Source organism: Streptomyces sp. NBC_00984 (assembly GCF_045162475.1).
Lineage (GTDB): Bacteria > Actinomycetota > Actinomycetes > Streptomycetales > Streptomycetaceae > Streptomyces.
The window spans coordinates 2,005,012-2,235,697 of the sequence record NZ_CP108734.1; the positions used below are offsets into that span (position 1 = coordinate 2,005,012).

Here is a 230,686-nt window from a genome sequence, read left to right on the forward strand (position 1 = left end):
TGATCGCCAGGTCGACGGCCAGCTGCCTGGTGGAAGGAAGACCGGCACCGGGCGCCAACGCCCCTTCCGCGATGGCTTCCACCACCCGGTCCCGGATCTGCTGATAGATCGGCACCTCGCTGTCGAGGTCGAGCACTAGGTACACGCCCCACACTCTATCTGCTATACATCTAATAGAACAGACGCTCATGGCACATGCGGCAGCGCGATGGCCCTGCGCAACTGCCCAGGGGCCGCCCAGGCCCCCGATGAAGGGTGAATCCCCATGGCACTGATGAACATCTCCGACACCGGCCTCACCATCGAGTTCACCGGTCGTGAGCGCATATGGATCCGGCGCGACCCGCTGACCGTCCCGCTCACCGCGGTCCGCCGGGTGACCGTCCTCGACCATCCCCTGCGCGCCGCCCACGGCGCCCGCAAGGGCCTGCACGCCTCCGGAGTCGCCAAGATCGGCACCTGGGGGTTGCTCACCGGCCCTCGCCAGCTCGTGGCCGCCTACCGGGACAGGCCGGGACTGCGCGTGGAGCTGGACCGCGCCGCCGCCGGTGGCGGCTTCGACGAGCTCGTCCTCTCGCTCGACGACGCGCAGCGGCTGGCGCGACTCATCGAGCAGCGGGTGGGGAGCACCCGATGAGCGGGCGGCCGCAGGGCCTGCGTATCGAAGTCGACGGGCTGACCAAGCGGTTCGGCCGTGTCCGGGCCGTCGAGGATCTGAGCTTCACCGTGCGGCCGGGCGTCGTGACGGGCTTCCTCGGCCCCAACGGCGCGGGCAAGACCACGACGATGCGGATGATCCTCGGCCTGGTGAGGCCGACCGCGGGCACCGCCACCATCGGCGGGCAGCGGTACGCGGAGCTGTCCAGGCCCTCCGCCACCGTGGGTGCCGTGCTCGACGCCTCCGCGGTCCACCCCGGCCACACGGCACGGGACCATCTGCACATCTACCGCACCATGGGCGGCCATCCGGCCGACCGGGTCGACCGGTTGCTGACCCGGCTCGGACTCGCGCAGGCGGCGGACCGCCTGACCCGCACCTTCTCCACGGGCATGCGGCAGCGGCTCGGCCTCGCCACCGCCCTGCTGGGCGACCCGCGGGTGCTGCTGCTGGACGAGCCGGGCAACGGACTCGACCCCGAGGGCATCGCCTGGCTGCGCGGCCTGCTGCGCGAGCTGGCGGCCGAGGGGCGCACGGTGCTGGTGTCCAGCCATGTGCTGAGCGAGGTGCAGCAGATCGTCGAGGACGTCGTCGTGATCCGCGAGGGCCGGCTGGCGGCGGCGGGACCGCTGACGGAGATCGAGCGGCTCTCGCCCGGCACGGTGCTGGTCCGCTCCCCGGACGCGGCGGCGCTGCGCGCCGCACTGCTGCGCGGCACCGCGGGCGCCGGCGCGGCCGACCGGGTGGACCTCATGCCGGACGGAACGCTGCGCGTGTACGGGATGGCGGACTCCGCCGTCGCCGATCTGGCCGCCGCCGAACGACTGCGCGTGTACGGGCTGACCGCCGGAACGAGCCTGGAGCAGCTCTTCCTCCGGCTGGCGGGGGACGACGCACCGGCCGGCCACGACCGGTCGCCGGTACGGGCGAACGAGGAGCGGGACCGGCGATGAACGCACTGATCAAGGCGGAGTTCCGGCGCCTGGCCGCCACCCGTCTCCGGCTGTGGGCACTCCTCGCGGCCGTCGCCCTGGGCGGCGGCATGGTGGGGGTGATGACGCTGGTCGGCCCGGAGAACTTCGATCCGCCGGCGCCCGGCCTGGACACCGAGGACGGCGTCCGTTCCGTCCTCGGGATGCTGAGCTTCACGGTGTTCCTGCCGGCCGCGCTCGGCACCCTGGCGATGACCGGGGAATACCGGCACCGCACCGCCACGTACACCTTTCTCCACGCCCCGCGGCGCCGGCAGGTGCTCACCGCCAAGCTCGTCGTGTACGGCGTCGCCGGCCTGCTGTACGGGCTGGTGCTCACCGGCACCGCCGGGGCCGCCTTCTTCGGGGGCGCCGCGGCGCGCGGGGTGACCCCCGGCATGACCACCGGTGAAGTGTGGGCGCTGCTGCTCGGGCCGGCCCTGGCGATGGCGGTGTACACCTTGCTGGGCGTGGCCGCCGGGGCGCTGATCCGCCACCAGGTCGCGGCGCTGGCCGTCGTCGTCGGCTATCTGTACGCGGGTGAGTACCTGCTGATGATGATCCCGGGCGTCAAACTCCTCTACCCGGTGCTGCCCGGTGGCGCCACGGCGTCCCTGACCGGCTTCAGCTACGTCGCGGACACGATGGCCGCGGAGCTGGCGACCGGCCCGGTGCCGCTGCTCTCCCCCGTCGGTGGCGGACTGCTGCTCGCCGGCTACGCCCTGGCCGCGGCGTTCGTGGCGGTCCTGGTGCCGATGCGCAGGGACGTGCACTGAGCCCGCACGGCGGAGCGGGTGCCCCGGAACGCGGTCCGGGCACCCGCTCCGCCGTGCTCTCGTCCCTCAGCCCTCGTCCGGGGCCAGGCGCAGCGAGATCGAGTTGATGCAGTACCGCTGGTCCGTCGGGGTCGGGTAGCCCTCGCCCTCGAAGACATGGCCGAGGTGCGATCCGCAGCGGGCACAGCGGACCTCGGTGCGGACCATGCCGTGGCTGCGGTCCTGGATCAGTTCGACCGCGTCCGTGTCCTTCGGGTCGTAGAAGGACGGCCAGCCGCAGTGCGACTCGAATTTGGTGTCCGAGCGGAACAGATCGGCGCCGCAGGCACGGCAGGAGTAGACGCCCGTGGTCTTGGTGTCGGTGTATTCACCGACGAAGGCGGGTTCGGTGCCGGCCTGGCGCAGGACCGCGTACTCGGCCGGCGTCAGCTCCGCCCGCCACTGCTCGTCCGGCTTCTCGATGTCGTACGACACGGCGCTCCCTCAGCTCGACAGATGGTCCAGGATCTGCGGGCCGAGGTCCGTGACGTCGCCCGCTCCCATGGTGAGAACGAGGTCGCCGGGCTTCGCCATTCCCGCGATGGTCCCCGGGACCGCGGCCTTGTCGTGGACGGCGGTGACGTCGGCGCCCGCGGAGCGCGCGGCGTCGATGATCAGGTCGCTGGTGATACCGGGGATCGGGTCCTCGCGGGCCGGGTAGATGTCCAGCACCACGGAGCCGTCGGCCAGCGCGAGGGCCTGGCCCATCTCGGTGCCCAGCTCCTGGGTGCGGGAGAAGAGGTGGGGCTGGAACACGACCAGGAGGCGGGCGTCGGACGCGGCGCCGCGCATCGCTTCGAGGTCCGCGGTCATCTCGGTGGGGTGGTGCGCGTACGAGTCGATGACCTGCACGCCCGCCGCCTCGCCCTTGAGCTGGAGGCGGCGCTTGACCCCGGTGTACTTGCCGAGGGCCGAGGCCAGGTTGTGGGCCGGGACGCCGAGGGCGACACCGGCGGCGAGGGCCGCGACGGCGTTGAGGGCGTAGTGGCGGCCGGGCACGGAGACCGTGAACGTGAGGTACTTCCCGTTCAGGACGACCGTGACCTCGCTGGTCAGGCCGCGCGGGGTGATCTTGTGGACCCGCACGTCGGCGGTCTCGGACTCGCCGTAGGTGACGACGTTCAGCGAGGGGAGGGCACGGACCCGCTCGGTCAGCTCGACGGCGCCGGCCTGGTCGGCGGCGATCACCAGGGTGCCGCCCGGGACGATCTTGCCGGTGAAGGCCTCGAACGACTCGTAGATCTCGTCCATCGAGGCGTAGTTCGCGTGGTGGTCCAGCTCGACGTTGAGGACGATCGCGACCTCGGGGTCGTACTTCTGGAAGCTGCGGTCGCTCTCGTCCGCCTCGGCGACGAAGATCGCGCCCTCGCCGTGCGCGGCGTTGGTGCCGGGGCCGGCCAGGTCGCCGCCGATGGCGTACGAGGGGTCGAGGTTCAGCTCGGTCAGGGCGACGGCCAGCATCGACGTGGTGGTCGTCTTGCCGTGCGTACCGGCCACCGCGATGGCGCGCAGGCCGCCCATGAGCGAGGCGAGCGCGTCGGAGCGGTGCACGACGGGGACCGACAGCTCGGCGGCGCGCAGCAGCTCCGGGTTGTCGGCGCGGATGGCGCTGGAGACGACCACGCACGAGGCGTCGTCCGCCAGATGTCCGGCGGCGTGTCCGATGTGGACGGTCGCCCCCAGCGCCCGCAGCGCCTCGGCGGTACCCGACTCCTTGGCGTCGCTGCCGGCGACCTTGGCACCGCGCTGGGCGAGGATCTTCGCGATGCCCGACATTCCGGCGCCGCCGATGCCGATGAAGTGCGGCCGTTCCATGGCGGCAGGAATACCGGGTGCCATGCGTGTGTCTCCCAGAAGTCGATACGGGTACCGGAGCCGGTACGGGGTGCCCGCCCAGCCTATTCGCTGTGCGCGAAGAGCTTGAGCACCGGTACGCCGACCTTGTGGCGGGCCCTGGACGCCCAGTCCCGGTGGAAGAACTCCTCGACGTAGTGCGGCGCGGTCAGCACGATGACCTCGTCCGCCTCCGCGTCGTCGACCACGGACTTCAGCTTGTCCAGGGGGTGGTCCTCGATCACCTGTCCGACCGCTTCGGAGCCTGCCTGCCGCAGGGCCTCCAGTGATACTTCGAGCGCGAGTTCGGCGGGCTGTCTGGCGTTCTTGCCCTCCGGCTCCTCACCCTCCCGGGCGGCTTCCTTCAGTTCGCCCATCGCCAGGTCGTCGATCGCCCGCAGCAGCACATCGGCCTGGTCACCGCGCGGCTGCATGAGCACGACGAAGGAGATCTGCTCCTCCCCGTGCAGGGTGGTGACGAACTCGACGTCCTCGGAGGTGAGGGGCTTCTCGATCATCAAAACGCTGGTGAACACCACGGGTGCCCTTCTGCTTCAGTGGCCGTCGCCGGTCACTGCTGAAACCATCCTTCCCCGTGCTCGCACGGGGTCTGCGAGAGTAATTGTGCCCACCGGAGGCTAACCGGAACGACAAATTCCGCCGATGGTCAGATCCGACGGTACCGAGTGAAGAGGAACCCGGCCTCTTCCAGCATCGACGCCAGGGCGAATCGTTCCGGCACGGCGACCGAGGGGCCGCCCGCGATCCGCTGCGCGTCTCCGGCGGTCAGCATCGGCGAGAGGGTCAGACAGAGCTCGTCCAGCACCCCGGCGGCCACGAACTGACCGAGCATCCTCGGGCCGCCCTCGGTCAGCAGTCGCTTGAGTCCGCGGTCCGCCAGCTCCCGTACGGCCCTGGCAGGGTCCACCCGGGAGCCCTCCCCCGCGATCACCACCTCGGCGCCCGCCCGGCGCGCCTCCTCGATCCGGGCCGGAGGGGCTCCGGCACCGGTCAGGACCAGGGTCGGGACGAGCGGCTCGGTGAAGAGCGGCAACGAGAAGTCGAGGTCCAGACTGCCGCTCACCACGGCGATCGCGGGCGCGGGGCCCTGTCCGGCCGCGGCCCGCCGGGCGGCGAAGGCCTCGCGGGCCCTGGCGGGGCGGTAGCCCTCCAGGCGTACCGTCTCCGCCCCGGCCAGCACCACGTCCGCCAGACCGCGCAGGGTGCCGAAGATCCGCATGTCGCTCTCGCAGGAGATCGGCTGCGAGCGGCCGTCGTGCTGGGCGGCCCCGTCGAGCGTCGAAACCATGTTGGCGCGCAGCCAGGGGCCGTCCTGCTCGGGGTAGGCGTAGGCGTCGGCCAGCGCGTCCAGGCTCCACTCCCCCTCGTGGTCAGCCGGTGTCAGGTCGGTCACAGGGAAGAGGCGTCGCATGTCCTGCAGTCTGGCACGGCGCTTAAGGTTGAGAGTTGTGTCGTCCTCCACAGCCCTGCCGGGGCAGAGCCCCATAGCCGAAACGGCCCCCCTGTCCCTCTGCGCACTCGAGCCCCGCGTTCCCGCCGACCGGCTGGTCGCCGAGATGGTGCCGCCGCCGCGCTTCGACTCCGTACGCTTCGATACGTATGTGCCGGACCCGAACCAGCCGAGCCAGATGGAGGCGGTCGGGGTCCTGAGCGACTTCGCGGCCGGGCTCGGCGGGGCGCACGCCAGCGGCTCGGGCAAAACCGGAAGAGCGCGAAGCGCATCCTTCGAGGGGTGGTGGCGGGCGACGGGCGGGCGGTTCAGCAGGAAGCCCGCGGCTCCCTCGGCGCCGCTCGGGGTCTACCTCGACGGCGGTTACGGCGTCGGCAAGACCCATCTGCTGGCCTCCCTCTGGCACGCCACCCCCGCCGCCCCCTCGCTGAAGGCGTTCGGCACCTTCGTCGAGCTGACCAACCTGGTCGGCGCGCTGGGCTTCCAGCAGACCGTGCAGACGCTGAGCGGGCACCGGCTCCTGTGCATCGACGAATTCGAGCTGGACGACCCGGGCGACACCGTGCTGGTGTCGTCGCTGCTGAGCCGGCTGGTCGAGGCGGGGGTCGCGCTCGCCGCCACCTCCAACACGCTGCCCGGCAAGCTCGGCGAGGGCCGGTTCGCCGCAGCCGACTTCCTGCGGGAGATCCAGGGGCTGTCCGCGCACTTCCGTCCGCTGCGGATCGACGGCGAGGACTACCGCCACCGCGGGCTGCCCGAGGCCCCGCCGCCGTACTCCGACGAGCAGGTCACCAGGGCCGCGTACGCCACCGAGGGCGCCAGCCTGGACGACTTCCCCTCGCTGCTCGACCATCTCGCCCGGGTCCATCCGAGCCGCTACGGCGCGCTGACGGACGGTCTGCGGGCGGTCTGCCTCACCGAGGTCCAGCCGGTTCCCGACCAGTCGACCGCACTGCGGCTCGTCGTCCTCGCGGACCGGCTGTACGACCGGGAGGTCCCGGTGCTCGCCTCCGGGCTGCCGTTCGACCGGCTGTTCAGTGAGGAGATGCTGAACGGCGGATACCGGAAGAAGTACTTCCGGGCGATCTCCCGGCTGACGGCGCTGGCGCGCGACGCGAAGGGGCTGGTGGCGCAGTAGGTTCGGGGACGTACCCCCTCGGGGCCCTTGGGCGCCGAGGGGCTCCCGTATCGACCGCGCACACCGTTTGAAGGGATTCGGCATGGCAACCACGCGTCAGGCTCACACGGTCTGGGAAGGCAACCTGCTCGAGGGCAAGGGGGTCGTCACCTTCGACTCCTCCGGCACCGGCGAGTTCGATGTCTCCTGGCCTTCCCGCGCGGAGAAGCCGAACGGAAAGACCAGCCCCGAGGAGCTCATCGCGGCGGCCCACTCCAGCTGCTTCTCGATGGCGCTGGCCCACGGTCTGGCCGCGGCCGGCACCCCGTCGACCCAGCTGACCACCACGGCCGACGTCACCCTCCAGCCCGGCACCGGCATCACCGGTATCCACCTCACCGTCCAGGGCCAGGTGCCCGGTATCGACGAGGCGGACTTCGTCAAGGCCGCCGAGGACGCCAAGGCGAACTGCCCGGTCAGTCAGGCACTGACCGGCACGACGATCACGCTCTCCGCCTCGCTGGCCTGACCACAGGGGCCACTCCCGGCCCGGGACACACCTGGGGCCCGGTGACCCGCATGGTTCCCGCGCGGCGATACGCGTGCTACACACATGCGGGTCACTTCTCCTGTCCGCCAGCAGGGAGTTGCCTCATGTCATCAGAAACGTCACGACCGACCGCGGAAACGTCACGTCTGTCCGCCACTCGTCGCCAGGTCCTGGCCGGCAGCGGCGCGGCCGTTGCCTCCATCGCCTTCACCGGAGCGTTCTCCGAACTCTTCGCGGGTACCGCGGCCGCCCGGGGACACAGCGGGTACGGCCCGCTGGTGCCCGACCCCGACGGTCTGCTCGACCTTCCGAAGGGCTTCCGCTACCGCGTCCTGTCCAGGGAGGGCGACCAGCTCCGCTCCGGCGAGGGCCCGGTACCGAGCAACCACGACGGCATGGCCGCCTTCGCCGGCCGTCACGGTCACGTCCGCCTGGTCCGCAACCACGAGAACCGCGTCACCGCAAAGCTCCAGGTCCCGGTCGTCGAGGGCCTCACCTACGACCCGATGGGCAAGGGTGGCTGTACGGCCCTGGAGCTGGACGGCCGCAACAACGTCCTCGGCGAACGCGTCGCCATCGCCGGTACGGCGGTGAACTGCGCGGGCGGCCGTACCCCTTGGAACACCTGGCTGACCTGCGAGGAGACCGAGGACAGAGCCGGTACCAACGGCTACACCAAGGACCACGGCTTCATCTTCGAGGTGGACGGCGCCGATCCGCACCGCACCGGGGCCGTGCCGCTCACCGCGATGGGCCGCTTCCAGCACGAGGCCATCGCGATCGACCCGAAGAGCGGGATCGTCTACGAGACGGAGGACGCGTTCGACAAGCCGTTCGGGCTCTTCTACCGCTTCCTGCCGAACAAACCACTCGGCGGCACGGGCTCGCTGCGGGCCGGCGGCCATCTGGAGGCCATGCGGGTGCCGGGCGTGCCCGACCTCTCCGTGGTCCAGGAGACCGGGGCGAGCTTCGAGGGCATCGAGTGGGTCCCCGTACCGGATCCGCTGGCGACCGGGACGCCGATCCGGTTCCAGGACTTCGGCCCGAAGGGCATCACGCACGCGCAGAAGCTGGAGGGCTGCTACTGGGGCGGCTCCTCGGTCTACTTCGTCTCCAGCTTCGCGCACAGCTCGCAGGGGTCCGCCGCCGACCACTACGGCCAGGTGTGGCGGTACGAGCCGAAGCGGCGACGCCTCACGCTCGTGATCGTCTTCGGCCCCGGCACGGACGTGCAACTGCCGGGCGAGTCCCCGGACAACATCTGCCTCGCCGCCGACGGCGGGCTGATGGTGTGCGAGGACGGCGACGGCGCGCAGCATGTGTTCGGTCTGACGCGGGGCGGCGAGGTCTACGCGATGGCGCGGGGCCGGCAGAACATCGGGACACCGCAGGAGCCCGAGTGGGGAGAGTTCGCCGGGGTCACGTTCGCTCCGGACGGCGGGACGATGTACGTGAACTGCTACACACCGGGGACGACGTTCGCGGTGACGGGGCCGTGGCGCTGACGCGCTGAGCCACGAGGTGCCGGGGGGCGGACAGTCGGTGTCCGCCCCCCGTGCGCTGCCCGAACGGCCCGCGTCCCGACGGACATCGGCCGCAGAAGCTGCGGCGGGGATCCACGCATGGAGATAGGCTCCCGCCTGGTTCCGCGCGCCTCCGCGGAACCCGTTCGCACCGACGGGGAACGGAACACAGCTCACCCTCGACGGTGCACCGCATGCCTTCCGCAGCCTCGAAACCAACCCCCGATGGGACGTGAACCATGAGGCAAGAAACCGCACGGCACGACATCACCGTCGTCGGCGGCGGTCTGGCCGGTGTCTGCGCGGCGATCGCCGCCGCCCGGCTGGGCCGTACCGTGGCACTGATCAACAACCGGCCGGTTCTCGGCGGGAATTCAAGCAGCGAAGTCCGGGTCTGGGTCGTCGGCGCCACCGCTCACGGCAACAACCACAACGCCCGTGAGGGCGGCATCATGGGCGAACTCTTCGTCGAGAACCAGTTCCGCAACCCGGACGGGAATCCGTACTACTGGGACATGGTCGTGCTGGACGCGGTCCGGGCCGAGCCCGGGATCACGCTCTACCTCAATACCGACGTGCGGGAAGTGGACGCGGACGGGCCCGAGGACGCCCGGCACATCAACGCCGTCACCGGGTGGATGATGGGCTCCGAGCGGCTCATCCGCTTCGAGAGCGAGCTGTTCCTGGACTGTTCGGGAGACGGCCTGGTCGGCGCCCTGGCGGGTGCCCGCCACCGCATCGGCCGGGAGTCGCGGGCGGAGTACCTCGAACCGTGGGCGCCGGAGGAGGCCGATCGCATCACGCTGGGATCGACCCTGCTCTTCTACACCAAGGACGCGGGGCACCCGGTCAAGTACGTGCCGCCGTCCTTCGCCAAGAACATCGCCGAGACCTCGATTCCGCAGCGCCGCATCATCAAGTCCGGTGACAACGGCTGTGCCTACTGGTGGATCGAGTTCGGCGGCGAGCTGGACACGGTGCATGACAACGATGCCATCCGTGACGAGTTGTGGGCGGTCATCCACGGCATCTGGGACCACATCAAGAACTCGGGCGAGTTCGACGCCGCCAACATGACGCTGGAGTGGGTGGGTTCGGTGCCCGGCAAGCGCGAGTACCGGCGCTTCCTCGGCGACTACGTGCTCCACCAGGGCGACATACTCGGCCAGACCGAATTCGCCGACCGGGTCGCGTTCGGCGGCTGGTCCATAGATCTGCATCCGCCGAAGGGCATGTACGCCGACGGGGACGGCGCCAAGCAGCGCTACGCGGACGGGATTTACCACATTCCCTACCGGAGCCTGTACTCGGTGAACACGACGAACCTGCTCTTCGCCGGGCGCAACATCTCCTCCAGCCATGTCGCCTTCGGCTCGACCCGGGTCATGGCGACCTGCGCGACGATCGGCCAGGCCGCGGGCACCGCTGCCGCACTGTGCGCCGCCCGGGGTGTCGCCCCGCGCGCACTCGATGTGCCCGTGCTGCAACGCGCCCTGCTGCGGGAGGACGCCTCCGTCATCGGTCTGGCGTCGGCCGACCCGGACGACCTGGCCCTGCACGCCACCGTCACGGCCTCGTCCAGCCTGACCGACTTCGGTGTCGGGACAATGCTGGAGCGCCTGCCGCTGACCGCCGACGCCGGCCTGGTGCTTCCCGTAGACCCCGAACTGACCGGCCTCGAACTGCTCGTCGACGCCGAGCGGGACACGGAACTCGTCGTCGAGCTCCACGACCCGGAGCTCGGACAGAACTACGTCCCCCGCCGCCTCGTCGACTCCGTCACCGTGCCGGTCGCCGCCGGGTCGAAGCAGTGGGTCGTGACGGGGCTCCGGTGGACGCCGGAGAGCGCCCGCAACGCCTTCGTCGTCGTACGGGCCAATGAGGACCTCGCCCTGTACAGCACCGACGGGCCGGCCCCGGGCGTGCTCGCCCTCACCCGCATCCCGCTGGACCCGCGTGCCGAATCGCCGCAGCCGCTGCGCGAGTGGACCGACAGGGGCCTGCTGCGCCTCGGCTTCCGCTTCCGGGCGGGTGAGACCGCCGCGTACGCCCCCGCCAAGGCCGTGGACGGCTACGCCCGCCCGTACGCCGGTCCGCACATGTGGGTCTCCGAGCCCCTCCAGGAGGGCGCGGGAGCCTGGCTGGAGCTGGTCTGGCCGCAGCCGGTCACGCTCCGCCGGATCGATGTCCTCGCCGATGACGACGTCAACGAGGACCTGATCAACCTGCATCATCACCGGACCCCGTTCGACACGCTGCCGACCCTGCTGCGGGACTACCGCGTCGAAGCGCGCGAGGCGGACGGCACCTGGCGGACCGTCTCCCGCACGACGGACAACCGGCGCCGCCGCCAGGTGCACACCCTGGACGAGCCGGTCACGTCGACGGCTCTGAGGATCGTCGTCGAGGCGACCAACGGAGCCGCCTCGGCGCATGTCGTCGCGGTTCGCGCGTACGCGTAGGAGCGGACCGGCCGGGCGACCCGCCGGGGACCTGCGGGACGGATCATCCGGGGCGGCGATTCGACGGCCCGGGTGAATCCGCGCGCGACTCCGACGGAGAGAAGCGCCACATCCATCCCCTAGTCACATAACTGGATATTTTCCGCTAGTGACTCATTCCGTGCGGAAAATGGCAGCTCTGACTGTTCTTGGTGTGGTGCTCGGCAGCCTCACCGGCTGTGGGGGCCACGGCAGCACGCCCGCCGACGGTCCCTCGGCCGCGGGCCGTACGCCTTTCGTGGTCCATGCTCCGTCGCACCGGGTCCCGGCACCGCCGCCCACCATGCCTCCGGGCCCCGGGGCACAGACACCCGTCTTCGCCCACGGGGCGAGGACCGGCGGGAAGGTGGTGGCGCTGACCTTCGACGCCGACATGACGGCCGCCGAGGGACCGCGCGCGGCGGCGGGCGAGCACTTCGACAACCCCGGACTGATCGCGCTGCTGCGCGAGTTGAAGGTGCCCGCGACGGTGTTCATGACGGGGCGGTGGGCCGATGAGTACCCGGCGCAGGCCAGGTCCATCGGCGCCGATCCCCTCTTCGAGGTCGCCAACCACTCGTACAGCCACTACGCCTTCACGTCCCCCTGCTACGGGCTGCCGACCGTGGCGAAGGGCGACATGCGCGCCGATACGGCGCGGGCCTTCGCCTCGTTCCGGAAGGCCGGCGTGCGCAATACGGTGCCGTACTTCCGCTTCCCCGGCGGCTGTTACGACGATGCGTCGCTGCGCGCGCTCACGCCCGAGAAGGTGACGGCGGTGCAGTGGGACGTCGTCAGCGGCGACGCCTTCGCGACGAACGCGGACGCGGTGGCCGAGCAGGTGCTGGACGGGGTGCAGCCGGGCTCACTGGTCGTCATGCACTGCACCCGCAGCGCGGCGCCGGTCACGGACGAGGCGGTACGCCAGGTGGTCCCCGAACTGCGCAGGCGCGGGTACCGCTTCGTGAAGGTCTCCGACCTGATCCGGGCGGCACAGCCCTGAGAGCCTGTCGGGTGACCTCTGAGCCCTGCCTAGCCGGAGCACGCCGTGCGCTGGGCCTCCTGCCATTCGCAGACCGGGCAGAGGGTGATGCCCCTGACCGACTCCGGGTACTCGGTCGGCTTCCGGCAGAGCACGCACTCGGCGTACGGAGGACCCGCGGCGGCCTCCGTCCCGGTGGCCGCGGGGTCCGCGGCAGGTGTACCGCAGTACGCCTCATCCCTGCGCCCATCCATGCGCTCGTCCATGCGTACGAGCCTACTCAGCCGCGCAGGGAAGCCAGCTTGCAGGCGAGCGCGGCCGCCGCGGCGGCGAGGGCGGCGGCGACCACGAACAGCAGGACGGGCAGGTGCACCGTGCCTGTCCGCGAGCCGGTGACCAGGTCCGTCACGGCGGAGTTCGCGGGCGAACCGCTGGTCACGAGGGCCAGCAGCGCGGCCGGCACGGTGCCGGCGACGGACCAGCCCCGCCGGAGCAGCAGCGGCCGGGTGCAGAGCGCACCGGCCACCGCCCCCAGCAGCACACAGCAGGCGACGGCGAGCAGTCCGGCGATCCCGGCGGGCAGCAGCGCCACCCGGACGGTGTTGTCGGTGCCGGCCGGCCTGCTGATCAGCAGCACGGTCAGGGTGGCGGCCACACCCAGCAGCCCGGCGCAGCCGAGTGCGGCGAGCAGCGATGCCAGATGTGCCCTCGGCGATCCCACCACCGCGGCGGTCACGGTCCGGGCGGCGGGCGGTTCCTGGTTGACGCAGAGCTGTACGAGCCAGGCGGTGACGGGCAGGAGCCCGGCGGCGGCGTAGCCGAGCGAGTCGAGGACGGGCTGCCCCCACTGCACGCCGATGCCGACGAAGGCCACGTACAGCAGGACCGGGGCGAGCCAGCGCTGGGAGCGGACCAACAGGGCGGTCTGGTAGCGGAGGAGGGCGGTCATGATGCCTCGGGGGTCGGGGTGCGGTGCGGGGGCCCGTCGGTCCCCGGGTCCGCCACGCGGCCGGGGGCGGCAGCCAGTTGCCGGATGTGCCAGGGCGGGCGCGCGGTGAGCAGGGCGCGCAGCAGCGCGTCGGAGTGCGCGGCCGCGACGGTGAGCCGCACGCCCCCGTCGGCCCCGGGCGTGTGCTCCGGCGCGCCCGGCAGTCCGGCGGGGAGCACGGCGCCGGGCGGGCCCGCCGCCTCGATCCGTACCCGCGGGCCCGTCTCGACGGACCGTGCCCCGGATACGGCGAACAGGCCGTTCCCCTCGATCCGGAACGCGGCGTCGGCCGCCCCGGCGAGCCTGCGCGGGTCGTGATCGACGAAGACGACGGTGGCGCCGGCCGCGACCCGTTCGGCCACGGCCCGGTCCAGCTCGTCGCGGGCCGCCGTGTCGAGCCCGGTCCATGCCTCGTCCAGGATCAGCAGCTCCGGCTCGGCGAGGAGCGCCTGGGCGACGGCGACCTTCTGGCCGGTGCCCTTGGAGAGGTCCGGGAGCGGTGTACGGGCGTGGCCGGCGGCCCCGAAGCGTTCGAGCCACGATTGGGCGCGGTCCGCCGCCTCGGAGGTCCGCAGGCCGTGGATGCGGCCGAGGTGGACGAGGTACCCGGCCGCGGTGAACGGCAACGCCGCCGAGAAGCGCTCGGGGACGTACGCCGTGCGCGGTCGGCGGCCGGTGATCCGGCCCTCCGTCGGGGAGTCGATCCCGGCGAGCAGCCTCAGCAGGGTCGACTTCCCGGTGCCGTTGGCGCCCTCGACCCGGATCAGAGTGTGCGCGGGCAGGTCGAGGTCGACCCCGCGCAGCACCCACGGTCCGCCGAGGCCGTACCGGCGGCCGACGCCTGTCAGGTTCAGTTGGCCGTCGCCTTCTCGGGCTTGGCCTCGCTGGGTCGTACGATCACGAAGCCCTCGCCGTCCAGCCGCAGTTGGACGGCCTCGCCGGATCCGCCGCGGATCATGGAGCCGAAGCTCTGCGAGCGGTGCAGCGAGGTGTTCAGGTTGGCGCTCCAGCCGACCACGGCGTCCGTGTCGACGCAGACCGGCTGCTGGGGCGTGACGGGTATCACGATGGGGTGGCCCTCACACATCAGGCCGAGCTTGCCGTATCCGGTGAAGACGCTGTTGAAGAGTCCGCCACCGGTCATCCCGGCGCCCTTCACGGTCTTGATCTCGTAGGAGAGCGTGGAGTCGAAGCAGAGCACGTTGCGGCCGTTGATCGTGAGGACGTCGCCGTGCTCCATGTCCACGATGAAGCAGTTGGCGGCCTCGTGCGCGAACCATGCCTCGCCCTGGCCGCGGACCGCCATCAGCGGCAGCCCCTCGCCGGTCACGGCGCGCTTGAGCATGCCGCCTATGCCCTGGCCCTTGCGCTCGAACTGCAGATCGCCGCGGAAGGCGATCATCGAACCCTGGCGGGCGTGCATCTCGCCGTTGACGGCGTACTTGATGGATTTGGCGTTCTGCAGGGTCATCCCGGGGGCCGTTGCCTGCTGCGCCATGTTCTCGCTGGAAAAGAGATCGCTCTTCATGCGGTGCATCCTCACCCGGAGCGTTTCATTCCGCCAAGAATCATTTTCCGGGCGGCTGGCAGACTGGACGGGTGAGCAGCAATGACACCCCCGTATCCCCGGCCGCATCCCCGGCCACGCCCCACTCACCTGCGGCGGACAGCCCGTTCAGGACGGAGCCGACGAGCCTCGACGAGGCGCCGCAGTACGTGCTCCCGCTCGTGGTGCACATCGAGAAGACGGCTCCCCCGGCCCGTACCGACGCGCTGCGGACCGCCGCCCGCGCGGTGCTCGTGATGCTCTCCGACGAGCGCTCGGACGGCGAGGGCGAGTGGGCGCGGGCGATGCGGGACTGGCAGGACGCCCGGATCCGCAAGGTGGTGCGACGGGCGCGCGGCGCGGAGTGGCGCAAGGCGTCCGCGCTGCCGGGCATCACGGTCACGGGCGAGAGCGCCGAGGTGCGGGTCTTCCCGCCGGTGCCTCTGGACGGCTGGCCGAAGGAGCTGGCGAAGCTCCAGGTTTCGGGGACGGATCTGGACGATCCCGAGCCGCCCGCCGCGCCCGGTCCCTCGGGCCCGGTGCTGTGGCTCAACCCGGAGCTGGACATGTCGGCGGGCAAGACCATGGCGCAGGCCGGGCACGGTGCGCAGCTCGCCTGGTGGGAACTGTCGGAGACCGAGCGCAAGGCGTGGCGCGAGGCGGGCTTTCCGCTCTCCGTCGCCACCGCGGAGCCGGGCCGCTGGCAGGAACTCACGGTGAGCGGGCTTCCGGTGGTGCATGACGCCGGGTTCACCGAGATCGCTCCCGGCTCGTGCACGGTGGTCGCCGACCATCCGGCACTGCGACGCGGCTGAGAGGCTGTCGGGTGACCTCCGATCGGAAAGCGGACGCGGTCTGGTGCGTGCGATTCCAAGGCGCCGGGATGCCCTCGGATGGGGCCTCCCCTGCTCGAACGAAGTTGAGAGTTCGAGGAAGGAGCTACTAGGGCATTTCGGCAACGCCGGAAGCGTGCGTGCCAGGGCGTGGCCGCCCGATCGGAGGTCACCCGACAGCCTCTGAGCGCGGGCGGGGCGGCTCCGTCCTCGCCCGTCCCCGAGGACCCGCCCCCGAGGACCGTCCCCGCCCCGACCTCCCCGCCCCGACCTCCCGGACCGGGAACCTCAAATCAAGCTCTGAACGTCCTCCTGTTCGGATTCGGCACCGCCCTCCGGGGCCATGAGCCCTGCACGGTGCGGAGGAGGGGGACGGCATGGAGCTGGGAATCGGTATCGGCTGGCGGCCGGAGATCGCGGACGCCGTCGAGGCGCTGCCCGGGATCGACTGGGTGGAGGCGGTGGCGGAGAACATCTGCACCGGCCATCTGCCCGATTCGCTGGTACGGCTCAGGGAGCGCGGGGTCACGGTCGTGCCGCACGGCGTCTCGCTGGGCCTCGGCGGGGCCGACCGCCCCGACGCGGGGCGGCTCGCGGATCTCGCCGCCCGCGCCGAGCTGCTCTCCGCGCCCCTGGTGACCGAGCACATCGCGTTCGTACGGGCCGGGGGGCCGCGCACCTCTTCGCCGGGGCTGGAAGCGGGCCATCTGCTGCCCGTCCCGCGGACCCTGGACGCCTTGGACGTGCTGTGCGAGAACGTACGCATCGCGCAGGACTCGCTGCCGGTGCCGCTGGCCCTGGAGAACATCGCGGCGCTGATCTCCTGGCCGGGCGAGGAGCTGACCGAGGGGCAGTTCCTGGCGGAGCTGGTCGAGCGCACCGGGGTCCGGCTGCTGATCGATGTCGCCAATCTGCACACCAACCACGTCAACCGGGGCGAGGACCCGGCCACCGCGCTCGACGAGCTGCCGGTGGAGGCCATCGCGTACGTACATGTGGCGGGCGGCGTCGAGAAGGACGGCGTCTGGCACGACACCCACGCCCATCCGGTCACCGCGCCCGTCCTCGACGTCCTCGCCGAACTCCGTTCCCGGGTCGACCCGCCCGGTGTCCTCCTGGAACGCGACGACGACTTCCCGCCGGCCGGGGAACTGGCGGGCGAACTGGACACGATCCGCGCCACCTTGGACCGGTCGGCGGCGCACATGACGCGGTCCGCGCCGGGTTTTCGTCCGACCGCGCGGACCGTGGCGTCCGCGCCCCCGGACGCCACGCGCGACCGGCTCGCGGCCGCCCAGAACGCGCTGCTCGCCGCCCTCGTCGCGGGTGGCCCCGCCCCGCAGGGCTTCGACCGGCGCCGCCTCGGGATCCAGAGCCGCGCCCTGGCCGCCAAGCGGGCCGGGGTCGTCGCCAAGCTGGCACCGGAGCTGCCGGAGATCCTGGGCGCCGGCTACCGGGACGCCTTCCTGGCGTACGCCACGGCCCGCCCCATGTCCGCCGGATACCGGCGCGACGCGCTGGACTTCGCCGAGGAGCTGCTGATCGCGGGCCGACCCGCCGACGACGCCGCCCGGCGCCGGCTGACCCACTGGTGGCAGGACCGGGCCGGCGCGCGCCCGCCGCGCCGCACCACCCGGTTCGTACGAGCGGCCCGCGCGGCCCTGACAGGAAGGTGACCGGCATGAACACCGTGGCACTGCTGGTGGATCTCGGCATCGTGGTCTCCTCCGTCCTTCTGATCGTGGGGCTCGCGCGTGCGCGTCGCGGCGTCGGCGGCTCCGTCCACGACCTCTACGAAGTCGCCTTCCTCAACGGTGGTCCGGGCAGGGTCGTGGACACCGCGCTCACCGCGATGCGGGCGGACGGACGGCTGGCCGTCGGGGGTCCCGGAATCGTCGCCGTCCAGCGGGCCGATGCCCGTGACCCGGTGGAGCGCGCGGTGCTCCAGGAACACGCCCTGGCCCCCAGCGGCGCGCTGCACACCCTGCGCGACGCGGTGATGCGGCACCCCGCGGTGCAGGAGATCGGCGACGGGCTCGCGGCCCGCGGTCTGCTGGCCGCGCCCGCCGCGAGCCGGACGTGGCGCCGCTGGGGCATGGCCCAGGGACTGGTCTGCGTACTGGCCGTCCCGCTCACCGTCGTGGCGACCGTCACGCAGTCGCTGTCCGACGAACTGTCCCCGGACTCCCCCGTGCCCTTCGTCTTCAAGGTGCTCCCGGTCCTGATCCCCGGCTTCCTCATCGGCTTCATCTGCGCCGGCATCGCCCGGGGACGCGTCACCAGGTCGGGGCGGCGGGCCGCCGAGGCGTACCGCTCCGCCCGGGCGGGCAACCCGCAGCCGGCCCATCTGGTCGCCACGCTCGGGCTGCGGGCCCTCCCCGATCCCGAGCTCCAGGCGCAGTTGATCGCGGCGGCCCGGATGCAGCCGGGCGGACGGGCGTCCGGGCGGCAGACGCGCTCGGCGGCTGCGGCGTCCACGGGTGCCTCCGCCCTGCTCCTCGCACCGGTGGTGTGGTGTGCCGGTACGAGCCCCGGTCACAGCAGTTGCGGGAGCTCCGGCGACGGGGGCAGCAGCGGGGGCGGCGGGGGCGGGTGCAGTTCCGGGTCGGGCTGTGGATCGGGGTCCGGATCCGGCTGCGGCGGGTCGAGCGGCTCCGGCTGCGGCGGCAGCAGCAGCAGCGGTTCCAGCTGCTCCAGCAGCAGCTGTGGTGGCGGGTCCAGTTGTGGCAGTTAGGACCTGCCCGGCGCCGCCGAACTGTCCGCATGATGAACAGGCCATGGCTTTCCACGCCCGCCTCGCATAGGAATCCGCCATGCTCTGGGTTCTGTTTCTGCTGGTCGCATGGGGTGCGGCAGCCATCTCGTGCGCCCGGCTCTGCCTCGTCTCGGCCCGCGCGGGACTGCTGTCCCACGCCTCCTCGGATCCCGCGGAGGGCATCGGCTCCGGCCATGAACTGACCCTGTACGAGTCGGCGTTCCTGGCCGGCGGACCTCACCGGGTGGTCGATCTGGCGCTGGTCACCATGCATCTGCGACGACGGCTGCTGCTCGCCCACACCGGCTGGGCGACGGTCGTCGACCCGGAGGGCCGGGACGAGATGGAGCGCACGGTGATACGTGCGATAGGCCCGCAGGGCCAGGCCCCGATATCTCCGGTACGGACGGCCGCGGCCACCGCCGACGCCGTACGCGCCCTGGCCGACCGGCTCGTCGCCGCCGGCCTGGCGCTGCCGCGCGGCGCCGGGACCGATGTCGGCGCCGCGGTGCGCGCGGTGCGGGGCGCGGCTCTGCTGGTGGTCGCGATGGGCGCGGTCACGTTGCTGATGCCCGGTCAGGAGCACGGTCCCGGCGGCCCGGTGGTGTCGCTGCTCGTCCGGTTCGGACTGCCGTTCGCGCTGACGGTCGGCTGTCTGGCCATCGCCCGGATGGAAATCCATCCGTACAGCTCGTGGGCCTCGCCCGCCGGTCAGCGGCTGCTGGCCGCGAACGACGTGCCGGCCGCCGGGGCGGACCGCGACGTCCTGGCGGTGATCGCCGTACGGGGTGTGCGCGCCGTGGACGATCCGGCGCTGCGGGCCGCGCTCGGCGGCGGGGCGGGCGGACGACGCTACTTCTGAAACACGCCCTGGAACCGCCGGTCCGTCACGGGGTGGTGCGTGTCGAAGGACGCCGGTGCGGCGCGCGGAACGCGCGCCGCACCCGGAGCCGGACCCGGTGTCGCTGGAACGACGGGCAGCGCGAACGCGCCGGTGCCCGCCGTCTGATCTTCCGGGTCGGGGTGGTCGGAGCCCGCTCGCTACGCGAGCCCGGCCACCAGGTCTGCAACCGACTTCCTGCGCCCCGTGTAGAACGGGACCTCTTCGCGGACGTGCATCCGCGCCTCGGAGGCCCGCAGGTGACGCATCAGGTCGACGATGCGGTAGAGCTCATCGGCCTCGAAGGCGAGAATCCACTCGTAGTCGCCGAGCGAGAAGGAGGCGACGGTGTTGGCCCGGACGTCGGGGTAGCCGCGGGCCATCTTGCCGTGGTCCGCGAGCATGCGACGACGGTCCTCGTCGGGCAGCAGGTACCAGTCGTAGGAGCGCACGAAGGGGTACACGCTGATGTAGTTGCGCGGCGTCTCGTCGGCCAGGAACGCCGGGATGTGCGACTTGTTGAACTCGGCGGGGCGGTGCAGCGCCATGTTCGACCACACCGGCTCCAGTGCCAGGCCCAGCCTGGTGCGCCGGAAGAGGTTGTACGCCTCCTGCAGCTCGTCGGCCGTCTCGGCGTGCCACCAGATCATGACGTCGGCCTCGGCACGCAGGCCGGAGACGTCGTAGGTGCCGCGGACGGTGATGTCCTTGGCCGCGAGCTGGTCGAACAGCTCCTGCACCTCGTCGGCGTATCCGGCCCGGTCCGCGGGCAGGACGTCGCGCAGCTTGAAGACGGACCACAGCGTGTAGCGAATGACCTCGTTGAGGTCCTTGGCCTTCTTACCCGCGTTGGGGCCCTTGCTTGATTTCACAGTCTCAGGCGCACTCATACGGCTATTGTCCCGCCTCGCTCCGTGTGCCCTTGACCAGGGTCGACGTGGCGATGATCTCTTCCCCGGAACCGCTGGTGAGCCCGGCCGCGATCTCGTCCGCGGCGCGGTGGGCACTCGCGATGCACGCCGGGATGCCGACGCCGTCGTAGACCGCGCCGCAGACCCGCAGCGCGGGCAGCTTGGCGACCTCGTCTCGGATCCGGGCGACCCGGGAGAGATGGCCGACGGGGTACTGGGGCAGTCCGCCGATCCACCGGGTGACCTCGGTGTCCACGGGCTTCGCGGTCAGCCCGGTCGCCTCGGCGAGGTCGCGCAGCGACACATCGACGAGCTCGCCGTCCTCGCGGTGGATGTGGTCCTCCTCGCCGTAGCGGCCGACGGAGGTACGCAGCACGAAGAGGTCCGGGGCGGATTCGGCGACCCAGTTCCACTTGTGGGAGGAGAAGGTGGACGCCTTGATGGTGCGGCCGTCGACCGGGGGGACGAGGAAGCCGGAACGGCCGTCGAGCGCGGTCGTGGCGGCGACGTCGGAGCGGCGGAACGCCATGGTGACGAGCGCCATCGACGCGTACTCGACACCGGCGAGCTCGGCGGAGGCCGCGGGGGACTCGGCGGCGAGCAGCGTGGAGGCGGACCAGGCCGGGGCGGCGAGCACGACGCCGTCGGCGGTGATCACCCGGGCGTCCGTGCGGACGTCCCAGCCCTCGGCGGTACGGGTCAGGCCGAGGACGGGGGTGGCGGTCAGGATCTCCCCGCCCGCCGCGCGCACGGCGTCGGCGACCGCGCCGGGCAGGGTGCCGATGCCGCCGTCGATGCCCTGGAAGACCGGTCCGGTCTGCTGCCGGGCCGCGGCCCGCTCCTGGATGCGCCGGACACCGTCGAGCAGCGAGCCGCCCTCCCGGGCCGCCTCGAAGAGCTGCGGTACGGCGGCGCGCATCGAGATCCGGTAGGCGTCGCCCGCGTACACACCGCCGAGCAGCGGCTCCACGAGCCGGTCGACGACCTCGCGGCCCAGGCGGTCGGCGACGTACGCGCCGACGGCGACGTCGTCACCGACGGTGGTCGGGGTGAGGTCGCGCTCCTGCGCGATGCGGGCGAGGCCCTCCGGGGAGAGCAGTTCGCCGAGCGCCGCCGGGTCGCCCGGTACGCCCATCACATGGCCCTTGGGCATGGGTCGCAGGGCGTCGCGCGTCCAGACCGACGCGGAGGCCGTGGCGGGCGGCTGGAGCCGGTCGCCGAGCCCGACGTCGCGTGCCAGGCCGACCGCCTCCGGGCGCCGGGCGAGCATCGACTCGGCGCCCAGGTCGACCCGGGTCCCGGCGATCTCACCGGTCATGAGCTTGCCGCCGAGCCGCTCGGTGGCTTCGAGCAGGGTGACGCGCAGTCCGGCCCCGAGGAGCCGGTGGGCGGCGGCGAGTCCGGCGATGCCTCCGCCGATGACGACGACATGTCCGGTGCCCGGGACCGCGCGGTTGAGTGAACGCTGCATGCCCCCACTCTCTCAAACCCTGTCCGAGTCCTGAACGTGACTGCTTCGAAACCGGCATTCGGCAACCCGCGCCCGTGCCCGGTACGTCGAACCGGCATCGTCAACGACCCGCCTTGGGGGGCAGTCATGCAGACCTACCGGCATCCTGGCCGATCATCCGTCCGTCGCCCGCGCATGATCCTGGCGGCCGGCCTGGTCGCCGGCCTCCTCGCGCTGAGCGGCTGCGGCGCCGGAGACAGTGCGAGCGACGCGAGTTCCGGCGACAGCAAGAGGGCGATCGGCGCGGCCGAGCGGGGCGCCGCGGACTCCGCCGCCGGGAAGGCGGAGCAGGGGGCGGGCGGTTCGCCGTCGCAGCAGAAGAAGTCCGATGCCGTGTCTTCCGGCGCCCGTGTCATCCGTACCGCCGCGCTCTCGGTGGAGGTGAGGAACGTGCCGAAGGCGGCCGCGGTCGCCCGTTCGGCCGCGGAGAGTTCGGGCGGTCTGGTGTCCAAGGAGGAGACCGAGCGGATCGACGACACACATGACATGTCACACCTCGTGCTGCGCGTTCCGCAGGGCGAGTACGACGCGGTGCTGAAGCAACTCGCGGGCACCGGAAAGCTGCTGTCGCGCACCTCGTCGGCGAAGGACGTCACCGACCAGGTGGTCGACGTGGAGAGCCGGATCGCCACCCAGCGGGCGAGTGTGGCGCGCGTACGGAAGCTGATGGAACGGGCCGGGAAGCTCAGCGACGTGGTCACGCTGGAAGGCGAACTGAGCAGCCGTCAGGCGTCCTTGGAGTCGCTGCTCGCCCAGCAGGCGTCGCTGGAGGACCGCACCACGCTCGCCACGATCACCCTCGACCTCTCGGAGCCGGAGACGGCGGCGAAGGACGGCGGCGACGACGACCCCGGCTTCCTGGACGCACTCGGCGGCGGCTGGCACGCGTTCGTGACGGTGCTGCTGTGGCTCGCGATGGCGGTGGGTGCCGCGGCCCCGTTCCTGGCCGCGCTCGCCGTGCTCCTGCTGCTGTGGCGGCTGCTGCGCCACCGGCTGCCCGGACGCCGAAAGCCCCGGACGCCCGAGCCCGCCGGGTCCTCGCCCGCTCCCCCGGCGTCGTAGCGTGGTCCCTTCGGACTCGGTGTCGAAGGGACCAGGCATGACGGCGGAGCGACTGGTGGTCATCGGTGGGGACGCGGCGGGCATGTCCGCCGCGTCCCAGGCCCGCAGGCTCAAGGGCCCCGACGAGCTGAGCATCGTCGCCTTCGAGCGCGGGAACTTCACCTCGTACTCCGCCTGCGGTATCCCGTACTGGGTCGGCGGCGACGTCGCGGGGCCGGACGAGCTCATCGCGCGCACCCCGAAGGAGCACCGGGCCCGCGACATCGACCTCAGGATGCGCACCGAGGTCACGGAGATCGATGTCGCCGGGCAGCGGGTGCGGGCCCTGGACCTCGGCACCGGCGAGGCGCACTGGACGGGCTTCGACAAGCTGGTGATCGCGACGGGGGCCCGCCCGGTGCGTCCGGCGCTGCCCGGCATGGACGCGCCCGGGGTGCACGGCGTGCAGACGCTGGACGACGGGCAGGCGCTGCTGGAGTCGCTGGACCGGACGCCGGGCAGCAGGCGGGCGGTCGTCGTCGGGGCCGGCTACATCGGCGTGGAGATGGCGGAGGCGATGCTGAAGCACGGCTTCGACGTGACCGTGCTCAACCGCGGCGAGCAGCCGATGGCGACGCTCGACCCCGACATGGGGCGGCTGGTGCACGACGCGATGGACGGTCTGGGCATCACCACGGTCAACCGGGCCGAGGTCACCGCGATCCGCACCGGCTCGGACGGCCGGGTCCGCGCGGTCGCCACGGGCGACGCCTCCTACCCGGCGGACGTGGTGGTGCTCGGTATCGGTGTGGAGCCGGAGACGACGCTGGCGCGCGCCGTCGGCCTGCCGCTGGGTCCGCACGGCGGGCTGCTGACCGATCTGTCGATGCGGGTCGTCGGGCACGACAACATCTGGGCGGGCGGCGACTGCGTCGAGGTCCTCGACCTGGTGGCGGGCCGTACCCGCCACATCGCGCTGGGCACCCATGCCAACAAGCACGGCCAGATCATCGGGTCCAATGTCGGCGGCGGCTACGGGACGTTCCCGGGCGTGGTCGGCACGGCGGTGAGCAAGGTGTGCGATCTGGAGATCGCCCGCACCGGTCTGCGCGAGAAGGACGCCCGCGCGGTGGGCCTGCGGTTCGTCACGGCGACGATCGAGTCGACGGGCCGGGCGGGCTACTACCCGGGGGCGCGGCCCATGACGGTGAAGATGCTCGCGGAGTACCGCACGGGCCGGCTGCTCGGTGTGCAGATCGTGGGCCGGGACGGGGCGGCCAAGCGCGTGGACATCGCGGCCGTGGCGCTCACGGCCGGGATGACGGTGGAGCAGATGACCGCCCTGGACCTGGGCTACGCCCCGCCGTTCTCGCCGGTCTGGGACCCGGTCCTGGTGGCGGCCCGCAAGGCGGTGACCGCGGTACGCCGGGCGGGCACCGCCTGAGAGCCTGTCGGGTGCCCTGCCCCGGCGGCTCAGCGCTCGGTGCTGGTGTGCACGTACTCGACGAGCCGGGTCAGCGCGTCCGGGTCCATCGTCGGCATCACGCCGTGGCCCAGGTTGAAGACATGGCCTTCGAGGCCGGCGGCGGCGTCCAGCACCTCCTGGGTCTTCTCCTCCACCGTCGCCGTCGGTGCGAACAGCACCGCGGGGTCGAGGTTGCCCTGGAGCGCCTTGCCGGGGCCGACCCGGCGTGCGGCCTCGTCCAGCGGGACGCGCCAGTCGACGCCGACGACATCCGCGCCCGCCTCGCCCATCAGGCCGAGCAGCTCGCCGGTGCCGACGCCGAAGTGGATGCGCGGGACGCCGTACGGGGCGACGGCGTCGAAGACCTTCGCGGAGGCGGGCAGCACCGAGCGCCGGTAGTCGGCGGGGGCCAGCGCGCCCACCCAGGAGTCGAAGAGCTGGACGGCCGAGGCGCCCGCCTCGATCTGCACCTTGAGAAAGGCGCCGGTGATCTCGGCCAGCCGGTCCAGCAGATCGGCCCAGAGCTGCGGGTCGCCGTACATCAGGGCCTTGGTGTGCTCGTGGTTGCGGGACGGGCCGCCCTCCACGAGGTAGCTGGCGAGCGTGAACGGCGCCCCGGCGAAGCCGATGAGGGGGGTGGAGCCGAGCTCGGCGGTGAGCAGGCCGATGGCCTCGGTGACGTAGCCGACGTCCTCGGGCGTGAGGTCGCGCAGCCGGGCCAGGTCGGCACGGGTGCGGATCGGCTCGGCGATCACCGGTCCGACGCCGGGCTTGATGTCGAGGTCGATACCGATGGCCTTGAGGGGGACGACGATGTCGCTGTAGTAGACCGCGGCGTCGACCTTGTGGCGGCGGACGGGCTGCATCGTGATCTCGGCGACGAGCTCCGGCATCGTGCAGGAGTCGAGCATCGGGATGCCTTCGCGCACTTTCAGGTACTCGGGCAATGAGCGCCCCGCCTGGCGCATGAACCAGACCGGCGTGTGCGGCACGGGCTCGCGCCGGCACGCCTTCAGGAACGCCGACTCATGGGTGGCGGAGGTCTTCGTCTGCTGGCCCATGGGGCGATCGTTGGCACTCACACCAGGAATCTTCGCACGAAGCCGTAAGCAGCCGGGCCCGCCCGGGTGTCCCTCCCTGCGCGAAGCGCCGGTTCCGCCTACTCTTCCCCGCATGGCTCCGGCTCAGGGACAGTTCTCCGATCAAACCGATGGCGCTGACAGCAAGGACAGCGAGGAGGGTGGTTCCGTCCCGCCCGCGTTCCGGTCGGCGGTGGACGCGTTGCATGCGGCGCGGCTCCGCCCCGAGCTGGAGGTGGAGTCGACGAGGCCGCCCAAGCGGCTCGCTCCGTACGCGTACGCCCTGGAGGCGGCGGTCGTCGACGGCGAGGACGATCTCGCCGACGGCCGCCTCGTGCTGCTCCATGACCCGGCCGGGCACGACGCCTGGCAGGGCACCTTCCGCCTGGTGACGCTGGTGCGGGCCGAGCTGGAGCCGGAGATGGCTTCCGACCCGCTGCTGCCGGAGGTGTGCTGGTCCTGGCTGACCGGCGCGCTGGAGGCGCGGGGTCTGTCGTACGGGGAGGCGGGCGGCACGGTGACCCGGGCGGGGTCGCACTACTTCGGCACGCTGGGCACGAGACGCCCGGCGACCCAGATCGAGATCCGGGCGTCGTGGACACCGCGCGAGGGCCGCGACGGGGTGCCGGACACGGGGGCGCATCTCATGGCGTGGGGCGACCTGCTGTGCCAGATCGCCGGCCTGCCTCCGTCGGGCCCCGCCGACGCGGCGGTGGTGACACTCCCCCAGCGGCGCGGCCCACAAGTCTCCTGAACTCCCGCTCCGGCCTCTTTCCCGAACTTCTTTTTCTGCCTCTTCCCTGAGCTTCTTCGCTGAACTTCTCCTCTGGCCGAAACCTATCCCTCGCCGGTAACTGTGCGTGATATTCGCCGCGCAGCTACCAGCGTTCTTTTCGTACAATCGATCGCATGTCCGATTTGCCCGAATTGTTACGCACCAAATCGCGATCTTCCCCTAAAGGAGCACGGGTCTGCTGCCGAAGAGGTCAATGACCCTTCAAGCACGGTTCGCCCCGGCTTCATCCCCGAGCCGGCCCGTCCCGCCACTCCCCAGGAGGCCTGGTGTCCGTTCTCCTAGAGCAGCCCGCAAGCCTGGTCGCCTACCGCCCGAACAAGCCGACGGCCATGGTCGTCGTGGCCGACCCGCGCGTCCGTTCCACCGTCACCCGCCATCTGTGGGCACTCGGAGTACGTGACGTCATCGAGGCGTCGTCCATCGCGGAGGCTCGTCCCCGCGTCGGCAATCCGCGCGACATCTGCGTAGCCGACGTCCACCTGCCCGACGGTTCCGGGCTGACCCTGTTGTCCGAGACCCGAGCAGCCGGCTGGCCGAACGGCCTCGCCCTTTCCGCCGCCGATGACATCGGCGCCGTACGCAACGCCCTCGCGGGCGGCGTGAAGGGCTATGTCGTCACCGGCACACGTACCAATATCGGCCACCCCACCCGTCCCGGCGTCGCCCCCATCGGCGCCAACGCCGCCCGTATGCACCGCCGGCCCCCCGGCACCCCGAGCCACCCGGGCGGCTACCGCGAACTCTCCGGCCGCGAGGTCGAGGTCCTCCGCCTCGTCGCCGAGGGCCAGTCCAACAAGGCCATCGGTGTCTCCATGGGCCTGTCCGCCCTGACCGTCAAGAGCCATCTCGCCCGAATCGCCCGCAAGCTCGGCACCGGAGACCGCGCAGGAATGGTCGCCGTCGCCCTGCGAACGGGAATCATCCACTGACGTCCGCACCCCGGCGGGTCCGCACAGGAACGGACCGGCCGGTTTGCATTCATCGGCGCCCGTCGACGGAACGTTCCGTCGACGGGCGCCGTACATACACAGATACCCTTGACACGTGACCGACGCCCAAGAGACCGCAGCAGACACTTCACTGCGAACCACCGGGGGCGCCCCCCCGGACGACGTCGCCCCGGCGCCGACCCCCTTGCTCGAACCTCGCGAGGGCATTCCCCCGGTGGTGGCATCCGACGACGCCCTCGCCCGGGTGATCGCGGCCTTCGCCGCCGGCTCCGGCCCGGTGGCCGTCGATGCCGAGCGGGCCTCCGGCTACCGCTACGGCCAGCGCGCCTACCTCGTGCAGCTGCGCCGTGACGGCGCGGGCAGCGCGCTGATCGACCCCGTCGGCTGCCCCGACCTGTCGGGCCTCGGCGAAGTCCTGAGCGGCAGCGAGTGGATCCTGCACGCCGCCACCCAGGACCTGCCCTGTCTGCGCGAAATAGGGATGACTCCCACCGGGCTCTTCGACACGGAGCTGGCCGGGCGGCTGGCAGGCTTCCCGCGCGTCGGCCTCGGCGCCATGGTCGAGAACGTACTCGGCTACTCGCTGGAGAAGGGCCACTCCGCCGTCGACTGGTCCACCCGCCCGCTGCCCGAACCCTGGCTGCGCTACGCGGCGCTCGATGTCGAGCTGCTGATCGACCTGCGCAACGCCCTGGAGGGCGAGCTCGACCGGCAGGGCAAGCTGGAATGGGCCCGCGAGGAGTTCGACGCGATCGCCTCGGCGCCGCCCGCTCCCCCGCGCAAGGACCCCTGGCGCCGCACGTCCGGCATGCACAAGGTCCGCCGCCGCCGCCAGATGGCGGTGGTACGGGAGCTGTGGACCGCTCGTGACCAGGTCGCGCGACGCCGCGACATCTCGCCCGGCAAGGTCCTGGGCGACGCCGCGATCGTCGAGGCGGCACTCGCGCTCCCGCCGAACGCGCAGGCGCTGACCGCGCTGCCCGGGTTCGGCCACCGCATGGGCCGGCGCCAGCTGGAGCAGTGGCAGGCGGCCATCGACCGGGCCAAGGCACTGCCGGACGCCGAGCTTCCCCAGCCCGGCCAGACCCTCGCCGGTCCGCCGCCGCCCCGTGCCTGGGCGGACAAGGACCCCGCGGCGGCGGCCCGGCTCTCGGCCGCCCGCGCCGCGGTGTCGGAGCTCGCCGAGCGGCTGCACATGCCGCAGGAGAACCTGATCACCCCGGACACGGTGCGCCGGGTCTGCTGGGAGCCGCCCAAGAACCCGACCCCGGACGCGGTCGAGACCGCGCTCTTCGGGTACGGGGCGCGCCGCTGGCAGATCGAGCAGGTGGCACCGCTGCTGCTCCGTGCGCTGACGCCGGCGGCCTGAGCGGCCGCTGTCGGAGGGCTTGCCGAGGGGCGTAATCGCGCCAGGTTGTGGCGGCCTGCGGCCACGTCGTGTTCCCGATCGCCGGACGGGCTGATTTCAGCCCGTCCGGCGATCGGCGTTCCGGGGCCGGCCCCGGTGCACCGGCGCCGTGGCCGCGGACGGAGCGGCCCCCGCACCGGCCCACCCGCATGTGACCTTCACCGCTCCCGACGTGGGGGTGGGCAGTCTGGTTACCCGCAAGTAGCATGATGGTGGCGGCGCGCTTCCGGGCGAGCCGCGCAGCAGTGCCATCCCGCACCCTGGAGGAGAGCCACCGTGCCTCGTACCATCCGGGACGTCGTCTTCGTCGACGGCGTCCGCACCCCGTTCGGCAAAGCGGGCCCGAAGGGCATCTACCACGAGACCCGCGCCGACGATCTCGTCGTGAAGGCCATCCGGGAGCTGCTGCGCCGCAACCCGGACCTGGACCCCGCGCGGATCGACGAAGTCGCCATCGCCGCGACCACCCAGATCGGCGACCAGGGCCTGACGCTGGGCCGTACCGCCGGAATTCTGGCCGGGCTGCCGCAGTCCGTCCCCGGTTACTCCATCGACCGCATGTGCGCGGGCGCCCTGACCGCCGTCACGTCGACGGCCGGCTCCATCGCCTTCGGTGCGTACGACGTCGTCGTCGCCGGTGGTGTCGAGCACATGGGCCGCCACCCGATGGGCGAGGGCGTGGACCCGAATCCGCGCTTCGTGTCGGAGAAGCTGGTCGACGAGTCCGCCCTGTTCATGGGCATGACCGCGGAGAACCTGCACGACCGGTACCCGCAGATCACCAAGCTCCGGGCCGACGAGTACGCGGTCCGCTCGCAGGAGAAGGCCGCCAAGGCGTACGCCAACGGCAAGATCCAGCAGGACCTGGTGCCGATCTCGGTGCGCCGCACCAGTGCCGAGGCCGGCGAGACCGGCTGGGGCCTGGTCACCGCCGACGAGCCGATGCGCCCGGGTACGACCCTGGAGTCGCTCGCCGGTCTGAAGACCCCGTTCCGTGCCCACGGCCGGGTCACCGCCGGCAACGCCGCCGGTCTCAACGACGGCGCCACCGCCTCGCTGCTCGCCGCCGAGGACGTCGCCCGCGAGCTGGGCCTCCCGGTCAAGATGCGCCTCGTCTCGTACGCCTTCGCGGGCGTCGAGCCGGAGGTCATGGGCTACGGTCCGATCCCGTCGACCGAGAAGGCCCTGGCCAAGGCCGGGCTGACGATCGATGACATCGGTCTGTTCGAGATCAACGAGGCGTTCGCCGTCCAGGTGCTCGCCTTCCTCGACCACTACGGCATCGCCGACGACGACGCGCGCGTCAACCAGTACGGCGGCGCCATCGCCTACGGCCACCCGCTGGCCTCCTCCGGTGTGCGTCTGATGACGCAGCTGGCCCGCCAGTTCGAGGAGCAGCCGGAGGTCCGCTACGGCCTCACCACCATGTGCGTCGGCTTCGGCATGGGCGCCACGGTCGTCTGGGAGAACCCGCACTTCGACAAGGCAGACGGAGGCAGCAAGTGAGCTCCACCACTGAGCTTCTGAAGGGTGCGGCCGAGCTGTTCCCCGGCGAGGTAGTCACCCAGGCGCACGTACGTCACCTGGACCTTCCGGCCGGTGCGGGCCGCTTCGCCCTCATCACGCTGGACAACGGCCTGGACCACACCAAGCCGACCACCTTCGGACCGCAGTCGCTGGCGAACCTGGACGCCGCCATCGACCAGGTCGAGAAGGAGGCCGCCGAGGGTGCGATCACCGGTATCGGCATCACCGGCAAGCCGTTCATCTTCGCGGTCGGCGCCGACCTCAAGGGCGTCGAGCTGCTGAGGAACCACGACGACGCGCTGGCCATCGGCAAGGGTGGCCACGACGTCTTCCGGCGCCTGACCGGCCTCGCGGTCCCGACGTTCGCGTACTACAACGGCGCGGCGATGGGCGGCGGTGTCGAGGTCGGTCTGCACTGCTCGTACCGCACCGTCTCCAGGGCGCTGCCCGCCTTCTCGCTGCCCGAGGTCTTCCTCGGCCTGGTGCCGGGCTGGGGCGGCTGCGCGCTGCTTTCCAACCTGATCGGTGCCGACCGCGCGGTCTCGGTCATCATCGAGAACTCGCTGAACCAGAACCGTCAGCTCAAGGGCAAGCAGGTCTTCGAGCTCGGGATCGCCGACGCGCTCTTCGAGGGCGCGGACTTCCTGGAGCAGTCGCTCATCTGGACCGCGAACGTGCTGAACGGCACGGTCACGGTGGAGCGTCCCGAGGTCGACCGCGGTGATGCCTGGGACCAGGCCGTCGCGCGCGGCAAGGCCATCGCCGACTCCAAGGTGCACGGCGCCGCCCCGGCCGCGTACCGCGCGCTGGAGATCATCGCCGCCGCGAAGGACGGCGACCTGGGCGCCGGCTTCGACCGCGAGGACCAGGCCCTCGCGGACCTGATCATGGGCGGCGAGCTGCGCTCCGGGATCTACTCCTTCAACCTGGTCCAGAAGCGCGCCAAGCGCCCGGCCGGTGCCCCGGACAAGAACCTGGCCCGTCCGGTCACCAAGGTCGGCGTCGTCGGTGCCGGTCTGATGGCCTCGCAGCTGGCGCTGCTGTTCCTGCGCCGCCTGGAGGTGCCGGTCGTGATGACCGACATCGACCAGGAGCGCGTGGACAAGGGTGTGGGCTATGTCCACGCCGAGATCGAGAAGCTGCTCGGCAAGGGCCGGATCAACCAGGACAAGGCCAACCGTCTGAAGGCCCTGGTCTCCGGTGTGCTGGACAAGGCGGAGGGCTTCTCCGACGCCGACTTCATCATCGAGGCCGTCTTCGAGGAGATCGGCGTCAAGCAGCAGGTGTTCGCGGAGGTCGAGGCGGTCGCCCCGGCGCACGCGATCCTCGCCACCAACACCTCGTCCCTCTCGGTCACCGAGATGGCGTCGAAGCTGAAGCACCCCGAGCGGGTCGTCGGCTTCCACTTCTTCAACCCGGTCGCGATCCTGCCGCTGCTGGAGATCGTCCGCGGCGAGCAGACCGACGACGCCTCGCTGGCCACGGCGTTCGGTGTGGCGCGGAAGCTGAAGAAGACCGCGGTGCTGGTGAAGGACGCCCCGGCGTTCGTCGTCAACCGCATCCTCACCCGCTTCATGGGCGAGATCCAGAACGTCATCGACGAGGGCACCCCGGTCGAGGTCGCCGAGAAGGCCATCGAGCCGCTCGGTCTGCCGATGTCCCCGCTGGTCCTCCTCGAGCTGGTCGGACCGGCGATCGGCCTGCACGTCTCCGAGACCCTGAACCGCGCCTTCCCGGACCGGTTCACCGTCTCCGAGAACCTCGCGGCGGTCGTCAAGGCCGGCAAGCGCGGCTTCTACGTCTACGACTCCGGCAGGCCGGAGCTGGACCCGGAGGTCGCCGCCCTTCTCAAGCAGGGCGATGTCGTCCTGTCCGAGGAGCAGGTCCGCGGCCGGGTCCTGGACGCGGTGGCGCAGGAGATCGGTCTGATGCTCGACGAGGGCGTCGTCGCCGAGGCCCAGGACATCGACCTGTGCCTGATCACCGGCGCGGGCTGGCCCTTCCACCTGGGCGGCATCACGCCGTACCTGGACCGTGAGGGCGTCTCCGAGCGGGTGAACGGCAAGAAGTTCCTCGCGCAGGGCGTGGCGAGCGTTCCGGCGTAACACCGCCTGGTCGGTGGCGACGGCGGGCCGTACGGAGAACTCTCCGTACGGCCCGTCCGGCGTACGCCCGCAAGGTGCCGTGTCACATGTGCACACGTACGCCCGTGAGGTGCCGTGTCACGTGCGCACACGCATGCCCGCAAGGTGCCGTGTCACATGTGCACTTGTGCGCCGCGCACATGTGCCATGTCACATGTGCGCGTCAGAGCGGCAGGACGACCACCGCATCGCCCACGGCGCGTTCCCGTACCGGTGCTCCCGCCGCGCTCCTGGGCCGGTTGCGGAGCCGTCCGTTCACCACCATCGTGGTGGAGCCTCCGCCGTCGAGGTTCATGGCGTCCCGTGCTCCCAGCGAGCGCATCAGTTCGGCGGACTCTGCCAGGGTCGCCCCGATGCTCACCCCGGGATCACGGCCGTCGACGGTCACCAGGAGGAGTGTGCCGTCGGCCGTGATCCCGGCCAGGGTGCGGGGGTGGCGCTGGGTCAGGGCGGTGGCCGGCACCCCGTTGGCCTCGATGTCGATGTCGACGGTTCCGTCGCGCAGCAGGCGGGGCCCGGCCTGGACGACGGTCGGCCCCTCCCCCGGGATCCGGTGCCCCGTCCCGTCGTACACCCGGGAGGTGATCCGCAGCCGGGTGCCGGTACGGGCGTGGCGGCGCAGCCATGCGGCCCCTTCGCCGATGCCGGTCAGGACGGTGCCGCTCGCGGGTATCGGGCCGCCGCCGGGTGAACGCAGCAGGGCGACGCGGCCGTCGGGCCCGAGCACGGCCTCGGTCGAGCCGGGGCCGGTACGTGCGGTGCCGGTTCCCCATTGCCGCGTGAACAGGACCAGTTCGTCGGGGTCCTCGCACAGTTTGTTGTGGGCAGGAGCGAGCCGCACGCCCCGGGTGCCTCGCAGGACGTCCCCGCCGACACCGCCGCATCCGACGATGCGGCCCGGCATCCGGTTGATCCCGTCGATCCTCCGGCGGGTGCCGTCGGAGGCCACCACACCGCTCACCGACCGGGGTTCGGTGATGCGCCCGACTCCACCACCCTCGCCGAGCACCAGCGCGGTACGGCCGTTGGCCGCTTCGCTGAGCAGCGCGCCGTTCTCCATGTACAGCCCGAGCGGGTCCCCGTCGTACCCGCTGAACACCGCGCTGGTGGCGATGTCGAAGAAGGAGCCGTTGACGGCGGCCACCGCCCGGACACGGTCCGCCATGGCGCGCACGGTCTCCGCCGTGTCGAGCCGGGCTCCGTGGGCCGCGCCCACGCGCACCCGTGCGGACGGCGAGACGGACAGCGCCTGACGGCGCACGGGGCCCGCGGCCGACAGCCAGCCGGTGTGCTGGTGATATGTCACACCCTCGGGCAGTCGGCCGACGGGTTCCGGCGAGCGGGGCGGGGCGGATGCCGGTGCCGTCGTCCGGCTGCCGCCGGTACCGTCCACCGGGTCGCATCCGGCCAGGGCCCAGGCCCCGGTCACGGCTCCCGCGGCTCCCACGGTGAGGAACCGCCGGCGTCTCATCTCGTAAGGGCTCCGGGCAGCAGCCCGGGAGTGCTGGCGACATCACCCGCGTACACGGTCACCTCGGACCAGTTGCGGTGGCCCGCCTGGTTCTCGTAGCAGACGGAGAACCGGTCGTACCCGGCCGCTCCCGGAACCCCTGTGTAGGTGATGCTTCCGTCCGGCACCGCGCTGACCGTGCCGTACTGGGCGAGCCCCACTCCCACGACCCGCAGGCCGGCCCCGGCGGCATCGGGGTCCGGGCCGAGGACCGCGTAGCCGCCGGGCGGAATGGCCAGGCTGCGGCCCGGCACCCAGGCCCGTCTCACCCGGTAGCCCGCGTCGGTGATCTGCGCGGACGACACCAGCTTCTCGCCGGCGTACGACATCACGCCGACGCACACCTTGGGCAGCAGGACCGCGCCTTCCGGTGCGTCGTCGGCGACCTTGAGCACCGCGGTCACGGAGCGTTGTTCGTCTCCGCGGGCGTAGGTCGCGTAACGACCGTTGGGCAGGTGCCCCAGGCCCTGGAGATCGGTCATCGTGGCGTGCTCGGCGGCGATGTCGTCGAATATGTAGCCGTACGCACGGTAGGGCCCGCCGGTGGGCAGCACGCTCAGATGCAGCGCGATCTCCTGGCCGGGCAGGGCCGCCAGCGCCGGGTCCGCGTCGGCGTGCAGTTCCAGGACCGCCGACACGGCGGTGCGTTCGGGGTGCACGACCTGAATGCGCGCCAACAGATACCAGTCGCTCATTCGACCACCTCCAGGGTCCGGATTCTCGTCAGTTCGTCGAACATGCGGTCATCGAGCCATTCGACTCCGTCCTCGGGGAACCGGGCGCGTTCGAGATCGGCGAAGCGGCCGGGCTCCAGCATCGAGCGCTCCCGCATCTCGGCGGCGACGAAGCGCGCGCACTCGATCGCTCCGGCCGCTCTGAGGTGGGTGTTGTCGGCGGCCCCGTCGGGATAGTTGGGATGCTCCCCGGGGTCGAGGTGGAGGAAGATCTCACGCGTTCCCCGGGGTCCCGCCCGGCGCCACCACCGCACGCTCCACTCGTTGAGGTCGATCAACGGTACGCACTTCTCGGCCGCGATCTCCTTCATCGCCAGCGGATAGACACCGAGCAGCCGGCGGAGATTGCCCTGGGCGTCGAAGACCCGGCGCTCATGACTGGTGACCAGGACCGGATGGGCGCCCCGGTCGCGAACGCCGTCCACGCAGCTTCGGAGGAAGCCCTGGTACTCCTTGAAGGGTTCCGTGTAGCGGCCCTCGTCCGGCTTCATGTCGATGAGCCCGAAGGAGAACAGCACCAGATCGCCCGGCCGGGCCGCGCGCAGAATCCAGGCGAGCCTGCCCCGGTCCACGAAACTCCGCGAACTCGCCCCGGCGCGGGCGCAGTTGATGATGTCGGCACCATGGATGAAGAGCGGCAGGGCCTGGCCCCAGCCCGCCATCGGCGCGAAGCTCCGCTGACGGCTGGTCACACTGGAGTCCCCGGCCAGGAACACCCTGCGCATCGCGCACCCCGTCACGCCCACTCCTTGCGGGAGTTCCGGTCGCGGATGTCCTGGCCCGGACCGCTCATGGTCTGCCGGACCGCGGGTGCGTCGGACGTCCGGCTGCTGCCCACGGACGCGTCCAGTGCGTCGATGGCACGGAACACGCGCTCCGAGTTGCCGGTGTCACGGCGGCCGAAGAACGCGTCGACCCGGGCCCGGTACTGCGGCTCCACCGCGAAGTTCCGCTGCACGGTGTCGATGATCTCCCGCACCGTCGAATCGATGTCGCGGCAGACCGGCCCGAACCCGTCCCGCTCGAACTCGTAGTAGCCGCGCTTGTAGTGGTTGCCGTAGAACTCCTCCTCGTCGAACGGCGTGTACACGATGGGCGTGCCCATGTACGCGACGTCGAAGAAGACGGACGAGTAGTCGGTGACCAGCAGGGAGCACTCGCGCATCGCCAGCTGCACATAGCGCCCGTCGCCGGTCACGGTGACCGAGGGGTGGTCGATGCGGAAGTGGTGCAGATACGGGCGGATCTCGTAGTGCGGCATGAACTCCAGGTCCACCCCGCACTGTTCGAGCACGGTCAGCAGTCGCTCGTCGCGCAGGAGGGTGGAGAAGAAGCGGAAGTACTCCGACGCCGCGAACGGGATCTTCGCCTTGGCCGCCTTGTCGTAGGAGGGCGCCACGATGTCCCGCCGCCAGGTGGGCATCAGCAGGATCCTGGGCCGCTCGGAGCGCACCGGCTTCAGCGCGTCGAACCGGGGGAAGCCGGCCGCGGCGACCCGCGCGTAGCCGTAGCCGCAGTGCTCGGCGAAGTAGGACCGCTCGGCCTCACCCACCGTCAGCAGCAGGTCCACGCTGGTCACCTGGTGATGCACGGAGGGTGCCACGTCGTTGTAGGTGACACCGTGCTGGAGGAAGACCCGCCGGTAGTTCAGCAGATCTCCGTAGCCGCGCAGGAAGGAGCTCTTGCTCAGCTCGGGGAAGCCGAGGTAGGCCTCCAGGTCGTACGGGTCGATGAGCCGCTTGGCGTGCAGCAGGTACATCCGGTACCTGCGCGACGTCCGGTCGAGGACGTGCCCGTACGGGGCCACCTTGGCGCGGTCCTTGGCGTCGCCGTCGATGGCGTAGTAGACCTTGCGGCGCGGGTGGTTCTCCCGGATCCAGCGGAACAGGTGGTAGGCGTTGTCCTGCGCCGTGTCGGCCCGTTCGCCGATGATCCAGATGTTCTTGCGGTGCAGTCGCGGATAGCTCAGCAGGTACGCGAGCCGGGTGCGCCATCCCGGGCGGCCGGGCAGCGCGGCCCGTGCCTGGCGCAGCAGATGCCACAGCAGGCCGCGCAGCTTCTGGCCGGCGCCGGTGAAGTACCGCAGGACCACGGAGTCGTCGCCGCGGACGGTGAGCCACAGCCGGTCCTTGCCGATGCGGCGCATGCCCTTGAAGCGGTGCAGCATCAGGCGCGCGCCGACCGGGGCGTCCACGTGGCGGTCGCCGTCGTGGAAGCGCAGGGTCACCGTGAGATCGCGGCCGGAGAGCGGGGCCAGGACCTCGGGGTCCGCCGACGCCCGCCAGCCGCCGTACCAGTCGCGTTCCTTGCGGACGCGCCAGCGGTCGCGCCGGTACACCTGCTCGGCCGGGATGGCGACGGTCCGCTTCCCGTCGGTGCAGATCAGCTCGACCCGGTTGGTGAACAGCTGCCCGATGTCGACGCCGGTCAGGGTGAGCACGCCTTCGAACTGGAGCTCCCCGTCCCGGTGGCGGACGCTTTCGAGCACGGCCCGCTGCCGCTCCACACGCAGCAGCCGGGACTCGACCGGGTCGTTCGCCAGCTGCCGGTACATGCCCTGCTCGTCCAGGCGGACCCGTGGTTCGTACTCGGGGCCGGCGAACGGGTCGCAGAAGAGCCCGAAGTCACGGGTGCGGACGGCGTGGTGCTGCACCCGGGAGACCGGGTGGGTGACGTACTGGAGCAGCAGCTCTTCGGGGATCCTGGAGTAGACGTCGCAGAGCTCGCCGAACACCTCGGCGATCTCCCGCCGGTTCATGATGCGGTGGTAGTTGCGCAGATAGGGCTGGTACGAACGCACCACGAACCGGTGGATCAGCCGGGCCGACGGCGCCTCGATCCGGTCGCCGAAGTCGAGCAGGTACCGGTTGAGCCGGAGCCGTTGCCGGACCTTGACCGGGTCGTTCCAGTCGACGTCGAAGAGCGAGTCGTTCTGCGCGGGGTCGCGGTCGAAGTACACGTAGCGGTCGACCAGGCTGAAGCTCCGGGCGGCCAGCAGCGCCATCACGCTCACCCAGGTCTCGGCGAACGGGCCGCCGTCCGCCGGGCGCAGCCGCTGGGCGTTGAGGAAGGAGACGCGGAAGAGCTTGTTGCCGAGGTCGGTCGAGAAGACCATGTGGGGTGCCTTCCTGACCATGTCGGTCAGGCCCTTCGCACCCTTGCCGAAGTACCGCTTCCACGGCTCGTCGCCATTGCGCCGCGGCCCCGGGAACGTGTCGTAGTTGCCGACGGCCACGTCGACGTCGTGCTGGACGGCGGACTCGGTGAGCTGGCGCAGGCAGTCGGCCCCGAGGATGTCCCGTCCCCGGGCGAACAGCACATAGGGCGCCACGACCCGGGCGAGACCCTGCTGATGCGCGGCTCCGATGCCCTGGGCGGGGATCCGCAGCACGCTCGTGTTGCGGTAGAAGGAGGCGAAGTTGTCCAGCAGCTGGGCCGTGCGGTCGGTGGAGCCGTCGTCGACGAACACGACCTGCGTCTCGGGGAACAGGCTCTGTGCCGCCAGGGAGTGCAGGAACTCGTAGAGGTGGTGCTCGTCGTTGCGGCAGTGCACGACGACGGCCGCACGGTAGGTGCCGGTGTCCGGCAGCGGTGCGGGATCCTCGCTCCCCGCCCACCAGTGCCAGGGAGTGCCCCGGCGGGTGTCCAGCTCGGTGCGCTCGCTCGTCTCGGGCCGCAGGGCGACATTGCCGCTGACCGTCTGGTACATCTCGTACGGCCCGAGGGGGCCGTCGTAGCGCTCGCGGCCGATGTCGACGCCGTGGACCGCCAGTGTCGTCGTCGCCCGCTCGCCCGCGTGCCGTACCTGGACGAAGAGGTTCCAGACCCCGTCGCCGGTGGCCGCGCCGATGCTGGAGGCGAGGTCGAGGACCGACTGGTAGTGGACCCGGTGGTCGTCCGTCTCGATCGCGTTCACCGGGAAGACGTGGTCGCTCTTGGTGCTGCGCAGGCGCAGCACGGCCTTGAGCTCCACCTTGCCGCCCGAGGAGAACCGTCCGAGCTGGTTGAGTATGTGTCCCGAGATGTGGAGTTCGCTGCCCCTGATCTCCACCTCGGTGGCCTGGTTGAACAGGCGGGCCTCGCCGAGCGGCTTGTCCAGGAGGTCGAGGTCGGTGACATCGAGGAAACGTTTCGCCTCGGGAAGACGCAGCAGCGACTCGGACCAGTAGACACGTCCGTCGTGCTCGACGAGGTCGGAGCTGAGCACGCTGCGACGCTGCGCGTAGTCGGAGACGGACAGCGCGAGATCCACCCGCTCGTGGATGAGGCAGAAGGCCCGCACGCGCTCCATGACGCCGCACAGCTCGTAGACGGAGAGGTCCAGCGACCGCAGATACGGCGCGACGGCGGCGGCGAAGCCCTGGCGGTACCGCTCGTCGCCGGAGCGCAGCTCGCGGGCGTACAGATGCAGGTCGTGGGAGAGGAACTTCACCGCCTTGTGGGCGAGCAGCTCGTGCTCCCCGACCTGCCGCAGGAAGGAATCGGTGTACTGGTGGACGGCGACCCGGTCCTGGATGCTGCGCAGCTCGCCGCGGCGGTTGGTGATGGAGGGCGCCGCGGATTCCCGCTCCCACATCCAGCGGTACACGGGGGCGGTGAGGAAGGTGATCGAGCGGGCCCGGTAGTTGGCGAGCGTCGAGAAGTAGGTGTCCTCGTAGTACACGCCCTCGGGGAATCGGACGCCGTTGTTGTGGAGGAAGTCCAGCCGGTACAGCTTGCCGGCCGCGATCGGGTCGTCGAAGAGCTGCGGCAGTGCGCGCAGCCCCGCCACGGTGCGCTCCGCGGTGTACAGCTGGGGCTGCCAGACGGTGGTCTCCTCGGTGTTGAGGTTGACCCGCACCGTCCGGCCCGCGGTGACGTCCGAGCCGGTGTTCACCGCCGAGGCGAGCAGTTCCTCACAGGCCTTGAGCGGCAGTTCGTCGTCCGCGTCGAGGAACATGACGTACTGCCCGGCGGCGGCCATGATGCCGTTGTTGCGCGGGGCGCCGACCCCGCCGCTGTTCTGCGGGCGCTCCATGATCCGTACGCGGCTGTCGCGGGCGGCGAACTCCCTGGCCACGCCGAGGGTCCCGTCGCCGGACGCGTCGTCGACGACAATGACCTCGATGTTCCGGTGCGTCTGGGCGAGCGCCGATCGCAGGGCCCGGCCGAGGGTCGCGCTCGCGTTGAGGGCGGGGACGACGATCGAGACCAGATAGGCCGACGGGTCGACAGGGGCACTCATCGTACGGAACCTTCGTTCTCCACCCAGTAGGGCAGCGCCCTCAGCTGCTGCGTCTCCGTGTCCTGGGCGTGCTGCGGATAGGGCTGCGGGTAGGGCCGGAAGCCCAGATCGTCGTCCTGTTCGGGGACGGGAAAGTGCTGGACCAGAACGGCATCGCGGTCCTCGTCGAGTTCGGCCGCGCGTCGGTGACGGCCGCGGTGGAGGTTCTCGGCGATGGTGCCGGCCGTGGACGGTGCGGGGGCGAGCTTCTCCATGAGCCGGGTGAAGTCCCGGGTGGAGAGCCAGAACTTGTACATGATCACAAGCTCGAAGAGGCCCAGCGCCAGGGCGGATATCGCGGTGGTCCACAGGATCTGCCCGATCAGCGGCGCCACGATGAAGATGAACATCTGGAACTCGATGCCGCTGATGAGGTGCGGCCTGATCCGGCTGCGCAGCAGGGCCTGGCGGAATCGGGTGTACCAGGGGAAGCGGTGCCGGAACTGGGCGTGCAGGTCGACGACATCGCCGCTCTGCTGCTTGAGCACCTCGGCCTCGACGCCGGGGTTCTCCCTCAGCAGGTCCTCGATGAAGACCACCTTGGGCCCCTGCTCGGGCTCGACGGCGTCCCGTGCTTCCGGCTTCGCCCGCTGCTCCTCGGCCGCCTTGCGTTCCAGGGTGACCTTTTCGATCTTCATGCGCATGGACATGCGCATCTTGTAGATCTGGAGGGCGTCGACGTACCGGAGCATGTCCAGGAAGACGACGGCCAGGGCGGCGAGCAGGTAGAGCTCGTTGTGGGTGCGCAGGTACTGGCCGCCCATGAGGGCGAGTGCGCAGAAGAGCACCCTGATGCGGTCGAAGACGTAGTCGAGCCAGCCGCCGAAGACGGTGCCGTTGCCCTTGAGCCGGGCGAGCTTGCCGTCGATGCAGTCGAGGATGAAGCTCAGGTGGTAGAGGCCTGCCCCGACGGCGAGGGACCAGGCGTCACCCTTGAGGAAGAAGTAGGCGGAGCCGAGGCCGACGAAGAGCGCGCTCCAGGTGACCCGGTTCGGGGTGATGAACTTGAACTTGGCCATCCCGATCAGCATCCGGGTGGCCACGGGATCGACCAGCAGGACCGTCCACCAGGCGTCCCGCTTCTTGCACGTCAGCTTCTGCACGGCTCGTAGTGACAGCTTCCCCATGACCCCTCGCTCTGGCATACCGATGAGCAACACGGCCCCAGCGGTTTGCACGAACACGCGTGATCAAGGGGGCTTTCACCTCATGTGCACGTACGGTTCACCTTTGAGCCGTATGTGGTTCCCATAAAGGCAAGGCCAGACCCTAACAAAGTCAAAGTTAATCCGAAACTGTCAAACCTTGCACCAATCGCAGCCATGCCACGAAATGGGGGCGTATACCCCATTTATGAGCCGATGGTGGTCCATGAGCTGAACGCCAGACCGCTCGCGCCCGGCTCCTGACGCGCGATCCGCAACCGGCCGTCGGTCGCCACCACGGCGATCACCGCCCGCCCCTGCCCGTCGATGACCACCGCGGGAGGGACCATCGAGGACTCGCCCGCGTCGAACCACCACACGCCGGTCTCGGGCCGGCCGTCCTGATGGGCGCCCACGGCACACGTCCCGTCGGGCCCCGACCTCACCAGCACCGTGCAGCCCCAGCCCTGGATGTCCACACCGGCGACCCCGGCGACCGGGCCCTCGCCATCCGGGCCGCCGAGGCTGACCGGCGCGGCGCCCGGCATCCCGACGCACACCTCGTTGCTCCCCGCGTACCGGTAGCGGATCGCGCCCGCCTCGGGGGCCGCCGAGAGTGTGCCGGGGTACGGGCTCACGGAGGTGGCGGTGTCCTGGGTCCAGGCCTCGTCCGGAGTCTCGCGGTGCCAGCGCACGGCGACCGCGGAATCCCGGCCCCTCGCCCACACCTCGGCACCGCTCCGGCCGGTCACGGCCGCCAGCTCGTCGGCCGCGCTGACCCCGCGCAGATGCTGCCAGGCGCTCCACTTCCCGTCCGGCGCCTGACGTCGGGTGCTGACCCCGTGGCCGAAGTTCCGCACGAAGATGTGCAGATGGCCCTTGGCGTCGAAGACCGCCGAGGGGAAGCCGACCTCGCGCGCCTTGCGCCGGTCGTTGGCGTTCGGATTGCCGGCCGAGTGCCACGGGCCGATGGGGCGTCCGGTCTGGTACTGGGTCGCGTGGACGACCTCGACGTGCTCCGCGCCGTCCGCGCCCTTCCTGCGGCGGAGACCGATCAGGTGCACATAGCCGAAGGCGTCCTGCACGACCGTGAGGCCGGGCAGCAGCGCGGGCCCGTCCAGCAGCTCGGGACCGCTCCAGCCACCGGCGCCGGGCGCCTGTTCCGTCCAGCGGATCACGCCCGCCGCCGAGGGGAGGTACGCCGAGAGCCGCCCGTCCCTGCCCCTGGTGATCCAGTGGGAGGGCCGGGGGTAGCGCGTGCACGCCGCCGCACCCAGTCGCGGATCGGTACCGGCCCGGTGGCAGTCCACGAAGACCGGGACCCCGCTCTCCAGCTGGTACTTGCGCGCCGCCGCGACCGTGGCACGCGCCACGCTGCCCCGCAGCGGGGGCTCGGCCAGCACGGGCCGCTTGGCCTCGGCGTCGAAGGAGACGTGCGCCGGATCCGGGTCGAGGGTGCGCACCCGCAGCGGACGCAGTTCACGCAGGGCGTCGAGCACGAGGGGTGTGATCTTTCCCACCTCGGCGTCGAGGACCCAGGGCTCGCGGTCCACCCGTACACCGCGGCTCCCGCAGTCCGTCACCGCCCGCTCGAACGCCGCCCGTTCGTCCGCCGTGCCCGGCTGGGCGCAGACCACGTCGACGGTCGAACCGCTGCGCTCCGCCGCCAGCAGAGCGGGGGCATCTCCGGGCGTCGCGACCACAATCGCGACGGTTCCGGGACGGGGCGTGTGCCGCTCCCCCGTGCTCTGAGGCGTCACCTTGCCGCGCCCCCCGCGGCGCTCCCCTCTGCGTGCCATGCGCCCGACGATCCCCTCTGAAGTGGAACCGGGACTCCAGATCCCTCCCGGCTTCCAAGAAGATATGCACTCTCCCTTCCGCTCGGGAAATCTGTCTATAGTGCTCCAGCGTCCGATCCATCAAGAAATGTGCGGCCATTGCGCCCGCCGTGACACCCGCTCAGCGTGCGCCCCACGAGCCGCGAGCGGATCTTCCGTACGACCCCCTTCTGTGACTCCTGCAGTCGCACGGCACAGGAGGGTCCGACTCGCCTCGGTGGTCCCCCACTGACCCAGGGGCCCAGACGATGACGAGCTGTGTGAATGTCTGACGACTCCGATCTGCCTTCCCGTCGCAAGCCCAAGAGCCGCAGGGGCCGCAAGGTCCGTACGCGTGGTCAGCGCATCCGGCGCGGCGTGCTCGTCACCCTGCTGGTGCTCGTACTGGCCGGTGGCGGAACCCTGTACTGGCTGTACAGCAGGCTCGACGGAAACATCACGGGCGTCGACATCGACAAGGCGCTCGGGGACAACCGTCCTCAGAAACTCCCCACCAGCGGCCAGAACCTGCTCGTCCTCGGTTCCGACTCGCGGGCCGGTGCGGAGAACAAGGAGCTGGGCGGTGGCGGCGACGTCAGCGGCGCGCGCTCCGACACCGCGATGGTGGTGCACATACCCGAGGGCCGGAGCAGGGCCGTCGCCGTCTCCATACCGCGCGACACCCTCGTGACCCGGCCCGAGTGCGTCAAGACCGACGGCTCGGCGGTGTCCTCGGCGAACCGCGTGATGTTCAACTCCGTCTACTCCCAGGTCGGCCCGGCCTGTGTGGTCAAGACCGTGGAGAAGATGTCCGGGGTCCGCATCGATCACTACCTGGAGATCAACTTCGCCGGGTTCAAGGACCTCGTCGACGCCATAGGCGGCGTCACCGTGGAGGTCGAGAAGCCCATTCACGACAAGTCGTCGGGGCTCGACCTGTCCGCGGGATCGCACAAGCTCGACGGCACCCAGTCCCTCGCCTACGTCCGGACCCGGCACGGCATCGGCGACGGCAGCGACCTCGGCCGCATCGGCCTCCAGCAGCAGTTCCTGCTGGCCCTGCTGAGCGAGGTCAAGTCCCAGGATCTGCTGAGCAGTCCGACGAAGTCCTACAAGGTGGCGAGTTCCGCGACGAAGTCGCTGACCACCGACTCGGGGCTGGCCTCGCTCAAGTCCCTGGCGGAGTTCGCCCGTTCGATGAACGGCGTCGACCCGGGCTCGATGGAGACCATCATGCTCCCGGTGGCGTACGACAAGCAGGACCCGAACCGTGTGGTGGCTGCCGAGCCCCAGGCCGGTGACCTGTGGAAGGCGATCCGCAAGGACGGCACCATTCCCGAGTCGGCCAAGAAGTCGCCGGCGACCGGGGGCTGACGCACCGTCCGCTCGCGGACCGGTGACAAGTGACAGGTGACATGGCGATGCCCCGGGAACACGTCCCGGGGCATCGTCGTGCTTCAGGTGGTGCCTGCCGCGTCAGCGCCGCGCCTCGGGGTGGTACAGGCACCAGCCCTCCCAGGCCGATGCGACCATCTCGCGCACGTCGTGCCGCGCGGTCCAGTTCAGTTCGGTGCGCATGCGGTCGGCGGAGGCCACCACCCTGGCCGGGTCCCCGGCCCTGCGGGGCAGCACGGTCGGCTCGGCGTCGGGTCCGTATCCGGTGACCTCGCCGATCAGCGCGATCATCTCGCGCACCGAAACACCTTCGCCCCGGCCGATGTTCACCGTCAGGTCGGTGCCGTCGCCGCGTGCTCCCAGTGCCCGCGCCACGGCGACGTGCGCCGAGGCGAGGTCGTCGACGTGGATGAAGTCGCGGACGCACGTGCCGTCCGGGGTGGCGTAGTCGTCGCCGAAGATCATCGGCGCGTGGCCCTGCGTGAGCTTCTCGAAAACCATGGGGATGAGATTGAAGACCCCGGTGTCGGCGAGCTGCGCGGTGGCCGCGCCCGCGACGTTGAAGTACCGCAGGGAGGCCGTCGCCATGCCGTGCGCGGCGCCCGCCGCGCGGACCATCCACTCGCCCGCCAGCTTCGTCTCGCCGTACGGATTGATCGGGGCGCACGGTGTGCTCTCGGTGACCAGGTCCACGTCCGGCAGGCCGTAGACGGCGGCCGACGAGGAGAACAGGAAGCGGCGCGCGCCCGCGGCGGTGACCGCCTCCAGCAGGGTCTGCAGCCCGTGCACGTTCTCCCGGTAGTAGTGGAGCGGGAGGGCGACGGATTCGGCGACCTGCTTCTTGGCCGCCAGGTGCACGACGCCCTCGATGCCGAATTCCGCGAGGGTCCGGTCCAGCATGTCCCGGTCGAGGGTCGAGCCCTTGACGAAGGGCGCCCCGGCGGGGACCCGGGCCGGGTCACCGGTCGACAGGTCGTCGTACACCACCGCCTGCTCGCCGGCTTCGAGCATCGCCCGTACGACGTGTGCCCCGATGAAACCCGCACCACCCGTGATCAGCCAAGTCATACGGTCATACTAGCCGCGGTCCCGGACATGCCGGATGAGCGTTCACTGGTCGGATACCTGCTGGTTGATCCTGCTGTGCCCACGCCCGTAAGCGAAGTAGATGATCACGCCGATGGCCATCCAGACGGCGAAACGCAGCCAGGTCTCCGCCGGAAGATTGAGCATCAGCCACACCGACGCGGCCACCGAGAGGATCGGGAGCAGCGGTACCCACGGGGTGCGGAAGGCCCGGTGGAGATCGGGGCGGGTGCGGCGCAGCACCATCACGCCCAGGGCGACCACGACGAACGCGAAGAGTGTGCCGATGTTCACCAGCGTCGCCAGCTCGTTGATGCTGGTGAAACCGGCGACGATCGCGATGATCACGCCGAGCAGGATGGTCGGGCGGTACGGGGTGCCGAACTTCGGGTGCGTCTTGGAGAAGAACCGCGGGAGCAGTCCGTCACGGCTCATCGCGAAGAAGACCCGGGTCTGTCCCAGCAGCAGGATCAGGCAGACGGTGGTGAGGCCGATCGCGGCTCCGAAGCTGATGAGTCCGGCGTACACGGGATGGCCGACGGCCTTGAAGGCATCGGCCAGCGGGGCCTCCACCGACAGCTCGGTGTAGTGCTCCATACCCGTGACCACCAGCGATACGGCGACATAGAGCACGGTGCAGATGAAGAGCGAGGCGAGGATGCCACGTGGCATGTCACGTTGCGGAAGCTTCGTCTCCTCGGCGGCGGTGGCCACCACGTCGAAACCGATGAAGGCGAAGAAGACGACGGAGGCGGCGGTGAAGATGCCCATGACGCCGAAGTTGGTGGGCGCGTAACCGAACATCAGCTGGACCAGCGGTGCGGTCAGTCCGGAACCCGAGGTCTGCGGCTGTGCCTCGGGGATGAACGGCGAGTAGTTGGCGGCCTTCACGAAGAACAGTCCGGCGATGATCACGATCAGGACCACCGCGACCTTGATGGCGACCACGACGGTCGTGACCCGGGCGGACAGCTTCATGCCGAGCACCAGCACCACGGTCAGGACGAGCACCAGGGCGAAGGCCAGGATGTCGAAGCCGAATCCTTTCGCCACATCCGTTCCGGAGAGCGCATCGGGCATGTGCCAGCCGAAGTTGTCCAGCAGCGAGCGGACGTAGCCGGACCAGCCGACCGCCACCACCGCCGTGCCCAGCGCGAATTCCAGCACCAGGTCCCAGCCGATGATCCAGGCGACCAGTTCGCCGAGCGAGGCGTACGAGAACGTGTAGGCGGAGCCGGCGACCGGGACGGTGGAGGCGAACTCGGCGTAGCAGAGCGCCGCCAGCGCGCAGACGACGGCCGCGACCACGAAGGCGAGGGCGGTGGCGGGACCCGCCGTCTCCTTGGCCACCTTGCCGGTGAGGACGAAGATGCCGGTGCCGATGATGACGCCCACTCCGAAAACCGTGAGGTCCAGGGCGGAGAGGGACTTCCTGAGAGCGTGCTCCGGCTCCTCGGTGTCGCGGATGGACTGCTCGACCGTCTTGGTCCTGAACAGTCCGTCACTGCTGGGTGGTGTGTCCTGCTGGGCGGTCACCGGCGTACCTCCACGCACTCGTCGTGTACGCCATGATTGGGACCGCACCGGCGGCGCAGGCCCCCGCACCGGGCGATTTCACGCGAATGGGCCGGTCGGACCACCCGTACAGGGTGACCCGACCGGCCCATCGGCCGTATCGCCGCGGCGGACCCTTGGGCCTGATCCGAACGCGAAGTCCCAGGTCAGTCCCGGGCGGGCTCGATCACGGAGCGGGTGTCGGCGCCGCTCCCGAAGCGGCCGTCCAGCTTGGCCACGAGGCCGGTGGCCTGACGGGCGATGTCCGGCGCGGTCAGCCCGATCTCGGCCATGACCTCCTTGCGGGAGGCGTGGTCGAGGAAGCGCGGCGGGATGCCGAAGTCACGCAGTGGTACGTCGACCCCGGCGTCGCGCAGTGCCTGGGAGACGGCGGAGCCGACGCCGCCGGCCCGGCTGTTGTCCTCGACGGTGACGACGACCCGGTGCTGCTCGGCGAGCGGGGCCATGGCCTCGTCGACCGGCTTGACCCAGCGCGGGTCGACGACGGTCGTCGAGATGCCCTGGGCCTCCAGCAGTTCGGCGATCTCCAGGCACATCGGGGCGAGCGCGCCGACGGAGACCAGGAGGACGTCCGGCCGGGTGGTGCCGGGCTCGCGCAGCACGTCCATGCCGCCGACCCGGCCGAGGGCCTTGACCGCCGGGCCGACCGCGCCCTTGGAGAAGCGGACCACGGTCGGTGCGTCGTCGACCTCGACGGCCTCGCGGAGCTGGGCGCGGACCTGATCGGCGTCGCGCGGGGCGGCGATCCGGAGCGTGGGCACGCACTGCAGGATCGACATGTCCCACATGCCGTTGTGCGAGGCGCCGTCGGTGCCGGTGACCCCGGCCCGGTCCAGGACGAAGGTCACACCGCACTTGTGCAGTGCGACATCCATCAGGACCTGGTCGAAGGCGCGGTTGAGGAAGGTGGCGTACACCGCGAAGACGGGGTGCAGTCCGCCGGTGGCGAGGCCGGCCGCGGAGACCGCGCCGTGCTGCTCGGCGATGCCGACATCGTAGATCCGGTCCGGGAAGGCCTTCTCGAACTTGGTCAGGCCGACCGGCTGGAGCATGGCCGCGGTGATCGCGACGATGTCCTCGCGCTCCTTGCCGAGCTTGACCATCTCCTCGCCGAAGACGGAGGTCCAGTCGAGACCCGAGGTGGCGACCGGGAGGCCGGTGTCGGGGTGGATCTTGCCGACGGCGTGGAAGCGGTCGGCCTCGTCGAGCAGGGCGGGGGTGTAGCCGCGGCCCTTCTCGGTGAGGCAGTGCACGATGACGGGTCCGCCGAAGCGCTTGGCGCGCTGGAGCGCCGACTCCAGGGCCTCCATGTCGTGGCCGTCGATCGGGCCGACGTACTTCAGGCCGAGGTCCTCGAACATGCCCTGCGGGGCGATGAAGTCCTTCAGCCCCTTCTTGGCCCCGTGCAGGGTCTCGTACAGTGGCCGGCCGACGACGGGGGTGCGCTCCAGGATGTCCTTGCCGCGGGCCAGGAATCGCTCGTAGCCGTCGGTGGTGCGCAGCGTCGCGAGGTGGTTGGCGAGGCCGCCGATGGTCGGCGCGTAGGAGCGCTCGTTGTCGTTGACGACGATGACGAGCGGGCGGTCCTTGGCGGCGGCGATGTTGTTCAGCGCCTCCCAGGCCATGCCGCCGGTGAGGGCTCCGTCACCGATGACCGCGACGACGTGGTCGTCCTTGCCCAGCACCTCGTTGGCCTTGGCGAGGCCGTCGGCCCAGCCGAGCACCGTGGAGGCGTGCGAGTTCTCGATGATGTCGTGCTCGGACTCGGCCCGGGAGGGGTAGCCGGAGAGACCGCCCTTGCTCTTGAGCTTCGAGAAGTCCTGGCGGCCGGTGAGGAGCTTGTGCACATAGCTCTGGTGACCGGTGTCGAACAGCACCTTGTCCCTCGGCGAGTCGAAGACCCGGTGCAGGGCGATGGTCAGTTCGACCACGCCCAGGTTGGGGCCGAGGTGGCCGCCGGTCTTCGATACGGCGTCGACCAGGAAGGTCCGGATCTCTTCGGCGAGCTGTTCCAGCTGCTCGGGAGTGAGCCGGTCCAGGTCACGCGGTCCACCGATGCGGGTCAGCAGGGCCACCCGTGCCTCCTTGCGTCTTGAGCTGGTCGAGCATGCCGATCCGATGAGTCTAATGTTCCGTCCGGGCTCGCGGGCATCGGGCATGGAGAGTGCTGTCACACCCCCTGTCCCGCACCCGGCCGTGCCCGGCGCCCGGTCCGGGGCGCCGGGCACTGGACCGGGCGGGCGTGGTATGTACGCGCGTGCCGCGGTCCTACGCGCGGCCCGCGGTCTTCTGGGTACGGCGGGAGACCGAGTCGATGACCACGGCGGCCAGCAGCACCGCGCCGGTGATCATGTACTGGATGGCGTTGGCCATACCGATCATGTTCAGACCCTGCTGGATCGACTGGATCACGATCATGCCGAGCAGCGCGGACCAGACCTTGCCCCGGCCTCCGAAGAGGCTGGTGCCGCCGATGACGGCGGCCGCGATGACCAGCATCAGGGTGTTGCCGCTGCCGACGCTCTTGGTGGCGCCGCCGGAGAGGCTGGCGATGAAGAGTCCGCCGAAGGCGCCCAGCATTCCGGAGAGCGCGAAGACGGTGATCCGGATCCGGTCGACGTCGATACCGGCGCGGCGTGCCGCCTCCGGGTTGCCGCCCACCGCGAAGACCTGGCGGCCGAAGGTGGTCCGGCGGGCCACGAAGTCCGCGATGACCAGCACGGCGAGGAAGAGCACCAGGGCCAGCGGCAGGCCGCGGGCGCCGGAGGGCTCGTTCAGCACGTACGCGACGGCGAAGCACAGGACGGCGACGACGCCCGTACGGAGCAGGATCTCGGTGCTCGGACGGGCCGGCAGGCCCGCGGCCCCGCGGCGCCGACTGTCCAGCAGGAGCGACCCGGCGTAGGCGAGGACGGCGACCAGGGCGACACTGTACGCGACGGCCTTGTCCTCGAAGAAGTAGTTGGTGAGGTTCTCGACGATGCTGCCGGACGGCGTGTTGATCGAGCCCTCACCGCCCATCATCCACTCCTGCAGACCGCTCCAGCCGAGGAAACCGGCCAGGGTGACGACGAAGGCCGGCACCCCGATCTTGGCGAAGAAGAAGCCGTGCAGCGCGCCGAGCACCATGCCGGAGAGCACCGCGACGACGACCGCCGTCCAGTCGTTCCAGCCGTGGTTGACGTTGAGCACGGCCCAGACGGCCGCGCCGACACCGGCGACCGAGCCGACGGACAGGTCGATCTCACCGAGCAGCAGCACGAAGACGATGCCGACCGCCATGATGCCGAGGCCGGAGCTGTAGACGGCGACGTTGGCGATGGAGCTGGCGGAGAGGAAGTTGCTGTTCTGGAGCTGGAAGACGATCGCGATGACGATCAGGCCGACGAAGACCGGCAGTGATCCGAGTTCGCCGCCGCGCACCTTGCGGGTGAATTCGGTCCAGTAGCCCGCGAAGCCCTCCTCGCGGACGAGCAGGCGCGGGTCCACCGCGGGTACGGGCGCCGCCGACGGCTCGACCGCCGCGGCAGCAGACTTCCCGGTTGCGGGCTTCTCGGTGGAAACCTTGGAGGTCTTGGGGGACTCGGGGGTCTTGGGGGACTCGGGGGTCTTGGCGAGGTCGCTCACTTCGCGTCCTCCTTCGTGGCTGTGCGGGCCTGACGGCGCGTGACGGCGTTGTCGGTGGCACCGGTGATCGCGGAGATGATCTCCTCGTGGGACGTGGTCGCCACGTCGAAGACTCCGTTGTTGCGGCCCAGCCGCAGCACCGCCACCTTGTCGGCAACGGCGCGCACGTCGGCCATGTTGTGGCTGATGAGGATGACGCCGTGGCCGCGCTCGCGCAGCCGCTCGACGAGGTCGAGGACCTGGGCGGTCTGTTCCACGCCGAGGGCGGCGGTCGGCTCGTCGAGGATGACGACCTCGGGGTCACCGATCAGGGCGCGGGCGATGGCCACGACCTGGCGCTGACCGCCGGAGAGCGAGGCGACCGGGATACGGACGCTGGGTATCCGGATGGACAGGGTGTCCAGCAGTTCCTTGGCGCGCTTCTCCATCGCGATCTCGTCGAGTACAGAGGCCTTGCGCAGTTCGCTGCCGAGGAAGAGGTTGGCGACCACATCGAGGTTGTCGCAGAGGGCCAAGTCCTGGTAGACGGTGGCGACTCCGAGGTCCTGGGCGTCGTTGGGCCGGTTGATCCGGACCGTCCTGCCCTCCCACTCGATGGCGCCTTCGTCGATCGGGTGGACACCCGAAATGGTCTTGACCAGGGTCGACTTGCCGGCGCCGTTGTCGCCGACCAGGGCGACCACTTCGCCGGAATGAATCTCCAGGTCCACATCGGTGAGCGCCTGGACGGCGCCGAACCGCTTGGAGATTCCGCGCAACGCCAGCACGGGCGTAGCGGACACGTGAATCATCTCCTTCGCCGCCTGACCGGCGGGGATGGTGCTGCTGAGCACAGGGGGGCGGTGCCGGTCACCGGGCCGCCGGGAAGGCCGGAACGTCTCCGAGGTCCGCCTCGGTACGTCGTCGCCGGGGGACGACCACGCGCCGAGACGTGTACCGGGAAAGGGCTCTGTGCCGGCCGGGGCCTCTGGGTGCGCCCCGGAGGGCGGCCGCCTGCGGTGACCGGGACCGGTGAGAAGTCCGGCGCCCGCCCCTGCTGCGGGGCATTGACGGGGCGGGTGCCGGACCGGATCGGGTGACGCCTGCCGACGGCGGATTACTTGATGCCGGCTGCGTCGCAGGCCGCCTTGTACTGGGCGGTGCAGATCTCCTCGACCTTGTAGACCTTGTCCGCGACGATCGTGGAGGCGATGTTCTCCTTGGTCACGACCGAGGCGTCGTACAGCTTCGACGGGGTGCCCTTGAACTCTCCGGAGATGCTGTCGACCTTGACCGGGGCCAGGTCGTCGATCTTCTCGCCCTTGAGCAGCCTGACGGCGATCTCGGCGGTGGTCTCGGCCTCCGGCTTGATCTGCTTGTAGATCGAGAAGGCCTGCTCGCCCGTGATGATGCGCTGCAGACCGGCGAGCTCGGAGTCCTGACCGCCGACCGGGATCTTCACACCCTGCTTCTTCAGGGCCGTGATGATGCCGCCGGCCATGCCGTCGTTGGCGGAGTAGACGCCCTGGAAGCCGTCCTTGCCCAGGGAGTCGATGGCCGCTCCCATCTTCTTGTTGGCCTCGTCCGCCGACCAGTCCGGGATGTCCTGCTCGTAGACGACCTTCTTGACCTGCTTGTCGAGGACGCTGTGCGCGCCCCTCTTGAAGAAGGGGGCGTTCGGGTCGGTCGGCGAGCCGTTGATCATGACAACGTTGCTGTCCTTGGCCTTGGCGCCCAGCGCCTTGACCAGCGCCTCACCCTGGAGCTGACCGATCTTCTCGTTGTCGTACGACACGTAGGCGGAGATCGGGCCCTCGGCGAGACGGTCGTACGCGACGACCTTGACGTCCTTCTTCGCGGCCTGCTGGACCCAGGACTTCGCGGCCTTGTAGTCGACGGTGTCGAGGATGATGACCTTCACACCCTGCGTGACGAGCGCGTCGAACTGCTTCTTCTGGGTCTCGCTGTCCTGCGCGGCGTTGTTGTACTTGACCTCGCAGTCGGAGCACAGCGCCTTGATCTTCGCCTCCATGATGGGGCGGTCGAACGTCTCGTAGCGCGTGGTCTTGTTCTCCGGCAGGAGCAGGCCGATGGTCTTGCTGTCGCCACCCGTGCCGGAGTCCTTGTCGTCGCCCGCCTTGCCACAGGCGGCGAGGGAGACGGCCATGGAGACTGCGGCCGTGCCTATGACGATGCGTCGCGTCGTTGCGTTCATGCGGGGTTGCCTCCCTGACGAGGCCGCGACGTCGCGGCCGAGGTGGCTGGAAGTCAACTCGGCCGCGACGCCAGCGTCAAGGAGTAAATCCTTAACGAGATGACAACGGTGCCATCCGTTATCTAAGTGAAGGCAGGAGTGGCTTTCGGCAAGGTGCTTTCCAAAAGGGTTGAATCCCCCATCTCGCTGAGCACGAGGGCCAGTGCGCCCAGCACTTCGGCCCGGCTGCCCAGTGCCCCGGGCAGCACCGAGAGCTGCCGGGCGGCGCTCGGAATGGCGTAGCGGGAGACCGAGTCACGGATCGGCGAGAGCACCAACTCGCCCGCCTCGGCGAGCGATCCGCCGAGGACCACCCGGCTGGGATTGAGCAGATTGCAGAGATTGGCGACCCCGCTGCCGATGTGCCGCCCGACGTCCCCGATCACCCGGCGGCAGCCCGGATCGCCGTCGCGGGCCAGCTGGACCACCCGTTCCATGGTGAGATCGGACCCGTGGCTGGGCTGGAGCAGCGGCAGCACGTACCGGGCGGCCGTGAAGGTCTCCAGGCACCCGCGGTTGCCGCAGCGGCACACCGGGCCCGATTCGTCGAGCGTGATGTGCCCGATCTCGCCGGCCGTGCCACCCGGCCCCCGGTAGATGCGCCCGTCGATCACCAGACCGGCGCCGACACCGCTGGCGACCTTGATGTAGGCGAGGTCCTTGACCCCCCGGCCGCTCCCCCAGACCAGCTCGCCGAGCGCGCCGAGGTTGGCGTCGTTGTCGACGTACACCGGCACACCGAGCCGGCCGGCGAGCTCCTTGCTGGGGTTGATGCCCGTCCAGCCCGGCAGGATCGACGTGGAGCCCAGCGTCCCGGACTCCACGTCGATCGGGCCGGGAACACCGAGGCCCACCCCGATCACCTTGTCCGGACTGATCCCGGTCGTCTCGATCAGCCGCCTGACCAGCTGCTCCGCCCGCCCGAACCCCTGCGCGGAGGAGGCGTCGACGTCCAGCGGCTCGGCCTCCTCGGCCAGCACCTGGTGGGCGAGGTTGCCGACCGCCACCCGCAGATGCGTATGGCCGAAGTCGACCCCGATCACGATGCCCGCGTCGCCGCTGAGCGAGACGCTGCGGGCCCGGCGGCCGCCCGCCGAGGTGGGGGTGACCTCGACCGTGCCGCCATCCTTCAATTCACGAACGATATTGGAGACGGTGGCCGCTGACAGGCCGGTGCTCCGTGCGATCTCCGCCTGGGTGAGCGAGCCGGCCATGCGTACCGCGCGCACGACCCGCTCAAGGTTGGCGCGATGCAGAGATGTCTGCGACCCCGGAGTCTCCATCGACTCTCTCACTCCTACCGTTTTCTCTAACATGTGAACTCTAAGCTGAGCGTTTTGCGGTACTCCCCGTCAAGACCTTGAGCGACCGAAGCCCCGGATGGGCACCCGGGACGGCCGTCCCCGTACACGCGAACCGCCCGCCGGCTCATGGCCGACGGGCGGTTCGTGGGTACGGGGACGGTGCGGGCGCTACTTCACCGCACCCGCGGTGAGGCCGGCGACGACCTGGCGCTGGAAGATGATGTAGGCCGCGAGGACCGGCAGCATCGCCATCACCAGACCGGCGAAGAGACCGGACCAGTCACCCTTGTACCCCTGGCTGGTGGCCAGTTCGACCAGGCCCTGGGAGAGCACGCGGTACTTCGGGTCGGTGTTGAGCACCGTCGGCAGCATGTACTGGTTCCACTGCCCCAGGAAGTTGAAGATACCGACGCTGATCAGGCCGGGCTTCGCCATCGGCAGCATCACCTGGAAGAACGTCCGGGTGTGCGAGGCCCCGTCGAGCATCGCCGCTTCCGCCACCGAGCTCGGCAGCGTCCGGAAGAACGAGGTGAGGAAGAAGACGGTGAACGGCAGCGAGTACGCGATGTAGACCAGGATCAGTCCGTGCCGCGTGTTCAGCAGGCCCATGTTGTTCATGACGAAGAACAGCGGGACCAGCGCCAGGATGATCGGGAAGCTCATCCCGCCGATGAACAGGTAGTAGATGAAGCGGTTGCCGGGAAAGTCGAACCGCGCCAGCACGTACGCCGCCATCGACCCCAGCAGCAGGGTGCCGACGAGCGAACAGCCGACCACCACGACGGTGTTGAAGAAGTAGTCACTCATGTGCGCCTGGCTCCAGGCGCGCGACCAGTTCTCGAAGTGCAGCTTGTCGGGCAGCGCCCACGGCGTCGACAGGATCGAGTCGTCGGTCTTGAAGGACGCCATCACCGCCCACAGCAGCGGCATGACGACCAGGATCGCCCAGATGATCAGCACACCGTGCGAGAAGACGTTGAGGACCTGACCCTCACTGCTCTTCTCCTTGGCGGCCGGTGCGGGCGCCTTGGCCACCGGGGCCGGGTCCGCGGCCGGGGCCGCGGGAGGGGTGTCAGTCGTCTTCACGTGTACTCACCTCGTACTGTCGAGCCGGACACGGAGGCCGACCTGTGGTGCCTGCTGGGGGTCCGGGGATCGTCTCCCGGGAATCGCAGCATCAGAACTCCAGCCGATCGCGCCGGCCCAGTCGCATCACGATGGCGGCGAAGGCCAGGGTGACGATGAGCAGTCCGACACCGATCGTCGTCGCGTAGCCGGCCTGCCCGTCGCGGAAGGCCGTCTGGTACACGTACAGCGGCAGGACCGTGGTCGAGTAGTCGGGACCACCGGGGCCCACGGTCATGACCTGTACGGCGGTGAACGCCTCGACGCCGAGGGCCAGGATCCCCATGTAGACCCAGCCCGACTGCACCGTGTCCCAGAGCAGCGGAAGGGTGATCCGGAAGAACGTGGTGAAGCGGTTGGCGCCGTCGAGAAGCGCCGCCTCGTAGAAGTCCTTCGGGATGGACGCCATTCCGGCCGAGAACAGCACGACGAAGAATCCGACCGTCGACCAGACCAGCACCGACATGACGCAGACCAGCGCGAGGCTCGGGTCGCCCAGCCAGTCCGGCTGAATGGAACCCAGACCGATCGTCTTCAGTGTCGAATTCAGCATCCCGCTGGTGGGGTTGAAAGCGAACTGGAAGAGCAGGGCCACGATGACGATCGAGAGCACCTGCGGGAAGAAGTAGGCGATCTTGTAGAAACCCGAGCCGCGCACGCCGGAGACCGCGGCGTTCTTGCGCCGTCGGCCCCCGACATTGAGCATGAAGGCGAAGAAGAGTGCCAGGCCCAGCGTCACCAACGGCAGCAGCAGCACAAGCAACACGCTGTGCTGCAACGACTTCCAGAAGATGTCGTCCTTCAGCATCTTCGTGTAGTTACTGAACCCGACCATCTTGAAGTCCGGGCTCAGGCCGGTCCAGTCCGTGAACGAGTAGTAGATGGACTGGATGAACGGCCAAATGACGAAGACCGCGTACAGCGCGAGTGGGACCACCAAGAATCCCACGATGAAACGGTACTTGCCGTGCTGCATCGTTTACCGACCCCGATCTTTCCGCGGGTGCCGCCGCTGGTGACGGTTGCTCACTGGTGCTTGTAGTGCTTGATGGACTGGTCCTTGGCCGCCGCGTCGGCGAAGGCCTGGATCTTCTTGATGGCTTCCGCCGGGGTGGCGCGGCCGGCCATCATCTCGCCGATACCGGCGACACCGATCTGCTCCTTCTGGAGCTTCACGTACCAGTCCTGCATACGCGGGTTCACCACGTTGTCGCCGGCCTTCTTCAGCGAGTCGACGCCGGACTGCATGGCGGTCGACAGGGTCAGACCGTCGGTGCCGCCGTTGAACGCGCTGAGCGACTTGACCTGCTTGGTGAAGTTCTTCGAGGACTCCTCGGAGAGCATGATGCGCAGCTGCTCCATGCCACCCTCGGGGTTCTTGGCGTTGGCCGGGACGATGAAGGGCTCACCGCCGGAGGCCCAGATGGTGCCGAACGGCAGCTTGTCCGACGAGTCCAGGCCGGACGGCGGCGCGACCATCATCTTGAAGTCCTTGGGCGTGGTCGGCGCGGCCTCGTTCTCCACCCACGAACCGTTCGGGATGAAGAGCGCCTTGCCCTTGGTCCACTCGGTCTGCGACTGGATGTGGGTCAGACCGGGGGTGCCCTTGAGGATGTACCCCTTCTGGTACAGCTCGTAGTACGCCTCGAACGCCGCCTTGACCGCGGGGTCCTTCCAGGCGTTCGGCTCCAGGTTGTCGATCTTGTCGAGAACCTCCCGGCCACCGATCTTGGCGATGAACGGGTAGAGCGAGAACGGCAGGTAGTACGGGTACTTACCGGCGTACGTCCAGCCCGCGATGCCCTGCTTCTTCGCCTTCGCGCAGAGGGCGAGCATGTCGTCCCAGGTCTCGGGGTACTGCGCGTCGAGCTTCTCGAGCGCGGTCTGCGAGTACCAGACGCCGTACACGGTGTACGCGTAGTACATGATCCAGACCGGGTCGCCGTCGAACTGACCCATCTCCAGGACACCGGGGCGCAGCGTGTCGCGGACCTTCTTGCTCGGGTCGTCGATGGACGGGGCGTCCATCAGCGGCGTGAGGTCGAGCAGCTGCTTCTTGCCGACCAGGACACCCATGTCCATCTGCTCGGCGCCGGAGTTGTCGATCAGGTCCGGCGGGGTGCCACCGTTGAAGCGGGGCTGCAGCTGCGACTGGATCTTCTGGGTCGCGACGTGCTTGACCTTCGGAGCCTTCGGGAACGCCGCGTTGTACTTCTTCTCCGCGTCGATCGCGTACTGCTGGCCGAAGCCGCCGTCGAAGATGACCACCTCGAGCGGGGCCGTCTCGTTGACGCCGAGAGGGTTGGCCTTGGTGGCCTTGCCCTTCTCGACCTTCTTGTCGCCGCTGCTGTCGCTGCTCGCGCACGCCGACAGGAAGCCCATCGTCGGAACGCTGATCAGGCCGAGTGCGGCCGATCGCTTGATCACATCGCGACGGCCAAGGCCCTCATTCTTGTGGGCGGAGGTGGATCCCATGCTCAAGTCCTCGCCTTCTCCAGGACTCAGGCGGTGTGTACCGGTCGCCCGTCGATATTCGCCTCAGGCGAAGGGCCCCGCCACCGCGGTCAGTTGCGCTTGGGTAGTGCTGATTTCAGGCTAGCCATGTGCAGTGGGGGGCTCAGGGGGAGCAGGCATCGGATGCACCCGTCGTGCCGTCCTCGGCCGTTCCCCCTTGTCCCCCTTGCCCGCGTCGCCGAAACGGCTGTGCAGACGCCGACAGGTATAGTCCACTCACGGCCGACTGAGCAAGATCGAATGCGAGTTTGAGCAGCACTCTTTCCCGAGTTGAGACCTTGCAGATACATGGCCCCCGCACGCTCCTGGCCCGGGTGTAACGATTTCCGCATTCCGGTCGATTCGGCTTGCCATTCACACCCAACACCCTTGACACATCGCGGCACTTGGCTCCCTACTGGACCTTGCGCATCTCTCTGACAACGTTGTCCAGGTGCACTCCTCGGGAGGAATGGCTCGACATGCAGCCCCGACATGGTTCTCGCAAGAGACAAAGCCGTACGGCCGCACTGATCGCGGCTTCACTGGTCCTGGTCGTGACCGCCCCCACCGCGGCCGCCGCGCAGTCGGCCGGTACGCGCGAAAAGGGCCGGACCCCCTCGGGGGACCGGACATTCAGCTCGTCCTTCGAAACGGATGAAAAGCAGCCGGACTGGCGCAACACCGTAGAAGAGGGCCCCGATGGTAAGAAGCGGTCATCGGGTGTCGATGGCGGCTTCTCCGCAGGAATACCGGGCAATATCACCGACAAGGTGACGGACGTCCGCGCCAGCGGCGAGAACACCGGCGGCGGGGAGGTGAAGGAGAACCTGATCGACGGGGAGCCCGGCACCAAGTGGCTGGCCTTCGAACCCACCGGCTGGGCCGAGTTCGATCTCGACGAACCGGTCAAGGTCGTGACCTACGCGCTGACTTCGGCCAATGACCACGCCGAGCGCGACCCGAAGGACTGGACCCTGCAGGGCTCCACCGACGGCAAGAAATGGAAGGACCTCGACTCCCGGACCGGTCAGACCTTCGCCGAGCGGTTCCAGACGAAGTCGTACGATTTCACATCTGACACGGCATACCAGCACTACCGCCTCCAGATCACGAAGAACAACGGCGCCTCCGACGCCACCCAGCTCGCCGACGTCCAGTTCTCCGACGGCGACACCTCGGTCCCGGCCCCCGCCGAGATGCGCAGCCAGACCGATCGCGGCCCCTCCGGCTCCCCCACCGCGAAGGCGGGCGCGGGCTTCACCGGGAAGAAGGCCCTGCGATACGCCGGTACGCACAAGGCGGACGGCCGGGCGTACTCGTACAACAAGGTCTTCGACGTGAACACGGCTGTCACCCGTGACACCTCACTGTCCTATCTGGTCTATCCCCAGATGGGCGAGACCGACCTCTCCTACCCGGCGACGCATGTCGCGGTGGACCTGGCGTTCACGGACGGCACGTATCTGAGCGATCTGCGGGCCTCCGACAGCAACGGCGGCCTGCTGACCCCGCAGGGCCAGGCCGATGCCAAGCGGCTGTACGTCAACCAGTGGAACAAGGTCGAGTCGACGATCGGCACGGTCGCGGCGGGCAAGACCGTGGACCGGATCCTGGTGGCGTACGACTCCCCCAAGGGAACGGCGAAGTTCCAGGGCTGGATCGACGACATCGAGATCGCCCCGAAGACGCCCGAGAAGCGCCGCTCCCACCTCTCCGACTACGCGTCGACGGTCCGCGGCACCAACTCCAGCGGTGGTTTCTCCCGGGGCAACAACTTTCCCGCCACCGCGGTCCCGAACGGCTTCAACTTCTGGACCCCGGTCACCAACGCCGGATCCACGAGCTGGCTGTACAACTACGCGCGGGGCAACAACGACGACAACCTGCCCACCCTCCAGGCCTTCAGCGCCAGCCATGAACCGAGCCCCTGGATGGGCGACCGGCAGACCTTCCAGCTGATGCCGTCGGCGGTCTCCGGCACCCCGGACGCCTCCCGCACGGCGCGTGCGCTGCCGTTCCACCACGAGAACGAGACGGCGAAGCCGCACTACTACGGTGTGACATTCGACAACGGCCTCAAGGCCGAGATGACGCCGTCCGACCACGCGGCCCGGATGCGGTTCACCTACCCCGGTGACGACGCGAGCATCGTCTTCGACAACGTCTCCAACGACGGCGGGCTCACCCTCGACCCGGGGACCAGCTCCTTCACCGGCTTCTCCGACGTCAAGAGCGGCGGCTCGACCGGCGCCACCCGCCTCTTCGTGTACGGCGTCTTCGACGCCCCGGTCACCGCGAGCGGCAAGCTGTCCGGCGGCGGTGGCGACGACGTCACGGGCTACCTCCGCTTCGACGCCGGCAAGGACCGCACGGTCGGCCTGCGGCTGGCCACCTCGCTGATCAGCATCGACCAGGCCAAGCGGAACCTCGCCGCCGAGATCCCTGCCTCGCGCTCCTTCGGCCGCGTCGAGGACCGGGCGCAGCGGGCCTGGGACGACATCCTGGGCAAGGTGGAGGTCGAGGGTGCCACGGCCGATCAGCTGACCACCCTCTACTCCAGCCTGTACCGGCTGTACCTGTATCCGAACTCGGGCTTCGAGAAGGTCGACGGCAAGGACAAGTACGCCAGCCCCTTCTCCCCGCAGGTCGGCTCCGACACGCCGACGCACACCGGGGCGGAGATCGTCGACGGCAAGGTGTACGTCAACAACGGCTTCTGGGACACCTACCGGACGACGTGGCCGGCGTACTCCCTCCTCACTCCGGACAGGGCCGGCGAGATGGTGGACGGCTTCGTCCAGCAGTACAAGGACGGCGGCTGGATCTCCCGCTGGTCCTCCCCCGGCTACTCCGACCTGATGACCGGCACCTCCTCGGACGTCGCGTTCGCGGACGCCTACGTCAAGGGCGTGAAGTTCGACGCGGCGGCGGCGTACGACGCGGCGCTGAAGAACGCCACGGTGGTCCCGCCGTCCTCGGGCGTCGGCCGCAAGGGCATGGCGACGTCCCCGTTCGTCGGCTACGCCGACACCTCGACGCACGAGGGCCTGTCCTGGTCGCTGGAGGGCTACCTCAACGACTACGGCATCGCGCAGATGGGGCGGGCTCTCTACAAGAAGACGAAGAAGGCCCGGTACAAGGAGGAGTCCGAGTACTTCCGGAACCGCGCCCGCAACTACGTCCAGCTCTTCGACGACAAGGCCGGCTTCTTCCAGGGCAAGGACGCCGGGGGCGACTGGCGGCTCCCGTCGGAGAAGTACGACCCCCGGGTCTGGGGCTACGACTACACGGAGACGAACGGCTGGGGGTACGCGTTCACGGCCCCGCAGGACAGCCGCGGTCTGGCGAACCTGTACGGCGGCCGGGACGGCCTCGCGAAGAAGCTCGACACGTACTTCGCCACTCCGGAGACGGCCGGCCCCGAGTTCGTCGGTTCGTACGGCGGTGTCATCCACGAGATGACGGAGGCGCGTGACGTACGGATGGGGCAGTACGGCCACAGCAACCAGGTCGCGCACCATGTCACATATATGTACGACGCGGCCTCGCAGCCCTGGAAGGCGCAGGAGAAGGTCCGCGAGGTCCTGAGCCGGCTCTACACGGGCAGTGACATCGGGCAGGGCTACCACGGCGACGAGGACAACGGCGAGCAGTCGGCCTGGTACCTCTTCTCCTCGCTCGGCTTCTACCCGCTGGTCATGGGCAGTGGCGAGTACGCGATCGGCTCCCCGCTCTTCAAGAAGACCACGGTCCATCTGGAGAACGGCCACGACCTGGTCGTCAGGGCGCCGAAGAACAGCGCGAAGAACATCTATGTGCAGGGCCTGAGGGTCAACGGCAAGAAGTGGACCTCGACTTCGCTGCCGCACGACCTGCTGGCCAAGGGCGGTGTGCTGGACTTCGACATGGGCCCGAAGCCGTCGTCGTGGGGCACCGGCAAGGACGCGGCGCCGACCTCGATCACCACGGACGACAAGGTGGCGTCGCCGCAGGCGGACGTGCTGAAGGGCGACGGCGCCCTGTTCGACAACACGTCGGCCACCTCGGCGAAGGTCACCACGGTGGACCTGCCGGTCTCCTCGGCCACGGAGGCGGTCCGGTACACACTGACATCGGACAAGGCGGCCGGGGCGCCGGCCGGCTGGGTCCTCCAGGGCTCGTCGGACGGCACCACCTGGCAGGACCTCGACAAGCGGTCGGCCGAGTCCTTCGCCTGGGACAAGCAGACGAGGGTGTTCTCCGTGGGCCGGCCGGGCTCGTACGCGCACTACCGTCTGGTGTTCGCCGGTGACGGTGAAAGCACGCTCGCGGAACTGGAGTTGCTCTCCTGATCCGTGTCGCACCCGCGTCACGGCCGACGGCCGGTACCCCTGCCCGGGGTGCCGGCCGTCGGTCCGCTTCCGGAGCCGCGAGGCTCCCGCTCAGTCCCGTTCCGGGGTCTCCGGAACGGCCCGGGGGAACAGGCTCTCGGGCAATGTCACATTCCACGCCGTGATGACCGGCTTCCCGTGCTCGGTGCCGAGCCGGGAGACAGCGCCCGTGGCGAGCTGGAACAGCGTGCCCTCGGCCGGGGTCAGGCCGAGGTAGCGGGCGGTGAGCACGCGCAGGAAGTGGGAGTGGGCGACGAGCGCGATGTCCTCGTCCGCGTCGCGGCCCGCCGCCTCCGCGGCCTCGGCCAGCACCCGGTCGGCGCGGGCCCCGACCTCGGCCGGGGTCTCGCCGGGGTGCGCCTCGGGGCCGGGGGCGACCCCGTCGGTCCAGAGGTTCCACTCGGGGCGGGTGCGGCGGATCTCGTCGGTGGTCACCCCTTCGTAGCCGCCGTAGTCCCATTCGCGCAGCTCGGGTGTGATGCGGGCTACGGCGAGTCCGGCGAGCTCGGCGGTGCGCCGGGCGCGTACGGCGGGGCTGACGAGGGTGAGCGCGATCCGCCGGTCGGCGAGCAGGGGCGCCAGCGCACGCGCCTGCCGTTCCCCGAAGGGGGTCAGGGGCAGATCGGTGTAGCTCGTGTGCTGCCCGGACCTCGACCACTCCGTCTCGCCGTGCCGGATCAGGATCAGCTCGCCCATGGGTGTCATCCGCTCTCTGTGCCGTTCGTTCCGCGTAGCTCGCAGTTCTGCGAACCCGCTGGACCACCATCGCATTCCGTGCACCCACGATGCGGCGGGCGGTGGCCCGTTTCCGGGTACGGCGACCCGGTGGTCCGCGACATTCCGTCAAATGCCCCAGCCGGACGGACCGGACCCGGCGGGGCCGCGACCGGTCACGCGGCGTGCAGCTCCCGGCGGCTGCCGCCGCGCAGCAGGGCGAGGACGACGAATGGCCCTCCGCGGGCACGCCCCTGCCCAGCGGCACGGGGACCGCGGCGGGAAGCCATGGGGCGAGCCGGGGCAGCCGGCGCTGCTCCTTCTCCACCTCCTCACCGGCCGTCCCCGCAGTACGGGGCAGCCGCACCACCAGGCCCTCGCCGAGCCGGTACATGGCGTGGGACGTGCCCACCGGGACGACCGGCTCGACGGGCAGTCCGGCCCAGTCCGGGAACCGCGAGTCGGGCGGCCTTCGTGCGGAGCATCAAGCGGCAGGGACCGGTTCGGAGGACGCGCGAAGGGCCGCACCCCGGAATTCCGGGGTGCGGCCCTTCGGCTCTGCTGCCTGTCTCGCGACTACTTGCGGATCAGGTTGCGCAGCACGTACTGCATGATGCCGCCGTTGCGGTAGTAGTCCGCCTCACCGGGGGTGTCGATGCGGACGACCGCGTCGAACTCCACACCGGTGTCGGTGGTCACCTTGACCGTGCGCGGCGTGGTGCCGTTGTTCAGCTCGGTCACGCCGGTGAAGGAGAAGGCCTCCTCGCCGGTCAGGCCGAGGGACTCGGCGGTCGCGCCCTCCGGGAACTGGAGCGGGAGGACGCCCATGCCGATGAGGTTCGAGCGGTGGATGCGCTCGTAGGACTCGGCGATGACGGCCTTGACGCCGAGAAGCGCGGTGCCCTTGGCGGCCCAGTCGCGGGACGAGCCCGAGCCGTACTCCTTGCCCGCCAGGATGACCAGCGGGGTGCCGGCGGCCTGGTAGTTCTGCGAGGCGTCGTAGATGAACGACACCGGAGCGTCCGCCTGGGTGAAGTCGCGGGTGAAGCCACCCTCGGTGCCCGGGGCGATCTGGTTGCGCAGGCGGATGTTCGCGAAGGTGCCGCGGATCATGACCTCGTGGTTGCCCCGGCGCGAGCCGTAGGAGTTGAAGTCACGGCGCTCGACGCCGTGCTCCGTGAGGTACTTGCCGGCCGGGGTGTCGGCCTTGATCGCACCGGCCGGGGAGATGTGGTCGGTGGTGACCGAGTCGGCCAGCTTGGCGAGCACCCGGGCGCCGGTGATGTCGGCGACCGGGGTCGTCTCCATCGTCATGCCCTCGAAGTACGGGGGCTTGCGCACGTAGGTGGACTGCGGGTCCCATTCGAAGGTGTTGCCGGTCGGGATCGACAGCGCCTGCCACTGGGCGTCGCCCGCGAAGACGTCCTGGTAGGACTTGTTGAACATGTCCTCGCCGATGGAGTTGGCGACGACGTCGTTCACCTCGGCCTCGGTGGGCCAGATGTCGGTGAGGTAGACCGGCTTGCCGTCCTGGTCGATGCCCAGGGCGTCCTTGGTGATGTCCACCTTCATCGAACCGGCGATGGCGTACGCGACGACCAGCGGCGGGGACGCCAGGTAGTTCATCTTGACGTCGGGGTTGATCCGGCCCTCGAAGTTACGGTTGCCGGAGAGCACCGAGGTCACGGCCAGGTCGTGCTCGTTGACCGCCTTGGAGACCTCCTCCGGCAGCGGACCGGAGTTGCCGATGCAGGTGGTGCAGCCGTAGCCGACGAGGTTGAAGCCGACCTTGTCGAGGTACGGGGTCAGGCCCGCCTTGTCGAAGTAGTCGGTGACGACCTTCGAGCCCGGGGCGAGGGTGGTCTTGACCCACGGCTTGCGGGTCAGGCCCTTCTCGACCGCCTTCTTCGCCACGAGCGCCGCGGCGACCATGACGTAGGGGTTCGAGGTGTTGGTGCAGGAGGTGATCGCGGCGACGGTGACGGCGCCGTGGTCGATCTCGTACGTCGTGCCGTCGGGGGCCGTGACCGTGGTCGGGTTCGACGGGACGCCGTTGTGGGCGGCCGGGGAGTCGGAGGCCGGGAAGGACTCCTTGCCCGACTCCTCGTCGTCCGAGACGTAGTTGCGCACGTCCTGGGCGAACTGCGCCTTGGCGTTCGCGAGGATGATGCGGTCCTGCGGGCGCTTCGGGCCGGCGATCGACGGGACGACCGTCGACAGGTCCAGCTCCAGCTTCTCGGAGAAGTCCGGCTCGGCGGCCGGGTCGAGCCAGAGGCCCTGCTCCTTGGCGTACGCCTCGACGAGCGCGACCTGCTGCTCGTCACGGCCGGTCAGACGCAGGTACTTCAGCGTCTCGTCGTCGATCGGGAAGATCGCGGCGGTGGAGCCGAACTCCGGCGACATGTTGCCGATGGTGGCGCGGTTCGCGAGGGAGGTGGCGGCGACGCCCTCACCGTAGAACTCGACGAACTTGCCGACGACACCGTGCTTGCGGAGCATCTCGGTGATGGTCAGCACCAGGTCGGTGGCGGTGGTGCCGGCCGGGAGCTCGCCGGTCAGCTTGAAGCCGACGACGCGCGGGATGAGCATGGAGACCGGCTGGCCGAGCATCGCGGCCTCGGCCTCGATGCCACCGACACCCCAGCCCAGCACACCGAGGCCGTTGACCATGGTGGTGTGCGAGTCGGTGCCGACGAGGGTGTCGGGGTACGCCTGGCCGCCCCGGACCATGACCGTACGGGCCAGGTGCTCGATGTTGACCTGGTGGACGATGCCGGTGCCCGGGGGGACGACCTTGAACTCGTCGAAGGCGGTCTGGCCCCAGCGCAGGAACTGGTAGCGCTCCTTGTTGCGGCCGTACTCCAGCTCGACGTTCTGCGCGAACGCGTCGTTGGTGCCGAACTTGTCGGCGATGACGGAGTGGTCGATGACCAGCTCGGCCGGGGCGAGGGGGTTGATCTTGGCCGGGTCGCCACCCAGCTCCTTGACGGCCTCGCGCATGGTGGCGAGGTCCACGACGCACGGCACACCGGTGAAGTCCTGCATGATCACGCGGGCCGGCGTGAACTGGATCTCCTGGCTGGGCTGTGCCTGGGAGTCCCAGCCACCGAGCGCCCGGATGTGATCGGCGGTGATGTTCGCGCCGTCCTCGGTGCGGAGCAGGTTCTCCAGCAGCACCTTCAGGCTGTAAGGGAGGCGCGCGGAGCCCTCGACCTTGTCCAGCTTGAAGATCTCGTACGACTCGTCGCCCACGCGCAGCGTGCTGCGGGCGTCGAAGCTGTTCGCCGACACGACAGTCTCCTTCATCAATGTGCGCGTACTCCGCGCCGCGCCTCATTACGGCGGGCGCCGCGTGGTGCCGCCTACGGCCCCTCGACCATCCGCTAAGGTAAGGCTTAGTTAGGTAACCCTTACCGACTGGCGGACTGCGGTGCGCCTTCGGCATATATCTCGATGTCGAGATAACTCTAGTACATCACCGTCGCACGGTCATGCGCGGGCGCCACTTGACCTGTCTCAGCGAAGTTTGGTGAGTCTCATCGAAGTTTGACCATCGGATGGAGAGGTTTGTCCTGGCCGAGTACAGACGTCATGATCGCGGGATGACTGAGGAGACGGTTGTCGAGAAGACCTGGCGGCTCATGCTGGAGGGGCATCCCACGGCGCGGCGGGGAGAGCCTGCAGTCATAGAGGCCGCCTACGCCGAACCTCGGCTGCGGGCCTTGTTCCCGTTTCCGAGCCACGGGGCGCTCACCTTTCACCGCAACACGCACTTCCCATGGAGCAACGACCTGCCGTTCATCGTCGGCGACGCTCAATCGTGCATCGTGTACGCGCCACTGGGTGCGTCGCCGCGTGTCCTGGGCGAGTCACTCACACCGAATGAGGCGGCCGCGTTGGTGGTGGCCCACCTGCCGCACGACTGCGGGCCGGCCTTCGAGGGGCCGTGGCCCCCAGCGGAGAGTTCCACCGACTGAACCAGCCGCAGAGCAGCAGCCGGCGTTCCGGTCAAACTTCACTGAGACTGGTCAAGCTTCAGTGAAACGGGTGTGCGCCACGAGGCGCTATGCAATCGAGTGGAGGTGAAAGACCACCACTGCCGGGTCGTCGCAGCGGCCTGGTGAAGCTGGGGGCAGCCTGACCCGGGGAACGCCGGGGAGGGTGGCAAGCGGCCCCGACAACGGCGGGACGTGCCGGGACTACCGGACGGTGCGGGCCCGTCTAGCGAGGTCAGAAGGTGTAGCGAAAGCGAACCAGTGGTTGAAGCTCCGTAAGCATTGAGCCGGCTCAAACCTGGTGGATACGGGCCGGTATGCAGCGCGTGACCTGCGTGTCCTCGGACGGGTGGGTTAACTCCGAAGCCGGATTTCCTGTTCCGGTGGGGAGGCCACGTTGAAAGCCTGCGGCGTAGGCGTGGCGATGCTGCCGGTGTAGAGCTGGGCACCTCCCTGACCGATCGATTGCGTGGTGAACGTGGGAACCATCCGCGGTCGCCCGAGCCGCCGGACAGCCGGTTCGGCGGTGGGCAGGTCCGTTGCCGACTGAGGGCCGTGGGTGGGGCGGAGGCCCCGTAGTAGTCGCGGGAGTAACGACCCGTCGTGGAGGCCGGGAAAGCCGGTCGCAGGGCAAAGGGGGCCAGCAAGTCAGTGGCCGAAGCACTGGAATGTCGGGAGGGTCGCCGGTGAATACCGACGAGCTGGAGCGCGCCTTGTATGAGGCGGAGCGTCAGGTACTGAAGATCCAGACCAAGCTGCACCGTTGGGCTCGTGATGATCCTCATCGCAGGTTCGACGACCTGTTCAATCTCGTTGCCGATCCCGGCTTCCTGCTGGTGGCCTGGGATCGGGTGCGGGGTAACAAGGGTGCACGCACGGCCGGGGTGGACGGACGCACGGCGTCGTCCATCGCGTTGCGGGTCGGAGTCGAGGAGTTCCTCGACGTGCTGCGGTCGCAGATCAAGGACCGTAGTTTCCAGCCCATGCCGGTGCGGGAACGGATGATCCCCAAGACGGGTGGCAAGCTCCGCCGTCTGGGGATTGCGACGACCACCGACCGGGTGGTGCAGGCATCCTTGAAGCTGGTGCTGGAGCCGATTTTCGAGGCGGACTTCCTCCCGTGCTCCTACGGGTTCCGCCCGAATCGCCGGGCTCACGACGCGGTGGCAGAGGTGCGTCTGCTCACGTCCAAGAAGTACGAGTGGATCGTGGAAGGCGACATCAAGGCCTGCTTCGACGAGATCTCGCACACCGCTCTCATGGAGCGGGTGCGGGCACGCGTCGGGGACAAACGCGTCCTGGCCCTGGTGAAGGCGTTCCTCAAGGCGGGCATCCTCAGTGAGGACGGCCTGCTGCGGGACAACGACACCGGCACCCCGCAGGGTTCGATCCTTTCGCCGTTGCTCAGCAACGTCGCGCTCTCGGTCCTGGACGAGCACATCGCCCAGGCCCCGGGAGGCGCCGGAACTGATCTCAACGAGCGCCGCAGGCGTCGACGCCGAGGTCTGCCCAACTACCGGCTGGTCCGGTACGCGGACGACTGGTGCCTGATGGTTCACGGCACCAAGGCAGACGCCGAAACGCTACGCGAAGAGATCGCCGAAGTCCTCACCACGATGGGCCTGCGCCTGTCCCAGGAGAAGACTCTGATCACCCACATCGAGCAGGGCCTGGACTTCCTCGGCTGGCACATCCAGCGCCACCGAAAGCCAGGCACCAACCGGTATTACGTCTACACCTACCCAGCCAAGAAGGCCCTGCGGGCCATCATGGCCAAGGTCAAGACACTGTGCCGGGAGGTCGGCACGAACCAGCCGCTCGACGCCCTGCTCGCCCGGATCAACCCGGCGGTGCGGGGCTGGTGCGCCTACTTCCGGCCCGGGGTTTCCTACGCGACCTTCTCCTACCTGCGCAACTACATGTGGCACACGGTCTGGAGATGGGTACAGCGCAAGCACCCCAAGACGGGCCGGAGGAAGATCTTCCGCCGCTACTGCGGCCGTAGATCATGGTGGACCGGGGAGACCCGGGAGTTGTTCAACCCGATCACGGTAGGCACCACTCGCTACCGCTACCGGGGCCTGACGATTCCCACCCCCTGGGACGCCACGGGATGAGAACAACCACCACGAAGCCCTCGGGGCTTGTGGAGAGCCGGGTGCGGTGCCAAGTCGCATGCCCGGTTCGGGAAGCGGCTCCGGGGAAACGGGCCGGTCGAAAGATCGGAACCGCGCCCCGGGCCGACTTCACCACCACTGACCGCTGTCATCCAATCGAGGCGTGTGGCAGCGGACCCAGTCGTTTCGGCTTCCTTGCCAGCGAACCTAGTCGTACGAGGCTTCCCGGCGAGACCGCCGCGTCGCTGCCTGCACCCGGGCCACCACGACCCACCGGTCGAATCCTGACCCGCCGGTCACCGAGGCGACGCCGGAGGACGATGCGGACTCCGGCCTGGCCAAGGTCATCCCGCTGGGCTTGTTCGACCCGCTCGCCAATCCCTGGAGGCGTTCGTGACCACCCCTGAACTTGTGAACCCCTAGATGAGAGTGATGGGGTCGCCTTCGGGGGGGGGTGCGCGCGTGTCGCCACGGCGATCAGCGCTGGTCACGGCTCCTCGGGCGGGCGAGGCGTTCGAGCGAGCTGATGCGCAGCTCCTCGCACGGCGCGGTCCGGCGTTCATCTCCGTCGACGACACGCGTCTTGGTCCCCGCCGACGCATCGTCATCTCGGCGGCGGAGGTCCAACACTAATGATCACCGGAGTCACCAGAGGGAGCCCGCAGCATGACCGGCACCACGGAGGCCCTTGGCGGGTCGGCTGCAGTCGACGATGCAGCACGAAGCGTCACGCGCCCGTTCTACGTATACGCCGTGCTCGCCAACACGCTGTTCCAGCGCGGCGTATTCGTCCTCTTCCTTTATCAGCGAGGCTTCTCCGCCGGGCAAGTGGCCCTACTGCAGACACTGCTCTACCTGGTCAGCGGACTTGCGGAGTTGCCGACGGGAGTCATCGCCGACCGAATCGGCAGGCGTGCCAGCATCGTGATCGGCCAGGTGCTGATAGCTGGATGTCTGCTCGGTCAGGTGGCGTTCTCCAACTACTGGGTGTTCCTGACGCTGTTCATCGGGCAGGGCGTGGGCATGGCATGTGTGTCCGGTTCGGACACCGCCCTGCTGTACGACCTGCTCGTGCGTCGTGGTGCAAGGGCCAGCTACGTCAAGATCAAGTCCCGGTTCACCATGCTCGGGACGGTCACCTCGGGAGCCGCCATCGTCTTCGGCGGCCAACTGCAGCAGATTTCCTGGGGAGTCGTCTACGTCGGTTCGGCGGCGTGCCTCGTCCTGGCCGTGGTGGTGCTGATGTCACGGGTGCCCGAGATCCGCGGCGCGGACGCGGTGGACGAGCAGGACGGAGCCGAGGAGGAGCACGGCGACGCCACAGCATGGCGGGCGATGCTTCGGGTCGCCACGCCGGCGCTCGTGACGCTTGTCGTGGTGTCCGGATTGATGCATGCGACTTTGACGCCGTACATCATTTTTACGCAGAAGACCCTCTCCGATCAGGGAGCGGGCACCGCATTGGTCAGCGTGGTCATATCGGCGGGATTCTTCGCCGGCGGGCTCACTCCGTTGCTGTCGGACCGCGCGGACCGGCGCATCGGGTATCGGGTCATCGTCCCGGTGTCTCTCCTGACGCTCGCCGTGGCGCTCGGCCTGAGCGGCCTCGGCCTTGTCTGGGTCACCATCGCCGCGTTCCTGGTCCTGGTCGGAATTCCCGAGATCACCGCCGTGATCGTGGACAACGTGTTCAACGAGGCAGTGCCGTCGCGCCACCGGGCGAGCCTGCTGTCGATGATCGCATTCGTGGAGTCGGCGCTCATCGGCATCGGCTATCTCGTCCTCGGCGCGCTCATGGACGGGTTGGGCTCCAGTGTGGGCATGGCCACCTACGCCGCGGTCCCCCTGCTGGCATGTCTCCTGTGGCTCCCGGCGCTCTTCCGAGGGGCACGGGTGACCACCGAGATCGAGAAGCCCGCCGACCAAAAGGCATCCTGAAACAGACCATCTCGAGCAACGCCCGTGCCCGATGGCGGGGGCGTCGAAAATGGCCCCTCGAATGGAGCCGGTGCGGAAACGTAGCCGGAAGGGAGTGGCGTGGAGAATTGGTTCGCGGGCAGGTGCTCGGTGTGGGTGTCGGCGGGCGGCGGGTTTCTCGGCAAGGGCCTCGACGGAAGCTGGGAAGTGCGGTGCCAAGAGCCGCTACAGCAGGACCATGCGCGAGCGGCAGTTGTCCAACGGCTGCGGTCACTGCGACGCGCTGCAGGGCAACTTCCCCGTCCACGACGAGGCAATGGGCCGCGTCACCGCGAGCGGCGTGGACGGGCTGGACACGTTGCTGGTCGCTGCCTGCCCGGTGCTGGAGTGGCAGGCCATCGTCCACGACAACAGCGGCGGCGTGATGGCGATCTGAGCTCACACGCAGCGAGAACCCCCTGGTCAGCTCCACTCTCATTTCCCATGCCCCAGAATGGCCTCGATTAGATATTCATCAAATCAACAGTGGCCAGGTCAGAGGGCATGTCAAGTCTCATCTTCAGCGGCGGCTCTCACCGATGCCAGAAGCTGACCCGCAGCACAGTGAGCACGCGCGCGTTGTTCGGCAACGAGAAGCTGCGGCCACCCTTCCCAAGGCTTCAGCCTGCCCAGGACTCCGTCGCGGACCTCGATCTGGAGAACCTGGATCCCCGGCGATGGGGCATCACCGCCATCCATCGCTGCAGTGTCTGCAACCATCCGATCGCACAGAGCGGATTCCACCAGGTATGGATCTCGCTACGCGTGGCCACCGACGTGCTTCCTCTGCTGGTCAGCGCCTGCTCGTCGGCATGTGTCGCCGAACTGCCCGACGGTGCGAAGGACAACATCCCCACACCGCACACAGGCGGCCGAGTCGATCAGCCGGCGTCCGACTGGGACTGACCTGCCCACGTGACCGTCGACACCGCGGCCCATCTCACGTGATCTTTTGCCAACCAACTTAGTCGTGGCAGGTCAGCGCGACCAAGACGACCAACTTCACGGTCAAAGGACAGCCACCGATCTCCCGCGCCGCGGTTCGGGCGGTGACGATGAGCTCGCCGAGCCGCGCGGTGGCCGGGCGGATCACTCCGGTCGGCGGGGCAGCTGGTCGTCGAGGTGGTCCGCGCTGTATCCGAGCCGTTCGGCGAGCGCCTGGTAGCGGACACGCTGGGCGTCGGTGACGGGGACGTCGTACGCGAAGAGGATCTCCAGGAGCAGGCGGAATCCCAGGTCCGGGTCCACGGTGGTGACCACGTCCTCCAGCACCCGCACCACGCCCCGCACCTCGACCGCCTCGGTGCGCGTGGCCTCACGGACCTCCCTCAGCACGGTCTCCGCCAGGTCGGTCCGGGCCGGGGACAGATAGGGCGTGCAGACGGGATCGATCTCCGCCAGGCGCTCCCGGCACGCCTGGGCGACCTGCTCCAGCCATGTCCGCCCGTCGGCGTCGAACGCCTCGTCGACGCAGGACCGCCCCGAAGCGGTCCGCCACAGCACGGTGACCGCCTCGTCGGACAGCGCGGAGTCCAGCAGTCGCCGCACAGGAACAGACGGAGTCCGAGGTCGGCGTCCGCCTCGCGCACGACCCGCAGAAGTGCCGGGACGATGTCCGGTACGGCGACGCCGCGTTCGAGTGCGGGCGCGGCCGACTCGATCTCCGCCGCCACGATCCCGCGCAGCTCCCTGCCACTCGCCACCCCGCTCCGCCGTCGAAGATCACCAAATGCAGAATGTCCGTATGCCGATAACGAATACGCCGAAAACGGCAACGGTCGACGACGCCCCGCAGATCAGCCGTTCCCTGGCCCTCGCCTTCGACGACGACCCGATGATGCGCTCGTTCTTCCCCGACGACTCCTCGCGCCAGGCGTCACTGGTCAGTTACTTCACCACGATCTTCACCCGGCAGTACGTCCACAGCAGCGTGTGCGAGCGCACCGAGTCCGCGGCGGCGTTCTGGGTGCCGCCGGAGGCGCAGGCCAAGGCCGTTCCGGACGCGGAGACCATCGAGGAGCTGCTGAACATCCTCGGCGACCGGGCCGGACTGTTCAAGGACACCGTCGAGACGGCCGCCACGCACACGCCCGAGGAACCGCACTGGTACCTGGCGTTGATCGGCGCCGACCCCGCCGCCCAGGGAAAGGGCCAGGGGGCCGCCCTGCTGCGCTCGGGGCTGGCCAAGGCCGACGCGGCGGGCCTGCCCGCCTACCTGGAGTCCTCCAAGGCCTCCAACCTCCCCTTCTACGAACACTTCGGCTTCACCGTGCGCGAGGAGGTCCGGCTGCCGCAGGACGGGCCGACGCTGTGGGCCATGTGGCGCGAGCCGCGCGGTCCTGTCAACGCCTGAGAACCGTCGGCGGATCCGGCCGGCCGTGGCCGGATCCGCCGCCCCGGATGCGGGCAAGTCCGATGCCGTATCTATGGTTTCGCCATGGCAGTCCCAGCGATCATCCCCATCGCCCACGAGCCGGACTACCGCACCGACACCATCGGGCGGTACGCGGGCGGACAGTTCCTGGCCTCGATCACCTACGCCTTCCCGGACGGGTTCACGGTCGACGACGGCTGGGAGGAACACAAGCGCCTCTACACCGTCCTCCACCGGTTCGACCACGAGGGCCGGCACATCGACTCGGACATCCGGTGCGCCGGAACATACGCCGAGCAGCAACGACACCCGCAGGGCGAGGACTCCGTCATGGCGCGGGCACAGTCACGGATGACAGCGCTCCTCGACGGTCTTCCCGGGCGCGAGTACGGGGACATCGCGATCCGGCCCTTCCGGCTGACGGTCGACGGCGTGCTCTTCGGGCTGGTCGTCGAACGCCACGACGGCGGCGAGGACGAGTGCGGCGAGGACGAGGACGACTGGGTCGAGCTCTACCCCGACCACCTCGGCTTCTACGCTCCCTGGGACGGCCTGTACGACACCTGACGTGCGGGCCCGGACGACGGAGGAACATGAACGACGTGAGCGAGTTCAAGGACATCTCCCCGACCACCCTCGCCGATCTCCTGGGGCGTGGGCAGGTCATGGACATCGGCATCCGGCCGCTGCGGCCCTCGGTACCGCGGGTCGCCGGCCCGGCGTTCACCGTGCGGTGCCCCCCGGGCGACAACCTCATGCTGCATGCGGCCCATCCATCGCGCGGAGCCCGGCACCGTCATCGTCGTGGAGTCGGGTGACGTGGACTACGCGCTCGCGGGCGGCAACGTCTGTGCCGTCGCCCAACGCCGGGGCATCGCCGCGTTCGTGACCGACGGCGTGATCCGCGACCTCGCCGAGGTGCGCGAGATGGGCTTCCCCGTCTTCGCCAGGGGCGTCATCCCGATCCCCGGAACCAAGAAGGCCGTCGGTCCGCTCAACGGCCCTGTGCGGTGCGGTGGGGTGGACGTGGACGCCGGCGACATCGTGGTGGCGGACGAAGAGGGCATCGTGGTCGTTCCCCGCGCCGGGCACGAACAGGTGCTCCTCGACGCGCGGACGAAGGCGGCCAAGGAGGCCGGCGAATCCCTCGACACGTGGGAGGCGGCACATCGCGCCCGCATCGACAGCATCCTGCGCAGCGGCGGCTTCGAGGACTGACCACCGCAAGACGACGGCCGTACGGCGACGGCCGGGACACGACGACCAAGAGACGACGTCCGTACCCGTACGGACGCACACCGCGCGCGGTCGCGGCGATCCGGGTGGACCATGGAACGCACGGCCCACACCGGACCCGCGCTTTTCATACAGGCCTGACCTGCAACTGCCGCGCCGACACGCCCGAGCGTCACCCGAACACCACACCCCGACACAGGTCCCATCTCATATCTGAGATAGCCTTTCGCCATGTCAGACGATTACCTCGTACGCATCGGCAAGCTCATCCGTGACGCCCGTCAGCATCGGGGCTGGACACAGAGTCAGCTCGCCGAGGCGCTCGCCACCAGCCAGAGCGCCGTGAACCGCATCGAGCGCGGCAATCAAAACATCAGCCTTGAGATGATCGCGCGCATCGGTGAGGCACTCGACAGCGAGATCGTTTCGCTCGGCTACGCCGGTCCCATGCACCTGCGGGTGGTCGGCGGCCGCCGGCTCTCGGGCTCCATCGACGTCAAGACGAGCAAGAACGCGTGCGTGGCACTGCTCTGCGCCTCGTTGCTCAACAAGGGCCGTACGGTGCTGCGCCGCGTGGCCCGGATCGAAGAGGTCTACCGCCTCCTGGAGGTGCTGAACTCCATCGGCGTGCGGGCCCGGTGGATCAACGAGGGAACCGATCTGGAGATCGTCCCGCCCGCCCGGCTGAACATGGACGCCATCGACGCGGACGCCGCCCGCCGGACCCGTTCCATCATCATGTTCCTCGGCCCGCTGCTGCACCGCATGGACCGCTTCAAGCTCCCGTACGCGGGTGGCTGCGACCTCGGTACGCGGACCATCGAGCCGCACATGATCGCGCTGCGCCGCTTCGGTCTGGAGATCGCCGCGACCGAGGGCATCTACCACGCCCAGGTCGACCACTCGGTCACCCCCGGCCGCCCCATAGTGCTGACCGAGCGCGGCGACACCGTCACCGAGAACGCGCTGCTGGCCGCCGCCCGGCACGACGGCACGACCGTCATCCGCAACGCGTCCTCCAACTACATGGTCCAGGACCTCTGCTTCTTCCTGGAGGCACTGGGCATACGCGTGGACGGCATCGGCACGACCACACTGACCGTGCACGGAGTTCCGCACATCGACGTGGACGTCGACTACTCCCCGTCCGAGGACCCGGTCGAGGCGATGAGCCTCCTCGCCGCAGCCGTGGTGACGGAGTCCGAACTGACGATACGCCGGGTGCCGATCGAGTTCCTGGAGATCGAGCTCGCGGTCCTCGAGGAGATGGGCGTCGACTGCGGCCGTACGACGGAGTACGCCGCCGACAACGGCCGTACCCGACTGGTCGACCTCACGGTCCGGCCCTCCAAACTGGAGGCGCCGATCGACAAGATCCACCCCATGCCGTTCCCCGGGCTCAATATCGACAATGTGCCCTTCTTCGCGGCGATCGCCGCCTCGGCCCACGGGCAGACCCTCATCCACGACTGGGTCTACGACAACCGGGCCATCTACCTCACCGACCTGAACCGCCTCGGCGGCAGGCTCCAACTCCTGGACCCGCACCGGGTGCTGGTCGAGGGCCCGACCCGGTGGCGCGCCGCCGAGATGATGTGCCCGCCCGCACTGCGGCCCGCGGTGGTGGTGCTGCTCGCCATGATGGCGGCGGAGGGCACGTCCGTACTGCGCAACGTGTATGTGATCAACCGCGGTTACGAGGAGCTCGCGGAGCGCCTCAACTCCGTGGGGGCGCAGATCGAGATCTTCCGGGACATTTGATCGACAGATGCCGCCACCCCCTTCCTGGCCAGGCAAAATGCCGGCTCGAAAGGGGGCGGCAGCACTCGTGGGACTTCCCCGGGACGTTGCGCCTGAGCCGGGACTGCTGCGGGCCATTGTCCGGACCCGGCACTGTCCGGGCCGAGTTGCGCGAGGACCGCGTCGATGGCGGCGGCGCCGTGTGTGCCCGCGCGGGTCAGGAACTGGTGGCGATCTGCTCACCGTTGCGCTTCAGCACCAGGTTGCCGTGGTCGCTCTCTCTCCGGCACCTTATGACAACAGCATTGACATGTGATGGGCGCCTCGGTTGCATGACCGTTCGGCACACCCCTCCCAGTCGCCTCGGAGCACCTCATGGCCAAGCCCGATCTGATCTTCACCCGTGGCCCCGTCCACACCGGCGATCCCGCGCGCACCCGGGCGAGCAGCCTGGCCGTCACGGGCGAGCGCATCACCGCCGTCGGCCATGACGAGGTGCGCGAACTGATCGGCCCGAACACCGAAGTCATCGACCTTCAGGGCAAGTTGCTACTCCCGGGCTTCCAGGACTCCCACATCCACGCCGTGTTCGGCGGAATGGAACTGGCCGAGTGCGATCTGACCGGCACCGTGGGTGTCGAGGACTATCTCACCCGCATACGCTCCTACGCCGACGCGCACCCGGACCGCCCGTGGATCACGGGCGGCGGCTGGTCCATGGAGAGCTTCGACGGCGGACTGCCCACCCGGCAGCTCCTCGACTCCGTAATCCCGGACCGCCCCGTTCTTCTCACCAACCGCGACCACCACGGCGCCTGGGCCAACACCCGGGCGCTCGAACTGGCCGGTCTCACGCGGGAATCCGCCGATCCTGTCGACGGCCGGATCGAGCGCGAGCCGGACGGCACTCCGACCGGAATGCTGCAGGAGGGCGCCACCGCCCTGGTCTCCCGGATCGTGCCGCCGAGCACGGCGGCGGAGCGCCTCGCCGGTCTGCTGCGGGCCCAGAAGCTGCTGCATTCCCTCGGTATCACCGCCTGGCAGGACGCCCTTCTGGGCGTGTTCGGCGGCAAGCCCGACCCGTCCGACGCCTATCTGGCGGCCGCCCGCGAAGGCACGCTCACCGCCCGGGTATCCGGGGCCCTGTGGTGGGACCGGGAGCGGGGGGCCGAGCAGATCCCTGAGCTGGTGTCCCAGCGGGAGCAGTTGAGCCACGGACGGTTCCGGGCCCGTGCGGTGAAGATCATGCAGGACGGCATCGCCGAGAACTTCACGGCGGCCATGACCACCCCCTACCTCGACGGCTGCGGCTGCGCCACCGCCAACTCGGGTCTGAGCTTCGTCGACCCCGTCGCCCTGCGCTCGTACGTCACCGAACTCGACGCCCATGACTTCCAGGTCCACTTCCACGCCCTCGGCGACCGGGGGGTGCGCGAGGCCCTGGACGCGGTCGAGGCAGCCGTCGAGGCCCATGGGCGACGCGGCAACCGCCATCATCTCGCCCACCTCCAAGTGGTCCACCCCGAGGATCTGGAGCGCTTCGCACGGCTCGGCGCCATCGCCAACATCCAGCCGCTCTGGGCCGCGCACGAACCCCAGATGGACGAGCTGACAATCCCCTTCCTCGGCCCCGAACGGGCCTCCTGGCAGTACCCGTTCGGTTCCCTGCTGCGGGCCGGCGCCACCCTGGCCGCGGGCAGCGACTGGCCCGTCAGCAGCCCCGACCCGATCGCCGGAATCCATGTCGCGGTGAACCGGATGGAGCCGGAGGCCACCGACGGGCGGGTCTTTCTGCCGGAGCAGCGCCTCGACCTCGCCACCGCGGTCGCCGCCTACACCGCCGGCTCGGCGCATGTGAACGGGCTCGACGACACCGGCAGTCTGCTCCCCGGCCACCTGGCCGACCTGGTGGTGCTGGACCGGGACATCTTCACACTGCCCCCGGAGGAGATCGCCGAGGCCCAGGTCCTGCGCACCTACGTCGGTGGCACGCTGGTGCACTCCGCCTGAGGGGGGCCTAGGGCCTGTCCGGCGGATCAGGGTCGGACAGGGCGCGGCGGCTGGTGCGGTGCATCGCAAGGCGCCGGAGCGTCCTGATAGCGGAGCTATTCGGACGTTTCGGCAACGCTGCGAGGTGCCGTGTCAGCCGCCGCGACCCCGGCCATGATCCGCCGGACAGGCCCTAGGGCGTGTTTGAGAAGTCCCGTCGGTCTCCGGGCGGACGACGCTACTTCTCAAACACGCCCCAGGACGGCCGCCGCGAGGACTCCCGGACCATCAGGCGCGTCGGTACGAGAACGCCCGAGGGCCGTTCGTCGCCGCTCTCCAGGGCGGCGACGAGGAGTTCGATCCCGGCCTCGGCGACTTCCCGGGGCTGAAGGCTCAGCGTCGAGACGGGAGGTTCGGTGTGCTCGGCCGTACCGCTCTCGCTCACGCACACCACGAGAAGGTCTCCGGGTACGTCGTAGCCGTGGCGGCGCGCCGCCTCCAGGACGAGCGGTGGGCTCAGCTCCGCCACCACGAAGAGGGCGTCGGGCCGCTCGGCAGCGGTCAGCGCGCCGTCCACCGCCCGGAGCACCGGGCCGTTGCCGGCATCGGCGGCGAAGGTCACCCGGGCCGTGCAACCGTGTGCGGCACACCAGCCCCGGTAGGCGGCCAGAACCCCCCGGTGGAAGAGGGTGGTGCTGTCGGGCAGCACGAGCGCCGTCCTTCGCGCGCCCTGCGATCCCAGGTGGTCCAGGGTTCCGCGGACCGCCTCCTCGGCGTCGACGTCCACCCAGTGCGCTCCAGGTCTGCCGTCCACCGATCCGTCGCTGAAGACGGGGATACGGGCGGCGAGCAGATCCTCCACCACCCGGTCGTCGGCCACCGGATCGGCGACTATCACCGCTTCGAGCGGCAGGTCGGCCCACTCGCTGTGCAGCGATCCCGCGGGCAGCATCACCAGGGCATATCCGCGTTTGAGCGCCGCAGCCGCCGTGGCGCTGGTCAGCTGGGCGAAGTACGGCGACTCCAGATACGTCCACGGGGCCCCCGCGAACTCCCCCACGACGTAACCGATCAGCCGGGCCCGCCCCGCACGCAGCTGCCGGGCGGTGGCGTTGGGTCGATACCCCATTCTGCGCGCAGTCTCCCTGGCTTTCTCCCGTACGGCCGGCGAGAGCCGTCCCGTGTCGTTGAGAGCCGCCGAGACGGTGGTCTTGGAGAGGCCCGCCTCGCGGGCGACATCGACGAGACGGACACGCGGCGGGGCGGTCCGCCGAGTGAGTCCGCCGTGTTGGGGAGCTGAGGTCATGCGCTGATGCTGCCACCCCCACGACCTCAGCAAAACCGTTCCCGCAAAGTCTTGCGCGGGAACGTTCCCGCATCAATACTCGCTCCATCTCCCAGCGCCCGTCACTACACCCGTAAAGGGGTGGGTCTCCTTGCGCATGTCCAGAGCCACCGCGCTGCTTGCAAGCTCCGCCGTCGTCATGTCCGCCACCGCCGGCTGTTCCGGCGCGACCGGGTCCCGGCCCGGCGGCGGCGCCCCCGCCTACACCGTCACCCCGAACTCCCCGGCGGCGAAGGGCCCCCTCGACTCCCTCACCTGGTCGCTGTACGCCGAGCCGTACACACTCGACTACGCCCTCGCCTACGACTACCCGCCGAACACCGTGCTCGCCAATGTGTGCGAGCAACTGCTGCGGGTCACCCCCGACATGAAGATCGAACCCGGGCTGGCCGTGAAGTACGCGAACCCGGACCCGAAGACCTGGGTGTACACCCTTCGACCGGGCGTGAAGTTCCACGACGGCTCGACCATGACCGCGGACGACGTGGTCGCCTCCCTCGGACGCCACATGGATCCGGCCACCGGCTCCCCGTGGGGGTCGACGTTCAAGAACGTCGCCTCCATCAAGAAGAGCGGCCCGCTGGAGGTGACGATCCGGCTCAACAAGCCCGACGTGCTCCTCAACGAACTCATGGCGGCCTCCCCCGGCACCGTCGAAAGCGCCGCCTTCCTGGCCAAGGCCGGCAAGGACTACGGCGGCCCCAAGGGCAAGGTCGACTGCACCGGCCCCTACGAGCTCGACAGCTGGGCCCAGGGCGACAGCATCACCCTGAAGAAGAACAACGCCTACTGGGACCGGTCGCTGACTCCCAGGACCGGCACCGTGATGTTCACCTTAATCGAGGACCCGTCCGCCCGCACCAACGCCTTCCTGTCCGGCACGGCCGACGGCGGCTACCTGGTGCCCTCCTCCTCCTTCAACCAGCTGCGCACCAGCTCGAAGGGCACGATGTACTTCGGCCCCAACACGGCGGCCGCCGATCTCGCCGTGCTCGATCTCAAGGGCCCGCTCGGAGACCTCAAGGTCCGCCGGGCCCTCTCCATGGCCCTCGACCGCAAGAGCATCATCAAGGCTGCCGCCGGCGGCATCGGCACTCCCTCGAAGGCGCCCGCCGCGCGCGGCGCGTGGGCGCTGGCGCCCGAGAAGGCCGACGGCTACTTCAAGGCGCTGCCCGAGCCCGTGTACGACGTGGCCCGCGCGAAGAAGCTGATCACCGAGGCCGGTGCCACGGGGCGCAAGGTCACCCTCGTCACCAGTTCGCTCGCCCCGGAGATCAGCGTCGTGGCCAACGCCGTCCAGGCGGCCGGCAAACAGATCGGCCTCGACATCGTGCTGAAGGCCGTCGCCCCGGAGGCGTACACCAGCATCTTCGTCGACCCCGGCGCCCGCAAGGGACTCGACCTGGTCATCACCAACGGGTACGACAACACGCCCGACCCGCTGGAGTTCTACCAGTACCTGCGCACGGGTGACTTCGGCAACTACGGCAACTGGTCGAACGCCGAGTTCGACGCCCTCTTCGACAAGGCGAACGCGGAGCCCGACGCGGCGCGCCGAGCGGACCTGACCGCCGAACTCCAGCGCATCGCCGTGCGCGAGCTCCCGATCATCCCGCTGTACGAAGCCCCTTACTCGGTCTTCCTCGGCAACCGGGTGACGGGTGCCCCGACCGGCATCGCCCAGCTGTACTACCCGTGGGCCGCGAAGATCGGGGCCGCGCAGTAATGACGCGCTATCTGATGAGCCGCTTCGGCGGCCTGGCGGTGGTGCTGCTCATCACCTCGCTCGTCGTCTTCGGTACCGTGCATCTCGCGCCGGGCGACCCGGTGACCTTCCTGCTCCACGGCCGCCCCGCGACCCCGGACACGGTCGCGGCGCTGCGCGCGCAGTACCACCTGGACGACCCGCTGCCGGTCCAGTACGCGAAGTGGCTCGGCGGTGTCCTGCAGGGCGACTTCGGCCGCTCCACCCAGTTCCACCAGGACGTCGGCTCCCTCATCGCCTCCCGTCTGCCGGGCACCGCGCTGCTCGTCGGGTACGCGGCGCTGCTGGTCGGCGTCCTCGGTGTGACGGGCGGCATCCTGGCCGCCCTGCGCCCCGGGGCGGTGGACCGCGCGGTGCTCCTCGGCACCGGCGTCGCCACGGCCACTCCCTCGTTCGTCAGCGCCATCGCGCTCGTCTCGCTCTTCTCCGTCCAACTGGGCTGGTTTCCCGGGCCCGGTGGCACTCCCGAGGGCATCGGCGAGCGTCTTTACCATCTGACGCTGCCCGCCTTCGCCCTGGCGGTGACGTTCGCCGGACTGCTGGCCCGGGTCACCCGGTCGGCCATGCTCGACGAACTCGGGCGCGAACACGTCGAGGTGGCGCGAGCCCGCGGTGTCGCGGGAGGCGCCGTGGTCCGTCGGCATGTGCTGCGCAATGCGCTGGGGCCCATCGTCACCGTCGGCGGCACCATGCTCGCCGGCCTGCTGATCAGCACCTCGATCGTAGAGACCGCCTTCAACGTGTCCGGTATCGGCTCCCTGCTGGTGCAGGCGGTGACGGCCAAGGACTTCGCCGTCGTTCAGGCGATCACCCTGCTCAGCGTGGCGGCGTTCGTCCTTGTCAACCTGATCGTCGACCTGCTCGTGCCGGTCATCGATCCCCGGCTGTCCCTCTACGGGGAGGCTTCCCGATGACGACCACCACCGTCTCCCCCGCGTCCCCCTCCCCCGGCGAGCTGCGCCGCCGCCGGGGCCTGCGCGGACTGCGGGTTCTCGGCCAGGGCCCACTGTTCACGGCAGGTGTCGTCGTGCTCGCGGTGCTCGTCCTGATCGCCGTCCTCGCCCCCGTACTCGCACCGTACGACCCCGACGTGCTCGACCTGTCGGCGAGCCTGACGGGCACCAGCGCCGACCATCTCCTCGGCACCGACCAGTCGGGCCGGGACATCCTTTCGAGGCTCATCCACGGCGCGCGGACGGGCCTGCTCGGACCGCTCCTCGTGGTCGGCGTCTCGACCCTCCTGGGCACGCTCGTCGGCCTGGTCGCCGCCTGGCGCGGCGGCTGGGCCGATGCCCTGCTGTCCCGGTCGATGGACCTGGCCTTCGCGATCCCCGGACTGCTGCTGGCCATCCTTCTGGTGGCCGTCCTCGGCTCTGGCATGACCGCGCCCGTGATCGCCATGGCCGTGGCCTACACCCCGTACGTCGGACGCCTGGTCCGAGGTATCGCCCGCCAGGAGAAGGCTCGCGCCTACATCGAGTCGTACCGCGTGCAGGGCTGGTCGGGCTGGACGATCTGCCTGCGTCATCTGCTGCCGAACATCGCGCCGACCGTGTTCGCGCAGTCCGCGATGAACTTCGGCTACGTACTGATGGATCTCGCCGCGCTGTCCTTCCTCGGGTTCGGGGTGCAGCCGCCCACGGCCGACTGGGGAGCCATGATCAACGAAGGCCAGTCGGCGATCCAGCAGGGAGCGATGCTGCCGGCGCTCGCGCCGTCCGCGTGCATCGTCCTCGCCGTGGTCGCCTTCGGCATCGTCGGCGAAGGGCTCGCCGACCGAATCGCGAAGCGGGAGCGGTGAGTTCCATGACCGAGTACGAAACCCCGGTGCTGGAGATCGACGGGCTGGGCGTCCGCCTGCCCGGCGAGCAGGCGGCCCGGCCCATCCTCGACGGCGTCACGTTGCGGGTCGGCGCCGGCGAGACCGTCGGCCTGGTCGGCGAGTCCGGCTCGGGCAAGTCGGTCGCGTGCCGCAGCGTGCTCGGGCTGCTGCCGCCCCGGGCGCGAACGAGTGGTGAGGTGCGGGTCGCGGGCCGCGATGTCCTGGCCATGAACCGCGCCGAACTGGCCGGGCTGCGCGCCAGAGAGGTCGCGATGATCTACCAGGACCCGCGCGCGTCCGTGAACCCGCTGCGCCGCGTGGGCGACTTCCTCACCGAGGGACTGCGCGGTGCGGGCACTCCCGCCGCCGCGGCCGAGAACCGGGCCGAGGAACTCCTCGACGCGGTGGGCATCCGCGATCCGCGGGGCGCGCTGCGCCGCTACCCGCACCAGTTCTCCGGCGGGATGCTCCAGCGTGTGGTCATCGCGGCCGCCCTCGCGGGCGAGCCCGCGCTGCTGGTCGCCGACGAGCCGACCACGGCCCTCGACGTCACCACCCAGGCGGAGATCATCGCCATCCTCACCCGCCTCCAGGCCGCACGCGGCACCGGAATGCTCTTCGTCACCCACGACCTCGAACTGGCCTCGGCGATCTGCGACCGCGTGTACGTCATGTATGCGGGCCGGATCGTCGAAACCAGCAGCACCGACGCACTGTTCGACCATCCACGCCACCCGTACACGGCGGGACTCCTCGCCTGCACGCCCCGTATCGAGGCCGGAGCCGCCGCCCCACGCCCGATCCCGGGCCGGCCCGTCTCCCTCGCCGAGGCCCCACCCGGGTGCGCCTTCGCAGCGCGCTGCGCCCACGCACAGCCGCGCTGCTCCGAGGGAACACCCGAACTTGCGCACCACGGCGACGGACTCGCCGCGTGCCACCGCGCCGACGAAGGGATCACACTGTGACCGGGGCAACCGAGGAACTCGTCGTTCAGAAGCTGTGCAAACGGTACGGAGACCACACGGCGGTGCAGGATGTGTCCTTCGCCCTGCCGCCGGGCTCCTCCCTCGGCATCGTCGGCGAATCCGGCAGTGGCAAGACCACGACGGTGCGGATGCTCGTCGGCCTGGAGCGCCCTGACGACGGTACGATCCGCATCAACGGACGTGACCGGTCGGCACCCGCCCGGAGCAGAGCCGAGCGGCTCGCCCGCGCACGCGAGATCCAGATGGTCTTCCAGGATCCGTACCTGTCCCTCGATCCACGGGTGACCGTGGGCCGGTGCATCGAGGAGGTCCTGCGCCTCCACTTCCCGATGGACACAACGGCACGGCGGGAGCGCGTCACCGAGCTCCTCGACCAGGTCGGGCTCGGGGAACGGGAGGCAGCCGCCCTGCCCGGCAAGCTGTCCGGCGGTCAGCGCCAGCGCGTGGCGATCGCCCGCGCGCTGGCCGCCGAACCACGCGTCCTCGTCCTCGACGAGGCCGTGGCGGCCTTGGACGTGTCCATCCAGGCGCAGGTGCTCGAACTCCTGGGCACCATCCGGCGCGAGGTCGGCATCGGCTTCCTCTTCGTCACCCATGACCTCGCCGTCGTGCGGCACATCACCGACGAGGTCATGGTCCTCCGGGAGGGTCGGGTGGTGGAGGCGGGCCCTACGGCCGAGATCCTCGACGCGCCTCACCACCCCTACACACGCCTGCTGCTCAGCTCCGTTCCCCGACGCGGCTGGAACCCGGCCGACGCCGCGGCCGCCCGCCGCTCCCTCGGCTGACCCGCCCGTTCCGAGCCCCGGACCCGGACCGACGGGCGGACGTACGCGGGCGTCCGGGCTGCCCGACCCTCAGCAACCACACCAACACCTCGCGCTTCTGTTGCGGCCTGGACAGCAACGAGCGCTGGAACACGAGCCAGTCCACCGCGCAGTGGGAGAACGACTGGGTCGCCCTCGCCCGCCGCTACAGGAGAAGCCCCGGCGGAGCGCCGTAACGCATCTTGTCCGGGGCCTCTGTCACACCTCATGCGCAAGCCCTTCGACTGCCCGGCGAGGGTCCTTGCCTGGATGACCGGGCATCAGCTTCCGAAACCGAGGCCGAGCCGGTCGAGGGTCTTGAGCCAGAGGTTTCGACGCCCGGAGTTCTCGTCCGCGCGGGCGAGGGACCACCTGGTGGCCTGGATCCCCGCCCATCGGACCGGTTCCGGCGGGAAGGGAAGGGGCTTGCGCCGCACCATCTCCAGTCGTGTCCGTTCGGTGCGCTCGCCGGCCAGGAGGTCGAGCATCACCTCGGCACCGAAGCGGGTCGCGCCCACGCCGAGGCCGGTGAATCCGGCCGCGAAGGCGACCCTGCCCCGGTGCGTGGTGTCGAAGAACGCGGAGAAACGGCTGCAGGTGTCGATTGCGCCGCCCCAGGCATGGGTGAAGCGCAGCCCTTCCAGCTGGGGAAAGGTCCGGAAGAAGTGCCGGGCCAGGGTGGCGAAGGTCTCCGGCCGCTGGTCGTGCTCGGCACGCACCCGGCCCCGGTAGTGGTACACGGTGTCGTAACCGCCCCACAGAATCCGGTTGTCGGTGGAGAGCCGCACGTAGTGGAACTGGTTGGCGACGTCGGAGAATCCCTGCCGGTTGCGCCAGCCGACGGCGGCGAGCTGATCGTCCGTCAGTGGTTCCGTCATCAGCGCGTAGTCGTACACGGGGACGGTGTAGAGGCGGTGCCGCCTGACCAGGGAGGGGAAGGCGTTGGTGGCGAGTGCGACCCGGTTCGCCAGGATGCGGCCGTACGGCGTCCGCACCGTGATCCCCGGGTCTGCCTCCTCGATGGCCGTTGCCCTGGTGCGCTCGTGGATGCGTACGCCGAGGTCCAGACAGGCCTGCTTGAGGCCCCATGCGAGACGTGCGGGATTGAGCATCGCCGTGCCCTCCTCGTCCCAGAGCGCCCCCAGGAAGGTCGGCGAGGCGATCTCGGCCCGGACCTGGTCGGCGTCGAGCACCGTCTGCTCGGAGCCGTAGCGGGCGGCAAGCGTGGCCAGCTCGTGCAAGTCGTCGACCTGGTACGGCTCGGTCGCCACGTTGAGGGAGCCGGTGCGCTCCCAGTCGCAGTCGATGCCGTACCTCTTGATCGCGTCCTCGATGGCCTGGAGGTTCTGGATGCCGAGCCGTTCCAGCTCGGCGAGCTCGTCGGGCCAGCGGTCGAGGCCGTTGCCCAGACCGTGGGTGAGGCTGGATTCGCAGAAACCGCCGTTGCGCCCGGATGCGGCCCAGCCGATCTCCTCGCCTTCGATCAGGACGACGTCACGGGAGGGGTCGCGCTCCTTGGCGATCAGAGCGGTCCACAGGCCGCTGTAGCCCCCACCCACCACGAGCAGATCGCAGCGGGTGTCGGCGACCAGGGCCGATGTGGCCTGCGGGCGGCCGGGGTCATCCAGCCAGAACGGGGTGGGGTCGGCATCCCGGAGCGCGTGAACGGGATCCATGGCGGACTCCTCGGGTGGTGCGTAGTGCGGCTGGTCCTAAGGGTTCCGCCATCAGACGCCGGTCCGAAATTGATGTCAACGACGTTGACATAAGCCTCGTCGCCGCGGCTCGACCGGACCCGGGACCGCGACGCGATCAGGACCCGCTGCGATCCGTCCGATCCGCGTCCCGGCGGGGCGTGCGGCGAGAGTGCCCGGTCCGGCCCCGGCCGGCCTCTCCGGCCGCCCCGGGCAACTTCGCTTCGACGGAGTCGAGCAGCAGTTCCAGCGCGAACGGATAGCCGCTGAGCATCATCTCGGCAGTCAACAGGCGCACGGTGGCGGCGATGTGGGGGTAGTCGTTCGCGTCCAGGCGGCCGTAGCGGTCCTGCCACACCTGCAGATCGGCTGCCTGAGCGGGTGCCGGAAGGGCGAGCGCCGCCGCGTCCAGGGCCGCGAAGGCGAGCGCCTGGTCCACGAAGGCGTGATAGATCCGCACCGCTTCCCGATCGGGGAAACCCGCCGACCGCAGCACGCCGAGGATCGTCTCCACGGCCCGCATCTCGTTGTTCCGCCCGGTCGTCCGGTGCGCCGCCAACATGGCGGCCTGTGGGTGCGCCTGGTAGGAGGCGTGGATGCGCAGACCCAGCTCGCACAGGTCGGTACGCCATTCGCCGGTGGGCTGCCAGCCCTGCCGGGCACGGCCGATGAGCTCGTCGGCGATTGCCAGCAGCAGGTCGTCGGTGTTGTGGAAATACCGGTAGAGCGCACTGGGGTCGGCGCCCAGGGCGGCTCCCAGCCGCCGGACCGTCAGAGCGTCCGCACCATGCTGGCCGACCAGCCGCAGGGCCGTCTCCACGATGATCTGCTCGGACAGCACCGTGCCCTGCTTCGTCGGCCTTCTGCGCCGCCGCTGCGGCTCCGGAACCACACGCTCATTCATGGCGCGGAGCTTATGACAACGCCATTGACGTGTGAAGGGGGCAACGGTTTCATGGCCTGCCATCCGGGTCCTCCGGCCATCTTCCCCCGAAGCAAGGCGACGACCGTTGGCGGTACCAGTGAAGTACGCAAGCACCGCGCCGAGTAGAAGCGCCCCGGCCCCGCAGCCCGCGATGCGGAAGTCCATCGGCGTCGTCGACGGCATCGTCCTCGCCGCGTCGAGCACAGCGGCCACGAGCAGTATCGGCATCGGACTCGGTCTGATGGCGAGCATCGTCGGCCTGCATCTGCCGGCGATCATGCTGCTGGCCTTCCTGCCCGTGCTCGGCATAGCCGGCGGATACGGGCGGCTCAACCGGGTCGAACCCCACGCCGGCAGCAGTTACAAGTGGGTCGGCCGCATCCTCAGCCCCTGGCTGGGCTTCCTGGTCGGATGGGTCAATGTCATCGGCACCATCGTGTTCATGGCCTACACCACGACGGTGACGGGGTCGGCGATCATCCAGCTCCTGGTCCAGGCCGACCTCCACAGCGTCGGCGGCCTCTCCCTCGATCCCGACTCCACCCTCCAGTCCACGCTTCTCGGCATGGCCGTCCTGGTCGCCGCCGCGCTGGTCGCCGTTCGCGGGCTCGACCTCGCAGCGCGTCTCCAGAAGTACCTGCTGATCTTCGAGTACGGCGTGCTGCTCGCGTTCTGCGGCTATGGCCTGTTCGCCGGGGACCAGCCCTTCTCGCTCCAGTGGTACAACCCCTTCGACATCCCCTCGGCCGCGGCCCTCGCCCAGGGCATGGTGCTCGCGGTCTTCTGTTACTGGGGCTTCGAGTCGGTCTTCAGCATCGGTGAAGAGGTCAGTGACCCTCGGGACGCCTCCCGCGGCGGTTTCATCGCCCTGACCGTAATGCTCCTCCTCTTCCTGCTCGCCGGCACGGCCTTCCAACGCGTCCTGCCGCTGGACGAGTTGGCCGGCAACGGCGCGCAGGGGCTCGCCTACTTCGGTACGAAGCTCGCCGAGCAGCCGTTGGCCGCACTGCCGCTCATCGCCCTCATGTTCTCCGCGGTGGCATCGCTCCAGGCCTCGGTCATCCCCACCGCCCGAGGGATGTACGCGATGGGCCGCGACGGCGTCCTCGGCCCCGTCTGGACCCGCCTGCACCCCAAGCACGGGACCCCCGCCGCCGGCACCCTGCTGATCACCGTGTTCGCCCTGGTCCTCGCTGCGACGGCGCTGGTCATCCCCACCGTCAACGACCTGATCTTCGCCGCCGTCAACGCGATCGGAATCGTCGTCGCCCTCTACTACGCCCTCACTGCGGCGGCGGCCGCGGTGAGCTTCCGCCACCTGCTGCGCACATCACCGCTGGAGGCCCTGCGCGCGGTCGTCGGACCGGTGCTGGGCGCGCTCGCGCTGCTCGCCACCGGCGGCTACCTCACGTGGACGTTCTATCGCTCCACCGATCACTTCGAAGTCTCCGCCGACAACGGCTGGTTCGCCCTGCTCGTCCCGGTCCTGATGATCGGCTCCGGCCTGCTGGCCGCGGCGTGGGCCCGCTGGCACCACCGGTCGCCCTACTTCACCGATACCCGTGACGCCGCCGGCAGCGAACCGGTGAGCGCCGCCGTCTGACCGGCCATGGTCAAGGCCGATCCGGTCCTCGCCCGAGGCCCGTGCGCACCGGGGCTCCACCCGCAGCCGGGCGAGGAGCCTCGCCGTCATCGGGGAGCGGACCTCGGCCGTCGGCCATGACGGGGTACGGGAGCCGATCGGCCCGAAGACGGAAGCGGCCGGGATCCGGCCCCGCACACGCTCCCTCGCACTCACCCGACTCCTCCGATTCCACGCAAAGGACAACCGCATGACCGACCTCACCGACCTTGCCTATCTGCCGGCGACCGAGGCCCTGCACCGATTCCGCGACCGCTCGCTCTCACCGGTCGAGCTGATGACCGCGGTCATCGCGCGTGCCGAAGCCGTCGAGCCGAAGATCAACGCCCTTGCCGAGCGGACCTTCGAGGAGGCGCTCGCCGCCGCTCGCGTCGCCGAAGCGCGGTACGGCGGCAAGGGGGAGGCACCTCGCGCTCTGGAGGGTCTCGCGGTCGCCACGAAGGAGGAGCAGCCCATCGCGGGCCGCCGCAGCACGGACGGCTCCCTGGCGTTCCGGGAGGAGATCGCCGAGCAGACGCACCCGGTGATCGAGCGGGTCCAGGCTGCCGGCGGCATCGTGCACGCACGCACCACAACCCCGGAGTTCAGCTGCGCGGGGTACACACAGTCCCGGCTGTGGGGCGTCACCCGCAACCCGTGGAACCTGGAGTTCTCTCCGGGCGGCTCCTCCGGCGGCTCAGGCGCGGCGCTCGCGGCGGGCGCGGCGACGCTCGCCACCGGCTCGGATATCGGCGGCTCGATCCGCATCCCTGCTTCGTACACGGGCACGGTCGGCTTCAAGCCGCCCTACGGGCGCGTGCCGGCGATGACGCCGTTCAACCTCGACACGTACTGCCACGACGGTCCGATGGCGCGCACCGTCGGCGACTGCGCCCTGCTGGAGAACGTCATCGCGGGGCCCCACCCGTTGGACGCGGTCTCACTGCGGCCCGCACTCGTGCTGCCCGAGCGGTTCGAGGGTGTCGAAGGCCTGCGGGTGGCACTCTCCGTCACCCTCGGGGACTGGCCGGTCGATCCCGAGGTCGAGGCCAACACCCGCGCGGTCGCGAAAGCGCTGCACACGGCCGGAGCCGTCGTCGAGGAGGTGGAGGTCCCCATCATGCGGGCGGACGTGACGCGGGCGGCGATGATCCACTTCGGCTCGGTGTTCGGCCCGTACGTGGCATCGGTTGCCGCCGAGCACAGCGACCAGCTCACCGCGTACGCGCTCGACTTCGCCCAGCAGGCCGCCGAGGCCGTCCGCGGGCCCGGCAGCTTCCTGCAGGGCCTTGAGATCGAGGCCGCGGTGCAGACGACGCTCGGCTCCCTGCTGGACCGCTACGACGTCCTGCTGTGCCCGACGACCGCGATCCCGGCGCTCAGGGCGGACGACGACTATCTGTCGACCAAGGTGGTGATCAACGGCGTCGAACTGGACTTCTACCTGGAATCGGCGATGACCACAGCCTTCAACATAGCCAGCCGCTGCCCGGTGCTGAGCGTGCCGTCCGGTTTCGCCTCGACCGGAGTGCCGACGGGGGTGCAGCTCGTCGGACGCACCTACGACGACGCCACGGTGTTCCGTGCCGCGGCAGCGATCGAATCCATCCGCCCCTGGAACAGCGTCCCAGCCCTCTGACGTGGCGTCATGCCGCCGGAACCACGGACCCGGCCCCCGGGCGTGTTCCAGAAGTCCCGTCACACAGTCCGAACACGGTCGCGCAGCAGGTCGAGGAGCCGCCTGGCCCCTCCGCGACAGCCAGGGCTCTCGTTTGGAGTGTGCCCGACGGCCCTCCGGTCCAGGCACCGCGCCTGTTCGGGGGCCGTCGGTCGTTACGGGCGGCGCTGGTGGCCGACGTCGCGGGCGAGGTCCAGGCCGAGGACGCGGTCGAGATGGGCGAAGGTCTCGAACTTGGCGCCCGGCGGCACATCGGGTCGTTCCGCCACTTCGGCCAGCAGTGCCAGGACGGCGGCGACATCGAGATTCTCGGTGAGCGCCGTGTGCGACTGCCGCAGCAGGTCGGTGGGGATCGGTCTGGACGGCTGCTGCGCCCAGTCGGCGACCGAACGGCGCCAGTCGCGCAGGGTCCGCCGGGCCTCGGCGAGCGCGGGACCGGTGACCGTGACCGGAGTTGCGTAGGGGCGACCGAGCAGCAGCAGGCGTACCGCCAGTGGATCGGCGGTCTCCGGTTCCGTTGTGTCCGGGAGACCCGGGTCGAGGAGGTGGCCCGGGTCGGGGACGCCCTCCGCCGGTGGAGCCGTGGCGACCTGCGCCACCTCGATCCGGGCCCCGTCCGTGAGGTCGTCCGGGTCGGTGCCACTTGCGACCACGTGTACGTCGGCGGGGCCGCCCAGTGCCCCGTCGGGACGGTGCGCTCCGACGACGACGGGGGGATGGATGCCGAGCACCGCCATGACCCGGTCCAGGGCCCGGGACCGGTCGGGCGTCAACTCCGGAGTGGTGAGGACCGTGACGACCTGGAGGCCGTTCAGCTCCGCGGTGCGTGCCAGTACGTCACCGATCAGCGGGACGCGCAGGTGCACCGGGCCGATCCCGGTTCCGGTGTCCGCCCCCTCGCCGAGGGCCGGCAGATGGACGCAGCTGCGCAGCAGGCGGCGTGGTGCGGCGGGGATCTCCGCGAGGTGACCGGTGCGGGTGTCGGCGATACGCAGCATGATGCGGAGGCTAGTCGCGGGGGCCTGTCGCGCGTGGGAGCCCGTGCGCACCATTCGCACTTTATGCCGCGGATGCTCCCCCGGGAGTAGCCTCGGTTGTGGGTTGGTGCACGCTCACGTGCACCGCCTGAAAGGGCGACCCCGGCGCGTATTGCCGGGGTCGTTGTCATGTCGGTCGCCGGCGCAGGGCACCCCGGCTACGCGGGAGTGATGCCGGCGGCGTCGAGTATCTGCTCGGCGGAGGTACGGTTGTCGTCCTGCACGGCCATGGTCATCGCGGTGTGTGCGGCCTCCGCAGAGGTCTGCGGCGGGATGACCAGGAACGCGAAGTGGTCGTGGTGACCGCGGGTGATGATCATCGTGCTGTCGTCGACGGCGGACCAGTCGATACGGACCTTGTGGTCGCCGACGACGAGATGGGCCGGGACCTCGTCCCAGGCACTCGCGTCCAGGCCGACACGTGCGATGGGTCCGAGACTGGCCGTCAGCGCGTCGATCAGGTCGGGCAGCTGGCTTCTGATGTCGCGCGAACGAGGCCACCAGGCACCGTCGAAGAACCCGGCACGGCTGGAGGTCGTCTCCAGCCGCAGTACCGCACTCCCCGGGACCACCGGCTGGTCGACGGTGTCCTGGAGAAGCAGGAGAGGTGCCGGGGCAGGTGAATCGGCAGTCATGGGTTGCCACCCGTCCGTCCGGGACACGGGGTCGTTTCCGGGCGGACGTGCCGTCGGGGTGCCGGCGTCCGGGGCGCTGTGCCCTGGCCCCCCTCGGAGTCCCAGGCCAGTTCCCGGGTGGAGTCCCAGTCGGCCTCGGCCGCGATCCGGAAGAAATCCGCCTCCCGCATCAGGCCGCTCGCGGTGAGAACCCGGAGGGGATCAGCGGCTGCGGTCATCAGCCGGGCGGCTGTGGCCGGGCCGGTCTCCGGCGGGATCACCAGCAGGTCCCAGCGACCGGTCGTGTAGGAGAGCAGCAGGAGCTTGTGCGGGTCCTGCTCGGCCTTGAACCAGCCGACGTGGACCAGATGCCCGGTGACCTGCACCTTGCGCGGGACGACCGGCCAGAACGTGGGGTTGACGGTGACCCGGGTGATCCTGCCCCAGAGCGGATCGAGTACGGCCATCAGCGGCGGCAGTTCCGCCGTCAGGTCGCGGGAACGGGGCCACCAGGCACCGTCGACAAGGGCCGGAGAGGTGCCGGCGGGCGCCAGCACGAGCCGGAGCGGCAAGGAAGAAGGGGCCCGGTCTTCGACCGCCTGCGGATGCTCGATGATCGCGGTCATGACGCGAACCCTGCCCCGGGCCGGTCATGACCGGCCCGGTGTTGTGAATCGCCGAGAGCGGCACCCGCCTGAAAGCGGGTGCGCGAATAGTCCTCGGTACCTCCAGCCTACTCCTGACCTGGGGCTTCCGGTCCGTGATGCCGGTCAGTTCTCCTCGGTCAACTGCTCGTCCAATTCGTCGAAGAGCAGCTCGCCGTGGTCGATCTGGCCGGTCCGGTAGGCGGTTCGGGCCACCAGGTGGGCGGCGACGGGGCCGGTCATCAGCTGGAAGAAGCCGATCAGCGCGAGGGTGGCGAGATCCATGCCGCTGCGCAGTCGCAGGGCGACCCCGGCGAGGACCAGGAGCATGCCGAGGGTCTGCGGTTTGGTGGCGGCATGGCTGCGGGAGAGCACATCGGGCAGCCGCAGCATCCCGATCACACCGAGCAGGCAGATGCCCGCGCCGATGAGGACCAGGACCGCGCCCGCCATGTCGAGGATCTGGAGCCAGGTGCTCACCGCGACAACCCCTCGGAGCTGTCGGGCCCGTCCCCGTTCGCGCCGTGTCGGGGCGGCCGGTCTCGTACGGCGATGAAGCGGGCGATGCCGACCGACCCGGTGAACCCGAGGAACGCCAGCACCAGCATGATCGGGAAGTAGAACGAGTCGCGCGCGAAGGCGGACTTGGCGCCGAGGCCCGCGATGATGAGGGCGGCGCACACGTCCAGCGAGATGGCCCGGTCCAGCATGGAGGGGCCTCGCCGGATCCGGGCCAGGAGCCCCGCTCCGGCGACGACGATCACCACGACGGCCGCGGTGAGCAGCGCCCGGTCGACGGTCTCCGGCACGCTCATGCGTCGCCCTCCCTGTCGGGTGGTGTGGCCGAGGGTGGTGGTCCGGCGACGCGGGCGATCTCGTCCGGGGTGCCGAAGGCCCGTACGGTCAGCCGTTCGAGGCGCCAGACGGAGCGGCGTGCCGCGTCGAGTACGGCGGGCCTGTCCGCGTCGAGGACGTGCAGGAAGACGGTGGCCGTGGCGCGGCGTACCTCGACGACCGATCCGCCGGGCACGTTGGACACGGCGACGGCGGTGGCCGCGAGCATCAGGTCGGAACGGCAGCGCAGCGGTACCGCGATGACGGCGGCCCGGTGCGGGTGGTCGACGAAGATCTGCCGGGTGACGCGTACGCCCGAGGTGTACATGTCGTAGAGCAGGTACCCGGCGAGCATCAGGATTCCCCAGGGGTGGAGGCGGAGCCCGAGGTCGACACGGGGCAGCGGGAAGGCCAGGCAGACGGCCACCGCGACGACCGCGCCGGTGAGCACATTGGCCAGGTTCGGGCTGGACCAGAGCAGCACCCAGATGAGGGTGAGCCAGGCGATCAGCGGGAGGTCGAGCACGCGTCGTCGCCGCCCGCCGAACTCGCAGCTGAAGGGCGGCAGGTCCTTGTTCCGGAAGGACAGCGTGATCAGGCGTTTCACCGGCCGAGCACCGCCTGGACGTAGGGGGCCCGCGCGACGAGTTCGGCGGCGGCGCGGTCGGTGTAGGAGGTCAGTGGTCCCGCGAACACGGTGAAGGCGAGGCCGAGCGCGACGGCCGCGGCGGTGGCCGCGGTCATCGGCCGCGGCAGTTTCGTGGTGGTGGTGACGGCGTGTCCGTGCAGGGTGGCCGCGACCGCGCGCCCGGCGGGCTGATGGCGGGGGTGGACCGGTTCGTCGCCGGTTCCGGGGATGCGGTCGGGGCCCTCGTCGGCATCGTCGTCCTCCTCGTCGGAGTCGGACTCCAGGACGGTGCCGTCGGCGGCCTGTCCGGGGGGTGCGGCCCGCCAGAACGCCAGGTTCCAGACCTTGGCCACCACGTACAGGGTGAGGAGGCTGGCCACCGCCGACCCGGTGACGAGGATCCATGCCCAGGCGCTGCCGTCGGCGACCCCGGCCCGCATCAGCCCGAGCTTGCCGATGAAGCCGGACAGCGGCGGGATGCCGGCCAGGTTCATGGCGGGTACGAAGAAGAGGACGGCGAGCAGCGGGGCGGCCTTGGCGAGGCCGCCGATCCGGGTGAGTTCGGTGGTGCCGCCCCGGCGTTCGATCAGCCCCGCCACCAGGAAGAGCGTGGTCTGGACGGTGATGTGGTGGGCGACGTAGACGATCGCGCCGCCGTACGCGTCCCGGGTGGCGAGGCCGATGCCGAAGACCATGTAGCCGATGTGGCTGATGAGGGTGAAGGAGAGCAGCCGTTTCAGGTCGGTCTGGGCCACGGCTCCGAGGATGCCGACGACCATCGAGGCGAGTGCGGCGGCCATCAGCAGATCGCCGAGCCGGTTGCCGGTGAACAGGAGTGTCTCCGTACGCAGCATGGAGTAGACGCCGACCTTGGTGAGCAGGCCGGCGAAGACGGCGGTGACCGGGGCGGGCGTGGTCGGGTAGGAGTCGGGGAGCCAGGCGGCGAGCGGGAAGACGGCGGCCTTGATGGCGAAGACGGTGAGCAGCATCGCCTGGATCGAAGTCTGGACGCCGAGCGGGAGTTCGGCGAGGCGGCCGGCCAGCTGGGCGAAGTTCGCGGTGCCGGTCGCCGCGTACGTCATGGCGATGGCGGTGAGGAACAGCATCGACGAGAACAGCGAGATGATCACGTAGGTGGAGCCCGCGCGGACGCGGGGTCCGGTGCCGCCGAGGGTGAGCAGCACGAAGCTGGCGACCAGCATGATCTCGAAGCCGACGTAGAGGTTGACCAGGTCGCCCGCGAGGAAGGTGCAGGAGACCCCGGCGACCAGGATCAGATAGGCGGGGTGGAAGACCGCCACGGGTGTCTCCTCGTCCCGGTCGGCCATGCCCTGGCCGAGGGAGTAGACCAGCACGCAGAGCGTGACGGCCGAGGAGACGGTCAGCATCAGTCCGGACAGCCGGTCGGCGACCAGGGTGATGCCGAGCGGCGGGGCGAAGTCGCCGAGGTGGACGGTGAGCGGGCCGCGGGTGTCGGCGACGATCATCAGGGTGAGGGAGAGCCCCAGTACGGCGGTGAGCACGGCGACGCTGATGAGGCGCTGGACCTGTTTGAGGCGGGTGCCGAAGGCGAGGCTCAGGCCGGTGGCGCAGAGCGGCAGCAGCACCGGCAGGGGGACGAGTGCGTTCATCCGGTGGCTCCCGGGTCGGCGTCGGGGTGGGCCTGCTGTGATGCGTAGTCCTCGGGGTCCGCGCCCAGTACGTCGTGCCAGAGGTCCCCGGTGGCGTCCCGGCCGCGGGCCTGCAGGGCGCGGTCGGCGCGCAGCCGGGCCCGCAGGCGGCGGCGCTCCTCTCGGTAGCGGGCGCGTTCCTCGTCCGTGACCTCGGCGGCGGCCCGGTAGCGCTCGCGCAGTTCGTCCCGCTCCCCCAGCACCTCGGAGCGCAGCGCGATGCGACGGTCCTCCAGGTCGTCGTGGACCTCGTCCGTGCCGGTCAGCTGGTGGCTGCGGTACGCCATGGCGAGGAGGAACGCCGTGGTGGCGAGGGTGATGACGATCGCGGTGAGCGCGATCGCCTGCGGCAGCGGGTCGGTGACCCGTCCCAGCGGGACGCCGTAGAGGAGCGGTTCCGCCCCGGCCCGTCCGCCGGCGGCGAGGACGAGCAGGTTGATGCCGTTGCCCGCGATCACCGCGCCGAGCAGGATGCGGGTGAGCGGCCGGGTGAGCATGAGGATGCCGCCGACCGCGCACAGCACCGCGGCGGTGGCCAGGAGGGAGACGCTGACGGTCATCCGGGGGTGCCCTCCGTGCCGGGTGCCGCGAGCGGTGGTGTGGCGTTGCTCGCCGCCGCCTTCTCGGCTGCCGCACGCTCGATCTGACGGTCGATCTTGGCGCCGAGCGCGCGCACGATGTCCAGCACCACGCCCAGGACCAGCAGGTAGACCCCGAAGTCGAAGAGGATGGGCGTACCGATGTGGTATTCGCCGATCAGGGGCAGCCGGCCGTGGTGGGTCCAGGCGTGCAGGACCGTTCCGTCGGCGAGGCCGAGCAGGGCGACGCCGGTGGAGACGAACAGCCCGAGGCCGGTGAAGAGACCGGGCTGCAAGGGGGCGGCCTCGGCCAGTTCGAACCGGCCGCCGGCCAGGTACCGGGTGATCAGGGCGAGTCCGGCGACGAGCCCGGCGACGAAGCCGCCGCCCGGCATGTTCTCGGCGCAGAACAGCAGATACAGCGAGAGCACCAGGACCGGGTGGAACAGCAGCCGGGCCACGACCTCGAAGACGACGGAGCGGTGTTCGGGCGCCAGCGTCGCGCCGGCCGCGAGCCAGCCGCGCTCCGGCGCCCCTTCGTCGCCCTGCGGAAGTCCCGTCATCCCGGGGGCGGTCAACGACCATGCGGTACGTCCGCCCGCCTCTTCGCGCAGCGACGATCCCTCGGTCCGGCGGTGCAGATAGATCAGGCTCGTGACGCCGACCGCCGCGGCGGCGAGCACCGCGGACTCCCCCATCGTGTCCCAGGCCCGCAGGTCGACGAGGATGGTGGCCACGACGTCCTTCAGTCCGTGGTGGGAGACCTCCGCCACCATGGCCGCGCCCGCCGAATCCGCCGTACGGGCCGCCGCCGCGACCCACACCACCACACCGAGCGTCGCCGCCGCGGCCAGCGCCACCGGGATGCGCACGGCACGTCGCCAGCTGCTGACCGACTCCTGGAAGTGCACCGGCATCCGCCGCAGCACCAGCACGAACACGATCATCGACACGGTCTCGACGCAGAACTGGGTGAGCGCCAGGTCCGGGCCGCCCTGGACGACGAAGAGCAGCGCCGCGCCGTATCCGGTCAGCCCGGCCAGGACCACGGCCTTCATCCGGCGTCGCACAGTGAGGCACAGAAGTGCGGCGGCGCAGGTCAGCACGGCGATGGCGCCCTGCAGAGGAGCGTCCCAGATCCTCGGGGCGGCGGCTGCGCGCCAGGGCCGGTCCACGCCGAGGACGGTGAGCTGACCGGCCAGCATCACGAGCAGGGTGGTGACGAGGTAGACGGAGAGCGAGCCGCGCTGGACGAAGCCGGTGAGCTGGAGGGAGAGCCGTTCCAGGCCGAGCAGCAGATGTCCGAAGACGCTGTCGGCGGTCGGCCAGGCGATCCGCCGGGAGAGCCGGGTCACGCCGGCGCGGCCCATGAAGAGCACCGCACCGCCCGCGATGGCGACGGCCGAGAGCAGCAGGGCCGTCCCGAAGCCGTGCCAGAACGCGAGGTGGTAGGGATGGGCGGACGGGGGGAACGCGTCCGCGTACGCGCTGAACAGCCGGTCGGTCCATCCGACGCCCGGCCCCAGCACCAGCCCGCAGAACGCGAGCAGGGCGGGCGGTGCGAGGAACGACCAGCCGACCCGGTGCACCGGGGTGTCCTCGACCCCGGGCTTGCGGACGAAGGCGCCCCAGACGAACCGCACGGTGTACGCAACGGTCAGTGCCGAGCCCGCGACCGTGACGCCCAGCGCCCAGCGGTCGGCGGCCGATCCGTGCAGCAACGCCTCGAAAGCGGCCTCCTTGGCGGCGAAGCCGAGCAGTGGGGGCAGGGCCGCCATGGAGGCGGCGGCGAGCACCGCGACCGCGCAGACGTGCGGCAGTGCCCGGCCGACGCCGGAGAGCCTGCGCAGATCGCGGGTGCCCGCCGCGTGGTCGACGATGCCGGTGACGAGGAACAGCGGGGCCTTGAACAGCGCGTGGCCCAGGATCATGACGGCGGCGGCCAGCGCGGTGTCCCGGCTGCCGGCCCCGGCGAGCAGGGTGAGGAAGCCGAGCTGGCTGACGGTGCCGTAGGCGAGGACCAGCTTGAGGTCGTTCAGGCGCAGCGCCCGCCAGCCGCCGAGCAGCATGGTCGCGGCGCCGAGGACGATCACGACGGGCCGCCAGACGGGCACGTCCGCGAAGCCGGGCGCGAGCCGCGCGACCAGGTAGACCCCGGCCTTCACCATCGCGGCGGCGTGCAGATAGGCGCTGACGGGGGTGGGCGCGGCCATGGCGTTCGGCAGCCAGAGGCTGAACGGCCAGATCGCCGACTTCGACAGGGCCCCGCACAGGATCAGCACCACGGCGACCGAGACGGCGAGGCTCGCCCCGGGCGGGTCGGCGAGGATGGCGGAGATCCGGTAGGTGCCCGCCGACTGACCGATGATCAGGAAGCCGACGAACATCGCGAGGCCGCCGAGAGTGGTCACGGTGAGCGCCTGGAGCGCGGAGCGGCGGCTGTGCTTCTGCTCGCTGTCGTACCCGATCAGCAGGTACGAGAAGACGGTGGTCAGTTCCCAGAACACATAGAGCGAGATCAGGTCGTCGGCGAGGACCAGGGCAAGCATGGCACCCGCGAACGCGAGGAGGTTCCCGGCGAAGCCGGCCAGTTGCGGGGTCTCGTCGGTGAAGTACGAGGAGCAGTACAGCAGGACGAGCGTGCCGATTCCGGCCGCGAGCAGCACCAACAGTTCGGCGAGCGCGTCGAGCCGCAGATCGACGGTGACGCCGTACGCCGGCATCCACTGCCACGACCAGGTGACCGAGCCGCCGGACGCCGCGGTGTCCCACTGTGTGGCGGCCCACACGGTGGCGGCGGCCGGCGGCAGCGCGAGCACGACGAAGGCGCGCCTGCCCAGCGCTCGTACCAGCGGGCGCGCGCAGGCGGCCAGGACGAAGTGGCAGACGATGAGCGCGGTCATACGGCCCCGGGGGGCGTCCCGCGCCCGCCCCGGTCGGGAATCCGGGGCCTGGGCGATACATCATGGACAAAGGGCACTGAATACAGATATATCCCCGACCGTGCTTCACCCGTACGGCGCGCCGCGCCCCGCTCGGCACGGTGGGTTCACCTGCGCTCGCCGCAGGGCGCGGGGGCGGTTCGGTGCCCACCGGTGACCTTCCTCGGTCGGTTCGTGGCTCCTTACGGACGCCTCAAGCGTCCCGCGCGATCACCCGGCCCGCTACTCGAACCGGCCCGAACCGGTTCGAACCGGTCACCTCCGGGACTCGGTGGCAGAGATGTAGTTGATCAGCGATGCGCTTGTGAGCCCACTTTCTTGCCATTCTTGCAATGCAACTAATATCAATGTGTCAAAGTTCTCAACTGATTTGACCAGTCGTGAGGCTGGCACCACCATCAAGGAGCACGCCCTGCGCACGCGCGCCTCACGGCGGACCGAGTCGACCACTATGTCGCTGCGGACAGCCCTGCTCATACTGGCCATCGTTCCCGGCGTCACACTGGCCGCCTTCTGGGCCGACACCAGTGGTCAGACCCTGTTGGACTTCCAGCGCCAGTCAGCCCAGGGACAGTTGGCCCAGAAGGCGGGTCAGCCCTCCAACATCGTGTATTACAATCTGCAGGAGGAGCGTCGACTCAGCGCCGAGGCGCTCGCCCGACACAAGGGCGCCACCGATGCGCTGCAGAAGCAGCGCAGGCTGACCGACAAGGCGATCGAGCGTTTCCAGTCGCTCTCCGATGTGGCGGCCGACGCCGCCCCCGCCGAGGTCCGTGACGCGGTCACCGGGGCCCGCAAGGAGATCAATCAACTGCCCGCCCAGCGCGCCCTCGTCAACGAGGGCGGCAACGACCAGCAGCAGGTCGTGTACGGCTACTACACGGACCTGATCGCGGTCGACCTCCAGCTCTTCACGGCGCTCAGCCATGTCGACAACGGCAGGATCACCACGCTCTCACAGCCGCTGGCCGACCTGTTCTGGACCAAGGAGATGATTTCCCGTTCGGATGCTCTGCTGGCGCGCGGCTGGTCGAAGGGGAAGCTGAGCACCGAGGATCTGAAGCAGGTTCGAGAGGCTGTTTCCGGCCAGTCGCTCCAGTACTCCACCAAGGTCGTCCCCTACCTGCCGCCGGACGAGAAGGCCGTGTGGGAGAAGATCACCCGCAGTCCGGCCTGGAAGACCAAGACGCGGGTGGAGAACGAGGTGCTGCGTCCGGCCGATGCCGACGCGGACGGGTTCGTCGCCATCGACGCCGAGGAGAAGGCCTGGCGCGGCGCGATGGACGAGGTCGGCCCGCAGATCGAGGAGCTGCTGGAGCACTCCACCGCTCTCGTGATCGAGGAGGGCGAAAGCAATGTGATGTCGCTGCTGTTCAAGATGGTGCTGACCACGGTGGTCAGCCTGGTCGCCGTGATCGCGGTCATCTGGACCACCTGGCGCCTCACCCGTAACCTCCGCCGCCGGATCGGCAGCCTGCAGGAGCGGGCCGAGGAGCTGGAGAAGGCCCTGCCCGATGTCGTCGAGCGCCTCGGACAGGGGGAGCGCATCGATGTCGAGGCCGAGGCCCGCGCCATCGAGCACGACAGCAAGGGCGGCAAGACCGACGAGCTGAGCCGGCTCGGCGACGCGCTCAATCTGGCGCGCACCAGTGCGCTGGTGGCGGCCGTCAAACAGGCCGATCAGCAACGCGGCTTCGAGCGGCTGCTCCAGCGCATCGCGCGCCGCACCCAGCAGTTGATCGGTCAGCAGCTCAAGAAGCTGGACGAGCTGGAGCGCAAGCACGAGGACCCTGAGGTGCTGGACGGCCTCTTCGACCTCGACCACCTCACCGCCCGACTGCGGCGGTACGAGGAGAACCTGGTGATTCTCGCGGGCGGTTCCCCGCACCGGCGCTGGCGCAAGCCGGTTCCACTGCTGGACGTGATGCGTTCCGCCCAGGGCGAAGTACAGGACTACCGGCGTGTGGTGCTGGATCTCGACGGCAGCCCCTGGCTGTCGGAGCGGGCCGTAGGCCCGCTCTCCCATGTGCTCGCCGAGCTCATCGAGAACGCGCTGAGCTTCTCCCGGCCGCCGAGCCCGGTGGAGGTCAGGGCCGCCAAGGTGAGCCGCGGTCTGGTCATCGAGGTCGAGGACCGTGGCCTCGGGATGGAGGAGGATCAGCTGGCCGCTGCCAACGAGCTGATGGTCCGGCCGCCCCGGATGGACATGCTCGCCCACTCCGACGACATCCGTCTCGGTCTCTACGTGATCGCACGGCTCGCGGTCCAGCACGACCTGCGGGTGGAGTTCCGCTCCTCGGCGTACGGCGGTACCCGGGTGGTCGTGCTCGTCCCCGACGAGCTCACCGTCTCCGCACCGCAGACCGGTCCGGTCGGTGTGCCGTCTCCCGCTGCTACCGCCCCCGCCGCGCCCGCCGCCCCCGCCGCCCCCGCGGCCGACGGTGCACTGCCCACCCGCATCCAGGGTCAGGCACTGGCCGGAGTCACCGCGCTGAACACGGCAGGCGCGCCCTACTCCGCCCCGGAGCAGCCGTACTCGGCGCCGGAGCAGGAAGAGCAGCGGTACCAGGCGTCCGAGGACGCGTTCACGGACAGCCAGGAACAGCCCTACGCGGCACCGGAGAACACGATTCCGGTGTGGGCCGAGCCCTATGGGGCGCCTACGAGCCCGTACGCCACGCACGAGGCCCCGTACGGCCCGCCCGAGCAGCCGTACATGACGGCCGCCGGCCAGTACCCCGTGGACCAGCCGCCGTACGCGACGACCGATGAGCCGTACCCGGCCCCGCAGCAGCCTTACGCCGCCCCGTACCCCTCCGACGTCGAGGCGGACCGTCCCGGCCTCCCGATCCCCGGGCCCCGGCACTCTGGACCGGACACCGCCCGCCCCGCGCAGCTGCCGGTGTCCGTACCCGACCACTCGGCCCCGCCGGAGCCGGACGCCGCCCGCACGGAGAACCGGTCCGACCGGCCCGCCCTCCCCGCGCCCGGCACGGAGCCCCCGCTGCCGCGCCGGGTGCGGCAGGCCAGCCTGGCAGACGAACTGCGGGGCGACCCGGCCGCCCGGTCCGCCGAGCCCAAGCCGGCGAGCCGGTACGAGAAACCGCTGCTGCGACCAGCCCCGCAACGGGCCGGCGCCGCGATCGGGGCGTTCCAGCGTCGGTCCCGCGCAGCCCGCGCGACCGACGAGCCGCCGACACAGCCCGCCACCCCCCTCCCCACGAGAGAAGAACGGTCATGACACGCACAACTGCAACCCATCAGGATCTCGACTGGCTGCTCGACGGCCTGGTGGACTCGGTGGCCGAGACCCGGAACGCCATCCTGCTCTCCGACGACGGTCTGGTGGTGAGTCATTCGCGCACCATCGAGCGTGCAGACGCCGAGCGGCTGGCCGCCATCTGCACCGGCCAGCAGAGCCTGGCGCGCGGCGTCGGCCAGCTCTTCGACGGCGGCAGCGTGCACCAGGTCATCGTCGAGCTGAACGACCTCTGGCTCTTCATCATCGCGGCCGCCCAGGGCACCCACCTGGCCGTGATCGCCTCCCAGGAGGTGGATGCCGAGATCATGTCGCTCGCCATGCACAACCTCGTGCAGCAGGTCGGCCAGAAGCTCGGCACCCCGGCCCGCGGTGAGTTCGACGCCTTCGGCACCGGAGACGGACAGCGCGCGTGACCCCGTACTGGGAGGAGGAAGAGGAGGAGGACGGGGCGGGCACGATGGTGCGCCCGTACACCATCACCCGCGGCCGGACCGCTCCCGAGCGGGACGACTTCACCCTCATCACCGTGCTCACGACCGCGCAGGACCCACGGGACGAGCACGGTGCGCCGATCCTGCCGGGGAAGCTCCAGCCTGAGCACCGGCTGATCCTGGAGCGCTGCCGCCGCCCGTCCGCGGTCGCCGAGGTCTCGTGCGACCTCGGCCTCCCGGTGTCGGTGACCAAGATCCTGCTGGCCGACCTCGTCGCCCCGGGCCTGCTGCTGGCCCGTGCCCCGCTCTCGGTGGCGCGTGTGGCCGGCGGGGTCGACATGGGCCTGCTGGCCACCGTTCGTGACGGACTCCGGAGACTCTGAACCAAGATGACAAGCAGTCAGGCGGCTTCCGCCGCCGTCAAGATCCTCATCGCCGGAGGTTTCGGCGTCGGCAAGACCACCATGGTGGGCGCGGTCAGCGAGGTCGCCCCGCTGCGCACCGAGGAGTACCTGACCAAGGCCAGCATCGGTGTCGACGACCTCGCCGGTATCGGCGACAAGGACACCACCACCGTGGCCCTGGACTTCGGGCGGATCACGGTCAGTTCCGAGCTGGTGGTCTACCTCTTCGGCACCCCCGGCCAGGAACGCTTCTGGTTCATGTGGAACGACCTGGTCAACGGGGCGCTCGGCGGTGTCGTGATCGCCGACACCCGCAGGCTGGAGACGAGTTTCGCCTCGATCGACTTCTTCGAGAGCCGGGACATCCCGTTCGTGGTCGCGATCAACTGCTTCCACGGCCACAACACCCGTACGCCGGACGAGATCAGGACAGCTCTCGACCTCGATCCGCATGTTCCGCTGCTGATCGGCGATGTCCGTGAGCGGCCGTTCGGCCGGGACGTGCTGCTGGCCCTGGTGGACCACCTGATGAGCCTGCCCGTCGCGGCCGGCTGACCGTTCGGTTCCCCCTCGGACCGACCGGCAAATAGGGGGCGGCGTCGCGGGGCTGGGCACGCACATCTGCGCGGCGTTGTCGTCGGTCGACAGTGCTCCGCGTTGCAACTGCACGCACCCAGCCCCGCTCCTTCTCCCACTCCCCATTTTCCGGTCGGTCCTACTTCTCCCACTCTGGAGACACCTGAGATGGCAACACCCCTGCGCGTCCTGATTCACGGCGGCGGCATCGGCGGGCTCACCCTCGCCACCGCACTGGCCCGGCGCGGTCACACCGTCGAGGTCGCCGAGCTCCGTGACGAGCTGGACGCGCTCGGCGTCGGCATCATCCAGCCGTCCAACGCCCTCCACGTCATGCGGGAGATCGGGGCCCTCGACGACTGCCTGGAGGCGGGCTTCGAGTGGGAGATCCTGACCATCGCCGACCCGGCCGGCAACACGCTCGCCGAGATACCCCAGCCGCGGATGGGCGACGCCCCCTCGAACAACGGCATCCCGCGCCCCGCCCTCGCCCGGGTGCTGAACTCCGCCGCCGTCGGCGCGGGTGTGAAGATCCGCTTCGGCACCACGATCACCGAACTGACCGACGACGGCTCCGGCGTGGACGTCACCCTGTCCGACGGCTCCTCGGGCCGCTGGGACCTGGTGGTCGGCTTCGACGGCATCGGTTCGCCGCTGCGCACCCGGCTCTACGGGGACCGCTACACCCCCGAGTACACCGGCTTCGCGAACTGGCGGGTGACGGTGCCCCGCCAGCCCCAGGTGCGGGGCGTGGTGATGGGCACCGCGGGCAAGGAGGCCAAGGCGCTGCTCACCCCGATCACCGAGGAACTGATGTACCTGGGTGCGGTGTTCGCGGAGTCCGAGGACTTCCGGCCGGACCCGGAGCGGGCCCATGAGCAGCTCACGGAGCGGCTGGCGATGTTCTCCGGACCGGTCGCCGAGGCGCTCGCCACCGTCACCGACCCGGCCTCGGTGGTGTACTCACGGATCTCCCAGGTGACGGTCCAGGAGCCGTGGCACGTCGGCCGGGTCGTCCTGGCCGGTGACGCCGCGCACGCCTCCACCCCGCACATCGCGCAGGGCGCGGCGATGGCCGTCGAGGACGCGCTGGTGCTCGCCGAGTCGCTGGACACCGAGGCCGGTGTGGCCGCGGCCCTCGACGCGTGGGAGGCACGCCGCCGTCCGCGCGCCATGTGGGTGCAGGCCATGTCACGGGCGGTGCTCAAGCAGGAGACAGGCACCGGGACCACGCCCGAGGAGGACGAGCTGCTGAAGGTCGGCATTCCGGGCGCGGCGCACGTGCTGGTGAAGCCGTACTGACCGGCAGAGGCCAGCACCGACCGCGCTGATGCGCCGATTGCCGTACGGGCCCGGGTCAACGGGCCCGTACGGTGCGTTCAGGGCAGTACCGCCACTCCGTCGATCTCCACCAGGGCCTGCTCGTCCCAGAGCCTGGCCACCCCGATGACCGCCATCGCCGGATAGTCGCGGCCTGCCAACTGCCGCCAGATCCGTCCCAGTTCGGCGGCCCGTTCGCGGTAGTCGGCCACATCGGTGGCGTACACGGTGACCCGGGCGAGGTCCGCGGGAGCGCCGCCCGCCGCGCGCAGCGCGGTGAGCAGATTGGTGAGCGCCGTCGCGAACTGATCGGGCAGATCGTCACCGACGACCTTGCCGTCCTGGTCGAGGGCGGTCTGCCCGGCCAGGAAGACCAGTTGGCCGCCGGTGACCGTGACGGCGTGCGAGAAGCCCGTGGGCGGGGACAGCTCGACGGGGTTGATCCGGTGGACCGGACTCATACGGACGCCTCCCGGCTCGCGTACAGCTCCTTGGCGATGATCGTGCGCTGGACCTCGCTGGCACCCTCGTAGATCCGTGGCGCGCGGACCTCCCGGTAGAGGTGTTCGAGGAGGTGGCCGCGGCGCAGGGCTCGGGCGCCGTGCAGTTGGACGGCGGTGTCGACGACGTACTGCGCGGTCTCGGTGGCGTACAGCTTCGCCATGGCGGCCCGGCGCGGCACGCCGGACTCCCCCGCGTCGTACGCGGCGGCGGCCGCGTACACCAGGAGCCGGGCGGCCTCGGTGCGGGTCGCCATTTCGGCGACCTGGTGGGAGACCGCCTGGAGGTCCTTCAGCGGGCCGCCGAACGCGGTGCGGTGGGCGGTGTGTTCCACCGTGGCGTCGAGGGCGGCGCGGGCCATGCCGACGGCGAACGCGCCGACGCTGGGGCGGAACAGGTTGAGGGTGTCCATGGCCACCCGGAAGCCCCGGTCCGGTTCGCCGAGGACGTCGTCGGGGGTGACCGGGACACCGTCGAAGTCCAGGGCCCCGATGGGATGCGGCGAGAGCATGTCGAGGGCGGTACCGGTCAGTCCGGGGCGGTCGGCGGGGACCAGGAACGCGGTGACGCCGCGGGAGCCGGCGCCCTGGGTCGTGCGGGCGAACACGGTGTAGAAGTCGGCCTCGGGCGCGTTGGAGATCCAGCACTTCTCGCCGGTCAGCCGCCAGCCGCCCGGGGTGTGTTCGGCGTTCAGGGCGAGGGCCGCCGCGTCGGAGCCCGCGCCCGGCTCGCTGAGCGCGAAGGCGGCGACGGCGCGGCCCGCGCACACCTCGGGGAGCCAGCGTTCGCGGTGGGCCGGGGTGCCCGAACGGACCAGGGGGTGGGTGCCGAGGCCCTGGAGGGCCAGCGCGGTCTCGGCCTCCGTGCAGCCGCGGGCCAGGGACTCGCGGAGCAGGCAGAGGTCGAGGGCGCCGGAGTTCAGCATCCGGTCGAGGAGGCCCGATTCGCCGAGTGCGGCGATCAGCGGCCGGTTGACATGGCCGGGGTCGCCCTTCTCGGCGAGGGGGCGCAGTTGCTGCTCGGTAAGGGTCCTCAGCTCTTCACACCAGGCGGTTTGTGCCGGATCGAGCGAGAATGCCGTCATACCGGCGCCTCTCTTGTCGCGTCTGCCCGTTTTCCCGTGCCCGTTCTTCGCATCAGTACTCCGGTCTGTCGTCCCGTCCGTTTCCGTGCTCGTCTTCCCGCCCGCTCGTTTTCCAGTCCACTCGCCTTATCGCGGACCGTTGACTACCGTCACCCAAACGATACGCTCCAGAGGCGACAAGGGGGCGATCCGCCATGGACCCGAAGACCTCAGCGCACCTCGACACCTTCGCCAGGGAGCACCTGCCACCCCAGGACGAGTGGCCGGAACTGCTCTTCGACCTTCCCGAACTGCGCTATCCGGACCGCCTCAACTGCGCGGCGGAACTGCTGGACCGCACGGCCGACCGCTTCGGCCCCGACCGCCCCGCCTTCCGCACCTCCGACGGCGCGGTCTGGAGCTACGGGGAGCTGCGGGAGCGGGTGGACCGGATCGCCCATGTCCTCACCTCCGACCTGGGGGTCGTCCCCGGCAACCGCGTCCTGCTGCGCGGCCCCACCACACCCCGTCTGGCCGCCTGCTGGCTCGCGGTGCTGAAGGCCGGCGCCATCGCCGTCACGGTGCTGGACCGGCAGCGGCCCGCCGAACTCTCCACCATCTGCTCCATCGCCCGGGTGAGTCACGCACTGTGCGACGTCCGGGCGGTCGACGACCTGGTGAAGGCCGAGGTGCCGGGGCTGCGGATCACGGTGTACGGAGGTGACGCCCCGGACGATCTGCTGCGCCTGGCCGAGGCCAGGACCGGGCCGTACCGCGCCGTGGACACGGCGGCGGACGATGTCGCGCTGATCGCGTTCACCTCGGGCACCACCGGACGCCCGAAGGGCTGTATGCACTTCCACCGGGATGTGCTCGCCATCGCCGACACCTTCTCGGCCCAGGTGCTCCGGCCCACTCCCGACGACGTGTTCGCGGGCAGTCCGCCGCTCGGCTTCACCTTCGGGCTCGGCGGACTGGTGGTCTTCCCGCTGCGGGCCGGGGCCAGTGCCCTGCTGCTCGAACAGTCCGGCCCGGCGCAGTTGCTGCCCGCGCTCGCCACGCACCGGGTCTCGGTGCTGTTCACCGCGCCGACCGCGTACCGCGTGATGCTCGACCGCATCGACGACCACGATCTCGGCGCGCTGCGACGCTGCGTCTCGGCCGGGGAGAACCTTCCGGTGGCCACCTGGCACGCGTGGCACGAGCGGACGGGGCTGCGCATCATCAACGGCATCGGCGCCACCGAGCTGCTGCACATCTTCGTCTCGGCCGCCGACGACGCGATCCGCCCCGGCACCACCGGAGTCCCCGTGCCCGGCTGGCAGGCCCGGGTGCTGGACCGCGAGGGCCGGCCGGTGCCGGACGGGGAACCCGGGCTCCTCGCCGTACGCGGCCCGGTCGGCTGCCGCTATCTCGCCGACGAGCGCCAGCGGGACTACGTGGCGCACGGCTGGAACCTCACCGGCGACACCTATGTGCGCGAAGCGGACGGCTACTTCCGCTACGTGGCCCGCGCCGACGACATGATCATCTCCTCCGGCTACAACATCGCGGGCCCCGAGGTCGAGGATGCCCTGCTGCACCACCCCTCGGTGGCCGAGGCGGCCGTGGTGGGCCGGGCGGACGAGCTGCGCGGCCAGATCGTGGTGGCGTACGTGGTGCTGCGCGAGGGCGCGGTGACGTCGGCCGACGAACTGCGCGCCCACGTGAAGAGCGAGCTGGCCCCGCACAAGTGCCCGCGCGTCATCGAGTTCCTGCCCGCTCTCCCCCGTACCGCCACCGGCAAGCTCCAGCGTTTCCGGTTGCGGGAGGGCTGAACCGGAAATGCGGGTGCCGCGCTCCCCGCGCACCCGGCAGGATGAACCATGCCCTGGACCTTCACCGATGACGTCGATGCCTTCCTCGACGCGGCCGGCGCCTCGCTGGCCGCCCGGCCCGCCGAGAACACCCTGATCCTGACCGTCACCGAAACCCTGCGACGGCACGGCCCGCACGCCTACGGCGACGCCGCCCCGCTGCTCGGCTGGTGGCGCGGGGCGGACGGCGAGGTCGCGGGAACGCTGGTGCAGACCCCGCCGTACCCGCCCATGCTGGGATCCGTCGACCCGGCGGCGGTCGGTCCGCTGGCTGCCGCGCTCCCGCTGACCCGGATCAACGCGGACCGGGCCGCCGCCGAACGGATCGCCGCCACCTGGCCCGGTCACCGGGTCGACCAGGAGCAGCGGCTCTACCGGCTGGCGACGCTGATCCCGCCCTCCCCGGCCCCTGCCGGACGGCCCAGGGCCGCGGTCGTCGCCGACCGGGAGCTGCTGGTGCGCTGGGTCCGCGACTTCGCCGACGGGACCGGCCAGCCCGGCACCCACGCCGAGCGGCTGGTGGACGAGCGCATCGCGTCCGGCGGGCTGACGCTCTGGGAGGACGACGGCGTCCCGGTGTCGATGGCGGGGGTCTCGCCACGGATCGCCGGCATGGTCCGGGTCGCCGCGGTCTACACCCCGCCGGAGCACCGCGGCCGGGGCTACGCGGCCGGGGTGACGGCGGAGATCAGCCGGGCGGCGAGGCAGGCCGGTGCGCAGGAGGTGCTGCTCTTCACCGACCTCGCGAACCCCACCAGCAACGGCGTGTACCGGCGCATCGGCTACCGGCCGGTCTCGGACCGGCTGCTGATCAGCACGGCGGAGCAGTGAGCGGGCCGCCGGAACCCGTCTGGCTGGTCGCCGCGAACGTGGTGCTGTGGCGGCGGTACGGGGACCTCGGCCAGGAGCTGCGCCCCGGCACGAAGGCGTACCGGGGCGGGGCGAAGGTGTACGTCGTCGACACCTACCCGGGCATGGGGCACCAGCAGCTGACCACGGTGGGGCACGGGCGGCACACCGGTCGCTGGATCACCATCGACACGGGGACCCGCCATCTGCACACCTTCCGGGCGCGGTTGGTGTACGTCCCGGCCGTGCTGAAGCGGTGTGCCGGTCCGGGCGCTGCGACAAGGGAGGAGGCCGAGGAACTGGCCGCGCTGCTGGAGCGGGTCGCCCGCGAGGAGCGGCGCGCCCACCACGGGGCACCGTGCCCGGACCGGTGCCGGTGCCACGAGTGCCTGCCCGTCACCCCAGGGTGAGCCGGGGCTTCGGTGCGTCCGTGCGGCCCGTCGGCGGGGTGCGGCTGCCCGCGCGGTACGGCAGCGGCCAGGGCGCGCCGGGTCCGCCGTAGTCCTGCTCGACCGCCGCGTGCAGGGTCCAGTGCGGGTCGTAGAGGTGGGGGCGGGCCAGGGCGCAGAGGTCGGCGCGGCCCGCGAGCAGCAGGGAGTTGACGTCGTCCCAGGAGGAGATCGCACCGACCGCGATGACGGGCACGCACAGGGTGTTGCGGATCCGGTCCGCGTACGGGGTCTGGTACGAGCGGCCGTACTCGGGGCGCTCGTCGGGCACGACCTGGCCGGTGGAGACGTCGATGGCATCGGCCCCGTGGGCGACGAAGGCGCGGGCGATCTCGACGGCGTCCTCGGCCGTGGTGCCGCCCTCGGCCCAGTCCGTGGCGGAGATCCGGACGGTCATGGGCCGGTCGTCGGGCCAGTCGGCGCGGATGGCGTCGAAGACTTCGAGGGGGAAGCGGAGCCGGTTGTGCAGTGGTCCGCCGTACTCGTCGGTGCGCTGGTTGGTGAGCGGCGAGAGGAAGCCGGAGAGCAGGTAGCCGTGGGCGCAGTGGAGTTCGAGCAGGTCGAAGCCGCAGCGGTCGGCGCGCCGGGCCGCCGAGGCGAACTGTTCGCGCACGGCGTCGAGCCCGGCCCGGTCCAGGGCGTGCGGGACCTGGTTGACGCCGTCCGCGTACGGGATCGGGGAGGCGGCGGTGAGCGGCCAGTTGCCGTGGTCGAGGGGCTGGTCGATGCCCTCCCACATCAGTCTGGTGGAGCCCTTGCGCCCGGAGTGGCCGAGTTGCACGCCGATGGCCGTACCGGGCGCGCTGGTGTGGACGAAGTCGGTGATCCGGGTCCAGGCGGCGGCCTGTTCGGGGGTGTAGAGCCCGGTGCAGCCGGGGGTGATGCGGCCCTCGGCGCTGACGCACACCATCTCCGTCATGACGAGACCGGCGCCGCCGAGCGCGCGTGCGCCCAGGTGCACGAGGTGGAAGTCGCCCGGGACGCCGTCGACGGCCGAGTACATGTCCATGGGTGAGACGACGACGCGGTTGCGCAGTTCGAGGCCGCGCAGTCGCAGCGGGGTGAACATCGGCGGGACGCCCGGGGCGCAGCCGAACTCCTCCTCGACGGCGGCGGTGAAGGAGGCGTCGCGCAGCCGCAGATTGTCGTGGGTGACGCGGCGGCTGCGGGTGAGGAGGTTGAAGGCGAACTGGCGGGGCGGCTGGTCGACGTAGGTGGCGAGCTCCTCGAACCAGCGCAGACTGGCCGCGGCGGCCCGCTGGGTCGATTCGACGACCGGCCGGCGCTCGGCCTCGTACGCGGCCAGTGCGCCCGGCAGGTCGGGCTGTTCCTCGATGCAGGCGGCGAGGGCGAGGGCGTCCTCGACGGCGAGTTTGGTGCCGGAGCCGATGGAGAAGTGCGCGGTGTGGGCGGCGTCGCCGATGAGGACGGTGTTGCCGTGCGACCAGCGGTCGTTGACGACGGTGCGGAAGGTGAGCCAGGAGGAGTTGTTGGAGCGCAGTGGCCGGCCGCCGAGCGCCTCGGTGAAGATCTTGGCGCACCGCAGGGTCGAGTGCTCCGCGTCGCAGGTGTCGAATCCGGCGGCCCGCCAGACCTCCTCGCGCATCTCGACGATGACGGTGGAGGCATCGGCCGAGAAGGGGTAGCCGTGGAGCTGCATCACCCCGTACGCGGTCTCGGCGGTCTCGAAGCGGAAGGCGTCGAGGGCGAAGTCGGCGGCAAGCCAGATGTAGCGGCAGCGGTGGGTGGTGAGGCGGGGGCCGAAGGTGTCGGCGTGGGCGGTACGGGTGAGGCTGTGCACACCGTCGGCGGCGATCACCAGGTCGTGGGAGGCGGCCAGCTCGGCGGCCGGCGGTGCCTCGGTGCGGAAGCGGAGGCGTACGCCGAGGGATTCGCAGCGGTCGTGCAGGATCCGCAGCAGCCTGCGTCTGCCCAGCGCCGCGAAGCCGTGGCCGCCGGACGTCTGGGTGACGCCCCGGTGGACGATGTCGATGTCGTCCCACCGTACGAATTCGTCCTGGAGGGCCCGGTACACGACGGGGTCGGCGTGCTCGATGCCGCCGAGGGTCTCGTCGGAGAGGACGACGCCGAAGCCGAAGGTGTCCTCGGGGGCGTTGCGCTCCCAGACGGTGATCTCGCGCTCCGGGTCGAGCCGCTTGAGCAGGGCCGCGGCGTAGAGCCCGCCGGGCCCGCCGCCGATGACCGCGATGCGCTTCACGCCGGTCCGGGCCGCACCGGACGGGGCCGTTTCGGAGGGCATCGCTACCGGCCCCGCCACTTCGGTGGCCGCTTCTCGGTGAAGGCGGCATGGAATTCCGCGTAGTCCTCGCCGTGCATCAGCAGGGCCTGGGTGGCGGCGTCCATCTCGACCGCGGCGGCGAGCGGCATGTCGAGTTCGGCGGTGAGCAGGGCCTTGGTCTGGGCGAGGGCGAGGGCCGGTCCGTCGGCGAGGCGGCGGGCGAGCGCCGCCGCGCGTACATCGGCCCGGCCCTCTTCGGTCAGCTCGCTGATCAGTCCGATCCGTTCCGCTTCGGGTGCGCGGACCGGTTCGCCGAGCATCAGCAATCGGGTGGCATGGCCGAGGCCGACGACGCGCGGCAGCAGGTAGGCGGCGCCCATGTCGCCGCCGGAGAGGCCGACCTTGGTGAACAGGAAGGCGAAACGGGCCGACGGATCGGCGATCCGGAAGTCCGCGGCCAGCGCGAGCACCGCCCCGGCGCCCGCCGCCACCCCGTGTACGGCGGCGATGACGGGGAAGGGGGTTTCACGAAGGGCCCGCACCACCTGTCCGGTCATGCGATTGAAATCGAGGAGCTGGGCGGTGTCCATGGCGAGTGTCGCGCCGATGATGTCGTCGACGTCTCCGCCGGAGCAGAATCCGCGGCCCTCCCCCGCGAGCACCAGAGCGCGCACGCTGCGTTCGCGGGACAGTTCGGCAAGCAGGTCGCGCAGATCGGCGTAGGCGCCGAAGGTAAGCGCGTTGAGCTTCTCGGGCCGGGCGAGCGTGACGGTGGCAACCCCGTCGTCCGTCGTCAGCCGCAGATGGCGCCAGTCGTCCGTGTGCGGGGCGGAGCTGGGAAACGGGCTCATGGAGGGGGCTCCCCTTCAGCCGTCGGGCTGCTACCTGCACCCGAACTTATCACTCGTTCGTGACTTCCGTCACGAGCACGCGATAGGCGGAGCGTGAGAACGCAGTGACCAACGTCCCTTTCATACCTGTCGGCGACCCCTTGCCCGTGTCATTGCACTTCGTAAGGTTGAAACCGAGATGTCTTGATACCGGAGAGTCCCCGCACCCACGAACCCGCGACCACACCCGCACCCCACCCCGGAACGGAAACCATGCCGTGCCCCCCGATGTCCCTCTCCCCGCCTCCTGGCGGATCGCGCTACCGCATTCGACGGCGGCCGTACCGATTGCCCGTGCCCTGATCCGTACCGCACTCGCGGACATCGACGCACCGGCCGACACCGACACCGCCGAGCTCCTCACCGCGGAGCTGGTCGCCAACGCGGTCGAGCACACCCGCAGCGACGAGCCGATCGAGCTGGTCGTGGAGCTCCTGCCCAGCGGCTGCCAGGTCGAGGTGCACGACCGCGACCCCGCCCCGCCGGGCGGTCTCTCCTTCCCCCGGCCCGGCGGCGAGCCGGACCCCTGGCAGGAGCACGGCCGGGGTCTGCTGCTGATCCGGACGCTCAGCTCGTCCTGCGGCCACCGCACCACGGAGCACGGCAAGGCCGTGTGGTTCACCCTGCCGTCCCTCACGCCCCAGAGCTGAGCCGCCGCCCTCACCGGGCCGCGTCGGCGGCGGCCAGCCGGGAGCGGCTGCGGCCGTAGAAGGCGTACACCGCCGAGCCGACGATCAGGAAGACCGCGAACTGGATCCAGGTCGCCCAGCCCGTCCCGTACATCAGATAGAGGCAGAAGCCGACGCCCAGCAGCGGACTCAGCGGATAGAGCGGCACCCGGAACGAGCCCCTCACCTCCGGGTTGCGGCGCCGCAGCACGATCACCGCGACGTTCACCGCGACCATGGTGGCCAGCGTGCCGATGGTGGTCAGATTCACCACCACGTCGAGCGACGCGAAGGCCGCCGGGACCGCGAAGACGACCGCCACGATCCAGGTGTTGGCGACCGGCGTCGCCGTGCGCGGCGAGACCCGCTCGAAGACCCGCGGGATCAGTCCGTCACGGGACATCGACATCAGGATGCGGGTCTGCCCGTACATCACCGCGAGCACGACGGACGCGATCGCGACGACCGCTCCGAAGGCGACGATTCCGCCGCCGACGGTCGAGTCGGTGACCTGGTCGACGACGATCGAGAGCGCCGCCGGCCGGTCGGCGACGGCCTTCGGCCCCAGCGCGCCGATGGCGGCGAGCGCGACCGCGCAGTAGAGCAGCGTGACCAGGCCGATGCAGACCATGATCGCGATCGGGATGTTCCGCCGCGGGTTCTTGACCTCTTCGCCCGCGGTGGTGATGGCGTCGAAGCCGATGTACGAGAAGAACGCCAGCGACGCACCTGCCGTGACCCCGCCCGCGCCGTGGGCGAAGAACGGCGTGAGGTTCCCGCGTTCGAAGGCCGTGAAGGCGATGACGCAGAACAGGATCAGGATGGTGATCTTGAGAACCGCCATCGCGGCGGTGGCCCCGGCGCTCTCCCGGACGCCGCGCACCAGCAGGGTGGCGGCCATCATGACCACCAGGACGGCGGGCAGATTGATCACACCGCCGTCGCCGGGGCCCGCCGAGAGGGCGGCCGGCAGCTGCGCGCCGAACAGACTGTCCAGCAGCTCGTTGACGTACTGGCTCCAGCCGACGGCGACCGCGGAGACCGAGACGCCGTACTCCAGCAGCAGACACCAGCCGACGAGGAAGGCGATGCGTTCGCCGAGGGTCGCGTAGGCGAAGGAGTAGGAGCTACCGGAGACCGGGATGGCGCTGCCCAGCTCGGCGAAGGAGAACGCGGTGAAGATGCAGGTGATCGCGGCGAGCACGAAGGAGAGCACGACCGCGGGGCCCGCCTCGGCGACGCTGTCGGAGAGTCCGACGAAGATGCCGGTGCCGACGACGGCGCCGACGCCGAAGCACACCAGCTGGAAGAGCCCCATGGTGCGCTTGAGGCCGTGCCCCTCCAGGTCGGCGCCGGACTCGGCGATCAGCTGGTGGGGATTCTTGATGCGCGGCCCGGACAGGTGCGGGGGGATCGGTGGGCGCAGCGGACTCACGGGGATGGTCTCTTCTCTGGTGGAGCATGTGGGGGAGGTGCGACCGGGGGCTGTGGGGGCTCCGGTGACACACAAAAATGGGGTTCGAGCGTGCGAGCTCGAACCCCACCAGGAGGCAACATATTAGTCGCCTTTGCGCATGTTCACCCAATCGGGCGCATGTTCATGCAGCGATCAGCCCTTGGTCTCCGGGGACGCCATGGTCGCCACCAGAACGGCCTTGATCGTGTGCATCCGGTTCTCCGCCTCGTCGAAGACGACCGAGTGCGCGGACTCGAAGACCTCGTCGGTGACCTCCAGCTCCGTCAGCCCGTAGGCGGCCTCGATCCCCCGCCCGACCTCGGTGCCGAGGTCGTGGAAGGCCGGGAGGCAGTGCAGGAACTTCACGCCGGCGTTGCCGGTGGCGCGGAGCACGTCCATGGTCACGGCGTACGGCGCCAGGGCCTCGATCCGCTCGGCCCAGACCTCCTTGGGCTCACCCATGGAGACCCAGACGTCGGTGGCGACGAAGTCGGCGCCCTCGACGCCCTCGGCGATGTCCTCGGTGAGGGTGATGGTCGCACCGCTCGCACCGGCCAGTCGGTGGGCCTCGGCGACGATCTCCTCGGCGGGCCAGTACGCCTTCGGCGCGACGATGCGCACGTCCATACCGAGCAGGGCGCCGGTGATCAGGTAGGAGTTGCCCATGTTGAAGCGGGCGTCGCCGAGGTAGGCGAAGGCGATCCGCTCCAGCGGCTTGTCGCTGTGCTCGGTCATGGTGAGGAGATCGGCGAGCATCTGGGTCGGGTGCCAGTCGTCGGTGAGCCCGTTGAAGACCGGAACGCCGCCGTGGGCGGCCAGCTCCTCGACGGCCGTCTGGCTGTCGCCGCGGTACTCGATGCCGTCGAACATCCGGCCGAGGACCCGGGCCGTGTCCTTGACCGACTCCTTGTGCCCCATCTGTGAGCCGGAGGGGTCCAGATAGGTCGTGGACGCACCCTGATCCGCGGCGGCCACCTCGAAGGCGCAGCGGGTGCGGGTCGAGGTCTTCTCGAAGATCAGCGCGATGTTCTTGCCGCGCAGCCGCTGCGCCTCGGTCCCGGACTTCTTGGCGGCCTTGAGCTCGGCCGCGAGCTCGATCAGGCCGCGGAACTCCTCGGCCGTGAAGTCCAGCTCCTTGAGGAAGTGGCGGCCTGCGAGGTCTATGGCCATGGGAGAGCTCCTGGGTCGGGCGGGGATCGCACGTACAGTGATTCTGGAAGTCTATACGACACCATGCATCGCTATACGGTGCGGTCGGCTCGCCCCGCGCCCGGCCCCTACACCGGGTCGCGCTCCACCGGACAGCTCATGCAACGGGGGCCGCCCCTGCCCCGGCCGAGTTCGCTGCCGCGGATCTCGATGACCTCGATGCCCTCCTCGCGCAGAAAGGTGTTGGTGGTGGCGTTGCGCTCGTACGCGACGACGACTCCCGGCTCGACGGCCAGCACATTGCAGCCGTCGTCCCACTGCTCGCGCTCGGCGGCGTGCACGTCCTGGGTGGCCGTGAGGACGCGGATCGAGTCCAGCCCCAGAGCCCGTGCGATCGCCCGGTGCATGTGCTCGGGCGGATGGTCGGTGACCTTCAGGTCCCTCGGGCCGTCGCCGGGCTCGATGGTGTACGAGCGGAGCATGCCCAGGCCGGCGTACTGGGTGAAGGTGTCGCCGTCGATCATCGTCATCACCGTGTCGAGGTGCATGAACGCCCGGCGCTTGGGCATGTCGAGCGCCACGATCGTGCGGGCCGAGCCGGCGTCGAACAGTCCGCGGGCCAGCATCTCCACCGCCTGCGGAGTGGTGCGTTCGCTCATCCCGATGAGTACGGCGCCGTGGCCGATGACCAGTACGTCGCCGCCCTCGATGGTGGACGGGTAGTCGTCCTGCCCCTCCGACCAGTGGTGGAAGGCGCCCGCGTCGGGGCCGGTGAAGAGGGGGTGGTGGCGGTAGATCGCCTCGAAGTGGACGGTCTCGCGCTGCCGGGCCGGCCAGCGCATCGCGTTGATGGACACCCCGTCGTATATCCAGGCCGAGGTGTCCCGGGTGAAGAGATGGTTCGGCAGCGGGTCCAGCAGGAAGTCGTCCAGGTCCATGACGTGGAAGCGGACGGAGGTCGGCTCGCTGTGCCCGGCCAGGAACTCCCGCTTGGTCATCCCGCCGACGAGTGCGTCGACCAGCTCGGTACTGGGCAGCTTCTCGAAGGCGGCCCGCAGATGCTCGGTGGCGAGCGGGCCGTACTCCTTCTCATCGAAGACCCGGTCCAGAACGAGCCGCCTGGCCACCGGGATGTCCAGCGACTCGCGCAGCAGGTCGCCGAAGAGGTGCACCTCCACACCGCGGTCGCGCAGTACGTCCGCGAAGCCGTCGTGCTCCTGGCGGGCCCGGCGCACCCAGAGCACGTCGTCGAACAGGAGCGCGTCCTTGTTGCTGGGGGTGAGCCGCTTCAGTTCCAGATCGGGGCGGTGCAGGATGACGCGGCGCAGCCGCCCGGCCTCGGAGTCGACATGGAATCCCATGCCTCCATCCTCACCGTGGACGGGCCCGTTCACTCCCGCGAACCGCCAGCGGGTTCTCCGGTGATCCCACCGGAGAACCCGCCGACGACGCCCCACAGCCTGCTGCGAGGCTCCTCAGAGCCGCGGGTCGACCGGCTCCGACTCCAGGGCCAGCACCGCGAACACCGCCTCGTGGACCCGCCACAGCGGCTCCCCGTCGGCCAGCCGGTCCAGCGCTTCGAGCCCCAGCGCGTACTCCCGGAGCGCCAGCGACCGCTTGTGGCCGAGGAACCTGCCGCGCAGCCGTTCCAGGTTCTCCGGGCGGGTGTACTCGGGTCCGTAGATGATCCGGAGGTACTCCCGGCCGCGCACCTTGATGCCCGGCTGGACCAGCCTGCCCTTGCCGTCCCGTACGAGCGCGGCGAGCGGCTTGACGACCATGCCCTCGCCGCCGCGGCCGGTCATCTCCCGCCACCAGTCGACACCGGCGCGCACCGACGCCTCGTCCCCGGTGTCGACGACGAGCCGGCGGGTGACCTGGAGGAGCCCGGTCGGGTCGTGCTCGACCAGCCGGTCCAGCCAGGCCAGCTGCTCGTCGTGCGGTACGGAGGCCAGTGAGCGGCCCTGGACGGCGAGGATCTGGAAGGGCGCGAGACGGACCCCGTCCAGCCCCTGGGTGCTCCAGCAGTACCGGCGGTACGCCTCGGTGAACGCGGTGGCGTCCTCGGCGCGACCCCGCTGGCGGTCGGCGAGAGCGCCGACGTCCACACCACGGGCCGCCGCGGCCGCGAGGGCCGCGTTGGCCTCCGGGAGGACGGCGCCGGACGCGGCGCCGACCGCGGCGTACTGCGAGCGCAGCAGCCCGGCCGCCTTGAGGGACCAGGGCATCAGCTCGGCGTCGAGCAGCACCCAGTCGGTGCCCCACTCCTCCCAGAGTCCGGCGGCGGTGATGGCGGCGCGCAGCCTGCCGAGGATCACCTCGGTGAGCGCGACGTCGTCGAGGAACGGCCGTCCGGTACGGGTGTGCAGCGCCCCGGTCGGGCCGCCGGCGGAACCGAGGGCGTCCGAGGTACCGCCCACACCGAACCGCTCACGGGCGGCGGCCGCGTCCCGGCAGACGAGCGCCACCGCACGCGACCCCATGTGCTTCTCCTCGCACACGACCTTGTCGACGCCGTCCGCCCGGTACTGCGCGAAGGCCTCGGCCGGGTGCTCCAGGTAGCCGTCCTCGCGCGAGGTGGCGGTGGGCGCCATGGTCGGCGGGAGGTAGCCGAGCAGCTGGGGGTCGACGGCGAACCGGCTCATGACTTCGAGCGCGGCGGCGGCGTTCTCCTCACGGACCGCGATGCGGCCCATGTGCCGGGTCTCGACGATCCGGCGGCCCTGCACATCGGCGAGGTCGAGCGGCCGTCCCTCCCGGCCACCGGGTGCCTCGGTGGCCAGCGGCTTGGCCGGCTCGTACCAGACCTGCTCGGCCGGTACGTCGACGAGCTCGCGCTCCGGCCAGCGCAGCGCGGTCATCTTCCCGCCGAAGACCGCTCCGGTGTCCAGGCAGATGGTGTTGTTGATCCAGGAGGTGTTGGGCACCGGGGTGTGTCCGTAGACCACGGCGGCACGGCCCCGGTACTCCTCCGCCCACGGGTAGCGCACGGGCAGGCCGAACTCGTCGGTCTCGCCGGTGGTGTCCCCGTACAGCGCGTGCGAGCGGACCCGTCCGGAGGTGCGGCCGTGGTACTTCTCGGGAAGTCCGGCGTGGCAGACGACGAGCCTGCCTCCGTCGAGCACGTAGTGGCTGACGAGCCCGTCGATGAACTCCCGGACCTGCTCGCGGAAGGCCGGGTCCTTCTCGTCCTCCCGGTCCAGCTGCTCGATGGTCTCGGCGAGTCCATGGGTGTGCTGGACGTTGCGGCCCTTGAGGTAGCGGCCGAGCTTGTTCTCGTGGTTGCCCGGCACGCACAGGGCGTTGCCCGCCGACACCATGGCCATGACGCGGCGCAGCACTCCCGGGCTGTCGGGGCCGCGGTCCACGAGGTCGCCGACGAAGACCGCCGTACGCCCTTCGGGGTGCGCGCCGCCGGCATAGCCGAGCTTGCCGAGCAGGGACTCCAGCTCGGAGCTGCAGCCGTGGATGTCGCCGATGATGTCGAAGGGGCCCGTGAGGTGGCGCAGGTCGTTGTAGCGGCGCTCCAGCACCACTTCGGCGTGGACCGCCTCCTCCTCGGTGCGCAGGATGTGCACCTTGCGGAAGCCCTCGCGCTCCAGGCCGCGCAGCGAACGGCGCAGTTCGCGACGGTGCCGCTGGATGACGTGGCGCGGCATGTCGGCGCGGTCGGGGCGGGCCGCGTTGCGCGCGACGCAGACCTCTTCGGGCAGGTCGAGGACGATCGCGATGGGCAGCACGTCGTGGCTCCTGGCCAGCTGGACCAGCTGCTTGCGGCTCTCGGACTGGACGTTGGTGGCGTCCACGACGGTCAGCCGTCCGGCTGCCAGCCGCTTGCCCACGATGTAGTGCAGGACGTCGAAGGCGTCACGGCTGGCGCTCTGGTCGTTCTCGTCGTCGGCGACCAGACCGCGGCAGAAGTCCGAGGAGACGATCTCCGTGGGCTTGAAGTGCTCGCGGGCGAAGGTGGACTTGCCGGAACCGCTGGCCCCGATGAGGACCACGAGGGAGAGGTCGGTCACCGGCAGCGTGCGTGAGGTACTGGTCATGCGGCATTCGCCTCCTTCTCGGTCCTGTTCCTGGTCCCGTCGGCCGCGGTCATCGTGAACACGGCCATCTGCGTGGGTGGCCCCACCTCGGGGTCGTCGGGCCCCACGGGGACGAAGTCGACCCCGTATCCGTGCCGCTGCGCCACCTCCCGGGCCCAGCCGCGGAATTCGGCCCTGGTCCATTCGAACCGGTGGTCGCCGTGGCGCACATGCCCGGCGGGAAGGGTCTCCCAGCGGACGTTGTACTCGACGTTCGGCGTCGTCACGAGCACGGTCCGCGGACGGGCCGAACCGAACACGGCGTACTCCAGCGCGGGCAGTCGCGGCAGGTCGAGGTGTTCGATGACCTCGCTGAGCACAGCCGCGTCGTACCCCTTGAGCCGCTTGTCGGTGTAGGTGAGCGAGCCCTGCCGGAGCACGACCCGGCCGGCCTGCCGCTCCCCCATCCGCTCCAGTTTCAGCCGTCGTGACGCGATGGTGAGGGCGCGCATGGAGACATCGACACCGACGATCTCCGTGAAGCCCACGTCCTTGAGCAGTGCCTGCACCAACTGGCCCTGCCCGCAGCCCAGGTCGAGGACCCGGCTCGCGCCCGCGGCCCGCAGCGCGTCGAGGATCGCGGCGCGCCGCTGCTCGGCGAGCGGAACCGGCTTCTCCTCGGTGTCGGTCGTCTCGTCCACGGCGTTGTCGATGCTCTCGACGTCGAGGTCGTCCGACTCGGCGAGCCGCACCAGTTCGAGCTGCTGCATCGCCTGCCGGGTCAGGCCCCAGCGTCGCGAGAGATAGCGGCTGGTGATCAGCTTCTGCTCGGGGTGGGTGGCGAGCCAGCCCTCGCCCGCCCGCAACAGCTTGTCCACCTCGTCCGGTGCGACCCAGTAGTGCTTGGCGTCGTCCAGCACCGGCAGCAGCACGTACAGCTGCCGCAACGCGTCCGCCAGCCGCAACTCGCCTTCGAGCACCAGCCGTACGTACCGCGATTCCCCCCACTCCGGGAACTGCTCGTCCAGAGGAACGGCCACCGCGTCCACACTCGTCCAGCCGAGCGGCCCGAAGAGCTTGCGCACCAGCTCCGCTCCGCCGCGGGCCGGCAGCGCGGGCACCTCGATCCGCAGCGGCATCGGTGCCTCCGCGCGCTCGGGCAGCGCGCGGCACGCACCGTTCAGCGCGGACTTGAAGACCGTGCTCATGGCGACGGACAGCAACGAGGACGCCGCGTACGGGCGGTCGTTGACGTACTGCGCGAGCGCCGCGTCGGGAGCGCCGCCCCGGCCCTTGCCCCGGCGCACCAGGGCCACGGGATCCACTTCCAGCAGAAGCGCCGCGGTGCAGCGCTCGGCGGATGCCTCGGGATAGAAGACATGCGCGGTGCCGTGGGAGGTGGAGAACGTCTGCGCCTTCTCGGGATGCTTGTGCAGCAGGAAGCCGAGGTCGGTCGCCGGACGTTCCGGGTTGCCGGTTGTGCTGATTGTCAGGAACACACGTCCGAGTATGGTCCGGTCCACTCGCCTCCGACCAGGTATTTTCAGGTGCCCGAGGAGTCGGCTGGGTCTGTTCCCGGGGGCAGGTCTGCTCTCCGGGCCGGGTCCGTACTCCGGGTCGGGTCGGTTCTCCGGGCCGGGTCCGTACTCCGGGTCGGGTCGGTTCTCCGGGTCAGGTCGGTTCTCCTCGTCGGGTCGGTTCTCCTCGTCGAGCGCTGCGCGGACTCGTCGGCCGTCGTCGTGCCGAGCAGCCCGGCCAGTTCCGCGACGGCGTCCGGGCCGACCCGGCAGCAGCCGCCGATCAGCCGGGCCCCGGCGTCCAGCCAGGCCTCTGCTCCGCCCGGGTCGAACGTGGGAGCGCCGGCCCATCCCCGTCCCCCCGCGTCCCACCGCTCGCCGCTGTTCGGGTACACGACGACCGGCTTCCCGGTCACCTCGGCGGCCACCCGCACCGCCCGGTCCGCATCGACCGGATCGCAGCAGTTCACCCCCACGGCCACCACGTCGTCGCGCCCCGAGGCGAGAGCGAAGGCCGTCTCCAGCGACTGGCCCGCCCTGGTCCGGTCGCCCGCCACGCTGTACGAGAGCCAGACGGGCAGCCCGCACCCCTCGACCGCCCGCAGCAATGCCTCGGCCTCGTCGATGTCCGGCACGGTCTCCAGCGCCAGCGCATCGGGCCCGGCGGCGGCCAGCGCCTCGATCCGGGGCCGGTGGAAGCGCTCCAGCTCCCGGACGGAGAGCCCGTAGCGGCCCCGGTACTCGCTGCCGTCCGCCAGCATCGCCCCGTACGGGCCGACCGAAGCGGCGACCCAGACGTCCCGCTCCACCGCACCGGCGGCCCGTCGCGCCAGCCGGACACTGCGGGCGAAGAGCTCCGCCGCCTCCGCCCGTCCGATCCCCCGCCGCGCGAACCCCTCGAAGGTCGCCTGGTACCCGGCGGTGATGAGCACCTGTGCACCCGCACGCAGATAGGCGGTGTGGGCCGCCTCGATCTGTCCGGGCCCGTCGGTCAGCAGACGGGCCGACCACAGCGCGTCGGACAGATCGCAGCCCTGCGCCTCCAGCTGGTTGGAGAGACCGCCGTCGAGCAGGACCGGCCCTGCCGCGAGAGCACGGCCGAGCGGACGGGCGGGCGGGCCCGGGGGCGTGCGGGCGGGCACACCGAGGGACGGTGAGTCGTCGGCCGGGCGGGCGGGGTGCACAGGTGGCCTCCTTTGCCCTCGGTCCTCAGCCGAGCTGGGACTGGATTTGGGAGGAGATCAGCTCCAGGTGGTCCAGGTCGTGCAGGTCCAGGACCTGGAGGTAGATCCGGGACGAGCCGATCGCGCCGTACCGGCCGATCTTGTCGACCACCTCGGCGGGCGAGCCCGCGAGCCCGTTCGCCTTCAGCTCCGCCACCTCACGCCCGATGACGGAGGCGCGGCGTGCCACCTCGGCGTCGTTCCTGCCGACGCAGACCACCAGGGCGTTCGAGTACACCAGGTCGTCCGGTGCGCGGTCTGCCGCCTCGGCGGCCTCCCTGACCCGGCCGAACTGCTTCTCGCTGTCCTCCAGCGACGCGAAGGGGATATTGAACTCGTCCGCGTAGCGGGCGGCCAGTCGCGGTGTGCGCGTCGCACCGTGACCGCCGATCAGCACCGGCACCTTGGCCTGCGCCGGCTTGGGCAACGCGGGCGAATCGGTGAGCTGGTAGTAGGTGCCGTCGAAGCTGAACGTCTTGCCGATCCCGGTCGCCCAGAGCCCGGTGATGATCTCCAGCTGCTCCTCCAGCCTGCCGAACTTCTCCTTGGGGAACGGAATGCCGTAGGCCTTGTGCTCCTCCTCGAACCAGCCTGCGCCGAGACCCAGCTCGACGCGTCCACCGGACATCTGGTCGACCTGCGCGACCTGGATGGCAAGCACGCCGGGGAGCCGGAACGTCCCCGCCGTCATCAGGGTGCCGAGCCTGATCCGCTTGGTCTCACGCGCCAGCCCTGCCAGGGTGATCCACGCGTCGGTCGGGCCGGGCAGACCGTCCCCCGTGCCCATGTGGAGATAGTGGTCGGAGCGGTAGAAGGCGTCGAAGCCGAGGTCCTCGGTCGCCTTGGCGACGGTGAGCAGGGTGTCGTAGCTCGCCCCTTGCTGGGGCTCGGTGAAGATTCGAAGATCCATGCATCCATCCTGCACCTCCGGACACCGGACGTTCTTCTCCTGCTGCCTCCCCAGCGCCGTCGCTGTCGAAGTCCTGTACAGTCACCGCCTTCCCGCCCGACGGCGCGCTCAAGGCCGCCCGGTCATCCCCGAATCCGCTGCGCGGTCGCACCCGTCGCCCGGCCCGGTCACTCCCGAAGTCTTGCGCGGCCACGGCTGGCCGCAGTCGTACCCGCCGGTCCACCGACCGCGCCGTACGGGCCGTACGGGCCGTCCCGCCCCCGGCCGCGCTCCAGATCCTGCTGCCGCTCCCTGTCCTGCTCGTCGAGGCGGCGGAGCATTCCGTGCACCCGGTCCATGGACTCGTCGGCCGCGTCGATCGCCTCCATGCACTGCCAGTAGAGCCCCTGCTCGTCGGTCTCGCAGGCCACCCCGACCAGCGCCATCCCCACTTCCCCGAGCAATGTGCCCAGCCCCGTCAGCGTCGCCCGGGGCTCGGTGAGCTCGGAGAGCTGCGCGGCCCGTGCCACCCCGGCCCGCGCCGCCGGGTGGTCCAGCGCCCCGCTGCTCCGGCCGCCGATCTCGCTCAGTCCGCGCGCCTCGCCCCGTAACTCCTTCGGTCCGTCGGCCGCCAGGCGGCTGCCGATCGCCTGGGCCAGCGCCTGTGCCTGCCAGGCCTCCGCGATGATGTCCGGCGTCCCCCTGCTCTGCGCCAGAGCACGCCGGCTGACTCCTACAAGACGTTCCGCTTCCATGCGTTCCCCCGTCCGTACGAAAAGCCGCTCACCTCATCCATTACCCACAGTGAGGTCACCGGTACCGAAAAGCCAGGGGAATTCGGAAATCTGTGGACACTAAATCGATTGTGGATAAGTCGATCACTCCGAAGAGTGACGGTCGCTCGATTCTGTGGGGTCCTGGAGTCCCGGCACCGGGAATCGGGACTCGTTCCGGTCGATCTTCTGCGACAGCGCCGCGAGCGCGTCGATCCCCAGCACTTCGCAGAACTGCAGCAGATACGCGAGAACATCCGCGACCTCGTCCGCCACCCGGTGCGCCGTCTCGGGCCGCTCCATCACCCGCGCCGACTCCTCCGGTGTCAGCCACTGGAAGATCTCGACCAGTTCGGACGCCTCGACGCTCAGCGCCGCCGCCAGGTTCTTCGGCGTGTGGTACTGCTCCCAGTCCCGTGCGGCCGCGAACGCGGCGAGCCGTCGCTGCAGGGCCTGTACATCAAGTTCTGTCACGGTCCAGGTCTACCACCGTCACCCCGGGCGTCTCCCGGGCCCGTACCGCGCCCGGTTCCGTGACCGTCCCGGCCAGCCTGAGGTGCCCGGCCGCCCCGATCGACACGGCCAGGGACAGCAGTTCGCGCAACTGCCTTCCGTCCAGGTCCCGGTCGAGTCCGTCGGCCAGCACGGTGAGGGTCTGCATGGCCGACGGCACCTCCCCCGCGGCGTCCACCGCCAGCACCCCGGGGCCGGTGAGCAGCACGAGGGCGAGCGCGAGATACCTCAGCTCGCCGTCCCCGAGCCGCCCGACCGGGGTCGCCGGGGAGGCAGGTCCCCCGCCCCGCCCGACCGTCGCCCGCAGCGATCCGTCCCCGAGCCTCTCGACGCCCAGCGCGGTCACCGGCCCCGCGCACCCGGCATGCGCCGCGGCAACCAGCCGGGCATGGCGCTGGACGCACTGCGTGTGCGTACGCTCCAGCACCGCCGCGAGGTTGTCGCAGCCGCGTCGCAGCCTGCCGTCACCGGCCGGCACGGGGGCACGCATCCGCTGCGGTTGCGGTTCGCACGCGAAGACCGACCGCAGGGCCACGACCATCTGTTCCGCGGCGGCCAGGACCCGTAACTGCCCCTCGGTCCTGCCCGCGACCCGCAGCGGCAGCAGGGCCGTGCCCAGACGGTCGTCCGGCAGCGGCGCGCGCGTCACCGGGACCGTGCCGGCGGTGTGCCAGGCCGCCTGGACCATGGAGCGCCCCGGGTCGCGCAACGCGGTGGTGAGCAGGGTCTCGCCGCCGGCGGTGAGCCGTTCGCCGACGATGCGGAGCGTGGGCTCCGCCTGGACGGCGACGTCGAGCCGTACCGGTCCTGCCGGGCCGTCCGCCGTGCAGCCGATCCGGAAGCCGCGGCGCCCCTGCGGGTCGGCCGCGGCCCCTTCCGGAACGCAGCCCGCCGGGTCCGGGAACACCTCGTCCAGCGGATCCCCGCCGCCCAGGCGCGCCAGCGCCTCGTACGCCCGCAACGCGCTCGTCTTGCCGCTGCCGGCGGGCCCCGCGAAGAGCGTGACCGGACCGATGGGGAAGGTGGCGCCGCGGTGCGAGGCGAAGGCGGACAGCCGCAGTTCGGTGACGACGGGGCCGGCGGCGCGGTCCGGCCCGCCGGAGCGCCGCGCGGCCTCCGGACGGACCGTCTCGGGAGTGGCGGCGGCCCCGGAAGGGTCGGCGGGCGGTGGCGGGGTGGCCCCCGGTCGGAGTGCGGTCATGGGCGGACGGTACGCGGGCCACGGACCGGTGAACCGTTCCGCCTGAACGACCTTCCTACGATCGGGTTACATGAACCACCTCGCCCCGCCCCCGCCCCAGCGGTCTCCGGCGGGCCACTAGGGCCTGTCCGGCGGATCAGGGCCTAACCGGGCAGGCCCGCCGCCGTGACTCCCTCGACCTCCATGCCGACCGGGGACAGCAGGAAGACGTTCCGGTCGACCCGGTGCATTCCGCTGCCGAGGCCGAAGACCACCCCGCTGGTGAAGTCCAGGATGCGCTTGGCCACATCCGTCTCGGCGCTGGTCAGGTCGAGCAGCACCGGAATCTGGGAGACCAGGTACTCGGCCACCTCCCGTGCGTCCGCGAAGACCTGGACCCGCAGCACGACGAGTCGCCGTTGCTCGGACGCCGGGCTCTCGTCGGGGACCGTGCGGTGATCCACCCTGGACGGCCACTCGTTGCGGCTGCGCAGAGGTACGACCTGGGCAAGCCCCTCCCACTGCTCGTCCGTGACGTCGTACCTGTCGTACCTGCTCACCGGACCACCCCGTCTGTGCTTCGGTTGGCGTTGCGCCGGCTGCGCTCGCTGTTCATCGGGCAATTCTCTCGCCACTCACCCGTTCGGCGTACCACCGACACGGTTCATGGGCCGATCGACACCGCCGGCGGCCCGCCCTCGGCTTCCCCGGCGGACCTGAGCCGGTGTGCTTCCGCACTCATGTCGACGGGGGTGAACCGTACCGGAAGCCGGACCAGCGCGCGGTGGAACGGTCCCGGGCGCCACTTCAGAGCACTGACCGGAACGGCCAGTTCCGCGTCGCACAGCTGACTGGTGAGCTGCTCGATCGCGGTCATGGCGATCAGGAGCGCCGGCTGCTTCGCCGGGCATCGGTGCGGACCCGCGGACCAGGCGAGGTGGGCGCTGGCCCCGGAGCGGACCGCGGGGTCCGAAAGGCCGGACGCCGAGCGGGTGTTGGCCGCCGCGTAGGAGACCAGGAGGAGTTGTCCCGCGCGCAGCCGCACGCCGTGGAACTCCGTGTCGTGCCGCGGGTAGTGGGCGGCGAGATTGGCCAGCGGCGGATCCTGCCAGAGGACCTCGTCGATCGCCTCGTGCGCCGTCATCGCGCCGCCGTGCAGCGAACCGGCGTAGCGGGCGTCGGTGAGCATGTGCAGCAGCGCGTTGCCGATCAGATTCGTGGTCGGATCGTGGCCCGCGCTCATGATCAGGGTGATCTGACGCACAGTCTCGTCGTTGTCGAGATTGGCCGGGTGGCCGAGGAGGTACGAGGTGAGGTCGCGGCGCGGCCGGGTGCGCCGGTCGGCGACCAGTTCGGTGACGACCTCGACGAGGTCGGCGTACGCGGTGGCGGCGTTCTCGGCCGAGTTGAACATGCCGGCGATGCCGTTGACGATGCGTTCGCCGTCGCCCGGCGGCACGCCGAACCAGGTGACGAAGACGTGCAGCGGCAGCCGTCGGGCGTACTGGGCGATGAGATCGCCGCTTCCGGTGGCGGCGAATTCGCCGATGAGCCGCCGGGCGACCCGGGCGACCTCGGCCCGCAGGACGTGCGGCTCGATCAGGGCGAGGCTGTCGTTGATGGCGTCGCGGTAGCGGGCGTGCACGTCGCCGTCGCTGAAGAGCGCGGTGGGCCGGTAGCCGAGCATGGGCAGGACCGGCGAGTCGTCGGGCACGGTGGCCTGCCAGGCGCGCGGGTCCTTGGTGAAGGTGTGGGTGTCGCGCAGCAGATCGACGGCGGCCTGGTAGTCGGTGACCAGCAGGGCGTCGATGCCCGGGGCGAGCCGGACGGGCGCGAGAGGCCCGTGTTCGCGCAGGCGTCGGTAGTGGCTCCGCGGGTCGGCGGCGAATTCCGGACCGTACAGGTCGAGGGGCTGCGGCGGCTGTGCGAACGGTGTCATGACGGGTCCTCGGGCCTGGGCATCCGGGTGAGCACGTGCTCGGCCAGCGCGATCAGCGCGTCGATGCTGCCGCGGCGTTCACGGGCGTCGCACTGCACCAGCGGGGTCTCGGGTGCGAGGTCGAGGTGTTTGCGCAGAACCTCGTCGGTGTGGGCGGGGGCGTCGGGGAAGCGGTTGACCGCGACCGCGTACGGCAGGCCCTGCTCCTCGACCATGTCCATGACCGCGAAGGAGTCGGCGAGTCTGCGGGTGTCGACCAGGACGAGTGCGCCGAGCGCACCGCGCGCGATGTCCTCCCAGAGCGGCAGGAACCGCTGCTGACCGGGGGTGCCGAACATGTAGAGCACCAGGTCGTCCAGGACGGTGAGCCGGCCGAAGTCGATGGCGACGGTGGTCGTGGTCTTGTCCGGCAGCCCGGCGGTGTCGTCGAGCCGGGTGCTGGACTGGGTCATCGCCTCTTCGGTGTGGAGCGTGGCGATCTCCGACAGCGTGCGGATCAGGGTGGTCTTGCCGACGCCGAACGGACCCGTGACGACGAGCTTCATCAGGGTCCGGGCGGCAGGCGGCAGATAGCCGATGCCGGTGCGGTCAGTGGAGGGAGCGGAGTCCAACGAGCAGCCTCTCGACGAGCGACCGGTCGATCTCCCCGGCACTGGGGATGGGCGGTCGGGTGTGCAGATGTCCGGCGGCCGCGAGGTCCGTGGCCAGGAAGACGGTGGCGCTGACCGGCAGGTCCAGGTGAGCCGCGCACTCGACGACGGTGAGCGCCCCCGGTTCGAGCAGCTCGCACAGTCTGCGCTGTTCCGAGCCGGTGTCCGGGGGCAGCTCGGTGTCGGCACGCACGAGTACGTCGAGCCGGTCGAGCGCGGGACCGGCGAGCCGGGTCCGGCCGCCGGTGACCAGATAGGGGGGTATCAGACGGCGCCCTGGGCCGGAGGTCATGGCCGGGCGGTGGTGTCCGGCAGGCGGGCGGGTGCGTTCATCGCCCGGGTCAGGGCGGTGACCTGTACCTGCATCTGGTACGCGATGTCGCCGAGCTTGGCTCCGGGTTCCGCGAACAGGGCGAGTGTGGTGTTGTTCCCGGCCGGTACGACGATGGCGAAGCCCTGGTCGGACTCGACGACGGTCTGGGCCAGGCGCGGAGCCTCGACGTCGGTGAAGGCCGTGGTGAACGCGCGCGCCGCGGCGTGCAGCGTGGCGGTCATGGCGGCGACCCGTTCGCCGGACGCCCGGTCCAGACCGGGCGACGCGCCCTCGACGAGACCGTCTCCGGTGGCGACCACGGCGTGCTGGACTCCGGGCAGCTCCAGCAGCGGGGTCAGCACCCATGCGAGGTCACCGGTGGTGGAAGTGGGGGCGCTCACGTCTGGTCGTCTCCTTGCTCGTCCCGGTCGTCCGGGTGGTCGTGGTCGTCCGGTGCCGGTGCGGATGGCCGCCCGGCGACGCTCCTGCCGTTGAGGGTGCCCTGTTGGAGTGCCGCCCAGGAAGCCCCGGCCTGCTCCGGTGTACGGGGCACCTGTTCGCGGTCCGGGGCGGCGTCGGTGGACGCGGGGCGGGCCGGACGCGGGGCGCGTCGGCGTCGGCTGGGCAGCGCGGCAGCCTCCCCGCCGGCGGGTTGCGGCACGGGGGCGGTCTCCTGCTCGGTCGGGGCGGAAACGGAGGAAGTGGCCTGCGCCTGCACCGGCTTCGGGGCCAGGGCGGAGAGGCTGCGGTCCTCCTCCAGCACGGTCAGCAGATGGGCGGGGACGCGCAGGATCGTGCGCATGCCGCCGAACGGCGATGCCTCGATGTGGCAGTTGAAGCCGTACTGCAGCACCAGCCGGCCGACGACGGCGAAGCCGGTCTGCGGCGGGTCGCCCAGCTCGGTCAGGAGGACTTCGGGCGGGCCGGCCAGCAGGGCCCGTGCCCGGTCGAGCGCGTCGTCGTCCATGCCGATGCCCGCGTCGTCGACCACCAGGAACGCGCCGCGGCCGCCGCTCTGCTGGAGGGTGACCTGGACATCGGTGTCGGGGTGCGAGTAGGCGGTGGCGTTGGCGAGCAGTTCGGCCAGTGCGATGGCGAGAGGTTCGGCGGCGCGGGCGACGAGGGCGAGCCGTTCGTCGCGCAGGTGGTTGGCGACCTTGACGCGTTCGTAGCCGGCGACCCGGGACTGGGCGCCGAGCACGATCTCGACGAGCGGCGAGTTCTGGCGGGCGAGGCCCGGCCAGGCGTCGCAGAGCACCGCGGTGGCCTGGGTGCGCCGCAGCGCCAGTTCGTTGCGGAAGTCGAGTTGCAGGATCCGCGGGTCGTCGTACTCGTGCTGGAGCTCGTGCAGCAGCTGCTGGGCCTGGTTGAGCAGGGACTGGATCTTGGCGGAGGTGCCGCGCATCGCCGCGCGGGCGGCCGCGTCGACGCGCCCGCGCTCCTCGACGACGGCCTTGCGGGCGGCCTGCACCGCCTCGGTGAGCAGCCGCGCGGAATCGCCGTCGACCTCGGCCGCCTCCCGCAGTCCGGGCACCTTGGCGGTGGGATGGGAGAGGGCGAGCGCGGCGGCGGGTATCCGGTTGTGGGCCAGCTGGCGGATCTCGTCGGTGAGGGCCGCGGTACGGGCCTCGGCGGCCTTCGACTGGCGTTCGGCCAGCTCGGCGCGGGCCAGGGCGATGTGTTCGGCGCGCGCCGAGTTCTGTGCGCGGACCGCTGCCGCCACGGCAGCGGCGACGGCGATCACCGCCACTATCCATCCCATGCCGTCACCGCGTTTCTGTTGTCGGATCGGTCTTCCGGCCGAAGCGGCGGCAGAAGCTCCGCCTACCGCTCCGCGGGGCCCGCCGGCTCATCCGGCTGCTCCAGTTCTTGAGCGACCACGGCGACCTCGGTCATCACCTGGAGCACGCCGGGCAGCTCGGAGCCGTCGAGCTGCCGGTACTCGCTGCCGATGGTCACCACCAGCCTCTCGGGCAGGCCCAGTTCCGGGTAGCGCCCCTCGCCGATGACCCGGCGGGCGGCCTCGACGGCGGGAATCCCCGCCGTGTGGAAGGCGTGGGCGCGCTCGCGCACATACTCCAGGTACACGATGTGGTCGCGCACCCCGGCCCGGTCGAGGAGCGGGCCGTGTCCCGGGACGACGGTCTCGGCGCCGGTGGCCAGCACGCGTTCGCAGGCCGCGATCAGATTGCTCAGCGGACCCGCCCAGTGCACCGGGTGGTCGCCCGGCTGCTCCGGGGTGGAGGAGAAGATGATGTCCCCGGTGAACACGGCACCCTGCGCGGGCAGATGGACCATAAGGTCGCCGGTGGTGTGCGCGGACGGCAGCGCGGAGATCTGGACCGGGTACTCCCCCAGGGTCAGTTCGAGCTCGCCCGTGAAGTAGGTGGTCGGCACCACCGGCTCGGTCTGCGACCAGTCGAAGGGGCCGAAGTGATGTGCGAGATAGCTGCCGAGCGGGGTGGCCGGATCGCCTGTGGCGACGAGGGCGTGCTGCTGCTTCGGGGTGGGTTCGTAGTGGATGTGCTCGCGGGCCTCGCGGGTGGCGATGATCTCCGCGTCCGGGAGTACGCCCGCGCCCCAGAAGTGGTCCCCGTTCGCATGGGTGACGATCACCCGGTCGACGTGGACGCCGTCGGGCAGCCGCTTCGTGGACTCGGCCAGGAACTGGCCGGCCAGCACGGCGTCGTACGGGGTGTCGATCCAGAGCGCACCGCGGGGCGAGACGAGCAGACCGCAGTTCGCCAGCCCCCAGCCCCGTTTCGGCGGGAGCCATGCGTAAAGGCCCCGCCCCAGGTCAACGACGTCTCCACCCGTGATCGACATGGACGCGATTATGCCGACCGAAATCCGGCCACGCGTTCGACCTCGGCCACCACGAGGTCCCGTTGGCGCAAATTCATCGCTCCCGCTCCCCGGCGGCGGAGCCGTGGTGACCCTGCGAGACCGGCGCGCCCCGCCCCCACCTGTCATCTTCCGGATGAACCTCCTCAATTCACCCGACGGTGTCACGCGTCGCGGCGAACAGCTGCCGAGCGGTCGCCAAACCGGAATGAGCCGATTACCCACCGAGCATGACTGAAAACAGTCGCAAAAAAACTTCGGGGACAGCGCCGGAAGGCACTGTCCCCGAAGGTCTCCCGGGCGGCGAACGAGTCGCGCCCGTCGTACCGACTACGGGCGGACCTGGCCGCCCTCGAAGTAGGCGATCAGCTCCGGGTCGAGGGCCGGCACCTCGAACGGCGCACCGCCCTCGCGCAGGGAACGGGTCGCGAGCACACCGGCGGCGACGCTCATCCGGGCGGCGACCGGCGAGGTGTCGGTGACGCCCCCGTCGCGCACGAACCGGCAGAACTCCTCCATGATCCGGGTGTCCCCGCCGCCGTGCGACCCACCGGCCTCCGGAACCCGGTAGGTGATGTCGGCGTCGCGGCGGTAGCCGCTGGGGCCGGTGTTCCAGACCTTGACCTCGTCACCGGGGCTGTCACCGAAGTTCTCCAGGCGGCCCTCGGTGCCGATGACGGTGTAGTTCCGCCAGTAGTCGGGGGTGAAGTGGCACTGCTGGTAGGCGGCCACGACGCCGTTGTCGAGCTGCATGTTCATCACCGAGACGTCCTCGACGTCCACGATGTGGTGCAGGTCCTTGCGGGCCGTCGGCGGCCAGTCGAACTCGCGCAGCCAGTTCGCCGGGCGCGGGGTGTCCGCCTCGCGGCGCGGCAGGTCGCCGTAGACGAGGAGGTCGCCGAGCGCGTTGACGCGGCGGGTGTAGCCACCGGCCAGCCAGTGCAGGACGTCGATGTCGTGCGCGGCCTTCTGGAGCAGCAGGCCGGTGGTGCGGGTCCGGTCGGCGTGCCAGTCCTTGAAGTAGTAGTCACCGCCGTAGCCGACGAAGTGCCGCACCCACACGGCCTTGGGCTCGCCGATGTCACCGCGGGCGATGATGTCGCGCATCAGCCGCACGACGCCCATGTGGCGCATGTTGTGTCCGACGTACAGCCGGGTGCCGGTCTCGTACGCGGCGCGCAGGATGTTGTCGCAGCTCTCGACGGTGATCCCGAGCGGCTTCTCGACGAAGACGGCCTTGCCGGCCCGCAGCGCGTCGATGGCGATGGTCTCGTGGGTGTCGTCCGGGGTCGCGACGATGATCGCGTCGAGGTCGTCCCGGCCGAGGAGCAGCTTGTAGTCCTCGACCGCGACTTCGGTGCCGAAGCGCTCGGCCTCGCGCCGGCGCACCTCGGGGTCGAGGTCGCAGACGGCGGTGATCGCCGAACCCTGTCCGGGGTGGTGGGCGGACGTCGCGATGGAACGGCGCAGGCCGAGCCCGATGACGCCGAGTCGCAGGTCTGACACGGGGGTCCCTTCTGTCTGTACGGGTGGTGCGGGCGGAGACTGGTGACGGGCGGCTACTTGCCCGCGAGCGAGGCCTCGAACTCGGCGCGCATCTTGTCGCCGCCGCCGGAGCGCCACTTGCGCAGCTCCTCCTTGTAGGCGGAGATCGGCTTGCGGCCCGCGACGATGTCCTTCTGGCAGTCGCTCATGGCGGTGGTGAGGGACGCGCTCTTGCTGGTGGACGTGTCGGAGAAGTGGCCGCTCGTCGGGTTGGTCTGGCTGATCTTGAGGAGTTCCTGCTGCCAGCCGTGGATCCGGCCGGCCAGCTCCGACTTGCCCGGCAGGTAGATGTACTCGGGGCCGGCGGCCAGGAAGGCGAGCGGCATGGCCGTGGTGACGGCCTCCGCGTTCCCCTTCGGGGTGAGCTTGATGTCGCCGTTGGCCGCGTGGGTGAAGTGCGTGCCCTCGATGCCGTTGTCGAGGAAGAGCCGCTCCTCCGTACCGAAGGGCGCGGCCAGGTAGTCCAGCACGCCCAGCAGCATCCTGACCCGCTTGTCGTCGGCCTTCTTGTTGATGGCGGTGTAGCCGACGGAGCCGTATCCCATGGTGTACCGCGGCTTCGCACCGGACGTGGCGGCGAACGGCGGGATGATGCCGAACGGGAAGTCGTAGTTCTTGACGTCGACCAGGAAGCTGGGGAAGGACTGCACATAGGCGCCCAGCGTGCCCTGGGCCATCTTCTCCATGGTGGTGGAGAGGTTGGGGTCGGGCCAGAAGAGACCGGCCTTGGCGACCTTGACGCCGAACGCCAGGGCCTCCTGGTACTCCTCGGTCTCGTACATGTGCGTCAGCTTGCCACCCTCCAGCCGCCAGCCGCTGGGGGCGCCGAACCACTGGCCGAACATGCCGACGTGGTTCACGTACGCCGGCTCCAGGACGTACTTGTTGCGCTTGGCGTCGAGGAGTTCCTTGCCCTTGGCGAGGAAGTCCTCGGCGCTGGTGAACTCGGCACCGCCGACCGGCTTCCAGAAGTCCTCGTTGACGACGTAGACCTGGCCCATGGAGCCGTAGGCGACGGTGACGCCGCGGATCTTGCCGTTGATGACGGCGGTCTTCCACGCGGTGGTCGGCAGGTTCGCCAGGTTCGGGTACTTCTTGACGGCGTCGCCGGACAGGTACGGCGTGAGGTCGTGGAACTTGGCGTCCAGCAGCTCGGGCACGCGCTGGATGCCCTGGTTCGGCGGGAACCAGACCAGGTCGGGTATGTCGCCGCTGGCCATCATGGCGTTGAACTTGGTGAGGTACGCGTCGACGCCCTGGTCGACGACGATCGTCATGTCGAACTGCGCCCCGAGACGCTTGTTCAGCTCCTGCCAGTAGCCGTTCCTGCCCTGCGGCGGGGCGGGCGTGGTGAACGTCTCGGTGAGGGCCGTGATCCGGCTGCCGTCGCCGGGCGCCTTGGCCACGGACCTGGTCAGCTTCTTCGGGTAGCGCAGATACGTGGCGTCCAGACCGGCCGCGTTCCCGGCGAGGTCCGCGGGGGCGGTCTGCGCGGGGACGTACGCCGGGAGCTTCAGCTTGGCGGATGCCTTGGCCCCGCCCTTGCTGATGGTGGCCCCGCTGCCGCACGCGGTCAGGGACGTCAGACCGGCCACGGTCAGGCCGGCGATCCCCGCCGCGCCCATGAAACCGCGCCTGGACAAGTTGGTGGACATGGGTGCTCCTTGAAGTGTGTGAAGTGCGTGGGGGCGACGGGAGGTCCGGGTGGGCGGATCAGCCCTTGATCGCCCCGGTGAGGACGCCCTTGACGAAGAACTTCTGCAGGAAGGGATAGACGCAGAAGATGGGCACGATGGCGATGATGAGCACGGCCATCTGCAAGGAGGTCGCGGGCGGGATCGCGTGCACGCCCATGGCCTGCGCGTTGATGCTCTGGCCGTTGAGGACATAGCTGCGCAGGATCACCTGGATGGGGAACTTGCTGGAGTCGTTGAGGTAGAGCACCGCGTTGAAGAAGCTGTTCCAGTACCCGACCGCGTAGAAGAGGCCGACCACGGCGAGGACCGCCTTGGAGAGCGGCAGCACGATCCGGAAGAGGACGGTCACCTCGCCCGCGCCGTCGATCCGCGCGGCGTCGTACAGCTCCTCGGGAATGCTCTGGAAGAACGAGCGCACGACCACGATGTTGAACGCGTTGAGCAGTACGGGAAGGATCAGCGCCGCGTAGGTGTCGAGCATCTTGAACTGCTGGACGGCCAGGTACGTGGGGATGATGCCGGGGGCGAAGAGGAAGGTGCCCAGCACCAGCAGCAGGATCGGCTTGCCGAGGACGGTGCCGGGCCGCGAGGTGCCGTACGCGATCATCACGGTGCAGGCCAGGCTCAGCGCGGTGCCGATCAGCGTGATGAAGATGGAGACCACGGCCGCCTGGGTGACGACTCCGCCGGAGAGGATGACCCGGTACGCCTCCAGCGTCGGGTGCTTGGGCAGCAGGACGTACCCGCCGTTGGCGTTGAGCTCCTCCCGCCCGGCGAGGCTGGTGCCGATGGCGAGGACGAACGGGTAGAGCACGATCACGGTCAGGACGACCAGGGCGGCGGCCTTCGCGCCCTGCCCGTACCAGTGGGGCCGTTCCATCCACGGCGGGCGGCCGGAGGAGGCACGGCGGCGCTCACCGCCGCGGGCGCCGGGGCGGGCGGTTCGCAGCCGTGCCGCAAAGGTCTGCTGACTCATCGGTACACTCCCTGCTCACCGAAGCGGTGGGCCAGCTTGTTGGCGGCGAGGATGAGGGCGAATCCGATGACGCCCTTCATCAGGCCGGCGGCCGTGCTCATTCCCCAGCTGCCGTCGATGACGCCGTGGAAGTAGACGTAGGTGTCCATGACTTCCGAGGCGTCCGGACCGACCGCGTCGCGCTGGAGGATGATCTGCTCGAAGCCGACCGAGAGGATGTCGCCGAGCCGCAGGATCAGCAGCATGAGGATCACCGGCCGGATGCCCGGCAGGGTGATGTGCCAGATCCTGCGGAGCCAGCCGGCTCCGTCCATGGCGGCGGACTCGTACTGGCCCATGTCGATCGAGGCGATGGACGCCAGGAAGATGATCGTCCCCCAGCCGCAGTCCTTCCAGATGGCCTGGGCGGTGATCAGCAGCTTGAAGGTGCCGGGATCGGTCATCACATTGCCGATGTTGACCCCGTGCTCCATCAGCAGCGTGGTGACGGAACCCGCGCCGCCGAGCACCTGCTTGAACATCGCGACCACGACGACCCAGGACAGGAAGTGCGGGAGGTACACGACGGTCTGGATGAACCGCTTGATCTTCTCGCTGATGAGCGAGTTCAGCAGCAGCGCCAGCGCGATCGGGGCCGGGAAGTAGAGCAGCAGCTGGATCGCGGTGATCTGCAGCGTGTTGGAGACCGCGCTCCAGAACTCCGGCTCGGAGAGCAGCGCCGTGAAGTTCGCGAGACCGACGAACGGGCTCTGCTTGAAACCCAGGAACGGCTGGTAGTCCTGGAAGGCGATGACGTTGCCCGCGAGCGGCAGGTAGAAGAAGAGAGCGAAGTACAGGACACCCGGCAGGCAGAACAGCAGAAGTGATCTGTCCCGCCTGAGACGGTGCCGGAGCGGTAGTCGTACCCGTATGTCCTTGCGCTTCTTCCCGCCGGAGCGAGCCGTGTCGTCAGGGTCATGGGGCTGCGGCACAGGCGACCGCACGGCCGAGACCGGCGCATCTGCCATCGTCACAGGCACCTCCAGGGCTGATGGAGCAAAGGGGAGTGTCCCGCGATCACGGCTGCAACACGCACCGGTGACAGTGCGGCCGTTGCTCCCTCGCGGCGACAGCCACATGGTTCACGACATGCACCTCAATGGCAAGAGTTGTTCATTTCACACGGGTAACGAACATCTAAGGACATTGAAAAGTCCTGACTGAGGTTCGTTTTGACCCCGCGGAAGCCCGCAATCGGGCACATCAGGGGCACATGGCAGGTGCAGAACGGTCACGGAAGAACCTCGACGTGATCACCGAACCTCTTGTCGGCCAGTTGATCGCACCTCAGAAGCCGCCCCAGTGCTCGATCTTGCACCGATGGGCGTATCCCCCAGCATTCTCAAGCAGGGGCTACTGAACAACTTCTGTCCGACCGCGGCGCCCGGGGCGGCCGCGGCGCCCGGGGCGGCCGCGGCGCCCGGGGCGGCCGCGGCGCCCGGGGCGGCCGGGACAGCCGGCACATGCCGGTACGCCCGGTGCGGCAACGCGACCGGGCACCGGGTGGAACCGCGCGGCGGCACCGGCAGGGTCGGCCGGCGGTGGACGGCGCCCGCACCCGGCCTCGCGGGACGGCGTCACCGCCGGAGGGGAGGGGGTCGCCTCACACGGCGATGACGGTGACGCCGGCCTCCGTGAAGCGAGCGGTCGCCTCGGGCGTGATGCCCTTGTCGGTGACCAGGAAGTCGACCTGCCCCAGATCGCAGACCCGGGCGAAGGCGCGCTTGCCGATCTTCGAGGAGTCGGCGGCCACGACGACCCGCTGCGCCTGCTGGGCGAGCAGCCGGTTGATGCTGGCCTCGCCCTCGTGGTGGACGTACGCGCCGCGCTCGGTGTCGATCGCGTTGACGCCCAGCACGGCGACATCCAGCGTGATCTCGCCCAGCACCCCGCTGGCCAGCGGGCCGGTCAGCTCGTACGACTGCGGCCTGGCCACCCCGCCGGTCACCACGATCTTGATCTGCGGCCGGATCACCAGCTCGTTGGCGATGTTGAGGGCGTTGGTGACCACGGTCAGGGTCGGCTGGCCGCCCATCCCGGCCGCACTGTCTCCGACGACGTCGGAGCGCACCGCCAGCGAACGGGCCACCTCGGTCAGAGTCGTGCCGCCGGTCAGCCCCACCACCTCGCCCACGGCCACCAGGTCGGAGACCGCGCGGCCGATGGCCTGCTTCTCCGGGGCGTGGCGTCCGGTCTTGTAGCGCAGGGCCAGTTCGTAGCTGACCCCGTGCGCCACCGCGCCACCGCGGGTACGGGTGAGCAACTGCTGCTCGGCGAGCTGATCCAGGTCACGGCGGATGGTCGCGGCCGAGACGTCCAGCGTCGTGGCGGCGTCCTCGACGTCCACCCGGCCGTTCTTACCGACAAGTTCCAGCAGCGCGTTCCACCGGGCATCCCTGGACAAGGCAACTCTCCTTACGAGTCCGGGCTTCGGGCACCCATCCCCTTGGGTACGGTCACCGGACACGCGCAAGCGTCGCACAAGGCTCCGCCCAGTCAAGCCTCCTGCAAGCAGAATGCTTGATAATGCTCGTAGGTCGCGTATAACGTGCGGAAACGAGCATCCCACTACGAGTACGGAGTGCAAAAGTGTCATTTGTCGAGATCGAGACTGCCAGTCAGCCGGAATGCTGGCGTCGCGCCGCCGAGCTGGCCCAGACCCAGTCGGCCGCCCTGCCCGCCGCCGGTGAGCGCATCGCGGTCGTCGGCTGCGGCACCTCGTTCTACATGGCTCAGGCGTACGCCGCGCTCCGCGAGGGGTCCGGCCAGGGCGAGTCCGACGCCTTCGCCGCCTCGGAGTTCCCGTTCGGCCGCGGCTACGACCGGGTCGTCGCCCTCACCCGCTCGGGAACCACGACCGAGGTGCTGGAGCTGCTCGAACGTCTGCGTGGTGCCACCCGCACAGTGGCCATCACCGCCGATCCCGACACCCCGGTCATGACGGCCGCCGACGACGTCGTCGTGCTCGACTTCGCCGACGAGCAGTCCGTCGTGCAGACCCGGTTCGCCACCACGCTGCTCACCCTGCTCCGCGCCCACCTCGGTCTGCACACCGAGGACGTGGTGCGCGACGCGGAGACCGCGCTGGCCGAGCCGCTGCCCGAAGGCCTGGTGGACTGCACCCAGTTCACCTTCCTCGGCCGCGGCTGGACGGCGGGGCTCGCCAACGAGGCGGCGCTCAAGATGAAGGAGGCGTCGCTGTCCTGGACCGAGTCGTACCCCGCGATGGAGTACCGCCACGGCCCCATCAGCATCGCCACCTCCGGCACCGCGACCTGGATGTTCGGCACCGCCCCCGAGGGTCTCGCCGAGCAGGTGCTGGCGACCGGCGCCCGCTGGGTGGAGAGCGGCCTGGACCCGCTGGCCGAGCTGGTACGCGTGCAGCGTCTGGCCATCGCCCGCGCCGCCGCCCGCGGTCTGGACCCGGACAGCCCCCGCCACCTGACCCGCTCCGTCGTGCTCACGGACGCCTGACCGGCCGGTGCACATCGTCGAGCGCACATTCGGCGACCCCGGCGAAAGCGCTCGCGAGGCTGCTCGCGGAACCCCTCATGAAGCCCTTCACCAGGGCGTTCGCGAGGGGTTTCTCGCCAGGCCCGCGGGCGGGCCGGTATGCGACACGGAAGTCGGAGTGCTGGTGCTCTCCGGGTCCAGCGGGCGCATCGAGGACGAGCGGTGCAGGCTCCTGGCCCGGGAGGGCATCGCCGCCCTGTCGATCCGCTGGTTCGGCGGCCCCGGACAGCCGCCGGGCATCTGCGAGGTCCCGCTGGAGACGTTCGAGCCCGCGATCGAGGTGCTTCGCGCGGGCGGCGCACGGCGGATCGGCGTCCTCGGTACCTCCAAGGGCGCGGAGGCCGCCCTGCACCTGTCCGTGCTCCTGCCCGGTGTGGACGCCGTGGTGGCGCTCTCGCCCACCTCGGTCACCTGGGCCAACGTCGGGCCCGGCCGGGACGGACGGAGCCGCCCGTACCGCTCCTCCTGGACCTGGCGCGGTGAGTCGCTGCCGTTCGTCCCCCTCGACGACTCCTGGGCACCGGCGCCCGGACGGCCAAAGGGCGATCCCGTAGCCGTCCTCGGCTGGTACGAGCAGAGCCGGCGGACGTTCGCCGACCGCGTCGGCGCGGCGGCGATCCCGGTGGAGAGGTCCGGTGCCGAACTCGTCCTGGTCGCGGGCGGCGACGACGCGATGTGGCCCTCGCTGCGCTCTGCCGAGGAGCTGGCCGCCCGCCGCAGAGCGGCCGGCCTGCCCGTACGGGTCATCGGCGGCCCCGACGCGGGCCACCGCCCACGGCTGCCGGGCGAGGACCCGGCGCCCGCCTCCACGCAGTTTCTGTACGGAGGTTCGACCGCGGCGGACGCGGCCCTCGGGGCAGCCGCCTGGCCCCACATACTCGACGCGCTGCGCGGCACGCCCGCTCCGGTCGGAGGTATGTGAGGAGGCCGGCGGTGCGTGCGGAGGCCGACGGCCCCGCGAGGAAGCCGGCGGTACGCGAGAAGGCCGGCGGTCGTCCCTTCCGCCGGCCCTGCCTCTCGAACGACACCTCTCCGTGGTCAGGACTCCTCGAAGTAGACGTCCAGAACCGCGTCGAGTTCCGCCGCCCACTCCTTGAGGCTGCTCCTGGCCGGCGCCTCGACCTCCGCGTTGAACCATCGGCGGGTCGAGATGTGGACCGTGAGGGTGAACCGGCGGCCGAACCGGGGGGTCTTCACCTCGACCGCGCCGATCTCGTCCCAGCGGAACTCGGCCTCCTGATCGTCCAGCCGGAACCGGACGCCCTCGCGGTCCGCGGTGATCGACCCGCGGCGGTCGCTCACCTCGAACGCGGGCCCGTCCACCGCCTCCTTCCCGTCCGCCGCCGAGGCCTCTTCCGACTCCGACTCCGAATCGGACACGGCCTCCGCGGCCTCGGACGCCCGCTCCTCCGTCCCTTCCGGCTCCGGCTGTTCCCGCTCCGTCTGTTCCGGTTCTGTCTGCTCCAGGTCTGTCTGCTCCAGGCTCGTATCCGGTTTCCCGGCCGTGACGGGGGCCGTGAGACCGGGGATGAACGCCGGGTCTGTCCCTGCGGCGTATCCGGGCTGAGTGTTGGGATCTATGCGCTGCTCCACGGCGGGCAGTATGGCCGACGAAGCTGTGCCGGGCCAGCGAGCCCGCCGTGGAAGCCGCACGGGATCTATGTGCTACGACACCGCTCCCCGCGCCGCCAGGAGTTCGGTCACCCGGTCCAGCGGGAGCGCCGGGACATGGTGTCCGGCCCGCCCGGTCATCGCGTGCGCGCCGGTGAGCACATTGAGCACCGCCTCCTCCACCGACTCGACCACGGCGCCGTAGAAGGGGTCCATCCGGCCCCAGGGCACGAAGCGCATCGACTCGTACGGCGCGCTGCCGTCGTCCTCGGGGAACGTACTGGTCAGCGCGGACGGGTTGGCCGTGGAGAAGGCCAGGAACAGGTCTCCGGAGAAGTGACTGCCGGTGGTGCCGGTACGGGCCAGGCCGAGCGTCACCCGACGGGCCAGCGCCTTGCACTGACCCGGCAGCAGCGGGGCGTCGGTCGCCACCACCACGATCACCGAACCCGCGCCGGGCGGCACCGGGCGCTCCCCGTCGGGCGCCGCTCCGGGGGCCGGTGCCTCGACCGGGTCGGACAGCTCGCGCCCCACCGGCACCCCGGCCACCACCAGTTCGCGCCGTGCGCCGAAGTTGGCCTGGACGAAGACACCGACGGTGTACCGGTCCTCGCCGTACTCCACGACGCGCGACGCGGTGCCCGACCCGCCCTTGAAGCCGTAGCAGCGCATGCCCGTTCCGCCGCCGACGCATCCTTCCTCGACCGGCCCGGACGCCGCCGCCTCGATCGCGGCCGCCGCGTGGCGGGACTCCACTGCCGTACCGTGGATGTCGTTGAGGTGGCCGTCCCAGGTCTCCGTGACGACCGGCAGCAGCCACTCCGGCGCCATGTCGCGGCAGTTGGCGCGCACCCACTCGACCACGCCGCGGTGCACCGGGCCGACCGCGTACGTATGGGTGATGACCACCGGAACGGCGAGCGAGCCGGTCTCCTCGATCCACGCGGTCCCGGTCATCTCACCGTTGCCGTTGAACGAGTGCCAGCCGGCCGCGCAGGGGGTGCCCACACCGTCCCGGCCGCGTGGCAGCAGCGCGGTCACCCCGGTGCGCACGTCGTCGCCGTCGACGAGGGTGACGTATCCGACCTCCACGCCGGGAACGTCCGTGATCGCGTTCCACGGCCCCGGCTCACCGGTCAGCGGGATGCCCAACTCACGTGCGCGCCTGCGCCCTTCGCCCGGGTGATCTTCGCTCATGCGGACAGAGGTTACGGGAAGCCCACCCGTCGGACGAGACCTGCGCCGCTGCTTCCCGGTCCCTACGCACCCGTTCCACGCGGAGAGCCGGGGGCGTTCCCGACGACGATCGCGGTCAGCACCAGGCCCTTCTCGGCCAACCAGCGGCCGTTGAAGGCCGCGGGGACCGCTTCCGACCCGGTCCCGGTCGCCGGCACCGGGTCGGAGGCCAGCAGTTCGGCGGTGAAGCTGCCGTCGAGGCGGAGCTCGATGTCGGCCTCCTCGAAGCCCAGCCAACGGTGGGTGAGCGGGAACCACGCCTTGTAGACGGCCTCCTTCGCGCTGAACAGCAGACGGTCCCAGTGAATCTCCGGGTGCTCCCGGCGCAGTTCACGCTCCCGCCGCTGCTCCGTCGCCAGCGCGATGCTGTTGTGCACGTCGCCGGGCAGCGGCGCGTGTTCCTCGGCGTCGATGCCGATGCTGAGCACATCCGTCCGGTGGGCCACGGCGGCGGCGCGGTAGCCGGTGCAGTGGGTCAGGCTGCCGACCGTGCTCTCCGGCCAGATCGGGGCACCCCGTTCGCCCTTGAGGATGGCGACGGGAGCGATGCCCAGCGAGCCGAGCGCGCGGCGGGCACAGTGCCGCGCCGTGGCGAACTCCCCGCGCCGCTTCGCCACGAAGCCGCGGGTCAGCTCCTCCTCGCCGGGCAGCAGTACGGCATCGGGCAGGTCGGAGAACGCCTCTGCCACCGCTACCCGGGACGGCAGGATTTTCTCGATCATGGTCTCCCCTTACCTGCTGGACTCCCCCATCCTGCCTGCTGTCGCGGGCTCTCCCAACCGGTCGGCGGCGCGGGCACCGACTCCACAGCGTTGTATCGGCCACAGCGCCGTCGTCAGCGGCCTCTGCGGCGTCCTTGCGGTTCCCTCAGGACTCGGCGAGTCTCGGCCAGCGGATCTGCGTGGCGCACAGGGACACGAGGATCGCCGAGGCGGCGACGGCGGCCATTCCCCAGACGAGACTGCTGGCGCCGGCGATGAAGCCGATCACCGCGGGTCCGGCCAGCAGGCCCGTCGTTCCCATGGCGGCGACCAGGGCCAGCGCGTCCGTACCCTGTGCTGCCGCCGCCACGTAGATGCACGGCGTCACGGCCGCGACGCCCAGTCCGACGCAGGCGAACCCGATCAGCGTCGGCACGACACCGCCCGCCAGCAGGGCGAGCGCCAGCCCCGCACCGGCCACCACGCTGCCGACGCGGACGATGCGTCCGTCGCCCCAGCGACTGCGCCAGCCGTCGGCGAAGACACGGGCCAGCACCATCATGACCGAAACCACCGCGATGCCCATGGGCGCCATCTCCGACGCCGCGTCGACGACGTCCTTCATGTAGAGCGCGGACCAGTCGTTCATGGCGCCTTCGGTCACCGTGCCGAACACCATCGCGCAGCCCATCCATACCGTCACGCGGGACGGCATGCTCAGCTTGCGACGGCTCTTCCCCGAAGCCGGGACCGGGTCCTCCGCAGGGGCCTCGGCCCGAGGCTGCTGTTCCTCCGTCAGCAGGCCCGACCGGGTGAGGCCGACCAGCAGGAGCAGGAGGACGGCGGCCACGCCGAAGTGCGCGGCGATGTCCGTGGTCACCAGGTTCACACCGGACGCGAGAAGCGCGGCGAACAACGAACCGGCACTGAACGTGGCGTGCAGTTTGGCCATGGCGGTTCGCTGATAGGTGGCTTCGAGAGCCGCCCCCTGAGCATTCATCGCGACATTCAGGCTGCCGACGGCGATGCCGTCGCAGCAGATGACGACAAGGGCGACCGGGTAGTCGGGCGCCGCCGCCAGGGCCGGCAGGAGCAGGCTCAGACATACCGCCGACACGACCGCGAGGCGTCGCGAGCCCATGCGCTTCATCAGTACCGCCACGAGGGGGAACGATGCGGCCGCGCCCGCACCACAGGCCATCAGCAACAGGCCCAGTTCCGCTTCCGTCAGGTCCAGCCGTGTCTTGATGGCGGGAAGCCGTGATGCCCAGGTCGCGTACTGGAACCCGAGAAAGCAGAACAAAGCCGCGATGGCGAGCTGCGCCCGGCGGAATTGATCACGAACGCCAAACACAGGTAATCAGCCCACTTCGTCTTCCAGAGGTGCCCGATGCGAGGACGCATGGGCGGGATTCGTTCTGCTGCCGCGGACGCCCGGCACCGCCCTGGACATGTACACCGCGTCCGCGCCGTAACTCTTCGGGGGCGTGACCTCCCGATGGGCCCGGTATCCGTTCGCCGCCCAGAAGGTGTCGCTGCCGGAAACGGCGACCAGGGAGATCGCTTCGTACCCCTTCGATCCCGCCGTTCCGGTGAAATGACGCAGCAGGCCCTTCGCCAGACCCCTGCCACGGAATTCCTCGGCGATGACGAGGTCGTGCAGATGCAGATTGCGCGAATGGAAGACGACATCCTCCGCACGGTTCAGATCCGGATACTCGAACATCGGGTAGGGCAGGGCCAGCAGGTAACCCGCCGTCCGGTTCCCGTGCTCCGCGACGAAGCAGGTGGCCGGCGAGGCATGGGCCCGGGACTGCAGTGCCGCCCGCCCCTCCGAAAGACCGTCGTCGGTGTACGCGCCGGCTTCCAGCGCCACGATGGCGTCCCAGTCGCTGTCGGAGATGTGTCGTATACGCACGTCGTGACCCGTCTAATCGCCGTGTACGCAGGTGTACGGAAGCGGATCGAAACCGTTGAACCCCTGCGTCATGTAGCCGGTGGCATAGGCGCCGCTGGAGAGAATCCAGACCGGGTCTCCTGATGCGGCGGATCCGGGTACGGCGACGCGATCGTGCTCGTGGTCGTATGCGTCGTCGCTGTCGCACGTGGGACCCGCGACAACGGCCCGGACGCTTTCCGTGCCGGAACGAGAGGGAAACAGCAGCCGGTACTGCAACTGGTCCATCTCGTAGAGTCCGTTGAACTTTCCGCAGCTCAGATACAGCCAGTGCTCGCGTGCACCGTCGATCTGCCGTCGGGAGGACAGCCGTGACACATGTGCCCTGATGGCGCCGTGGTCGGCGACCAGATGACGTCCCGGCTCCATGACGAAGTCGAGGGGGGATTCCGAGACCGCCCCGAGGTGCTGCAGGCCTTCCCGGATCACGGCGAAGATCTTGTCCAGCGGAGGATCCAGGGGCATTCCCCGGCTGTCGAGATAGCCGAGAGCGGGCAGGCCGCCACCGAGATTGATGTGGTCCGGGAAGATGCCCCGCCGGTTCAGTTCCGTGAGGACGCCGGCAAGGAGCTCGAAGGCGTCCTGCCAGGCCTCGGACGTCATCTGCTGCGAGCCGACATGAACGGACAGACCGGACGGTGTCAGGCCGGCCGACCGCGCGGCCTCCATGACGAGTACCGCGTCGGTCGCGGAGCAGCCGAATTTCCGGCTGAGACCCCACAGTGCCCCGTCCCCACTGGTGGCCAGTCTGCAGAACACCCGGGACCCGGCGGCGTGGGCCGCTATCGCCGCCACGTCCTCCAGGCTGTCGGTCGCGAAGTCCCGCACGCCGAGCCGGTGGGCGTCGGCGATGTTCTCGTCGGACTTGATGGTGTTGCCGTAATGAATCCGGTCGACCGGCACGCCGGTCCTGAGGGCTTGCGCGATCTCATTGGGGCTTGCCGCGTCGAAACCCGATCCCTTCCCCGCCAGACGGCCGAGGACCTCGTCCACGGGGCAGGCCTTCATGGCGAAGCGGACGGAGATGTCCGGCAACTCCCTCAGCAGTGCGTCGTACTGCGCCTCGATGCCCGCGAGATCGAAGACGATCCGGTCCTCGTCGGCGGCTTCCAGCGCAGCGCGCATATGAGCATTCAGATGCATGTTGATCCACGCCCGCCTAGCGAATCGGCTGATGAACGCTGGTGGATGTACTCGGCCCACGCACGCTGGTGGATCTGCTCGCCTCCATCAGGGGGCGCCAGGCCTCGGTCAGCAGCGCGAAGTCCTCGATGTCCGCCTGGGCCTCTTCGAGCAGTCGTCGACCACGCGATGCCAGAACGTCGGCGAACTCGGCGTATCTGCCGCCCAGTTTCCGGTAGGAACGGTTGAGGACGTCCAGCCGGTGTACGTTCTCCTCGCGGTCCGACCCGGCGCTCTCCCTCGCCAACTCGGCCACCGCTTCGGGGCGGAGGTGGAAATCGCCGTCGATCAACGAGGCGCCGGCCGCCGCCATGCGGTCGTAGATGAAGTTGAAGTAGAGCATCGACAGGAAGAACTTCGTCAGCCGCAGCTGATAGGCCATGAATCCGGCATCGGTCCGGCGTTCGGCCGTGTAGTAGTTCACGATGTGGCGGTTGTGCAGAACGCCGGGCAGGGTGCCGTCGTGCACCAGGTGCATCAGGAAGTAATCGCTGCCGATGGTGTCGGTCGCGGGCGGCAGTGGCACCCGCTCGTACACCTCGTGCAGGAAGCTGATGTTGCACATGTCCACACGCATGGGATTGACATGGGTCAGGGTCGAGTGATCGCCGGTGAACGGGTCGGTGCCCGCTCCCCTGAAGGATTCGTCGACCAGTTCCCTCTTCTGCTCGTCCGACCAGTGGCGAGGAGCCCAGAGACCGACGACGTCGTGGTAGATGTCGCGGTCCAGCCGGGAGATCTCGCCGATGTCCACCGACAGTTCACCCACGAATGAACTGCCCACCATCACCACCGGTTTGGACGCGTGCTCCGGGTCGAGCACGGTCTCGGACACACCGCTCGCCGCGTCGGCCGCGGTCTTCCCGAGCGAGGTGAGCTCATGGTGAATGGGAAAGACCGTCTCACCGTTCAGAACCTGGTACGTGCTGTCCGAATCCCTGCGGTGCACCGAGTGGCACCCGAGCGCACCGGCGATCAGAAACGCGCGATTGGTGCAGGCGCCGTAGGACACAGCGGCCGGGAGCATGAGGTCGAGCATCAGGCCCGGCTCGAGGACACCGGAACGCCGGATCACCCGCCGCAGGAAGTGCCTCTGTTCCGCTTCGTCGAGGTGATACACGATCACATTCGGCGCCCGGCGGGCCTCGTCGACGACCTGGGCGTGCTCGGCGAACGTCTGCTTCCCGGAGGAGTCCAGGATCAGCACATGCACCTCGACGCCGAAGTGTCCGGCCGCGTAGTCCGCTTCCTCGCCCACGGCCGCAATCGTGGCGGCGCAGGCCCTGTTCGTGGGAAGGGTCAGGCAGATACTGCGCATGCCGGCTCTCCCGTCGACCGTTCGGATTCCCGCTCGTTCCAGGACGTGAGCCCCAGCAGCTTCTCGCCGAGGCCGTTCAGCGCGGCGGTGCCGTACCTGAGGGATTCATGCCTCGTGGCGTCACCGACCAGGGTCCTGTTCCAGTCCGGCGTGCCGAGCCGTCGCCACGATTCGACCCGGGAGCGCCGCAGCTCGTCGTGCGACTCCAGTGCGGGCATCATGGAGAGGTACTGGACCGCGCGCACACCGTTGTCCGAGGTGTTGCGTGCCACCCCGTGCGCGAGCAGACCGTTCCAGATCAGCAGGTCCCCGGCCCCGAGTTCGGGCCGGACCACGGGAAACTCCCCCCGGTCGGCGTCCGGCCTGATCGGGTCCCGGTCCTCCGGCTGAGTGGTCTTCCACTGCTCGAACCGGCGGAACAGTTCGGGCGAGCACTGGAAGCCGCCCAGCTCGGGCCGGGTGTCGTTGAGCGCGATGATCCCCTGGACCCGTTGGGGCAGAACACCGAGCGTGGTGTCGACATCCCAGTGGAGCTCGATGTCGAAGCCCTCGTCCGTGGGCTCGATGAGTGCGCGATCGCGGTTCTTGACGTTGGGCGGATTGAGGTTGAGCCGGTCCAGCGTCACCCACAGCTCTTCGCAGTCCCACACATCGACGAACGCGTCGTACACGCGCTGCGCCTGTCGGCTGTCCCAGATGAGCTGGTGATGGTATGCCTCGACGAAACCGTAGACATGCAGCTCCCGGTCCAGATCGGTCCGGAACGGCCGTTCCTCGTACCAGCTTTCGGGCCGCGCCGGATCGAGCCCCTGGAAGTCCCAGGTGAAATCCAGCAGGCGTTTCGCCGCGGCGGCGGGTATCGCCTCCCTGACGATGACGTAGCCATAGGTCTGCCAGAAGTCGAAGTCCTCCTCGGACAGCACCCGGAGCTCCCGCGATTTGCGGATGTCCCTCAGTGGTGTCCGTGCCAGGTATGCCTCACCGTCCGAGCTGAAATACGGGAGGTCCGAAGGGGCTCGATGCAGATACGGTTCGGGCGTCGGCATGCAATCACTCCAGGCTCGAAATGTCGGTGGGCGCCGGGAACGGCCTCCGCTCGTCGTCGTCGGCGGCGTCGGCGCGGTGTGTGTCGGGACAGAGCGATGGACGTGGCCCGGTCGTCGGGGCCGGGGCGCCGTCGGACTCACGAGTCCGGCGTCGTGCCGGCCTTCGGCCGAGCCGTTCCCCACCTCGACTCTTGTCGACCGCAGGGTGGCGGACAAGCCTTTCGGTGTACGCCGAATCGCCTCGGCCACGCACCGTGCCGTCGGGCTGTTTCCGGCGAAACCGCTGGTGAGGAGCCCGACCACGGACCAGCCCTGAAGATCACTTGTTCATCAGACACTGCGTCAGCGTCACGCCCGAACGATTCAGCTCGTACAGGACGCGGGTGCCGGCCCGGTGGCGTTGGACCACGCCCGCCGAGACCAGGGCCGACAGGTGCTGGGAGACCGTGCTCGCGGCCAGCCCCAGCTGGTCGGCGAGCGCGGACGTGGTGATCGGTACGGCCAGTTCACGGACGACGGAGGCGCGCCCCCGGCCCAGCAGGATGGCCAACCGGTCCTCGCGCGAGGACCGTTCGGCGCCGGCCCGCTCCGGATCGGCGTGCAGGAGTCCCGCTCCCCGCGCCGCGAAGGAGACCACGGTCCGCCCGTCGGCGACCGACCACCAGTGGGTGACGTCCGCGAACAGCATCGGCACGGCGGTCAGGCGATCCACGCCGTCCGTGCGCTCGAACGGGATCCCGAGGTCGCGGAGCAATGCCACACCCCCGCCCATCGCCAGGGTGCGCGAGCGGAAGAGGATCTCCTCCTCCAGGGAACGCGCCGGCCCGATCCCCAGCGGCTCGATGGCGGTTCGCCAGAAGTTCGACAATTCGACCGCCAGATAGCCGAGTTGCGCTTCGGGGTCGCGGACCATGGCGGCGATCAACGGGTCCCCGAACGCCTGCGGGTACTCACGGGCGAGCTCGTCACGGACGAGTCCGGCCGATACGCGTGCCATGTCGTCGAGCTCATCGGCGACACCCGCCTTCCGCGAGGTGACGCCTCCCGTAAGGAACGAGGGAATGCGCCCGCGCGGCCGTGCCAGGGCGACCACCGACCTCAGTCGCGGCGTCAGCGCCCCGTGTGCCTCACGGGCCCAGGAGGAATGCGGCCAGGGGACCTCGGGGCCGTAGCGGACCAGCAGTGCGGCGGCACCGAACGCCTGCCACAACTCGCACAACGCCAGGCGTACGTCCGAGAGCTGTTGCTCCATCAGCCCTCCCGGGCGGCATCGGCGCACACCGGCACGGACTCCCGGACGGCGCCCCGCCCGTACGCCAACACCCTTGATCTGAACCGGCGTTCAGTCCTGGAGAGCAGCACACCCACAGCAGAAGCACGCGACGGCTTGAACATGAACCCCGCCCATTCATTGTGGTCCAGACCAATGATGAATGAGCTTTCGGCACCCGTCCGGCGACTGTCAAGGATCTTGTGCCCCAGGTCACATCGATATCACTCACGGCGACAGCGTGAATGCGAATGGTGATTCAATTTGGCTTGCGCATGTCAAGAGGCAGCTTGTCGAGTCGGCGCGGCCGGACGCCCGAACAGTACGCCTACCAGGCCAATTGCCGTGCGGGGTATGCCTGTCGGCTCGATTCTCTTCGCCCGGCCGTAACCCGGGCGTGCATGCGCTCGGGTTACGGCCGGACGTCGGCCGGCGCCTCGCACAGGGCGGTGGCGACGGACTCAAGAACCTCGATGGGGCGCAGCAGATCCCCGTAGCCGATCGGCGGCCTGCCCGTGCGAGCCATCTCCAGGAACGCTTCGAGGCCGGGCACGCAGTAGTCCGCGCCCGGAACGAGGGTCTGCTGGACCATGCTCTCCCGGGTGAACGTCATTCCGTGGAAGGGGATCTGTTCCGTGCTGCCGGGCTTGACGAGGTTCACGACGACGCGGGTGTCGCCCGCGGTGAACGAGGCGGTGACCGTGGTGCCGGTGACGTCCGTCCGGACGCCGGAGATCTCACCGGGGGCGAGCCGCAGGGCGATGTCCACGGCGTGGATGCCGTAGAAGAAGATCCCGCCGTGGTCGCCGGCCGGATCGGCGGGACCGGACACGACGACCAGGTGCGGCTTGCCTCCCGGCGCCGACCGGGCCACCAGCGCGTCGGTGTCGGGAATCCAGCGGAGCGCCGAGGACGAGGTCAGCGGTGCGTCATGGGCGCGTGCGGTGTCGATCAGGGCCCGAGCGTCCTCGACGGTGCGGGCGAGGGGCTTGTCGACGAACACCGGAAGGCCTTCGGCCAGGAAGGGGGTCGCCTGGTCCCGGTGGCGCGCGCCGTCCCGGTCCGCGACGACGACGGCGTCGACCAGCCCCAGCATCCCGGTGGGCTCGTCGACGATCTCCGCGACGCCTCCGGTGACCGCCAGTGTGTCGTTGCGCCGACCACGCCCACCGCTGAGCGCCACGACGCGTGCGTCGCCACCGGCCTCGTCGACATTGAGGTGGCGGACGATCTGGTCGACATGGCTGTTGTCGGTGCCGACGATCCCGATGCGCATCCGGAGAGCTTCCCTTCGAGGTGACAGGCTGGTGGAACACACCCTCCCGGGCGCGAGGAGGCGCCCCTGCGCAGCGCAGGACCGAGTTTCCCACAGGGGTGGAGCAGCGTCCCGGGCTACCTGATCGCGCGGGACCGCGGCACGGGCGGGCGCGAAGCGTCCCGGCCGTGCTCGGCGTACCCGACCGGACGTCCTGTGTCGGGCCGTCGGACGGCCATCGCGGGCGACGGGCGGGTGTGGAGGCGGTACAGATACTCCTGCGCCGTGGGCAGCGTCTCCAGCAGGATCTGCTGCTGACGCTTGATCTGCAGGAACCGGGCCTCCGCCGCCCGGCGGGCGGCCGGTCGATGGGTCAGGGCGGACCGGGGTGCCGAGCGGTCCGTGGTGAGTGAGGCCAGCAGGCAGTAGTACGCGACTTCATGGGCGGCCGGGTCCGGGGACAGGCCCGCGCGGTAGGCCGTCAGGCACTCCCGCAGGGCGTCCGGCAACGGAAGGTCGCTCACGGCCGTCCAGAACGGGGTGTCCCGCCGGGGTGCGAGGGCGTACCGGAGCCGGGTGACGTCACCGGCCTCGTCGTAGCGGGCCCGGACCGCACGGTTGTAGCGCGCAGCCGGGGCCTCCCGGTCCTCGTGGGACGGGAAGTCCCGTACCAGGCGGTCCATCTGGTGCAGGACCTCGCCCAGGCCGTCGTCGGCCAGGGGTTCCAGGACGAACGCCGCTCCGCCCACGGCGACGCAGTTCTTCACCCAGGCGCGACGGCTTCGCCCGATGCGGTGGTCGATGTGCCGCACCGTGGCGCCCTCGGGGAGCGGGCCGCACAGCTCGCGCAGCGCGCTCGACGCCTCGTCCGGCTCGGTCCGGTCGCGTGCGTAGGCGTGGCCGGCGCCGAACCTGCCCAGCAGCGGCATCTTCCAGGCCCAGCCGTTGGGCAGCGCGGTGACGGTGGTGAATGGTTCGATGCCGTGGGCCGCGTCCTCCCGCGGGAGGGTGACGGTGACCGCGCTGTCGCACACCAGGCTCTCGTGCGCGTCGACGAAGGGCTCCCCCAGCGTTCCGGCCAGCAGCAGCCGCTCGCCCCCGGTGCAGTCCAGGAAGAGATCGCCGGCGACCGTGCCCGACTTCACGGTGTGCAGCACGGTCAGCATCCCGCGCTCGTCGCGCTCGGCGTACAACAGCTCGTCGCGGACCGCGCGTACACCGAATCGCCGCATCGCCAGATTCCGCAGATATGCGGTGAACATACGGGTGTCGATGTGCCAGGCGTACGGAACAGCCGCGCGTCCGTCCATCCAGCGCGGCGATTTCCCGGCGTCCATCAGTGGCGGTTCACGGAAACACGCGTAGTCGAATGCCTCGATGGTCTCTCCGCTGCTCCGCCGGTGCCGCCAGCATTCGAGGAGCGTGAATTCCTCGCACTCCGGCAGCGGCGCGCAGGGGTGGTAGAAATGATCCACACCGCCTCCCCCAGCCATGCACCGCGCGTTTTCAGCGCCCCCTTCCGTACGCCAATTCACATAGCGGACGGCCGTTTTGAAGGAAGCGCCACACGCCCGCATCCATTCGTCCTCGGGGACGCCGAGGCGGTCGAAGAGTTCTCGTTGCAGTGTCGACGGAACGGCGCCGACCAGGCCCGTATCGGAGGTTTCGGCCGAAGATGACGGCGTTTCGAGCACCACCACGGAAACCGTGGCACCGAATACGGACGCGAGCCGGGCGGCGGCGGTCCAGCCGGCGGCCGTGCCTCCCACGACAACGATTCTCCTCATGCGACTTTCCATGGCGAGGATTCTCCCCGCACCTTCTGTACGGCCTCCATCGTGAAGTCATGGAGATCTGTACTGCTCTGTATCGACGCGTACAGAAGTACCGGGGATTTGATATATCGATACCGCAGAACCTGTTGGTGCGGGACCTGAACGGGGCCCGGACCCACACAGGAGGAATGATGTACGACAACCAGCCCGGCCCCTCCCAGGTTCAGCACCCCCTGGAAATTCTGACGGAAATCGAGCGACAAGAAGCAGTGGGTCAGGAGCTGCTGGTGCGTGACAGCGGAGCTCCCTGGGCCGAGCTGCTGGCAGAGTACGTGGACGCCCTGAACGAACTGGCCACCCCGGGAACCGCGTCCACCGGCTTCATAGCCGCGTACGGCCTGGACGAGGGGCATGCGGGCGGCTGCGGCTGACCCGGGAACGGCCTGGTGGGCCGGCCGCGAAACGGCGGGCCCACCAGGCCGGGGAAAACACGGACGAGCAGACAGGAAGACGAAACCTCATGCCGCGGCGAGCGTGGGCTCGGGCACGGACGCGGGGTGCTGCTCCTTTGCGAACAGCCCCACCAGCGGCATGAAGCGGTAACGCAGCCGTGCGTCACCGGCGACGCTCCAGGCCTCCAGCAGCCGGGCGTCGGCCAGGCGTTCCAGCAACTCCTCCGCCTCGTCCGGTTCGGTGCCCAGCAGCGCCGCCGCGTCACCGGCCGTCAGCGCGGACAGACCGGCCCACGCCAGGAGGCCGAACGCGGACCTGGCGCGCCGGTCCAACTGCGACAGGGCCACGCTCAGCCCGGTCCGTACGTCGAGGCTGCCGATCCGCAGTTCGCCCAGCCGGCGCCCCTCCGGGGCGAGCCGGTCGGCCAGCCGCGTCGCCGACCAGTGCGGATGGGCCGCCAGCCGGGCCGCCGCGATGCGCAGGGCGAGCGGCAGCCGGTCGCAGAACTCGGCGATACGGGCGGCCGCTTCGGGGGCTTCGGCAAGTCGCCCCGGGCCGACGATGGCGGCCAGCAGGGCGCTCGCCTCGGCGGGTTCCATGGGGCCCAGCCGGACCAGCCGGGTGCCTTCGAGCGAGGCCAGCGGGGAGCCGACTCCGGTGACGACGGTGCGGCTCCCCCCGCCGCCCGGCAGCAGCGGGCGCACCTGGGTGTCGTCGGAGGCATTGTCGAGCACGATCAGCATCCGGCGCCGGGCCAGCAGGGTCCGGTAGAGCTGGACCCGCTCGTCCGGTGTCGCAGGAAGCTGTTCCGGTACGACGCCGAGGGCGCGCAGGAACCAGCCGAGTACCTCTCCGGGCGCGCGGGGGCCGCCGTCGGCGGTACGCAGATCGGCGTACAACTGCCCCTCGGGGAAGCCGGCCCGGCAGTGTTCGGCGACCCGCAGTGCCAGGGCCGACTTCCCGGTGCCGGGCGCCCCGGTGACCACGACGTCCTGGTGGTCGCGCAGTGCGCCGAGTCCCTCCCGGGTCTCGGCGGCACGGCCGGTGAAGTCGCCGGGCGCGGCGGGCAGCATCGCGGGGACGAGGCCCTGCCAGCCACCGCTGCCGGTCTCCGCGCCCTGCCGGGAGGGCGTCCCGGCCGTCGCCGGTGCGGCACACGGCTGGGTCGGGGCGGCAGCCGGCGACGGGCGCCCGGCCGACGTCGTACGGTCCCGCTCCGGCGCCTGCGCGGACGCCAGCGTCCCGGTGAGGATCTCCTGGTGGACGGTGCGCAGGGCCGGGCCCGGGTCGATGCCGAGGTCCTCGGCGAGGGCCCGGCGGCCCTCCTCGTACACGGCGAGCGCATCGGCCTGGCGGCCGCAGCGGAACAGTGCCGTCATCAGCTGGCCGCGCAGCCGCTCGCGGACCGGATGCAGCGTCACCTGCCGGGTCAGCCCCGGGACCAGGTCGGTGTGGCGGCCCAGGGCGAGTGCGGCCTCGGTGTGGTTCTCCAGCGCCGAGAGCCGGGCCTCTTCCATGCGGGGGGCCTCGGCCTCGGCGAGGTACTCGGTGACATCGGTGAGAGCCGGGCCCCGCCAGAGCGCGAGGGCATCGTCGAGAAGGCGCTCGGCATCGGCGTACCGCCCCGCCCGCAGAGCGGCTCGGCCCGTGTCGGCGAGCCCGCGGAAGGTGTCCCAGTCGAAGCGGGCGTCGCCGATGTCCATGCGGTATCCGGGGCCGTGACGCTCCAGTCCGAGGCCGGCGCCGAGGCGGGTGCGCAGCCGCGATACGTAGGTGTAGAGCTGGTTGGTGCTGGTGGCCGGCGGGTCCCAGCCCCACAGCAGGGCGGTCAGCCGCTCGTCGGGCACGACCTTGCCGTGGGCGAGCAGCAGGGCCGCGAGCGCGGTGCGCTGCTTGCTGCCGTCCAGTGCGACCGCGCGGCCGTCGAGCTCGGCCGACACGGGTCCGAGGATCTTGAGGTCCATGCGGCTCTCCCCCGTTCAGCAAGCCCGTTCCGATCGCCGGGCCGTCTGCGGAAGAAGCTACTGAGCTGGGCTTTCCCCTTGACCTCGGTTCGATTTCGTGGCCGCGAAAGCGATTCGAAAGAGCCTCAAAAAGGGGTCTCCGTACCGTTCATGGCACACCGCGGGGCAAGGGCCCGCAGCGCCGCCGCATTCGTCACAGGAGGACATCATGAAGCTCGTCACCCCCTCGGCCAAGGCCCTCCCGGCGGGCCGCGTCGCGGCCGGAGCGGTCCTCCTCCTCGCGGTGGCCGGCACGATGGGCGCCTCGAACGCGATGGGGTCGGCCGCGCGGTGGTCCGGCACGAACGCCGCCGCGAGCACGGTGGCGGACGACCCCTGGACGAGCGCCCCGTCGGGGAAGGCCGACGACCCCTGGACCGTCGTCCGTACCGCGAGGGCGGACGACCCCTGGACGGTCGCCCCCGTGGCGATGAGGGACGACCCGTGGACCTGAGCCCCGGGCCCCTCAGGGCCGTACGAGCGCGAACAAGCGGTCCGAGTCCAATTCCCCGCCGTCGCCGAGCACCGCCAGCAGCCGGGCGGACCGGTCCTGCCAGCCCGGCGATCCGACCTCGGCGAAGAGATCCTCCGCCGCCTTGAAGCTGCCGGCGGCCCCGGCCCGGTCCGCGTGCAGAGCCTGCACGCACCCGAGGACGATCCCGGCCCGCCCTTCCAGAAAGCGGTCGGGCACCTTGGCCGAGGTCAGCAGCGCATCCCGCAGAACCGCCTCGGCCTCCTCGGTCCTGCCCCGGCACCACAGGGCCTCGCCCAGCGTGCGCAGCGTATGCGCCTCACCCCGGCGGTCACCGCTGCCGCGGACCAGCTCCAGCGCGCGTCGGCAGGCTTCCTCCGCCCGTTCCCCGTCCCCCTGATGGATCAGTGCCTCGGCCAGCCGGACGGTGTTCTGCGCCTCGCCCCGTTCGGTCCCCAGGCCGCGGCTTCGGGCGACCGCCTCGGAGGACAGCCGCAGGCTCGCCTGCGGGTCGCCCCGCTCCAGTTCGACCTGCGCAAGGAGCCCGAGCACATGGGCCTCGGCGTAGTGGTCACCGACCGCGCGGAAGATCTCCAGCGAGCGGTGCCCCATCTCCCTGGCACGGTCCATGTCTCCGCGATGGCGTTCGCACAGCGCCAGATTCCGGAGGACCAGGGCGCGTCCCTGGTCCTGGCCCTGCTCCTCGAACAGCCGCAGGGCCAGGCTGAGGCGTCGATGGGCGGAGTCGTGGTCCCACTCGACGATCTCCAGGGTGCCGAGCGAATGCAGCATCGCCGCCTCTCCCAGGACGTCCCCGGTCCGGGCGGCGGCCTCCAGCGCCCGGTCGCCGCAGTCCCGCCAGTCCTCCAGGTAGTTGCGGTTCTGGAAGAGCGTCACGCTGGTCATCGCCAGATCCCAGGCGTAGGCGGACTCGTCGTCCCGGGCGGCCTGCTCCACCAGCCCGGTGATCGAGGAGCGTTCGGTCTCGAACCACTCCATCGGGTCCTCCAGCAGGCTCTCCACCAGATGGCCGGGGAGCGGGTGGAGCGGCGCGGGACCGTGGATGACGGTGTAGTCGCCGCCGTAGACCCGCCGATGGGCCTCTCCGGCCAGCGCGAGCCAGGCGGCACAGGCGCGCCGGGTGGCGGACCGCAGTTCCTCCTCGCTGTCCTCGGCCCCTGCGCACTCGCGGGCGAACAGCCTCAGCAGGTCCTGGAAGCGGTAGCGGACATGTCCGGTGGTGGCGCTGAGCGGTTCGAGCAGCTGGGCGTCGACGAGCTGCTCGATCAGGTCCTCGGCGTCGACGGGGTCGATGTCGAGGAGCGCGGCCCCGGCCCAGGCGGAGAAGTCGGGGACGTTGAGGACACCGAGCTGCCGGAACATCCGTGCGGCATCGGCCGGGAGATCCCGGTAGCTGAGCCGCAGTCCGGCCCGGACTCCGCGCTCGTCCAGGCTGAGCTCGTCGAGCCTGCGGTGCTGGTCCTCCAGCCGGGCCACCAGGGTCCGTACGGACCAGTGGGGTTTGGCGGCGAGCCGTGCGGCCGCGATCCGCAGGGCCAGCGGGAGCCGGTCGCAGAGCGCGCTGAGCCGGGCGGCACCGACCGGGTCGGCACCGAAGCGTTCGTCGCCGGCGACCCGGGAGAGCAGGGCGATCGACTCGTCCTGTTCCAGCGAGCCGAGGTGCAGCGGCACGAAGGCGTAGTCGCCGGCGAGTGCGCCGCCCATCGTGTCGCGGCTGGTGACCAGGACGCAGCAGCGTCCGGTGCCCGGCAGCAGGGGGCGTATCTGCTGGAAGGAGCGGGCGTTGTCGAGGACGACGAGGACCCGGCGGCCGCCCAGGACACTGCGGAAGAGGGCCGTGCGCTCGTTCTGGTCCGCGGGGATCTGCGGTCCGGGTACGCCCAGGGCGCGCAGGAACCGGTCGAGTACGGCTCCGGGCCTGCGGGGCGCCTCCGCCTCGTCGTAGCCGCGCATGTCCGCGAAGAGCTGGCCGTCCGGGAACCGGGCGACGACCTGGTGGGCCCAGTGCACGGCGAGGGCCGTCTTGCCGACGCCACCGGTGCCCGTGATGGACCCGACCGGGAGCGCGCCGCCGTCGAGATGGTCGAGGAGCCGGTCCAGCGAGGCGAGTTCGGGATGGCGTCCGGTGAACGAGGCGGCGCTGGGCGGGAGATGGGCGGGCACGGTGGTCTGGGGTACGAGGCTGACGGCCTCCGCGGGCAGGCCGAGTCCCGGGGAGTCGGCGAGGATCTCCTCGTGCAGCTCCTGCAGCGCCGGGCCGGGGTCGATGCCGAGCTCCTCGGCGAGCAGCCGCCGGGCGTCACGGTAGGTCTCCAGGGCCTCGGCGCGGCGGCCCGAACGGTACTGGGCGAGCATCAGGTGCCCGGTGGCCTGCTCGCGGAGCGGGTGTTCGCGGACGAACGCGCCCAGCTCGCCGGTCATTTCGCGGTGCTGGCCGAGTTCCAGGCGGAGCCCGGCGTACTCCTCGTACACATCGAGGCGCATCCCGGTCAGCTGGGCCGCCTCGGACTCGACGCGCTCGGCGGAGATGCCTTCGAGTGCGGGGCCGCGCCACATGGCGAGGGCCTCCTCGAAGTGGGCGCACGCCTCCTCGGACCGGCCGCGGCGGGCGGCCTCCCGCCCCTTGGCGGCACGGTCCTCGAACTCGACGGCGTCGATGCGGTGTTCGCCGGCGAAGAGCATGTAGCCGGGGTGGCTGGTGACCAGGATGTCCTCGACGCCGACCGCGGCCTTGATGGTCTTGCGCAGGGCCGAGACACAAATGGCGATCTGGTTGCGGGCGGTGGCGGGCGGGTTGCCGTGCCAGACGGCGTCGGCGAGCGTGTCCACCGACACCACCCGGTTGGGGGCGAGGAGCAGCATCGACATGATCGTGCGCTGACGGGCGCCCTGGAGAACGACGGGCCGCCCGTCGGCGCTGATGTCCAACGGCCCCAGGATCCGGAACACCACCTGAAGCACGAGCTGCCTCCTGATTTCGGCCGCAGCCGTACCTGTACGACCGGGTTCGCCGCTTTGAGACTGATTACCAGGGCGGCGCCGGGCCCCGCAACGACGACGGCAGAAAGCTGCCAGAGCCGTGGGAGCCCGGAGCGCCGGGTGTCATTTCAGGCTCTGGCCATCCAGGAGGCGGGCGGGAAGGCATCGGGCCGGTCCCAGACGGCGACCGGTGCGGTCTCCCGTGCCGTGTCCGGGTTCCCGCGACCGGCCGTGGACAGCGCCGTGAGCAGGGCGGTGACGGCCGCCAGCTCCTCCGGGGTGGGGGCGCCCTTGATCACCTTGAACAGGGCGGAGCCGAGCGGCCCCTCGAGTGCCGGTACTGACATGGTGTCTCCTCACGCAGGGGGGTTTCCGTGCTTGCGGGCGGGCAACGGGGCGTGCTTGGAGCCGAGCATGGAAAGCGTGCCGATCAGGACGTGGCGGGTGTCGGCGGGATCGATGACGTCGTCGACCAGACCGCGTTCGGCCGCGTAGTAGGGGTGCATCAGCTCGGCCTTGTACTCCTTGACCAGCTGCCCGCGCATCGCGTCCGGGTCGTCCGCGGCCTGGATCCGGCGCCGGAAGACCACATTGGCGGCGCCCTCGGCGCCCATCACGGCGATCTCGTTGGCCGGCCAGGCGAGCGAGACATCGGCGCCGATGGAGCGGGAGTCCATGACGATGTAGGCGCCGCCGTACGCCTTGCGCAGGATCACCTGCACCCGGGGGACGGTGGCGTTGCAGTACGCGTACAGCAGCTTCGCGCCGTGCCGGATGATCCCGCCGTGCTCCTGGTCGACGCCCGGGAGGAAGCCCGGCACATCGACGAGGGTGACCAGCGGGATGCTGAAGGCGTCGCACATCTGCACGAAGCGCGCCGCCTTCTCGGAGGAGTGGATGTCGAGCACCCCCGCGAACGACTGCGGCTGGCTGGCGACGATGCCGACGACCTGGCCGTCGAGGCGGGCCAGGGTGGTCAGGACGCTGGTGGCCCAGCGCTCGTGGACCTCCATGTACTCGCCGTCGTCGACGAGTTCCTCGATGACCCGACGCATGTCGTACGGTCGGCTGCCGTCCAGCGGGACCATGTCGCGCAGTGCCTCGCATCGCCGGTCGGCCGGGTCCGCCGAGACGGAACGGGGCGGTGTCCCCCGGTTGTTGGAGGGCAGCATCCCGATCAGGTAGCGGACCTCGGCGATGCAGGTCTCCTCGTCGTCGTACGCGAAGTGCGCGACGCCCGAGGTCTCGGCGTGCACATCGGCGCCGCCGAGCCCGTTCTGGGTGATCTCCTCGCCGGTGACCGCCTTGACGACGTCCGGTCCGGTGATGAACATCTGCGAGGTCTCGCGGACCATGAACACGAAGTCGGTCAGCGCCGGGGAGTAGGCCGCGCCGCCCGCGCACGGGCCGAGCATCACGCTGATCTGCGGGATGACACCGGAGGCCCGGGTGTTGCGCTGGAAGATCCCGCCGTACCCGGCGAGCGCGGAGACGCCCTCCTGGATACGGGCGCCCGCGCCGTCGTTCAGCGACACCAGCGGGGCACCGGCCGAGATGGCCATGTCCATGATCTTGTGGATCTTCGTGGCATGGGCCTCGCCCAGCGCACCGCCGAAGATCCGGAAGTCGTGCGCGTAGACGAAGACCGTACGGCCGTCGACCGAGCCCCAGCCGGTGATGACACCGTCGGTGTACGGCTTCTTCTCCTCCAGGCCGAACCCGGTCGCCCGGTGCCGGCGCAGCTGCTCGACCTCCTTGAACGAACCCTCGTCGAGGAGCAGCGCGATGCGCTCGCGCGCCGTCAGCTTGCCCTTGGCGTGCTGCGCCTCGGTGGCGGCGGGCACCCCCTGGAGGACCTCCTGACGGATTCGCGCCAGTTCGCCGATCCGCTCGTTCATCGACATGACCAACTCCTTTACTGTGCCAGCCGGTTCACAGGACGGCTCAGGCGGTCCTGCGGGCGACGAAGTCGCAGAGTGCGGTGAGTGCGCGGCGCGCGGGCAGCGGCGGCAGCTCACCGAGGAAGGCACGGGCCCGCTCCAGGCGCCGGTGCATCAGCTCTTCGGCCTCCGCCGTCACCGGTGAACGGCGGAACAGTTCCAGTGCGCGACGGTGCGCGGCGGGCGAGGCTCCGGCACCGTCGGCGAGCAGGGCGCGCAGCTCGCCGTCGACCGTGTCGTCACCCGCCCGCACCAGGAGTACGGGAAGGCTGGGCACTCCGGCCAGCAGGTCCTTGCCCTGTTCCTTGCCGGTCAGTTCGGCCGGGGCGCTGAGGTCGAGCAGGTCGTCGGCGATCTGGAAGGCGATGCCGAGCTGTTCGCCGTATCCGGTCAGTGCCGCCACCCGCGAGGCGGGCGCGCCGGCCTGCAGGGCCCCGAGCCCCAGCGACATGGCGAGCAGGGCGGCCGTCTTGCCCGCGGTCACCTCGTAGTAATGGGCCACGGGGTCCTCACCGGGGGCGGGCCCGGTCAGTTCGCACAGCTGCCCCGAGACCAGCCGGTCGGCGGTCCGGGCGTTGAGGTCTATCGCGGCGGGAACGAGGCCGGCGGCGAGCCGGGCGGCGCGGGCGAGCAGCCAGTCACCGCCGAGCACGGCGGCCCGGTCGCCCCAGCGCGCGTTGGCGCTGACGACTCCGTGCCGGGTGGTGGCCCCGTCCATGATGTCGTCGTGGTACAGCGAGGAGATGTGGACCAGCTCCGCGATGACGGCGGCCTGGATGACACCGTCCTGCCACGGGTCGCCGAACTCGGCGCCGAGCAGCACCAGCAGCGGCCGGAGCCGTTTGCCTCCGGCCGCCGCGAGATGGCCGGTGAGTGCGGCGATCCGGGGATCGGGGGCGTCGTGGGCGCAGTCCTGGAGCCACTTCTCCGCGACAGCCAGCGCCTCATGCATTCCTGTCTCGAACTCCGCCTCGTGCAGCCCGAGTTGGCCGAGAATCCCGGCCGGTCGCCCCGGCGCGGATATCGGGGCCTCACACATTTGATTTACGCCCACGAGGAAACCCCTCAGTCGCACCGGTGGTGACTCATTCATTCGACGAATATCGACCACCACTCTCCCGTCGCCCCCGGCTTCCGGACAATGGCGCTGACATGAAGGTGCCACTACGTATGCGACGCGCCCGGCGACAGTGAATTGTCAGCTTCCTGCCAACCTCTCCGATGCCGTCTCACGCCTTGAGAGGCCCCGTTACGCTCCGTGCGGAATCACTTGAAATGCCAAGAAGGGCTGGAGAATTGCGTATCCGAATCACCATGGCCGCGACGGCAGCGGCCGGTCTGCTCTCCCTGTCGGCCGTACCCGCCACCGCCGCCGCGGGCGACGCGCCGGCACCCGACGGAGCCGGGCAGGCCTGCACGGACGTGAAGCTGTCGGGTTCGCTGCCCGCGCCACCGGCCGGCATGGCCGTGCGGCAGCAGGTCACCATAGGCGCCGACTGCAAGCCGCAGCTGGGGCCCGCCCGACTGGTCGCCGCGGTGGGCGCGGACACGGGCGGCGGGGCCGGAGCCGCGGCAGCCGGCGCGAAGGCCGCGGGCACCCGGCAGCTGAAGAGCTGGTCCGAGATGTACGACTGCTGCAACATCCGGATGACCGGCCTCTACACGACATCCACCTGGGGCACCGACGGCAACCGCGTCACCACCGCGGCCACCGAGGCGCGCCAGGAATGGAACCGTGAGCCCTGGGACGCGGGCTGGTCGCTGGAATCGTCGAGCAAGAACGCCGACTGCCTCACCGACTGCGCCGTCTCCCACAATGAGGCACACGCCGAATTCTCGTACAAGGGCGTCTTCGACACGTCCGGCGACTGGTACGCGAACAAGCACCATTCCTATGTGGATCTGAATGCCGACGGCACCGCGTCCTGCAGTTTCGACGTGGAGCTGAAGCACAGCTTCATCGGCTGGAATCTGCAGCGGGGCTGCTCCTGAGAGCCGTCCGGAGATGAGTTCCGGACAGCGATCGTGACGGCGGTGGCCGGATCCCGGGGCTAAGGGCTGTCCGCTGCCGCATATTCCCGTCGTCGAATTGGCGTCGGCATGCACATCATGTGTTCGAAGGGCCATGGGAAGGCCTGGCAGCAACCTGACATCCCACGGGATTCCGGGGGTGCGGTCTCCTTACACTCGCGGAGATCGTTTCCCCCCCACCAGAAACCCGCAGAAGGAGTCCCATGTTCGGAGGGATCGGGCGGCTGGCCGTGCGCCGCCCCTGGCTCACCATCCTCGCCTGGATCATCGCCGCCGTGGCGCTGGGGCTCCTCGCCCCACAGCTCAAGGCCACCACCGACCAGGCGGATTTCCTGCCGTCCCACTATGAATCCGTGCAGGTGAGCCGCCTTCAGGAGAAGGCGTTCCCGCAGCAGGAGACACCGGCGGCGGTGGCGGTGTTCCAGCGGTCCGACGGCGGGAAGCTCACCGCTGCCGACAAGACCGACCTGGGCAAGGTCGTCGCGGGGCTCCAGGACAGGAAGCTCGACCGGATCAAGTCCGTGGAGACCAATCCGCAGTCGGTCTCCCCCAATGGCCGGATAGCACTGGCCAGTATTTTTGCCACGGTCAAGGACCCGTACGACGTGAAGGTGTCGGAATCCGTAAAGGAAATCCGGACCGACGTCAAGGAACTGCTGGCCGGCACGGAGCTCAAGGCGGGCATTACCGGAGCCGCCGCCACCGCGCTGGATTCCCAGGAATCGGCCGGCGACACCGATGCCATGATCATGCAGGCCACGCTGCTCCTGATCATCGTGCTGCTGCTGATCATCTTCCGCAGCCCGCTCATCGCCATCCTTCCGGTACTGATCATCGCGCTCACCTTCATGGTCGCGACCGGGCTGATCTCGACCGCCGCGGAACTCGGCGGGCTTCAGGCCGACAGTTCGATCACCGCCATTCTGATCGTCGTGCTGTTCGGTGTCGGCACCGACTACATCCTCTTTCTGCTCTTCCGGTACCGGGAACTGCTCCGGGAAGGCCACGACCCCAAGCCGGCCATGAGCGAGGCGGTCGGTCGCGTCGGCGAGACCATCGCCTCCGCCGCCGGAGCGGTGATCGTCGCCTTCCTCGCCCTCCTGCTGTCCAGCCTCGGCATGCTGCGTGCCATGGGTCCCGCCCTGGCGATCTCGGTGGCGGTCACCCTGGCGGCGGCACTGACCCTGGTCCCGGCGGTCTTCTCCCTGCTCGGCCGCAAGGCGTTCTGGCCGTCCAAGTCCTGGCGCAAGCAGCCCGGTCACGGGCTCGCGGGCCGGGTCGGTGCGCTCACCGCACGACGCCCCGGCGTCGTCGCCGCCGTCTCGGGCGGGCTGCTGGCGGTCCTGGCCGTCGGTGCGTTCAGCTTCAACCCGGCGTTCGACAGCGAGAGTTCGCTCCCGAAGGACCTGGAGTCCGTACGCGCCGGTGAGGATCTGCAGCGCGGCTTCGCCGCCGGGCAGACCGATCCGACCTGGGTGCTCGTAGAGGCGGAGAACGGCGCCCGGCTGAAGCAGGCCGATCTCGACGCGTACCGGCAGAGGCTGACCGCGGCCAAGCTCGGACAGGTCACGCCCGCCACCGTCAGTCCGAAGGGCGACGTGGCCCAGTTCGGCGTGGTGCTGCGGGAGAAGCCCGCCGGCGACCGGGCCATCGAGCTGGTCTCGGGACCGCTTCGCGACGCCGCCCATCAGGCCGCTCCGGACGGCACCCGGGCGCTCGTCGGCGGCACCTCGGCCGTGCTCGCCGACATCCAGCACGCCACGAACCGCGACTACTCACTGGTCTTCCCGGTCGCCGGAATCGCGATCATGGTGATTCTCGGGCTGCTGCTGCGCAGCGTCGTCGCCCCCTGGTACCTGATGCTCGCGGTGGGACTCGGCTTCGGAGCGACGCTCGGCTCCACGGTGTGGCTGTTCCAGGACATCAGGGGCGAGCAGGGCCTGCTCTTCACCCTGCCCGTGATCGTGTATCTCTTCGTCGTCGCGATCGGCACCGACTACAACATCCTGATGGCGGCCCGGCTCCGCGAGGAGACCAGGCGCGGCAGAAGCCCGGCGGAGGCCGTGCGGGAGGCGATCACCCGCACCGCGTCGACCGTCGGGGCGGCGGCCTTCATCCTCGCGGGCACCTTCGGAGTGCTGCTGCTCGCCAAGAACAGCATGCTGCAGCAGATGGGCTTCGCCGTGGCGTTCGGCATCCTGCTGACCGCCTTCGTGATGGCGCTGCTGCTGGTGCCCGCCGTCACGACGCTACTGGGCCGGCGGGCCTGGTGGCCGGGCAACCGGAACACGCCCGTCGGCGACGGCGAAAGCCACCGCGACCCGTCCCCCGAGAAGCCCCACGAGACCGTGAACGCCGGCGCAGGATCGGCGACTTGACGGTAGGAACAACACCTTCCCGGCACCCCCGCGCCGTTCACCACGGCGGCACGGGGGTGTCGGGCTTTGCTTGGTTGTGCCGCATACAAGAAGATTGGCAGTCTGAAGACCATGACCACTGAAGTCAGTCGCGACTCCCGCCGCCCGACGGCGCTGTCCACACCCCCTCCGTCCCGGTGGATGCGCTGGACGGCCCACGCCGTCCCCCTGATCGCCCTGCCCTCCTCGCTGTGGCGCCTGGCCATGACCGTCGGCGTGCCGGTCGGCTACAGCGACGCGGTCCTGCGCACCGACTACGGCCTGCCCGGCAGCGGCTATTTCGTCCTGCCCCTCATCACGGTCCTTCAGGAACTGGTGGCGCTGCTCACCCTCGGCCTGGTCAGCAACTGGGGCCTGGTCGCCCCGCGTTGGCTGCCGTTCATCGGGGGCCGGCCGGTCCGGACCTGGGCGGCCGTCGTTCCCGCGGCTCTCGGCGCACTGATCCTGACCGTGGTGACCTTCAGTCAGTACCTGGCGTGGGACAAGGTCGACAGCGGCAGCCTCGACGATGTCCACCGCAGCGTGATGGGCTGGTGCTACGCGCCCCTGCTGCTGTGGGGCCCGCTGCTCGGTGTCGTCACGGTCTCCTACTACCTGCGGCGAAGGCGTCAGCGATGAACACAGCAGTACTCGTCCTCCTGGCCGCGCTCTCCCTCACCGCGCTGCTCGCCGGACTTGCCTCGGGCGCCCGGCGGCTGCTCGGCGTCGAGATCGGCAAGGGCCGCGCCGCGCTCACCGCGGCCGTCGGCATCGGCGCCGGCACCCTCGTCGGGTTACCCCTGCGCGATGTGCAGCCCCTGGCGCTGCTCACCCTGGAGATCGGTGTCTCCCTGCTGGTGGCCATGGTCTTCCTCGCCGCCACCGAAGTACTGATCCCTTCCGGCACCGTGCGCGGCCTGGTGGGATTCCCGAAGGCGCTGCGCCGCCGTTTCGCCCGGACCCGCCGGTACGCACGGCTGAGCCGGATCTTCGTACGTCACGGACTGGGCCGGTTCCTCAGCGGCAGGTCTCGCCGCGCCCCCGCCGAACGCGCCGTGCTCGCCCCGTCCCTCAGGCTCGCGCTGGAGGAGGCCGGGGTGACGTTCGTGAAGCTGGGCCAGGTGATGTCCACACGCTACGACCTGCTGCCGCAGGAGTTCATCGACGAACTCAGCACCCTGCAGGACCAGGCGACGGCCGAGCCGTGGGAAGCCATCGAGCAGGTGCTCCAGGAGGAACTGGGCGCACCGACCGCCGAGGTGTTCGCCGAGTTCGAGCCCAAGCCGATCGCGGCCGGCTCGATCGCCCAGGTGCACCGTGCCAGGCTGCACAGCGGTGAGCAGGTCGCCGTGAAGGTGCAGCGGCCGGAGGCGCGGGCGATCGTCGTGGACGACCTGGACATCCTGTACCGGTTCGCGGCGAAGCTGGAGCACCACACCGAATGGGGCCGCAGTGTGGGGGCCGGGGCGCTCGCCGAGGGGTTCGCGGCCTCGCTCCACGAGGAGCTCGACTTCCGCATCGAGGCGCGCAACACCCTCTCGGTGGCGGCCGCCATCGAACAGTCCACCGGTGAGTCCGTGATCCAGGTGCCCGAGGTGCACCTGGACCTCAGCAGTCGCCGCGTCCTGGTCACCGAGTGGATGGAGGGCGTCCCGCTGCACAGCGTCTCGGGCATCCTCGACGAACGCGGACTGGACCGGGACGCCCTGGCGCAGGCGATGCTGGAGTGCCTGCTGGGACAGATCATGACGAGCGGGGTCTTCCACGCCGATCCGCATCCCGGCAACCTGCTGCTGCTCGCGGACGGGCGGCTCGGCATGCTCGACTTCGGCTCGGTGGGGCGTATCGACCGGTCGCTCCGCTCCACGCTGCGCAGCATGCTGCTCGCCCTGCACCGCGGCGATCCGGCCGGCCTCTCCGATGCGCTGCTGGAGCTGGTGGCCCACCCCGAACTGGTCGACGAGCGGAAGCTGGAGCGGGCGCTCGGAGGGTTCCTGGCCAGGCATTTCGCGCCCGGTGTCAAACCGGACCGGGAGATGTTCGCGGACCTCTTCACCATCGTGTCGCGGTACGGGATCAGCGTGCCGCCCGAGATAGCGGCTGTGTTCCGGGCACTGGCCACCATGGAGGGCTCCCTGGAACGGCTCGTCCCGGACTTCGACATCGTCACCCGGGCCCGCTCCTTCGCCGTCACCCAGCATCTGCGGAAGCTGCGGCCCGAGATGCTGGGACGTTCGGTGACCGAGGAATTGCTCGCCATGGTTCCGATGCTGCGCAGGCTGCCGCGCCGGGTCGAACGGATCGGCAGTGCCATCGAGGGCGGTCAACTCACCGTCGGTGTACGGATGTTCCAGGATCCGCAGGACCGCAGATTCCTGCGTTCGCTGGTGCATGAGGTACTGCTGGCGTTCCTGGGCGGTGTGATAGGTCTGGTGGGTGTGCAGCTGCTGCGGACCAGCGGCGGACCCCGGATCAGTGACGGTCTGGGGCTCTTCGAACTCTTCGGCTACAACCTCCTGCTCATCAGCTGCGTGCTGGTACTGCGGGTGCTCTTCATGATGATCAGCCCGAGACGCTGAGAGGCTGTCGGGTGACCGTCAGCGCTGTGCGGCCGCCTTCTGGTACGCCCGTCCGGCCAGCGGCACCACCACGGCGATCAGGATCACGAGGACCGCCAGCGCGGCGGGGATGGGATGCTCCGCGGGGAACGCCCCGCTGGTGGCGCCCCCTTCGTTGCCGAACAGGTCCCGGCTCGCGGAGACGACCGCGCTGACCGGGTTCCACTCGGCGATCACCCGCATCCAGCCGGGCAGCCCGTCCAGCGGCACGAACGCGTTGGACAGGAACGCGACCGGCATCATGATGACGCCGGCCGCCGCGCTCACGGTCTCCACATTGCGCAGCACGAGCCCCAGCAGGGCGCCCAGCCACGACATCGCGAAGCCCATCATGAGCAGCAGTCCGAAGCCGGCCAGCGTCTGGAGCACGCCGTTGTGCGCGCGCCAGCCGATGAAGTACCCGACCAGTGCCATCACGGCACAGGTCCAGGCGACGAGCACGCCGTCCGCCACGGTCCGTCCCACCAGGACGGAGGACCGGGAGATGGGCAGCGCACGGAACCGGTCCACCAGACCGTTGTTGAGATCGCCCACCACGCCGACCGCGGTCGTGGTGATGTTGGTGAGCATCACCTGCGCGAAGATGCCGGCCATGATGTATTCCTTGTAGCCGCCCTCGCCGGGCACCTGCATGGCGCTGCCGAAGAGGTAGCCGAAGACGATGACGAACGCCACCGGCATCACGGTGATGCCGAGCAGTTGTTCCGGCATCCGGCGGATGTGCCGCATCTGGCGGCCCACGAGTGCGAACGAGTCGCTGATTGCCTCGGTCATGCCGGCTGCTTCTCCTTGGTCGTGGTGGCGGTTCCGCCAGCGTCGGGATCCGACGCGGGCTCGGTCCGGCCCTGCTTCCCGGTCAGGGCGAGGAACACGTCGTCGAGCGAGGAACGGCGTACGGCGAAGTCCTCGGGCTCGATCCCGAGCCGCTGGAGACCGCTCGCAGCCGCGGCGATGGTGCTCACACCGCCGGTCAGCGGTACGGAGACGGTACGGGTCTCGCGGTCCGTGACCGGTTCCCCGGGCGAGATGTCGGACAGCGTCCGGGCCACGGCCGCCAGATCGGTGACGGAGGCCACCGACACCTCCAGCCGCTCGCCGCCGACCTTGCGCTTGAGCTGGTCGGGAGTGCCCTCCGCGATCACGGTGCCCTGGTCGATGACCGCGATCCGGTCGGCCAGCTGGTCGGCCTCCTCCAGGTACTGCGTGGTCAGCAGCACGGTCACGCCCTCGGCCACCTGGTCCCGGACCATCTGCCAGAGGGTCTGCCTGCTGGTGAGGTCCAGACCGGTCGTCGGCTCGTCGAGGAAGAGCACCGGCGGCCGGGCGACCAGGCTCGCGGCGAGGTCGAGACGGCGGCGCATACCGCCGGAGTACGTCTTCGCCGGCCGGTCGGCGGCGTCCACGAGCCCGAACTGTTCGAGGAGTTCATGGGCACGGGCCTTCGCCCCGCGCCGTCCGAGGTGCAGCAGCACCCCGATCAGCTGGAGGTTCTCGCGCCCGGTGAGCCGCTCGTCCACCGCCGCGTACTGGCCGGCCAGCCCGATGTGGGCGCGCACTTCGCGGGCCTGGGTCGCCAGGTCGTACCCGGCCACGGTGGCGCGCCCCTCGTCCGGCTCCAGGAGCGTGGCGAGAATCCGTACGGTCGTGGTCTTGCCGGCTCCATTGGGTCCGAGGACGCCGAGGATGGTGCCCGCGGGTACGGAGAGGTCGATGCCGCTCAGCGCCTGATGGTCGCCGTAGCGCTTGCGGAGACCCTCCGCCGAGATTGCCGTTTCCATGACGGCTGCTCCTTTGCTCAACTGGTGTGGGAATGCGGGGAAGTTCAGGAAGGCGTTCAGGTGGTGGGAGCCGCTTGCAGCTCGGCAAGGATCGCCAGGACGACCCGGCCGATCTCGGCCGCGGGCTCCGGCTGAAGCAGATGTCCGTGGTGCGCGGCCACCGGATGGGTGGTGACGGCGCCCGCCACATGCGGCTGCCATGCGGCCACCGAGTCCGCCGTCTTGCGTACGGGGTCGTCCGTTCCGACCGTGGAGACGAACAGCAGCAGTTCGCCGTCGAAGCGCCGGGGCCGGTATCCGGCGCTCAGCTCATGGTTGTTGATCCCGACCTTCATGAAGGCGGTGATGCGGTCCTCCTCCAGGCTGCCGAGCGCGCTGTCCCGGCTGCGGATGATCTCCATCACCCGCTGGTGCTCCAGCGGCCCCTCGGGAAGGTCTGCCAGGTCGTAGCCGACGAAGTCGAGAAGGGTTTCGAGTACGTCCCGCTCCGTGGGGAGGGCGTAGTCGTCGTCCTCCCACGAGGCGTCGTACGGTGTCTGGTCCAGGTTCACGAGGAGTGCGACCTTCTCCCCCGCCTCGGTCAGCAGGGTGGCGATCTCGTGTGCCACCAGGGCGCCGAAGGACCAGCCGATGAGGTGGTACGGACCGGCCGGCTGGACCTTGCGGATCTGCTCGACGTAGTCGGCGGCCATCTCCTCGATGCTCGTCGCGATCGGCTCCTTGCCGTCGAGGCCTCGGGCCTGGAGTCCGTACAGCGGGTACTCGGCCCTGATGTGCTTCAGCAGCGAGGAGTACGGCCAGCTCAGCCCGCCCGCGCCGTGGACGCAGAAGAGGGGGGCGCGCTCGCCGCCGGTGCGCAGCGGCAACAGCACTTCGAAGCCGTCGCTGTCCGAACCGGTGCCGAGCTTGTCGGTCAGCTGCGCCACCGTCGGTGTCTCGAAGATGCCGCGGTTGCTGAGCTTGACGCCCAGGACCGAGCGGATCCGGCTGACGAGCTGGATGGACGTGATGCTGTCGCCGCCCAGCTCGAAGAAGCTGTCGTCGATGCCCACCCGGTCCACCTTGAGCACTTCGGCGAAGAGCCCGCAGAGCACTTCCTCCTGGGCGGAACGCGGGCCACGGCCGGCTGCGGGCAGGTCGAGGCCGGGTGCGGGGAGGGCTTTGCGGTCGAGTTTGCCGTTGACGGTCAGCGGGAGCGCGTCCAGGAGGACGAATGCGGACGGGACCATGTAGTCCGGCAACGCCGCCGCGACATGCGCACGCAGCACATCCACCGCCGGGACACTCCCGGACACCGGCACCACGTACGCGACCAGGCGCTTGACACCGGGCCGGTCCTCCCGCACGACCACCGCGACCTGCCCCGCACCCTCATGCCGGGACAGCACGGTCTCGATCTCACCCAGCTCGATCCGGAACCCACGCACCTTCACCTGGTCGTCCGCACGCCCCAGATACTCCAGCTCACCCGCCCGGCTCCACCGCACCACATCACCCGTGCGATACATCCGGCTGCCGGCCACACCGTACGGGTCGGCGACGAACCGCTCCGCCGTCAGCCCCGCCCGCCCCAGATACCCACGCGCCAGACCCGCACCCGCGATATAGAGCTCACCCGCCACCCCCGGCACCACCGGACGCAGCCCCTCATCCAGAACATAGGTACGAGTATTGGGAACCGGGGTCCCGATCGACGGCACACCCGAACCCGCCACCAACGGCACCGACATCGTCGCCGCCACCGTCGACTCCGTCGGACCATACGCATTGACCATCCGACGCCCCGGCGCCCACCGGTCCACCAACTCCGCCGACGTCGCATCACCACCCACCACCAACGACCGGAAATCCGGGAACTCACCCGCCGGAACACTCGCCAACGCAGCCGGCGGAATCAACGCATGCGACACCCGCTGCTCCTCAAGCACCCGCCCCAGCACCTCACCCGCCAACGGACCCGGAGGCGGCACCACCAACGCACCCCCCGACGCAAACGCCATCACCAGCTCCAGCACCGACGCATCAAAACTCGGCGAAGCAAACTGCAACACCCGACTCCCCGCATCAACCGCGAACCGCTCCACCTCCGCCACCGCGAAACTCGCCACACCCCCATGCGACACCACCACACCCTTGGGACGCCCCGTCGACCCCGACGTATAAATCACATACGCCGCACCCGACGACGACACCACCACACCCGGCCCAGACCCATCCAACTCCACACCAACATCCGGCAGTTCACGCAACACCAACACCGGAGACGCATCCTCCAACATGAACGCGATCCGCTCAGCCGGATAATCCGGATCCACCGGCAAATACGCCGCCCCCGCCTTCAACACCGCCAACTGCGCCACCACAATCTCCACCGACCGCGGCAACACCAACGCCACCACACCCTCAGGACCAACCCCCCGCCCCATCAACCAACGCGCCAACCGATTCGCACGCTCCTCCACCTCCCCATACGACAACACCAACCCCTCACCCACCACAGCCGGAGCATCCGGACACCGCACCACCTGCGCCTCGAACAACCCATGCAACGTCACCGGCTCCAACACCCGCTCCGAAGCAATCCACTCCCCCAACACCAGACCCCGCTCCGCACCCGACAACACATCCACCCCACCGACCCGCACCCCCGGATCAGCCGCCACCACCTCCAACACCCGCACCAACCGCTCAACAACCCCCACCACCGACACCCGATCAAACAGATCGACCGCGAACTCCACACTGCCCTCGATACCGTCGTCCGCCGTCTCCGCGAACTGGAACGACAGATCGAACTTCGCGGCGTCGAAGCTGATCTCCTGCGGGGCGATCCGGAGGCCGTCGAGGTCAAGGGTGGCCTCTCCGGTGTTCTGGAAGGCGAGCATGACCTGGAAGAGCGGGTGGCGGGCCATGGAGCGCGCCGGGTTGAGGACCTCGACCAGCCGCTCGAAGGGCACGTCCTGATTGGCGTAGGCGGCCAGGTCCGTCTCCCGGACCCGCTCCACCAGCTCACGGAAGGTCGGATCGCCGGACACATCGGTGCGCAGCACCAGGGTGTTCACGAAGAAGCCGACGAGATCGTCCAGTGCCTCGTCCGTGCGGCCCGCGATCACGCTGCCCAGGGGGATGTCGTTGCCCGCCCCCAGCCGCGAGAGCAAGGTGGCGACGGCGGCCTGGACCACCATGAACAGGCTGCCGCGGGTCTCGCCGGCCAGGGCCCGCAGCCGCTCATGGGTCTCGTGGGAGATCCGGAAGCCGACGGTGTCGCCGCGGTAGCTCATCTCCGCCGGACGCGGACGGTCCGTCGGCAGCGCCAGCTCCTCCGGCAGCCCCGCCAGCGCGCCCCGCCAGTAGTCGACCTGCCGGGACAACTCACTGACCGGATCGTCCTCGTCACCGAGGACATCGCGCTGCCACAGCGTGTAGTCGGCGTACTGCACCGCGAGAGGAGCTCCCTCCGGGGCACTGCCCCGCACCCGGGCCGAGTAGGCGTCGCCCAGATCGCGTGCCAGCGGGCCCATCGACCAGCCGTCACCCGCGATGTGGTGCACCACGACGAGCAGGACGTGCTCGCTCGCGGAGATCTTGAACAGGCCTGCCCGCAGGGGGATCTCCGTGGCGAGGTCGAAGCCGCGCGTGACCGCCGCGGTCAGCGTCTCCGGGGCGAAGTCCGCGATCTCCAGCTCCGGGCGCGCCTCGTGCGCCGGGAGGATCAGCTGACGCGGCCTTCCCTCGACGTCGGGGAATACGGTGCGCAGGCTCTCGTGGCGGGCCGTCACATCGCCGAGCGCGGCCTCCAGCGCGGCCGTGTCCAGTGCGCCGGTGAGGCGGACGGCCAGCGGCATGTTGTAGGTGGCGCCCGGCCCCTCGAACCGGTTGAGGAACCAGAGCCGCCGCTGGGCGGACGACAGCGGGATCTCCTCGGGGCGCTGCCGCACGGTCAGCGCCTTGCGGGCACGACCCGCGTCTCCGAGGCGCTCGGCGAGGGCCGCCGGGGTCGGGGCCTCGAACAGCGTACGGACGGCGAGTTCGGCGCCGAGCCGGGAGCGGACGCGGCTCACCACACGGGTGGCGAGCAGCGAATGTCCGCCGAGGTCGAAGAAGCTGTCGTCGATGGAGACCCGTTCCAGGCCCAGGACTTCGGCGTAGATGTCGCAGAGCGCCTTCTCCTGGGCGGTGCGCGGTGCCCGGCCCTCGGCGGTGGTGCGCGGGCCGGGTGCGGGCAGGGCCTTGCGGTCGAGCTTGCCGTTGACCGTCACCGGCAGGCGGTCGAGGGCGACGAAGGCCGCCGGGACCATGTAGTCGGGCAGCCGCCCGCCGAGGCGGAGACGCAGTTCGTCGGCGTCGGGCACCTGGTGTCCGGCGGCCGGGACGGTGTAGGCGACGAGCTCCTTGATGCCGGGGCGGTCCTCACGGACGATCACGGCGGCGCGGGCGATCTCGTCCTGGGTCACCAACGCGGTCTCGATCTCGCCGAGTTCGATACGGAAGCCACGGATCTTGACCTGGTCGTCCACCCGTCCGATGCAGTCGATCCGGCCGTCCCTGGTCCAGCGCGCCAGGTCGCCGGTGCGGTACATCCGGGTGCCCGCCGGACCGTGCGGATCGGCGACGAACCGTTCCGCGGTGAGCCCCGGGCGGTTCAGATAGCCGCGGGCCAGACCCGCTCCGGCGAGATACAGCTCGCCGGCCACTCCGGGGGCCACCGGCCGCAGGGCCGGGTCGAGGATGTACGCCCGGTAGTTGTCCAACGGCCGTCCCACGAGCACCCGGTCGGCCTCCTCGATGCGCTGGCCGAGGGCGTCGACGGTGGTCTCGGTGGGGCCGTACAGGTTGTGGGTGACGAGGCCCGGGATGTCGAGGAGCTCCTGGCGCAGGGTCTCGCCGAGCGCCTCGGCGCCCAGGCTCACGATGAGTGGACGGATGGACTCGTCGGCGGTCAGGCCGAGTTCGTGGAGCTGCTGGAAGTGCGCGGGCGTGGTGTCGAAGTGATCGATGCCGCCGACCCGCTGGACGTAGGAGTGCAGTGCGGCGGCGTCGTGGCGCGCCTCGTCGTCGATGAGATGCAGTTCCTGTCCGGCGAGCATCCACAGCAGCGGGTCGAAGGCGGCGTCGAAGGAGAACGACGAGACCAGTGCGGCGCGCAGCCGACGGTCGCCGGCCTCCGCGATCTCCGGGGCGTACAGCCGTCCGAAGTGGTCGTGGAAGAGGTTCACGAAGCTGCGGTGCTGGACGGTGACGCCCTTGGGGCGCCCGGTGGAGCCCGAGGTGTAGATGATGTACGCCGCGTTGTCCGGGCGCGGCGCGCCGCCCCGCTCGGCTTCGGTGAGGTTCTCCGGTGACAACTCATCGCCGAGGGCGTGCAGTTCTGCGGGGTCGCTGAGCACCAGCACCGGGCGGGCGTCGTCGAGCATGTACGCGATGCGGTCGTCGGGGTAGTCCGGGTCCACGGGGACGTAGACGGCTCCCGCCTTCATCACGGCGAGCAGTGCCACGATGTGTTCGACCGACCGGGGCAGCCGGACCGCGACGGGCTGCTCGGCCCGCACACCGTGCCCGATGAGCTGCCGGGACAGTCGGTTGGCCCAGGTGTTGAGTTCCGCGTAGCCGATCCGGGTGTCCTGGAAGACCAGGGCGGTGGCGTCCGGGGTGCGCGCGGTCTGCTGCTCGAAGAGGCCGGGGAGGGTTCCCGTGGGGTACGTGCGGTCGGTGTCGTTCCACTCGACCAGGATCCGGTGGCGTTCCTCGGCCGTCAGGACGTCCACCGAGGACAGCTTCCGGTCCGGGTCGGTCACCAGCTCACCGACCAGCCGCACGAAGCGCGCCGCCAGCTCCTGTGCCGTGTCACGGTCGAAGAGGTCCGTGGCGAACTCGATGCCGCCGCCGATGCCTGCGGGGGCTCCACCGTCCTCGAACCGCTCCTCCAGGACCAGGGAGAGGTCGAAGTTGGAGGTCTTCAGGCCCACGGCCCGTCCGGAGGCGGACAGTCCGCCGAGGTCGAGGGTGGCCTCGGCGTTGTTCTGGAAGGAGAGCATCACCTGGAAGAGGGGGTGGCGGGCCAGCGAGCGCTCGGGGTTGAGCACCTCGACGAGCTGCTCGAAGGGCACGTCCTGGTTGGCGTAGGCGGCCAGGTCGGTCTCCCGGACCCGCTCCACCAGCTCACGGAAGCTCGGGTCGCCCGACACATCGGTGCGCAGCACCAGGGTGTTCACGAAGAAGCCGACCAGATCGTCCAGCGCCTCGTCGGTACGGCCCGCGACGGGCGAACCGATCGGGATGTCGGCCCCCGCACCCAGCCGGTGCAACAGCGCGGCCAGCGCCGCCTGCACCACCATGAAGACGCTCGCCCGGCGTTCACGGGCCAGTCCGGTGAGCCGTCGGTGGACGTCGGCGGGGACGTCGAGTTCGACGGTGTCGCCGCGGTAGCTCATCTCGGCGGGGCGGGGCCGGTCGATGGGCAGGGTCAGCTCTTCGGGGACACCGGCCAGCGCGGTGCGCCAGTAGCCGATCTGCCGGGCCAGTTCGCTGCCCGGGTCGCTCTCGTCGCCGAGGACCTCGCGCTGCCACAGGGTGTAGTCGGCGTACTGGACCGGCAGCGGCTCCCAGCCGGGGGCCTCGCCCGCGCACCTGGCCCGGTACGCCTCGCCGAGATCACGGGCGAGCGGGGCCATGGACCAGCCGTCGGCCGCGATGTGGTGGACGACGAGCATCAGCACGTACTCGGTGCCGTTGAGCGCGAACATCCGGGCCCGGAGCGGCGGTTCCCCGGTGAGGTCGAACTCCTTGCCCGCGGCAGCCGCGAGGACCTGCTCCAGGTCGTCCTCGTCGACGCCGATCACCGGGAGCGCGGGCACGGCCCGCTCCGGGGCGAGGATCAGCTGGCGGGGCCGTCCGTCGGTCTCCGGGAAGACGGTGCGCAGGCTCTCGTGCCGGGTCACCACATCGGCGAGCGCCTCGCGCAGCGGCCCGACACGGAGTTCGCCGGAGAGCCGTACGGCCAGCGGCAGGTTGTAGTTGCCGCCCGCGTCCTCGAACCGGCCGAGGAACCACAGGCGTCGCTGGGCGGGCGACAGCGGGATCTCCTCGGGCCGCGGCGCCGCGACGAGCGCCTTGCGGGCCCGTCCCGCGGCGCCGAGCCGGTCGGCGAGGGCCGCCACCGTGGGCGCCTCGAAGAGTGCCCGTACCGCGATCTCCACACCGAAGGCGGTACGGACCTGGCTGACGAGCCGGGTGGCGAGCAGCGAATGCCCGCCGAGGTCGAAGAAGCTGTCGTCGATGGAGACCTGATCCAGGCCGAGGACGGCGGCGAAGAGACCGCACAGTTGCACCTCGCGGGCGGTGCGCGGTGCGCGCCCGGCCTTCGTGGCGCCGTCGGGCACCGGCAGGGCCCGCCGGTCCAGCTTGCGGTTGGGGGTGAGCGGGAGCGCGTCGAGGGGGACGAACGCGGAGGGCACCATGTAGTCGGGCAGCGCCCCGTCGAGATGGGCCCGCAGGTCGTCGGCGCCGGGCGCCGGATGTCCGGGCGTCGGCACGACATAGGCGGCGAGCGTCCTGATCCCGGGCCGGTCCTCCCGGGCGATGACGACGGCCTGGGCGACGGAGTCGTGTGCGGTGAGCGCCGCCTCGATCTCGCCGAGTTCGATGCGGAAGCCGCGGATCTTGACCTGGTGGTCGCTGCGGCCCAGGTAGTCCAGTTCGCCGTCGGGGGTCCACCGCACCACGTCGCCGGTGCGGTACATCCGGGTGCCCGTGGGGCCGTACGGGTCGGCGACGAACCGTTCGGCGGTCAGCGCCGACCGGTTCAGATAGCCGCGGGCGAGGCCGGCTCCGGCGAGATACAGCTCGCCGGGCACGCCGGGCGGTACCGGGCGCAGAGCGCTGTCGAGCACATAGGTCCGGGTGTTGCGGATCGGACGGCCGATGGTGGGCCGGGCGGGCCAGTCGTCGGGGTCGGCGGGGAGGGTGGCCGCGGTGACGACATGGGTCTCGGTCGGTCCGTAGTGGTTGTGCAGGGCGCGGCCGGTGCCGTGGTGGAAGTCGCGCATCTGCTTGGTCGGCGCGAGTGCCTCACCCGCCTGTGCGAGGTGGCCGAGCGCGGGCAGGTGCAGGCCCTGCCCGTTGGCTTCCTCGCAGAGTGCGTCGATGACGAGGTTGGGCGCGTACACCTCGCCGATCGCCTGCTCGTCGAGCCACCGCACCAGAGCGGCCGGGTCGCGCCGGGTCTCCTCGTCGGGGACGACGAGGGTGCGTCCGGAGAGGGTGGTGGAGAGGATCTCCTGGGCGGAGACGTCGAAGCTGATGGCGGTGAACTGAGCGGTGCGCACCCCGGGGCCGCCCGGAAGCACGTCCTCGTGCCAGCCGACGAGGTTGGCGAGGGCCCCGCCGGGCATCGCCACGCCCTTGGGCCGTCCCGTGGACCCCGAGGTGTAGATGACGTAGGCGGGGGTGAGCGCCGAGAGCGGCGCGGTGCGGTCGCTGTCGGTGGGGTCGGCGTCCAGCACGGCGGCGAGCCGCTGTGCCGTGTCCGGGGTGTCGAGCACCAGCCGCGGTACGTCGTCGCCGGGGACGGCGGCGGTGATGCGTGGTGAGGTGGCGCTGTCGGTGAGGACGAGTACCGGCCGGGCGTCGGTGAGCATGTGGGCGATGCGGTCGGCCGGGTACTCGGGGTCGACGGGGAGATAGGCGGCGCCCGCCTTGAGCACCGCCCAGAGGGCCACGATCTGCTCGGCGGAGCGGGCGACGGCCAGCGCGACGGTGCGCTCGGGCCCGACACCGCGGTCGATGAGGATCCGGGCCAGCCGGTTGGCGCGGGCGTCGAGTTCGGCGTACGTGAGGCGGGTGTCGCCGTGCTGGACGGCGACCGCGTCCGGGTGGCGGTCGGCGGTCCGCCGGAACAGGGCGGGCAGGGTGGCCGGCTCGTCGGCGTGCGCGGTGTCGTTCCAGCTGCCGAGGACCAGGGCACGGTCCTCGGAGGCGAGGAGGTCCAGCCGGCCGACGGGGGTGTTCTCGGATCCGTCGAGGGCGGCAAGCAGGCGCAGCACCCGGTGGCCGATGGCGGTGACCTCGGCGCCGTCCAGTACGTCCGCGCGGTGGCTCAGCTCCACGGCGAGGGTGGTGCCGGCATGGACCATGAGGCTGAGCGGGTAGTGGGTGCCTTCGTGGCTGCGGCCGTCGACGACGCCGAGGCCGCCGGCGGACCTGCGCAGGCCTTCGGTGTCCACCGGGTAGTTCTCGAAGACGAGCAGGGTGTCGAAGAGTTCCCCGCCGACCGGGGTCAGCCGCTGGAGGTCGGAGAGTCCGAGGTACTGGTGGTCCATGAGGCCGGCCTGCTGGTCCTGCAGCCGGTCCAGCAGGGCGCCGACCGTCTCGGACGGGTCCAGCCTGACGCGTACGGGAAGGGTGTTGATGAAGAGCCCGACCATGGACTCGATCCCGGGTATCTGCGGGGGCCGGCCCGAGACCGTGCCGCCGAAGACGACGTCCTGACGGCCGGTGAGCTGGCCCACCACCATCGCCCACACCGCCTGGACCACGGTATTGACCGTCACCCCGCGGGACCGTGCCCAGCGCGCCAGCGCCGCGGTCTCCGCCTCCGGGAGCTCGACCCGGACCTGTGCGGGGGCGGCGGGCTCGCGGGACGGGTCCGGAGCGGCGAGCAGGGTCGGCTCGTCGAGGCCGTCGAGGACCTGCCGCCAGGCGCTCTCGGCGACGGTACGGTCCTGCGCGGCCACCCACGCGAGGTAGTCGCGGTACGGGGTGACGGGCGGTAGCGATGTCTCGTCCGCGCCCCGGCCGAACAGCCCGTACAGCTCGAACAGTTCACCGATGAGCAGGGCCCTGGACCAGCCGTCGAGGAGGATGTGGTGGGCGGTCAGCAGGAATTGGTGGCGGCCCTCCCCCAGGTCGATCAGGGTGAACCGGACGAGCGGGGGGCGCGCCGGGTCGAAGCGGCGTGCCCGGTCCTCGGCCACCAGCCGCTCGGCCTCGGCGGCCCGGTCGGCGGCCGGGAGCCCCGACAGGTCGGTGGTGGTCCAGTCCGGCGCCGTCTCGAACGGGATGAGCTGTACCGGCTCGCCGTTCTTGCGGTAGCGGAAGGCGGCGCGCAGTCCGGAGTGCCGGCGCAGCACGGCGGCGCATGCGCAGCGCAGGGCCTCGGGGTCGAGTCCGCCCTCGATGTCCAGGGTGAACTGCGTGGTGTAGACGTCAGGGCCCTGCGCGTCGTACTGCGCGTGGAACAACAGGCCCTGCTGGAGCGGGGAGAGCGGGAGGATGCCCTCGAGCCGCGGCTTCGACGTAGTCATTTCGCTATCTCCACTCAGAGCCCGAAGTCTTCTTCGAATGCGTCGATCTCGTCCTGGTCGAGATCGAGGAGCGGCGCCAGTGGCGCCACGGTGTTCTGGGGTGCCGCCGGTGTCGCGGCGCAGGCGTCGGGGTGGTCCGCACGGATCACCACGGAGCGCAGGGCCCGGAACCAGCCCTCGGCGAGCGCGGCCACCTCGTCCTCGGTGAACAGCTCGCGCGGCCAGCTCCAGGAGGCCACCAGACGGGGGCCGTCGGGCCGGTCCTGGGTGAGCGAGTTCAGTTCCAGGGCGTGCGCGGCGGGCATGGCGGCGTCGCTTCCGCCGAGTCCTCCGTCGCCGCTGTCCTCGCTCTCCCCGGCGGCGAACCGGCCGAGGTAGTTGAAGCCGATCTGCGGTTCGGGGAAGGCGGCCAGGGCGGGTGCCGTACCGGGGTTGAGATGGCGCAGCAGTCCGTATCCGGCTCCGTTGTCGGGCAGTTCGGCGAGCTGCTTCGTCACCTCGGCCAGGGCGCGTGAGACGGCGGGCCCGCCGGCGTGGATCTCCGCCCGGTCGTCCTCCCGGGTGCCGGGGTCGAGCCGGACCGGGAAGAGGCTGGTGAACCAGCCGACCGTGCGGGAGATGTCCGCGTCGGGGACGATGCCCGCGAGCAGTTCCTCCCTGCCGTGGCCCTCCAGGTCCAGCAGGACCCCGCCGTTGTCCGGCCGGCCGCGGTCGCGGTTCCACTCGGTCACCGCCAGTGCGAACGCGGTCAGCAGTACGTCGTTGACCCCGGCCCGGAACACGGTGGGCACGCTGGTCAGCAGCGGCCTCGTCACCTCGGTGGGCAGGGTCACCGTGAGCTGCCGCACGTCCCCGGCCACGTCCCGGTCCGGATCCAGCGCCCGAGCGCCCAGCGGCTTCTCCTCGGGCCCCGTCAGCATCTTCGTCCAGATGGGCAGTTCGGCGACGCGTTCGGGTGCGGCGGCGGCTGCCACCAGGCTTCGGGACCACTGCCGGAAGGAGGTCCACACCGGTTCGAGTTCGGGCTCCCGGCCTGCCGCGACCGCTTCGTACGCGGCCATCAGGTCGGGGCTCAGAATCCGCCAGGACACTCCGTCGACCACGAGGTGGTGCACGATCAGCAGCAGCCTGCCGAGGGCGTCGGGACCGGCGTCGAACCAGACCACCTGCACCATCAGCCCGGCATCGGGGTCCAGCCGGTCCTGCGCGGCGCGGCCTTCGGTGTCGAGCGACGCCGTCAGCCCGGCGTCGTCGAGCCCGGTGACGTCCACCCGGTGGATCACGTCCTGGGCCCGCACGGCTCCCTTCGGCGGGATGTGCAGCGTCCAGTCGGAGTCCGTCCTGACCAGCCGGGCACGCAGGGCGTCGTGGTGGTCCAGTACGGCCTGGACGATCGCGGTGAGCTGTTCACCGGTGAGGTCGCCGGGGGCGGGCGAGACCACGGACTGGTTGAACCCTTCGATCCGGCCGCCCAGTTCCCGCAGCCACCGGATGATCGGGGTGGCGGGCACCGCTCCGAGGGCCGGGTCCGCGCCCTCCGGGTCGGCGGCCAGAATCTGCTCGGCCGGGCTCTCGGGCAGGGCGGCCGCCAGCGCCTCGGGGGTCTTGTGCCGGAACACCTCGCGGGGGGTCAGCACCAGGCCCGCCTGACGGGCCCGGCCGACCAGCTGGATGGAGGTGATGCTGTCGCCGCCGAGGGTGAAGAAGCTGTCCTCGACGCCGACCTCGGGCAGGCCGAGGACCTCCGCGAAGAGCCGGCAGAGCAGTTCCTCGCGCGGGCCGGACGGTGCCCGGCCGGCCGGCCGGGCACCGAAGTCCGGCGCGGGCAGTGCCTTGCGGTCCAGCTTCCCGTTGGTGTTCAGCGGCAGCGCGTCCAGGGTGACGAACGCGGCCGGAACCATGTAGTCGGGCAGTTCACCGGCGGCGTACGCGCGCAGTTCCGCCGCGTCGGGGGCCGCGCCCGCCGGGACCGTGTAGGCCACCAGCAGCTTGGTGCCCGGCCGGTCCTCGCGGACGACCACGGCGACCCGGGCCACCTGCTCGTGCCGCGCCAGAACCGACTCGATCTCGCCGAGTTCGATACGGAAACCGCGGACCTTCACCTGGAAGTCGGTACGGCCCAGGTACTCCAGCTCTCCGCCCTCGGCCCAGCGGACCATGTCGCCGGTGCGGTACATCCGCCCCCCGGGCGGACCGAACGGGTCGGCGACGAACCTCTCGGCGCTCAGCCCCGGACGGCCCAGATAGCCGCGGGCCAGTCCGGCGCCCGCGATGTACAGCTCGCCGGGGACACCGGGGGCGACCGGGCGGAGCGCGCCGTCGAGCACGAGGACCCGGGTGTTGAGGATCGGCCGGCCGATGGGCGGTGCGCCGGCGGTGCCGTCCAGCTCGGCGGTGGTGGACCAGATGGTCGTCTCCGTGGGCCCGTACACATTGACCGCTCTCCGGCCCGCGGCGGCCATCGCCTCGGCGAGCGCGCCCGGCACGGCCTCACCGCCGACGAGCATCCGCAGCCCGTCGAGGGCGGCCGGGGCGTGGGCGAGCAGTGTCTGCCACATGGACGGCGTGGCCTGCACGACCGTGCCGCCGCTGCCGTGGATCAGCGCCGCGAGTGCGGCCGGGTCCAGTACGTCGTCCTTGCTCGCGACGACCACACCGGCACCGGCGAGCAGCGGCAGATAGAGCTCGAGGGCCGCGATGTCGAAGGAGACGGTGGTGACGGCGACGAGCCGGTCCGTGCCGTCCATCGGCACCCGCACCGCCATGTCGGCGAGGAAGTTGTCCAGGGCGGCCCGGGAGATCACGACGCCCTTGGGACGCCCGGTCGATCCGGAGGTGTAGATCGCGTACGCCGGATTGCGGCCGTCCACCCGTACGGTGTCCGGAGCCTCGGCGGAGTGTCCCGCCAGCTCGCGGGCCGTCTCCGCGGTGTCGAGCAGCAGCGGCGGCGTGTCCGAGGCGGGCAGCGCGGCGGCGGTCGCCGCCGTGGTGAGCAGCAGCGAGGGGCGTGCGTCCTCCAGTACGTAGCCGAGCCGCTCGGCGGGGTGCTCCGGGTCCAGCGGCACGTAGGCGGCACCGGACTTGAGTACGGCGAGCAGTGCGACCAGCAGGTCCGCCGACCGGGGCAGCGCCACGGCGACGTACCGCTCCGGGCCCGCCCCGCGGGCGGCGAGGAGGTGCGCCAGCCGGTTGGCACGGGCGTCGAGATCGGCGTAGTCGAGCCGCTCGGTCCCGGAGATCACCGCCGGGGCGTGGGGGGTCTCGGTGACCCGGCGCGCGAACAGTTCGGTCAGCGGGGGGATGCCGGGCTCGGCGTCGACGGTGCCCGCCCAGTCGCCGAGGACCAGCTTCTCGTGCTGCGGCGCCAGCAGCCGCAGCCGGCCCACGGGCAGTTCCGCGTGCTCGGGTGCCTGGCCCAGCAGCCGCAGCAGGCAGGCGGCGAACGCCTCGACATGCTCCTGGTCGAGCAGGTCCGGCCGGTGGGCGAGGTCCAGGCCGAGCGAGCGGCCCAGGCTGACGGTGAGGCTGAGCGGGTAGTGGGTGCTTTCGTGGTTGTCGCCGCCGACGATCCCGAGGCCGCCCGCGGACTTCCGCAGATCGGCGGCGTCGAGCGGGTAGTTCTCGAAGATGACGAGGGAGTCGAAGAGCTCGCCCTGCCCGACGGTCCGCTGGATGTCGGCGAGCGGCAGGTACTGGTGGTCCATGAGACCGGCCTGCTGGTCCTGGAGCCGGTTCAGGAGACCGGCGAGGCTCTCGGACGGGTCCAGCCTGACGCGTACGGGAAGGGTGTTGATGAAGAGCCCGACCATGGACTCGATCCCGGGTACCTGTGGGGGCCGGCCCGAGACCGTGCCGCCGAAGACCACGTCCTGGCGGCCGGTGAGCTGGCCCACCACCATCGCCCACACCGCCTGGACCACCGTGTTGACCGTCACGCCGCGCGAGCGCGCCCAGCGTGCCAGCGCCGCGGTCTCCGCCTCCGGGAGCTCCAGCCGCGTACGCACCGGGAGCACCGGGGCACGCGACGGGTCGGGGGCGGCGAGCAGGGTCGGCTCGTCGAGGCCGTCGAGGACCTGCCGCCAGGCGCTCTCGGCGGCCGTACGGTCCTGCCCGGCCACCCAGCCGAGGTAGTCGCGGTACGGAGTGACGCGCGGCAGAGAGGTGCCGTCGCCCTTCCGTGCGTACAGCGAGAACAGCTCGCCCAGGAAGACCGGCATGGACCAGCCGTCGAGCAGCAGGTGGTGGTGGCTGACGACGAACCGGTGGCGGTCGTCGGCGGTCGTGATGAGGGTGAACCGCATCAGCGGGGGCGCGGCGAGGTCGAAGCGCCGCACTCGGTCGTCGGCCACCAGACGGTCCGCCTCCGCGGCGCGTCCGTCCTCGGGGAGAGCCGTCAGATCGATGTCCTCCCACGGGAGTTCGAAGCCGGCGGGGATGACCTGGACGGGGGCGTCGAGCCCTTCGTGCCGGAAGCCGGAGCGGAGATTGGCGTGCCGGGTCAGAAGTGTCCGCACGGCCGTCCGGAGCGCCACCCGGTCCACGGTGCCTTCGATGTCGAAGGAGAGCTGGACGGTGTAGACGTCCGAGTCGTTCTCGTCGTAGACGGCGTGGAAGAGGAGGCCCTGCTGGAGCGGGGAGAGTGGCAGTACGTCGGTGAGCCGGCCGTGTTCGCTCTCCAGGTGGTCGATCTGCTCCTGGGTCACCGAGACCATCGGCCGCAGGTCGGAGGGCGTCAGCCCGCCCGCGCCGGGGCCGGCCGCGTGGGCGGCGAGCGACCGCAGCGCACGGAACCAGCCCTCGGCGAGCGCCCGCACCTCGTCCTCGGCGAACAGCGCACCCGGCCACGACCAGTCGGCGACCAGCCGCGGACCCTCCGCGTGATCGAGGGTGGCGGCATTGACCTCCAGCGCGTGTCCGATGCGGCCCTGTGGGTCCCGTCCGTCGCCGAGGTCGGCGTCGGAGCGCAGCGCCCAGTCGGCGCCCTGTTCCGCTTCGCCGTCGTTGGCGCCGAAGCGGCCGAGGTAGTTGAACCCGAGCTGTGCGGACGGTAGTTGGGCGAGAACGCCGGTGGTCTCGGGGTTCAGATACCGCAGGAGTCCGTAGCCGATGCCGTTGTCGGGCAGGGCGTGGAGCTGCTCCTTGACCGCCTTCAGGGCACGGCCCGGATCGCCCGCCGCCCCCGCGTCCAGCCGGACCGGGAACATGCTCGTGAACCAGCCGACGGTCCGGGACGTGTCCACCCCTTCGACGACGTCCTCACGACCATGGCCCTCCAGGTCGACAAGGACACCGCTGGAACCGGAGTCCCGCCATTCGGCGACCGCCATGGCGAATCCGGTCAGGAGCACATCGTTCACTCCCGCGTGGAATTTCGCCGCGACGTCGGTCAACAGGGGTCCGGTGATGTCGGTGGGGAGCGTGAGGGAGATGTGCTGCACAGTGGCAGCGGTGTCCACATCGGCGTCGAGCGCACGGGCACCGATCAGCGGATCGTCCCCGGCCAGCACGCCTTCCCAGAGCGGCAGTTCGACAGCCCGCTCCGCGGCCAGAGCCTTCAGCTCCCCGGCCCAACGACGGAACGACGTCCCCGCAGGCTCCAGCTCCGCACCCGCATACGCCTGCGCAAGATCCGGAAGCAGCACCCGCCACGACACACCGTCCACCACCAGGTGATGAACCATCAGCAGCAACCGGCCCGCATCCTCGAACCACACCGCCTGCACCATCACACCCGCACCGGGCGCAAGACGCCCCTGCGCAGCACGCGCCCCGGCAGCAACATCACCCCCACCACGGCACAGCACATCCCCGGCCCGCACCGAACCCGGCCCCGCAACCTCCAGACCCCAGGCACCATCAGCACGGACCAGACGCGAACGCAGAACATCGTGATGATCCAGCAGAACCTGAAGCGCCGACTCCAACCCCTCGTACGTGACCCCGGCAGGCGTCTGCACCAGCATCGCCTGATTGAACCCGTCCACCGGACCGCCCAGCTCACGCAGCCACCCGACGATCGGCGTCTCCACCACAGACCCCAGACCCGCCCCCGGATCCTCGACCCGCACCGCCGCAACGGAATCAGCGACCACCGCCAACGCCTCCGGCGTCCGGTGCTGGAACACCTCACGCGCCGAGAACACCAACCCCGCCCTACGCGCCCGACTCACCAACTGGATCGACACAATGCTGTCGCCACCCAGCTCGAAGAAGCTGTCATCGACCGACACCCGCTCCACACCGAGCAGTTCGGTGTACAGGCGGCACAGCGCTTCCTCGCGCGGGTTGCGCGGTGCACGGTAGGTGGAGCCGCCGGTGAGCGTCGGGGCCGGCAGGGCGCGCCGGTCGAGCTTGCCGTTGGCCGTCAGCGGCAGCGCGTCCAGGGTCACGAACGCGGCCGGCACCATGTATTCGGGCAGCGCCCCGGCCACATGGGCCCGCACCGCCGCTCCGTCCAGCTCTCCGGCGCGCGGCACCACGTACGCGACCAGGCGCTTGATACCGGGCTGGTCCTCCCGCACGACCACCGCGACCTGCGCGGCGCCTTCGTACCGGGACAGCACGGTCTCGATCTCACCCAGCTCGATCCGGAACCCACGCACCTTCACCTGGTCGTCCGTACGCCCCAGATACTCCAGCTCACCCGCCCGGCTCCACCGCACCACATCACCCGTGCGATACATCCGGCTGCCGGCCGGGCCGTACGGGTCGGCGACGAACCGCTCCGCCGTCAGCCCCGCCCGCCCCAGATACCCACGCGCCAGACCCGCACCCGCGATATAGAGCTCACCCGCCACCCCCGGCACCACCGGGCGCAGCGCTTCGTCCAGCACCTGGACACGGCTGTTGGTGACGGGCCGGCCGACGAGCGGCCGTGCGGTGTCGGTGGTCCGTGCGGTGAGGGTGTCGACGGTGGCCTCGGTGGGTCCGTACAGGTTGTAGCCGGTGACGCCCGGTGTCCGGGCCAGCTCCTGCCACAGGGCCGGGCTCACGGCCTCACCGCCCAGCGCGATGATCCGCGGGCGGGCCTGCGGGTCGCGCACGAGTCCTTCCTCCAGGAGCTGTTCCGCGTACGAGGGCGTGAGCTCCATGAAGTCGATGCCCGCGTCACGTACGTAGGCGATGAGCGCCGCCGGGTCGCGTCGGACGTCGTCGTCGATCAGGTGGAGTTCGTGCCCGGCGACCATCCACAGGAGCGGGTCGAGCGAGGCGTCGAAGGAGACGGCGGCGGTGAGGGCGGCGCGCAGCGGCCGGCCGGCGCTCTCCGCCTCGGCGGCGTACAGCTCCTCGAAGTGGTGGTGGTACAGATTGCCGAGGCTGCGGTGGGCGACGACCACACCCTTGGGGCGGCCGGTGGAACCCGAGGTGTGGATCACGTACGCCGGGTGGTCCGGTCGCAGCGGTACGGTCCGTCCGGCGTCGCCGGGGGCGGTGTCCGGCAGGTCGCGCAGGGCTGCGACGACCGCCGGGTCGTCCAGGTCGATGCGGAGACCGCCGCGGTCCGCGGGGATCGTGTCCCGGGTGCCGGCCGCGGTGAGAACGGCGGTGGTGCCGACGTCCTGGAGCAGCAGGGCGATCCGGTCCGAGGGGTGTGCCGGGTCGACGGGTACGTAGGCGGCGCCCGCCTTGGTGACGGCGAGCACGGCGACCACGAGGTCGGTCGTGCGCGGCAGGGCCACGGCGACGTACTGCTCGGGGCCGACGCCGTGCCGGGCGAGGAGCCGGGCCAGCCGGTTGGCGCGGGCGTCGAGTTCGGCGAAGGTGAGGCGGCCGTCCCGGGTGACCAGGGCGGTGGCGTCCGGAGTGCGCGCGGCCTGCCGCTCGAAGAGCTCCGGCAGGGTGACGGCGGGGACGTCACGGGCCGTGTCGTTCCATTCGGCCAGGATCCGGTGGCGTTCCTCGGCCGTCAGGACGTCCACCGAGGACAGCTTCCGGTCGGGGTCGGTCACCAGCTCACCGACCAGCCGCACCAGGCGGGCGGACAGCTCCTGTGCCGTCTCGCGGTCGAAGAGGTCGCTCGCGTACTCGATGCGGCCGCCGATCCCGGCCGGGGTGCCATCGGTCCCGAAGGCCTCGGCGAGCTGGAAGGAGAGGTCGAACTTGGCTCCGTCCACGGTGACCTGCTCGGGCTCGATCCGCAGCCCGTCCAGCTGGAGGGTGGCCTCCGCGTTGTTCTGGAAGGAGAGCATCACCTGGAAGAGGGGGTGGCGGGCCAGCGAGCGCTCGGGGTTGAGCACCTCGACGAGCTGCTCGAAGGGCACGTCCTGGTTGGCGTAGGCGGCCAGGTCGGTCTCCCGGACCCGCTCCACCAGCTCACGGAAGCTCGGGTCGCCCGATACATCGGTGCGCAGCACCAGGGTGTTCACGAAGAAGCCGACCAGATCGTCCAGCGCCTCGTCCGTGCGGCCCGCGACGGGCGAACCGATCGGGATGTCGGCGCCCGCACCCAGCCGGTGCAACAGCGCGGCCAGCGCCGCCTGCACCACCATGAAGACGCTCGCGTGGCTCGTACGGGCCAGGTCGGCCAGTGGTGCGTGCGCCGAGGCCGGGATCTCCAGCGGCACCGTGTCGCCACGGAAGCTCATCTCGGCGGGGCGGGGGCGGTCCACGGGGAGCGCGAGTTCCTCCGGCAGCGCGCCGAGGGTGTGCTGCCAGAAGTCGATCTGCCGGGCGAGGCCGCTGCCCGGGTCGCTCTCGTCGCCGAGGACCTCGCGCTGCCACAGGGTGTAGTCGGCGTACTGGACCGGCAGCGGCTCCCAGTCGGGGGCCTCGCCCGCGCACCTGGCCCGGTACGCCTCGCCGAGATCACGGGCGAGCGGGGCCATGGACCAGCCGTCGCCGGCGATGTGGTGGACCACGATCAGCAGCAGGTGCTCGGTCGGTGAGGCCTCGAAGAGCGTGGCCCGCACGGGGATCCGGGTGGCCAGGTCGAAGTCCTGCGCCGCCGCTTCCGCCGGTGCCGTGGCGTCGAGGTCGAGCACGGACAGCTCGGGCCGTGCCTGCTCGGCCGGCAGGACCAGCTGGCGCGGCCTGCCGTCGGTGTCGGGGAAGACCGTGCGCAGGCTCTCGTGGCGCGCGACCACATCGGCCAGTGCGTCCCGAAGGGCGTCCCGGTCGAGGTCTCCGGTGAGGCGGACGGCGAGCGGCAGGTTGTAGGTGCCGTTGCGCTCCTCGAAGCGGTTGAGGAACCACAGGCGCCGCTGGGCCGGCGAGAGCGGGACGGTTTCCGGACGGACCCGGGCCACCAGGGCCTGGCGGGCGTCGGCCGTGTTGCCGAGCCGCTCGGTGAGGGCCGCCACGGTCGGGGTCTCGAACAGGGCCCGGACGGACAGTTCGGCGCCGAACAGCGTGCGGACACGGCTGACCACGCGGGTGGCGAGCAGCGAATGCCCGCCGAGGTCGAAGAAACTGTCGTCGATGGAGACCCGCTCCACGCCGAGCACTTGGGCGAAGACCTCGCAGAGCGCCGCTTCCCGCTCGGTGCGCGGCGCCCGGCCCGCCCCGGCCGCGGAGCCGAAGTCGGGTGCGGGAAGGGCACGCCGGTCGAGCTTGCCGTTCGGGTTGAGCGGCAGCGCGTCGAGTGCCATGAACGCGGCGGGGACCATGTACTCGGGCAGCGCGGCGGCCACATGGGCGCGCAGCTCGGCGGGGTCGGTGGCCGCGCCCTCGGCGGGGACGGTGTAGGCGACGATCCGCTGGTCGCCCGTCCGGTCCTCACGGACCACGACGGCCGTCCGGGTCACGGACTCGTGGCGGGCGAGCACGGCCTCGATCTCACCGAGCTCGATCCGGAAGCCACGCACCTTCACCTGGTCGTCCGTACGGCCCAGATACTCGATCTGCCCGTCCGCACTCCACCGCACCAGGTCACCGGTGCGATACATCCGCTCCCCCGCGGGACCGAACGGATCGGCCACGAAACGCTCCGCGGTCAGCCCCGGACGGTCCAGATAACCACGCGCGAGACCCGTGCCGGCGAGGTAGAGCTCTCCCGGTACGCCCGGCGGCACCGGGCACAGTGCGGCGTCCAGCACGTAGGAGCGGGTGTTGTGCAGTGGCCGGCCGATCGGCGGGGTGCGATCGGTGTCCGTGTCCGTGTACCAGGCGGTGGCGTACACGGTGGCCTCGGTGGGCCCGTAGATGTTGGCGAGCGTGCAGCCGGGGACGGCGGCGCGGATGGTGTTGGCCGTGTGGGCGGAGAGGCCCTCTCCCGCGAGCACCACGAGACCGGCGCCGAGGCGGGCGGCCGCGCCCTGCCCGAGGGTGTGGGCGAGCGCGGAGGGAACCGCGCTGATCAGGCTGTACGTCCGCGCGTCGGCCTCCAGGAGGGCGAGGACGTCACGGACGACTTCGATGCGTCCGCCGCTGAGCAGCGGGCCGAACATCTCGAAGACGGAGACGTCGAAGTTGAGCGAGGTCGCGGCGACCACGTCGGAGAGCCGCTCGGGGCCGATGTCGGCGACCGCCCAGGCGGCGAAGTCGGCGACGTTCCGGTGGGCGACGACCACACCCTTGGGGCGGCCGGTGGAACCCGAGGTGTAGATGACGTACGCGGGGTGGCGCGGGTCCAGCGGCCGCACGCGGTCCGCGTCGGACGGGTCGGTGTCGGGGAACTCGCCGATCCTGTACCGCAGTTCGGGCGCGTCGAGCAGGAGCGGGTCGATGCCGTCGGGCAGTACCGCGGCGGCCTCACCGGTGGTGAGCACCAGTGAGGGCCGGGCGTCGGCCAGCATGAACGCGATGCGGTCGGCCGGGTAGCCGGGGTCGACCGGCAGATACGCGGCACCGGACTTCAGGACGGCCAGCAGGGCGACCATCATCTGCTCGGAGCGCGGCAGTGCCAGGGCGACGAACTGCTCGGGGCCCGCGCCCCGCTCGATCAGCAGCCGGGCGAGCCGGTTGGCGCGTGCGTTGAGTTCGGCGTAGGTCAGTTCGGTGCCCTCGTGTCCCACCGCCGCGTTGCCGGGCGTCCGGGCCACCTGGGCCTGGAACAGCTCGGGCACGGTGGCCGGCGGTATCTCCCGGCGGGTGTCGTTCCACTCGGTGAGCACCTGGTGGCGCTCGTCGTCGGTGAGGACGTCGACCGAGCCGATACGGGTGCCGGGGTCAGCGGTCACGGCGGCCAGCATCCGCACCAGGCGGTCACCGATCGCCTCGGCGGTGGCGCGGTCGAACAGGTCGGCGGAGTACTCGACGACACCGTCGAGTCCGGCGGGGCCGCCGTCCGCGGCGAAGGTCTCCTCCAGGGAGAACAGCAGGTCGAACTTGGCGGCCGCGATCCGGACGGGAAGCGCGGTCGCCCGCAGCCCGTCGAGGTCGAGAGTGGCTTCCGCGTTGTTCTGGAACGCCAGCATGACCTGGAACAGCGGGTGCCGGGCCAGTGAGCGGACCGGGTTGAGGATCTCCACCAGGCGCTCGAAGGGCACGTCCTGGTTCGCGTAGGCGGCCAGGTCGGTCTCCCGGACCCGCTCCACCAGCTCACGGAAGCTCGGGTCGCCGGACAGGTCCGTACGCAGCACCAGCGTGTTGACGAAGAAGCCGACGAGGTCGTCGACGGCCTCGTCCGTACGGCCCGCGATGACGCTGCCGATGGGGATGTCGTCGCCGGCGCCGAGCCGGCCGAGCAGCGAGGCCAGCGCCGCCTGCACGACCATGAAGACGCTCACATGGCTCTCGCGGGCCACGGCGACGATCCGCTCGTGCACCTCGGCCGGCAGCCGCAGCGGGACACTCCCGCCCCGGTAGGTCACCTCGGCGGGACGGGACCGGTCCGCGGGCAGCACGAGTTCCTCGGGCAGACCCGCGAGCGCGGTCCGCCAGTGGTCGATCTGCCGGGCCAGCGGGCTCGCCGGGTCGCTCTCGTCGCCGAGCACCTCGCGCTGCCACAGGGTGTAGTCGGCGTACTGGACCGGCAGCGGCTTCCAGGTGGGTGCGGTGCCGCCGTGCCGCGCGTCGTAGGCGAGCCCCAGGTCACGGGCGAACGGAGCCAGTGACCAGCCGTCGCCCGCGATGTGGTGCAGCACGACCAGCAGCACATGGTCGGTGCCGGGGGTCTCGGCGTCGGTGATACGGAACAGGCGGGCGCGCAGCGGCGGTTCGGCGGAGAGGTCGAAGCCCTCCGAGGACGCCTCGTCGAGCGCCGCGTCGAGTCCGGCCGACGTGACGGGGGTGACGGGCAGGTCGGGGCGGGACACCCCGGCGGGAAGCACGAGCTGGCGGGGCCGTCCGTCGATCTCGGGGAAGACCGTGCGCAGCGCCTCGTGCCGTACGACCACATCGCCCAGGGCATGGCGCAGGGCGTCCGGGTCGAGGCTGCCGGTGAGGCGGAGCGCCAGTGGCAGGTTGTAGGTGGCGCCGGGGCCCTCGAAGCGGTTCAGGAACCAGAGCCTGCGCTGGGCCGGGGAGAGCGGGATCTCCTCGGGCCGTTCCCGTGCGGTCAGTGCCTGGCGGGCCCGGCCCGCGTCGGCGATCCGCCCCGCGAGCAGGGCGACCGTCGGTGCCTCGAACAGGGTACGGACGGCGAGTTCGGCGCCGAAGACCGAACGGATACGGCTGACCAGTCGGGTGGCGAGCAGCGAATGCCCGCCGAGGTCGAAGAAGCTGTCGTCGACGGAGACCCCCGGCAGACCGAGCACTTCGGCGAAGAGCGCCCCGAGGATCTCCTCCTGAGCGTTGCGCGGCGCCCGTCCGGCCGGTGAGGACCCCTGGTCGGGGGCGGGCAGCGCCCTGCGGTCGACCTTCGCGTTGGCGGTCAGGGGGAGGGCGTCCAGGGTCACGAAGGCGGACGGGACCATGTACTCGGGCAGCCCGCCGCCGACGTGGGCCCGCAGTTCCGCCGGGTCGACGGTGCCGTCCGACGGTACGACGTACGCGACGATCCGCTGGTCACCGGGCCGGTCCTCGCGGACCACGACGGTCGTCTGGGAGACGCCGGGGTGGCGGGCGAGCGCGGCCTCGATCTCACCGAGCTCGATCCGGAAGCCACGCACCTTCACCTGGTCGTCCGTACGGCCCAGATACTCGATCTGCCCGTCCGCACTCCACCGCACCAGGTCACCGGTGCGATACATCCGCTCCCCCGCGGGACCGAACGGATCGGCCACGAAACGCTCCGCGGTCAGCCCCGGACGGTCCAGATAACCACGCGCGAGACCCGCCCCCGCGAGGTACAGCTCACCCGCGACACCGGCCGGCACCGGACGGAGAGCGGCGTCGAGGACGTACACGCGCATGGCATCGAGCGGTCGGCCGATGGGAATGCTGTGCGGCGCCTCGGCCGCGGACCTGATCGCGTACGTGGTGGCGAAGGTCGTGGTCTCGGTGGGCCCGTAACCATCGACCACGACGAGTCCCGGGCAGGAGTCGAGCACCCGGCTCACCGCGGCGGCGGGTACCACGTCGCCACCGGTCCACACCTGGCTGAGGCGGCTGAGGCAGCCGGGGCCCTCGTCGGCGATCAGCCGGAACAGTCCGGCGGTCAGCCAGAGCGCGGTGACACCGTGTCGTGCGACGGTCTCCCGCAGCCGTACCGCGTCGAGGTCGCCGGGCGCGGCGACGACGACCTGGCCGCCGCCGAGCAGCGGCACCCACAGTTCGTAGGTGGAGGCGTCGAAGGCGGTCGGCGAGTGCAGCAGGACCCGGTCATGACCGAACTCGAACCTGCGGTCGGCGGCCAGCGCGGCGATGTCGCGGTGGGTGACTCCGACCCCCTTGGGCACTCCGGTGGAGCCGGAGGTGAACATCACGTACGCCAGCTGCTCCGGATGCACCACGACGGCCGGGTCGTGGGTGGGGCTGTCGGGCGCGGTCAGGGCCGGACCGGCCTCGATCACCGTCAGTTCCGCCGCCGGGGCGGAGCGGGTGGACGCCGGGTCGGCGAGCAGCACCTTCGCACCCGTCTCGGCGAGGATGTGCCGCACCCGGGACTCGGGGAAGCGCGGGTCGAGCGGTACGTACACCCCGCCCGCCTTGAGGACGGCCAGCACGGCCGCCACCAGGTCGGGTGAGCGTTCCATGAGCAGCGCCACCCGGTCCTCGGGCCGTACGCCCGCCGCGATGAGGCGGTGCGCCAACCGGTTGGCCCGTGCGTCGAGTTCACCGTAGGAGACGGTGCCGGTGTCGGAGACGACGGCGTCGGTGGACGGCGACCAGGCCGCGAGGTCGGCGAAGAGCGCGGGCACCGACCCGTCCTCGGGCTCGTCCCGCTCGGTGTCGTTCCAGGCCACCAGCAGTTGGTGCCGCTCGTCCGCGTCGAGCAGGGACATCCTGCCGACGGGGGCGTCGTACTGCGCGGGAGCACCTTCCAGGAGCCGTACGAGCCGGCCCATCAGGGCGTCCGCGGCGGCGGCGTCGAAAAGGTCGGTACGGAAGTCCAGCCGCAGCTGGAGGCGTTCACCGGGTACGGCGGTGAGGATGAGCGGGTAGTGGGTGGCGTCGTGGCCCTCGATGCCGGTGACGGAGAGGCCACCGCCGATCTCCAGTACGTCCGCGTCGAGCGGGTAGTTCTCGAACACCACCAGGGTGTCGAAGAGCTCTCCGAGGCCGGTCGCCTGCTGGATGTCGATCAGGCCCAGGTACTGGTGGTCCATGAGACCGGCCTGCTGGTCCTGGAGCCGGTTCAGGAGACCGGACAGGGTCTCGGACGGGTCCAGCCGAACCCGTACCGGAAGGGTGTTGATGAAGAGCCCGACCATGGACTCGATCCCGGGTACCTGCGGGGGCCGGCCCGAGACCGTGCCGCCGAAGACCACGTCCTGACGGCCGGTGAGCTGGCCCACCACCATCGCCCACACCGCCTGGAGGAGGGTGTTGAGGGTCACCCCGCCGGTGCGGGTGAGAGCGGTGAGCCGCTCGGTGAGGGCGGCCGGGAGGTCCACGACGACGCGGTCGGGGGCGGCGGGGCTGCCGTCCCGGCCCGCGGGCGCCACCAGTGTCGGCTCGTCGAGCCCGTCGAGGACGTGCCGCCAGGCCTGCTCGGCGACGGTACGGTCCTGCGCGGCCACCCAGGCCAGATGGTCCCGGTTGGGAGTGACGCGCGGCAGGGCCGAGCCGTCCCCCGAGCTGCCGTAGAGCGCCAGCAGCTCCTTGACCAGGATGGGCATGGACCAACCGTCGAGCAGGATGTGGTGGTTGGTGATGACCAGGCGGTGCCGGTCGGCGCCGGTCCTGAGCAGCGCGAAACGCATCAGCGGGGGCCGGGCCGAATCGAAGCGCGAGGACCGGTCCCGGGTCATCCAGCGACGCAGCTCCGACTCGCGCTCCTCCTGCGTCAGGTCACTGAAGTCCAGCTCGGACCACGGGAGTTCGAAGTCGGCGGGGATGACCTGGACGGGGGCGTCGAGCCCTTCGTACCGGAATGCCGCCCGCAGTCCGGCATGACGGGAGAGCAGGGTGCGGGCGGCGGCCCGCAGGGCCTCCGCCCGGAGCGGGCCCTCGATGTCGAGTGCGAGCTGGACGGTGTAGACGTCGTCGCCCTGCTCGTCGTAGACGGCGTGGAAGAGGAGGCCCTGCTGGAGCGGGGAGAGCGGCAGTACGTCGGTGAGCCGGCCGTGTTCGCTCTCCAGGTGGTCGATCTGCTCCTGGGTCACCGAGACCATCGGCCGCAGGTCGGACGGCGTCAGCCCGCCCGCGCCGGGGCCGGCCGCGTGGGCGGCGAGCGACCGCAGCGCACGGAACCAGCCCTCGGCGAGCGCCCGCACCTCGTCCTCGGCGAACAGCGCACCCGGCCACGACCAGTCGGCAACCAGCCGCGGACCCTCCGCATGGTCCTGGGTGACGGCATTGAGATCGAGCGCGTGGGTGAGCCGCATGGCGGCGTCGCGTCCGTCGCCGAGGTCGGCGTCGGAGCGCAGCGCCCAGTCGGCGCCCTGTTCCGCTTCGCCGTCGTTGGCGTCGAAGCGGCCGAGGTAGTTGAACCCGAGCTGTGCGGAGGGGAGTTGGGCGAGAACGCCGGTGGTCTCGGGGTTGAGATACCGCAGGAGTCCGTAGCCGATGCCGTTGTCGGGCAGGGCGTGGAGCTGCTCCTTGACCGCCTTCAGGGCACGGCCCGGATCGCCCGCCGCCCCCGCGTCCAGCCGGACCGGGAACATGCTCGTGAACCAGCCGACGGTCCGGGACGTGTCCACCCCTTCGACGACGTCCTCACGACCATGGCCCTCCAGGTCGACAAGGACACCGCTGGAACCGGAACCGCGCCACTCGGCTACCGCCATGGCGAACGCCGTGAGCAGTACGTCATTGACACCCGCCCGGTAGACGGCCGGGACCTGTGTGAGCAGGGGTCCGGTGATGTCGGTGGGGAGCGTGAGGGAGATGTGCTGCACGGTGGCAGCGGTGTCCACGTCGACGTCGAGCGGACGGGCACCGATCAGCGGATCGTCCCCGGCCAGCACACCTTCCCAGAGCGGCAGTTCGACAGCCCGCTCCGCGGCCAGAGCCTTCAGCTCCCCGGCCCAACGACGGAACGACGTCCCCGCGGGCTCCAGCTCCGCACCCGCATACGCCTGCGCAAGATCCGGAAGCAGCACCCGCCACGACACACCGTCCACCACCAGGTGATGAACCATCAGCAGCAACCGGCCCGCATCCTCGAACCACACCGCCTGCACCATCACACCCGCACCGGGCGCAAGACGCCCCTGCGCAGCACGCGCCCCGGCAGCAACATCACCCCCACCACGGCACAACACATCCCCGGCCCGCACCGAACCCGGCCCCGCAACCTCCAGACCCCAGGCACCATCAGCACGGACCAGACGCGAACGCAGAACATCGTGATGATCCAGCAGGACCTGGAGCGCCGACTCCAACCCCTCGTACGTGACCCCGGCAGGCGTCTGCACCAGCATCGCCTGATTGAACCCGTCCACCGGACCGCCCAGCTCACGCAGCCACCCGACGATCGGCGTCTCCACCACAGACCCCAGACCCGCCCCCGGATCCTCGACCCGCACCGCCGCAACGGAATCAGCGACCACCGCCAACGCCTCCGGCGTCCGGTGCTGGAACACCTCACGCGCCGAGAACACCAACCCCGCCCTACGCGCCCGACTCACCAACTGGATCGACACAATGCTGTCGCCACCCAGCTCGAAGAAGCTGTCATCGGCGGAGACGGAGTCGAGGCCGAGCAGCTCTGCGTAGATGCCGCAGAGGATCTCTTCCCGGGTGGTACGGGGCCGGCGTCCGTTGCCGGCACCGGCGTACTCGGGTGCGGGGAGGGCTTTGCGGTCGAGTTTGCCGTTGACGGTCAGCGGGAGCGCGTCCAGGAGGACGAATGCGGACGGGACCATGTAGTCCGGCAACGCCGCCGCGACATGCGCACGCAGCACATCCACCGCCGGGACACTCCCGGACACCGGCACCACATACGCCACCAGGCGCTTGATACCGGGCTGGTCCTCCCGCACGACCACCGCGACCTGCCCCGCACCCTCGTACCGGGACAGCACGGTCTCGATCTCACCCAGCTCGATCCGGAACCCACGCACCTTCACCTGGTCGTCCGTACGCCCCAGATACTCCAGCTCACCCGCCCGGGTCCACCGCACCACATCACCCGTGCGATACATCCGGCTGCCGGCCACACCGTACGGGTCGGCGACGAACCGCTCCGCCGTCAGCCCCGCCCGCCCCAGATACCCACGCGCCAGACCCGCACCCGCGATATAGAGCTCACCCGCCACCCCCGGCACCACCGGACGCAGCCCCTCATCCAGAACATAGGTACGAGTATTGGGAACCGGGGTCCCGATCGACGGCACACCCGAACCCGCCACCAACGGCACCGACATCGTCGCCGCCACCGTCGACTCCGTCGGACCATACGCATTGACCATCCGACGCCCCGGCGCCCACCGGTCCACCAACTCCGCCGACGTCGCATCACCACCCACCACCAACGACCGGAAATCCGGGAACTCACCCGCCGGAACACTCGCCAACGCAGCCGGCGGAATCAACGCATGCGACACCCGCTGCTCCTCAAGCACCCGCCCCAGCACCTCACCCGCCAACGGACCCGGAGGCGGCACCACCAACGCACCCCCCGACGCAAACGCCATCACCAGCTCCAGCACCGACGCATCAAAACTCGGCGAAGCAAACTGCAACACCCGACTCCCCGCATCAACCGCGAACCGCTCCACCTCCGCCACCGCGAAACTCGCCACACCCCCATGCGACACCACCACACCCTTGGGACGCCCCGTCGACCCCGACGTATAAATCACATACGCCGCACCCGACGACGACACCACCACACCCGGCCCAGACCCATCCAACTCCACACCAACATCCGGCAGTTCACGCAACACCAACACCGGAGACGCATCCTCCAACATGAACGCGATCCGCTCAGCCGGATAATCCGGATCCACCGGCAAATACGCCGCCCCCGCCTTCAACACCGCCAACTGCGCCACCACAATCTCCACCGACCGCGGCAACACCAACGCCACCACACCCTCAGGACCAACCCCCCGCCCCATCAACCAACGCGCCAACCGATTCGCACGCTCCTCCACCTCCCCATACGACAACACCAACCCCTCACCCACCACAGCCGGAGCATCCGGACACCGCACCACCTGCGCCTCGAACAACCCATGCAACGTCACCGGCTCCAACACCCGCTCCGAAGCAATCCACTCCCCCAACACCAGACCCCGCTCCGCACCCGACAACACATCCACCCCACCGACCCGCACCCCCGGATCAACCGACACCACCTCCAACACCCGCACCAACCGCTCAACAACCCCCACCACCGACACCCGATCAAACAGATCGACCGCGAACTCCACACTGCCGTCCAGACCGTCCGGGGTCTCGGCGAGAGTGAAGGAGAGGTCGAACTTGGCCGTGTCCAGGCGGACCGGCTGCCGGCTCACCTCGATGCCGGGCAGTTCGAGATCGGCCGACGGAATGTTCTGGAGTTGCAGTGACACCTGGAAGAGCGGGTGGCGGGCCATGGAGCGCGCCGGGTTGAGGACCTCGACCAGCCGCTCGAAGGGCACGTCCTGGTTCGCGTAGGCGGCCAGGTCGGTCTCCCGGACCCGCTCCAGCAGTTCACCGAAGGTCGGGTCGCCCGACACGTCGGTGCGCAGCACCAGTGTGTTGATGAAGAAGCCGACCAGATCGTCCAGCGCCTCGTCCGTCCGCCCCGCGATGGGCGAGCCGAGCGCGATGTCCGTGCCGGCGCCGAGGCGGTGCAGCAGGGTGGCCAGGGCGGCCTGGACGACCATGAAGAGGCTCGTGCCGGACGTGCGGGCGAGCTCGGCCAGGCGGGCGTGGAGTTCGGCCGGGATACGGAAGCCGATGGTGTCGCCGCGGTAGCTCATCTCCGCCGGACGCGGACGGTCCGTCGGCAGCGCCAGCTCCTCCGGCAGCCCCGCCAGCGCACCCCGCCAGTAGTCGACCTGCCGGGACAACTCACTGACCGGATCGCCCTCGTCACCGAGGACATCGCGCTGCCACAGCGTGTAGTCGGCGTACTGCACCGGCAGCGGAGTGAACCGGGGCGCGCTGCCGCCGAGTCGGGCCGCATAGGCCTCGCCGAGGTCACGCGCGAGGGGGGCGAGGGACCAGCCGTCACCCGCGATGTGGTGCACCACGAGGAGCAGGACGTGGTCGTCGGGCGCGACGGTGATCAGGTGTGCCCGGACCGGGATCTCGCGGACCACGTCGAAGCCCTCGGCCGCGGTCCTCGCCAGGGTGTCGTCGAGTGTGACAGGTGTGGCGTCGAGCCGGTGCAGCCGGGGCCGGGCGGCCGGGTCGGCGGCGTCGAGGACGAGCTGCCGGGGGCGGCCGTCGACGTCGGGGAACAGGGTGCGCAGGGCTTCATGACGTACCGTCACATCGGCGAGCGCGGCCTCCAGCGCGGCCGTGTCGAGGCTGCCGCGCAGCCGCAGGGAGAGGCCCAGGTTGTAGGTGCCGCTGGGGCCCTCGAAGTGGCCGAGGAACCAGAGGCGGCGCTGTGCGTGCGAGAGGGGGATCTCGACGGGACGGGTACGCGGGCGGACGGACTCGCGCGCACCGGCCGCGCCGTCGAGGGCGGCGGCGAGGGCGACGACGGTGGGGGTCTCGAAGAGGGCGCGCACGGTGAGTTCGACGCCGAGGACGGAACGGATGCGGCTGATCAGCCGGGTGGCGAGGAGCGAGTGGCCGCCGAGGTCGAAGAAGCCGTCGTCGATGGAGACCGACGCCAGGTCGAGCACCTCCGCGAACAGACCGCACAGCACGCTCTCCTGGCGGGTGCGCGGGGCCCGGCCCTCGCCGGTGCCGCCGAAGTCCGGGGCCGGGAGGGCCCTGCGGTCCAGCTTGCCGTTCGTCGTCACCGGCAGCGCGTCGAGCAGGAGCACGGCCGCCGGAACCATGTAGTCGGGCAGCGCGGCGGCGATGTGCGCGCGCAGTTCCACGGGGTCGGCGGTGTCCGAGGCCGGGACGGCGTAGGCGACGAGGCGCTTCTCGCCCGGCTGGTCCTCGCGGACCACGACGGCGCCCTGGGCGACGCTCTCGTGCCCGATGAGGACGGCTTCGATCTCGCCGAGCTCGATACGGAAGCCGCGGATCTTGACCTGGTCGTCCACGCGCCCGAGGTACTGGAGCTCTCCGTCGGCGGTCCACCGGACGAGGTCACCGGTGCGGTACATCCGGGCCCCGGGGGCGCCGTGGGGGTCCGCCGTGAAGCGTTCGGCCGTCAGTCCGGGGCGGCCGAGATAGCCGCGGGCCAGTCCCGCGCCCGTGAGGTAGAGCTCACCGGCGACACCGGCGGGCACCGGGTGCAGGGAGGCGTCCAGTACGTACACACGGGTGTTGGTGATGGGGCGGCCGATCGGCGGCGCACCGGTGCCCTGCTGGAGGGGTGCGCTCATGGTGGCGCAGACCGTCGACTCGGTGGGGCCGTAGGCGTTGACCATGCGGCGGTCGGCGGACCAGCGGGCGACGAGTTCGGTGGAGCAGGCCTCACCGGCGGTGACCAGGCTCATGCCTTCGGGGAGCCGGGCGTCGCCCATGGCGGCGAGCACGACGGGCGGCAGAGTGGCGTGGGTGACCCGCTGCTCGGCGAGGAGTCCGGCGAGGGGGTCGCCGGCGGCCAGCCGTTCGGCCGGCGCGAGGACCAGGGCGGAGCCGCAGAGCAGCGTGGCGAGGATCTCCCAGATCGAGGCGTCGAAGCTGGGCGAGGAGAACTGCAGCACGCGGTGGCCGGCGCCGCCTCCGAACGCGCCGCGGTGCGCGGCGGCCATGCTGGCGACACCGTTGTGGCTGACGACGACGCCCTTGGGGCGGCCGGTGGAGCCCGAGGTGTAGATGATGTACGCGGCGTCGAGCGGCACGAGACCGGTCGGCGGGAGCCCGTCCGCGGGGAGCCGCACCTCGTCGAGCAGCACTCGTTCCGGCCCGTCGTCGGGCAGTGCGGACTGGAGTGCGGTGCTGGTGAGGACGAGGGCGGGGTGGGCGTCGCCGAGGATGTACGCGATCCGCTCGGCCGGGTAGGCGGGGTCGACCGGCACATAGGCCGCGCCGGCCTTCATCGTCGCGAGGAGGGAGACGATCGTGTCGACGGAGCGGCCGAGGGCCACGGCCACGGAGTCGCCGCGGCCCACACCGCGGTCGTGCAGCAGCCGGGCGAGACGCGCCGCCCGGGTGTCGAGCTCGCGGTAGGTCAGCGCGGTGTCCTCGAAGACGAGGGCGGTGGCGTCGGGCGCGTTGCGGACCTGCTCGGCGAAGAGCTCCGGGGCGGTGGCGTCCGGGACGTCGAGCGCGGTGTCGTTCCAGGCCACCAGGACCCGGTCGCGCTCGTCCTCGGCGAGGACGTCGACGGCGCCGATCCGGATGTCGGGGTCGGCGGTGACGGCCTCGAACAGCCGCAGGAACCGGTCACCGATGGTGCGTACGGTCTCCGGGTCGAACAGGTCGAGGGCGAACTCGATCCGGCCCTCGACCCCGGCGGGCCTGCCGTCCTCGGTGAAGCGCTCCCCCAGCCGGAAGGAGAGGTCGAACTTGGCGGTGTCGGTCTCCAGGTTCCGTGCCGCCGTCGCGGTCAGCCCCGGGAGGTCGAGCACCGGTGCGGCGTTGTCCTCCAGGGCGAGGGTGACCTGGGCGAGGGGGTGCCTGGCCAGTGAGCGGACCGGGTTGAGGATCTCCACCAGGCGCTCGAAGGGCACGTCCTGGTTCGCGTACGCCGCGAGGTCGGTGTCCCGGACCCGCTCCACCAGCTCACGGAAGCTCGGGTCTCCGGACAGATCCGTACGCAGGACGAGGGTGTTGACGAAGAAGCCGACGAGATCGTTCAGGGCCTCGTCCGTACGGCCGGCGATGACCGTGCCGACGGGGATGTCCTCGCCCGCGCCGAGGCGGCCCAGCAGCGCGGCGAGCGCGGCCTGCGCGACCATGAAGACGCTGGCCCCGCTCTCCTTGGAGAGGGCGATCAGCCGCTCGTGGACCTGCGGGGTGAGCCGGAGGTCGAGATGGCCTCCCCGGTGGCTCGCGACGGCCGGGCGGGGGCGGTCGCCGGGGAGGGCCAGTTCCTCGGGCAGTCCGGCGAGCGCGTCCTTCCAGTGGGCGATCTGCTGGGCGAGCACGCTCTGCGGATCGTTCTCGTCGCCCAGCAGATCCTGCTGCCAGAGGGTGTAGTCGGCGTACTGCACCGGCAGCGGGTCGAACCGCGGTGCGTCGCCACCGAGCCGGGCCGTGTACGCATGGCTCAGGTCACGGGTGAACGGTGCCACCGACCAGCCGTCGCCCGCGATGTGGTGCACCACGACCAGCAGGACGTGCCGCTCGGGGGCGAGGGTGAACAGGTGGGCGCGTACCGGGATCTCCGCGGCCAGGTCGAATCCGCGCACGGCCGCGGCGGCCAGCTCCCCATCGAGGGCTTCGTCGGTGACGTCGGCGACGACGAGCTCGGGCAGGGCGTCGGCGGGCGCGAGGATGTGCTGGTACGGTCCGCCGTCCCGGACCGGGAAGACGGTGCGCAGGCTTTCGTGGCGTGCGACCACGTCGGCCAGGGCGGCGCGCAGCGCGTCGATGTCCGGCCGGCCGGTGAGTTCGACGGTGAGTCCGTCGTTGTACGCGGCCTCGCCGCTCTCCATCTGGTTGAGGAACCACAGCCGGTTCTGCGCCGCGGACAGCGGCAGCGGCTCCGGCCTGGTCCGGGCGGCGAGGGCCTGGCGGGCCCCGGCGGCGAAGCCGAGTGCCTCGGCGAGCGTGGCGACCGTGGCGTTCTCGAAGACGGTGCGCAGTGTCAGCTCGGCCTTGAGCTCCTTCCGGATGCGGCCGACGAGCCGGGTCACCTGAAGTGAACTGCCGCCCAGCAGGAAGAAGTTGTCGTTGACGGAGAGCACGTCCGCGCCGAGCACCTCGGTGAAGAGCCGGCAGAGCGCCTCCTCCTCGGGGGTGCGCGGGGCGCGGGCCCCGACGGCCTCGGCGGCAGGCGTCTCCTCCTGCCCCGCGGACCTGTGCCGCGGCGCGAGGCCGGCGACGTCCAGCTCGATGGAGTCCACGCGCCGGTCGGGGGCGGTGGTGCCGAGTCGGTACAGGAAGTCGAGGAACGCGCCCTGGTAGTCCTGGAGTTCGTCGCCGGTGTACAGGTCGGGGTTGGCGTCGAAGTCGATCTGCAGTCCGGTGCCGGTGCCCCGGTCGTACACGTGGAACGAGATGTCGTCGGCGGGTCCGATGGAGAGGCTGTGCGGCTTGGCGGGATGTCCGCCGAAGGAGAGGTCGTAGTCGAAGATCATGATGTTCACGTGCGGGCCGACCAGCCGCCGGTCGTCGGCGAGCATGCCGAGGTCCCTGCGCAGGTCCTCGAACTGGTAGCGCTGGTGCTTCATCGCGGCGCGCATCTCCGCGGAGACCTGGTGCAGGAGCTCCTCGACCGTGGTTCCCGGCTTGATGGCGACGCGCAGCGGCAGCACGTTGGAGACCATGCCGGGGACGCTGCGGGCGTTCTTGCCGAGGCGGGTGGAGACGGGCAGTCCGAGCACGATCTCGGGCTCGCCGGTGAGCCGTTGGAGCCAGGCGGCGACGGCCGCGACGAGGGCGGGCGGCCAGGTGACGGAGACATCGCTCGCCAGGGCTCGCAGCCGGTCGGTGTCCTGCGGGTTCAGCTGGGCGGTGCGGCGGACCAGGGAGGAGGCCAGCGAGGGCTGTTCGCGGGAGAGGCTGACCGGCTCGGGGCATTCCTTGAGCCGGTCGATCCAGTAGGCCCGGTCGGTGCCGAACCGTTCGGAGTCCCGGTAGGCGGCCTTCTCGTCCAGCAGCTGCGCCAGCGGGGCGAACGGGCTCGCCGGTATCTGCTCGCCGGCCACCAGCGCCGAGTACACGGCCGCGGTCCGGTGGACGACCATGTTGACGGTGAAGCCGTCGAGCAGCAGATGGTGGTAGCGGTGCAGCCAGAGGTGGCGGTCCTCGGCGAGTTTGAAGAGGGCGAAGAGGAAGAGCTGGTCGTGCTCGGTGTCCAGGGGCGTGGCGAAGTCCTCGGCCATCCAGGCGCGGGCGGCGGCCCACGGGTCGGGCTCGCCGCTGACGTCGACGACGTGCAGGGACCAGTCGAGACTGCCGGCAGGCACGATCCGGGCGGCGGGGCCGCCGTCGGCGTCGACGAACCGCTGACGCAGCGTCTCGGCCTCGGTGACGACGCGTCGGAGCGCGGCCTCGAACAGGGCCGCGTCGACCGGGCCACCGATTTCCAGGAATTCCCCGACGTTGAAGATCGTGTTCTGCGGATTCAACTGCTGCGCGTACCAGACGCCCGACTGGGCGGCGGTCAACGGCAGAAGGGCGCCCCGAAGGTCAGACACAACCACTCACCCTCAATGAAATGACGGAACAAGCACGGAAACGAATTGCCGAGTGACAACACAACCATGTCTAACAGTCCGGTTTCCGCCGGGACAACGGCCGTTGCAGAAAGCTGCCATCCCATGGCCAACGGTGCGTGCTAGCGTGAGAATCATGACCGGAGACACGAAATCAGAGGCCACCCTGCTCGATCACCACATGCCCATCTGGCATTTCCGTGAACGGCATTGGGTGGCCGTTTCCGCACCTCGCGACGAAGTGCTGTGCGCGGCCCGCGAGATGACTTGGCGCGAGGCTCCCGTGGCGCGTTTCTTCCTGGCCTTCACCCGGAACAAACTGCAGGCCGACGGCCGGGTGCTCGACGACTTCGCGATGGGCGGCGACACCGTTCTCGAGCTGTCCGACGACGAGTTGCTCTACGGCGGCATCGGCTCCCAGGCCGGTCCGGTGCGCCCGGACCGGCCGATGCCGGAGGTGTTCCGGGACTATGCGGAACCGGGCTGCACCAAGGTCGGGTTCAATATGCACTATGCCGACGGTGTATTGACGACGGAGACCAGGATCTTCGCCACGGACGAGCAGACCCGACGCAACTTCGGGCGTTACTGGTTCCTGATCCGCATTCCGAGCGGAATCATCAGGATTGCGCTTCTCTCTGCAATCAAGCGACGGGTCGACGGCCGCCGGAAAGGTCCCGCAGGACGTTCCGGCGACCGCGCGTCCGATCAGCTCTGAGAATCTCGTACGAGTTCGATGAACCGGCCTGCCGTCGAGTTGCGGTAGAAATCCTGAGTGGTGACCTTCGGCATGCCGAGTTCGCGCATCTCACGCAATACCCGGATGACGAGCAGCGAATTCCCGCCGAGTTCGAAGAAGTTGTCCTGCTCGGTCACTTCGGTGTTCAGCACATGTCCCCAGAGCTTGAGGATCTGCGCGGCCTGCGGGTCGTGCTCCGCGGCCGGCACCTCGGACGTCCCCGCCCGTTCCTCCCGCCCGGCGGCGGACGGCGCCGGTGCCGGCAAGGCGGCCGTGTCGACCTTGCCGTTGATCGTCAGCGGGATCGCGGGCAGTTCGGTGACGGAGGCCGGGACCATGTACGCGGGCAGTACGGCCCGCGCGTGGGCGAGCACATCGGCGGTCGACGCCGGACCGCGCAGCGCCACATAGGCGTCGATGCGGGCGGTCGCGGAGTCCATGGGTACGTCGTGGTTGAGCACGGTCGCCGCGCCCGAGACCTCGGGGTGGCCCAGCAGGACGTTGCGGATCTCGTCCAGTTCGATCCGGTGGCCGCGCACCTTGACCTGACTGTCCAGCCGTCCGAGATGGTCGAGGCCCCCGTCGGGGCGCAGCCGCCCCCGATCGCCGCTGCGGTAGATCCGGCCGCCGCCGTACGGGTCGTCGATGAACCGTTCGGCGGTGAGTCCGGGCAGGCCGAGATAGCGGTCGGCGACTCCGGCGCCGCCGACGCAGATCTCCCCGGCGGCGCCGACCGGCAGCAGCCGGCCGCGCGGATCGCGGACCGACAGGGTCCAGCCGGGCAGCGCGGGCCCGACCCGGCGGCCGGCGGCCAGGACGTCGGCGGGGGTGACGGTGTGCGCGGTGACATGGACCGTCGTCTCGGTGATACCGAACATGTTCACCAGCCGGCAGCCGGTGTGGGAGTGCCTGGCGAACCAGGGCGAGAGCATCCGGACGTCGAGCGGCTCACCGCCGAAGACCACGAGGCGTACGGCGAGATCGGTGCGCCGCCGCCGGTCCGCCTCGATCACCTGCGCGAACGCGGACGGGGTCTGGCTGAGCACGGTGACCCGCTCCTTCACGAGCAGCTCGTGGAAGAGTTCGGTGTCCCGGGTGACCCAGTAGTCCACGACCACCAGGCGGCCGCCGGTGAGCAGGCAGCCCCAGATCTCCCAGACGGAGAAGTCGAAGGCGCTGGAGTGGAAGAGCGTCCATACGTCGTCGGCGCCGAGCGCGAAGTCCTCGCGGGTCGCGTCGAGGAGGGCGGCGACGTTCCGGTGCGGAACCACGACGCCCTTGGGCCGGCCGGTGGACCCCGAGGTGTAGATGACGTACGCGGGGGCGGAGGGGTCCTCGGGAAGCGGGGTCGGCCCGGTGCCCTCGCCGAGGACACGCAGCTCGGCGGGTGTGACGACGCGTACCCCCTCGACCGCGGGGAAGGCCTCGTCGACACCGCCGACCACCACGGTGGCGCCCGCGTTCTCCACCGTGTAGCGCAGCCGCTCCTCGGGGTAGCGCAGGTCCATCGGCACATAGGCGCAGCCGGCCTTGAGGACACCGAGGAGGGTCGCCACCAGGTCGGCGTCGCGTTCCAGGGCCACGCCGACCATGCTGCCGGGCGCGACACCGAGCGCGCGCAGACCGGCCGCGGTCCGCCCGGCCCGCGCGTCGAGTTCGGCATAGGTGAGGCTGGTGTCGCCCGCGGTGACGGCCACCGCTTCGGGCCGCTCGCGTACGACGTCGGCGAAGAGCCCGTGCACGGTACGGTCCGCCGTCCCGGCGTCCCCGGCGGCGGGCGTGACACCCAGGCGCAGCACCGCCTCGGTCTCCTGCGGTGTCAGCAACTCGACCGCGTCGAGCCGCTGCTCGGCGCCGGCCGCCAACTGGGCCGCCACATGGGCCACATGGGCGGCGAACCGTTCGGCGACGGCCGGGTCGAGATCGCCCAGGTCGTGGCGGAGCACACCGGAGGCGCTGCCGTCGTCGTGCAGGGCGAAGTGCAGGACCGCGGGAAGTTCGGGGGCGAGCGACGACAGCCGGCGTTCCCCGGCGGTGGCCGGCTCGATGAGTACGCCGACGCCCGACAGGGGCAGCAGGCCGCCGTCGTACGCGCCCTCCCACCCGGCCAGGAAGTCGCCGGTCCGCTGTGTCCCGTCGACCGTCGCGCCCGCGCCGTACCGCGCCAGGACCAGCGCGACCGCCCCCACCAGCAGGGCGTGCCCGGCGCGTACGGCCGTGGGCAGCGGGACCGGCACCTCGCCGGTGCGGCCCGCGTCGGCCGGAGCGCCCAGGCCCCACTCCAGGGCGGGCCTTGCTCCGTCGGTGGTTCCGGTGGTTCCCGCGCTCCACCCGAAGGTGAACCGGGGCTGCTCGAAGGTGAGTTCGTGGCGGGCCACCAGGACCAGGTCCGCGTCACCGTCCGCGTACCGCAGCAGTACGGCACGGAGCGGCAGGCCGGTGGCGTGCAGCGGGCGCTCGGCCTCCTGCCGGACCCGGGGCCCGGCGGCCGGGTGTCCGGCCCCGAAGGGCAGGGTCTCCTCCCACAGCCGCAGCTCCGCCAGTTCCGGCCGGCCGTCGGCCGCCCGGGTGCGCAGGTGCTGTCGCAGTTCCTCGGCATCGACCGGGCCCGGCACGCGGACCACCAGGCTGTGGCAGGACCTGGCCTGACTTCTCGACATGGTCGGACTCCTGATGCAGTGCGGGAGGGACGGGGTACGTGGTCCGGGCGGCGCGGGCGGTGGTTCAGCGGGCGCTGAAGCCTCCGTCGACGGTGAGGGTGGTCCCGGTGACCTGGAGCGAGTCGTTACCGGCGAGCCAGACGGCCGCGCCGGCGATGTCCTGCGGTTCGATGAGTGTGTTCATCGGCTGGGACTGCACGAAGATCTCCTCGTGCTCGTCCACGTCGACATCGAGGGAGCGGGCGATCTCGGCGAGCATCCGGCCCTCGTGGAGGGGGTCGTCCCGGACCGAGCCGGGACACAGCGCGTTCACCCGCACCCGGAACGGCCCGTAGTCGAGCGCCGCGGCCTTGGTGAGGCCGATGAGTCCGTGCTTGGCGGCCACGTAGCCGGCGAAGTGGCGGTACCCGACGAGGCCCGCGGTCGACGCCACGTTGATGACGCTGCCCGACCGCTGTTCGATCATGGCCGGGACGACGGCCTTCATCATCCGCCAGGCACCCGTCAGGTCGATGCCGACCATCAGGTCCCACTCTTCCTCGCCGATCTCGTGCACGGCCTTGCCCGAAGGCGCGGCGATCCCGGCGCCGTTGAGCAGGACGTCGACGGTGCCGAAGCGGTCGACGGCCTGCCGCGCGACCTCCCGTACCGCTTCCGGCTCACGCACATCGGCGGCCGCGGTCACGACCGCGGCGCCCTCCTCGCGGCAGAGCTTCGCGGTGTGTTCCAGCTGGCCCGCGGAGCCCAGCGGGTACGGCACTCCGGCCAGGTCCGCCGCGACGTCGACGAGGACCAGGTCGGCGCCCTCCCGGGCGAAGCGCACGGCACAGGACCTGCCCAGCCCCCGGGCCGCGCCGGTCACCACGATGGTCTTGTCCTGGAGCAGCACGCCCTGGCCCTTCTCTGCCGTACGCGTCATGGCCGCAGTGCCGCACTGACCGCGTCGATGAGCGGCAGCGGCGACTCGGTGAGGTACATGTGCTCGCCGGCCAGGTCCACGAGGCGGAAGGCGGCGGAGGTGGCGTGCTGCCACTCGGCGGCCTGCTCCCGGCCGACCAGCCGGTCCTCGGTGCCGCGCAGCGAGGTGACGGGGGTGTGCAGCAGCTCGTCCGTGACGGGCTTGTAGTTCTCGTGCATCTCCACGTCCGCCCGCAGGATCGGCAGCAGCAGCTCCCGCAGGTCCGGGTCGGCGAGTGCGTCGTGCTCGTACCCGGCGAACTCCTGCACCCGGCCGAGGAATTCGTCGTCGGCCAGTCCGGTGGCCCGGCGGCTCCGGCCGGTCCAGGGCCCCGGGGAGCCGCTCACGAAGAGGTGGCTCAGCTCGACGGCCGGGTCCTGTTCGAGCCGGCGGGCGAGTTCATAGGCGAGTACGGCGCCGAGGCTGTGTCCGAAGAGGGCGACGGGGCCGCCCCGCGTCAGGCCGGCGATGCTCGGGGCGAGCGCGTCGGCCGCGTCGATGACGTCCCGGAACGGTTCGTCGACGAACAGTTCCTCACGGCCCGGGAGCTGCAGCGGAACGATCCTCGGTGCGTGGTCGGGCAGTTCTTTCCAGGCGCGGTAGAAACCGGCGCCGCCTCCCGCGAAGGGAAGGCACACCAGTGCATGGGTCATGAGCGGCATCGCTTTCTCGGGAGCTGCGTGAGTGCCACGTTCACATCGGCCGGGCCCATGGGCAACGGGCGTTGCACATTGCTGCCAACGCCCGTTGCCCGACCGCCCGGCGGGGGTGTCAGGCGGCGTCCATGGCGTCGGCCAGTGACTTCGGCCGCATGTCGGTCCAGCTCGCGTTGATGTGGTCGAGGCAGGCCTGTCGGGTGTCCTCGCCGTGCGTCACGGTCCAGCCGGCCGGGACCTCGGCGAAGGCGGGCCAGAGCGAGTGCTGGTTCTCCTCGTTGACGAGGACCAGATAGCGGGCGTCGTCGTTCTCGAAGGGGTTGGTAGCCATGATCAGCCTTTCTTCGCTGTGGTCTTCAGGGCGCGGGCACGGACGGTCCCGACGAAATCGGGAAGCCGGTCCACGCCCCAGAACTTTTCGTATCCGCTGATGAAGTACGGGACTCCGAACACACCGTCGCGGTGCAGGGAGTCCAGGGCCGCGTGACCGCGCTCGCGCACCTCGGCGTTCTCATGCGCCCCGGCGAGCAGCTCCGGGTCCACGTCCAGTTCCTTGCCGACCCGGCGCATGGTGTCGGGTTGCGAGATGTCCTCGCCGAGCTCCCAGCGGGACCGGTAGACCTCGGCGATGAACTCCCGTCCCGCGCCGAGTTCCTGGGCCACCAGATAGGCGAGGTGGGGAACCTGCCAGCGTGGTTCGGTGTCCACGGGCCACACCATGTCCAGGCCGCGGGCCCGGCACAGCCGGCGGACGTCCTGGAGGATGTAGAGGTGCTTCTCCTTGGACATCGGCACGTACGGCAGTGTGATGTTGTTGCGCTCCAGATGGTCCAGTGCGGGCTCGTCCGGCTCCCAGAACGGCAGCCATTCGATCTGCTCGGCGACGTCCGGGTACTGCCCCAGCAGATCCCGGTAGGCCATCCAGGAGTAGGGGCTGCGGAACGAGAAGTACCAGCGCGGTCCTCTTCGTGCCATCACCGCCTCCAATGGGTTTGTGCGGACGGGTGGGTCAGATGGTGATGCCGCCGTCGATCTGCAGCACGGCGCCGGTGATGTACGCGGCCCGGTCGGAGACCAGATAGGCGACCAGGTCGGCGACCTCTTCCGCGGTGCCCATGCGGCGCAGCGGGATCGAGGAGAGTGCTTCCTTGCGGGCCTTGTCGTTCATCGCGGCGACCATGTCGGTCTCGATGAATCCGGGCGCGACCGCGTTGACCCGGATCCCGGACCTGCCGGCCTCCTTGGCCAGGGCGCGGGAGAAGCCGATGATCCCGGCCTTGGAGGCCGAGTAGTTGGTCTGGGTGCCGTGTCCGTACACCCCGGCGACCGAGGAGATGTTGACGATCGCCCCGGCGCGGCGCTTCATCATGCCGAAGACCACGGCCCGGCAGACGTGGTAGACGCCGTCGAGGTTGGTGTCGATGACCTGCCGCCACTGCTCGTCCTCCATCAGGACCAGCGGGTTGTCGCGGGTGATGCCCGCGGCGGTGACGGCCGCGTCGATCCGCCCCCACCGGTCCTCGGTCGCGGTGATCCAGGCCCGTACGGAGGCGGCGTCGGTGACGTCGACCCTGGTGCCCGTCACGGTGCCGGCGCTGTCCGCGGTCTCCTTCTCCAGGGCTCGGGCGGCCGCGTCGTCCGAGCGGTAGCAGAAGGCGACGTCGAATCCGTCGCGGGCGAGCGCGTGGACCGTGGCCCGGCCGATGCCGCGCGACCCGCCGGTAACCAGGGCCACCCGGTTCGAACTGTCTCCCATGATGTTTCTCCGTGAATCTGCGGTCAGGCGGTCGCTGCGGTGGGGCGCAGCGCCTCGGCGGGACGGAAGGTCATGACGATCCGGCCGACGGTCATCACCGTCTCGCCGGCCGAGCGGCTCTCGCCCTCGAACAGAAGGGTGTCGTCGATCCGGCGGTCGAGCACGACCCGGTGTTCGAGGACCTCGCCGGGCAGTACCGGACGGTGGAACTCGACGCCGGTCATGGCGCCGAAGAGCATCACCTGCCCCTGCAGGACGTCCGGGTTGGGGTCGTCCCAGGTGGCGAGGACACCGGCCGACTGGCACCAGGACTCCACCAGCAGTGATGTGGGGTAGGCGAAGTCCTCGTCGGGGGTCTGCGGCCCGAGCTTCTCGTACCAGGGCTCGTTGCAGGTGACCGCCTTGAGCGCGATCAGCCGTTCGCCGGGTACGACGTCGACGACCCGGTCGACGAGCAGCATCGGGAAGCGGTGCGGCAGCCGGGCCCGGATGTCGCGCTGGCCGATCATGCCGCCGCCTCCGTCCGGGTGTTCCGGGGGCGGTAGCGCAGCCGTACCGTCGCGGCGTCGCCGCGCCCGGTGGTGAGCTTCGCCCGGCACTGCCACTCGCCGGCCGGGGTCCGCTTCCAGCCCATGGCGATGTCCACCAGGTCCCCGGGGAAGACGGGACCGGTGAACCGGGTCGACTCCACGGCGGCCAGCTCGTGGTCCTTCGCGCCGCCGGGTGCGGTGGCCACCGCGCCGAGGTGGGCGCACTCCACCAGGCAGACCCCGGGGAAGATCGGGAAGCCGGGGTAGTGCCCGGGGAGTACGGTCTCGGTGTCCCGGACGGTGAAGCGGGCCGCGGTGCGCGACTCGTCCTCGGACGGCAGCACTTCGACCGTTCCCGCGAGCGGGCTCGCCGCGGACATCAGGCTGCCTGCTGCGCCGCGTCGAGTTTGCCGAGCAGCAGGTCGTAGGCGCTCTGCAGGGTGACGATCCGCTTGAGCTCGGATTCCGGCAGCTTGATGCCGTACTTCTTCTCCAGTACGACGACGACCTCCAGGGCCATCAGCGAGTCGACCTCCAGATCGTCGACGAACCTCGCGTCGTCGGTCACCTCGGACACCTCGACGTCCAGCACCTGCGCCACGACGGCGCGGAGTTCTTCCTTGTCCAGCATCGGTTCCGTTCCTCTCAACAGCTGGTGGGTGGGGCGGGGCTCAGCGCAGGCCGAGCAGGGCGCAGCCGACGGTGCCGGTGCGGTCCACGGAAGTGATCACGCCGATCCGGCCGGCCGCGAGATCCGGGTGGTCGGCGGCGTACGACAGCAGTGCGGCGGTCTGGAAGGCGGCAGCGGCGGCCCCGGTGTCGCCGATCAGCCCGGTGGGCGTCAGATCGGTGGGGTCCACCGCTCCGAAGACCTGTCGCACGGCGTCGGCCTCGCCCCGGCCCTCGCGTCCGGGGGCGCCGGAGCGGGCGACGGCGACCACCTGGGCCGGGTCGACGCCGGCCCGGTGCAGCGCGGAGCGCAGGCAGGAGACGAGCGCGGGGTGGGTGTCGCCGTCGAGCACGACGCCGAGTTCGACGGCGAGGAGCTCGGCGAGGACCGGCTGGGTGGCGTCGTCGGGGGCGTGCGGTTCGACCAGGAGCATGGCGCAGCCCTCGCCGAGCGGGGCGCCGGCGTCGCCGTCCGACGCGTGGTGCTCCAGCCAGGCGCGGGCCTGCGAGAACTCCTCCGCCGCACCGCACAGCACCGTCCGGGCGCGGCCCGAACCGAGGAGTCTGCGCGAGTAGTTGAGGGCGTGCAGTCCGGCGGTGCGGCCGCCCGCAATGGTGGCGTTGGGGCCCTTGAGCTGGTACCAGATGGCGCTCTGCCCCGCGGCGCAGTTCATCACGGTGTTGGGGAAGCGCGCCGGGTCGACGAAGAAGGGCTGGTCGCCGGTGAGGGAGTCCCGGGTGAAGTCCATCATCGACTGGGCGCTGCCGGTGGTGGTGCCGAGTGCGAACGCCGCGCCCTCGCCGGTGCCGACGGCCCGGTTGCGCTCGCCGTCGTCGAGGAGGGCGCCGACGGCGGTGACGGCGAGGCCGGTGACCCGGTCCATGGAGCGGGTGCCCTTCTTGCCCAGCACCTCGCGGATGTCGAAGGAGGGCACCAGACAACCGGTGCCGTCGGGCGTGGGGTCGTGCTCGGGGCCGAGTTCGGTGACGGTCCGGCGCCGTTCGCGCAGGCCCTCGGTGAACGCTGACCTGCCGATGCCGTACGACGACACGGCGGACCAGGCGGTGATCACCGGGCGTCCGGCGCCTGTGGTGACTGTGGACATGACCGTCACGTATTCCTTCCGCTCACAGCTGCCCGCACGGAGTTCGCGCGGATCTCACAAGAATCTGGGGGTCCACCGCGCGGTCGCCGATCCGCGGCGGCGGCACGGGCCCGCGTTCAGCGGGGGTACATCAGTGCCACACCACCTGGACGGCGGGGTCGAGGATCCAGCCCGCCACCACGTCCATGCCGACCACGCGTAGTTCGGGCCTGAGCGGGGCCGTGTCCAGCTCTCGCTGGGCGAGCGAGTATCCGTCCGCGGCGAGCACCCCGCCCCCCTTCTGGAACCGGTCCAGGTTTTCGTCGCTGCCCGGTATCGCCAGGACGACACCGTCCTGGACCAGGAAGAGGAGCACGGAGTGCCCGGTGAGGACCTGGGCGACGGCGTCGCGCCGGAATCCGGCGTCCTGCGCGAGCGGCCCCTGGCTCTCGATGAGCAGCAGCCGGGGCGGTGCGCCGCTCGCCCAGGTCTCGATCACGCCTGCGGCGCCTTGCCGCTGATCGCGTCGACGACTCGCCGGTCGAAGCTGACCAGGCTCCAGTCGCGGCGGTTCTCGATGACGGCGTAGCCGTGCACGATCCGGCCGGTCGCGGTCTTCACCAGCTTGCCGTCGCGCAGCACGTAGAAGTCCATGCGCGAGGTGTAGGTGAAGTCCTTGAAGACCTCCTCGACGGTGTAGACCGTGTAGAGGTCCTCCTCCATCATCGCCTCGTCGAGGATGCGGATGTCGGAGCGGGGCACGACCGGGATCCAGCGGCGGTCGTCGAGCAGGGTCTTGATGGAGATGCCCCGGTCGGCGACGAAGCGGTCCTTGCCCTCTTCCATCAGCCGCAGATAGCCGGACATCTGGATACGCTCGGTGAAGTGGCAGTACGGGTACGGGATGTTCCACTTCCAGGCGTACGCGTTCTGCCCGGCGGTCAGCGAGGCGAGGATCTCCTCCTCGGCCGGGGCGGCGGAGGCGGGCTCGCGCTCCAGGTCGTCGCCGAGGGTGGCGACGGCGTACTGGGCGAGCTCGGCGGGGATGTCGCCCGCCGCCTCGAGGTAGGTGTCGATCCGCAGCGAGACACGCACCTTGGCGGTGACGGCCTTGAGGATCTCGCCGTTGCGCTCGAACCGGATGGTGACCTTGAAGCCGATGGTGGCGGCCGCTTCCTCGCCCTTCGGCGTCCACGGCACGACCTCGGCCTCGGCGACGTCGTCCATGTGGAAGGCGTGCAGGATGCGGCTGTCCACGGAGACCAGGTCGAGGCCGAGGCCATGGGTCTCGTAGAGCGCACGGGCCGGCAGCCCGGCCTGCCTGAAGTGGTCCAGGACGGCTTCTTCGACGAGGTAGTTGACGTGCTTGAAACCGATCCAGGTGCAGATGTTGGAGCCCTCGTAGCGGGGGCGCACCTGTGTCGTGGTGGTCGTGTTGAGGAGCGCCTTGACGGCGGTTTCCGTGACGAGCGTCATCGCTGGGACTCCAGGGCGTCGATGGGGGCGGCCCCCGGGAACGGGACCGCATCCGCTGATTGATGGACGAACTCCCGTATCTGTGCGGCGAACTGCTCGGCCGCCTCGATCATCGGGAAGTGCCCGCAGCCGGGCAGTACGCGGGCGTACGCGTCGGGGAGGGCGGCGGCGAGCGCCAGGCTCTCGGCCGGCGGCGCCGCGAAGTCGGTCTCACCGGCCAGCACCAGGGTGGGCACGGTGATCCGGGAGGTCTGGAGCGCGGGGGTGCGCAGATAGAGCTCGAAGAACCTGAGCCAGCCGTAGGGGCCGACCCGCTCGCGCACCCGCTTGCCCATGGCTTCCTGGATGTCGGCGGGGAGCCGGCCTGCCGAGTGGACCCGGATCCCCTCCTCCATGATCAGGTGGAAGTCGTTCAGGTAGTAGCTGATCGTCTCCCAGTCGAACTGCTCGGCGCTGGACCGGAAGAAGGGGGAGGCCAGCACCAGGGACCGGATGCCGTAGTGGCGCAGCGGGTCGGTGCCGCCCCGGCCCTTCTGGTCGAGCAGGTCGAGGAGCACATTGGCGGCCATCGAGTGGGCGACGACCACCTCGGCACGGCCGGGCACCGCTTCCAGGGCCTTGGCGAGCCAGCCCTTCAGATTGGGCTCCTGGCCCCATTCGCCGATGCCTTCGGTGCGCCAGGGCAGCCGCGCGGTCCAGATCTCGGCGTCCTCGGAGAGGAGGCCGACCGTACGGTCCCAGACGCTGTCATTGGCGGCGAGTCCGTGCAGCAGGAGCATCCGCCTGCCGGTGCCGGCCGTGCGCCGCTCGACCGAGACGGGCCTCAGATCGAGGTTGGTGTTCACCTACGCCGCCTCTGGTGCCAGCAGGACCAGACCCGCGCTCGCGTCGTCCGCCGCGGTGCCCGCGACGGCGTGGACCGGTCCGCGCTCGCCGATGTCGAACCAGCCGACGGCGGCGGCGCACTGGAGAACTCCGTACGCGCCCGAGGCGCGGCCGAGATGCTCCGGCAGCTGCCAGCGTCGGCCGCGGGCCGGGGCGGGGTCGCCGGCGCTCCGGCTGTACGGGCCGACCACGGCCCGTACGGTCGCGGCACGCTCCACGGCCGCCGCCCGGGACTCCAGCAGTACGGCCGCGCCGCCGTCCACCGCGCGGGTGCCGCCCAGGAGCCTGCGCACCACCTCGTTGTCGGGTTCCACGCCGAGGACCAGCACCCGGGCCGTACGGCCGGCCGTGATCATCGTGACCGCCCAGTGCACGGCGTCCAGTCCGGACGTCTCGCCGTTGCACACCATCAGGTTGGGGCCGCGCAGGCCGTAACGGATGGCTGCCGACGAGGCGATGACGTTGCTGGACGCGTTGGGGAGGTCCATCGGGCTGGTGGCCGTGACGGTCTCCTCCCTGATCGTGTCCAGTGCCCGGACGACGGTGTCGAGATTGCCGAAGTTGGAGCTGGCGACCACTCCGACGGACTCGGCGGGCACGGTCAGCCCGTCCTCGCCGAGCAGTCCGGCATCGCCCAGGGCCGCGGCGGTCAGGCAGTAGCCGAGCTGGGTGGCCCGGTCCTTGTAGCGCAGGCCCTTGCGGCCCACGTAGCCCGCGGGCTCGACGGGGGCGCAGCCCGGTTCGGGTCCGTCGGCGAGGGCCCGTACGGTGTCGGCCCCCGGCAGCAGGACGGCGGCTCCGGTGACGACGACCGCGGCGCTCTGCGTGCTCATCGAGTTCCCTCCACGATGGTGACGGCGTTGATGCCGCCGAATCCGAAGGCGTTGAGCTGCGCCACGTTCAGCTGCCGGCCGTCGGCCGCCTCGCCGGTGACGAAGCGGAACGGCGTGGCCTCCTCGACGGGGTCGTCCAGACCCACCGTCGGTGGCACCCGCCCTTCGTTCAGGGCGCACAGGCCCACGATCAGGTTGAGCAGACCGGACGCCCCCGAGGTGTGCCCGGTCATGGACTTCACCGCGGTCATCAGCGGCTTGTCCGCGTCGCCGCCGAGTACGGCGGCGAGCGCGCCGGCCTCCGCCTCGTCGTTGAGGAGGGTGCCGGTGCCGTGCAGCATCACCAGGTCGACGTCCGAGGGCTTGACCCCGGCCAGCCGGTACGCCGAGCGCATGGCCTCGGCGATGCCCTCCGGCGACGGTGCGGTGACGTGGTACGCGTCGCAGTTGACGGCGACGCCGCGCAGCCGGCCGTACACCTGGGGCGCGTCGCGCTCGGTGCGGCGCAGCACGACCGCCGCGGCGCCGTCGCCCATCAGGACGCCCGTACGGTTGCGGTCGAAGGGGCGCACCCGGTCCGGCGGCGCCGGATGGACGCGCTCCAGGAGCCCGTACATGGACTCGGTCAGTACGTCGACTCCGGCGACGATCACGGTGTCGGGGGCGTCGTCGCCCTCCTGGTCCAGCAGGTCGGAGCCGAGGGCCAGCGCGTACAGGGAGGCCGAGCAGGCGTTGGAGAAGGTGTGGGTGACATCGGCGTTGAAGCGTTCGCGCAGCCCGGTACCGAAGTGCAGTCCGGAGTCGGCGAACGGCGAGCCGTCGCGCCACCACAGTTCGAGCGAGCGCAGTTCGCGCAGCCCGGTGCCGATGAGGATCGGGATACCGCTCAGGTCCTCGCCGAGCCCGGCGTCCGCCGCGGCCTGCCCGATCGCGTCGAGCAGCAGCCGGGTGGCCCGCCCGGGGATGTCCTCGCCGGGCACCGGGCGGTCGTCCACCTCGTAGGCGTGCTGGGCCCGGAACCGGGTACGGTCGAAGCCGCGGAGCTCGGCCCGGCCGCTGCGGCCCTGGCACAGGCTCTCGAAGAGTTCGTCGACCCCGGAGCCGGTCGCGGCGACGGCGCCCATCCCGATGATGGGGCGGATCGTCATGACGCCTCCTTGATTGCGTCGTACCGGCCCAGCAGCACCGCCGCGTTGTTGCCGCCGAACGCGAGACCGTTGTTCTGAACGATCCTCAGGTCGGCCTCGACCGCCTGGTTCGGCACACAGTCGACGTCGCACTCGGGGTCGGTGGTGACATGGTTGATGGTGGGCGGGATGAAGCGGTTCTGGATCGCCAGGGCGCAGCCGATCGCGCCGAGCGCGCTGGCCGCGCCCATGCTGTGGCCGAGCATCGACTTCATGGAGACGGTGCGAGGGGGTGTGTCTCCGAAGACCTGGCGGATGGCGCCCGCCTCGGTGATGTCATTGGCCCTCGTGCCGGTGCCGTGCGCCGAGATGAGGTCCACCTCGTGCGGTGCGACGCCGGCGTTGTCCAGGGCCAGCCGCATCAGTTCGGCGACGCTGTCGCGGTCGGGCGCGACCTGGTGGTGGGCGTCGCAGTTGAGGCCGTATCCGAGCACCTCGGCGTAGATGGTGGCGCCGCGCTCCAGTGCGGAGTCGAGGCGCTCCAGTACGAGGACGCCCGCGCCCTCCCCGGTGAGGATCCCCTTGCGGTCCACGTCGAAGGGCTGGCAGCGGTCGGGGGCGATGGTGCCGAGCCGGTAGAAACCGGTGAAGGTCTTGCGGCACATCGCGTCGGCCCCGCCGCAGAAGGCGAACTCCGCCTCGCCGGAGCTGACCGCGTCGAAACCGTAGCCGATCGCGTAGTTGCCCGCCGAGCAGGCGGTGGGAATGGTGAGCGCCTCCACGTCGGAGAGGCCGAGTTCCTGGGCGATGGCCACCGACAGCCGCCCGGCGGGTGCCCGCCGGGCGGCCTTGGGGTCGAACGCCCCGATGCCGTCGGCCAGTTCGCTCTCGACCAGCTGGTCGAGGTCGTAACTCTCGCCGTCGGTGGTTCCGATGGAGATCAGTCCACGACGGCCGCGCAGCTCCGTCAGGTCGAGTCCCGAGTCCTCCAGGGCCATCCGGGCGGCCGCGGCCGAGAACTGCGCGGCCCTGCCGAGCTGTTCCACGTCCAGCGTGCTGATCCACTCCCGTGGGTCGAAATCCGTGATCTCGCACCCGTTCGCGTGGGCGAAGCCCTCGGTGTCGAACACCGTGATGGGCCGTGCACCACTGCGCCCTTCGCGGAGTCCCTGCAGGAACTCCTTCGCCCCCAGCCCGATGCTGGAGACCACACCGAGTCCGGTGAGGACGACCCGGTGCCGCTCGGTCCGGTCCTGGCCGGTGCCGCGCACTGCCGTCATGCCAACCTCCCAATCAACCGCAGCGGGACCGGACTACCAGCCGGCCGGCTCCGACACGACCTCGTAGACGCCCGTCAGGTTCACCATGCGCGGCAGTTCGCTCTGGTTGATGACGACGCCGAATTCCTTCTCCAGCGCGGCCAGGATCTCGATGGCGCGCAGCGAATCTGCGTCGTGGTCCTCCTTGAAGAGACTGGTCGGGGTGACCTCGTCCTCTTCAATTTCGAGAATGTCGCAGACGATTTCCTTGATGGTGACGAGACGCTCGTCGCGCGTAGCAGTGGACACGCCTTTACCCCTTTTCGGATTCGCCGCTCCGATAACGCGCGGCAGGATTACTCGCAATGAATACTGGCGAGGAGTTCTATTCGCCACAATGGCAGCTGCAACAAGCTGCCACCGCCGTCCCGGATTCAGGTTCCGAGCGGACTCGCGGGCACGGATTCGCCCTGGGCGCGCAGCAATGCGCCACCGAGTCCGGCCGCGGAATCGATCACCGCGCGGCCGAGCGTGCGGCCCGGTGCGACGGGCACCCGCGCGGCCGGTCCCGACAGCGCCAGCGCGGCCACCACCCGGTTGCCTCCGGCGCGTACGGGCACGCAGTACGTGACGGTGCCCGGCACCGAGGGGTCGGGGCCGTGTGCCCAGCCCCGCCGGCGCACCAGGGCGAGCTGGGCGGCGGTGAACCGGGCGCCGCGCAGCCCCTCGTAAAGCGTCTCGGGGTCCTCCCAGGCGAGCAGCACCTGGGCGACCGGGCCCGACTTGGCGGGCCGGGGCGCGGCGAGGAGGACGGCCTCCTCGCCGGCGGCGGGGACGGGCGACGTGGCGACGCAGAGCTGCAGTCCGTCCAGGCGCCGGAAGAGCCGGGCGTCGAGGCCGGTCCGGGAGTGGAGATCGGCCAGGACCGGGATGGCGGCCTGCACCAGCCGGGGCCGCTGTGCCTCGACGGCGAGATCGCCGAGCCTCGGCCCGAGCACGAACCGGCCGCCGATGTCCCGGGCGAGCAGGCCGAGCCGCTCCAGCGCCACCGCGATCCGGTGTGCGGTGGGACGGGCGAGCCCGCTGAGCGAGACGAGTTCCGCCAGCGTCACCGGGCCCCGCTCGACCACGCTCAGCACCGCCGACGCCTTGTCCAGGACACCGACTCCGCTGACCGGCCGCGGGCGGGTCGCCGTGTTCACAGCTCCGGTGCCAGCCGTGCGCGGATGTCCTCGATGAGCTCGTCACGGCGGTCCACCAGATAGAAGTGCCCTCCGGACAGCACCTTCAGATCGAAGCCCTTGGGCGCGATCCCGGCCCAGGCACCGACCGCTTCGACGTCGATGTCGGGGTCGCTGTCACCGACGTAGCCGACGACGGGACAGCCCAGCGGGACGCCGGGCCGCGCGGTGTACCGGGAGACGACCGAGAAGTCGGCCCGGATCGCCGGGAGGATCAGCTCGCGCAGGTCCGGGTCGTCCAGGAGCGCGGTGTCCGTACCGCCGAGCCGCTGCACCTCGGCGACCAGTTCTTCGTCGGTGAGGGCGGCCGTGCGGGGCGTGAGCAGATGCGGCGCCGTGCGGCAGGAGACCATCAGTCCGGCCGGGACGACGCCGTGCCGCGACTCCAGCCGCAGGGCGACCTCGTACGCGAGCGAGGCGCCCATGCTGTGTCCGAAGAGGGCCAGCGGGGTGTCCAGGAAGGGGAGCAGCTCCATGGTGATCGCGTCGGCGAGGAGTTCCATGTCGTTGACGAGGTCCTCGGCGATACGTTCCTGCCGTCCGGGGTAGCGGACGGCCATGACCTCCACGTCGCTCCCGAAGGCGTGCCCCCAGCTGTGGAAGAAGCTGGCCGAGCCGCCGGCGTGCGGGAGGCAGACCAGCCTCGTCCGGGGCGGGGCCTGGGTGCGGTAGGTGCGGAACCAGATGCTGTCGGTGCCAAGTGCCATGGTGTTTCGGTCTCCTGGGTTCTCTCGTCCGGACCGGGCCGGATCGGGCCGGATCGGGGATCAGGGAGCGGGTCCCGTGCACGCGTACCGGACCCCGTGAGCCCGGCCCGACCCGGACGAGAGGCCCCGGCTCGCGTGGGGTCGTCAGTCCAGGGCGCCGGGACTGTCCACGGACACGGTCTCGATGCCCCGGTCGATCCGGCGGATCAGTCCGGCCAGGGTGCGTCCCGGGCCGAGCTCGACCAGGCGACGGCAGCCGAGCGGCCCGGTGAGGGTCCCCACGCACTGTTCCCACAGCACCGGTGAGGTGAGCTGGCGGGTGGAGATCTCGGGCCAGTCGCAGTCGCCCGTGTACGGCTCGGCGTCGGCATTGGCCACCACGGGCAGATGCGCGGGGGCGAACGGAGCGTTCTTCAGGGCGGCGCGCAGGGCCTCGGCGGCCGGTGCCATGTACGGGCTGTGGAAGGCGCCGCCGACCTGGAGGCGGATCATCTTCGCGCCGATGGCGGGTGCCTGCGCGTCGAGCGCGTCGATTCCCTCGGGCGAGCCGGACAGCACGGTCTGGCCCGGCCCGTTGACATTGGCGACCCAGACGTCGGGGCCGGATGCGCGCACGTCCCGCACGAGGCGCTCCACGTCCGCCAGGGGCGCGGCGACCAGGACTCCCATGGTGCCCTCGCGCGCCTCGGCGGCGTCCCGCATGGCGCGGCCGCGGACGGCGACGAGTTCGGCGGCGGCGGCGACGGTGAGGGCGCCGGCCGCGGTGAGCGCGGCGTACTCCCCGAGGCTGTGGCCGGCACAGGCCACCACCTGCCCGCCGAGCGCTCCGCGCCGTACCGCCTCGGCGTGCGCGACCACCGCGACGGTGAACACGGCGAGCTGGGCGAGGTCGGTGCGCCGGAGCTGTTCGGCGGGGGTGTGCAGGAGGAGCGCGGGGAGGTCTTCTCCGGTGACCTCGGAGATCTCCGTGGTGATTTCCCAGGACGGTGTTTCCCGCCAGGGTTCACCCATTCCTTGTTTCTGCGTCCCCTGTCCGGGAAACACCAGACCGATCGGCAATTGATTCATGGACCCGCCTTCCGCGCGATGTTCGGCCGGGAGGCACGGGGGTCCGTGACTTTCTGTCCGGACCCCCGTGCACGGCGGGGCACGGGGGATGGCCTGCCGCCGGGGACGGGATTTCCGAAAGAGCAGGAATCCCGTTCCCGACGACCCATACAACTGCCCTGGGCGAGAAGCGGCAACGGTCCTTTCAGGAAGCTGCCAGGCCGCCTTTACGGGCGGAAGCCCGCGCCGCCCGCACCGGGCACCGAGGCCGGCGGGAGCAGCCCCAGTTCGGCGGCCCTGACACCCGCCTGGAAGCGGGAACTGGCACCGAGCAGCGCCATGATCTCCGCGACATAGCGCCGGTAGGTGCGGACCGAGACGGTGAGGTCACGGGCGGCGACCTCGTCCGTGACACCGGCCCGCAGGGCGCCCAGGATCTGCCGGGCGAGCGTGGCCCGGTCGCGGTCGCCGAAGACGATGCGCTCGCCCGCGGGCACGGCGTTGCTCCAGACGCTGGCGAAGAGAGTGCGCAGGGTGTGCAGCACTTCGGGGGCCCGGATCAGCGAGGCCCGGCGACCGACCGCGGATTCGGCCACCACCAGCCCGGTGGTGCCGTCCACGAGCAGCGCCTGCAAGGGGGGCACCCGGGCCACCCGGATCGCCACCGGCCGTTCCCGGCCGAGTTGTTCCCGCACAAAGGATTCGTCCAGCATCGCGGGGCTGGCGAGCAGCCGTACCGTGACCGCTTCGTCCGCTCTGTAGATCAGATCGCGTTCGGACTTCTCCGCCCGGTCGGGCTGCTCACTGGAGGCGGGCATCCGGGCGTGCACGATGTCGATGGTGTGGGCCGCTCCTTCGATCAACTCCTCGGCGGCTTCGAGCACGGCGCCGTAGCCGCCTTCGACCGTGGCGATCTGCTGTTCTCGCAAGCTCCGATCCCGGTGGATGGCCACCGTGGACTCGATCAGTTCCCGAACCTCGAGCAACGCGTGCTCCAGCTCGTCCTCTGCTCTTCTGGACACGTCGAACTCCACCATCCCCCGTTGGTAGTTACATCGACGGGCCGCCCGAACGACGGACCCGTCGCAAACAGCTCTCGCTCCTATCCCGACAGCAGCCCCAGTTCCACCGCACGGGCGCCGGCCTGGAACCGGGAGTGCGCGTCCAGTTCGCGCATGATCTCCGCGACATGACGCCGGTAGGTGCGAAGTGACACGTTCAGATCACGTGCCGCTGTGTCGTCCGTGTGGCCGGCCCGCAGCCGCTCCAGGATGTTCCGGGTGAGCTCGCTGCGCAGCCGCGGGCTCAGGCCGAGGTGGTCGGCGAGCTTGCGGCCGCGCGCCCAGGCGCCGGCGAAGAGCAGCTCCAGGGCACGTACGGCCGCGGCGTCGTTGACGACGGTGGCCTGCGGCCCGTCGCTCTGGGCGGCCCCGCGCACCAGTGCCGCGGAGCCGTCGACCACAGCGATCTCGCGCAACTCGCGCTCGGAGACCCGGACTTCGAGCTGAGCCCCGGGAAGCCGGCGCAGCCGGGCGAGCGAGGCGTCCGCGGCTTCGGCGGAGCAGAGCACCCGCAACGCGGCTCCGGGCGGCGCCAGGGCCAGTAGGCGCAGTACGGAATCGGCGAACTCGCCGGAGCCGGTCAGCGCGACGCTGACCGAGTGTCTCGCACGGCCGATGATCTGGTCGAGGGCTTCGCCGAGCACGGCGATGTCGGTGGGCGCCACCGCGGAAGCGGTGGCAGGTCGCTGCCGGTACAGGGAGACCGTGGACTCGATCAGCGCGCGAGCCTGCAGCAGCGTCTCCTCCAGATGCGCGGCATGCTCCTCAGCCGTCGCTTCGTCCGCCCCGTCCGCTGGTGGCTCAATCAGCACACCCGTCACATGTGTCCCCTCGGCTACCCAGGATCCGCTTCCTGACCGCTTCGGCCCTCAGTATTGATGATCGAAATCTTTTCTGGGTCGGCCGTCAAGATATTGACCACACAACAGTTCAACCGAAAATTACTTTCGCGCCAGATAGGCCAGATAGCCCGCCCAGACACTAGTTCGCTGGCTTGGAACCAGTCAACAAGATCCCGGCTCGCCGACGCTCGCAAGGACTGCACAGAACCGACACCTCCACCGGAATGACGACCCGTTCCGCTCCACCTGTCAACAAGTTGCACACCGAACCCCGGAAGCAATAACTCCCACTTCCGCTTGGGCCACCTTGGGCACCCACCCCCTCACGGGCGGTAGCGCTGGTGACCTTTTGCTGTCAATCCAGCGTCGGAACAGGCCACTTCGGGCCTACGGTCACCGGGTGAGCACAGTCCGCGCACAGCCACTCCACTCCGCAACTGCCCCCCGGTCCCAGCCGTCCGAGGCCGATGTCCATGTGTGGTCATGGCACACAACGACGGACTCGCACAGCAGAGCCGATCTGGAATTGCTCGACAGCGCAGAACTGGCTCGGGCACACCAATTCAAATCAGCCAGGTCAGCGGCCGAATACGTCTCTTGTCGCGCAACGGTACGTCGCCTGTTGGCCACGTATTTTCATGTCGGGGCCGACGAAATTTCACTTGGCCGAAACCCCTGTCCTGGATGCGGCAGCACCGAGCACGGCCCGCCCGCCGTGGTCCGCCCCTCGACTGCCCGTCACATCAGCATCTCCCACTCCCTCGGTCTCGCGATGCTGGCCGTCGCACCGTTCCCGGTCGGGGTCGACACCGAAGCGGTCAGGAACATGCCGGTCGACAACATCACCGGCAAGGTACTGACACCACGCGAACGCCGAGCCGTGCTCGCCGAGCCGGAAGGACCCGCCCGCACCAGGCTCTTCCTGCGCTGCTGGACGCGCAAGGAGGCGGTGCTCAAGGCCGTCGGGATCGGGCTCGTCGCCGATCTGACCGCGCTGGAGACCCGGGCCTGGGCCCCCGGACCCGCCCATGTGACCACCGACGCCCTGTCCACTCCGACCAGTTGGTGGGTGACCGAGGCGGCCGTGCCCGATGGCTGGGCAGCAGCCGTGGCACTCCCCGCCGACGCCGGCAGAAACGTCACTGTGCAGCAACTCTGAGTCCACGCGGCAGGCACCACGCCCGCCACGCACTGAGGTAACGGGAGAGACAGACCATCGTGAACCGCGCACCTTCACAGAGCATCGCCGCACTCCTCCTCCGCGCCGCGCAGCACCATCCCGATTCGGGCATCCGCTACTGCCTGGGCGGTTCCACCGCGGGCTTCCGCGACCAGAGCTACCCCGAGCTGCTGGACGACGCCGGCCGGGTCCTGGCCGGGCTGCGCGCCCGCGGCCTGCGGCCGCAGGACAAGGTGGTACTGATCCTCGAACGCCCCCAGGAGTTCCTCACCGCGTTCTGGGCGGCCGTGCTCGGCGGCTTCGTCCCGTGCCCGATGGCTCCGCTGCGCGGCGACCCCGAGCGCTGGGCCGCCCAGCTCACCCATGTGAACACACTGCTGGACCAGCCCCTGGTCATCACGAGCGAGTCCCTGGCCGCCGAACTGCCGCCGGTGCCCGGACTCGCCGTCGCCCCGCTGGACCGGCTGTACGGTGCAAAACCCGCGGCCCCGCACATCGCCGCTCCCGACGACACGGCCGTCCTGGTGCTGACGTCCGGCTCGACCGGGAACTCCAAGGCGGTCGTGCTCAGCCACGCCAATCTGCTGGCGTCCATGGCGGGCAAGAACAGCCACCACCGTCTCACCGCCGGGGACACCACCCTGAACTGGGTCTCCTTCGACCATGTGGCCGCCCTGCTGGAGTGCCATCTCCTGCCGCTCTGCACCGGCGGCCGCCAGCTCCATGTCGAAGCCTCCGTCGTCCTCGGTGAACCGCTGGAGTTCCTGCGCCTCGCCTCCCGGCACGGGGTGACGATGACCTTCACCCCCAACTTCCTTCTGGGGTTGCTCAATTCGTCGGCGGAGCGCATCGCCGAGGCCGGCGAGGAGCTCGATCTGTCCCGGCTGCGACACATCATCAGCGGCGGTGAGGCCGTGGTCTGCGCCACCGGTGAGGCCTTCCTGGACCGGTACGCGCCGTACGGCCTCGCCCGGCACGCGCTCTGGCCGGCCTTCGGGATGACCGAGACCTGCGCCGGCAGCGTCTACTCCCGGGCGGCCTTCCCCGACATCGACCGCGGTGCGGAGTTCGCGAGCCTGGGCACCCCGGTCGACGGACTGCACATCCGGGTCGCCGGCCCGGACGACCGTGCGCTGCCCGAGGGCGAGGTCGGCGAACTCCAGCTCGACGGTCCCATGATCACCCTCGGCTACTACAACAACCCCCGGGCCACCGAGGAAGCCTTCACGGCCGACGGCTGGTTCCGCAGCGGCGACCTGGGCCGGATCGACGAGGGCCGGCTGACCCTGGTCGGCCGCAGCAAGGACAGCGTCATCATCAACGGCGTCAACTACTTCAGCCATGAGATCGAGACGGCGCTCGAACAGCTCGACGGGGTCGCGGGCTCCTACGCGACGGCCTTCCCGATCCGTCCGGCCGGCAGCGACACCGAGCAGCTGGTGATCGCCTTCCACCCCGATGTCCGGGCGGACGACCGGGCCGGGCTGTACCGGGTGCTCACCGCCGTACGCAGCAGCGTGGTGATGCAGTGGGGGTTCCGCCCCGCTCTCGTCCTGCCGCTGCCCAAGGAGGCCTTCCCCAAAACCAGCCTCGGCAAGATCCAGCGCGCCCTGATGCGCAGGCGGCTGGAGTCGGGTGCGTACGACACGGAGCAGCGCCGGGTCACCGACCTCACCCGGCACATGCTCGGCGGCTACACGGCGCCCCGGGGCCGGACCGAGCAGGTCCTGACGGAGATCTACGCGGAGATGTTCGACATCGACGCCTCGACGGTCAGCACCACCGCCAACTTCTTCGATCTGGGCGGGACTTCGCTGGACATCCTGCGGTTGCGCAGCAAGGTCGCACAGCGGCTCGGTGTCACGGGGCTGCAGATCATCACCGTGCTGACGGCGCCCACGGTCCGGGCGCTCGCGGCCCGGATCGGCGAGCAGACGAACCCCGGCGGGCAGGCGAGCCCCGGCGGGCCGCCCGGCCCCGTGGAGCGGGAGTACGACCCGATCGTGCCGATGCAGACCAGCGGCACCAGGACCCCGCTGTTCTGTGTCCACCCGGGCGTCGGCGAGGTCCTGGTCTTCGTCAACCTCGCCAAGTACTTCGTGGGCGACCGGCCGTTCTACGCCCTGCGGGCACGGGGGTTCAACGAGGGCGAGAAGCCGTTCGCAACCTTCGAACAAATGGTGGACTCCTATGTGGAGGCCATCCGGGAGCGGCAGCCGCACGGCCCGTACGCCGTCGCCGGCTATTCCTACGGCGGTGCGGTGGCGTTCGAGATCGCCAAGGTGCTCAGGTCCCGGGGCGAGCGCGTCGACTTCGTCGGCAGCTTCAATCTGCCGCCGCACATCAAGTACCGGATGGACGAACTGGACTTCGTGGAGACCGCGGCCAACCTGGCGTACTTCCTCGCCCTGATCGACAGGAAGCAGTCGCTGGAACTGCCGGGCCGGCTGCGCGGGCGGCCCGTGGAGGAGCAGCTGGCGCATCTCATGTCCCTGGCCCCGCCGGACCGCCTCGCCGAACTGGACCTGGATGCCGACAAGTTCGGGACCTGGGCGGAGCTGGCCAACCGGCTCACCGACCTGGGCCGTTCCTACGAGCCCAGCGGATCGGTGCCGTCGATGAACGTCTTCTACGCCATCCCGCTGCGCGGCACGAAGGAGGACTGGCTGAACAACGAACTGCGCCGCTGGGACGAGTACACGACCGGGCCGAACCGCTACATCGAGGTCCCGGGCGAGCACTACACGCTGATGAGCCCGCAGCACGTGGCGTCCTTCCAGTCGATCCTGCGCCGGGAACTGGACCGGGCACTGGGCGACGCGGACCGCATCGCGGCCGACCGGGCCGCGGCGGAGCAGTCGGCGAACGAGCGAGGAGAGACCCGCTGATGGGCCTGCCGAAGGGCAAGAAGATCCTGGTCACCGGCGGTACCGGGCAGGTCGCCCGGCCCGTGGCGGAGGCGCTGGCCGCGCAGAACGACGTCTGGTGCCTCGGCCGCTTCGGCACCGCCGGCGTCGAGCAGGAGCTGGCCGAGAAGGGCATCACCACCTGGCGGTGGGACATGGACGACCTCTCGGGGGAATCGCTCAAGGGCGTCCCGGAGGACTTCACCCATGTCCTCCACTCCGCCGTGCGGCGGGGCGAGGACGGCGACTTCAACGCGACGGCCGAGGTGAACGCGGTGGCCGCGGGCCGGCTGATGACGCACTGCCGTACCGCGGAGTCATTCCTGTACGTATCGACGGGCGCGCTCTACGCACGCCGGTCGCTGGACCATCAGTACACCGAGACCGACCCGGTCGACGGAGTGGCGGACTGGCTGCCCGCCTATCCCGTGGGCAAGATCGGGACCGAGGGCGCGGTACGGGCCTTCGCCCAGGTGCTCCGCCTGCCCACCACGATCGCGCGGCTGAACATCGCGTACGGACCCGGCGGTTACGGCGGCGTGCCGATGCTGTACTTCAAGCGCATGCTCGCCGGTGAGCCCATCCCCGTACCCCTGGACGGCCAGAACTGGTGCTCGCTGCTGCACACCGACGATCTGGTGGCCCAGGTGCCCGCGCTCTGGCGCGCGGCCACGGCCCCGGCGCGGGTGGTCAACTGGGGCGGCGACGAATCGGTCGGCATCACCGACTGCGTGCGCCACATGGAGGCGCTCACCGGGATCGAGGCGAAGCTCGTACCCAGCGAAGTCACCCGTGAGACCTACCGGTTCGACCCCACGCTGCGCCGGGAGCTGACCGGCCCGTGCCGGGTCGGCTGGCGCGACGGCATCCGCCGCACCCTCGAAAGCCTGTACCCCGAGCATGTCCGCCACTGAAGAGAGGACGTCCCTCATGCCGACCCGTCTGGAGACTCGCATGGAGACCCTGGTGATGACGGACTACCTGTCCCGGCACCCCGGGCGGTCCGCCGAATGCGAGCTGATCCATCGCGCCTACCGGGCGTTCGGCGCCCGTGATGTCGGGGCGCTGCTGGAGACCCTCGCCCCGGACGTGGAGTGGATCCATCCCGACGGGATGGCGGAGTACGGCCTGGGCGGCACCCGGCACGGCCACACGGGTGTCAAGGAGTTCCTCGCCCATGTTCCGACCGTGCTGAGCGGTATGCGGCTGCAGCCGCAGGAGTTCGTGCAGTCGGGCGACCGGGTGGTGGTGTTCGGCACCCGGCAGGTGACGTCCAGACGCGGCCGTACCGAGACGATGCCGTTCGTCCATTCCTGGACGCTGTGCGACGGCAGAGCCGTGCGGATGGAGGACATCTTCGACACCGTCCTCTTCCGCCGGCTGATCGAGAGCTGACGTCCGTCGGCTGCCGCGGTCGCTACTTCGGCCGCGGCTGCGCCGTGGTGCCCTGCACGAGCCCGCCGGCTCCCTCCCGCAACGCCGAGAGGACGGCCGCGACGGCGGGTCGTGTCAGGGCGCCGCGCCGTACCACCA

At 70.5% G+C, this 230,686-nt stretch carries 170 protein-coding genes and 2 pseudogenes (2 of these 172 running past the window's edge); 60 read left to right on the plus strand and 112 right to left on the minus strand.

Features of this window, described 5'->3' with window-relative positions:
- Window positions 1–145, minus strand: the 5' end (the start) of a protein-coding gene (locus tag OG520_RS08680) for a GntR family transcriptional regulator (RefSeq protein WP_399329030.1). 257 nt of this gene lie to the left of the window's left edge; 145 of the gene's 402 nt are visible here — the first part of the coding sequence; the start codon lies at window positions 143–145; its stop codon lies off the left edge, out of view.
- Between the two features lie 120 nt (window positions 146–265).
- Between OG520_RS08680 and OG520_RS08685 the strand changes: the two genes are divergently transcribed.
- From OG520_RS08685 to OG520_RS08695, 3 genes are read left to right on the plus strand one after another with little or no spacing between them, the layout of a single operon-like run.
- Window positions 266–637: a hypothetical protein gene (locus tag OG520_RS08685; RefSeq protein ID WP_266428368.1), complete on the plus strand. Its 372-nt coding sequence runs from the start codon at window positions 266–268 to the stop codon at window positions 635–637.
- A complete protein-coding gene (locus tag OG520_RS08690; RefSeq protein ID WP_406012788.1) occupies window positions 634–1,611 on the plus strand; it encodes an ABC transporter ATP-binding protein in 978 nt (325 codons plus the stop codon). Before OG520_RS08685 ends, OG520_RS08690 begins: the two co-directional genes overlap by 4 nt.
- Window positions 1,608–2,405 (plus strand): ABC transporter permease, encoded by a 798-nt coding sequence (locus OG520_RS08695; protein ID WP_406012789.1) that lies wholly within the window; start codon window positions 1,608–1,610, stop codon window positions 2,403–2,405. Before OG520_RS08690 ends, OG520_RS08695 begins: the two co-directional genes overlap by 4 nt.
- Before the next feature lie 66 nt (window positions 2,406–2,471).
- Here OG520_RS08695 and msrB read toward each other — a convergent pair whose 3' ends face one another.
- The 4 genes from msrB to OG520_RS08715 all read right to left on the minus strand — a co-directional run bounded on the left by msrB (window position 2,472) and on the right by OG520_RS08715 (window position 5,709).
- Window positions 2,472–2,879, minus strand: a complete 408-nt coding sequence (gene msrB / locus OG520_RS08700; RefSeq protein WP_389979262.1) for a peptide-methionine (R)-S-oxide reductase MsrB — start codon at window positions 2,877–2,879, stop codon at window positions 2,472–2,474.
- A gap of 9 nt (window positions 2,880–2,888) precedes the next feature.
- Window positions 2,889–4,283, minus strand: a complete 1,395-nt coding sequence (gene murC, locus OG520_RS08705; protein ID WP_406012790.1) for a UDP-N-acetylmuramate--L-alanine ligase — start codon at window positions 4,281–4,283, stop codon at window positions 2,889–2,891.
- Between the two features lie 59 nt (window positions 4,284–4,342).
- On the minus strand, window positions 4,343–4,795 hold the full coding sequence (locus OG520_RS08710) for an indole-3-glycerol phosphate synthase (RefSeq protein WP_329193344.1): 453 nt from the start codon (window positions 4,793–4,795) through the stop codon (window positions 4,343–4,345).
- Between the two features lie 149 nt (window positions 4,796–4,944).
- Window positions 4,945–5,709, minus strand: coding sequence for a pyrimidine reductase family protein (locus OG520_RS08715; RefSeq protein ID WP_385328098.1), 765 nt, complete (start codon window positions 5,707–5,709; stop codon window positions 4,945–4,947).
- Window positions 5,710–5,746: 37 nt separating this feature from the next.
- Between OG520_RS08715 and zapE the strand changes: the two genes are divergently transcribed.
- The 5 genes from zapE to OG520_RS08740 all read left to right on the plus strand — a co-directional run bounded on the left by zapE (window position 5,747) and on the right by OG520_RS08740 (window position 12,421).
- Window positions 5,747–6,886 carry a cell division protein ZapE gene (gene zapE / locus OG520_RS08720; RefSeq protein WP_399329025.1) on the plus strand — a complete coding sequence of 380 codons (1,140 nt, stop codon included), beginning with the start codon at window positions 5,747–5,749 and terminating at the stop codon, window positions 6,884–6,886.
- Window positions 6,887–6,968: 82 nt separating this feature from the next.
- Window positions 6,969–7,394 (plus strand): OsmC family peroxiredoxin, encoded by a 426-nt coding sequence (locus tag OG520_RS08725; RefSeq protein ID WP_399329024.1) that lies wholly within the window; start codon window positions 6,969–6,971, stop codon window positions 7,392–7,394.
- 125 nt (window positions 7,395–7,519) lie between these two features.
- Window positions 7,520–8,920 (plus strand): alkaline phosphatase PhoX, encoded by a 1,401-nt coding sequence (locus OG520_RS08730; protein ID WP_399329023.1) that lies wholly within the window; start codon window positions 7,520–7,522, stop codon window positions 8,918–8,920.
- A 257-nt stretch (window positions 8,921–9,177) separates the two neighbouring features.
- Window positions 9,178–11,400, plus strand: a complete 2,223-nt coding sequence (locus OG520_RS08735; protein WP_406012791.1) for an FAD-dependent oxidoreductase — start codon at window positions 9,178–9,180, stop codon at window positions 11,398–11,400.
- A gap of 169 nt (window positions 11,401–11,569) precedes the next feature.
- Window positions 11,570–12,421 (plus strand): polysaccharide deacetylase family protein, encoded by an 852-nt coding sequence (locus tag OG520_RS08740; protein ID WP_399329022.1) that lies wholly within the window; start codon window positions 11,570–11,572, stop codon window positions 12,419–12,421.
- 29 nt (window positions 12,422–12,450) lie between these two features.
- On the opposite strand, the gene OG520_RS08745 is transcribed toward OG520_RS08740, so the two are convergent.
- The 4 genes from OG520_RS08745 to OG520_RS08760 are packed head-to-tail and all read right to left on the minus strand — an operon-like array spanning window position 12,451 to window position 14,916.
- Entirely contained in the window at window positions 12,451–12,666 is a 216-nt protein-coding gene (locus OG520_RS08745) for a hypothetical protein (RefSeq protein WP_406012792.1), read from the minus strand.
- Window positions 12,667–12,680: 14 nt separating this feature from the next.
- Window positions 12,681–13,349, minus strand: a complete 669-nt coding sequence (locus tag OG520_RS08750) for an ABC transporter (protein WP_406012793.1) — start codon at window positions 13,347–13,349, stop codon at window positions 12,681–12,683.
- Entirely contained in the window at window positions 13,346–14,194 is an 849-nt protein-coding gene (locus tag OG520_RS08755; RefSeq protein ID WP_406012794.1) for an ATP-binding cassette domain-containing protein, read from the minus strand. Before OG520_RS08755 ends, OG520_RS08750 begins: the two co-directional genes overlap by 4 nt.
- Before the next feature lie 44 nt (window positions 14,195–14,238).
- A complete protein-coding gene (locus tag OG520_RS08760; protein ID WP_266428330.1) occupies window positions 14,239–14,916 on the minus strand; it encodes an AIM24 family protein in 678 nt (225 codons plus the stop codon).
- A 71-nt stretch (window positions 14,917–14,987) separates the two neighbouring features.
- Here OG520_RS08760 and OG520_RS08765 point away from each other — a divergent pair, with 71 nt between their 5' ends.
- The 4 genes from OG520_RS08765 (at window position 14,988) to OG520_RS08780 (ending at window position 19,384) form a co-directional block, all read left to right on the plus strand.
- Window positions 14,988–15,749, plus strand: a complete 762-nt coding sequence (locus OG520_RS08765) for a peptidyl-tRNA hydrolase (protein WP_399329019.1) — start codon at window positions 14,988–14,990, stop codon at window positions 15,747–15,749.
- 395 nt (window positions 15,750–16,144) lie between these two features.
- On the plus strand, window positions 16,145–17,443 hold the full coding sequence (locus tag OG520_RS08770) for a DUF692 domain-containing protein (protein WP_406012795.1): 1,299 nt from the start codon (window positions 16,145–16,147) through the stop codon (window positions 17,441–17,443).
- A gap of 5 nt (window positions 17,444–17,448) precedes the next feature.
- A complete protein-coding gene (locus OG520_RS08775) occupies window positions 17,449–18,501 on the plus strand; it encodes a TIGR04222 domain-containing membrane protein (RefSeq protein ID WP_406012796.1) in 1,053 nt (350 codons plus the stop codon).
- 79 nt (window positions 18,502–18,580) lie between these two features.
- Window positions 18,581–19,384 (plus strand): TIGR04222 domain-containing membrane protein, encoded by an 804-nt coding sequence (locus OG520_RS08780; protein WP_406012797.1) that lies wholly within the window; start codon window positions 18,581–18,583, stop codon window positions 19,382–19,384.
- A 179-nt stretch (window positions 19,385–19,563) separates the two neighbouring features.
- On the opposite strand, the gene hemQ is transcribed toward OG520_RS08780, so the two are convergent.
- Complete coding sequence (gene hemQ / locus OG520_RS08785) at window positions 19,564–20,292, minus strand: hydrogen peroxide-dependent heme synthase (RefSeq protein ID WP_362447313.1); 729 nt, start codon at window positions 20,290–20,292, stop codon at window positions 19,564–19,566.
- A gap of 4 nt (window positions 20,293–20,296) precedes the next feature.
- Window positions 20,297–21,784, minus strand: coding sequence for a protoporphyrinogen oxidase (hemG, locus tag OG520_RS08790; RefSeq protein ID WP_399329014.1), 1,488 nt, complete (start codon window positions 21,782–21,784; stop codon window positions 20,297–20,299).
- A 174-nt stretch (window positions 21,785–21,958) separates the two neighbouring features.
- Here hemG and OG520_RS08795 point away from each other — a divergent pair, with 174 nt between their 5' ends.
- Window positions 21,959–22,885, plus strand: coding sequence for a DUF4349 domain-containing protein (locus OG520_RS08795; protein WP_406012798.1), 927 nt, complete (start codon window positions 21,959–21,961; stop codon window positions 22,883–22,885).
- Window positions 22,886–22,922: 37 nt separating this feature from the next.
- Complete coding sequence (locus tag OG520_RS08800) at window positions 22,923–24,308, plus strand: FAD-dependent oxidoreductase (protein ID WP_399329012.1); 1,386 nt, start codon at window positions 22,923–22,925, stop codon at window positions 24,306–24,308.
- 29 nt (window positions 24,309–24,337) lie between these two features.
- On the opposite strand, the gene hemE is transcribed toward OG520_RS08800, so the two are convergent.
- Complete coding sequence (gene hemE / locus OG520_RS08805) at window positions 24,338–25,411, minus strand: uroporphyrinogen decarboxylase (RefSeq protein WP_399329011.1); 1,074 nt, start codon at window positions 25,409–25,411, stop codon at window positions 24,338–24,340.
- A 91-nt stretch (window positions 25,412–25,502) separates the two neighbouring features.
- Between hemE and OG520_RS08810 the strand changes: the two genes are divergently transcribed.
- From OG520_RS08810 to OG520_RS08830, 5 genes are all read left to right on the plus strand, one after another.
- Window positions 25,503–26,162 (plus strand): DUF3000 domain-containing protein, encoded by a 660-nt coding sequence (locus OG520_RS08810; protein ID WP_266428298.1) that lies wholly within the window; start codon window positions 25,503–25,505, stop codon window positions 26,160–26,162.
- 308 nt (window positions 26,163–26,470) lie between these two features.
- Window positions 26,471–27,133 (plus strand): response regulator transcription factor, encoded by a 663-nt coding sequence (locus tag OG520_RS08815; protein ID WP_024488613.1) that lies wholly within the window; start codon window positions 26,471–26,473, stop codon window positions 27,131–27,133.
- A gap of 115 nt (window positions 27,134–27,248) precedes the next feature.
- Entirely contained in the window at window positions 27,249–28,523 is a 1,275-nt protein-coding gene (locus tag OG520_RS08820) for an HRDC domain-containing protein (RefSeq protein ID WP_399329009.1), read from the plus strand.
- A gap of 315 nt (window positions 28,524–28,838) precedes the next feature.
- A complete protein-coding gene (locus OG520_RS08825; RefSeq protein WP_399329008.1) occupies window positions 28,839–30,068 on the plus strand; it encodes a thiolase family protein in 1,230 nt (409 codons plus the stop codon).
- Window positions 30,065–32,194, plus strand: a complete 2,130-nt coding sequence (locus OG520_RS08830) for a 3-hydroxyacyl-CoA dehydrogenase NAD-binding domain-containing protein (protein WP_406012799.1) — start codon at window positions 30,065–30,067, stop codon at window positions 32,192–32,194. The genes OG520_RS08825 and OG520_RS08830 overlap by 4 nt, the downstream gene beginning before the upstream one ends.
- Before the next feature lie 202 nt (window positions 32,195–32,396).
- Here OG520_RS08830 and OG520_RS08835 read toward each other — a convergent pair whose 3' ends face one another.
- From OG520_RS08835 to OG520_RS08860, 6 genes are all read right to left on the minus strand, one after another.
- Window positions 32,397–33,704 carry a phosphodiester glycosidase family protein gene (locus tag OG520_RS08835; protein WP_406012800.1) on the minus strand — a complete coding sequence of 436 codons (1,308 nt, stop codon included), beginning with the start codon at window positions 33,702–33,704 and terminating at the stop codon, window positions 32,397–32,399.
- Window positions 33,701–34,438 (minus strand): Ig-like domain-containing protein, encoded by a 738-nt coding sequence (locus OG520_RS08840; RefSeq protein WP_406012801.1) that lies wholly within the window; start codon window positions 34,436–34,438, stop codon window positions 33,701–33,703. Before OG520_RS08840 ends, OG520_RS08835 begins: the two co-directional genes overlap by 4 nt.
- On the minus strand, window positions 34,435–35,217 hold the full coding sequence (locus OG520_RS08845) for a rhamnogalacturonan acetylesterase (RefSeq protein ID WP_406012802.1): 783 nt from the start codon (window positions 35,215–35,217) through the stop codon (window positions 34,435–34,437). The genes OG520_RS08840 and OG520_RS08845 overlap by 4 nt, the downstream gene beginning before the upstream one ends.
- Window positions 35,214–39,701: a glycosyltransferase gene (locus OG520_RS08850; protein ID WP_406012803.1), complete on the minus strand. Its 4,488-nt coding sequence runs from the start codon at window positions 39,699–39,701 to the stop codon at window positions 35,214–35,216. The genes OG520_RS08845 and OG520_RS08850 overlap by 4 nt, the downstream gene beginning before the upstream one ends.
- Window positions 39,698–40,843 carry a CDP-alcohol phosphatidyltransferase family protein gene (locus OG520_RS08855; protein ID WP_406012804.1) on the minus strand — a complete coding sequence of 382 codons (1,146 nt, stop codon included), beginning with the start codon at window positions 40,841–40,843 and terminating at the stop codon, window positions 39,698–39,700. Before OG520_RS08855 ends, OG520_RS08850 begins: the two co-directional genes overlap by 4 nt.
- 248 nt (window positions 40,844–41,091) lie before the next feature.
- The gene (locus OG520_RS08860; RefSeq protein ID WP_406012805.1) at window positions 41,092–42,684 is read right to left on the minus strand and encodes a hypothetical protein; all 1,593 of its coding nucleotides are present in this window, start codon (window positions 42,682–42,684) and stop codon (window positions 41,092–41,094) included.
- 303 nt (window positions 42,685–42,987) lie between these two features.
- Here OG520_RS08860 and OG520_RS08865 point away from each other — a divergent pair, with 303 nt between their 5' ends.
- On the plus strand, window positions 42,988–44,076 hold the full coding sequence (locus OG520_RS08865; protein WP_266428276.1) for an LCP family protein: 1,089 nt from the start codon (window positions 42,988–42,990) through the stop codon (window positions 44,074–44,076).
- 102 nt (window positions 44,077–44,178) lie between these two features.
- Here OG520_RS08865 and galE read toward each other — a convergent pair whose 3' ends face one another.
- The 10 genes from galE to ngcE all read right to left on the minus strand — a co-directional run bounded on the left by galE (window position 44,179) and on the right by ngcE (window position 57,522).
- Window positions 44,179–45,165: a UDP-glucose 4-epimerase GalE gene (gene galE, locus OG520_RS08870; RefSeq protein WP_399329000.1), complete on the minus strand. Its 987-nt coding sequence runs from the start codon at window positions 45,163–45,165 to the stop codon at window positions 44,179–44,181.
- A gap of 42 nt (window positions 45,166–45,207) precedes the next feature.
- Window positions 45,208–46,719, minus strand: coding sequence for an amino acid permease (locus OG520_RS08875; protein ID WP_406012806.1), 1,512 nt, complete (start codon window positions 46,717–46,719; stop codon window positions 45,208–45,210).
- Window positions 46,720–46,904: 185 nt separating this feature from the next.
- Window positions 46,905–48,833, minus strand: coding sequence for a 1-deoxy-D-xylulose-5-phosphate synthase (dxs, locus tag OG520_RS08880; protein WP_406012807.1), 1,929 nt, complete (start codon window positions 48,831–48,833; stop codon window positions 46,905–46,907).
- 193 nt (window positions 48,834–49,026) lie between these two features.
- Complete coding sequence (locus tag OG520_RS08885) at window positions 49,027–50,385, minus strand: sugar ABC transporter permease (RefSeq protein ID WP_406012808.1); 1,359 nt, start codon at window positions 50,383–50,385, stop codon at window positions 49,027–49,029.
- Window positions 50,382–51,176, minus strand: a complete 795-nt coding sequence (locus OG520_RS08890) for an ATP-binding cassette domain-containing protein (RefSeq protein WP_399329256.1) — start codon at window positions 51,174–51,176, stop codon at window positions 50,382–50,384. The genes OG520_RS08885 and OG520_RS08890 overlap by 4 nt, the downstream gene beginning before the upstream one ends.
- Window positions 51,177–51,481: 305 nt before the next feature.
- Window positions 51,482–52,579: a substrate-binding domain-containing protein gene (locus OG520_RS08895; protein WP_406012809.1), complete on the minus strand. Its 1,098-nt coding sequence runs from the start codon at window positions 52,577–52,579 to the stop codon at window positions 51,482–51,484.
- 122 nt (window positions 52,580–52,701) lie between these two features.
- Window positions 52,702–53,901, minus strand: a complete 1,200-nt coding sequence (locus tag OG520_RS08900) for an ROK family protein (protein ID WP_385328148.1) — start codon at window positions 53,899–53,901, stop codon at window positions 52,702–52,704.
- Between the two features lie 189 nt (window positions 53,902–54,090).
- Window positions 54,091–55,008, minus strand: coding sequence for a carbohydrate ABC transporter permease (locus tag OG520_RS08905; RefSeq protein ID WP_266428265.1), 918 nt, complete (start codon window positions 55,006–55,008; stop codon window positions 54,091–54,093).
- Window positions 55,009–55,099: 91 nt separating this feature from the next.
- Window positions 55,100–56,023 carry a carbohydrate ABC transporter permease gene (locus tag OG520_RS08910; protein WP_406012810.1) on the minus strand — a complete coding sequence of 308 codons (924 nt, stop codon included), beginning with the start codon at window positions 56,021–56,023 and terminating at the stop codon, window positions 55,100–55,102.
- Between the two features lie 50 nt (window positions 56,024–56,073).
- Window positions 56,074–57,522 (minus strand): N-acetylglucosamine/diacetylchitobiose ABC transporter substrate-binding protein, encoded by a 1,449-nt coding sequence (gene ngcE / locus OG520_RS08915; RefSeq protein WP_406012811.1) that lies wholly within the window; start codon window positions 57,520–57,522, stop codon window positions 56,074–56,076.
- Between the two features lie 500 nt (window positions 57,523–58,022).
- Between ngcE and OG520_RS08920 the strand changes: the two genes are divergently transcribed.
- Window positions 58,023–61,874, plus strand: coding sequence for a GH92 family glycosyl hydrolase (locus OG520_RS08920; protein WP_406012812.1), 3,852 nt, complete (start codon window positions 58,023–58,025; stop codon window positions 61,872–61,874).
- Between the two features lie 90 nt (window positions 61,875–61,964).
- Here the strand turns inward: OG520_RS08920 and OG520_RS08925 are convergent, their stop codons facing one another.
- Window positions 61,965–62,609 carry a histidine phosphatase family protein gene (locus OG520_RS08925; RefSeq protein WP_406012813.1) on the minus strand — a complete coding sequence of 215 codons (645 nt, stop codon included), beginning with the start codon at window positions 62,607–62,609 and terminating at the stop codon, window positions 61,965–61,967.
- Between the two features lie 594 nt (window positions 62,610–63,203).
- On the minus strand, window positions 63,204–65,918 hold the full coding sequence (gene acnA / locus OG520_RS08930) for an aconitate hydratase AcnA (protein WP_406012814.1): 2,715 nt from the start codon (window positions 65,916–65,918) through the stop codon (window positions 63,204–63,206).
- A gap of 311 nt (window positions 65,919–66,229) precedes the next feature.
- Here acnA and OG520_RS08935 point away from each other — a divergent pair, with 311 nt between their 5' ends.
- The 5 genes from OG520_RS08935 to OG520_RS08955 all read left to right on the plus strand — a co-directional run bounded on the left by OG520_RS08935 (window position 66,230) and on the right by OG520_RS08955 (window position 71,601).
- Window positions 66,230–66,604, plus strand: a complete 375-nt coding sequence (locus OG520_RS08935; protein WP_384146839.1) for a DUF6193 family natural product biosynthesis protein — start codon at window positions 66,230–66,232, stop codon at window positions 66,602–66,604.
- 704 nt (window positions 66,605–67,308) lie between these two features.
- Complete coding sequence (ltrA, locus tag OG520_RS08940; protein ID WP_406012815.1) at window positions 67,309–68,739, plus strand: group II intron reverse transcriptase/maturase; 1,431 nt, start codon at window positions 67,309–67,311, stop codon at window positions 68,737–68,739.
- Between the two features lie 666 nt (window positions 68,740–69,405).
- Window positions 69,406–70,677: an MFS transporter gene (locus tag OG520_RS08945; RefSeq protein WP_406012816.1), complete on the plus strand. Its 1,272-nt coding sequence runs from the start codon at window positions 69,406–69,408 to the stop codon at window positions 70,675–70,677.
- 217 nt (window positions 70,678–70,894) lie between these two features.
- On the plus strand, window positions 70,895–71,092 hold the full coding sequence (locus OG520_RS08950; protein ID WP_406012817.1) for a hypothetical protein: 198 nt from the start codon (window positions 70,895–70,897) through the stop codon (window positions 71,090–71,092).
- Between the two features lie 89 nt (window positions 71,093–71,181).
- Window positions 71,182–71,601 carry a hypothetical protein gene (locus OG520_RS08955; RefSeq protein WP_406012818.1) on the plus strand — a complete coding sequence of 140 codons (420 nt, stop codon included), beginning with the start codon at window positions 71,182–71,184 and terminating at the stop codon, window positions 71,599–71,601.
- 183 nt (window positions 71,602–71,784) lie between these two features.
- On the opposite strand, the gene OG520_RS08960 is transcribed toward OG520_RS08955, so the two are convergent.
- Window positions 71,785–72,243 (minus strand): hypothetical protein, encoded by a 459-nt coding sequence (locus tag OG520_RS08960; protein WP_406012819.1) that lies wholly within the window; start codon window positions 72,241–72,243, stop codon window positions 71,785–71,787.
- Window positions 72,244–72,439: 196 nt separating this feature from the next.
- Between OG520_RS08960 and OG520_RS08965 the strand changes: the two genes are divergently transcribed.
- The 5 genes and pseudogenes from OG520_RS08965 to OG520_RS08985 all read left to right on the plus strand — a co-directional run bounded on the left by OG520_RS08965 (window position 72,440) and on the right by OG520_RS08985 (window position 78,055).
- Complete coding sequence (locus tag OG520_RS08965) at window positions 72,440–73,048, plus strand: GNAT family N-acetyltransferase (protein ID WP_406012820.1); 609 nt, start codon at window positions 72,440–72,442, stop codon at window positions 73,046–73,048.
- Window positions 73,049–73,132: 84 nt separating this feature from the next.
- On the plus strand, window positions 73,133–73,636 hold the full coding sequence (locus tag OG520_RS08970) for a hypothetical protein (protein WP_406012821.1): 504 nt from the start codon (window positions 73,133–73,135) through the stop codon (window positions 73,634–73,636).
- A gap of 26 nt (window positions 73,637–73,662) precedes the next feature.
- Window positions 73,663–74,287, plus strand: a pseudogene (locus tag OG520_RS08975) (RraA family protein).
- Between the two features lie 249 nt (window positions 74,288–74,536).
- Window positions 74,537–76,066, plus strand: a complete 1,530-nt coding sequence (locus tag OG520_RS08980; RefSeq protein WP_399335907.1) for a helix-turn-helix domain-containing protein — start codon at window positions 74,537–74,539, stop codon at window positions 76,064–76,066.
- 354 nt (window positions 76,067–76,420) lie between these two features.
- Entirely contained in the window at window positions 76,421–78,055 is a 1,635-nt protein-coding gene (locus OG520_RS08985) for an amidohydrolase (RefSeq protein ID WP_406012822.1), read from the plus strand.
- A 217-nt stretch (window positions 78,056–78,272) separates the two neighbouring features.
- Here the strand turns inward: OG520_RS08985 and OG520_RS08990 are convergent, their stop codons facing one another.
- Complete coding sequence (locus tag OG520_RS08990; protein ID WP_406012823.1) at window positions 78,273–79,340, minus strand: LacI family DNA-binding transcriptional regulator; 1,068 nt, start codon at window positions 79,338–79,340, stop codon at window positions 78,273–78,275.
- A gap of 136 nt (window positions 79,341–79,476) precedes the next feature.
- On the opposite strand from OG520_RS08990, the gene OG520_RS08995 reads away from it, so the two are divergent.
- Genes OG520_RS08995 through OG520_RS09015 form a run of 5 tightly spaced genes read left to right on the plus strand, consistent with a single transcriptional unit; the run spans window position 79,477 to window position 84,740 of the window.
- Window positions 79,477–81,105, plus strand: coding sequence for an ABC transporter substrate-binding protein (locus OG520_RS08995; protein ID WP_406016448.1), 1,629 nt, complete (start codon window positions 79,477–79,479; stop codon window positions 81,103–81,105).
- The gene (locus OG520_RS09000) at window positions 81,105–82,058 is read left to right on the plus strand and encodes an ABC transporter permease (RefSeq protein ID WP_399332774.1); all 954 of its coding nucleotides are present in this window, start codon (window positions 81,105–81,107) and stop codon (window positions 82,056–82,058) included. The genes OG520_RS08995 and OG520_RS09000 overlap by 1 nt, the downstream gene beginning before the upstream one ends.
- Window positions 82,055–82,945, plus strand: a complete 891-nt coding sequence (locus tag OG520_RS09005) for an ABC transporter permease (protein ID WP_406012824.1) — start codon at window positions 82,055–82,057, stop codon at window positions 82,943–82,945. Before OG520_RS09000 ends, OG520_RS09005 begins: the two co-directional genes overlap by 4 nt.
- Window positions 82,946–82,950: 5 nt before the next feature.
- Window positions 82,951–83,931 (plus strand): ABC transporter ATP-binding protein, encoded by a 981-nt coding sequence (locus OG520_RS09010; RefSeq protein ID WP_406012825.1) that lies wholly within the window; start codon window positions 82,951–82,953, stop codon window positions 83,929–83,931.
- Complete coding sequence (locus OG520_RS09015; protein WP_406012826.1) at window positions 83,928–84,740, plus strand: ABC transporter ATP-binding protein; 813 nt, start codon at window positions 83,928–83,930, stop codon at window positions 84,738–84,740. The genes OG520_RS09010 and OG520_RS09015 overlap by 4 nt, the downstream gene beginning before the upstream one ends.
- A gap of 299 nt (window positions 84,741–85,039) precedes the next feature.
- Here OG520_RS09015 and OG520_RS09020 read toward each other — a convergent pair whose 3' ends face one another.
- Window positions 85,040–86,434 carry an NAD(P)/FAD-dependent oxidoreductase gene (locus tag OG520_RS09020; RefSeq protein WP_399332782.1) on the minus strand — a complete coding sequence of 465 codons (1,395 nt, stop codon included), beginning with the start codon at window positions 86,432–86,434 and terminating at the stop codon, window positions 85,040–85,042.
- Window positions 86,435–86,570: 136 nt separating this feature from the next.
- On the minus strand, window positions 86,571–87,356 hold the full coding sequence (locus OG520_RS09025; RefSeq protein WP_406012827.1) for a TetR/AcrR family transcriptional regulator: 786 nt from the start codon (window positions 87,354–87,356) through the stop codon (window positions 86,571–86,573).
- A gap of 172 nt (window positions 87,357–87,528) precedes the next feature.
- On the opposite strand from OG520_RS09025, the gene OG520_RS09030 reads away from it, so the two are divergent.
- Both OG520_RS09030 and OG520_RS09035 read left to right on the plus strand, forming a co-directional pair.
- The gene (locus OG520_RS09030) at window positions 87,529–88,980 is read left to right on the plus strand and encodes an APC family permease (RefSeq protein WP_399332887.1); all 1,452 of its coding nucleotides are present in this window, start codon (window positions 87,529–87,531) and stop codon (window positions 88,978–88,980) included.
- Window positions 88,981–89,209: 229 nt separating this feature from the next.
- Complete coding sequence (locus OG520_RS09035) at window positions 89,210–90,637, plus strand: amidase (RefSeq protein WP_406012828.1); 1,428 nt, start codon at window positions 89,210–89,212, stop codon at window positions 90,635–90,637.
- A gap of 194 nt (window positions 90,638–90,831) precedes the next feature.
- Here OG520_RS09035 and OG520_RS09040 read toward each other — a convergent pair whose 3' ends face one another.
- From OG520_RS09040 to OG520_RS09080, 9 genes are all read right to left on the minus strand, one after another.
- On the minus strand, window positions 90,832–91,674 hold the full coding sequence (locus tag OG520_RS09040; protein ID WP_406012829.1) for a hypothetical protein: 843 nt from the start codon (window positions 91,672–91,674) through the stop codon (window positions 90,832–90,834).
- Window positions 91,675–91,871: 197 nt separating this feature from the next.
- On the minus strand, window positions 91,872–92,348 hold the full coding sequence (locus OG520_RS09045) for a DUF5994 family protein (protein ID WP_399332789.1): 477 nt from the start codon (window positions 92,346–92,348) through the stop codon (window positions 91,872–91,874).
- Window positions 92,345–92,953, minus strand: coding sequence for a DUF5994 family protein (locus OG520_RS09050; protein ID WP_406012830.1), 609 nt, complete (start codon window positions 92,951–92,953; stop codon window positions 92,345–92,347). Before OG520_RS09050 ends, OG520_RS09045 begins: the two co-directional genes overlap by 4 nt.
- Before the next feature lie 144 nt (window positions 92,954–93,097).
- On the minus strand, window positions 93,098–93,451 hold the full coding sequence (gene mnhG, locus OG520_RS09055; protein ID WP_399332793.1) for a monovalent cation/H(+) antiporter subunit G: 354 nt from the start codon (window positions 93,449–93,451) through the stop codon (window positions 93,098–93,100).
- Complete coding sequence (locus tag OG520_RS09060; RefSeq protein ID WP_399332795.1) at window positions 93,448–93,786, minus strand: monovalent cation/H+ antiporter complex subunit F; 339 nt, start codon at window positions 93,784–93,786, stop codon at window positions 93,448–93,450. Before OG520_RS09060 ends, mnhG begins: the two co-directional genes overlap by 4 nt.
- Window positions 93,783–94,412: a Na+/H+ antiporter subunit E gene (locus tag OG520_RS09065; RefSeq protein ID WP_406012831.1), complete on the minus strand. Its 630-nt coding sequence runs from the start codon at window positions 94,410–94,412 to the stop codon at window positions 93,783–93,785. The genes OG520_RS09060 and OG520_RS09065 overlap by 4 nt, the downstream gene beginning before the upstream one ends.
- Window positions 94,409–96,064 (minus strand): Na+/H+ antiporter subunit D, encoded by a 1,656-nt coding sequence (locus OG520_RS09070; protein ID WP_406012832.1) that lies wholly within the window; start codon window positions 96,062–96,064, stop codon window positions 94,409–94,411. The genes OG520_RS09065 and OG520_RS09070 overlap by 4 nt, the downstream gene beginning before the upstream one ends.
- Complete coding sequence (locus OG520_RS09075) at window positions 96,061–96,663, minus strand: Na(+)/H(+) antiporter subunit C (protein WP_406012833.1); 603 nt, start codon at window positions 96,661–96,663, stop codon at window positions 96,061–96,063. Before OG520_RS09075 ends, OG520_RS09070 begins: the two co-directional genes overlap by 4 nt.
- Window positions 96,660–99,584, minus strand: coding sequence for a Na+/H+ antiporter subunit A (locus OG520_RS09080; protein WP_406012834.1), 2,925 nt, complete (start codon window positions 99,582–99,584; stop codon window positions 96,660–96,662). Before OG520_RS09080 ends, OG520_RS09075 begins: the two co-directional genes overlap by 4 nt.
- A 409-nt stretch (window positions 99,585–99,993) precedes the next feature.
- Between OG520_RS09080 and OG520_RS09085 the strand changes: the two genes are divergently transcribed.
- The 5 genes from OG520_RS09085 to OG520_RS09105 all read left to right on the plus strand — a co-directional run bounded on the left by OG520_RS09085 (window position 99,994) and on the right by OG520_RS09105 (window position 105,598).
- Window positions 99,994–102,864: a nitrate- and nitrite sensing domain-containing protein gene (locus tag OG520_RS09085; RefSeq protein ID WP_406012835.1), complete on the plus strand. Its 2,871-nt coding sequence runs from the start codon at window positions 99,994–99,996 to the stop codon at window positions 102,862–102,864.
- Window positions 102,861–103,298, plus strand: a complete 438-nt coding sequence (locus OG520_RS09090) for a roadblock/LC7 domain-containing protein (RefSeq protein WP_266428153.1) — start codon at window positions 102,861–102,863, stop codon at window positions 103,296–103,298. Before OG520_RS09085 ends, OG520_RS09090 begins: the two co-directional genes overlap by 4 nt.
- Window positions 103,295–103,699: a DUF742 domain-containing protein gene (locus tag OG520_RS09095; protein ID WP_389979457.1), complete on the plus strand. Its 405-nt coding sequence runs from the start codon at window positions 103,295–103,297 to the stop codon at window positions 103,697–103,699. The genes OG520_RS09090 and OG520_RS09095 overlap by 4 nt, the downstream gene beginning before the upstream one ends.
- Before the next feature lie 6 nt (window positions 103,700–103,705).
- Window positions 103,706–104,275: an ATP/GTP-binding protein gene (locus OG520_RS09100; protein WP_266428150.1), complete on the plus strand. Its 570-nt coding sequence runs from the start codon at window positions 103,706–103,708 to the stop codon at window positions 104,273–104,275.
- A gap of 189 nt (window positions 104,276–104,464) precedes the next feature.
- Complete coding sequence (locus tag OG520_RS09105) at window positions 104,465–105,598, plus strand: FAD-dependent monooxygenase (RefSeq protein ID WP_406012836.1); 1,134 nt, start codon at window positions 104,465–104,467, stop codon at window positions 105,596–105,598.
- Between the two features lie 77 nt (window positions 105,599–105,675).
- Here the strand turns inward: OG520_RS09105 and OG520_RS09110 are convergent, their stop codons facing one another.
- On the minus strand, window positions 105,676–106,077 hold the full coding sequence (locus OG520_RS09110; RefSeq protein ID WP_266428143.1) for a RidA family protein: 402 nt from the start codon (window positions 106,075–106,077) through the stop codon (window positions 105,676–105,678).
- Window positions 106,074–107,201 carry an acyl-CoA dehydrogenase family protein gene (locus tag OG520_RS09115; protein WP_406012837.1) on the minus strand — a complete coding sequence of 376 codons (1,128 nt, stop codon included), beginning with the start codon at window positions 107,199–107,201 and terminating at the stop codon, window positions 106,074–106,076. Before OG520_RS09115 ends, OG520_RS09110 begins: the two co-directional genes overlap by 4 nt.
- A 194-nt stretch (window positions 107,202–107,395) precedes the next feature.
- On the opposite strand from OG520_RS09115, the gene OG520_RS09120 reads away from it, so the two are divergent.
- From OG520_RS09120 to OG520_RS09130, 3 genes are read left to right on the plus strand one after another with little or no spacing between them, the layout of a single operon-like run.
- Window positions 107,396–108,997: an AMP-binding protein gene (locus tag OG520_RS09120; protein ID WP_406012838.1), complete on the plus strand. Its 1,602-nt coding sequence runs from the start codon at window positions 107,396–107,398 to the stop codon at window positions 108,995–108,997.
- Window positions 108,998–109,045: 48 nt separating this feature from the next.
- On the plus strand, window positions 109,046–109,867 hold the full coding sequence (locus tag OG520_RS09125) for a GNAT family N-acetyltransferase (RefSeq protein ID WP_406012839.1): 822 nt from the start codon (window positions 109,046–109,048) through the stop codon (window positions 109,865–109,867).
- A complete protein-coding gene (locus OG520_RS09130; protein ID WP_406012840.1) occupies window positions 109,864–110,295 on the plus strand; it encodes a hypothetical protein in 432 nt (143 codons plus the stop codon). Before OG520_RS09125 ends, OG520_RS09130 begins: the two co-directional genes overlap by 4 nt.
- On the opposite strand, the gene OG520_RS09135 is transcribed toward OG520_RS09130, so the two are convergent.
- Window positions 110,282–112,594: a bifunctional salicylyl-CoA 5-hydroxylase/oxidoreductase gene (locus OG520_RS09135; RefSeq protein ID WP_406012841.1), complete on the minus strand. Its 2,313-nt coding sequence runs from the start codon at window positions 112,592–112,594 to the stop codon at window positions 110,282–110,284. The genes OG520_RS09130 and OG520_RS09135 overlap by 14 nt on opposite strands.
- A gap of 2 nt (window positions 112,595–112,596) precedes the next feature.
- A complete protein-coding gene (locus OG520_RS09140; RefSeq protein ID WP_385328207.1) occupies window positions 112,597–113,424 on the minus strand; it encodes an enoyl-CoA hydratase family protein in 828 nt (275 codons plus the stop codon).
- Window positions 113,425–113,681: 257 nt separating this feature from the next.
- Between OG520_RS09140 and OG520_RS09145 the strand changes: the two genes are divergently transcribed.
- Window positions 113,682–114,113 carry an ATP-binding protein gene (locus OG520_RS09145; RefSeq protein WP_399332819.1) on the plus strand — a complete coding sequence of 144 codons (432 nt, stop codon included), beginning with the start codon at window positions 113,682–113,684 and terminating at the stop codon, window positions 114,111–114,113.
- Window positions 114,114–114,123: 10 nt separating this feature from the next.
- On the opposite strand, the gene OG520_RS09150 is transcribed toward OG520_RS09145, so the two are convergent.
- The 22 genes and pseudogenes from OG520_RS09150 to OG520_RS09255 all read right to left on the minus strand — a co-directional run bounded on the left by OG520_RS09150 (window position 114,124) and on the right by OG520_RS09255 (window position 139,266).
- Window positions 114,124–115,566: an amino acid permease gene (locus OG520_RS09150; protein WP_399332821.1), complete on the minus strand. Its 1,443-nt coding sequence runs from the start codon at window positions 115,564–115,566 to the stop codon at window positions 114,124–114,126.
- A 174-nt stretch (window positions 115,567–115,740) separates the two neighbouring features.
- Window positions 115,741–116,757, minus strand: coding sequence for an ornithine carbamoyltransferase (gene argF / locus OG520_RS09155; protein WP_406012842.1), 1,017 nt, complete (start codon window positions 116,755–116,757; stop codon window positions 115,741–115,743).
- A 107-nt stretch (window positions 116,758–116,864) separates the two neighbouring features.
- Entirely contained in the window at window positions 116,865–118,097 is a 1,233-nt protein-coding gene (locus tag OG520_RS09160) for an arginine deiminase (RefSeq protein WP_406012843.1), read from the minus strand.
- Window positions 118,098–118,211: 114 nt separating this feature from the next.
- Window positions 118,212–120,785, minus strand: coding sequence for a polynucleotide kinase-phosphatase (locus OG520_RS09165; protein ID WP_406012844.1), 2,574 nt, complete (start codon window positions 120,783–120,785; stop codon window positions 118,212–118,214).
- On the minus strand, window positions 120,782–122,263 hold the full coding sequence (locus OG520_RS09170) for a 3' terminal RNA ribose 2'-O-methyltransferase Hen1 (RefSeq protein ID WP_406012845.1): 1,482 nt from the start codon (window positions 122,261–122,263) through the stop codon (window positions 120,782–120,784). The genes OG520_RS09165 and OG520_RS09170 overlap by 4 nt, the downstream gene beginning before the upstream one ends.
- Window positions 122,264–122,502: 239 nt before the next feature.
- Window positions 122,503–123,423 (minus strand): annotated as a pseudogene (gene mmuM, locus OG520_RS09175) (homocysteine S-methyltransferase); the annotation flags it as partial.
- Window positions 123,424–123,490: 67 nt separating this feature from the next.
- Window positions 123,491–124,414: an LLM class F420-dependent oxidoreductase gene (locus OG520_RS09180; protein WP_406012846.1), complete on the minus strand. Its 924-nt coding sequence runs from the start codon at window positions 124,412–124,414 to the stop codon at window positions 123,491–123,493.
- 167 nt (window positions 124,415–124,581) lie between these two features.
- On the minus strand, window positions 124,582–125,148 hold the full coding sequence (locus OG520_RS09185; RefSeq protein ID WP_406012847.1) for a DUF6099 family protein: 567 nt from the start codon (window positions 125,146–125,148) through the stop codon (window positions 124,582–124,584).
- 123 nt (window positions 125,149–125,271) lie between these two features.
- Complete coding sequence (locus OG520_RS09190) at window positions 125,272–125,640, minus strand: nucleotide pyrophosphohydrolase (RefSeq protein WP_266428111.1); 369 nt, start codon at window positions 125,638–125,640, stop codon at window positions 125,272–125,274.
- On the minus strand, window positions 125,627–126,880 hold the full coding sequence (locus OG520_RS09195; protein WP_399332834.1) for an ATP-binding protein: 1,254 nt from the start codon (window positions 126,878–126,880) through the stop codon (window positions 125,627–125,629). Before OG520_RS09195 ends, OG520_RS09190 begins: the two co-directional genes overlap by 14 nt.
- A 143-nt stretch (window positions 126,881–127,023) precedes the next feature.
- Window positions 127,024–127,419, minus strand: a complete 396-nt coding sequence (locus OG520_RS09200; RefSeq protein ID WP_266428106.1) for a cell division protein SepF — start codon at window positions 127,417–127,419, stop codon at window positions 127,024–127,026.
- 104 nt (window positions 127,420–127,523) lie between these two features.
- A complete protein-coding gene (locus OG520_RS09205; RefSeq protein ID WP_406012848.1) occupies window positions 127,524–128,798 on the minus strand; it encodes a cytochrome P450 in 1,275 nt (424 codons plus the stop codon).
- Window positions 128,795–129,409: an ATP/GTP-binding protein gene (locus tag OG520_RS09210; protein WP_114247180.1), complete on the minus strand. Its 615-nt coding sequence runs from the start codon at window positions 129,407–129,409 to the stop codon at window positions 128,795–128,797. Before OG520_RS09210 ends, OG520_RS09205 begins: the two co-directional genes overlap by 4 nt.
- The gene (locus tag OG520_RS09215) at window positions 129,387–129,740 is read right to left on the minus strand and encodes a DUF742 domain-containing protein (protein ID WP_406012849.1); all 354 of its coding nucleotides are present in this window, start codon (window positions 129,738–129,740) and stop codon (window positions 129,387–129,389) included. Before OG520_RS09215 ends, OG520_RS09210 begins: the two co-directional genes overlap by 23 nt.
- A complete protein-coding gene (locus OG520_RS09220) occupies window positions 129,737–130,162 on the minus strand; it encodes a roadblock/LC7 domain-containing protein (protein WP_266428095.1) in 426 nt (141 codons plus the stop codon). Before OG520_RS09220 ends, OG520_RS09215 begins: the two co-directional genes overlap by 4 nt.
- Window positions 130,159–131,523, minus strand: coding sequence for an ATP-binding protein (locus OG520_RS09225; RefSeq protein WP_406012850.1), 1,365 nt, complete (start codon window positions 131,521–131,523; stop codon window positions 130,159–130,161). Before OG520_RS09225 ends, OG520_RS09220 begins: the two co-directional genes overlap by 4 nt.
- Window positions 131,524–131,585: 62 nt before the next feature.
- A complete protein-coding gene (locus OG520_RS09230; RefSeq protein WP_406012851.1) occupies window positions 131,586–132,587 on the minus strand; it encodes an MBL fold metallo-hydrolase in 1,002 nt (333 codons plus the stop codon).
- Between the two features lie 348 nt (window positions 132,588–132,935).
- Window positions 132,936–134,111 (minus strand): Gfo/Idh/MocA family protein, encoded by a 1,176-nt coding sequence (locus OG520_RS09235; RefSeq protein WP_399332844.1) that lies wholly within the window; start codon window positions 134,109–134,111, stop codon window positions 132,936–132,938.
- A 53-nt stretch (window positions 134,112–134,164) separates the two neighbouring features.
- Complete coding sequence (locus tag OG520_RS09240) at window positions 134,165–135,805, minus strand: hypothetical protein (RefSeq protein WP_399332846.1); 1,641 nt, start codon at window positions 135,803–135,805, stop codon at window positions 134,165–134,167.
- A 58-nt stretch (window positions 135,806–135,863) separates the two neighbouring features.
- Window positions 135,864–136,823, minus strand: coding sequence for a carbohydrate ABC transporter permease (locus tag OG520_RS09245; protein ID WP_406012852.1), 960 nt, complete (start codon window positions 136,821–136,823; stop codon window positions 135,864–135,866).
- Window positions 136,820–137,830 (minus strand): ABC transporter permease, encoded by a 1,011-nt coding sequence (locus OG520_RS09250; protein WP_399332848.1) that lies wholly within the window; start codon window positions 137,828–137,830, stop codon window positions 136,820–136,822. Before OG520_RS09250 ends, OG520_RS09245 begins: the two co-directional genes overlap by 4 nt.
- A 635-nt stretch (window positions 137,831–138,465) precedes the next feature.
- On the minus strand, window positions 138,466–139,266 hold the full coding sequence (locus OG520_RS09255; RefSeq protein WP_406012853.1) for a DeoR/GlpR family DNA-binding transcription regulator: 801 nt from the start codon (window positions 139,264–139,266) through the stop codon (window positions 138,466–138,468).
- A 185-nt stretch (window positions 139,267–139,451) separates the two neighbouring features.
- Here OG520_RS09255 and OG520_RS09260 point away from each other — a divergent pair, with 185 nt between their 5' ends.
- Both OG520_RS09260 and OG520_RS09265 read left to right on the plus strand, forming a co-directional pair.
- A complete protein-coding gene (locus tag OG520_RS09260; RefSeq protein ID WP_399332850.1) occupies window positions 139,452–140,336 on the plus strand; it encodes an SIS domain-containing protein in 885 nt (294 codons plus the stop codon).
- Between the two features lie 157 nt (window positions 140,337–140,493).
- Window positions 140,494–141,297: an acyl-CoA thioester hydrolase/BAAT C-terminal domain-containing protein gene (locus OG520_RS09265; protein ID WP_406012854.1), complete on the plus strand. Its 804-nt coding sequence runs from the start codon at window positions 140,494–140,496 to the stop codon at window positions 141,295–141,297.
- Window positions 141,298–141,413: 116 nt separating this feature from the next.
- Here OG520_RS09265 and OG520_RS09270 read toward each other — a convergent pair whose 3' ends face one another.
- The 11 genes from OG520_RS09270 to OG520_RS09320 all read right to left on the minus strand — a co-directional run bounded on the left by OG520_RS09270 (window position 141,414) and on the right by OG520_RS09320 (window position 153,738).
- Window positions 141,414–141,968 (minus strand): hypothetical protein, encoded by a 555-nt coding sequence (locus tag OG520_RS09270; RefSeq protein ID WP_406012855.1) that lies wholly within the window; start codon window positions 141,966–141,968, stop codon window positions 141,414–141,416.
- Window positions 141,969–142,040: 72 nt separating this feature from the next.
- Window positions 142,041–143,183: a P1 family peptidase gene (locus OG520_RS09275; protein ID WP_406012856.1), complete on the minus strand. Its 1,143-nt coding sequence runs from the start codon at window positions 143,181–143,183 to the stop codon at window positions 142,041–142,043.
- A 62-nt stretch (window positions 143,184–143,245) separates the two neighbouring features.
- Entirely contained in the window at window positions 143,246–143,944 is a 699-nt protein-coding gene (locus OG520_RS09280; protein ID WP_399332857.1) for a 4'-phosphopantetheinyl transferase, read from the minus strand.
- 145 nt (window positions 143,945–144,089) lie between these two features.
- Window positions 144,090–145,277, minus strand: coding sequence for an MFS transporter (locus OG520_RS09285; RefSeq protein ID WP_406012857.1), 1,188 nt, complete (start codon window positions 145,275–145,277; stop codon window positions 144,090–144,092).
- A 6-nt stretch (window positions 145,278–145,283) separates the two neighbouring features.
- Window positions 145,284–145,835, minus strand: coding sequence for a GNAT family N-acetyltransferase (locus OG520_RS09290; protein ID WP_406016449.1), 552 nt, complete (start codon window positions 145,833–145,835; stop codon window positions 145,284–145,286).
- Window positions 145,836–145,853: 18 nt separating this feature from the next.
- Window positions 145,854–147,005: a type III PLP-dependent enzyme gene (locus tag OG520_RS09295; protein WP_406012858.1), complete on the minus strand. Its 1,152-nt coding sequence runs from the start codon at window positions 147,003–147,005 to the stop codon at window positions 145,854–145,856.
- A 34-nt stretch (window positions 147,006–147,039) separates the two neighbouring features.
- Window positions 147,040–148,380 carry a DUF6271 family protein gene (locus tag OG520_RS09300; protein ID WP_406012859.1) on the minus strand — a complete coding sequence of 447 codons (1,341 nt, stop codon included), beginning with the start codon at window positions 148,378–148,380 and terminating at the stop codon, window positions 147,040–147,042.
- Window positions 148,362–149,426, minus strand: coding sequence for a phytanoyl-CoA dioxygenase family protein (locus tag OG520_RS09305; protein WP_406012860.1), 1,065 nt, complete (start codon window positions 149,424–149,426; stop codon window positions 148,362–148,364). Before OG520_RS09305 ends, OG520_RS09300 begins: the two co-directional genes overlap by 19 nt.
- A 319-nt stretch (window positions 149,427–149,745) precedes the next feature.
- Window positions 149,746–150,678: an ArsR/SmtB family transcription factor gene (locus OG520_RS09310; protein WP_406012861.1), complete on the minus strand. Its 933-nt coding sequence runs from the start codon at window positions 150,676–150,678 to the stop codon at window positions 149,746–149,748.
- A 430-nt stretch (window positions 150,679–151,108) separates the two neighbouring features.
- Window positions 151,109–151,972 (minus strand): Gfo/Idh/MocA family protein, encoded by an 864-nt coding sequence (locus OG520_RS09315; protein ID WP_406012862.1) that lies wholly within the window; start codon window positions 151,970–151,972, stop codon window positions 151,109–151,111.
- Window positions 151,973–152,088: 116 nt separating this feature from the next.
- Entirely contained in the window at window positions 152,089–153,738 is a 1,650-nt protein-coding gene (locus tag OG520_RS09320) for a tryptophan 7-halogenase (protein WP_406012863.1), read from the minus strand.
- A 179-nt stretch (window positions 153,739–153,917) separates the two neighbouring features.
- On the opposite strand from OG520_RS09320, the gene OG520_RS09325 reads away from it, so the two are divergent.
- Window positions 153,918–154,157 (plus strand): DUF6269 family protein, encoded by a 240-nt coding sequence (locus OG520_RS09325; RefSeq protein ID WP_406012864.1) that lies wholly within the window; start codon window positions 153,918–153,920, stop codon window positions 154,155–154,157.
- Between the two features lie 87 nt (window positions 154,158–154,244).
- Here the strand turns inward: OG520_RS09325 and OG520_RS09330 are convergent, their stop codons facing one another.
- Window positions 154,245–156,143: a BTAD domain-containing putative transcriptional regulator gene (locus OG520_RS09330; RefSeq protein WP_406012865.1), complete on the minus strand. Its 1,899-nt coding sequence runs from the start codon at window positions 156,141–156,143 to the stop codon at window positions 154,245–154,247.
- 208 nt (window positions 156,144–156,351) lie between these two features.
- Here OG520_RS09330 and OG520_RS09335 point away from each other — a divergent pair, with 208 nt between their 5' ends.
- Complete coding sequence (locus OG520_RS09335) at window positions 156,352–156,636, plus strand: hypothetical protein (protein ID WP_406012866.1); 285 nt, start codon at window positions 156,352–156,354, stop codon at window positions 156,634–156,636.
- Between the two features lie 12 nt (window positions 156,637–156,648).
- Here the strand turns inward: OG520_RS09335 and OG520_RS09340 are convergent, their stop codons facing one another.
- The 4 genes from OG520_RS09340 to OG520_RS09355 all read right to left on the minus strand — a co-directional run bounded on the left by OG520_RS09340 (window position 156,649) and on the right by OG520_RS09355 (window position 162,633).
- The gene (locus OG520_RS09340; RefSeq protein ID WP_406012867.1) at window positions 156,649–159,636 is read right to left on the minus strand and encodes a BTAD domain-containing putative transcriptional regulator; all 2,988 of its coding nucleotides are present in this window, start codon (window positions 159,634–159,636) and stop codon (window positions 156,649–156,651) included.
- Window positions 159,637–159,782: 146 nt separating this feature from the next.
- Complete coding sequence (locus OG520_RS09345; protein WP_399332880.1) at window positions 159,783–160,001, minus strand: acyl-CoA carboxylase subunit epsilon; 219 nt, start codon at window positions 159,999–160,001, stop codon at window positions 159,783–159,785.
- A gap of 9 nt (window positions 160,002–160,010) precedes the next feature.
- Window positions 160,011–161,552 (minus strand): acyl-CoA carboxylase subunit beta, encoded by a 1,542-nt coding sequence (locus OG520_RS09350; RefSeq protein ID WP_406016450.1) that lies wholly within the window; start codon window positions 161,550–161,552, stop codon window positions 160,011–160,013.
- Window positions 161,553–161,598: 46 nt separating this feature from the next.
- Window positions 161,599–162,633, minus strand: a complete 1,035-nt coding sequence (locus OG520_RS09355) for a polyprenyl synthetase family protein (RefSeq protein ID WP_406012868.1) — start codon at window positions 162,631–162,633, stop codon at window positions 161,599–161,601.
- A gap of 257 nt (window positions 162,634–162,890) precedes the next feature.
- On the opposite strand from OG520_RS09355, the gene OG520_RS09360 reads away from it, so the two are divergent.
- The 4 genes from OG520_RS09360 to OG520_RS09375 all read left to right on the plus strand — a co-directional run bounded on the left by OG520_RS09360 (window position 162,891) and on the right by OG520_RS09375 (window position 168,600).
- A complete protein-coding gene (locus OG520_RS09360) occupies window positions 162,891–163,586 on the plus strand; it encodes a hypothetical protein (RefSeq protein WP_406012869.1) in 696 nt (231 codons plus the stop codon).
- A gap of 242 nt (window positions 163,587–163,828) precedes the next feature.
- Window positions 163,829–166,003: an MMPL family transporter gene (locus tag OG520_RS09365; protein ID WP_406012870.1), complete on the plus strand. Its 2,175-nt coding sequence runs from the start codon at window positions 163,829–163,831 to the stop codon at window positions 166,001–166,003.
- Between the two features lie 111 nt (window positions 166,004–166,114).
- Entirely contained in the window at window positions 166,115–166,660 is a 546-nt protein-coding gene (locus tag OG520_RS09370; RefSeq protein WP_406012871.1) for a hypothetical protein, read from the plus strand.
- Window positions 166,657–168,600 (plus strand): ABC1 kinase family protein, encoded by a 1,944-nt coding sequence (locus OG520_RS09375; protein WP_406012872.1) that lies wholly within the window; start codon window positions 166,657–166,659, stop codon window positions 168,598–168,600. The genes OG520_RS09370 and OG520_RS09375 overlap by 4 nt, the downstream gene beginning before the upstream one ends.
- A gap of 18 nt (window positions 168,601–168,618) precedes the next feature.
- Here OG520_RS09375 and OG520_RS09380 read toward each other — a convergent pair whose 3' ends face one another.
- Genes OG520_RS09380 through OG520_RS09395 form a run of 4 tightly spaced genes read right to left on the minus strand, consistent with a single transcriptional unit; the run spans window position 168,619 to window position 205,518 of the window.
- Window positions 168,619–169,413 (minus strand): ABC transporter permease, encoded by a 795-nt coding sequence (locus tag OG520_RS09380; RefSeq protein ID WP_406012873.1) that lies wholly within the window; start codon window positions 169,411–169,413, stop codon window positions 168,619–168,621.
- Complete coding sequence (locus OG520_RS09385; RefSeq protein ID WP_406012874.1) at window positions 169,410–170,417, minus strand: ATP-binding cassette domain-containing protein; 1,008 nt, start codon at window positions 170,415–170,417, stop codon at window positions 169,410–169,412. The genes OG520_RS09380 and OG520_RS09385 overlap by 4 nt, the downstream gene beginning before the upstream one ends.
- 56 nt (window positions 170,418–170,473) lie before the next feature.
- Window positions 170,474–180,718: an amino acid adenylation domain-containing protein gene (locus OG520_RS09390; RefSeq protein ID WP_406012875.1), complete on the minus strand. Its 10,245-nt coding sequence runs from the start codon at window positions 180,716–180,718 to the stop codon at window positions 170,474–170,476.
- Between the two features lie 14 nt (window positions 180,719–180,732).
- Entirely contained in the window at window positions 180,733–205,518 is a 24,786-nt protein-coding gene (locus tag OG520_RS09395; RefSeq protein WP_406012876.1) for a non-ribosomal peptide synthase/polyketide synthase, read from the minus strand.
- Window positions 205,519–205,672: 154 nt separating this feature from the next.
- On the opposite strand from OG520_RS09395, the gene OG520_RS09400 reads away from it, so the two are divergent.
- The gene (locus tag OG520_RS09400; RefSeq protein WP_406012877.1) at window positions 205,673–206,254 is read left to right on the plus strand and encodes a hypothetical protein; all 582 of its coding nucleotides are present in this window, start codon (window positions 205,673–205,675) and stop codon (window positions 206,252–206,254) included.
- On the opposite strand, the gene OG520_RS09405 is transcribed toward OG520_RS09400, so the two are convergent.
- From OG520_RS09405 to OG520_RS09510, 22 genes are all read right to left on the minus strand, one after another.
- Entirely contained in the window at window positions 206,245–208,935 is a 2,691-nt protein-coding gene (locus OG520_RS09405) for an amino acid adenylation domain-containing protein (RefSeq protein ID WP_406012878.1), read from the minus strand. The two genes, OG520_RS09400 and OG520_RS09405, sit on opposite strands and share 10 nt — an antisense overlap.
- 64 nt (window positions 208,936–208,999) lie before the next feature.
- Window positions 209,000–209,854: an SDR family oxidoreductase gene (locus tag OG520_RS09410; protein ID WP_399330587.1), complete on the minus strand. Its 855-nt coding sequence runs from the start codon at window positions 209,852–209,854 to the stop codon at window positions 209,000–209,002.
- Window positions 209,851–210,546: a thioesterase II family protein gene (locus OG520_RS09415; RefSeq protein ID WP_399330585.1), complete on the minus strand. Its 696-nt coding sequence runs from the start codon at window positions 210,544–210,546 to the stop codon at window positions 209,851–209,853. Before OG520_RS09415 ends, OG520_RS09410 begins: the two co-directional genes overlap by 4 nt.
- Window positions 210,547–210,664: 118 nt before the next feature.
- Entirely contained in the window at window positions 210,665–210,880 is a 216-nt protein-coding gene (locus OG520_RS09420) for an MbtH family protein (protein WP_399330583.1), read from the minus strand.
- 2 nt (window positions 210,881–210,882) lie between these two features.
- Window positions 210,883–211,524: a 2-hydroxychromene-2-carboxylate isomerase gene (locus OG520_RS09425; protein WP_406012879.1), complete on the minus strand. Its 642-nt coding sequence runs from the start codon at window positions 211,522–211,524 to the stop codon at window positions 210,883–210,885.
- A 34-nt stretch (window positions 211,525–211,558) separates the two neighbouring features.
- The gene (fabG, locus tag OG520_RS09430) at window positions 211,559–212,305 is read right to left on the minus strand and encodes a 3-oxoacyl-[acyl-carrier-protein] reductase (RefSeq protein ID WP_399330579.1); all 747 of its coding nucleotides are present in this window, start codon (window positions 212,303–212,305) and stop codon (window positions 211,559–211,561) included.
- A 23-nt stretch (window positions 212,306–212,328) separates the two neighbouring features.
- Window positions 212,329–212,814 (minus strand): 3-hydroxyacyl-ACP dehydratase FabZ family protein, encoded by a 486-nt coding sequence (locus OG520_RS09435; protein WP_399330577.1) that lies wholly within the window; start codon window positions 212,812–212,814, stop codon window positions 212,329–212,331.
- Window positions 212,811–213,215: a 3-hydroxyacyl-ACP dehydratase FabZ family protein gene (locus tag OG520_RS09440; RefSeq protein ID WP_406012880.1), complete on the minus strand. Its 405-nt coding sequence runs from the start codon at window positions 213,213–213,215 to the stop codon at window positions 212,811–212,813. Before OG520_RS09440 ends, OG520_RS09435 begins: the two co-directional genes overlap by 4 nt.
- A complete protein-coding gene (locus OG520_RS09445) occupies window positions 213,215–213,466 on the minus strand; it encodes an acyl carrier protein (protein ID WP_399330573.1) in 252 nt (83 codons plus the stop codon). Before OG520_RS09445 ends, OG520_RS09440 begins: the two co-directional genes overlap by 1 nt.
- Window positions 213,467–213,506: 40 nt before the next feature.
- The gene (locus tag OG520_RS09450; protein ID WP_399330571.1) at window positions 213,507–214,610 is read right to left on the minus strand and encodes a beta-ketoacyl synthase N-terminal-like domain-containing protein; all 1,104 of its coding nucleotides are present in this window, start codon (window positions 214,608–214,610) and stop codon (window positions 213,507–213,509) included.
- A gap of 130 nt (window positions 214,611–214,740) precedes the next feature.
- Window positions 214,741–215,088 (minus strand): hypothetical protein, encoded by a 348-nt coding sequence (locus OG520_RS09455; RefSeq protein WP_406012881.1) that lies wholly within the window; start codon window positions 215,086–215,088, stop codon window positions 214,741–214,743.
- A complete protein-coding gene (locus OG520_RS09460; protein WP_399330567.1) occupies window positions 215,085–216,065 on the minus strand; it encodes a hypothetical protein in 981 nt (326 codons plus the stop codon). Before OG520_RS09460 ends, OG520_RS09455 begins: the two co-directional genes overlap by 4 nt.
- Window positions 216,062–216,910: an alpha/beta fold hydrolase gene (locus OG520_RS09465; protein ID WP_406012882.1), complete on the minus strand. Its 849-nt coding sequence runs from the start codon at window positions 216,908–216,910 to the stop codon at window positions 216,062–216,064. The genes OG520_RS09460 and OG520_RS09465 overlap by 4 nt, the downstream gene beginning before the upstream one ends.
- A complete protein-coding gene (locus tag OG520_RS09470; RefSeq protein ID WP_399330563.1) occupies window positions 216,911–217,783 on the minus strand; it encodes a beta-ketoacyl synthase N-terminal-like domain-containing protein in 873 nt (290 codons plus the stop codon). It abuts the gene before it with no gap.
- A complete protein-coding gene (locus tag OG520_RS09475) occupies window positions 217,780–218,931 on the minus strand; it encodes a beta-ketoacyl-[acyl-carrier-protein] synthase family protein (RefSeq protein ID WP_399330561.1) in 1,152 nt (383 codons plus the stop codon). The genes OG520_RS09470 and OG520_RS09475 overlap by 4 nt, the downstream gene beginning before the upstream one ends.
- On the minus strand, window positions 218,928–220,190 hold the full coding sequence (locus tag OG520_RS09480; RefSeq protein WP_399330559.1) for a beta-ketoacyl-[acyl-carrier-protein] synthase family protein: 1,263 nt from the start codon (window positions 220,188–220,190) through the stop codon (window positions 218,928–218,930). Before OG520_RS09480 ends, OG520_RS09475 begins: the two co-directional genes overlap by 4 nt.
- 33 nt (window positions 220,191–220,223) lie before the next feature.
- Window positions 220,224–220,478 carry an acyl carrier protein gene (locus OG520_RS09485; protein ID WP_389986093.1) on the minus strand — a complete coding sequence of 85 codons (255 nt, stop codon included), beginning with the start codon at window positions 220,476–220,478 and terminating at the stop codon, window positions 220,224–220,226.
- Window positions 220,479–220,603: 125 nt separating this feature from the next.
- Window positions 220,604–221,371 (minus strand): IclR family transcriptional regulator, encoded by a 768-nt coding sequence (locus OG520_RS09490; protein ID WP_406012883.1) that lies wholly within the window; start codon window positions 221,369–221,371, stop codon window positions 220,604–220,606.
- Window positions 221,368–222,117 carry a thioesterase II family protein gene (locus tag OG520_RS09495; protein ID WP_399330555.1) on the minus strand — a complete coding sequence of 250 codons (750 nt, stop codon included), beginning with the start codon at window positions 222,115–222,117 and terminating at the stop codon, window positions 221,368–221,370. Before OG520_RS09495 ends, OG520_RS09490 begins: the two co-directional genes overlap by 4 nt.
- 144 nt (window positions 222,118–222,261) lie before the next feature.
- Complete coding sequence (locus OG520_RS09500; RefSeq protein ID WP_399330553.1) at window positions 222,262–223,185, minus strand: ACP S-malonyltransferase; 924 nt, start codon at window positions 223,183–223,185, stop codon at window positions 222,262–222,264.
- Between the two features lie 206 nt (window positions 223,186–223,391).
- Window positions 223,392–224,201, minus strand: coding sequence for a LuxR family transcriptional regulator (locus OG520_RS09505; RefSeq protein ID WP_406012884.1), 810 nt, complete (start codon window positions 224,199–224,201; stop codon window positions 223,392–223,394).
- A 65-nt stretch (window positions 224,202–224,266) separates the two neighbouring features.
- The gene (locus OG520_RS09510; RefSeq protein ID WP_406012885.1) at window positions 224,267–225,037 is read right to left on the minus strand and encodes a LuxR C-terminal-related transcriptional regulator; all 771 of its coding nucleotides are present in this window, start codon (window positions 225,035–225,037) and stop codon (window positions 224,267–224,269) included.
- Between the two features lie 802 nt (window positions 225,038–225,839).
- On the opposite strand from OG520_RS09510, the gene OG520_RS09515 reads away from it, so the two are divergent.
- The 4 genes from OG520_RS09515 to OG520_RS09530 are packed head-to-tail and all read left to right on the plus strand — an operon-like array spanning window position 225,840 to window position 230,548.
- Window positions 225,840–226,226, plus strand: a complete 387-nt coding sequence (locus OG520_RS09515; protein WP_406012886.1) for a 4'-phosphopantetheinyl transferase family protein — start codon at window positions 225,840–225,842, stop codon at window positions 226,224–226,226.
- A 59-nt stretch (window positions 226,227–226,285) separates the two neighbouring features.
- A complete protein-coding gene (locus tag OG520_RS09520; RefSeq protein ID WP_406012887.1) occupies window positions 226,286–229,135 on the plus strand; it encodes an alpha/beta fold hydrolase in 2,850 nt (949 codons plus the stop codon).
- Complete coding sequence (locus OG520_RS09525) at window positions 229,135–230,067, plus strand: NAD-dependent epimerase/dehydratase family protein (RefSeq protein ID WP_399330543.1); 933 nt, start codon at window positions 229,135–229,137, stop codon at window positions 230,065–230,067. The genes OG520_RS09520 and OG520_RS09525 overlap by 1 nt, the downstream gene beginning before the upstream one ends.
- A gap of 16 nt (window positions 230,068–230,083) precedes the next feature.
- Window positions 230,084–230,548, plus strand: a complete 465-nt coding sequence (locus tag OG520_RS09530; protein ID WP_399330541.1) for a nuclear transport factor 2 family protein — start codon at window positions 230,084–230,086, stop codon at window positions 230,546–230,548.
- Between the two features lie 22 nt (window positions 230,549–230,570).
- Here OG520_RS09530 and OG520_RS09535 read toward each other — a convergent pair whose 3' ends face one another.
- Window positions 230,571–230,686, minus strand: the 3' portion of a protein-coding gene (locus OG520_RS09535) for a LysR family transcriptional regulator (RefSeq protein WP_406012888.1). Its footprint extends 832 nt past the window's final position; the window shows 116 of its 948 coding nt (coding positions 833–948); its start codon lies off the right edge, out of view; its stop codon occupies window positions 230,571–230,573.

Bases quoted from the DNA above. Each gene is read 5' to 3' on its own strand.
- OG520_RS08685 (WP_266428368.1), top strand. From the start codon at position 266: ATGGCACTGATGAACATCTCCGACACCGGCCTCACCATCGAGTTCACC.
- OG520_RS08690 (WP_406012788.1), top strand. From the start codon at position 634: ATGAGCGGGCGGCCGCAGGGCCTGCGTATCGAAGTCGACGGGCTGACC.
- OG520_RS08695 (WP_406012789.1), top strand. From the start codon at position 1,608: ATGAACGCACTGATCAAGGCGGAGTTCCGGCGCCTGGCCGCCACCCGT.
- murC (WP_406012790.1), bottom strand. From the start codon at position 4,283: ATGGCACCCGGTATTCCTGCCGCCATGGAACGGCCGCACTTCATCGGC.
- OG520_RS08710 (WP_329193344.1), bottom strand. From the start codon at position 4,795: ATGATCGAGAAGCCCCTCACCTCCGAGGACGTCGAGTTCGTCACCACC.
- OG520_RS08715 (WP_385328098.1), bottom strand. From the start codon at position 5,709: ATGCGACGCCTCTTCCCTGTGACCGACCTGACACCGGCTGACCACGAG.
- OG520_RS08725 (WP_399329024.1), top strand. From the start codon at position 6,969: ATGGCAACCACGCGTCAGGCTCACACGGTCTGGGAAGGCAACCTGCTC.
- OG520_RS08730 (WP_399329023.1), top strand. From the start codon at position 7,520: ATGTCATCAGAAACGTCACGACCGACCGCGGAAACGTCACGTCTGTCC.
- OG520_RS08735 (WP_406012791.1), top strand. From the start codon at position 9,178: ATGAGGCAAGAAACCGCACGGCACGACATCACCGTCGTCGGCGGCGGT.
- OG520_RS08740 (WP_399329022.1), top strand. From the start codon at position 11,570: ATGGCAGCTCTGACTGTTCTTGGTGTGGTGCTCGGCAGCCTCACCGGC.
- OG520_RS08745 (WP_406012792.1), bottom strand. From the start codon at position 12,666: ATGGACGAGCGCATGGATGGGCGCAGGGATGAGGCGTACTGCGGTACA.
- OG520_RS08750 (WP_406012793.1), bottom strand. From the start codon at position 13,349: ATGACCGCCCTCCTCCGCTACCAGACCGCCCTGTTGGTCCGCTCCCAG.
- OG520_RS08760 (WP_266428330.1), bottom strand. From the start codon at position 14,916: ATGAAGAGCGATCTCTTTTCCAGCGAGAACATGGCGCAGCAGGCAACG.
- OG520_RS08770 (WP_406012795.1), top strand. From the start codon at position 16,145: ATGGAGCTGGGAATCGGTATCGGCTGGCGGCCGGAGATCGCGGACGCC.
- OG520_RS08775 (WP_406012796.1), top strand. From the start codon at position 17,449: ATGAACACCGTGGCACTGCTGGTGGATCTCGGCATCGTGGTCTCCTCC.
- OG520_RS08780 (WP_406012797.1), top strand. From the start codon at position 18,581: ATGCTCTGGGTTCTGTTTCTGCTGGTCGCATGGGGTGCGGCAGCCATC.
- hemQ (WP_362447313.1), bottom strand. From the start codon at position 20,292: ATGAGTGCGCCTGAGACTGTGAAATCAAGCAAGGGCCCCAACGCGGGT.
- hemG (WP_399329014.1), bottom strand. From the start codon at position 21,784: ATGCAGCGTTCACTCAACCGCGCGGTCCCGGGCACCGGACATGTCGTC.
- OG520_RS08795 (WP_406012798.1), top strand. From the start codon at position 21,959: ATGATCCTGGCGGCCGGCCTGGTCGCCGGCCTCCTCGCGCTGAGCGGC.
- OG520_RS08800 (WP_399329012.1), top strand. From the start codon at position 22,923: ATGACGGCGGAGCGACTGGTGGTCATCGGTGGGGACGCGGCGGGCATG.
- OG520_RS08810 (WP_266428298.1), top strand. From the start codon at position 25,503: ATGGCTCCGGCTCAGGGACAGTTCTCCGATCAAACCGATGGCGCTGAC.
- OG520_RS08835 (WP_406012800.1), bottom strand. From the start codon at position 33,704: ATGAGACGCCGGCGGTTCCTCACCGTGGGAGCCGCGGGAGCCGTGACC.
- OG520_RS08840 (WP_406012801.1), bottom strand. From the start codon at position 34,438: ATGAGCGACTGGTATCTGTTGGCGCGCATTCAGGTCGTGCACCCCGAA.
- OG520_RS08850 (WP_406012803.1), bottom strand. From the start codon at position 39,701: ATGAGTGCCCCTGTCGACCCGTCGGCCTATCTGGTCTCGATCGTCGTC.
- OG520_RS08860 (WP_406012805.1), bottom strand. From the start codon at position 42,684: ATGGCACGCAGAGGGGAGCGCCGCGGGGGGCGCGGCAAGGTGACGCCT.
- OG520_RS08865 (WP_266428276.1), top strand. From the start codon at position 42,988: ATGTCTGACGACTCCGATCTGCCTTCCCGTCGCAAGCCCAAGAGCCGC.
- galE (WP_399329000.1), bottom strand. From the start codon at position 45,165: ATGACTTGGCTGATCACGGGTGGTGCGGGTTTCATCGGGGCACACGTC.
- OG520_RS08890 (WP_399329256.1), bottom strand. From the start codon at position 51,176: ATGATTCACGTGTCCGCTACGCCCGTGCTGGCGTTGCGCGGAATCTCC.
- OG520_RS08895 (WP_406012809.1), bottom strand. From the start codon at position 52,579: ATGAACGCAACGACGCGACGCATCGTCATAGGCACGGCCGCAGTCTCC.
- OG520_RS08900 (WP_385328148.1), bottom strand. From the start codon at position 53,901: ATGGAGACTCCGGGGTCGCAGACATCTCTGCATCGCGCCAACCTTGAG.
- OG520_RS08910 (WP_406012810.1), bottom strand. From the start codon at position 56,023: ATGCAGCACGGCAAGTACCGTTTCATCGTGGGATTCTTGGTGGTCCCA.
- ngcE (WP_406012811.1), bottom strand. From the start codon at position 57,522: ATGGGATCCACCTCCGCCCACAAGAATGAGGGCCTTGGCCGTCGCGAT.
- OG520_RS08920 (WP_406012812.1), top strand. From the start codon at position 58,023: ATGCAGCCCCGACATGGTTCTCGCAAGAGACAAAGCCGTACGGCCGCA.
- OG520_RS08925 (WP_406012813.1), bottom strand. From the start codon at position 62,609: ATGGGCGAGCTGATCCTGATCCGGCACGGCGAGACGGAGTGGTCGAGG.
- OG520_RS08935 (WP_384146839.1), top strand. From the start codon at position 66,230: ATGACTGAGGAGACGGTTGTCGAGAAGACCTGGCGGCTCATGCTGGAG.
- OG520_RS08945 (WP_406012816.1), top strand. From the start codon at position 69,406: ATGACCGGCACCACGGAGGCCCTTGGCGGGTCGGCTGCAGTCGACGAT.
- OG520_RS08950 (WP_406012817.1), top strand. From the start codon at position 70,895: ATGCGCGAGCGGCAGTTGTCCAACGGCTGCGGTCACTGCGACGCGCTG.
- OG520_RS08965 (WP_406012820.1), top strand. From the start codon at position 72,440: ATGCCGATAACGAATACGCCGAAAACGGCAACGGTCGACGACGCCCCG.
- OG520_RS08970 (WP_406012821.1), top strand. From the start codon at position 73,133: ATGGCAGTCCCAGCGATCATCCCCATCGCCCACGAGCCGGACTACCGC.
- OG520_RS08980 (WP_399335907.1), top strand. From the start codon at position 74,537: ATGTCAGACGATTACCTCGTACGCATCGGCAAGCTCATCCGTGACGCC.
- OG520_RS08985 (WP_406012822.1), top strand. From the start codon at position 76,421: ATGGCCAAGCCCGATCTGATCTTCACCCGTGGCCCCGTCCACACCGGC.
- OG520_RS08990 (WP_406012823.1), bottom strand. From the start codon at position 79,340: ATGACCTCAGCTCCCCAACACGGCGGACTCACTCGGCGGACCGCCCCG.
- OG520_RS08995 (WP_406016448.1), top strand. From the start codon at position 79,477: ATGTCCAGAGCCACCGCGCTGCTTGCAAGCTCCGCCGTCGTCATGTCC.
- OG520_RS09000 (WP_399332774.1), top strand. From the start codon at position 81,105: ATGACGCGCTATCTGATGAGCCGCTTCGGCGGCCTGGCGGTGGTGCTG.
- OG520_RS09005 (WP_406012824.1), top strand. From the start codon at position 82,055: ATGACGACCACCACCGTCTCCCCCGCGTCCCCCTCCCCCGGCGAGCTG.
- OG520_RS09010 (WP_406012825.1), top strand. From the start codon at position 82,951: ATGACCGAGTACGAAACCCCGGTGCTGGAGATCGACGGGCTGGGCGTC.
- OG520_RS09020 (WP_399332782.1), bottom strand. From the start codon at position 86,434: ATGGATCCCGTTCACGCGCTCCGGGATGCCGACCCCACCCCGTTCTGG.
- OG520_RS09025 (WP_406012827.1), bottom strand. From the start codon at position 87,356: ATGAATGAGCGTGTGGTTCCGGAGCCGCAGCGGCGGCGCAGAAGGCCG.
- OG520_RS09030 (WP_399332887.1), top strand. From the start codon at position 87,529: ATGCGGAAGTCCATCGGCGTCGTCGACGGCATCGTCCTCGCCGCGTCG.
- OG520_RS09035 (WP_406012828.1), top strand. From the start codon at position 89,210: ATGACCGACCTCACCGACCTTGCCTATCTGCCGGCGACCGAGGCCCTG.
- OG520_RS09040 (WP_406012829.1), bottom strand. From the start codon at position 91,674: ATGCTGCGTATCGCCGACACCCGCACCGGTCACCTCGCGGAGATCCCC.
- OG520_RS09045 (WP_399332789.1), bottom strand. From the start codon at position 92,348: ATGACTGCCGATTCACCTGCCCCGGCACCTCTCCTGCTTCTCCAGGAC.
- OG520_RS09050 (WP_406012830.1), bottom strand. From the start codon at position 92,953: ATGACCGCGATCATCGAGCATCCGCAGGCGGTCGAAGACCGGGCCCCT.
- OG520_RS09060 (WP_399332795.1), bottom strand. From the start codon at position 93,786: ATGAGCGTGCCGGAGACCGTCGACCGGGCGCTGCTCACCGCGGCCGTC.
- OG520_RS09070 (WP_406012832.1), bottom strand. From the start codon at position 96,064: ATGAACGCACTCGTCCCCCTGCCGGTGCTGCTGCCGCTCTGCGCCACC.
- OG520_RS09075 (WP_406012833.1), bottom strand. From the start codon at position 96,663: ATGACCGTCAGCGTCTCCCTCCTGGCCACCGCCGCGGTGCTGTGCGCG.
- OG520_RS09080 (WP_406012834.1), bottom strand. From the start codon at position 99,584: ATGACCGCGCTCATCGTCTGCCACTTCGTCCTGGCCGCCTGCGCGCGC.
- OG520_RS09090 (WP_266428153.1), top strand. From the start codon at position 102,861: ATGACACGCACAACTGCAACCCATCAGGATCTCGACTGGCTGCTCGAC.
- OG520_RS09100 (WP_266428150.1), top strand. From the start codon at position 103,706: ATGACAAGCAGTCAGGCGGCTTCCGCCGCCGTCAAGATCCTCATCGCC.
- OG520_RS09105 (WP_406012836.1), top strand. From the start codon at position 104,465: ATGGCAACACCCCTGCGCGTCCTGATTCACGGCGGCGGCATCGGCGGG.
- OG520_RS09110 (WP_266428143.1), bottom strand. From the start codon at position 106,077: ATGAGTCCGGTCCACCGGATCAACCCCGTCGAGCTGTCCCCGCCCACG.
- OG520_RS09115 (WP_406012837.1), bottom strand. From the start codon at position 107,201: ATGACGGCATTCTCGCTCGATCCGGCACAAACCGCCTGGTGTGAAGAG.
- OG520_RS09120 (WP_406012838.1), top strand. From the start codon at position 107,396: ATGGACCCGAAGACCTCAGCGCACCTCGACACCTTCGCCAGGGAGCAC.
- OG520_RS09125 (WP_406012839.1), top strand. From the start codon at position 109,046: ATGCCCTGGACCTTCACCGATGACGTCGATGCCTTCCTCGACGCGGCC.
- OG520_RS09135 (WP_406012841.1), bottom strand. From the start codon at position 112,594: ATGCCCTCCGAAACGGCCCCGTCCGGTGCGGCCCGGACCGGCGTGAAG.
- OG520_RS09140 (WP_385328207.1), bottom strand. From the start codon at position 113,424: ATGAGCCCGTTTCCCAGCTCCGCCCCGCACACGGACGACTGGCGCCAT.
- argF (WP_406012842.1), bottom strand. From the start codon at position 116,757: ATGGCCATAGACCTCGCAGGCCGCCACTTCCTCAAGGAGCTGGACTTC.
- OG520_RS09160 (WP_406012843.1), bottom strand. From the start codon at position 118,097: ATGGGATTCCATGTCGACTCCGAGGCCGGGCGGCTGCGCCGCGTCATC.
- OG520_RS09165 (WP_406012844.1), bottom strand. From the start codon at position 120,785: ATGACCAGTACCTCACGCACGCTGCCGGTGACCGACCTCTCCCTCGTG.
- OG520_RS09180 (WP_406012846.1), bottom strand. From the start codon at position 124,414: ATGGATCTTCGAATCTTCACCGAGCCCCAGCAAGGGGCGAGCTACGAC.
- OG520_RS09185 (WP_406012847.1), bottom strand. From the start codon at position 125,148: ATGGAAGCGGAACGTCTTGTAGGAGTCAGCCGGCGTGCTCTGGCGCAG.
- OG520_RS09195 (WP_399332834.1), bottom strand. From the start codon at position 126,880: ATGACCGCACTCCGACCGGGGGCCACCCCGCCACCGCCCGCCGACCCT.
- OG520_RS09205 (WP_406012848.1), bottom strand. From the start codon at position 128,798: ATGACACCGTTCGCACAGCCGCCGCAGCCCCTCGACCTGTACGGTCCG.
- OG520_RS09215 (WP_406012849.1), bottom strand. From the start codon at position 129,740: ATGACCTCCGGCCCAGGGCGCCGTCTGATACCCCCCTATCTGGTCACC.
- OG520_RS09225 (WP_406012850.1), bottom strand. From the start codon at position 131,523: ATGGGATGGATAGTGGCGGTGATCGCCGTCGCCGCTGCCGTGGCGGCA.
- OG520_RS09230 (WP_406012851.1), bottom strand. From the start codon at position 132,587: ATGTCGATCACGGGTGGAGACGTCGTTGACCTGGGGCGGGGCCTTTAC.
- OG520_RS09240 (WP_399332846.1), bottom strand. From the start codon at position 135,805: ATGTCCACCAACTTGTCCAGGCGCGGTTTCATGGGCGCGGCGGGGATC.
- OG520_RS09245 (WP_406012852.1), bottom strand. From the start codon at position 136,823: ATGAGTCAGCAGACCTTTGCGGCACGGCTGCGAACCGCCCGCCCCGGC.
- OG520_RS09250 (WP_399332848.1), bottom strand. From the start codon at position 137,830: ATGGCAGATGCGCCGGTCTCGGCCGTGCGGTCGCCTGTGCCGCAGCCC.
- OG520_RS09275 (WP_406012856.1), bottom strand. From the start codon at position 143,183: ATGAGCGAAGATCACCCGGGCGAAGGGCGCAGGCGCGCACGTGAGTTG.
- OG520_RS09280 (WP_399332857.1), bottom strand. From the start codon at position 143,944: ATGATCGAGAAAATCCTGCCGTCCCGGGTAGCGGTGGCAGAGGCGTTC.
- OG520_RS09295 (WP_406012858.1), bottom strand. From the start codon at position 147,005: ATGCGCGCTGCGCTGGAAGCCGCCGACGAGGACCGGATCGTCTTCGAT.
- OG520_RS09300 (WP_406012859.1), bottom strand. From the start codon at position 148,380: ATGCGCAGTATCTGCCTGACCCTTCCCACGAACAGGGCCTGCGCCGCC.
- OG520_RS09305 (WP_406012860.1), bottom strand. From the start codon at position 149,426: ATGCCGACGCCCGAACCGTATCTGCATCGAGCCCCTTCGGACCTCCCG.
- OG520_RS09310 (WP_406012861.1), bottom strand. From the start codon at position 150,678: ATGGAGCAACAGCTCTCGGACGTACGCCTGGCGTTGTGCGAGTTGTGG.
- OG520_RS09315 (WP_406012862.1), bottom strand. From the start codon at position 151,972: ATGCGCATCGGGATCGTCGGCACCGACAACAGCCATGTCGACCAGATC.
- OG520_RS09320 (WP_406012863.1), bottom strand. From the start codon at position 153,738: ATGAGGAGAATCGTTGTCGTGGGAGGCACGGCCGCCGGCTGGACCGCC.
- OG520_RS09325 (WP_406012864.1), top strand. From the start codon at position 153,918: ATGTACGACAACCAGCCCGGCCCCTCCCAGGTTCAGCACCCCCTGGAA.
- OG520_RS09330 (WP_406012865.1), bottom strand. From the start codon at position 156,143: ATGGACCTCAAGATCCTCGGACCCGTGTCGGCCGAGCTCGACGGCCGC.
- OG520_RS09335 (WP_406012866.1), top strand. From the start codon at position 156,352: ATGAAGCTCGTCACCCCCTCGGCCAAGGCCCTCCCGGCGGGCCGCGTC.
- OG520_RS09345 (WP_399332880.1), bottom strand. From the start codon at position 160,001: ATGTCAGTACCGGCACTCGAGGGGCCGCTCGGCTCCGCCCTGTTCAAG.
- OG520_RS09350 (WP_406016450.1), bottom strand. From the start codon at position 161,552: ATGAACGAGCGGATCGGCGAACTGGCGCGAATCCGTCAGGAGGTCCTC.
- OG520_RS09355 (WP_406012868.1), bottom strand. From the start codon at position 162,633: ATGTGTGAGGCCCCGATATCCGCGCCGGGGCGACCGGCCGGGATTCTC.
- OG520_RS09365 (WP_406012870.1), top strand. From the start codon at position 163,829: ATGTTCGGAGGGATCGGGCGGCTGGCCGTGCGCCGCCCCTGGCTCACC.
- OG520_RS09370 (WP_406012871.1), top strand. From the start codon at position 166,115: ATGACCACTGAAGTCAGTCGCGACTCCCGCCGCCCGACGGCGCTGTCC.
- OG520_RS09375 (WP_406012872.1), top strand. From the start codon at position 166,657: ATGAACACAGCAGTACTCGTCCTCCTGGCCGCGCTCTCCCTCACCGCG.
- OG520_RS09380 (WP_406012873.1), bottom strand. From the start codon at position 169,413: ATGACCGAGGCAATCAGCGACTCGTTCGCACTCGTGGGCCGCCAGATG.
- OG520_RS09385 (WP_406012874.1), bottom strand. From the start codon at position 170,417: ATGGAAACGGCAATCTCGGCGGAGGGTCTCCGCAAGCGCTACGGCGAC.
- OG520_RS09390 (WP_406012875.1), bottom strand. From the start codon at position 180,718: ATGACTACGTCGAAGCCGCGGCTCGAGGGCATCCTCCCGCTCTCCCCG.
- OG520_RS09400 (WP_406012877.1), top strand. From the start codon at position 205,673: ATGACCGGAGACACGAAATCAGAGGCCACCCTGCTCGATCACCACATG.
- OG520_RS09405 (WP_406012878.1), bottom strand. From the start codon at position 208,935: ATGTCGAGAAGTCAGGCCAGGTCCTGCCACAGCCTGGTGGTCCGCGTG.
- OG520_RS09410 (WP_399330587.1), bottom strand. From the start codon at position 209,854: ATGACGCGTACGGCAGAGAAGGGCCAGGGCGTGCTGCTCCAGGACAAG.
- OG520_RS09415 (WP_399330585.1), bottom strand. From the start codon at position 210,546: ATGACCCATGCACTGGTGTGCCTTCCCTTCGCGGGAGGCGGCGCCGGT.
- OG520_RS09420 (WP_399330583.1), bottom strand. From the start codon at position 210,880: ATGGCTACCAACCCCTTCGAGAACGACGACGCCCGCTATCTGGTCCTC.
- OG520_RS09425 (WP_406012879.1), bottom strand. From the start codon at position 211,524: ATGGCACGAAGAGGACCGCGCTGGTACTTCTCGTTCCGCAGCCCCTAC.
- fabG (WP_399330579.1), bottom strand. From the start codon at position 212,305: ATGGGAGACAGTTCGAACCGGGTGGCCCTGGTTACCGGCGGGTCGCGC.
- OG520_RS09435 (WP_399330577.1), bottom strand. From the start codon at position 212,814: ATGATCGGCCAGCGCGACATCCGGGCCCGGCTGCCGCACCGCTTCCCG.
- OG520_RS09440 (WP_406012880.1), bottom strand. From the start codon at position 213,215: ATGTCCGCGGCGAGCCCGCTCGCGGGAACGGTCGAAGTGCTGCCGTCC.
- OG520_RS09445 (WP_399330573.1), bottom strand. From the start codon at position 213,466: ATGCTGGACAAGGAAGAACTCCGCGCCGTCGTGGCGCAGGTGCTGGAC.
- OG520_RS09450 (WP_399330571.1), bottom strand. From the start codon at position 214,610: ATGTCCACAGTCACCACAGGCGCCGGACGCCCGGTGATCACCGCCTGG.
- OG520_RS09460 (WP_399330567.1), bottom strand. From the start codon at position 216,065: ATGACGCTCGTCACGGAAACCGCCGTCAAGGCGCTCCTCAACACGACC.
- OG520_RS09470 (WP_399330563.1), bottom strand. From the start codon at position 217,783: ATGAGCACGCAGAGCGCCGCGGTCGTCGTCACCGGAGCCGCCGTCCTG.
- OG520_RS09475 (WP_399330561.1), bottom strand. From the start codon at position 218,931: ATGACGATCCGCCCCATCATCGGGATGGGCGCCGTCGCCGCGACCGGC.
- OG520_RS09480 (WP_399330559.1), bottom strand. From the start codon at position 220,190: ATGACGGCAGTGCGCGGCACCGGCCAGGACCGGACCGAGCGGCACCGG.
- OG520_RS09495 (WP_399330555.1), bottom strand. From the start codon at position 222,117: ATGGCACTTGGCACCGACAGCATCTGGTTCCGCACCTACCGCACCCAG.
- OG520_RS09500 (WP_399330553.1), bottom strand. From the start codon at position 223,185: ATGAATCAATTGCCGATCGGTCTGGTGTTTCCCGGACAGGGGACGCAG.
- OG520_RS09505 (WP_406012884.1), bottom strand. From the start codon at position 224,201: ATGGTGGAGTTCGACGTGTCCAGAAGAGCAGAGGACGAGCTGGAGCAC.
- OG520_RS09515 (WP_406012886.1), top strand. From the start codon at position 225,840: ATGCTGGCCGTCGCACCGTTCCCGGTCGGGGTCGACACCGAAGCGGTC.
- OG520_RS09525 (WP_399330543.1), top strand. From the start codon at position 229,135: ATGGGCCTGCCGAAGGGCAAGAAGATCCTGGTCACCGGCGGTACCGGG.
- OG520_RS09530 (WP_399330541.1), top strand. From the start codon at position 230,084: ATGCCGACCCGTCTGGAGACTCGCATGGAGACCCTGGTGATGACGGAC.